The following is a 230686-nucleotide window of genomic DNA, read 5'->3' on the forward strand; positions in this document are numbered from 1 at the left end:
CTTTGGGGAGCCCGTTGCGTTGCCTGATGTCGCCGGCATCGCGCTGCTGCCGCCCGTGGTTCCGCCCAATGAAGCGGCGGTGACGCTGGCGTTTGGCGTAAACGAATACGGGCGTGTGCGCAACCTGGAGCGTCTGGATGACAATGAAGCAGACGATAGACAGGCCTATCGCCTGATGCGCAAGCTGCGTAAAACAGCCTTCCGCCCCCGGTTTGAGGCGGGACAACCGGTAGAGACAGAAAACATTGTTAAAGCATTCGACATCCAATAGCGCCTTCACGTGGCGCCTTTCCAGCCTGGCAGGCATCGCCAGCCTGTGTGCATTGTTGTCGGGCTGTCCCACTGCCAGCACGCCAACCAAGCCCGAGTCGTCATCCTCAAGTACACCGCCGCCGAGCAGCAGCTCAAGCAGTACTGCTGGCAGCAGCAGTTCAAGCGCCAGCTCTAGCGGTTCTGCTGGCAGCACCGGCCAGGCCTCTGCCGGCAGCAGTCAATCCACCGGTAGTGAGGGCAGCGCCTCTGGCGACCAAAGTGGCAGTGCAGCGGGAAGCGCCAGTGATGAGGTGGGGCCGCCCGAAGAAAACACTGCGGAGTCCGGCGCACAACAGAGCACATCCGATGGCAGCAGTGGCAGCGAGCAACAGGACGCAAGCAGCGCGGAACCAACATTCAGCGAGCAGTCCGTGGGCAGCTCGGGTCTGCCCGACCTGAGAGACCAGCCCAGTCTCGAGGACTACCCCAGCGGCAACGGCAATACCGCTGGCGAGGCCGGACAGACTGCAGACACCAGCAGCAGCGGCTCAGCGAGCGGACAGCCGGCTGGCGAGATAATGGGTGACCAAAGTGGCGGCGGCTCTTACAACAACGGCGCTTCTGGCAGCTACGGTAGCCCGGCGGGACTGCCCACAGGCAGTGGTGGAGGCCCTCTTACTCCCGCCGAGCAGGTCGCCATACTCGATGCGCAACTGGAAAAAGGTGCCAGCGAGTTTGACGCACTGATTCTCAAAACAGAGGCTGAGCAACGCGAAGCTGCGCGGGCCGCCGCCAAACACTCTGCCTCTGGCGCTGGTTCAGGCGGCCTTTCGGCCGGCATGAGTACCGCTGACGCAGAGGCAGGCAACAGCCCTTATGGCGAGGGCATGGCAGATGCCGGCAGCTACAGCACCGGGGGCGGAATGGGTGGTATCGGCGGCGGCAAACCGCCGCCGGACACCGCGAAATACCCAGCGCCGGCGGATATTCCAAGTGGCAGCGATGACGACGTCGTGGCCAGACAGCTGCGCGAGGCCGCCTCGCGCGAAGCCGACCCGGCGGTGCGCGAGAAGCTGTGGAATGAATACCGCAAATACAAGGGCATCGAGTGATGATCGGGCTGCGCTTGCTATCGTGCCTGACGCTTTGCTGGCTGCTCAGCGCCTGTGTCAGCCAGACAATAAAAAGTGCGTCTGCGCCGCCCGTGCGGACGCCCACCACACCTGTCGCCGAGCACCAACTACTGGATGTCGCCGTGGTCGTGTTTAATCCCGGACTGGATGATTACGACGAGGACGAGCGCGTCTACCCTGAAGTCCGCAAGGCCGAGGCGCGCTTCATGCCGATGCAACTGGCCCAGGCCATGCAGGATAGCGGCGCCTGGGGCGCGGTGCGGGTTGTACCCGACGACATCGAAGTGACAGATCTGATGGTGCGCGGGCAAATCCTGCGTTCTGACGGGGAAACCCTGCAACTGGCAATCACCGCCACCGATTCAAGCGGCAAAGTCTGGCTGGATAAAAAGTACACCGGGGAGGCCAGCCGCTACGCCTATCAGGCCTCCACCATCAACACCAACGATCCCTTTCAGGCAGTTTACAATACCATTGCCAATGACCTGTTAATTGAACTGGAGGAACTGACACCGAAACAACGCACCGATGTGCGCGTGATCACCGAGCTGCGTTTCGCGCGCAGTTTCTCGCCGGATGCATTCGACGGCTATCTCGAGCAAACACGCAATGGCGAGTATGAAATACGGCGGCTACCCGCTGAAAGTGACCCGATGCTGGCGCGCGTCCGGCAGATTCGCGAGCGCGACAATGTGTACGTCGACACTCTGCAGGCCTACTACACGACTTTCGATACACAAATGGCCGCCCCCTATCAGGAGTGGCGCAAGGCCAGTTACGAAGAAGTCTTGGCGCTGGAGCAGTTGCAGGCGGAAAGTATGCGAAACCTGATCGTGGGTGGCCTCGCTGTGATAGGCGGCATCGCAGCTGCCACCTCAGGCGACAGCCAGACCAGCCGCGTCGCCGGTCAGGTAGCCGTGCTCGGGGGCGGATTACTGGTCAAGAGCGGCCTGGACAAGCGCAACCAGGCGCAGATTCATGTTCAGGCGCTGGAGGAGCTGGGTGCTTCGCTGGAAATGGAAGTCACACCCCAGGTCATCGAGCTGGAGGATCGCACTGTCACACTCAATGGCAATGTGGAACAACAGTATGCCCAGTGGCGCGCGGTGCTGGCCGATATTTATCGCGCCGAGATCGGCGACCTACAATTACCTGAGGATTCCGCACGCTCTGCTGATACACTCTAACCGATTCTCCTGATTCCAAGGCCCCAACGACGGCATGTCTTCACATAACGACCCAGTAAAACCCATCCCGTTTGACGCTGTAGAACCGACACCGGTACCCACTGCCAACACCAGCACTGCCGGCAGCAGCGTACAACGCGGCACACCGGTGTGGGTCTGGCCGGCGCTGGGCGCGCTGCTGATACTGGCAGTGCTGGTGGTGTTTCTGTTGCCCGCCATGCTGGAGCCGCAGCCACCCGCGCCGGCAGACGCAACAACTCAACCGCCCGGCGTGGCGAGCGCAGAATCCGGCGGTGCGGCCTCGGCAAGCGCCGTGCCGCAGCCGTCCATACCCGCTGTCGAGACAGCGGCACCCTGGTCCGACGCGCAACTGGCGCACCAGCGTAAAGCAGCGCAGGAAGTGGCCGCTGAACTGTTGGAACTGCAGCTTGCATTGCAGGAGCGCAACGTGGAGCAGTGGGCAGCCGAGGCCTTTACCGCAGCCACCGATCTCGCCGCTGCAGGGGATGATCTCTACAAAAACCGGCAATACCAGGCGGCGACCGAGCAGTACCAGCAAGGCCTGACCGCACTGCAGACGCTGGAGGCATCGATACCGCAGGTGCTCGAACAATTGCTGCAGCAAGCACAGCAGTCCCTCGAGCAGGGCGACGCCGACGCCGCACTGGCCACACTGGCAACTGCGGCTCTGATCGAACCCGAGAACAGCGATATTGCCGCACTCAAGCAGCGCGCCGAGGCACTACCAAAACTGTTACCGCTGCTGGATCAGGCGCAGGCAGCAGAAGCCGCCGGTGACCTCGCACAGGCAGAAAAACTGCTACAGCAGGCAACCGAGCTGGACCCGTTGCACGGCAACGCCAAGAGCGAATTACAGCGGGTCGCCGGCAAGGCGCGAGATCAGGGTTTTAACCAATCGATGAGCGAGGGCTACAACGCGCTCAATGAGGGGCGCTTCGACAGCGCGCGCAAGGCGTTCAACGCAGCTGCAAAACTGCAACCCGGCTCGAAAGAAGCCGCCAGCGCGCTTCAGGAAGTGACAGCCGCGGAGACAGCAAAGCGCCTGGCTGGCCTGAACCAGCAGGGCCAGCGCGACGAACAAAAAGAGGCGTGGTCGAAGGCAGTGACCGCGTATGAGCAGGCGCAGAAAATCGACAGCAGTGTCCTGTTCGCCAGCGAAGGCCTCAAACGTGCAAGGATGCGGGCGGAGCTCGACCAGCGATTGCGCAACGCCCTTGGCGACAAACAACGCCTGTCAGACCCCGCCGTAGCCGCCGCTACCGAGCAGTTGCTGAATCAGGCCAAACAGGTCGCCCCCCGAGGCCCGCTGCTGCAACAGCAAATCGACACGCTCGACACGGTGCTGCGCCAGGCCAACGTGACAGTCAATGTCACGCTGCGCTCCGATGATAAAACCGAGGTCATCGTCTACAAGGTGGCGCGACTGGGCAGTTTCGAAGAGCGAGAGCTTTCGCTGCGCCCAGGCAGTTATACTGCGCTCGGCACCCGCGCCGGCTACCGCGATGTGCGCCAGAGTTTTATCGTCAGTCACGATTCGGTACCGGCACCGGTAACGATCGTCTGTACTGAACCGATTTAAAGCGGATGCCGGCAGTCCGGCCCAACTGACCAGTGATAGTAAACCCATGCCCAATGAACCGGTAACCATCGCGCCCAGCGGATTCACTCCGCTGGAAGCCACAGCCAGCAAAACGCCCGCCCCGCGTAAAAAGGGGCGGTGGCTGCTTGTTGCCTGCCTAACACTGTTCCTGCTGGCGCTGCTGTTCCTGTTCAGCGCCCGCTCCCTGCAGATCACAGTGGACGCAGAGGTGCCCGCCCAGGTATCGGTAGATGGCCTCGCGCTGCCCTTTGGCAATCGCTACCTGCTGCTGCCCGGCACGTATGAAGTAAGCGCGGAAGCAGAGGGCTACCAGCCGCTGGCCACCACGGTGGAGGTGGATGACAGCGGCGACCAGACCATTGAACTCACCCTGCAGGCACTGCCGGGTCTCATCTCCATCGACAGCTCACCGCAGGGTGCCAGTGTCACAGTGGGCGGCGAGTCAGCCGGTAAAACACCGCTGGTCGATCTGCCGCTGGAACGGGGCGAGTACCAACTGCTGTTGGAAGAGCCGCGGCACCTGCCGTTGACGCAACCCCTGCAGGTCACCGGTCGCGGCGTACAACAGGCCATTGAGGTAAAACTGGCACCGGCCTGGGCCATGGTCACAATCGACAGCCTACCCGTCGGTGCAACGCTGCTGCTGGATGGCGAGGCGGCCGGGACCACACCGGCCACGATTGAGGTACTGCGGGGGGAGCACCAGCTGATGCTGCAGATGGACACTTTTGCCGACTGGCAGAAGACCCTGCGTATTGAACCTGAAAAGGATCAGGACCTGGGGCAGATCAAACTGCTACCCGCCGCCGGCGCACTGACGCTCAACAGTGTACCCAGTGCCGCCAATGTCACGCTGGATGGCGAGTTTCAGGGCCAGACCCCGTTGACCATAGATATCAGCCCCGAAAAAGTACACCGGCTGGACATCTTCAAACCAGGTTATCAGCGCTACAACGATTCTGTGGAGATGGCACCCGCCACCACTGACGAGCGCACGGTAACGCTGAAAGCGCAACTGGGCGAAGTGCGGTTTCGCATCAGCCCCGCCAACGCGGTCGTGCGCGTCAATGGCAAAGCGATAGGCAGCGGCGTGCAGACGCTGTCACTGCCGGCGGTGGAGCACGTTGTTGAGATCAGCCTCGACGGGTACGCGAGCGTCCGCCAGCGCGTCACTCCGCGTCCGGGCCTGCCGCAACTGGTGGATGTGACACTGCAGACGCAACAGGCCGTTGTCGCAGCCCGCATCAAGCCGGAGATTACCACGCCCCTGGGGCAAACCCTGCTGTTGTTCAAACCGGCTGAGTCGGCGCTGGCCGATTTCACCATGGGCGCCTCCCGCCGCGAGCCCGGCCGCCGCGCCAATGAAGTCCTGCACCCGGTATCCTTGCGCCGCATGTTTTATCTACAGACGACCGAGGTCACCAACGCCCAGTTCCGCCAGTTTCAACCCAGTCACAAATCAGGACACATAGAGGGCAACAGCCTCAATCAGGATCACCAGCCCGCAGTCCAGGTGAGCTGGCAGCAGGCGGCGGCCTTTTGCAACTGGTTGAGCGAGCGCGAGGGGCTGCCGCCGTTCTATCGCCAGACCAATGGCATCATTACCGGCTATAACAGCTCCGCGACTGGCTACCGCCTGCCCTCAGAAGCCGAGTGGGCCTGGGCCGCGCGCGCCAGTGGCGAGAGACTGGTGCTGTTTCCCTGGGGCGATACCTTCCCACCCACGCTGGTTGCGGAGAACTACGCTGACGATACTTCGGCCTACGTCACCGGCCGCGTCCTCAACGGCTATAACGATGGCTATGTTGTCAGTGCCCCGGTGGCATCGCTCAAAGCCAACCAGCACCGCCTGTATGACATGGGCGGCAATGTCTCCGAATGGGTGCACGATGTCTATACCATCCCCTCGGCGAATGCCGCTACTGCAACAGACCCGCTGGGCGGGCAGACCGGTGACAATTACGTGATTCGCGGCGCGGCCTGGACGCATGCCAAGCTGTCAGAACTGCGCCTCACCTATCGCGATTATGGGCAAGCCGGGCGGGATGACGTAGGATTTCGCCTTGCGCGCTACGCGGAGTAAACCATGAGCCATTCACGACGCCTGATACCCGTGCTTCTCGTCCTGCTGGCTGCGGCGGCGCCGCTGCGGGCACAAACCGGCGCTGCCGAAAACAGTGCGCCCCCCGCCGGTACCAATGGGGCAGGCGAAACATCAGCGACAACGCAGCCCCCACCAGCGCCCGCCGAGCCCGCCTCCGCCGCTGGCAACGCAGGTGCAGGCAACAGATCACCCTTTGATTACCAGGCCTCAGAGCAGATCTCAGAAGATCTGCCCGTCTCTTTCCCGGTGGATATATAGGACTCACCCATGAAACAAAAAATGTCATCCGAATTTATCTACCAGCTGTTTGCCTTGCTGATAGCGATCATCGTGGTGCACGCGCTGTACGTCGGGGTGATCCGGCCCAGCGCAAAAGTCCATCTTGAACGGGAAGCGGCCATGCAGGCCGCCGGAGAGGAGGTTGTCACCACCCGCAGCCTGGCCGTGGTGATCGGCAACTACGAACAGGAGTCCTGTTTTATCCTGCTGATCTGGGCTCTGGCCATCATGGCGTACAAGGGGCGGCGCGGCATGCGTGAGCGCGCAATGCTGGACATGCGCCTGCTGGATATTCCCGAGGGCACCACCGTACTACCCGAGGACGCGCGCGAGTACAGCCGTGCGCTGGAAGCCCTGCCGGAAGAGGAACAGGACTACCTGCTACCGCGCACCCTGCTCTCGGCACTGCAGCGCTTTGCCACTACCGGCAGCATTCAGGCGGTCTCCGAAACGATCAAGGAGAACTGTGAAATCGAATCGGACCGGCTGGATTCAGAAATGTCCATGGTGCGCTACATCGCCTGGGCCATTCCCTCCATCGGTTTTATCGGCACCGTGCGCGGTATCGGCGATGCACTCGGACAGGCTTACAAGGCCGTCGAGGGTGATATTTCCGGGGTCACCGCCAGCCTGGGTGTGGCGTTCAACAGTACCTTCGTGGCGCTGGTATTGAGTATCATCATCATGTTCTGCCTGCACCAATTACAGCTATCGCAGGAGCGCCTGGTGCTCGACAGCCAGCGCTACGCCGACCGCCGTCTGTTGCGCTTTCTGGTGGCCGGCTGATGAGCATCGGACTGCTGGACCTCAACGACAGCAACCTGCAGCTGTGGCATCGGGACACACTGGTACAGAGTACCGGCTATGCCCTGTTGCGCGGTAGCGAGTATGTTTTCGGCGCGCCCGCCCGCGCGGCTGCCCGCCTGCAACCGCGTGACATCAACACGCGCTTCTGGTGGCAATTAAGCACCGAGACACTGCAGCCGGCACTTGGCCCGGCGCGGCACACCGGCGACCTCGTTCACGCCCACCTCAAGGAACTGCACAACCGGGCGAGCGCACCCGATGAATTGCTGCTCGCCGTCCCCGGCAGTATGGCGCACGAACAACTCGCGCTGCTGCTCGGCATCGTCCAGCAGTGCCCGTTTGACGCCGTTGGCCTGGTCAACCGCAGTGTCGCTCTGGGCAGCCTCTACAGCAGGGGTGGCCGCCTGTTCCACCTGGAAATCCAGCTACACCAGGCGGTGATCTCGGAATTGGCCGACCACAATGGCCAGGTTGAACTACAGCGCACCATACCCCTGCCAGGCTGTGGCCTGCTGCAGTTGCAGGAAAGGCTGGTGGAGCTGATTTCAGCAGAGTTTGTGCGCCAGACACGCTTCGACCCCAGGCGCAAAGCAGCTACAGAACAGCAGCTGTATGACGAACTACCCTCCGCACTGCGCGCCCTGCATACCAACACGGAGACCAATCTGGACATCAACGGCTACCAGGCCCGCGTAAGCAGGGACCAACTGCAGGCAGCAGGCCGCCGTCTGTTCGACAGCGCCAGCGAAACCATCGGCGTTCTACGCTCCGATGACCGCGTGATCGCCGACCCTCTCTCAGCCCTGCTGCCCGGCCTCACCGGCGCATTCAAGCAACTGGATATTCTGCAGGCCGATGACATCTACCGCGCCCTGCAGTTGCACGAGGCGCAACTGGTACAGCGCGAGCAGGCATTGAGCTTTATCACCGCGCTGCCGAGCGCGAGCCCGCCGGGCAATAGCGCACCGGGCACGTCCGCAACAGCGCCCGACACGCCGGTGCCCGACACACCCCCATCGCCCCCACTCAGGCCAAAGTGTCGCGCGACCCACCTGCTGACACATCATGTGGCGCAGCCGCTGGTTGCATCCGGGACTGCGCTGGGAGATGGCTGCGAACTGTACCGCAGTGACGGGGGCTGGCTGCTGCGCGGTGCCACTAACACAGTCAAAGTGAATGACAGCCCCTATCAGAGTGGACAACTACTAGACACCGGCGATGCCATTGACACCGGAAGCGGCGCCGCCGCCATCCTCATTGAGGTCAGGGCCTAACACCCATGGCCAGGAAAAAGCGCGAATTCACCACGTTCAGCCTGAGTTTTCTGGATATCATGTCCTGCGGCTTCGGCGCGGTCATTCTCGTGTACCTGATCATGAATCACGCCATTGAGGAAGAGTCGACGATTCTCAATGAGAACGTGTTGTCGGAAGTCAGCCTGCTCGAGGAGGATGTTCGCGAGGGCGAGAAGGACCTCGTCACGTTGCGCAATACCCTGTCGGAGGTGGACCTGAAAATGGTGGAGGCACAGGGTCTGGCAACACGTATTGCCGAGGACACGGAAAAATTCGAGGCGCAGATTAAAAGCCGCAAGGATGAGGGCTACACTGAAAGCCAGGATATCAACAAACTAAAAGCCGATTTGCTATCGCTGGAGAGCGAGGTGAAAGAGTTGCGGCAATCTGCCACCAAAAGTTCCGGTGCCAAAGCCCGCGATTTTCTCGGCGACGGCAATCGCCAGTACCTGACCGGTCTGAACCTGGGCGGTAAAAATATCGCCATACTGCTCGATGTCTCAGCCAGTATGCTGGCCGACAAGCTGGTGCAGATTATTCGCCTGCGCAATATGGGAGAGTCGGTTCAGCGCAAGGCTGAAAAGTGGGCGAAGAGCCTCAATACTGTGGATTGGCTCACCGCGCAACTCCCGGTGTCGAGCAAATATCAGGTCATCACGTTCAACACGTCGGCCCAACCGGCGCTGTCCGGTACCGAAGGAAAATGGCTGGAGGTGGCCAACCAGGCACAGCTGGCCGATGTCAGCCGCGCACTGCATAGCATCACCCCCAGCGGCGGCACCAGTCTGGAGAACGCGTTCGTCGCCCTGCACAAATTGTCGCCCGCGCCCGACAATATTTTCCTGATCACCGACGGCCTGCCGACACAGGGTACTACCCCGCCTCGCAGCAGCAAGGTGTCCGGGCCGGAGCGCCAGAGGCTGTACGCACAGGCGATCCGGCAGTTGCCCTCCAGAGTCCCCGTGAATATTATTCTAGCGCCGATGGAGGGTGATCCGATGGCCGTGTCCGAGTTTTGGCAATTGGCGCTTTACACCAAGGGTTCGCTGATGAGCCCGTCGCGGGACTGGCCCTGATGGCGCGCCGCAAGACGCGTGGCGTCGCCGAGTTTTCGCTGTCGTTCCTCGATGTAATCTGCTGTGGTTTCGGCGCCATCATCCTGCTGCTGATGATTACCAAAACCGTGCAGCCACAGATCATTGAAGCCTCCACCATCAATCTCGAAGGCAAACTGGCAGCATTGCAGGAACAACTGTTTGAATTGCGCGGCGAGACCAAGATTCTCAATCGGGATTTGAACGCCAAGCACGAACAACTGTCAGAACATGAAGAGCGCATAGCAATTCTGCGCAACCAGATGGCCAGTGCCAAGTCGCGCTACGACAGCCTGCAGGTCGAAACCAGCAGCAATTCGGCAATCGCCGGTCAATTGGCGTCAGCCAAGCAGCAATTGTCGGAGGAGATGAAACGACTGCTGGGCACCCAGCACCAGGCCAAAAACCAGTTGATCGGCGGGATTCCCGTCGACAGCGAATACATCATTTTTGTTATCGACACCTCCGGTTCCATGTTTTCCTACGCCTGGAACCGTGTACTCGAAGAGGTCGAAGCAACACTGGCTATCTACCCCAAAGTGAAGGGTATACAGGTCATGAATGACATGGGCAACTACCTGTTCAGCAGCTACCGCGGTAAATGGATTCCCGACACGCCCGGACGGCGCAAGGTGATTATTCAAAACCTGCGCGGCTGGAGCGTTTTTAGTAATTCCAGCCCGGTAGAGGGCATAGAAGCTGCGATTCGCACCTTCGCCGCGCCCGATAAGAAGATCAGCATTTACGTGTTCGGCGACGAATTCACCGGCCCCTCAATCACCCAGGTGATCGACACCGTTGATCGTATCAACCGGGAGGACGCCAATGGCAATCGCCTGGTGCGCATTCACGCAGTTGGCTTCCCGACCCAGTTCAGCCGCGCACCGCATTTGCAGGGCACCGGTATTCGCTTTGCCACGCTGATGCGTGAACTCACACGTCGCAATGGGGGCACTTTTGTCGCACTCAATGACTTCCGCTGAGCGTTTATGGCGCGCACTGACAGCAACCCTGCTGTTGGGGCTGCTCGGTGCTTGCGGGCCTGCACATGTGGTCGTGGAGGGAAAGTTTCCGCCACCCCTGATCGAGCCGCTGCCACTAACCCTGGGCGTCTGGTACGGCGATGACTTTTCCAAACATGAGTTTTTTGATAAGTCCAAATCCAAACACGAGTCCAGTTGGATCGTCAGCACCGGCACAGCACAGGTGCAAATGTGGGATACCGTGCTGGCCGGCATGTTTACCAATGTCGTGCACCTGAAGGCGCAACCCTCTGCGGGCCAGCCCATAGCCGGTGTCGACGCAGTGTTGATTCCCCATGTGGAGGAGCTACAGTACGCTATACCCCGGCACACTCAAGTCAAGGTGTATGAAATCTGGATGCGCTACCGATTCGAACTGCTGAACACCACTGGCACGCCCATCGCGCAATGGTCCATGACCAGCTATGGCAAAACACCGACAGGTTTCCTGCAGACCGATCAGGAGGCCGTCAATCTGGCCGCCGTGATGGCGCTGCGCGATGCCGGCGCTAACTTTGCAACAAACTTCTCCCGCGTTCCCGCGATACAAGGCTGGCTGCGCGAGAAAGGTGTGGCGACATCGTCGGAGCCACGTTAATGCCGTTGCGCTCGCATACAGCGTTGACCTGCATCGGCCTCTCACTACTCTGTGGCTGTGTGACATCCACCGTGGATGAAATGGTGCACAACGAACCTGCGGCGGGTGTCGGCGATGATAGCGTGGTAATTCTGGGCCGGCGCCACGCCAGTGACTATGAAACAGAACCCGACTTTGTCAGCTGTGTGGGCGACTACATCACCTCGGCTGACAACTCCATCTCGGTGATCGATGAGCTCACCTTTCTCAATGCTGTCTATCCCTGGTTTGAGCCGCGCACCGCGCCCCTGCATCCCTCTGACATAGAGCGCCTGCTAAAGCAGAAGCCGGTGGCGACCAAAATGGCCGATTTGAAAGTCGAGTATATGATCTGGCTCGACGGCTCTACCGAGCGCACCGGCGGTAGCGGTTCAATGGCATGCAGCCTCGGCGGCTGCTTTGGCTTTGGCACCTGGAGTCACGACGCCAACTATGAGGCAACGATCTGGGACTTTACCGACAAAGCAGCGGTGGGCCATGTCAACACCAGCGCCACCGGCCAGTCCTATATGCCGGCAGTGATAGTGCCGATCCCGATTATCGCACCGGTACAGGGCACGGCTTGCGATGGCATCGGCCAGCAACTACTGGAATTTTTATCCAGCGAGTATTAGGGAAACCGCATGCACACTCGATACAGCACAGTTTTCACCCTCGCGACGATCGTCTCAATACTGGCCATACTCTCCGGTTGCACCAGCACTGCATCAACCGGCAGGGAGATGCATCAGGAAATGATCACGCAGGGCGCACCCTACGACGATCCCGAGCTGCAGGCCTATGTGAACCGCGTCGGTCAGCGCCTCGTTGCCAACAGCGACGAGCCGGGCGCTACGTTTACGTTTACCGTGATCGACAGCCCCGATATCAACGCGTTTGCAGCGCCCGGCGGCTTCATTTACATCAATCGCGGCCTCCTACCCTACCTGAAGAACGAGGCGGAGCTGGCCGGCGTACTGGCGCATGAAATCGGCCACATCACAGCCAGTCACCACAGCAGGCGGGAAGTAGCCTCGGTAACCAACAAAGTGGTAGCGACCACAACCTACGTGCTTACCGGTAGCGGCGATCTCGCCAATGCCTCCAGTATGTACGGCAGCGAACTGGTCAGCGGCTATGGCCGCGATATGGAGCTGGAGGCGGACGGGCTCGGCGCGGAGTACATGTACAACACCGGCTATGACCCAGAATCACTGCTTGATGTGATCGGCACATTGAAAAATCACGAGCAGTTCCAACGCGTCAAAGCCAAGGCCGGTGGCAAGCGTGTCGCGACCTATCACGGCTTGTATGCGAGCCACCCGCGCAATGATCAGCGCCTGAAACAGGTTATCAAGACAGCCGGTGAACTCGACCCGCAAGCGCAGGGTGAGGACCCGTCAGTGCCCGGCGAATTCAAACGCCACATCGAGGGCATTGTGTGGGGCGAAAGTGTGCCGAGTGACCGGGCCGACAATCGCTACTACCACAACAAGCTCGGGTTCACGTTTGAACAACCGCTGAATTGGACCGTCAATGCCGGCGCCAGAGCCATTGTCGCCAGTGCGCCCGACGGCGCCACTGAGCTAACCGTCACCGTCCGCCGCCGGGACCCAAGTGCCGAACCGCGTACTGTGCTTGAGGGCAGCCTGTCGGGCGCACTGGGCAATGGCGCCGAACTGAATCAGGCCGGGCTCAGCGGCTATACTGGCATTACCGGCAGCGGTGCCAGCGCGCATCGCGTGGCCATCATCGACTACAACAACTTGAGTTACCTGTTCGACGGCACAGCCGGGAATTTCAGCGCCGAAGATCCAACACTGCTTGCGATGATCGAAAGTTTTCGGCCGATGCACCCCGCAGAACAGGGCACCAGCAACGGGCTCTACGTGCACTATATCCAGGTGCCACAGGGCGCTACCATGGCCAGCTTGGCCTCCGGAATACGCATTCCGAATGCGGAAGCACAACTGCGTCTGCTGAACGGACTCTATCCCAGCGGCGAACCGCGCACGGGCGACTGGATCAAGATCATTCGCTGAGTAGGCAGCCCGGCTCACTATGCGTTGACCGGACCGCCGCGATGCTCTTTTGCCGCCAAACGTGACGCGTTAACCGGTTTGCGCTGGACTCACCTGGCAGGTCAATGCAGACTTACCTTTCGAGCACCCGTAAAAACCAACGCGTTTAAACTTTGGAGAAGGTAGAGTCGGGAATGACGACACCACAACAGCCGCCCATACCAGACAGCAATAGTGGAGACACCACTCCCGATCTCTCGGACCCCGTGGCGATAAGCCGGGTGAGACAGGCGATTGAGGAAGAGGCGCTGCAGATGCAGCAGCGGGGTATCGGTACGACGGACTATTTCCCCCTGATGGACCTGTACCCCGATTCGCAACGTGTATTCTTTATTCACATACCAAAATGTGGTGGGACTTCGATTCGCAAGATTCTGGTACACCACAATCGGTGTGCCCCGGTGCCACTTCCAGGCAGCGGCCCGGTGGACCAGTCCATCACCTATATGGCACATTCCTGTCCACCCCGGACACCACAGGGCGAGTTGTTGCGATCGTACCTGGCAGACGATGCGGCCGAAAATCGCCAGCAGCGCTTCCTGCGCGTGTTTGCAGGCTATCAGCTACTCCGGAATCCCCGGCGAATATTTATTCTTGGGCACAAACAAGCGCGTGAGTTTTTGCCCTATTACCGGCCTGACAAAGACCTCTTTTTTACCACCGTGCGCGATCCTGCAGAGATACTCAAAAGCATGGTGGCCTACCGCGTTTCACACACCCTGAAGAACGACAAACGGCCGGACTCTGTCAATCTGCTCACGTATCTGCAGATGGATATCGACAGCTTCACGGATGCCGTAAAGACCGAACCGCGATCACTGGCGGAGCGCATCCTACAAAAAGATTCACCGTGCATGGCAGCGTTCCTGTCGTTCGACCCAAAGCCCACCTACACGGGGGTTATAAAAAGCCTTAAAGCCAATAACGTGTTCATCGCCCATATGTCGGAGCAAAGCCAAATGCTGACCGCTCTGTTTGGTGAACAGACGGCTCAGCCGCATGAAAACTCATCTCACACCCGCCAGGGACTGGCCGCCGAATTCACGGCCATGATTCCCATGGAATGGACCAGCCCGTTTGTCGATACAGAGTCTCAGGACATCTATAGGCGGCTACAGAAGAGCGGTATTATCGGTTACTGGGAAAAAGGGGGCTCTAAAGCGGGGTATCTGGAATTGCTCAGGAATCTCTAAAGTGGTCCGGGCGGCCTGAAAAAACACAGCCAGGCATGACGCTCACGGCGGAACGTCACAGCTGTCAGGTTGCCAGCGTGCCGTCAGTCTGCCGACAGGGCCGACAGGTCAGCGTTGAGGGCTTCCATCTGTTCATCGGTCAGCGGGGCCGGAGAATAAACCTGCACCTCCACCAGCGTCATACCGCTGGCCATGGCGAGATTGGGGTTGGAAGTAAAACCCGGCATATACTCCTCCAGCACGGCAACGGCGGCCGGATCGTCGAGCAGTGTACCAATGGGCGTTTCTGACGTTGAGTAGGGTCCACCCTGAGCGAAACTCAATGCGGAAAAAAGAAGAGTCGTGGCTAAAATTAAGGATCGCATTATGCACCTCTGTTTTTGGTGAAGGGGCCTCAGTCTAGCTTAAAGTGAAATGCCCTGTCATCACTTGTATGGTCGCTTATATTGCAGTTCGACTTGCCAATTGTCTAGGCGGAATCACCGCCGGAGGCTTCCTGTACCAACACCCACGGCGCTGCCACTACCGCCCACAGAAGGGTGTTGGCGTTGTACCAGGCGAGCGCCTGTTCATCGCTCACCGCAGAGATATCACCCGCGGCAATCCATTGCTCAAAACGCTCGGCATTGTCCATGCCCAGTTGCACGGCGACTTCGACCAGATTGAGCTGTGCGCCCACGGCAACGACGCTACCGTGGGCGTAGTAGGTTTGCAGTTCGTGCCAGTGTATGCGCGCCGTCTGCTGATGGTATTCCTGGCGCAGTAAGACCTCGCGCTCTTCCTGTTCGGCCGCGCCTGCGCCATTGTGGCCCTGTTCTGTCCCCTCTCCCTCAGCCATAGCGCGAGTCCGCCACAAAGGGATTAGTCTGCCGCTCATGGCCGAAGGTTGACGTCGGGCCGTGACCGGGAACAAACGTGATGTCGTCGCCCAGCGGGAACAGCTTGTCGCGAATGCCGGCTATCAGATCATCGTGATTGCCACGGGGAAAATCTGTGCGGCCGATAGAACCCTGAAACAGCACGTCACCGACCCAGGCCACTCGCTGTGACTCATGCACAAACACCACATGACCCGGCGTGTGCCCGGGGCAATGGATGACCTTAAGCACCTGCTCGCCGACGCTCACCGAATCGCCCTGCTGTAGCCAGCGATCGGGGGCAAAGACCTCGGCCGGTGGAAAGCCGGACATCTGGCAGGACTCGGGAAGCTTCTGCAACCAGAAATCATCTTCCCGGTGCGGCCCCTCTATCGGAATATCCAGTTGTTGGCGCAGAACATCTGACGCTGCACAGTGGTCCATGTGGGCGTGGGTGAGTATGATCTTCTCGACAGTAGCCTGCATTTGTTCGACGGCAGCCAGAATACGCTCGACATCCCCGCCCGGGTCGACGATGGCCGCGCGCGCCGTGGACTCACATTTGATTATGGAACAGTTTTGCTGATAGGGCGTGACGGGTACGATAGTACACTGAATGGACATAGGCTGGTCTTGATCTCAATAGCAGGTTCTTGGGTTAATAACGGTTGATTGCGTAGGTATGTCTCAGGCCGAGGGCGGAGACACGGCTGTGCTGTCCATGTCGTCGTCATCCTGATTAGGGCTTTCGTCCAGAAACACTGCCTCATCGAACTGTTTCTCACTGCGCGCCACAGCCACGGAGACCACCGAATCGCCTGTGACGTTCACTGCGGTACGCACCATATCCAGCAGGCGGTCAACGCCAATGATCAACGCAATTCCCTCTACAGGGAGACCAACCTGACCCAACACCATGGCCAGCGTAATCAGACCGACGCCCGGCACTGCAGCAGTACCTATGGAGGCCAGCGTTGCTGTGATCACCACCGTGATGTACGCCCCCATGGAAAGATCCATCCCGTACACCTGGGCAATGAAGACAGTGGCCACGCCCTGCATGATCGCCGTGCCGTCCATATTGATGGTCGCCCCCAGGGGCACAGTGAAACCGGCGACAGAATTGTGCACTCCCAGGCGATTCTCAACGGTGCGCAAGGTGATTGGCAGCGTCGCTCCGGAGGAGGCCGTACTGAAGGCAAACGCCCAAACCGGGCGCATCTTGCTCAGCAGTATCCGCGGAGACAGCCCCGTCAGGCCCTTGAGCAGCAGGCTGTAGGTCACCAGCACATGAAACAGCAATACCGCCAGCACGGTTAAAAAATACGTCGCCAAATCGAGGATTGCGCCTATACCCATGGTGGCGAACAACTTTGCCAGCAGGGCAAATACGCCGTACGGCGCCAGATGCATCAGTACGTCGACCATCTTCATAACCACGGCTTCCATGTCGCGGAAGAAGCTGGCAATGCGTTGGCCGGGCTCACCGGCATGGGAGATGGCGTAACCAAACAGCAGGGCGAAGACTATGATCTGTAACATCTTACCCTCGGCCATCGCCCGTACCGGATTGGTGGGAAAGATGTTTACCAGCACATCCGACAGCGGGGGTGGCGGCGTTGCCTGAAAGGTGACATTGCTGACCAAATTCACACCTTCACCGGGGCCGATCAGGACTGCGGCAATCAGCGCCGCGGTGACAGCCACCGCCGTGGTAGCAAGATAGAACAGCATTGTCTTACCGGCAATCGGGCCCATGCGAGCGCTGTTACCCAGCGAGCTGGAACCACATACCAGCGACACCAGCACCAGCGGCACCACCAGCAACTTCAGGGACGCGACAAAAATACGCCCTACCACATCAAACAAGCCACCGACGAGATAGGTGTCTATGAGCGCCTGCAGCCCCGGCACCAGATTGACATGAAACAGGGCGTTGAGCCCTGAACCAACCAGGACGCCCGCGGCCATCGCGATAAGGATACGGCTGGTGAGGCTCACTCGGGGCAGGGTCCGGGGTTGTGGCCGATCACGGCGTTATCGGCACAGGCTGTGCACGGTGAGGCAAACTCCCTGGTGCCCCCGGCTTTAAGTACGGCACACGTCGGCCGAAACTCCCGCGTACACACCAGCGGCCGTTCCTCAGCACAGACGGTGGTGGGCTGCGGCTGACTGATGCAGGCTGACAGCATCAGTATGACCGCGAGGGTGCAGAGACTACGCATTCTTTTCTCCAATTTGACTACAGATAACACGGCAGACGGCAGCCTAACACTGTGCCGCATGCGGCGCACGCTGAACCTGTATGCAGAGCGTCAACGAGCGCCAAGTATCATCATTTGCCGCGCGACTTCAATAGCCTTCTCGTAGCTTGAAATATCGAGATACTCATTGGTGCCGTGCACGGATGACGCCTGGCTGAGTGATACCAGCATCCCCTGGAATCGGTATTGGTCATCGGCCAGATCAATGTAATGCCGGGTATCCGTAGTAGCAACCAAAAGCGACGGCACGACCACCGCCTGTGGATAGACCGCGCTGACCGCCTCTGAAATCACATTGAAACCACCACCGGTATAATCGGACACGCCGGGCACATTATCCCACTGATCATAGCTAATTTCGATTTCGGGGTCGTCGACCACCTCGGTGATGTAGCTTACCACCGTCTCCGGCGTGTCCCCAGGCAGCAGGCGGAAGTTGACCTTGGCCTCGGCCCGCTGCGGCACAACATTCTCCTTCACTCCCGCGTTGAACATCGTCAGGGCTGTGGTTGTACGCACGAAGGAGTTGGTCGTCGGGTCGTCGCTCATCTGGTCTGCTACAATCCCGCCGGTAAGCCACAGGTTATCAAAGAAAAACCGTTCGGGCTGATCCAGATGCGGCCCCATGGTTTCCAGCATCGCCGCAACCGGCCCCACTAATCGTGTCGGGAACGGGTTGTTTTCAATACGCTCCAGCGCGGCGGACAAGCGCCCGATAGTGCTTTGTTGGGGCGGCCTGGAAGAATGGCCACCCTCGCCGGTCGCCACCAGTGTCAGTGTGAGATAACCCTTTTCCGCGACATTGATAATGGCAACGGGGCTGTCCGGGAGCAGCGGGTTGTCCGAAATCACCATTCCCCCTTCATCCACCATCCAGGAGAAATGCCAGCCCTTTTCCCGCATACGCTCAGCCAGTTTAGCCGCGCCGTCCTGGCCGCTGATCTCCTCGTCGTGGCCGAAGGCAAAGACCAGCGTACGAGCCGGCACAAAACCCTCCGCCAGCAGCGACTCCGCAGCTTCCAGATTCCCCAGCACCCCCTGCTTGTCATCCAGCGACCCGCGGCCGTAGATACGCCCGTCCGCTACCACACCGGCAAAGGGTGGGTGATCCCAGTCATCTGCGGTACCCGGCTCAATCGGCACCACATCCATATGTGCGGTAAATAGTATCGGTTCCAGCGCAGGATCACTGCCGGGCCAGCGGATCAACAGGCTGTAATCATTGACAGTCTCCACTTCCAACCTGGAAAAGACCCGCGGATAGGAAGCGCGCAAAAACTTGTGGAACCGTCGGAACTCCCGCAGATCAATCTGGCTGCGGTCCTGATGGCTGATCGTCTTGAACTGGATAGCCTTTGCCAGACGCTGCGCGGGGTCGGACGCAGACGCGTTCACTGCGCCGCTGATCAATAGCACTGTTGTCAGGGCCGTAACGATTCGCAACATATCAGATCTCCGTTTTCAAAGTATCCCGGGCATCAGCCTGCGTTCAACACGGGCAATGCAACGTAGCTAATCTGCCAGTAACTCATAGATTGCCGTGGTCGCTATGGCGTGACCCTCGCTGTTCGGGTGCTGGTCATCGCTGGCAACAATCAGTGTCGACCAATCCGTGTATTGCTCGTAATCTGGCAGCAGGTCTCTGGTGTCAAAGCCTTTTTCCAGCAGGGCCGCTTTAACGACATTGTGAACGTCAGTATAGGGATAGTCCTGTGCATCGGCGCCCAGTTCCGGAAATATGACAGCCCGCATCTTCACGCCGTCCCGCTGCGCCATGGCTGAGAGGTCTGCCAGCGCGTTCTGCACTTTCATAAATTCCGGCGAGGACTTTACATAGAGACTGTTCCACAGCTCCTCCTGACTCAGGCTCTGGCTGAACCGGTGATACGTGGTGTATACCCATGTCGCGAGAAGGCTGTACCGGGACAACTCTTCAGTGGTGCGCTTATACGCCACATCGGCGCGGAATATTTCAGCCAGAAACTCTGTGCCGGTTACATCATTGAGTACGTAGGACAGCAGTATTTCATCGGGATCAAACTGCCGGATATACGTCCGATACAACTCGGCTTCCTGCACAGTACCGTAACCGGAGCGGCCAAAATTCAGTACCTCATACCGCTTGCCCTGGGCATTATCATTCAGGCGACTCTCTAGCCGCGTGGCAAAAATATCACTCAACGGTACCGAGTAACCGTACGCGAATGAGTCGCCGACCAGCGCAATCCTGTACACATCAGCAGGTTTATTGACGGTGGTCTCTTTGCCCCTGAGCCCCAGCGCATTGATATTGGGGTCGGCCGGATCATACTCGTAGGACAGTACAGAATTATCGCTCTTGCGCTTGTGTGCGTTGTGTTTGGCGTGGACGGGTTTTTCCGCACTCAAAGTGGTGCTTGCACTGCCCGGTGGCTCTATGTAGCCCAGCGAGACCAGCGCCCGAACAGCACCTTCGCAGATGGCGAAGGTAAAAAGCAGGGACCCGCATATCAGCGCAACATTTTTCAGCCAATTCATGGTTATCCCGTAGATAGCTCAGGCTTTATCGAGCGCCCGATATTGTCACAGAAGCGAAAGCCATTGCAAACACACATCGCAGGAGCGCTGATTGCAATTTTCCGGCTATACTAGGAGAAAAGCCGGAGTTTCCGGTCAATAGGAGAAGAGTATGCTGCAGTCGGTCAATCTACGGGACTATATGTTACCCAACCCGGTGAAGGTCAGCCCGGAAGACAATATCCTCGATGCGATGAAAGTCATTATCGACAACAAAATTTCAGGCGTCTGCGTGGTCGATACCGATGGTAACCTGGTGGGCATACTCTCGGAAATGGATTGCCTGCGAGCGGTACTGGGAGCCATCTATAACAACAACAATATCGGCGTCGTGCGCGAACATATGGCCTCGGACAACCTGGTGGTGGCCAACCCCAATGAAGATATCGTCAGTGTCGCCGAGGACATGCTATTAAAGAACAAACGGCGCAGGCCGGTAGTGGAGAACGGCAAACTGATCGGGCAGATCACCTGTCGACAACTGCTCAGTGCCGTCATGAAGTTTCGAAGCTGAATCAACAACTGTTTTTTTGCACTCACATCCTTCCGGTCTTCAGCAGCTACGGGCGCAGCGTGTTCAGGGTTTTTGCCAACCATAATCAGCGGCGTCCAACTCGAGAGTGACTTGCGCCTGTTCTACAACCTGCGGGCGAATCCACGGTAGAACCTGACTGAGCAGCCCCGGACTGCGATACAGCATCGGCACCGTCAGCAGTACAGTGTCGCCCAGGCTGTTTACCTGCAGCATATGCTCTGGCCTGTGCGGCGTCGCTTGAATGTGCAGTTGACCCCATTCGATGGGCACCGCATGTCGCCACTGCCATGCCAGCTCCTCGGTCAGCGTGATGACTTCCTGCATAAATTGTTCACAGATCAGCCGCGCGTTCGCCATATTGCGCGTATTCTGAAACCGTAAGACGATCCCCTGATAGGTGCACGTCGATTCATGTGCCGTAAACGACCACTGCGGTCGGACCCCGGAGGAAGACAGCGGAATTGGAGCCTCGCCACGGCTATCCGGTGAAAACTGTTCGCAGCGGTGTCTGGCACAGAACGCCGTCAGTATCCCCTGCTCGAACGCGTTCTGCTCATAAAGGCGAGGGTGGCTGAGAATTACGGTTCTGTCAGCCACCGTAATCGCCAGCGATTTCTCCGCACCGAGTGACAGGCGCACCGGAAAGCCCAGTTTGATGTCCTCAAGCAGCAGCGGCATCTGGCTGGCGTAACGGTCCACACGGACGGACCAGGACATCAGGTGGGGGTGCTGGCGGGCCTGCTCGCGCGCCAGCCGCGCTTCGGTAAAATAGGCACTGGCCAGATTGGAGAGGGCAATAGCGGCAAATTCACTGCGCAGATCACGCGGCGCATCCTGCAAATACTGTGCTGTGCGCTGAAAACGACTCAGGTGTTCGGCCTCGGGCGCCTCAGCGTGCGCCACACCGGTGAGACATACGGTAAACATCCAGATGATCAGCTGCGAACCACGCCGGATGGGCCCGCTGCACTGCCCGCCCCGCCACGCCGTACTTACCGCTACCTGAAGGCCGTTCCGCATTGTCGACATGTATTTGCCCGTTGCGCTACACGGCTCACATCCTGCGGGCGCGGCAGCTTCACTAAATATAGCAATAATGCTAAGTTATTTACTTCGACAACAGCAATGAGATAGCCCTTTATGAGCCAAGCGCTGACCACCCAGCCAGGCGACAACGACCAGGTCGCCAACCGGTATCTGCTCACGCCTCAGCAAATTCATTTTTTTGAGACGTTTGGCTTTCTCAAAGTGCCCGGACTCTTCGCTGAAGACATCGATGATATCATCACCGGCTTCGAAGCGATTTTCGGCGACAAGGAACAACCCGTGTGGGAAACCAAAGAGGCTCTGCACGGCGACGAACGCCGCATCATCATTCCTGGCTTTATCGAACAGTCCCCCCAACTGGCTCCACTGCAACACGACCCACGGGTTGTCGGTGTCGTGCGAAGCCTGATTGGCAACGAGTACAAATGGGCCAGCAGTGATGGCAACCTGTTTTATTGCGAGAGCTACTGGCACCCCGACAACTACGCAGCCCCGCTGCAACACTACCATGTGAAGCTGTCGTTCTACCTCGACGACCTCACTGGTGACAATGGCGCCATTCGCATTATTCCCGGCAGCCACTTCCACCAGCAAACCTATGCGCGCACCTTACGCAAGGATTTCATAGATTCTTCAGCCATCAATGATCGCTATGGTATCGACGGCAGGGACATCCCCTCCTACACCGTTCACAGTTCCCCCGGTGACCTCGTTATCTGGAACTTCCGCACCATTCACGCCAGCTACAACGGCGGCGAGCGGCGGCGCCTGTTCTCGCTGAACTTTGGCGAAGTGACGGCCGGAGAACGCGACGCCCGTCAGGACATGAACAAGGCCATTCCAATGAGAAGCGCAACTGACGACTGAACAAGCCTTCTGCGCCAAAGGATGCCCTGCGCCATGCCGCTGAAAGCCCCCTCTCCCTACGAGATTAAAATGGCCTTGATGTACCCCCGCAAGGTGTACATGCGCAAGAAGGAAAACCTCGAACCGGGCTTCATGCTCAGCGCGCTCGAGTTGCACTACTACCGGCCGGCATTTTACGCCTGGATGGGCGCCATCACCGCAAACCGGCTATTGCTGCACGAAGCCAACATCGACACCAGCAGCACCGTTATCGATGCCGGCGCTTACACCGGGGAGTGGGCGCAGGAGATTATGGACAGGTATGGGCCGACCATACACGCCTTTGAACCCGACCCGCGCAACTTCAAGCAACTGAAAAAACGCAGTGTCGAAAACGAGCGACTGATTTCGTACGAGTACGGCCTGGGCGACAAGAACGAAACCGCGCAAATGGCGCTGGAGCACCTCGGCTCTTCGATATTTTCAGACACCAGTGGCGACAAGGGTGTGCCCAGCGCAGAGGTGGAGATCCGCGACATCGCCGATATCTGGAATGCACTGGCGCTGGGCCGGGTTGGTTTAATGAAGATCAATATCGAGGGCGGCGAATTCCCGCTACTCGAGCGAATGATAGAAACCGATCTACTGAAGAACGTGGACTGCTTCCTGATTCAGTTTCACGAATGGCATCCGGGTGCGTACCACAGACGCAGAAAAATCAGGAAAGCGCTACACAAAACCCACACTCTGGATTGGGACTACCACTTCGTCTGGGAGAAATGGTCCAGAAGACAGGGGCCAGCCTAAATGCGTACCCATTTTTCCCAGACAAATTTGTAATCCCACTCCAGTCGATGTGTCTTTGACAATTCCTTGCGGATTCGCTGCCGCTTGCTGCCCGCACCCGGATGCCATTCGTGAAACTGAATCAGGAAGCAGTCGACATTTTTAAGGAGGTCCTTTTCAATCATCTTGGCCAGTAGCGGGAACTCAGCGCCTTCGATATTGATCTTCATCAAATCAATTTGTCCGAGGTCAAGCTCGCCCCATACGCGATCGACAGCCGCTATTTCCACTGCCATTCGCGGGGTATCAGAGTGGCTGCTGCGCTCGTCACACATGGATGACCCAAGGCCGTTCAGAGTGAATTCTACTGTGGCATCTTCATCACCCAAACCATAGGGCATCGGGTGTAACTTGGGGTTCTTGACTGCTTTTTGCTGCAATCGCTTGAATGAGTTGGGGTTGGGCTCAAACGCATAGATCACCGGGTCATAGCGATCCACCATATGCTGTGCCCAACTTCCGGTGAATGCCCCGACATCGACAACCACGCTGTTGGAATCGATACTGGCTTCATGCAGCAGGTGTTTATTCACAAAGGTCGCGCCTACAAAGTCGATCAGGGCGCTGCTGTAGTAATGCAACTCCAGCATTGTTTTCATGGGCCCGCTGGATTTCCTGTACTTCCAGCGCATGAACAGGGTTCGCGGCCACAGCAGTGCCTTCTTTACCTCGTAACTACTGGGGAGTGGGCTCGTCATAGTGTCTTCAGCAAGGGTAAGCGAAACGGTCTTGTTATTGTCGCTATCGACGGCGATGGTAGTATACCGCACTGCCAATGTCGACCAGAGAGGATCAATGTCTGTGACTCCATCATCAATTCTTGATGATAAGCGATCCCTAGCGATTCTTCTGCTAGCTGCGCTTCTTTTCTCCTGGCTTTCGAGCATCAAAGACTCTCTCACAGAGTCACTGAGCACCGCGCAAGAAACCTCAGCTGGCGCACCCCCAAATATCCTTCTAATAGTGGCCGATGACCTCGGCTACGATGACACGTCAGCACTCAACAGTGGCGGCCTGCCGACACCGAATATCAGACAGTTGGCACAGGAGGGCGTGACCTTCAGCAGGCACTACGCAGACGCCACCTGCACACCGAGCCGGGTGGCCATACTCAGTGGACGGTACGCTGAACGTTCGGGTTTTCGCCCCGTGGGGTCAGAAATTCCATCGGAATTTTCCACGATCGCAGAACAGCTGCAGCTCGCCGGTTATTCAACCAACCTCACGGGCAAGTGGCACGCCGGCGAAGAAAGGCGCCAGGCCTGGCCAGAGAACAAGGGGTTTGATCACTGGTTCGGCTTTCTCAACCAGTGGGAACTCGGGGGCGTCATCACTGAAGAAAACAAGGGCCGGATACAGCCCACCTACCTCAACCCCATGTTGCGTGAACAGGGCGGCGAATCGCAGGCGTTTGACGGACACCTCACCGATATTCTGACCGACCACACCATACAGAAAATTGAGCAACTGCAGGAGGCGGGACAACCCTGGTTCCTCTACCACGCATTTCTGGCGCCGCATCAGCCAATACAACCGGCACCACGCTATGCCGAGCAGTTCCCGGATACGCCGGAAGGGAAATATACCGCACTCGTCACCCAACTCGACGATGCCATCGGGCGCATACTTGAGGTTGTCGACCGGAAGAATACGCTAGTTGTTTTCGTCAGTGACAATGGCGGCACCAACAGAGAGAGAAACAACAATTTTCCGTTCTACGGCAAAAAGAACGAGATGTACGAGGGGGCATTTCGCACGCCACTGATCATCAGTTGGCCCGAATACATCCCGCAGGGAAAAATCATTGATGACGTGGTGATGAATGTCGATATTTATCCGACGCTGCTCGCGGCGGCAAAGGTACCGGCACCGTCCGATCTGGACGGCGGCAACCTGTGGCCGCTATTTTTGCATGACCACGCGCTGGAACAGCGCCTCAGAAGCTGGGAAGTCTACGTCGCCAATGTGAACACACTGAACTTCAGCCTGCTGTCCGAGTCCGGTGACTGGCGGTTGGCCAGTTTACAGGGGTTTGCGCCGGGCCTGTTCGATCTGTCCGCAAACCCCTCAGGTGAAAACGATATCGTCGCCGAACAACCGGTCGTGACTGCGGATCTGACGGCTGCATTCTGGCGAGAGCACTGGCGTAAGAGCCAGCTGGCGGTCAGGGAAACACCTGGCAGCGACCCGTCGCAACGGCTGTACACCGGGTTTGATGCGATGCGCACACCGCAACGCCACGGGTTTGCTATCGGCCTTGAGATCGGGCCATTGCCCGGTGATCTGCTGCTGTCAGACGACACTGCTTTTCACCTGCTGGCTGGCCAGGAGACGGTGTGGGACCTGCGCTATATACCGGGCAATGGACTCGAGTGGCACATGGGAAACACTGTTCTCACTGACCCCTATTTCGATCCCTCGCGCTGCAATGCGGTTGTACTGACTGGCCACTTCCAGCCCAGAGGCCACCTCACCAAGCGCACGCCACAATCACGGATAAAACTGTATTCATCCGGGTTCTTGCGCGATGCCAACAGCGACATCGCCTACCGTGGCGCCACGGACGAACAGCTGCACACGCCCACCTATGTGAACTTCAACGGCAGGGCGAAGTTTGCCAACATCATGCTGAATTCCTTTGCCGACAGTTATTCACCGAATGTGGTACCGCAATTCCAGGATATCTATACCTCCCTGTACAGCGAACGGAAACTGATCATTGCAGACGTCAAAATGATGGATGACGAACTCTGCCAGTGAACGCGATAGCAGCACCCTGTAAGGCGCACCAAATGGCGTGGATGCTATAGAAATCCGTGAATGTCGCCAAAAATGCGCGAAACTGTTCCATAAATCGCATTTACAGAGACTATTCTTGACAGTTTGAGCCCTTAGGTGCCATTATTTTTTCGAATTCCTCCGTCCGCCGAGCGCAACATGTTCCTGACCATTGACATCGAGATAACCAATCGATGTAACGCCACCTGCCACTTTTGCCCGCGCGATGCCACGCCGCATCAGGGCATTATGGATGTCGAGACGTTCGACAAGGCTCTGGCGCGCGCAGTGGAATATCGCGAGGTTGTCAAGGATGTCTCAGGACTGGAAGTCGTGGTCAGCCTGTGTGGCCTCGGCGAGCCTCTGATCAATCGCAATACCGTGTCATTTGTGAAGAAGGTCAAGGCCGAGGGTTTCAGGTGCTCGATGTCCTCCAATGGCGCCCTGCTCACCGAGGAAAAATCACACGAACTGCTGGATGCCGGGCTGGACGAGATCTACATTAATATCTCCGATATCGATGAAGAGTATGAGCGCATCTACAACCTGCCTTTTGCCAAAAGCCGCGACAACATCACGCGGTTTGCAGAACTGGCAGAAGGCCGTTGCACCCCGGTGATTATTCTCGTGGACCACCGCGATGACCGAGACCATATCAAGGCGATGCAGGCTTTCTGGCGCGAACGCGGGCTGAAACAGTTCCACGATTACAGCGTCATCAATCGCGGCGGCGCGCTGTTTGTTGAACATATGCAGTTCGAGCAATATTCCGAGATGGTCCGTGCCCGCAACGAATTGACAGACGGCGGCGCGCAACCGCTGTGTGGCGCACCCTGGGGCTTTTTGTTCATCGGCTATGATGGCAACTACTATCTCTGCTGTTCCGACTGGCGCAAACAGGCCAGCCTCGGCTCGGTATTCGATTACAGTTTCCTGCAAGTCACCCGACAAAAGCTCGCCATGGTGGTAAGCCGTGAACCGGTGTGCAAAACCTGCAACCACGATCCGATCAATATGCTCACTGAAGAATTGCGCGCACTCAACCGCGGCGAAGTGACAGCGGAATCCGTCGATGAATTGCGGGCGTCCCTGCGCAAGGTCAGCAAGGATATCGATGAAGCGCTGGGTGAACTGCTGCGCTACGGTGACGCCCACCCCGAGGGCATGATTCCAGCGGACATCATTCCCGTAGTGGCAACCAGCTAGCGCATTCCAGCCCGACACAGGCGCGCAGCGCCTGCGCATACCGACGAGTTGAGCAAGCCTATGGATGATTGTCGCTGCATAGAAAACCTGATCTACCTTTATGCCGAGCGCATCGACAACGGAGACCTCGAAGGCGTTGCAGAACTGTTCCGCGATGCTGCAATCATCTCCCCGGCGCACAATGTCCGCCGCAGCGGCTATGACGAAGTGCTAAAGATGTACCAATTATCCTGTCGCCTGTACGAAACGACGGGCACACCGCTGACCAAACACCTGACAACCAATGTGATCATCGAACTCGATGACAACGGCAGCCAGGCCAGCGCACGCTCCTATTACACTGTCATCCAGGCGACAGGCGCCCTGCCGCTGCAACCGATTATTTCCGGACGCTACCGGGACAGCTTTCAGAAGGTCCAGGGACAGTGGCGGTTTGCCAGCCGCGAGATGGTGGTGGATCTGGTTGGAGATTGCTCGGCCCACCTGCTGTATGACGCAAGCGGGCTTTCACCGTAATCCCAGGCGCTGGAAACGTTGCGGAATTGGTCCACAAAAGCGGCGTATACAGCCCCTATTTCACGGTTTTTGCGCCTTACTTATTGAATTGCAGTCTACTATACTGGCTGGCCGAACCATCGTTCCACGGATAGCTCATGGCAGTAAGCATCAACATCGATATCGAGGCAACCAATCGTTGCAACGCTATTTGTCATTTCTGCCCGCGCGATGCCACCCCGCACCAGGGCCATATGACGATGGAGACCTTTGAGCAATCGCTGTCTCGCGCTGTCGAATTCCGGGACATGAACCGCGCCGACAACAGTATTCCCATCGAGGTTCGACCGAATATCTGCGGGCTGGGTGAGCCACTGATCAACCCCAATACGCCGACGTTCATTCGCAAGGTTCGCGATGCCGGATTCAACTCCTGCGGCATGTCCAGCAATGGCGCACTGCTGGATCAAAAACGCGGTGACGCGATACTGCAAGCGGGCGTCACCAGCGTCAACATCAACATTTCCGATCTCGGCGAAGAGTACGAGAGAATCTACAACCTCCCCTATGAAGAAACGCGCGACAATATCGTGCGCTTCATCAATGACGCCGGCAGGGACTGCGAGGTGCAGATCGTGCTGGTAAACCACCGGAAGGATCCCGAGCACACCGCCCGCATGGAGGCGTTCTGGCGTGGTTACGGCGTCAATCGCTTCATGAAATACGAGGTCATCAATCGCGGTGGCGCACTGTTCGTCGATCACATGCAGTACGAGAAATTCGCCGAGCGCCGCGCGGCCGAGCGCCTGATGGACGAAAGCGGCCGCAAGTGGGTGTGTCCTGTGCCCTACCTGTCCGTATTCATTGGCTACGACGGTCTCTACTACCTGTGCTGCTCGGACTGGAAGAAAGAGGCGCCCATGGCCAGTGTTTTCGACGCCTCGATTCTGGCCATCAGCGAACAGAAACTGTACCACGTCACCAGCCGGGAACCCGTGTGCCGGTCATGCAATCACGATCCACTGAATGCGGTGACCGACAAGCTTCGCGCGGTGAATGCCGGCGATGCGACCCAGGCCGAACTGGACAAAATGGTGGAAGTCTTTACCAGCGAAAGTGCCGCCTCGTTCGCCGCTGTCGCCTCAGCCGTAGAGGTTGTTCCACAGGTCCGTCTAGATCACCTCGAACCCAAGGGCAAACGTCTGATTCCTGTCATCGCCACCTGAGCCCTGTACGGACCTACGAGAACAATACGTTTGCGATGACAGCTCCCGGCGCGAAAAAATTCCTCTTCATTCACATCATGAAGACTGGCGGCACCTCATTTGCCGACATTATCGGGCACAATTTCTCCGCCGATGAGCGCTACCCCGATGCCTGTATCGAGCCCGATGCCGGGATTTTCCGCCACATAGAAGCCTACCTGTTTGCCCCCAGCCTGGTAGCCGATGTCAATGCACTGCACGGTAAACTGCGCATGGTGCGCGGGCACATCCCATATGCGGTTCGCTCGCTGCTGGATGATTCCTATGTCGCACTGACTCTGCTACGCGACCCTGTCGAGCGGACACTGTCCTACCTCAAGCATTGCCGGCGCTATCATAGCGAGCACCAGAATCTGGAGCTGGAAGCGATCTACGAAGACACCTGGTTCAATGCCAGTTTCATGCACAACTACCAGACCAAACTGTTTTCCATGTCGGCTGCAGAAGCACTGGCGGAAGACCGCCTGCTGGCCGGCGCACCACAATTGCCACCGCGCCGGGAGATAGGTGACGGCAGTAATCTTCCGCCAGAGGTTGAAGCCTTTCGACAGGCTGGGGCGCACGGCCGTATTTCACTGGAGTGCTTCGCCGCGAGCACAGGCGTAATACAGGTCGACGACAATCGCCTGTCTGTGGCAAAGGAGAACCTGTCTGCGGTTGAAGTGGTGGGCGTCACCGAGCACTACGACCGTTTTCTCAAACAGCTCACCGAGCAGTATGGCTGGCAGATTGACACAATTCCCCATCGCCATGCCGGGGAAGGCGAGGCGGTTTCAACGGAATTTCGGGACAGGATCGCCCGCGACAATGCCTATGACATGGCACTTTATGCCTATGCAAAATCGCTCGCCGGCTAAGCGTGTTTACCCTTTAAACGATTAGATAGTTAACGTGGAGTACAAACAATGAAAAGCCTGTGGGACGACAAGGTAGCTGCCGCATTTGCCGATGATGACCTCGCCATGCGCGTGTACACATCCCGGCTGCTGGGTTCAAGTGATGATCTGGTGATGCACGGGGGCGGCAACACCTCCGTCAAGGCGACCACTCGCGATTTCTTTGGCAATGAGCTGGACGTACTCTATGTGAAGGGCAGCGGCTGGGATTTGAAAACCATTGAGAAGCCCGGCTTTCCCGCTATTAAACTGAAAGAGACTTGCATGCTGGCCGAGTTGGATACACTGTCCGACCCGGATATGACGCAGCAACTGCGCGCCCTGATGCTGGATCCCGCGGCCCCCTCGCCATCCGTGGAAGCGATCCTGCACGCCATCCTGCCGGCAAAGTTTATCGACCACACCCACACCGATGCCATCGTCACCCTGAGCAACAACCCCAACGGCGAAGCCATTCTGGCAGAGGTATTCCCCGACTGCCTGGTGCTGCCCTACATCATGCCCGGCTTCATCCTGTCCAAGCAGGTCAATGACGCAATCAAACAACATGACCCGAGCCAGTACAAGGGCATCATACTCATGCATCACGGCGTCTTCACCTACAGCGAAGACGCCCGGGTGGCCTATGAAAATATGATAGAACTGGTCACCCGCGCGGAGGGCTACATCGCCGCGCACGGCAAGAATGAACACCCGAGCGCCGAGAAACCGATCGACCTGCTGGACCTCGCGCGTATCCGCCGGGCCGTATCGGCAGTGCGTGGTTGCGCGCAACTGGCGATGCTGGACCAGGCCCCGGACGCACAGGGTTTTGCCAGCCTTGCCAACGTCGCCGATATTGCGACACGCGGGCCCATCACACCCGATCATGTGATACGCACCAAACGGATTCCGGCCATCATCGACGACAGCCCCGCTGCAGATGTCCCCGAAATAGAACAGTTCGCCGCAGACTACAGGGCGTATTTTGACACCAATAATCCGGGGGATCTGCAGATTCTTGACCCCGCACCGCGCGTAGGAATCTGGCGTGATGCAGGCTCCATCGCATTCGGCAGCAGTGAAAAGGAATGCAATATCATTACCGATATCGCCAGGCACACGCGCTGGGCGATTCAAACCGGTGAATCCATCGGCGGCTGGGAAGCCCTGCCGGCGAAGGATATTTTCGAGCTGGAGTACTGGGTGCTGGAGCAGGCGAAACTCGGCAAGAGCGGCACCCCCAAGCCACACCAGGGTAAAGTCGCCATTGTCACCGGCGCCAACAGCGGCATCGGCAAGGCGACCTGCGAAGCACTCGCCGCCGATGGTGCGGTAGTGGTCGGGCTGGACATCCAACCGGAGGTGGTGACGCAGCTGCAGGGCAGCGGCATGACCGGTATGGTATGCGACCTCACTGACAGCGCGTCCATCGCAGCCGCGGTTGAGCAGGTGGTAGCGCGCTACGGCGGCCTCGACATCGTGGTTTGCAATGCCGGGATATTTAAATCCGGCGAGCGCATAGAAGAACATACCGAGGAGACCTGGGACCAGACGCTGGCCATCAACCTGACCGCCACCCAGCGCTTCCTGACAGCGACCATCCCGTACCTGAAGCTCGGTATCAACCCCTCTATACTGGTCGTCGGCTCGCGCAACTTCGCCGCCCCCGGACCAGGAGCAGCGGCCTATTCCGTCAGCAAGGCCGGCATCACCCAACTCGCCCGGGTGGCCGCGCTGGAGCTGGCCGCCGATGGCGTTCGCGTCAACGTGGTGCACCCCGATGCGGTGTTTGATACGGCGCTGTGGACAGAGGAAGCGCTGGCCAAATCGGCCGCGCGGTACAACATGACAGTAGAGGAGTACAAGGCGAAGAACTTGCTGGGCAGGGAGATCCGTTCCAGCGATGTGGCGCGCCTCCTCTCAACCGTTGCCAGCGATGTTTTTGTGGCAACCAGTGGCGCACAGATTCCCATCGACGGCGGTAATGACAGGGTGATCTAGCCAGGATATTTTGCATAACGGACTATCAAGCTACACCTGATCGCAAAATGTCGATCAGGTCGGGGCTGCACTATTACATTGAACTGTCCCGCGCTACTAATTAGGTACGCGGTCAATTCGTGACTTTTTTGCCACGCTCTAGAATAGCCACCATTATTTCAAACTCGGCATCTTCTCGTATCTGATCTACTCTAGGCCCATCAGCCTGCGACCAGCTAATCTCATACCATCCATCATCTCTAATGTGAGTCTTATAAGGTATCCTACTTTCAAGCAATGCTTCGGTATACATGATCATCACATCCTTGTTCGGAAGGATGGTTGATTCGGTTAAATTCGGATCAAGGGTCTCCCCATATCTTACCCTACGCTGGATACCGAACACCTCGGCCTGATCTTTTAGGAGGTAGTGAACAAACCCTTTTGTATCGACTTTTATAGGGAATTTTTTGATCGCTCATCTCATCCAATACTTCAGTTTGTTCCTGCTGATCTGAAATCCGAAAAGACTCACCTCGAATTCCAGCCGGTAGATCTGAATCGACACCAGAGCAACTCAATAATCCAATAACGATGATCAGCCAATAAAAAGACGACTTGGAAGACTCGATGTAGTTCATATGCTAGCACCCACCCGTGGCTCTACAGGCAGGCGAGTAAAATTCGCGCATTCCTGTGAGCGGTGCCGTCGACTTTTATCCCACCGATCAACCATGCATCACCCGCCCTCGCCTCATTGCTATCACAGATTAATGCATAATCTTCTTCTTAAGCCACTGTTTTTATTGAATTCATACTCTATATACTGTGTGTTTATACAGTATTGTAGCAAGGACGCAGAGGATCCCGCCATGAACCAATACCCCGCCACAATGGCTCCCACTCCGATACGTGATCTGACCACCCTCGAAGACGAAATCACCGAACTCGCCGCGCACATCAATGCCGCCACCTACCGGCTGCTCACACTCATCCGGGAGTATGACGAACGCCAGGGTTGGGGCCGCGGGGGACTCAAATCCTGCGCCCACTGGCTGAACTGGAAGTGCGGTATCAACCTCGGCGCGGCTCGCGAGAAGGTGCGTGTTGCTCATGCCCTGAAAGATCTGCCGCAGATCAGCACGGCCCTGCGCAATGGCAGTATCAGTTTCTCCAAAGTGCGCGCCATGACACGTGTCGCCACCCCGCAGAATGAGGATTACCTTCTGATGATCGCCGACCACGGCACCGCAGCGCATGTCGAACGGCTGGTACGACAGTACCGCAGGGTAAAGCGTAATGAGGCACTGGAGCGCGATAACCGGTTGCATGCACTGCGCGAGTTCAACTGGTACATCGACGATGATGGCAGCTATGTCTTCAAGGGGCGACTGAGTCCAGAGCAGGGTGCGCGCGTGGTGCAGGCACTGGATGTGGGAATGGGAATGTTGCATGAAGAGCAGCGCAGTTCAGCGGAAAACGTTTCCGCTGAAACGCCAGTGGCAGCGAAGCGTGCTGATGCTCTCGAACGTATTGCCGATACTTTCCTGAAAAACAGCAACAGCGACAACGCGGCCACAAGCAAAGGCGGCGATCGCTGTACACTTCACCTCCATACAGATACCTCCATTCTTAAAGCGGACGGCGACGGCGCTGAATCCGAACTGGCAAACGGCGGACACGTTTCAGCGGAAACGTCCCGCAGACTGGCCTGTGATTGTGGTGTTGTACATTGGCTGGAGAACTCTAAGGGCACAGCACTGGATATCGGCCGCCGTACCCGCAGTATTCCCCCGGCGATTCGCCGTGCACTGGAGCGGCGTGATGGTGGTTGTCGTTTTCCCGGCTGCACGGCACGGCATCATGTTGATGCGCATCATATAAAGCACTGGGCCGATGGCGGAGAAACCCGCCTCGATAACCTGCTGCTACTGTGCCGCCACCACCATCGCCTGGTACATGAGGGAGGCTACGGTCTGGTCATTGAATCGAATGAACCCGTTTTCACAACGCCAAATGGCAAACTGATCCCTCACGGCCCCGATACGCGTTTCAGCGGAAACGTTTTTGCGCTTACTACCGCCAACCAGCGGGAACAGATCGATATCGATGCGGCGACACTGGTGCCGCTGTGGCATGGAGATAAAATGGACGATGGGATGGCGGTGGATGGGTTAATTCGGCGGGAGTGATTGTCCTGTGAGCCCTCGATGATAATGTTCGTGGCAATCCGGAGACGGTTGACTTAATAAAAAGCGCCACGGAGTTGAGGGCAACGAATCCCTGCTGAATTGCCAGCCAGAAACCCTCTTGGTCAAGTCGATGGTGGTCTGCTGATTGAGGATCTCAGGAGCATTTTCACGGATAAGGGGTGTAACGAAACCACAGAGGCAGTTTTATCTGATGGGCGGTTATTGGGCCGCAGGGACCGGACATGACTGGATTGCCCCCTGCCCTGCGCCCAGGACGGCAGGGGCTTGTTGCTTCAACCGTCCTGGGCTTGCAGCCCCTGGGCCACTATCGCCATCAAGCGCTCACCGACCGCAGGCACATCAAGGCGCGCGCCGGGCAACTGCCTGGCCATCGACGTGACCTGCAGCCCGGCGTAACCGCAGGGGTTGATGCGCCCGAAAGGTTCCAGATCCATATCCACGTTCAGCGCCAAGCCGTGGTAGCTGCATCCGCGGCGCACCCTCAAGCCCAGTGAGGCGATTTTTTCACCCGCCACATAGACACCCGGTGCAGCGGGGTCGGCTGCGGCGGCAACATCGTACTCGCCGAGAAGCTGCACCAGGCTGTGCTCGATAAGGTTCACCAGATCGCGCACGCCGAAGTGCCGGCGCCGCATATCCACCATCAGGTACAGCACCCACTGGCCCGGCCCGTGATACGTCACTTGCCCGCCGCGATCCACCTGAATCACGGGAATATCTCCAGGCGCCAGCACGTGTTCAGCCTTACCGGCCTGGCCCTGGGTGAATACCGGCAAATGCTGCAACAGCCACAGCTCATCTGCCGTGTCAGCGTCACGTGAATCGGTGAACTGGCGCATGGCGTCCAGCGTAGGCTGATAGTCCACCAGCCCCAGTTCGCGCTGCACCATATCCGGCGCCGACACGGCTCAAATCACCATGGAGACTTGGCCGGTTGCCAGCAGGTCCTGATGCAGGGCCTCCAGTTGCTCGGGGCCGGTGGCCGTAATAGTCACGGTGAGCGAGGTGAACGTGCCCTTGGCGCTGACTTTCGCGACAATTGCCTGCGCATCGAATCCTGGTGCATGGCATTCGAAGACTTCCAGAACAGCCGTTTCAAACGTCTCGCTGCTGCGGCCCATGACCTTGATCGGATATTCGCATGGGAATTCAATTTTGGGGGCGTCGGGCGGCTGCTCCACTGTGCTCTCCTGCATTGGCGTAAGGTGAAACTATCTGGCGCCGAACAGACTGGCGATAAACATCAGCACTGTATCCCACAGTCGCGCAAAGAAGCCCGCCTCCTCCACCGCAACCAGTGCGACGGCTGGCGCCTGCAGTTCAGTCTGCCCATCGAGCGTTACGGTCACTGTGCCCACCGGGTCACCCACTGCCAGCGGTGCTTCAATTGCAGGGTACAGGGTCACGTCGGTGACAAGCTCGTCGTGCTTGCCGCGCGGCAGCGTCAGCACAACTTTGTCCAACAAACCTACTGGCACGTAATCCTCTACACCTTTCCACACGCGCGGTTTGGCCAGCTCTGTCATCGGCTCGAATGCCGTCTCTGTCTGGTAGAATCGAAAGCCGTAATTCAACAGCGCGGCGGTGTCATTTTTCCGCGCTTTGGTACTGTTTGTACCCATCACCACAGATATCAGGCGCATCCCGCGGCGCTGGGCCGATGCCACCAAACAGTAGCCAGCCTCCTTGGTGTGACCTGTTTTCAGGCCATCCACAGAAGGATCCTGCAACAGCAGAGTGTTGCGGTTGTACTGGCGGATATTGTTATAGGTAAACTCGAGTTCCTTGTAGATCGCATACTGCTCAGGGTGGTCATTAATCATCGCCTTGGCGAGTATGGCGAGATCACGCGCCGTCGTCAGGTGTGCCGGGTCCGGCAGGCCATGCGAGTTCACATAATAGGTGTTCTCCATACCCAGCCGCTCGGCATACGTATTCATCATTTCGGCAAATACCGCCTCGCTGCCGGCAATATGCTCCGCCACGGCCACCGAGGAGTCATTGCCTGAAGAGATAATGATGCCGCGCTGCAGGTCGGCGATTGAGACATCCTTCCCCGGCTCGATCCACATCAGCGACGATCCGTTGAACACCGGATTCTGCGACCAGGCGTTCTCGGAAATCCTCACCATATCCTCTTCCTTGACGCGCCCGGCTTTGATCTCCTCGGCCAGCACGTATGCTGTCATCATCTTGGTGAGGCTGGCGGGCGGCAGTTGTATATCGGCATTGTGCTCCACCAATACCTCGCCGCTGTTCGCGTCGATCAACAGATACGCCTTGGCCGCCAGTTCCGGGGCCGCCGGTATCGCAGTCTGTGATTGTGCGCCAAAGCTGGTAACAACGAGGAGTAGGGCCAGTGCTAATCGAATCATGATTTCAGGGAACCGTAGAGGTAAGTTGGCAAGCCGCGATGGTAACGCATGCGAAGTCCAAGCGAAAGAATCGCCGGGGGCTGGCAGAGGTTTTCCTGTCGCCAGATGCCCCATCAATGCTTAATCACCCTGGCTACGTGGAAGCGTAAGTTCCACTTGGAGCTAATGTCCATATCGCGGTACAGCCATACTGACTCCCCGACTTCAGGGCAGCGGCTGCCCCGCTTCGTAACCGCTGTCCTGCAAGCGCTGCTGTAGTGCCAGCAGGTGCGCTTTGTCATCGACCGGCCCCACTCGCACCCGGTACAGCATGGTGCCACCGGCTTCGACCGGGCTGATAAACACCGGGGCAGACAACAGGTTCTGCAGCTCCGCCAGCAGGGTTTTGGCGGTGGTCTCGCTGCCAAACGCGCCGAGTTGCAGGTAGCGATACTTGCCGTAGGAGGCATCGCGCCTGTCATCTACACCGACCACATCGATGACTTCAACTTCCACCGGCGCTGTGCCCTTTTCCATATAGCCGAGCTTTACCGCAGCGGCGTAGGATAAATCGATCAGGCGGTCGGCATGGAACGGGCCGCGATCATTCACGCGCACCACGATGCTCTTGCCGTTATCCAGATTGGTGACCCGCGCAAAACACGGTATCGGCAGGGACTTGTGGGCGGCGCTGGCCTGGTAGACATCGTAGAGTTCGCCGTTGGACGTCTCGTGCCCGGTGAACTTGGCGCCATACCAGGATGCGATACCCCGCTCGCGGTAACCGCGGTAGTCTTCTAAGACCTCGTAGGTCACGCCATCGATAACATACGGGCTCATATTGCCGGCCGCCAGAATCGGGTCGGGGTGCGGCACCGCGTCGACTACCTCTTCCGGGCTGATCGGCTTGAGCGGCGCAAAATCGTGCTGCACCGCATAGCGCGATTTGGGCGGCACCACAGCGGTCTTTTCAGGCGGCTGCTCGGTGACGGGCGGTTGCGTCGCACAGGCCGCCACCCAGACGGTCAGTGCGAGGCCCGCCGCAGTAAAATAGCGCTGCATCACTTGGCGATACGCTCCGCCAGCCTCTGGCTGAGCTGATAGACACTCATGGCATACATCGCGCTGTGGTTATAGCGGGTGATGACATAAAAATTGTGCAGGCCCAGCCAGTACTCATAGCCATCTTTCAACTCAAACTTCATCGCCGTGGCCAGCGCATTCGGGTCCAGCTGCATGGTCGCCACCACGCCGTCGGCGGCAAACTGCGCGACAGTGCGCACCGGTTTCAAATCATCCCGGCGCTGCACGAAGATGTCGTCGGGGGTATCCGCTGCGGCGGTTGCAGCGGATACCACTACCTCGCCCTCACGCCAGCCGTGCTGCTTGAAATAGTTGGCCACACTGCCAATGGCATCGACCGGGTTTGTCCAGATATCGACAATATCGTCGTTGTCGAAATCAATCGCATAGCTGCGGTAACTGCTGGGCATAAACTGCCCGTACCCCATCGCGCCGGCGTAGGATCCGATCAATTCTGTCGGGTCCATGCCCTGATCGCGGGTGAGAATCAAAAAGTTTTTAAGCTCGCCGGTGAAAAACGGCGAGCGCGGCGGGTAGTCAAATGCCAGCGTCGACAGTGCATCGAGCACACGGTAGCTCCCCGCTACCCGGCCGTAATAGGTTTCCACACCGATAATGGCAACGATGATCTCCGCGGGAACACCAAACTCCCGCTCTGCCCGCTCCAGCGTGATGCGATGCTTGGCGTAGAACTCCACGCCTTGATCCTCGCGCTGCTTGTTCAGGAATATCTCGCGGTACTCATACCAGGGTTTGGACTTCTCGGCCGGTCGGGCAATTGCCGTCAGAATGCTGTCCTTGCGCTCTGCCTGGGCAAATAATTCGACCAACGCCTGGCGATCAAAGCCCTCTTCTACAACCAGTTCATCAATCACCACCGTGGCGTTGGGGTGCTCGCCATAGTTATCCCCCGCGCAGGACAGGGTCGGCCACAGGCAGAACAGAACAACAAAAAACTTCAAGCGTGATGACATAAACTCAACTCGTTCTCATTCGACGAAGGGTGAATCGAGGGCAGTGACACACAGGTGTTCATGTCGACTCCCCGCCTTTCTCGGTACTGATCGCCATAAGGACACCGAAACCGGCCAGCAATGTTACCAGCGAGGTACCACCCGCGCTCACCAGCGGCAGGGGAACCCCGACCACCGGCAACAACCCGGCGACCATGCCCATGTTAACAAAGATGTAAACGAAAAACGTCAGCGTCAGGCTTCCTGCCATCATACGACCGAAACTGGTCTGCGCATGGGCACCGATCCAGAACCCGCGCAAAAGAATCAGCAGATAAATGCTCATTAGAAGAATAATACCGCGTAATCCCTGCTCTTCAGCCAAAACAGCAATAATGAAATCGGTATGGCTCTCGGGCAGAAAATCCAAGCGCGACTGGGTACTTTGCATCCACCCCTTGCCATCCCAGCCCCCGGACCCTATGGCTGTTTTTGACTGGATAATATTCCAGCCGGCACCCAGTTTGTCACTTTCCGGGTTGAACATCGTCAGAATGCGTTGCTTCTGGTATTCCTTCAATCCATACATCCACACCGGCCAGGCCGATGCCGCCGCCAACACCACGGCGCCAAAAATGTAACGCCAGCCAATCCCCGCCATAAACAGCACGAACAGGCCGCTGGAAGCTATCAGCAGGGAGGTACCCAGGTCGGGCTGAATCACGATCAATCCCGCGGGCACCAACAGTAGCGCCAGGGCGCCGAGAACCGCGGGGAAGCGCGGCGGTAACACCCTTCCGGCCAGAAACCAGGCGACGACCAGTGGCACCGACAACTTCATGATTTCCGATGGCTGAAAGCGCACCGCTCCCACTTGCAGCCAGCGCTGCGCGCCCTTGGCCCCCACACCTACCAGCAGTACCGCTACCAACAGCATCACGCCGGCGACAAAGAGCCACGGCGCCCAGGCCGCGTACTGCTTTAAACTAACCTGCGCGGCCAGAATCATCACGACAAAGGCCAGCGCCAGATAACTGCCCTGGCGGTACACGGCGTCCATGCTCTGGCCCGACGCACTGTACAGCACCATCAGGCCGTAGCCACTGAGCACCATCAGCAGAAAGAGCAACGGAATATCGATATGGAAGCGCCTGATGACACTGGGGCGTTCGGCCATGTCGCGCGACCCCTGGTGTGGCAGCTGCCGTACGTAATCGCCCATCAGCCCGGCTCCTCCACCAACTCCACCGACAGCCAGGTGTCGATCACCGCGCGGGCAATCGGGGACGCCGCCGAGCTGCCACCGCCGTTCTCGACAATGATACCGACCGCAATGGTGGGTTCTTCCATCGGCGCAAACGCGATAAACAGCCCGTGGTGCCGGTGTCGTTCGGCGACCTCATCCTCGTTATAGACGGCGTTCTGGGCAATGCCGATAACCTGGGCGGTTCCGGTTTTGCCCGCCATCTCATACTGTATGCCCTTGGCCAGCGCTTTCGCGGTGCCCTTCTTGCCGTGCACCACCTCACGCATGCCATCGAAGACCGCATCCCAATACTCCTGCGGCGCTTCCAATGCCTCCAGCTCAGGTGCAGGCACCGGCTCGCCATCGATGGCCATCACCAGGCGCGGTACTCGCCGCTCACCCCTGCTGGCCATCACGCTGGTAGCGACGGCCAACTGCAGTGGCGATGCCAGCATATAGCCCTGGCCAATACCGGCGCTGAGGGTTTCACCGGGATACCAGGGTTGCGCCATGGCCCCGCGCTTCCAGCGCGTCGAAGGCAGGACCCCGGAGCGTTCATTGGTGGTATCGATCCCCGTACGCTCACCGAATCCGTAGGGTTGGAGATAGTCGTGCATACGGTCGATCGTCAGGCGGCGCGCCAGATCATAGTAATAGACATCACAGGACTGGGCGATGGCCATTTTCATGTCTACTCGCGGGGCGTGTCCCGTACCGGTGATACGTAGAATCCAGTCGCGATACTTGCGTGAATCACCGGGCAGGCTGTACCAGCCTGGATCGCGCACCGTCGATTGTGGCGTCACCAGGCCAGACAGCAGGCCGGCCATCGACATGAACGGCTTGATCGTAGAGCCAGGCGGGTAGGAACCCTGTATGGCCCGGTTGAACAGCGGCACATCCAGTGAATCACGCAGCGCGGAGTACTCCGTGGTACTGATACCGTTCACAAACAGATTGGTATCGAACCCCGGTGTGGAAACCAGCGCCAGCAAACCGCCGGTGCGGGGATCGATGGCCACCACCGCACCGCGCCGGTCACCCAGCGCCTCAAACGCGGCCAGCTGGACGTTATAGTCCAGCGACAGGGTGAGATCCTTGCCGCGCGCAGGGGCAAAGCGTTCCAGCACACGCAAAACTCGCCCGTGGGCATTGCTCTCGACGTTCTGATAGCCCACATCACCGTGCAGTATGTCCTCGTAGTACTTCTCGACGCCCACCTTGCCGACGTGGAAGGTGCCGCGGTAATCCGTTTCATCGAGCTCTTCCGCTTCCTGCTCATTGATGCGGCCGACGTAACCCAGGGCGTGTGAAAACAGCTCCCCGTGCGGGTAGTGCCGCAGCAGCTGCGCCTCGACCACGACACCCGGCAGGCGAAAGCGGTTGACCGCGAGCCGGGCGCGCTCTTCTTCGGTCAGGCGAAAGCGCAGAGGCACAGGCTCGTAGGGGCGGCTGCGGTAGAGTTTCTTGCGGAATTTTTCGAGATCACCGTCCGAGATCGGCAGCACCGCGCGCAGATCTTCCAGCGTGGCCTCCATGTCCGGCACGCGTTCGCGCACAATCGACAACATATAGCTGGGGCGGTTGTCCGCCAGTGGAATGCCGTTGCGATCGTAAATCAGACCACGGCGCGGTGGCAGCGGCTGCAACTGCACGCGATTGCGTTCGGATTGTGTCTTGTAGATCTCGTATTCCGTTACCTGCAGCTCGTAGTACCGCATCAGTATCACACCGAGCAGAATCATCACGAGACCGATCGCAAAAATCGTGCGCGTGCCGTATACACGGGATTCGAGCTGCGGATCTTTTAAATCGAATTGCGGTAGCATTTAAGTGGCCTGAAGACCAGTGACAGCGTTAATCGGGGTAAACACTAGGCGCGATGATACGGGTGGTTGACGGTAATTGTCCAAGCCCGATACAACTGTTCTGCCAGTACGACCCGCACCAGCGGATGCGGCAGGGTCAGATCACTCAGCGACCAGCGCATATCCGCGCGCGCAAGGCAGGCCTCAGACAAGCCGTCCGGCCCGCCGATCAGGATACTGTAGTTAGCGCCCGACATCTGCCAGGCGTCCAGATGCTGCGCCAGCTTCTCGGTCGACACCCGCTTGCCCTGCACATCCAGCGCCACCACTTTCTCAGCGGCGGGAATATTTTTGAGGATCTGCTCGCCCTCGGCATCGACCGCCCTGCCGCGTTTTGCCAGCGGAATTTCACGCCACACCAGCTTCAGCTCGCGCGGCAGGCGTTTGGTATATTCCTCAATGCCCTGCGCAACCCATGCGGGCATGCGGGTTCCAACGGCGATAACGCTGATGCGCATCAGTGCGGTTTCATCAAGGCGATTGGGGCTCTTCGGGCGCAGTCCACAGGCGTTCCAGATCGTAAAAGTCCCGGGTCGCCGGCAACATGATATGGACAACCACATCACCGAAATCCACCAGCACCCACTCGCCGCCGTCCTCGCCCTCCATACCCATCGGCGCCATGTCCTGCTTCTTGGCTTCCACGGAGACATGGCTGGCCAGCGATTTGACGTGGCGGTTGGAGGTGCCGCTGGCGATCACCATATAGTCCATCACATCCGTCAGCGCGGAAACATCCAGCACAACGGTATTGACGGCTTTGAGATCGTCGAGCGCAGCGACGATAAACTGCGTGAATTGTTCAGATTCCATAGGGCTCATTTACTTGGTGATTCATAGGCAGCAATCCAGTCGTTATCGATAAAGTGTGTTCGTTTGAATATAGTCCAGCACAGACTGCGGCAGCAGATATCGCGCCGAGCGCCCCGCAGCCAGAATTGCGCGGATCTCGGTGGACGATATGGCCAGTGGCCGCAGCTCTTCAACCGCAATACAACCCGCCGGGCTGCGGTGCAAGTTGTTCGAGTCTTCCACCCGGTGATCCTGCAACCAACGGGCGACGTCGCCCTCGCGTGGCAGCTCCCAGCCGGGGCGGGCTATCACCACAATATGGGCCCAGTCCAGCAATTCCTGCCAGCGGTGCCATTTTGATATGCCCAGCACAGCGTCGCAACCGAGCACCATGCACAGGCCAGTACCGGCACCGAGCTCAGCGCGCAAGTCAATCAGGCTGTCTATCATATAGGATTTGCCAGCGCGCTGAAGCTCACGAAGATCGCACGTCAGACGCGGCTCGCCCGCCACCGCGAGCTCAACCATCGCGGCGCGGTGAGCAGCGCTGCACTCGGGTGCTTCACGGTGCGGCGGCCGGGCACTCGGCATCAGGTGCAACTGCGCCAGTTGCAGCCGCTCCACCAACTCCAGCGCGGAGCGCAGGTGTCCGTAGTGCACGGGATTAAAGGTACCGCCAAAAACTCCCACCAGTGGGAGTGTGGACGACCCGGTATCACTCAAGTGCGAATCTGCCCCTCGCCGAGCACCACAAACTTCTGAGTGGTGAGGCCTTCCAGACCGACCGGTCCGCGCGCGTGAATCTTGTCGGTGGAGATGCCGATTTCAGCGCCCAGCCCGTACTCGAAGCCATCGGCAAGCCGCGTGGAAGCGTTGACCATCACCGAACTGGAATCGACCTCGCGCAGGAAGCGCATGGCGCGGCCGTGTTCCTGCGTGATAATGCTGTCGGTGTGCTGCGAACTGTAGGTATTGATGTGCTCGATGGCCTGATCCAGCCCCGCCACCACACGCACCGCCAGTATCGGCGCCAAGTATTCCTCACGCCAGTCCTGCTCACTCGCCTCATTTGCCGCGGGCATCAGCTCGCGCGCGCGCTGGCAGCCGCGCAGTTCCACACCGGCGTCCGCATAGGCCTGCGCGAGCCGCGGCAGCATCGCCGCCGCCTTGGCCTCTGCCACCAGCAGGGTTTCCATCGTGTTGCACGTACCGTAGCGCTGCGTTTTGGCATTTACGGCAATGGTATACGCCATATCGTCATCGGCATAATCGTCGATATACACATGGCACACACCGTCGAGGTGCTTGATGACCGGCACCCTGGCATCTTTGCTGATCCGTTCGATCAGGCCCTTGCCGCCACGGGGCACAATCACATCGACATATTCGGGCATGGCGATCAAATGCCCCACGGCATCCCGGTCCGCCGTCTCCACTACCTGCACCGCCGCCTCGGGCAACCCCGCGGCCTGCAGGCCATGCTGCAGACACGCTGCAATCGCACAGTTGGACGCCAGCGACTCGGAACCGCCGCGCAGAATCGCCGCATTGCCGGATTTGAGGCACAGGCTGGCCGCCTCAACCGTCACATTGGGCCGCGACTCGTAGATGATGCCAATCACCCCCAACGGTACCCGCATACGACCCACCTGAATCCCGCTGGGCATGCTGCGCATATCGGAGATACTGCCGACCGGGTCCGGCAATGCCACCACCTGTCGCAAACCCTCCAGCATCGCATCGATACGTGCCGGAGTCAGCTCCAGCCGGTCCAGCAGGGGTGCATCCAGAGATTTGGCCCGCCCCTGTTCCACATCCTGCCTGTTGGCCTCCATCAGCTGCGCGCGCGCGCCATCGAGGGCATCGTGCACGGCGAGCAGCGCGCGGTTGCGCACCGCAGTCGGCGCCGCTGCCACCGTGCGTGACGCCGCACGTGCGGCGCTGCCCAACTCAACCATGTATTGCTCGACGTTCATTACCCATCTACCGTGAAAATACAAAGCGGCAATTATACCTGATGCGTCAAGCGGATGTGCTAAACTCCAGCCCAAAATTCTCACAGGGACCCCCATGGCCGCGACACCCCGACTGGAGTTCTTTTACGACTGTTCCAGCCCCTGGACCTACTTCGCGTTCACCCGCATTCAGCCCATCATGGAACGGCTGGCACTGCCGATCCACTGGCGCCCGATCCTGGTCGGAGGCGTCTTTAACGTGGTCAACAAGGAGCTGTACGCAGCGCGCGAGGCGATGTTCAACAGCCCCGACAACCCGCGCATGAAATACTTCATCAAGGATATGCAGGACTGGGCCAGGCTCTGCGGCGTGCGCACGACGATGCCCGCAGGCCACCCCATCAGCAGCGTGAAGGCGATGCGCGGCGCATTCTACGCCGAGGAACACGGCGCGCTGGTGCCGTATTCGCGCGAGGTCTTCGCTACCTACTGGGATAGTGACACACCGGATATCGCCAGCGATGAGGTGCTCGCGGCGATCTGCGCGCGGGTGGGGCTGGACTCCACGGGCTTTTTTGCGGCGATTGCCGACCAGAAGTACAAGGACCTGTTGCGCCAGAACACGGATGAGTTGATTGCCCGTGGTGGGTTTGGTTCGCCGACGCTTTTTATCAATGGCGATGATATGTATTTTGGCAATGACCGGCTGGAACTGGTCGAAGCGCGACTTCGGGGATTGCTTCAGGCCTCCTAGAACCCGGTTTCAGAGCCATTGCCACTATCCCGGCACAGTGGGTGAGCGAGCTCGGATCTAGACCCAGATACAAGCATGAATCTGGAGTTGGGCCGTGGTTGCGGCCTGAACTGGGGGCTGGGGGCTAAGCTTGGATCTATCGGAAGTTTGAGCCACTCGAACCCGGAATGCTGATATTTGCCGGTAGATAGTAGGTCGAAGCCTGGGCGTCCTGCCGAAAAATTAGGCCACGCTTAGCGCATTCCCCTCGTTCGGGAGCTTTCTGCGAGCAGTGTTCGAGTCCAGATTTTTGCGCAGCAAAAATTGTCGAGTTGCGCAGCAGCCGAACGAGGGGAATGCGCTGTGGCCTTTTCGGCAGGACGCCCAGGCTTCGACCGACACTGTGGCACCACATTAGACTGCCAACAAGATTCCAAACACAAAAAAGCGGGCACAAGGCCCGCTATTAATCTGAACCTGATTCGCGTTACAGCGCTTCAGCGTTCTCCGCCAGATAGGCAGCAACGCCGTCAGGAGAAGCATTCATGCCCTTGTCGCCTTTGTTCCAACCGGCAGGACATACTTCGCCATGCTCATCAGTGAACTGCAGCGCCTCAACCAGGCGGATCAGCTCGTCGATGTTGCGGCCCAGCGGCAGGTCATTGACCAGTTGTGCGCGTACAGTGCCTTCCGGATCGATCAGGAATGCGCCACGGAAAGCGACGCCACCGGCGCTTTCTACGTCGTATGCGCGACAAATGTCGTGGCCAACGTCAGCCGCCATGGTGTATGTCACCTCGCCGATACCGCCGTCTTTGACGGACGTTTTGCGCCAGGCATTGTGTGTAAACTGAGAATCGATGGATACCGCGACCACCTCAACACCCAGCTCACGGAATTTGTCCATGCGGTGGTCCAGAGCGATCAGCTCAGAGGGACACACGAAGGTGAAATCCAGCGGATAGAAGAAAACCAGGCCGTATTTGCCTGCCATCGCCTCGGAACGCTTGTAGGAATCGACGATTTCTCCCGTACCGAGTACTGCCGCCACATCAAAATCAGGTGCCGGCTTACCAACTAAAACGCCCATCAAGTATTACTCCTCTAGGTTATGCATCAAATTACGCCACCTCTGAATGAGATGGCGCACATGCTAGAATGATACACAGTGCGTTTGGTATCGCCTATTTAATTATAAGCATAGATTTAATAGCGTACGGCTATGGCTGTATCTGATGCCGTTACTCGGCGGCCTGCGCCGGCGCATTTTCCTTGATCAGCGCCAGTAACTCCCCTTTCTCGTGCATCTCGGTGATGATGTCACAGCCGCCTACCAACTCACCGTCGACCCAGAGCTGGGGGAAGGTGGGCCAGTTCGCGTACTGGGGAAGAGTCGCGCGGATGTCGGGGTTGCTCAGGATATCCACGTAGGCGAAGCGCTCGCCGCACTCCATCAGCGCACCCACTGTGCGGGCCGAGAAGCCGCACTGTGGCTGATTGGGGGAGCCTTTCATATAGAGCAGAACCCGGTTTTCAGCGATCTGTTGCTTGATTGTCTCGATAATGTCCATCTGTTGTCCTACCTGTTGTTTCATCATTGGGCCGCACCGCGCTGTATGCGGGGGAGCCGTTGGTTTTCAGCGCACATATTACCCTATTCCTGCACCAAATTGCGCCTATCGCGTGCGTGTGGATTGCCAATCACCCGTCAGCTAGCTATAGTTGACCGTTTCGAGGCAGCTCCCGCTGCCTTTTTGCGTTTTTGGGAGAGCACAAACATGTCGGCGCTGATGCAGACTTACGCCAGATTACCAGTGACATTCAGTCACGGCGAGGGTGTGTACCTTTACGACACTGAGGGCCGCCGCTATCTGGACGGTATATCCGGCATTGCGGTCAATGGCCTGGGCCACGCGCACCCGGCGGTTGTCGAGGCTATCCGGGCGCAGGCCGACAAACTGATTCACAGCTCCAACCTGTACCGCATTGAGGCGCAGGAAGCGCTCGGCGGCGCGCTGACCAAAGTGGCCGGCATGGACAACTGCTTTTTCGGCAACTCCGGTGCCGAGGCCAATGAAGCGGCGATCAAGCTGGCGCGGCTCTACGGGCACGCGCGCGGTATCAAAAAGCCCGCCATCGTGGTGCTTGAAGGGGCTTTCCACGGCCGCACCCTGGCGACACTCAGCGCCACGGGTAACCGCAAGATACAGGCTGGCTTCGAGCCGCTGGTATCGGGCTTTGTGCGGGCGCCGCGCAATGACATCGAAGCACTGCGGCAGATCGCCGCCAACAACCCCGATGTGGTGGCTTTCCTCGCGGAACCGGTACAGGGCGAAAGCGGTGTGCAGCCACTCGATCAGGAGTATCTGCAGGCGGCGCGGGAAATTTGCAGCAGCGAAGACTGGTTACTGATGCTCGATGAGGTGCAGACCGGCAATGGCCGCACCGGCACCTATTTCGCCTATCAGGGTCTCGACCTGATGCCCGACGTCGTCACCACCGCCAAAGGGCTAGGAAACGGTGTCCCCATCGGCGCCTGTCTGGCGCGCGGGGCCGCCGCGCAGGTATTTGGCGCCGGACATCACGGCTCCACCTTTGGCGGCAACCCGCTGGCATGCGCCACTGGCCTAGCGGTTTTGAACACAATAGAACAGGATGGCTTGTGCGCCAATGCCAGCACTATGGGGCAGGTGATCACCGACACCCTGCACGCCGAGCTATCCGGCGCGAAAAACGTCGCGGCCATTCGCGGTAAGGGCCTGATGCTGGGTGTCGAACTGCGCCGGGACTGCGGCGAGTTGGTGCAGCGCGCGATGGATGCCGGCTTCCTGATCAATGTCGCCGGCGGCAATACCGTGCGCTTGCTCCCTCCCCTTGTAATCAGCGAATCTGAAGCCCGCGAGCTGGCTGTCGGTGTCGCTGAACTGATCCGGAATTTTGACTGAAAGAGCCCCTGAGGCTCAACAGGACAGGCCATGTCAGCTATTCGACACTTTTTGACCCTGCTGGATTTCAGCCCGCAGGAACTGCAACAGCTTATCCAGCGCGCGATCGAAATGAAACGCGAGCACCGCGCTGGCGCAGACCAGCGCGCCTTCCCGGGCAGCGTGCTGGCGATGATTTTCTCCAAATCGTCCACGCGTACACGGGTGTCGTTTGAGGCGGGCATCGCGCACCTCGGTGGGCAGGCCATGTTCCTGTCGCCGCACGATACACAACTGGGTCGCGGTGAGCCGATTGAAGACAGTGCCCGCGTGATTTCCTCGATGGTGGATATCGCCGTGATACGCACCTTCGGACACGATATTGTGGAGCGCTTTGCCGCCAATTCGTCGGTGCCGGTGATCAACGCACTGACCGATGATTACCACCCCTGCCAACTGCTGGCCGATATGCAGACATGGATCGAGCAGCGCGGCAGTATCGCCGGCAAGAGCGTGTGCTGGGTGGGAGATGGCAACAATATGTGCCAGTCCTACATCAACGCCGCCAGGCAGTTCGATTTTGAACTGCGTATCGCCTGCCCTCCCGGCTTTGAGCCAAACAGCGAACTGCTGAAAGCAAACCGGGACAGGGTGAGCATCGAGCACGAGCCGGCAGTGGCCGCCAAAGGCGCCGACCTGCTGGTGACCGATGTCTGGGCCTCGATGGGCCAGGAGGAGGAGCAACTGGAACGCGCGCGACTGTTCAAGCCCTATCAGATCAACAGCGAGCTGATGAGCCTGGCGGCCAGTGACGCGCTTTATATGCACTGCCTCCCGGCGCACCGCGGCGAGGAAATCAGTGCCGAGCTGATGGACGCACCCGACACAGTGATCTGGGAAGAGGCCGAAAACCGATTGCATGCGCAAAAGGCGCTGGTAGAGGCGCTGCTGCTGAGCAATCGCGCCTGAGCACCGCTCAGACCGATCAGAATTTGCCGCACAAGACTGGTAGAATTACAATAATTCTAAATTTGATGACGCCGCCGAATCGGGTGAATTTTCCGGCCTGAAAGCACGTCCGGCAAGCAGATAAAGGCCTGCAAGGTAAGTAGGCGCAGACACACAAAACTATCTACAAGTTATCCACAAAATAAACCCAGCCTAATTCCCTTGCAATGCGACTTCCTCCGCATTATCTTGTACCTGAGTGAAGCATATACCCCTATATATTGATATTGGGTGTTGCAGCCAATGTACAAATAAGACGTTTATAAACCTGGCTGCCGGACAGGGATGACCCCCAACCCCCGCCTCAGGGAGATTCTCCCGCAATGTGGCGAAGTACAGTCGGTATATGCAAGCTTCACAAGCGGTCACCCAATAAAGCCAGGAATCGGCACTTCGGAGAGAACATGCAAACAGAGAGCAACCCGGGCGACGCCGCCGTCGCAACAAGCGCAACAAGCACACCACCCCAGCAGACCCCCGCCGCCAGCGGCGCACTCGCAGCTACCGCCCCGGGGCAATTACGCGTCATCAAGCGCAATGGTACCGTCGTACCTTTTGAGGCCAGCAAGATCGCCGTGGCCATCACCAAGGCATTTCTCGCGGTAGAGGGTGGGCAGGCCGCAGCATCCAGCCGCATTCATGAGACAGTGGCCAAGCTGACCGCGATGGTCATGGGCACGTTCCAGCGCCGCATGCCCTCGGGCGGCACCATCCATATTGAAGACATCCAGGATCAGGTAGAGCTGTCGTTGATGCGCGCCGGTGAGCATAAAATCGCCCGCGATTACGTTATCTACCGGGAGCAGCAGGCCCAGAAACGCGCCGCCAAGCAGAACCTGTCACCGGCCACCCAGGAAGCCGCGGGCAACATCTCCGTCATTCAGGCCGACGGCAGCCGTGCACCGCTGGATATTGAGCGTCTGCACACCATCGTCAGCGAGGCCTGCGTCGACCTCGACGATGTCAGCGAGACAGAAATCCTGGATCAGGCCCTGAAGAACCTCTACGACGGCGTCAGCCAGAGCGAGCTGAGCACCTCACTGGTTATCACCGCCCGCACCATGATCGAACAGGAACCCAATTACAGCTTTGTCGCCGCGCGCCTGCTCTGTGACAACCTGCGCAGTGAAGCGCTGGCCTTTCTGGGTGTAGCCGACAGCGCCACCCAGCACGATATGGGCACACTGTACGCCAAGGCACTGCCCGCCTACGTGGCAAAGGGCGTGGAACTTGAGTTGCTGGCTCCCAAGCTGCAGGAATTCGATCTGGAGCAACTGGGCCAGGCACTGCTGCCCGAGCGCGACCTGCAGTTCACCTACCTCGGCCTGCAAACGCTGTACGACCGCTACTTCATCCACAGCGACAATACCCGCATCGAGCTGCCGCAGATATTCTTCATGCGCGTCGCGATGGGCCTCGCCGCTGAAGAAGCCGACAAGAATGCCAGAGCCATCGAGTTCTACCAGCTGCTGTCGTCTTTCGATTACATGAGCTCCACGCCCACCTTGTTCAACGCCGGCACCCTGCGCCCGCAGCTGTCTTCGTGCTACCTCACCACGGTACCCGATAATCTGCACGGCATTTACGGCGCCATTCAGGACAACGCGATGCTCTCCAAGTTTGCCGGGGGCCTCGGCAATGACTGGACACCGGTGCGCGCACTGGGTGCCTACATCAAGGGCACCAATGGCAAATCACAGGGTGTTGTACCCTTCCTCAAGGTGGTGAATGACACCGCTGTTGCGGTCAACCAGGGCGGCAAGCGCAAGGGAGCGGTCTGCGCCTACCTCGAGACCTGGCACCTGGATATCGAAGAGTTCGTGGAACTGCGCAAGAACACCGGTGACGACCGTCGCCGCACCCACGATATGAACACTGCCAACTGGATCCCCGACCTGTTCATGCAGCGGGTGTTCGACGGTGGTGACTGGACGCTGTTCTCTCCCAACGATGTGCCCGAGTTGCACGACCTGTATGGCAAGGCCTTTCAGGAGCGTTACGAGCACTACGAGGAAATGGCGCGCACCGGCAAGCTGAAGCTGCACAAAACGGTGAAAGCCGAGAACCTGTGGCGCAAGATGCTGGGCATGCTGTTCGAAACAGGCCACCCCTGGATGACCTTCAAGGATCCCTGCAACCTGCGCTCACCGCAGCAGCACGTGGGTGTGGTGCACTCCTCCAACCTGTGTACAGAGATTACGCTCAACACCAACAAGGACGAGATCGCCGTCTGCAACCTGGGCTCGGTCAACCTGCCCCAGCATATCGGCGAGAACGGCCTCGATCTGGAGAAACTGCAGCGCACTGTGCGCACCGCCGTTCGCATGTTGGACAACGTGATCGACATCAACTACTACTCGGTGCCGCAGGCCGAGGCCTCCAACTTCAAGCACCGCCCGGTGGGCATGGGCCTGATGGGCTTCCAGGACGCACTGTACAAGCAGCACCTGGCGTACGGCTCGGATGAGGCGGTGCAGTTTGCCGACAACTCCATGGAAGCGATCAGCTACTACGCCATCCAGGCCTCCAGCGAGTTGGCCGCAGAGCGCGGCACCTACTCCAGCTACGAGGGCTCGCTGTGGAGCCAGGGAATCTTCCCGCTGGACTCACTGGACAAGCTGATTGAAGAGCGCGGTGAGAAGTACATCAATGTCGACAAGAGCTCCACACTGGACTGGCCGACTCTGCGCGAGACCGTGAAGGCACAGGGCATGCGCAACTCCAACGTCATGGCGATCGCACCGACGGCGACCATCGCCAATATTACCGGCGTGTCGCAATCCATCGAGCCGACCTACCAGAACCTGTACGTGAAATCGAACCTCTCCGGCGAGTTCACCGTGGTCAACCCCTACCTCGTGCGCGATCTGAAGGCACGCGGCCTGTGGGACCAGGTAATGGTCAACGACCTCAAATACTACGACGGCAGCGTGCAGGCCATCGACCGTATCCCCGAGGACCTGAAAGCCATTTACTCCACCGCCTTTGAGGTGGAGCCGCGCTGGCTGGTGGAATCGGCCAGCCGTCGCCAAAAGTGGATAGACCAGGCCCAGTCGCTGAACCTGTACATTAACAACGCCAACGGCAAGAAGCTGGATATCACCTACCGCATGGCCTGGTACAGCGGCCTGAAAACCACGTACTACCTGCGCTCACTGGCGGCCACCGGCACCGAGAAGTCGACCATCAACACCGGCGCTCTCAATGCCGTGTCAAAAGGTGAGCCCGAAGGTGGCCCGGCACCCGTGCCACAGGCCTGCTCACTGGATGACCCGGACTGCGAGGCCTGCCAGTAGGCGGGCCCACACGGTAACGAGAACTCGGATTACATAAAGACATCAGGAAGGCAATGCAATGTTAAGTTGGGACGATTACCACAAAGACGATGAGGCGCCGAGCAATGCCGCCAAATCCATCAATGCCGCGGCGCTGGACGCCGCAGCCGAACCTGCAGCAAAGCCCGCTGCGCCCGCGCCAGCAGCTGCAGCACCGACTGCACCAGCCGCACAGGCAAAAGTAGAGCACACAGCACCAGACCTCAAGCAGGCTGCCGCGCAACTGGATGAGGCACAGATAGATGCCCAGGCCGCCGCCGAAGCTGTGAAGGCCGCTGAAGACGCTGTCGATCACATGGATGTAGCACCCGGGCTGGAAGCGCTGGAAATGGGCGCTGCCCGTATCTCGGTCGACGAGAAGGCAATGATCAACTGCCGCGCCGACCTCAACCAGCTGGTGCCCTTCAAATACGACTGGGCCTGGCAGAAATACATCGACGGCTGCGCCAACCACTGGATGCCGCAGGAAATCAACATGACCGCCGACGTGGCGACCTGGAAAAACCCTGAGGGCCTGACCGATGACGAGCGCCGCATCGTGCAGCGCAACCTCGGCTATTTCTCCACGGCGGACTCACTGGTAGCCAATAACCTGGTGCTGGCGATCTATCGCCTGATCACCAACCCCGAGTGCCGCCAGTACATTCTGCGCCAGGCCTTCGAGGAAGCCATCCACACCCACGCCTACCAGTACTGCATCGAGTCACTCGGCATGGATGAGGCCGAAGTGTTCAACATGTACCGCGAGATTCCCTCCGTCGCCAAGAAAGCCGCCTGGAGCCTCAGCCACACACACGAGTTGAGCGATCCGAACTTTAAAACCGGCACGCACGAGGCCGACCAGACCCTGCTGCGCAACCTGATCGGCTTCTACGCCGTGACAGAAGGCATCTTCTTCTACTGCGGTTTCACCCAGATCCTCTCCATGGGCCGCCGCAACAAGATGACCGGCGTGGCCGAACAGTTCCAGTACATTCTGCGCGATGAGTCCATGCACCTGAACTTCGGCATCGACGTCATCAACCAGATCAAACTGGAAAACCCGCACCTGTGGACCAAGGAATTCCAGCAGGAGTCTATCCAGATGATTGTGGAAGGCACCCAACTGGAAATTGAATACGCCCGCGACACCATGCCGCGCGGCGTACTCGGCATGAATGCAGCGATGATGGAAGAATACCTGCACTTCATCGCCAACCGACGCCTGTCGCAACTGGGGCTGCCTGAGCAGTATCCGGGTGCACAGAATCCATTCCCCTGGATGTCGGAGATCATGGACTTGCGCAAAGAGAAAAATTTCTTCGAAACACGAGTCATCGAATACCAGACAGGCGGCGCCCTCACCTGGGATTGATACGCACGAATAGAGGAATCTCACATGGCGAGTAACGACAAGACGCAGACAGAAACCGAAACCATCCTGATGGCGCTGGACCAGATCAGCCAGACCATCGATGTGATGACCAGTGTCGTCGGCCGGCTGCGTAATTATATGCAGCAGCAGGAAGCGGCCGCCGCTGATCAGAACAAGGAACTGCAGGCAGAGATGCGCGGGGATCGGATACTGCATTAGGAAGACACGGCCCCGACTGGTCTAGTGGATCAGTCGGGACTGAACACTAATTATGGCCGGGTAGCGGTTGGTTATTCTGACTGCCTGTTAATCTGCCGAAGAAACACCCACCAAGACTAGTTTAGCCAGTGATTCGAGATGGACCTCGTGATGACTCTACTCCCAACACATTTTAACTCCATAGCTAAAACTGGGCCTGAATCTTCAAGCGCACCGGTTGCCCTAATGGCGTCTCGCTACAATGCTGAGTCGTTGCTTGGAGCAAGGAGACCGAGAGGTCGCGGCGCCATGGCGTTGATAGTATTTTGGGCATGGTTGGTATGCAGTTGTGGCTACATTCGAAAATACATCGCTAGATATGGACATGGTTACTAGTCACCCATGGCTACATGCACCTCCACATAGCTAGATGTAGGCAGGGTGCTTACATTTAGCTATAACATACACTTCACTGTTATCTGTCAAGTTAGGATCATCTGAGATGTGGAGACGCCAAGAAGAGTCTGATCCAAATGGACGTTTGAATCCAAAACCTCCAGCGTTATTGGAGAACCTGAAGTGGCTCTGGCTTTACGGTTGGAATCACAAAAGATGGATCGTTCTGGCAATTGCGCTAGTATTTCTTTGGAAGTATGCGGTGCCTTGGTTTAGTCAAGATGAAACCGGGGGAGATTTAGCGAATGTCAGCGCGAAAATCCTGCTTGAGCCCGAAATAAATAGTCCTATCAAACATGCCGAAGAGTCCAAGGTAAGGACAGCGCCTGACAGAACACCAACTGACAATTGCCTAGCTACCGGTGAGCAGCCTGCCGAAATACTTGCCGAACTAGATGAGCACTATGGATCTAGGCGAGATAGCTTCGCTAAGGCAATATACATAGACAAGTGGATATGTGAGTCCGATTGGGCTGGCAAGGTTGTGTCTCTCCCTAGCCGAGGTATTCCACTTTTGGATGATTGGCTTATCGGAGTTAGCATCGAGAGTACAGCGTCAAGCATACCTACACTGGTTCTTGTTCATTCAAAAATGGATGCCTCTGTTTTGAGACCCGGTATGCGAGTCATGTTATATGGGCGCATTAGCAGAGTGTCATTGACAGATATCACCCTAAAGGACGGCATATTCGAAGTGGTTGAGAAAGGGGCTGCTTCCAATGACACATAACAAGTCAAGACAGCAGGGGTGCTTCGCGTCGGGACGGCCTTACGGCCGCTCCTGTTTGAAGCGTTATGTGCCCTAGGAGAATCATATGCCATCTATGAAATTGACTGGAGTCTTTTTGTCTGTCCATGGTGTGGGGGCCAAGTACGCTCTGCGATACACAATTGGGGCATTTCAAGAACGCTACGATGTGCACCGCCCTTGGGAGAAAATCGATATCGTCCGCGAGCTTATTAAAATCCTCGACAAAGAATCTGATAGTTTCTTGAAGATGTTCTCCACCGTCGATGAAGAACACTTTAAGGAAAGTTCCCACCGTACACGGCACTATATCTCTAAGGAATTGAACCAGCTTTATCCCGACAAAGACGAGAAATTTTGCAGGAAGTACTCTTTTCAATACAAAGGATACTGGATCGGGACCAATATAGGTGCAAAGGAGATTACGCAGTATGTACGAGAAATGTGTGAGGCCGGCAATCTTTCCTATGGCACCTGGAGCGACCTCAGGCTTTGAGCATATAGCAAGTAAGGGTTTGGGACGCCGAAACCGGCGCCCTGGCCTTAGGCGTTAACTGCCGATATGAGTGCCAGACCTATCCAAATGTACGCAGATGTAATGCGTGAAATAAAACGTAGAACAGAAGTTGCCCACTATTTCATGCGTGGACCAGGGAATGCCCTCTATCACCCAACTACGCTAGAGAGTATTTGCCTTCAAATTCGTAAAATACTTGAGCTGATAGCGATGGCTTCACTGGTCGCCAATAAAGCCGAGTGTGAGAAAATACACTCTAACTTTCAGAAGCATTGGAATGCAGAATTGCTACTGAAAGATCTTGAACGCGCAAATCCTGATTTCTACCCTAAGCCAATCCTAGAAAGACCTTCGAGTCAGCCGGGAGTTAAATCGGATTTTGAAGACGTTGTACTTGGTGTTCTGACTAAAAAGGAATTTGTAAAAGCCTACAAGAAGTGCGGTGCTCTTCTCCATGCTGACAACCCTCTGGGAACGAAAAGCAACTACAACTACTATGAAAAATCTCTCCCCGAGTGGCTAGACCAGATCGTAAAGCTACTAAATAGCCACACAGTGAGGCTAAAAGGTCACGATGGTTTTTGGCTAATTCACATGAAGGAAGCGCGTGATGATGAAGTACATTACTATGAATTTTCTAAAGCCGAACTGGTCGACAGCTAACAAGTCAAGCTCAAGGGGTCAGAGTCCATGAAAACAGTAGAAGGACGCGGGAATCTCACTTAGACCTCAGAATTACGTGTAACGGATTTCGCCATATTCAATACCCATATGTTATTAACCCAGGCTGCTTAAACCCTTGAAACGTTTCCGCGGATACGTTTCTGTCTCCTCTCCCGATAGCGGGCATAGCCAGCTTGGTAGCGCCAACGTCCCACCACGGCTAACAAGCGACACTACTCAATTAGATGAGCAGACAGCCCGGCGAGCTGCTCTGCGCTAGGTGTGATCAACAGTAGAACCAGAAATCGCTTCCTTTCCAAAGGTTGGCTCTATAAGCTGACGATCTTAGAACCTAGAGCCAGCGAAATTATGAATACAGTTGTTAAATGGAAAAAGAGTCTGTTACCTGTGGTTGCTTGTCTGTCGATGTCTGCACCAATGGCCTTTGGTGCAATTCAACAACATACCTTCGCCATAATTGGAAGCAACGGGGAGACGGGCTCTGGAACATTTACTTGGGATGATGCTGTCGTGCCTAATGGCACGCCGCTGAACGAAGATACCGAATCCCTGTCCTCCAACGTACTCTCGGTGAACATCGCGATGGCGGGCGGGGACGTAGTAGCGGGTAGCACGACGTTTAGCAGGGCGGATTGTGTGGGTGCTGTACTTAGGGTTACGCCTGACTTTCTCGTTGATAACAACTGGTGGTGTGATAACGGCACTGACACGCTTGAAGGAATTGGGCCCTACGAAAATCGCTTGAACGGCTCGTCTGTTTTGGGCTTTTCGCTGGGAACGACGGTCGCAGTGCCATCCGCGCCCACATCGATCCCCGTAAGTCCCCTGTGGATGCTTGGCCTCCTTGCAGGGCTACTTACACTGGTAGGGTCTCGAAAGTTGCGCCAGGATTGAACCTCAGATTTACGCGCTACATTTGCGGCCGGTACCTATATCCGTATGTTATTACCCCTTGCTGCTTATACCTCGAACGCGTTTCCGCGGAAACGTTTTCGGGGTATAAAAAATAGTATTTTTATACAGTGACTACGACATAGCAGCTGCCACGTTACAGGGCAGTTATACTCTGCACCCGAAGACTATTCAGGCGCCTACTTACTTTCAACAATAATGAAGTTTTGATCGGCCTCGCTCCATTCTATAACGACGCTTTGCCCTGGCTGTGGGAAGTCAGGCACTTCGTACTCTCCAGTGAGGCCCGTTACAAAGGCTTCACCAAGACCGTTCACTTCGAAGCTTACTTCCGATACCCGACGGCCATCGATAAACGTTTCCATGGTATGCGTGCCGTGGCCCAGCGAACCCCAGGCGAACACTGCACCGTAGCCGTTGTTATCATCACCGCAAATAGCATTGGTATCTGTACGGATTGAACCGTAGGGAATCGGCATGCGCGGTAAATCATCAAACTGCACCTCCACGGTCTTTGCATCGCATGCCCAACCGCGAATTAGCCCTACACCGCTTTGTATTGATCCCTCTGCCGGCGTCTCGGCCCAGGAAAAATGGTTGGCGGCAGATACACCAACATCGAATTCCCAGAGCAAGTTTTGTTCGTCAAATGGGAGATGCTCGTCCGAAAATGCCTCCATGTACACCGAAACATGTAAGGCGTCAGACCGGGGAAGGATTCCAATAGGTATTACATAGGTGCCCGGCACGGGGCACAGAAAGCCAACGTCCCCGATATTCAGGGACACGTCTAATGTCTGGCGAACGCTGTCGATCTGAATCGCATTGGGCGCTACGTAGACGCAACTCTCGTGGCTAACACGTAGATAGGTCATCGAGGAGGAGCTGATGTTGACGGGCTCAAACTCCATTTTGAGATAGGAATTACCAAACCCTGTATTAATTTCGTCCTCGAATGTTTGCGCGAATGAAAAGCGGGCAAGCACAACCAGGGTGATCAAAAGAAACAGCGTAGCAGCGTTTTTCATCATATTGTTACCGCATTTCAGCCTGCACTGAGGAGACAGACGTTAGTTCAGCCTGGCACGATGCCGTCGATATTATAGATTGCTAAATTAGCATAGCTGAACACCTGTCGATATCAATATTCAAGTTGTCTATTCAAGGGGTCAGAGTACTTGAAAATATATCCCGGAATACCGGGGGCCTGGCCTCCCAGGCCCCGCGAGTCTATACGACTGTGAACTTGCACAGGTTCGGCAATCCCCAAAAGAAAGAGCGCTAAAGGAAATTCCTGCGCAGACCTCAACTACACCAATTGTACGGAGATGGGTTAAAGTACTCGCAGGGAATTTCGAGAGGCTGTCATGATTACAAATTTCGACCACGTTACGGTAGTAGTAACCGATGTAGCCAAAGCCAAATCTTTTTTTGCTCTGCTAGGTTTTGAAGAGGATAAATCCGTGGTTATCACGGGAGAGGTTATGTCCGACTATATGGGCGTCGACGGGATTGAGGCGGAGCACCATACACTGGTCTTGCGGGATTCCTCACCCCGGCTGGAAGTACAGTTACTGAAATATCTCAAGCCCGAGCCACTACCCCATCCAGAGCTCACTACGCTGCGAAGCATTGGCTTTAACCATATCTGCTTCGCGGTAGACGATCTGGATCAACAGCTGCAAGCGATGGTCGCGGCTGGATTTGGAGCGAGAAACAGCGTGATGAATTTCCATGATCGCAAACTGGTGTTCCTCGATGGGCCGGATGGTATTACGGTGGAGCTCGCTCAGTGGGTCCGGGACTGACCTACTGCTGCACTACAACTAATAACTGACGTTTAAGGAAGCGATCTTTGAGTAAAATTCTGGTATTTGGCAATTCCGGTTCGGGTAAATCCACACTGGCGAAGCAGCTCTACAATGAACGCGGGCTGGCGCACCTGGATCTGGACACACTGGCCTGGCTGCCGACCAACCCGCCGCAGCGTAAGCCGCTGGCCGACTCCCGCGCCGAAATTGAGGCGTTTATTCAGTCCTACGACACCTGGGTCATTGAGGGTTGTTATGCCGATCTGCTCGAGGTCGCGGCACCGCAGGCGACCGAGGCCATCTTTATGAACCTGCCTGTGGCACTGTGTATCGAGAATGCCCGGAAGCGTCCGTGGGAGCCGCACAAGTATGCCTCCAAGGAAGAGCAGGACGCGAACCTTGAAATGCTGGTCGAGTGGATCGCACAATACCCGGAGCGACAGGACGTTTTTTCCGAGGCCGCGCACACTGCTCTGTATCAGAATTTTGTCGGCCGCAAGCGCCTGTATACCAGTAATGAGCGGGCGGAGAATGCATGAGTGAGAAGCAGGCCAACAACCCTCTACACGGCCTGACACTGGAGGTTATCGTCACCCAACTGGTGGAACACTACGGCTGGGATGATCTGGGTCGGAAGATAACTATACGCTGTTTTCAGAATGACCCGTCGATCAAGTCATCGCTCAAGTTTCTACGCAAAACCCCGTGGGCGAGAGACAAAGTCGAAGCCCTTTATCTCTCTACATTCGCAAAGCCATCTCCCTGGGGTAAATTTACCCAATCATGAAACGTTATCTGCTGCTGGACAACGACGGGGTACTGGTCGATACCGAGTATTGGTATTTTAAAGCCACGCAACGCGCACTGGCTGAACTCGGCGTTTCACTGGAGCAGAAGCACTATTTGCAGCGCATGGTGCACGGCCTCTCCAGTTGGGAACTGGCTGAAGCGGCGGGTATTGAGCGCGAACGGATCAGCGAGAAACAGGCCGAGCGCAACGCCTATTACTCGGCCTACCTGACACACGAGGCAATCGAAATCCCCGGCGTGGAAGCAGTGCTGCAGGTACTGTCTGCGAGCCACAAAATGGCGATTGTCACGACATCGACCCGGCCCCATTTTGAGGCGATTCACAACAACCGCAACCTCGTCCCGTATATGGCATTCGTACTCACGCGCGAAGACTATGTCTCCTCCAAGCCCGACCCTGAACCGTATCTGCTCGCCGTGGAAAAGTTTGGTGCCCGCGCAGAGGAATGCCTGGTAGTCGAGGATTCTCAGCGCGGCTTGCAAGCGGCGCTGGCCGCGGGCATCGATTGCGCAGTCGTCCACAATGCCTTCACCGCACAGCACGATTTCACAGGGGCGAAGTACCGGCTGAACGCCCTGGACGAACTGCCGGAGCTCCTGAATGACCTGCGCGATTAACGGCCGTCACCGGCCGTACCGAAAAGGTTTGCGTGGCTGCCTGCTCACCCTGCTGTGCATTCTCACATTCCCGGGTATTGCAATTACTCCGGCCTTCGCAGAGCCTGAACAGGTCGATGTTACGCCCGCCGAGATCAGCGCGACCACCATTTTGCGGGTCGGCCCCACGCGCTGGTTGAGAACCCCCGGTGCCGCCGCACGCGTGGCCAGACCCGGCGACACCATCGAGATCGACGCGGCCACCTATCACAATGACTTCGCCGAGTGGCGGCAGGACAACCTCACCATTCGCGGCGTGGGCGGCATGGCCCATCTACAGTCGAGCGGCCTGATCCCTAACGGCAAGGCTATCTGGCTGATCAGCGGCAATAACACCGTGGTGGAGAATGTGGAATTCTCTGGCGCGCGGGTTGCCGATACCAATGGCGCGGGTATCCGGCACGAGGGCGGCAACCTCACACTGCGCAACACCTACTTCCACCACAATGAATTTTCCGTACTCACCGGCGCCTTTCCCGACGCCAGCCTGGAGGTATTCTCCTCGCGCTTTCACTTTCAGAAGCGCGAGGGCACGTTCAGCCACGGGATATATGTGGGCGGGCTGGGGCGCTTCACCATCAGCGGCAGCCATTTCACCGGTACGGATCGCGGCCACCACATCAAATCGCGCGCGCTGGAAAACCACATCACGTATAACCGGGTCGAAGACGTCGAGGATGGCACTGCCAGCCGCCTGATCGATCTGCCCAACTGCGGCCTGAGCTACATCATCGGCAACGATATGGCACAGGCGGCCACAACAGAGAACTTTGATGCAATAGGCTACGGAGCGGAGGGCTGCGAGAGCCGCACGGCAGAGCAGCAACGCCTGTTTGTCATCAACAACACCTTCGTCAATGAGGCCATTGCGGGCGCCCTGGTAAGAAACCACGCGGCTGCGGATGTACTGGTCGCCAACAACCTGCGCTTTGGCCGGGGGTATTTCCTGATTGGCGAGGGAGTGACAGAGCACAATATCGCGCTGAATCTGAATGCCCGACTTCCGGGAAGCTGGGAGGCTCCTGCAGGCTCTGCGGCTGTCGATTCAGCGATAGCGCTTTCCCACCGGGCGGAAGCCAATTACCTGATACCGACGGAACAATTCAAGCCTCCGCTCGGTACCGCCGCCCGCCCCCATTACAACGCGCTTGATACAGGCTCGCGTGAATACACTGATAAAGCCGCCACCAGTGAGATATCGCGGTAAGCGGGCACTGCACTCACAGCAGGCTTCGCCGGAGCAGCAATTGTGCCCCGCTGTTCAGATGTGCGCGCCGCCACTCAATAGTGTATCGACCTTGCGCAGGGATCGCTCCAACTCTGCGCTATTGATACCTGTACCGCGAAAATACTCCTGAGCCATCGGCTCAATTCCGCTGCGGGCAGGCAGCGGCTTGCCCTCCTCCATCAGGCAGTACAGCGTGGGCAGGAAAATAAACTGCAGCCACTGCGGGAAGGTCAACGTATCCACACAGAAAGGCTGTTCCGAGGCCAGCGCAGCGGCACTGGGCGGCACCGTGTCCCACTGTCCCAACTGGCGTAGCTGCGCTTCGATATCGATCAGTACTACGGCGATTTCTGTCTGCATGGTTACCTGTTTACCACGGGTGGCCGAGGCGTTCTGCCAGCATCTCTGGCAGACCAGCGCCCCAGCCTCATAACTGCGCGAGATAGTAACCGATAGCAGCGCAAGGAACAGCTTTTGCTTTGACGCAATTCAATTATAAGGATACGCTTGCGCTGCCGTCGGCACCTGGCAGCCGATACGGCCAACGTCAGGAATGCGGGTGTAGTTCAATGGTAGAACGGCAGCTTCCCAAGCTGCATACGTGGGTTCGATTCCCATCACCCGCTCCACCTCGGCACCAGCACTTCACCGCAAGAACCATCCCGCTCTGCACGCGAACGCCAATGGCAATATGTCCGGTTTCACACGATTATAAATGCGTTAGAATGCCCGCCAACCGCAACTCGCGTTATCCGTGAAGTACACTCGAAACACCGGGAGAGCACATAAAAACATGGGCATGCTGACGAAACCTGGCGGCAGAGGTAGGGTACAAAATAGCGAATTGGCGACCAGCTCCGCGCACACACTGTGAGTTTGAGTCGTTTTGCAGTTCTCGCTTCGATCCTTCTGATCGCCATGGGCGCTTCGGCGGGTAACCCCGACGACCTCACTTGCGCAGAGTCCAGTACGCCATTCCCCAACCCCGCGATCAAGTTTCACGTTTGTAACTACAAAATCAACGATACCTATGGCCCGGCCGGCTTCAACATGAGCTACCCTGTTGGCTTTCTGGTGCCCACGGCAACCGGGCAGTACCCCATTGTTCTGCACTGGGATGGTTACGGCAACGCGAGCAACTGCCCAACCTGGGATTTTTCCAAAGCGGGCCAAATCATTGTCAAAAACTGCAACGACTATTACCCGACAGCGGCAACGCATATGGTAGACGGTGTGACACCCTGGGGCTTTGGGGGGCCGTTCTTCGGCAACTCGCCCGCCCAGCGCTACACCACTGCAGTGCGAAAAATCGATCAACTCTGGGGCGATAGTGTCGACCGGGGTGCCGGGCTGACGTTGAAAGGCAACAGTTATGGCGCATCGACCTCGCTGCTGCAGCCATTGATGTTCGGACTTGTCGATCCGGAAGTCCAGGCCAGGATCACCAAGATCAACGCCGGCCAGGCTCCAATGGGATTCCTCGACGAAGGCGGCCTCTATCAGGAGACCAACAATATCCAGGTAGCGTGGGATGGCTTCGACACCTCGAAAGCTGACCACGAACTGCAGGCCGAGCAGCTCAAATTCATGTATTTCTTTTTGCAGGGGAGCCCGGCGGACGTCGTGGTTTTCTTCCATCAGGATTGGCTGCAACGTGTTTGTGACGAGCACCGCCTCTCCTGCTACGCCCTGTGGCACGATTGTGGCCACGCGTTACCCAACGCATCCTGTGCTGCCAACCTGCCCTACAACGAGATGTTTGCCGCATCCAACCAGGACGTGAGGTTGGACGACCCGTTCATTGTCGCGTTCACGGAGTCCACAGCGAATATCTGGGGCGCTATGGGTGGTTATAACATCGGCCTGGCCTGGGACAGCCGAACCATGACAACCACAGAGTACAGCGCACAGGTCGACATACGGTATTCAGCGCTGACCGATATACACGAGGACATAGAGGATCAACCCACAGAAGCGAGCGTCAAGGTCACGTTGCGCACACGACCATCCAGTCTACTGAACCTGGAGCTGGGTGATCTCATCGAGTGGTCGCTAGACGGAGTAACAGGACAAGCGGTGGTACTGGTTCCCGGAGAAGTCACTCTTCCTGTGACGCTGCAGAGCAAAACTGCCTACAGCACCCTGACGGTGACCAAGACAGGCCGCATTCCCGGATGTTGAGACAGCGCATAATCCTCTGTCACACGTGATGTATAATTCCACATCCCAGAAACCTGGCGGGCTCATTACACAAATGAATGGCGCGTATTCTCCCTATACAGTGCCGCCTGCATTTAAAAAGGCGTGACCGATGGATGGCAGCGAAGGTAGTCCGCATCTCCGGCCAGTGACAGTGATCGTCCCCGTCTACCGGGATATCGAGTTAACAAGGGATTGTCTCGAGTCAGTACTGTCGAGTGATCTACCCGACAACACAACCGTGGTCATCATTGACGATAACTCACCCGAAGAGGCGGTCACTGAGTACTGTCAGCAGTTGAGCCAACGCAACAGTATTCAGCTGGTGGTCAACGAGGAAAACCTCGGCTTTGTGGGTACCGCAAACAAAGGTTTCACACTCGACACCGAAGCGGACGTCATCCTGCTCAATAGCGATACCACGGTATCGGGCGACTGGGTACAGCGGTTGCGGAGCTGTGCATACCGGGACGACGATACCGGGACAGTAACGCCTTTTTCAAACAACGGGACAATCTGCTCCTATCCTATACCGCTGTACTCAAACGAGATACCAGAACGCTGGACCGCGACTGAGCTGGACCGCGCGTTTAAACAAGGTAATGCCGGCCTGCGCTGCGAAATTCCAACCGCTGTAGGCTTCTGCATGTACATCAAGCGAGCTTGCCTAAACGCAACCGGCCCGTTCGACGAAGCGTCTTTCGGGCATGGCTATGGCGAAGAGTGTGATTTTTCACTACGCGCGAGTGCAGTGGGCTGGACGCACGTTATCGCCGCGGATGTGTTTGTCTATCACGCTGGCGCTGCGAGCTTCGCATCGGAGTCGACAGGCAGAAAACGATCAGCCGACGCGATACTGGCCAAGCTGCACCCGGACTATCACGAGCTCGTCACTGATTTTACAGGGCGAGATCCACTCTATGAGTTCCGCAGCAATGTGGATGCCATCCGCCTGCGTGAAAAACCTGACGATACCGCCAGCATATTGCATGAGCATCTTCGTTTTACCCGCAGCATTCTGGACAGCTCGACACTGACGCGTAACAGCCTGCGAAAGGAACAGGAGCAGCGCCAGAAGCTCGAGGTGATGCTGAATGAAACAAGGCGCCGATTCGGCGAGACTGACAGCGCGCTGGCCGAGGCCAAGAAAATCCTCACCAGCACACAACAACGCTTTACCGAGACAGATGAGGCACTCGCCGAGGCTCAGGCGGTAGTGGTCCAGCTCAACGACGATATTACACGGCTCAACGGCGATATTACACGGCTCAACGGCGACATCGAACAACTCAGTCAGGCACTCAGGCAATCACAGGCAGACAAGTTGTCATTACGTGAACAGATAAGCGCTATGGAACAGAGCCGGTCATGGCGGTACACAGCCTGGCTGAGGAAGAAATAGTCTGGGCCACAGTGAAATCGCGGGAGTAAATCGCCCGCCTGTCAGAACTGTGCCGCGGCAATTGCATCACCGCAATCGGCCTTGCAAAGTGTTACTCTGCCCAGCAGCCAATCAACATCTACCTGCACCCATACGCCACTGGCACTTTGCAGCCTTACGTTACCGCCACTGGAGCTTCCATCTGCGTAAAAGCGAATAACGCCGGCGCCATCGCGATTGAGTTCCCGGGCACCGACGACCTCCAACTGCACGTTATCGGGTAACTGCCGCTCTTTGCTCCCCGCCACTATTGTCTGGGTTTCGGGGTAGACAAGCACATCAACTTTTGCGCCGCTCCTGATGGCCCCATAGCGAGCCGACGATAGCAGGTCTACGACATCATTGACTGCCCCGTGATACTGCGAAGACTGGTAAAGCCGTTGCATCGCCGGCGCGCTGACCCCAAGCACAAGTGCCGCCACTGCAATTGCAATGATCAGTTCCAGCAGGGTAAATCCACCCGTATTCGACACCGGGAACACGTTCGCGGCCCTAACCGACCTACGTTCACCAGTTTCCCACATCGGTGTTCTCAGATTCTCCGCCCTCAGCGCCATCCTGGCCCAGCGAGTAGATATCAATGTCCGCGCGAGTGCCAGGGTAGACATAGTGATAATCGTAACCCCACGGATCCTTGGGCACGCCAGATTTCAAATAGGGCCCATTCCAGCCGTCGGCATCGCCGGGCTTCTGAACCAGCGCCTGCAGGCCGGCATTACTGGAAGGGTATTTGCCGACATCCAGTTTGTACATTTCCAGCGCCTGCTCCAGATCCTTGATCTGGATTCTCGCTGTTTTGGTTTTGGCACCACCGAGCTGGTTCAGAACACTGGGGCCAACTAAACCCGCCAGCAATGCAATAATCGCCAGAACGACCAGCAGTTCAATCAGCGTGAACCCATTAGAACGAGCGTGTAATCTGGACTTTCCAATGAGTTTTCGCATCTGTATTTTCCCGTTGTGTGGCGCTGTGGCTGGAGTGATACCGGTCTCGCTGAGTATCGTAGTCGTTCGGTACGCTATACGGCGAGGTCATTCACCGACATTATACCCATTAAGATGGCGATAATGACAAAGGCAATCACACCACCCATCACCAGAATCAATACCGGTTCCAGCAGGGTCAGGCTTCGCTTAACTCCCGCCTGCACCTCGCCATCGTAAACCTCGGCCAGTTCCGTCATCATCTCGTCCAAACTGCCGGATTCCTCACCCACACGCACCATCTGAATAACCAGTGGAGAGAATATCCCCGCTTCCTCGAGTGCGGCAGACATTCGCTGGCCCCTTTTGACTGCCGGCTCAAGCACGTTAAGCGACGCTTTTATATGGCTGTTGTCGACAGTCTCTACCGCGATTGAGATCGCGCGTAGTAGAGACACACCGTTGCCCAATAAAGTTCCAGCGGTTCTGGAAAACTTGGCCACCTCATACTTGAAAACAATAGGTCCGAACACCGGCAGCCGCACCAGCGACTCATCGAATTTGGTCCGGCCCTCGTCTGTTCGCAGCCAACTACGCACGGCATATACGGTGATGACGAGCAACACCAATAGCAACCAGCCATAGCTCTTGAGCAGGTCGCCCGCGGCAATGACCACCTGGGTCAGCACAGGCAGTGCATCCCCCATATCACTGAACAGTGCCTCGAACTGAGGTACGACAAAACCCAGCATGCCGACAATCGACAGCACTGCCACTGTGAGCAAAATGGCGGGATACACCAGCGCTGAAATCACGCTGGACTTTACCGATTTCGCATTGACAAGATAGTCAGACAGGCGCGTCAGAACGTCAGCGAGATGACCGCTGGCCTCGCCTGAACGCACCATGTTGACATAGAAGTTACTGAACACCCGGGGATACGCCTGCAGCGCCTGGCTCAACCCCTTCCCGGCCTTGACGGAATCGAGAAGGTCTTGCTGCAGTTCACGAAGCTTTTCATCGCTGGCCATATCAATAATAACCTTGAGCGCCCGATCAATGGGCAGGCCTGCACGCAGCAGCACTGAGAGTTCTCTTGTCATTGCCAGTACATCGTCGCTGCCGGCATTTCCGGGGCCCAGAGCGTCTTCATTCGCCCCTCTTACGGCTTTGCCGGAGCTTTCAATACTCAACAGGGTCAGGCCTTGTGCGCGCAGCTCCCGCGATGCCAACTCGATTCGGTCAGCCGCATACACACCCTGCACGCTTTTACCGTCTCTCGATATCGCCCTGTAGCTGAAGGTAGCCATAGTGTTTTTCGTCTACCCGCTTGTCTAGGTCGCAAGATTTACTTCGTCACTGGCGACCACCGGATCCTCAGCTTCCTCCTGCTGATCCAGGCTCACTCGCAGTATTTCTTCCATCGACGTTACCCCGAGGGCCACTTTCTTCAGCCCATCCTCAAACAGTGTATGCATGCCATTTTTTCGGGCAACCGCATGCAGAGTGGTGGCATCTGCCCCGCTGAGAATCGCATCGTACATCGCGCCATCCAGCACAAATAACTCATGAATACCTGTTCGACCGCGGTAGCCCGTATGCTTGCAGGCATCACAGCCTACCGCTCTGTAGATAGGGTCCTGCGGCGATTTCATAAATCGGTCAAGGCCATGTCGCGAAAAGGCCTCTGAGGAGGTACTAACCGGCTCGCGGCAGTGCTCACACAACTTTCTAACCAAGCGTTGAGCCAATACCCCGTTGACCGACGACGTAATGAGGTAGCGTTCAATCCCCATGTCTTCCAACCGGGTGATGGCAGCCGCAGCCGTATTGGTGTGCAGGGTCGACAACACCAGGTGGCCAGTGAGCGCGGACTGCACACCGATCTGTGCGGTTTCACCATCGCGCATCTCGCCAATCATGATAATGTCCGGGTCCTGGCGAAGGATGGATCGCAACGCAAGTGCAAAATTCAGTCCGATCTGGGGTTTTACCTGTACCTGGTTAACACCCCGCAGCTGGTACTCCACCGGGTCTTCAACGGTGATTATCTTCAGCGCTTCAGAATCCATGGATGACAGTGAGGCGTATAGGGTGGTTGTCTTGCCAGACCCTGTTGGCCCAGTTAACAACAGAACCCCATGAGGACGCGACAGCAGCTCCTGGTAACGATGCAGAGTGTCCTCGCTGAACCCCATATCCGTGAGGCTGAGCTGGATACTCTGTCGATCCAGCACGCGCATAACGATGCTTTCACCGTACACCGTGGGGATGGTCGAAACCCGCAAATCCAGTTCATGGCCTTTTACCCGGGTCATGATCCGGCCATCCTGGGGCAGACGTCGCTCGGCGATATTGAGGTTGGCCAGCAGCTTGATACGCGAGGCGATGGCCGGTGCAAAACTTGCCTGGGGTGCATCGGCGGCGTCGTGTATCACACCGTCGACGCGGTACCGCAGGTGCAGGCCATCATCAAAGGGCTCGATGTGGATATCCGACGCGCCCAAATCGAGGGCGCGATGGATAAGCTGGTTTACCAACCGGATGATGGGTGCCTCACTCGCCAGATCCTTGAGGTGCTCGATAAATTCCTGGTCATCCGAGCTGGACCCGAAAGCTTCTTCCTCCGGCTCCTCCGATTCGGCCCCTTTCTCATGCCTTTCCAGCGCACTGAGAATGTCGGACTCCAGCCCCAGGCACAGCGTGACGGGGCGGTCCAGCGCCATCTCCAGTGCCTTGCGCAGGTATGAATCCTGCGGCACAGTCGCAGAGAAACGGGCTGCCTCCTTGTTTACCGCCAGCGGGACAACTGAATGACTCATCATGAAATCAAGCGAGACGCCGGCAGCGCTAACGGGCTCTTCGGGATAATCGGCCGCAGCCAGCAACGAGACATCAAGCTGGCCCGACAAGGCCCGCGCGACATCACTCTCGGAAACAAGGCCCAGTTTAATCAGCACCTGGCCAAACAAACCGCCCATCTCCCCCTGGGCGACCAGCGCGCGCTCGACATCTCTGGGGGTAATCTTGCCCCCCTCAACCAGTAGTTCACCCAGCTTCATATCAGCATCAGCTCTCGGGCAGGAAAAATACGCACGGCGTCAGCCACTTAGCCCAGTTCATGCAGCGGCTTATCGCTCAGCATTCTCTTCAAGCTTTTCTGTATGTCATAGGGTATTACCCTTTGCAAGAGTATGAATACGCCTGTGTCACTGAGAGAGAGCAGCAATCGTAACAAGCGCGTTTTGAGCTCGGCCCGTCCAAGAGCGGCAGGCCGCTTCATATACCCTTCAAAATCTTTCAGTTCATCACTACCGGAAACCGCGACCTCGGGCAGCATCGTCAGGTAGTCCCGCCTGTATTGAAATTCGTGTTGCGAAGGCAAATCCTGCCCGATCCATTCGTGAGCTTGATCGCTCTCGAACAATTCTGTGCGCACGGCCGTCAACTGCTGAAGAATCTCATCGACGCTACTGCGGTATGGAAAGCTAAAACTCAGGGGCCGATCACGCAGGCGCTCGGGAAATGCCCCGACATCGGGCGCAAGCACAGGCAGCCCCGACCTCAAAGCGTGAGAAAGCGTGTAACTGTAAACCTCGGCACACAGCGCGGGGAACCACACGAGATCGATTGACTGCGCGACCATAAGCTGGGCTAGTTCCTGCTCTTCATAGCGCCCCAGAGACACTATGCTGTCGTCCAGGCGGCGATACGCCTGGCCAAAATGCACAAACTCAAAAGGCAGGTCCCCCTCACGCGCAGCAATTGCACATTTATCCAGTCGGTCGGCGCCTTTTTCTCGGCTCAACATGCCCAGTACTGCGACACGCAACTTGCCACGGCCATCTCCCTGGCGCTTTACTGAAGGATAGGGCGCATCGAGCTCCCAGTCCGGATGGAAACAATCCAGATAGTTTGCGTCGGGATAGTGCATTCGAAAAAGCCGTCCGGTGAAGTCACTGGGACAAAAGACACGCTCAGCCGACCCCAACAGCGTCGCGCTCATCTTCCGATATTGCTCCAAATCCGCACACCAGGAAGGTAATTGGGCCACGGACGGGGAGTTCTGCTCCGAAAACTCCTGCAGGTAGTAGCCCTTCCTGTCATGCAATGTGGTTGAACCATTTATCAAACTGTAGTCGTGCGCGGTAAAACTGTAGGGTAGATTCAGCCTGTCCGGAAGGCTCCAGATTTCTCCCAGAAATCCAAATAAATGGTGAATGTGTATATAGGAGACTTGCAGAACGCGCAACAGCTCCAACATATCCGGGAACTGGTCGCGCTGGTGAAAATACCAGACGTCCGAACCGAGACTCAACTTCACGTAGTTCCGGGGCTGACTCAACAATTTGACGACTTGCGCCTTGCCAGCCAGAATCTCTTCGAGCTGCGCAATATGACGATCGACACCGCCGTGCATATCGTGGCTTACAAACAGAACCGTCCTGGCGGAAGCTGGCGTCACAGAGGTCATAGCGTTAGCGGCTCAGTCGGCTCAGAAAACGCTGGCGGCCAAGCTTCACTCCCAGGCGCCGATATGCCGTTGACAAGCTTCGAAAAGCTCTCCAGCTCATTGAATGACGGATAGTATCAAGCTCCTGCCGCAATACATTCACCATATCATCATGGGGGGTGCTCCCTTGTTCAGCCAACCCGGCGTTGCTCCGAAACCAGGACTGGTAGCTGTCTCCAGTGCGCGGACATGCGTAGGGATCCGGAAAGCGCTGGGCCAGCTCTTCACGGTAGCGGTAGAGCAGCCGCTCGGCCGGCTTCACCTCGTCACCATTTTCATAGAATGCATACCAACACGGCCATTTCCCTAACTCTCCCTGTCCCATCTCGTCACAGCGCCGCAGATACCAATCCCTCAACTGGTATAATACAGGATTATTGCCGCCGTAAACTTGTAGCATGAGATTCTGCGCTCCGCTGTCGATGCCCGAAAAATGATAGAAGCAGAGGGGCGCCCCATTCACAAATATCCCGCTGACAAGATCACCCGTGATATCACGGCTGTTTATATTCCATGTTGAAACATTGTATTGTGGATCCCGCAATATGCCCAGATCAGGAAAAAAAGCCGGTGCCAGATCACCCCATTTCTGATCGGTAAACAACCCCTGCTTCTTGTCATCAAAACAAAAATCGCGCAGGCGGTCACTCCACCAGTTGACGAAACGCATCCCCTCCGATGAGTTCCTGACAGCGAGAAAACCCAGATTGAATACCCCGTGTTTCAGGCTGCTGACCTCATTATCAAGGATGGCTGAGCGACTGGTCTCAGGTACTGTTTGATGAGGTGTCATCAGTACACTATGCTGATCCAACTGCTCAGATATCGCCTCAACTCCGGAGAACAGCACCATATCGGGATCGAGAAAAACGATTTTGTCCGGCCCGTGACGCCGGAATATTTCCTGAAAACCAAGGCCTTTTACCGCCGTGCATAGCTCGACCACATCGTGCTGGAAGACCCACGATTGTTTGCTCTCGATATCCAGTTCATCCAGTAAAATCAGGTGATCAAAATCCTCCTGCTCCAGATTAAATCCCTGCGGTGGCCGGTCGCACAGCAACAGGTGAAACACAGCATCGGGCACATGCTCCTTGACCGAGTGCGCCAGCACCCGTGCCTTGGGAATATAGTTACTGCTTATGCTTGTAAATATGTGCATCGACCACTCAAATACAATTGCAAATAGCCACCCGCCAGGCAGCTACTTGCCGCCAACTCGACCAGCAAATTTGCACAGTAACCTGCCTATGCCACCCCGCAATCCCGGCGGCAGGCTGGGAGTCTGGCCGACCTTTCTACCAGTGTAGTCGAGGAAATCTGCCAGGACTTTACGATATGGTAGTTGATGATTGACATGCAGGGCCTTGCCCTGCTTGTCTGCACCGCTTCGCGCATACGGGTTTCCGTAGGACCGCCTTGCCAGCTTATAGCGGTTCAGAGGGATCTTTTCGGGCTCAGGCTCCAGCGCGACATACGCTTCGACCATGGTATCGGCCGTTCGCACAGTATGCATTAGTAAACGCTGCCTGGCCTGCTGCAGGAGTTCCCGTTGGCTGAGCAATACTTCCAGTTGCGCGAGAACTGCAGCCGGGGCCGGCTCAACCAGCCACCCATTATCACCTTCTTTAACGCGATCTACAAATGCCCCCAGCCGGGTAGCCAGTACCGGAATACCCGCCGCCCAGAGCTCGCTCAGCGTGTAACTGAATGTCTCAGGTACCACCGAAAGCAGCAGGCCCAGATCGGGGCTGTACTGATTCAGAAGCCCACCAAGCTCGTCACTATGAAATGAATCGACAACAGTAACCTCCGGCAGTGACTTGAATGGCTGTCCAGCTTCGCCTACACCCAATAACAAGACATCGGCAAAACCGGTTAGTTCCTTAATGATGTCATTGACAATAGCCCAGCCTTTTTCCTCAGTCAGCCGGCCCAGGATGACCAGACGAAGCCGTTCTCGCGCCTCTCGGGGGGGCGACGTTGGTACCAGCGAGGACGCAAGTGTTGTACTCAAGCCGTGCGGCACAATATGAACCTGCTTTTGTTGCAGACGCGGCGCCAGCGAACGGTAACGCTGCATGACAGATTCGCTCGGTGCCACCAATGTGACATTTTCCTGCATGATCAAATCGACAAACCGTAATCTGGCCGCTAGCCAGTAGTCATCACTGTCCCATTTGAAAAATGAGTGAATAGGGTTTTCCCGTGAACAAGCTCGCATATCTGATTCAGTGCAGGAATGGCAGGGAGATCCAAAGGTTGCATAAAGTGCGGGACAAAATGGAAAGAAATCATGGAAAACCACTGTCGTCGGCAACGAGGTTCTCAGCCAATCGAGAGAATGACCTATAAGAGAGGAAATCACGAGAGATTCAACGCTGTACTGCGCGATCAATTCTTCGATAATTTTTCGGCATTCGGGATTGCCCAGACTCATCGCGGTCACGGGCTCGGACAGGGTCCACTTTCGCACAGGCAAACCCATATCCATTGAACGATACAGCGCGACGGCCTGACCAAATGCACTGATGTCACCAATAGAGCGCAAGACCAGATGGTTATGGCTGGTATCGGCTGCGATATAGTCTTCCATCCAACGGCCCAGCCCACCTCCCCAACTGTGCCCGACATGCAACTGTACAGGCAAGCAGGGAACCAGTTTTGCCGGCGGCTCCTGTCGCTTCGACAACTCGGTAAGGGCATGCCGCAGGCTGCGCAGCGGATGTCGCACAATATAGGCCGATTGATACGCTTCAGGGAGAAATCCGATGGTATTGTCATAGGGTGCTCTTGAATCATCTACATACACCCGATCAGTTGCTACGAGGCTCTGGCCATGGTTTCGCAGTGCATTCAGAAGCTGGTGATCATTTTCCACCCGGCCATGCTCCCCACGCCAAAAATCACCCTGTAGCAGCAGGCAGCTGGCCAACAACACCGGGACGGTAAACTCGATGCCCTCAACATAGTCGTTAAGCCATTGGTCTATGTCCTCAACCGGCAGACCCGGGTTATGAGCTGTGCTGGAAAACACTGAAAAAACGGGGTGGCGCGCACACAGGGGTGCGACAGCTGCAGCGTCATACGCACATTGTCCGGCCGCTACCAGTCGCGCATCCCAGTGTTGTGGAACAACAGTACCAGCGAGCACAAAAAGCGTTCGGCGCGAGGTAAAATCATAATGGGAACATATCGTTGCCCATTGATTTTGTTGATCGATTGCGGATGGGAGGCTGTAGTCAACCGGAAGCGTATTATTTGCTAACTGCTTGCGTACGTCAGGACTTTCATAGGCGAGGATTGACAACCGGGAGCCCAGTGAATTCGCCTGTACACTTGCCAGCGTCAGGCTGAGCTTATCGACCCCTGCCGGGGTAACGACAACCACCACGCACCATGACTCATCCAGAAACTGGCTTTCCATCGAGCAGCCCAAATCTACATTAAGGTACCCGGAACCATGACTGCAACACTATACTTTTTCACGGTATCCGGAAGCTTTTGCGACAGACCATAAGAAGCACACAAAACCCTTCAGGAGTTGGCGCTTTATCCAGGTTGCGCCGCGACCGGCCACCACGAGAGAGTGGAAGTACCTGGCCAGCTCTCCCAGCACTTCTGCTGCGGGAGTTCCCGGCGCGATACGCACCGCCCCTGTGTTGGGATGTTCTACCGGATGCGCATCATACCACGCCTTGTAACAACTACTCCCGCCGGCCTGGAATGGATTCGGAAACGCCCGCTGCAAGTCCATGCGCTGCCGGTAAAGCAAGCGGTGGGATTTGCTGATGAGCTCACCATTACTGAAGCGAGCATATTTTGAAACCAGGTTCCCGAGCTCCGACTGCCCATAGCCCTCGCACTCGGCGATATACCATTCACGCAACTTGAACAGTATCGGACTCTGCGCGCCATAACGCTCCAGCATGGTAATCTGATCTCCACTGTCAAAGCCTGAGAAATGGTAAAAACCCAGCGGTTCACCATTTATCTGTATGCCTTCCTCCAAAGACCCGGTCGCTTTGCGGTTTGCGAGATTCCAGGTGGCCACGTTAAATGCAGGAGACCGCAAGATGGTAATGTCATCGAAGAAACAAGGCGCCAGATCAACCCACTTCTGATCGGTAAACAGGCCCCTGGGAAGATCATCGTGACAATACTTCAGCAAACGCTCTGTCCACCATCGCGCGAAACGCCTGCCTTCCGAGACATTCCTGACGCCGAGAAATCCCAGGTTAAATACACCGTGACGCAAACTCGACACTTCGTTATCGAGTATTCCCATATCACTGGGTTCCGGGTCTGTCTGGTGTGGTGTCAAAACGACACTGCTCTCGGACAGGGCCTGCTGCAGTTCATCCAGACGACCAAACAACACCATATCGGGATCGAAGTAGAAAACCTGCTCCGCGCCACACTGCGTAAAGATATGTTCCAGTGCAACACCCTTGACGGCGGTGCACAGCTCAACGACTGCATGCCCAAAGGCCCACTGCGGAAACTCACTGGTGACCAGCTCTTCAGCGTAAATAATATTGTCAAATGGCTCGGCGGCAAGGTCGAAACCTACAGGCGGATTATCAGACAGCACAAGGTGAAACTGCACCTGCGGATCCGCTTTCTTGATGGAATGCGCCAATACCCGCGCCTTGGGCAGGTAATTGGAGGTGATACTTGTATACACATGGACATTTTCTGCCATTTCAATGTTACCCCGTTCCGATAACGCCATCGTCTGGCGGAGGCGCTAATTGGCTTCGGACAGTCGCCTGCGATCTGCTGCTGCTAAAGCACATCGGCAAATCCGCGCCGCACTTTCTGGAAAAAGCCATACCCTGACAAGCAGCTCGCAACACCGACCGTGTAGATCACCAGGAAAAACCGGGCGTCCGGAATCGCACCGCCGATAACGCAGCTACGAAATGCCTCAATATAATATGTCATTGGATTAAGCATCATGATCTGGTAGAAGTTGTCGGGCACAGCATCGATTGAGTAGAACACCGGACTCAAAAACATCATCGCTGTCGCTACAAACCCAGCGACATAGGTGACGTCCCTGAGGTAGACAGATAGTGCGCTGACAAACCACGCTACGCCCGCAAGAAACAGCAAAAAAGGCAATACCACCAACGGTGCCAGCAATATGACTGGGCTGATGCCAGCGCCAGATATCAATAGAAACAGCACCAGCACACCAAACGATATTACAAAATTAAAGGCGGATGCAGCCAGCGTAATCAACGGGATAATCTCGAGTGGAAACACCACCTTTTTGACGTAATTTACATTTTCCTGAATCAGGGTGGGTGATCGCGTGATTAGCTCCGCAAACAGAAAATACATGATCAAGCCGGAGAAAATGAAGCCGGCGAAAGGCACGTCCCGGCCATCGTACATTTGCGGCAACCTCACCTGGAAAACCAGACTGAAAACAAAGTAATACACCAGCATCAACAGCACCGGGTTAAGAATGGACCAGAACAGGCCCAGCCACGAACCGCGATAGCGGGCCTGTATTTCCCGCACGACCAGCGCGAAGAAGAGATCGCGATAAATGGGGAGCGACAGGCCAGTCATTCGGAATCCTGATTCTGGGTGATACTGCAAAAGGCCAGGGGAATTCCCATAATACCGTGAACCACCGGCCCCTTTTCCGCGCGAAATACCAGGGCATCATTAAGCCAACAGTGCTGGATATGCTCGGACTGTGTACCCGAAGCAACAGAGACGGAGACGATATATTCGCTAATCGCCAGGTAGGGCATGGTAATACCAAAACTCACAGTGTAGCTACAGCCGGCCTTGGCGGTAATTTCTTCACCGTGGTGGATAATAAGGTTGTTGTCGCCGAGAATCACCTGACCGAGCCTGTCCTTGATTAGGAAGCCGACGATCAGCCGCTCCAGGTCACGGTGCGCAACAAACGTGAAACGCAGTGCAATGGCTGAGCCACCCAATATTCCAGACAGTCTGCGCCCTTCCCGGTCAATGAAACAGGCATCGGTTATCGTCGCTGCACCATCACCGAATCCGCTCGCTTTCTCGTCGAATCGATGAACCTCCATGGCGTTGTACAGCGCAGGGCTACCCTCAATCTCCTCGCGGGCGTCAAACCACGGTTCAAACTCCTCAAAAGCCGCTGTAGGAACAGGAGTCTCCGCACCATCGTCGCCGGCTTGTTCAACCGGCGCTATCGGCACCAGCGTCTGCTGTTCCGAATAGATGTGCTCCAGGTACTTGTCGAGTATAACGCTTGGCTCGCCCAGCCCCATCTGGCGCCCATGGTCCAGCCACAACACTCTGTCGCACAGGCGGCTCACCGCACCGGCATCATGGCTGACAAACAAAATGGAGCCCCGCTGCTTGAACTCTTCCAGATAGCGCATGCACTTCTGGGAAAACAGTACATCTCCCACTGCCAGCGCTTCATCAATTATCAGGATATCGGGATCCACATGAACTATCACCGAGAAAGCGAGCCGCACAAACATGCCGCTGGAGTAGTGTCTCACCGGCTGATCGACAAAGTCGCCGATACCTGAAAACTCGATTATCTGCGGCATTTTGGCGTCGATCTCGGTCTGAGAGAGGCCGTAGGTCGCCGCATTCAGCCTGGCGTTTTCGCGCCCGGTAAAATCCGGATTGAATCCCGCCCCGAGTTCAAGCAGCGTAGCCACCCGGCCGTTGCAGGCAAAAGAACCGGTCGACGGCTGCAGTATACCGGCTACAATTTGGAGCAGCGTAGATTTACCCGCACCGTTACGCCCGATAATCCCAAGTGTCTCGCCGCGCCGCAGATTAAAACTGACCTGCTCCAGCGCAGTAAAACTCTCACAGCTCACCCGATAGCCCGGCACAAGGTAGGCAAGCAGCCGCTGAATCGGCTTGCTATAACGTGTGTACTGCTTGCCAATACCCTCCGCCACCAGAGCCGCATCAGTAGAATCGGGCCGCACATCCGGGATGGATTGAAAGGAATCAGTGGGTGTCATCATTGGCTACTGACGCGAGGAATAAAGTGCTGCCGCCCGGCCCGAAAACGCAGACGGCGCGGGCATGGAAAGCAGACCAACTAAGGTTTGGGCGATTTGTTTTCGGCCCCGGCCGAATAGCGCTGCTCGTACTCCTCCAGCAGCGGGAGATCCACTTCCAGACCAAAGTCTACATCACCGCCTTTTACTGCGGCAATTCTTGCCTGGCTTATCTGCTGCCACAGCGTCTTTTTCAACTGCTGCGTAATCTTTGCCTTGGACTCGTCAAAGCTTAATTGCTTGGCCGGTTTACGGTCATTGAAACGAATAATGTGGTAGCCATATTCTGTCTCCACCACATCGGATACGTCACCCGGCTGCGTCATCCCGAAAGCTGCGTCTTCAAACGGTTTAACCATCCGATTGCGCGGGAAATAGCCCAGGCTACCACCCCTTGCCACACTGCCCTCGTCGTCACTGTACTCCTTTACCAGTGCATCAAAATCTTCGCCGGCTGCCAGCCTGGCCGCGACTTCGTCAGCTCTAGCCTTGGCCTCTTCACGTGTGCGCTCCGCCGAGGAAATGAGGATATGCGCCGCGCTCACCTGCTCATCACTCTTGTAGGTGTCCTTGTTGGCCTTATACTCTTCCAACGCCAGCGCATCCCAATCCTTTGTCTCCATTTCGGCTTCCACCTCAAGCGAAACCTGACGCTTCATCAGAAGGCGATCCCTGAAGTTCTCCACCTGCCAGTCAATTTCTTCGTGGTCTATCTGCGGGTTTTTCTCGCCCAGTGAGGCGAGTGCTCTCACCACATAGATATTTTCAAACACTGCCTTCACGGCCCCATCCTTGGCCAACGTCCTGCGGCGCTTTTCGCCGGTGATACCCTGCTCCGCCAGATAGCGGTCGAAGTCGTCGGTAGTGACGACAAAGTCCTCGGTCTTCAATACCACCTGACTCTCAGCCGATGCCGCCGCACAGAAAACCAGCGAAGCCAACACCACCAAAAATTTAATGCGTACGCTCAAAATCACTTACACTCCGCGTCAAAAAACAGATTTACAACCATATATAACCAAAAAGCTCCCCGCCGGGCGGGGAGCTTCAATTCGGGGAGGGACTATAGCATGTCTACTGACTACTTGTTACAACGTCCCGCACGATAGAGCTTGTTGCAGTCTCCGCACTGGAGTGCTCCATATTCAGGAAGTACACCTGCTCGGTAGCCAGAGTACAGTAGTTGTTAGCGAACTGGGTCCAAGTAAAGGAGTACGTCTTCACTGCCGGGCCACGACTGCAGCGAGAGGATATAGGCGCTCCACCTGGCGTGAGTGATACCCAGACAGTCGCCGTAGCCGAGGCATAACCTGGAGACGTCTGGAACTGGAAGCGCCCGTACGAGGTTGTTGATTCCGACGTCTTGAACTTCGACACAAGGATTTTGCCCTGTGGGATCGTCACAAGCGTATCTTCAGTTGCCGGAGAAGCCCAGTCGGCCTCTGATATGTCGTACCCACATTGTATGGTAGTACTGTTTTCACAGACAAGCTCGTCGGGTTCCTGCTGCTCCTCGGAACAACCAAATTCATCTACCGGCTCACCTGCAGCGGTTCCAGGGCACTCATCGTCGACATCAAAGACGGTATCGTTGTCATCGTCCGGGTCAGTGCGGTCGGGTTCACCGTCGCCATCCGTATCAACGCCGATATCGGAGTAAACAGGCATCAGAGAGAATCGTTCATAAAGAAATAAGGGCAAAATTTCCGCGGCTTCTTCCTCAAAACCCTCCAGAGAGACGATGCAAACGGGGTCGGTAGAATTTGCGCAAGCCATCCCGCCTCCATCCTGCCAGCGCACAAAAACATAGCCGTCGGCCGGCGTGGCAGTGAAGCTCTGGCTGAAAGATTCATCAGAGATCTCAATATCACAGACTGAACCTGCCTCACAGCTTCCTTCACTCCATGTAACAACACCACCCGTTGGCGAGATAACCTGCACCTTACAACCCACAGCCACTGTACAAATGCTGAGAATCAGCAGAAGTTTCATATGCTTGATAACGTTCATTCTAGGAACCCTTCGTGTGCGCTTACTTAATGTCCGGGCGGACCGCCCCAGTGCGCGCATATTACCAATACCACTGTTACGCCACAATATTAAAAGCAATGAAATAATTACTATCGCAGGAAACGAGTAACAACATCGCTCTGCAGTGACCCTATAACAACGAAAAAAGGCGCCCGAAGGCGCCTTTATCGTGTCTTGCAGTATCGATCAGATTACGGAGTAGTAACGATCGACTTGAAAGACTTGTGCTCAACTGCAGCTGCGTAGTTGGACAACACACTACCACCGTCCAGAGTACCGTTAGTGTACTCAAACACTGCGAAACCAGTTGCGGGCAAACCTTCGAAAGTGGTTGTGCCTGCCAGGTCAGTCAAGTCGCGCGCACCAGCGGGCAAATTGGTAACCAGACTAGTTGTCAGGAAGTCGAGGTATGCCCAGCCTTCCAGGTACTCAGTGCCGTAGCCGTAGAGAATCGCAGAGCTAGCACCGATTGCACTCTCATCACCGAAGCTGATAACGCTAACTTCAGTACAGATGGACAGATCGGGACCTACAGGCGCAGAAGGCGGTGCAGGTGAGAAGATCGGGCCATCAGAGCCGGGGGGCTCAAACGCTTCTTCACGGTCCCAAGAGACCAGAGAAATCGGCTCACACGCGCGAATACCGGTCCAGTTGCTGGAGAACGGAGGAATCGCGTCTGTACCCGGAGTACCTTGAGTGTACTCACTCTTGGTCGGCATTGTGATAACCCAGTCAGTCAGTGCGTTGATATCGGGATCGATCACGTAGTCGTTCGCGATACCGGCAGACTGGAACAGGGCGCTAACAGCGTCAATACCGTTGGACATTTCATACTCTGTGGCAACAGCGTCGTTGAACAGCGTTACGAACGAAGTCGCATTTTCCAGACCCGGGCGAGTGTCGCCTGGCTCAGAGTGCAGGTCAGGTGAACCCAGAGCAGTGTCAGCAAAGCCTTCGATAGCAGTGGCGTCATAACCGACAGCCGTACCACCTTGGACATTGATCACTACACCGAGACCGTAAAGACCGCCGCCTTCCCAAACAGTCAGCAGTTGACGCTGGGGATCTACCAACCATGTGCCGTCAACGCCAGCAATGTTACTCCAGGCATTAACCAGTGCACCACAGTTTCTAGGTACGCCAGTAGCGTCGTGAACGGCCGCAGCACCCAGACCGGTAGACGGATCAAGCTGACCCATTTCGATGATTTCGATATAGCCTTCGGTAGTACGCACAAGGCCTGTTTCCGCATTGCTGTTCAGCTCTGCGTCATCCAGGTACTCGTAGTTCACGAAAGGCTGGTCGCGCAGGATTTTACCGTTAGGCAGCACAGTCTGAGTACCGGCCAGAGGACCGCTACCAGTTCCGAGCTCAGGAACAGTACATGAGTTATCGACGGTACGGATAATTGCACCTTCACCGAATTCCCCTGTTTCCGGGTTGCTGGTGATTACACCGGCCCACTCGTCCTGAGGAGACAGGTACAGGTTAAAGTCGAGCACCTCGTCGCTGTTGCGCGCTTCGATAAAACGCACTTTAACAGCCTTGGTGTAGTCCGTAGTGTTTACCACGTGGACGTAGGTGTCGTTCCCATTGGCCGAGGAGAAGAAAGGATATACCAACGTCTCACCCAGACCCCCGTCGTTGATATACATTGATCCATTCGCCGAGACCGCACCACCCAGCAGAGCAGCAGATACGGCGAGTGACATGGCTTGTTTTTTCATGTGTTACTCCTAATTAAAAAAAATGGTCTAACAGTTCTAAACGGCCCAACGGAATTTTTATCACCCGATAGTTAGTTTTTTAACCTGCCTGCCCCATCAGCTCACACTGCGGAGCACCTTTAACCGGCCCGCTCAATACTGGCTGATTGTCGCGTACTTTAGCACAGCACTTTTCGGCGTACAACATTCAAATAGCGCGAGAAAATGTGACATTTTCAACTATTTATCCCCCGAATTTACTGCTCCAGAGTAGGAAACACGGCCGTATTGCGCCTTCGCCCTACAGAGACCCAAATGGGTTATCGGGCGTAAATATACCACTGGCCACCCACTTCGATCCACACTTCATCGATGATTCGGGTATTTTCCACTTTGGGGCGCACCAGAACATACCGGATCGCTACAGCGACATCACACCTGTCGGTTTCACAGTCGACTCTCTCCACCTTTGCCCCCCGCCAGTTAGCCACTCCCGCATACTTGGCACTGTACTGCTGCCAGGTAGTGGTCTCGCGAAATGCCGGGGACAAAAAGGAGAACGCTTTTTCAATATCGCCGGCCATCAGCGCATCCAGATGCTGCTGCGCGCGCTTCGTCACGCGCTGCTGCGGGTCCTGGAATGAATCCATTATCGCGCAACCACTCACGCCCAGCGTAAAAACCATAGCCACAGTAATAGTACGGCATAGCGAAACGGACATCCGGCGCATCCTCCCTCCTTCAAATAACTGAAATTTCATATAAAGACCAACACGATCGGCTTAGTTCGACGATTTTTCACCGGCGCCCGGATCAAGACGGGTCTCGGTGAGATAGCTGGAGGAGCGCGATACGTCGATCAGCTCAAGCCCCTGCATCTGCTTGCGCATTTCCCGGCTGACATCGCGCAGATCCGCATCACTGTAGATCGCCCGGGGGGTAATCACCACCAGCAGCTCCGTCCGCACACCAGACTGTGTCTTGGTGCCAAACAGCGGCCCTACCCAGGGCAGGCTGTGGAGAATAGGGATGCCGCTGCTACCGCTGCTCTTGTTTTCCCGGATCAGGCCACCGAGCACCACCGACTCACTTGAACGCACGGCCACTCTGGTGCTGATTTCCCGTTCCAGAAACGTACGCTGACCCGCACCTTCCTCATCAACCGGGCCAACATCCGTCACCGACTGCTCAACATCCATCGTCACCAGACCGCCGGCATTGACCTGCGGTGTAACGGAGAGCATCACGCCAGTGTCCTTGTACTCAATGGAGGAGATTTCATTACCGCCGTCGGTAAAGGTAGTAGAACTTTCGACCGGCACCTGATCGCCCACCTGGATCTTGGCAGTATGGTTATCCAGCACCATCAGCGAGGGCGATGATATGACGTTCAGCAGATCATCAGAGGCCAGCGCATTGAGCACGGCCCGGATATTGCCACTGCCACCGACCACTGAGTAAGAGAAACCCGGCACCTGGGCGGCAATAGCGGTACCGTTTACCAACTGACCTATACCCGTGTTGTTGCCGCTCAGCGAGTTTTCGAAAGACCACTCCAGCCCATAGCGCAGCTCATCGGTCAGGGTGACCTCAATAATACTCGCCTCGATGATCACCTGGGTCGCGGCGATATCCAGCCGCTCCATGGCCGTCTGAATCTTGCGGTACTCGCGACCGGTAGCGTAAATCAGCAGCGCGTTGTTCTCTTCGTCTGCCACAACCCGGACATCACCGACCATGACATTCTGGCGCAGTGCGCCGGTGTTGCCGCTGTCCGCCGGGGACATTTCGCCGTTGGAAGAACTGACCTTTTCAGGTGTATAACCCGGTGCAACCCCACCTGTACCAGCCCCCTCTGTGCTGCCAGCACCGGAGAATATCGCGCTCAACAGATCGGCCACATGGGCGGCGTTGCTGTTTTGCACCTCATAAACATAAAGACGCTTTTCTGAGTTGCTGTCGGCTGCCTGGTCGAGGCGATCTATCCAGGTCTTGACCCGCGCCAGGTAGTGGGACCGCGGTGTCACCACCATGATACTGCCGAGCCGCTCTACCGGGATAATGCGGATCAAACTGCCGATGCCGCTGGCAAGCCCCTCTTCACCGGCTTCGCCCTCAGAGCCCAACATTTCGGTTAGCGCAGCGGCCGTCTCATTCACCGAGGAGTTCTCGATGGGGAATATTCCCACCGACATACCGCTGAGCAAGTCCACATCAAAGGTGGTAATAATCTCCTGCCACCCGTCGAGTTGGGCGCTTGTCCCTGCCAATACCAGCAGGTTACGCACGGAATCAACCAGTACGAAGGCAGATTCATCTGCCACCGGGCGCAGAATCTCCACCATATTTTTCGCGCCGATATACTGCAGCGGCACAATGATATTGCTATAGCCGACAGTACCGCTGGATGACGCACTGATACTCGGGTTCAATTTACTCATTTGGGCGGATGCGCTGATAAAAAACCGCTCATCCTCCCCGCGAACCATCAGGGCATTATTCGCCTGCAGCAGGGATTCCAGTATCTTCAACAACTGATCCCGGGGAACAGGGGTGCGCGTGCGCAAGGTCACCTCACCACTGATAGGATGCTCCACAATGTAATCGAGCTCCAGAATATCGCCCATAATCGCGTGCACCACCTCGACCAGAGGGGCCTGCTCGAAATCCAGGCTAACCGCATCGCCATAGAGCTTTATCGGCGTCTGCTCCGGGGGCATCTGTACGACTTGATCTGTACCCACATATAGCGTTTCCACGCTCTCCACATACGGCTCGTACTGCCCCGTCGCAACATTGCGAGCCTGGCTGCCCGAGCCGGCGGTGGCGCCGCCCGGTGTTGAACCCTGCATCGCCGTCGCGGTCAAGGCGTCAGTAATACTGTCCGCCTGTTTTTCCCGGGCAGATCGCTGCTCCTGCTGCAGAGTCGTACAGCTGGACAGCACCAGAGCAAGGGGCATCACCAATAGCCAGTTATGAAAGTTTCGCAATTCTATTCGCCTGTAGTTTCATTATATTCTTCTGAGGGCTGCCTGCTCGCCCCTCCACCCGTCCGGGCACTGCGTTTGCTGGCGATGGCACCCTCGGGCTCTTGCGGAACAACGAGGGCGTGCTCCAGCTCCAGCACCTGTTCATCCGCGCCGCTTTTGAAAACAACGCCATCGGCCAGCACCTCGGTAAACTCCCAGCCCCGTACCGAGTCCCCCAGTCGTATCCTGCGGCGCTCACCCTCGTCGGAGACAATGATACCGGGCACACTGCCTGTGTACATTCCCAGCAGTGTCAGGTCGCCGAGCGACCTGCTGGCCCGCGGCTTAGTGGCTTCCTTCGACGCATCCGCTACATAAGCCTGCCGGCCTGCCCAAAACAAAGGCCGCGCTACCAGCGCCCGGGACAGCGCGTCGTCAGACGACTGCGGAGACAGCAGATCTCCCACCTGCAGAGACTCCTCTGCAGGAAAGATATACTCCGGCTCAGAGGTAAACATTAAGCGTGCGCCACTCCACACAAGTTGCAGCAGAAGAATGGCCGTCAATACAAGAGCAGCCCTGCGCAGCTGTTGTTCCGCAGCATTTGTCATTGGCAGCAACCCACCGCTGGCACAGGCAATGCGACGCCAAAAGACCTCATTAACCCGCCAACCTTAACGCGAATAACTGAAATCGCACGGTAACGGTTCGCGGATCACCTTCCTCAGCGCTATCCTGCGCGGCCGCCCGGCGGCTGCTGCGGCGAGCCCGAATGGGTGAAACGGTCACTGATTCCGTAAATACCAGCGGGCGCAGCTGCTCGAGGCGCAAGAAAGCATCGTCCAGCTCATCGATATTACCCTCTGCAGTGATATCGAGACTGAGGCGGTCGAAGCCCGCAATGCTCTGCGGCGACAATATCTGGCTACCCGAAACCGACAGGCCGGCATCCTCCATCAGCTCGCGCACATCCTGCTGCATTGTCGCGGCTGTGGCAGCGCTGTCCCTGTCGGACTGATAGGCGAGGTCCCGCAATACTGCAGCAGCCTGCTTACTGCCCTGTTCCAGCTGATTCAGGCTCTCCGCAATCCCCAGCAAACGAGCCGACCTCGGCTCAATGGACTCTATTTCCGCGGCGAACTCCGCCCGCAGCAGCCAGAAATGCAAAATCGCATACAGCAGTAATAGCATCACCAGGCCTAGCGAGCAGCCCACAACAATGGTCGGCCTGTCGACTTTAAACCCCAGCGTCATTCACTTTCGCCCTCTGCGGCCAGAGTCAGATTCAACACAAAACGCTCCATGTCCGAGCTCACCTTCTTGATCGCAATCGGCGCCTCAACCAGGGCGTATGCCGGATGATCCAATAGCTGCTGCATAACCTGCGCAGCATCCCGGGACTCCCCCTCCACCCTGATCTGTGTTCCCTTGACCTCCACAGCAGACACCCAGGTATCGTTCCCGAGTATCTTGGCAAGCCTGCGCAGCTCCAGATATGGCGCTGGATACTCCACCAGCAGATCATTCACCGCTGCAATGTTTGCTTTCGCAGACGCGAGGCTGGTACGCAATTGTACTGCGTCTCGCGACTTCTGCTCTACGTCTGCCTGGATTGCCCGCACCCTTTCCAACTCCAGATATTTAGCGCCTGCATCAATCGCAAACAGCGCGACAAAAACCACCAGGCAGTAGGCCAGCATCAGCGCCATACGGGTGAGCCGACGAAGATTTCTCTGCTGACGCCCTGCTTCGCCAAAGCCCGATAACAGCACCACCCGCTCTCGCACCTGCGCCCAGACCTCGAAGGTTGCCGCACCCTGCGTGTTTTGCTGGGACGCAATAAACGCCATTACTGAACTTCTCGACGTGATCACCAGCTCCACGTCCATATCGTGTTGCCGGCGCTCACTAATTACCCAGCCATAGCAGGTGTCGTCCGCCGGAAACGGACTATTGTACTGTATTTCCAGTGCCACCACCGAGCCCAGATCGGCCTCGGCCTCTAACGGCAATCGCAGGGTCCGTGCCAGCACCAGCCGCTCTGGCAACAAAATAGCCTGCGCAGCCACAGCGTCTTTCACCACCGGCTCCGCGACCGGCACACCCGCCTGGTAGTAGGCTACCTCACCGCCTTCCCGGCGCACCTCGACGACCTCATCGAAGGCGACCAGTACTGGCGAATCCGCGCCCCACAAAAATTCGCGCCAGCCAGCACGAAAATAGTGCGGAATCCGGCGCACGTCATAACCGAACAGGCTCCAGGGTTGGCTAGTCTCGAGCATAATCGCCCTGCCCACTGATTAACACAGCCTCGCCCATATCAGGCACGGCCCGCACGGCCTCTGTGCGAAAAAACTGCCACGGCAAACCGCCTGCGACCCCCGGCTCAAAATCGACCCAGCGCCGGCGCAGGTAAACGGTGTTGTCGATAACCAACAGCGCATCCGCGCGGAACGCCTTCGACCCCGATGCCCGCTGATAGTTCATACCAAACGTCACCGAGGGTGCCGAGTCGCCAGCACCGGCAGCGAAACGCGAGAGCGCCTGGTTCACAGCACCCTCTCTACTCGTCCCTCCCAGCGCCTGCAGTACCGGTATAGGCGCAGACATCCAATCGACCGCAGGGCTGCCACCCTCACTCACATGGACAGCACCCTGAACGGCCTCAAAAATTTCCCGATTGACACCCGCCACCTTCATCAAGTCTTCCAACACTTCAAACTCACCACCGCCAGCCTCACCTGTTTCCACCGCCGCCGAACCGCGCCACTCTACCACACTGGCGGCCAACTCGCGGGCTGAGCTGCTATCCAGCCCTGCGACGAAAGAGAACAGCGCGGACAACAAGCTCTCCGGCGCCTCGTTCAGGTCGATCAGACCGCTCAGTGGCGTGAGAACGACCGCCACTTGCAACTCTCCAGCCTGGTGAACCCCGTAATACGGTGAGCGCCCGTCGTCACCACCTACCACCAGATAATCGGCGAGCGCCAGTTGAATCGCCCCGTCGCCGGCCGCCTCCGCTTTCGCTATGGCCAGCTGCAACCCGGATAACCGGCTATCAACCCTGACCTGCATAACAATGCCCGCCACCAACAGCGACAACGCCGCCAGGAACCAGACGAGTATCGCCAGCGCAACACCAGCTTGCGAGCTACCGACACGCAGCCCAACGCGTCCCCTCATACTTTCGACACCCGGCCGATCACCCCAGGCGATATTTTCATTGCGGGCTCACCCCACCAGAGTCCAGGCGTACCACCAGTTCCGGCCAGAACTTACCGCGCGACTTGATATTCAGCCGCACTGCCACCGGATTGTCCGGCGATTCTGGCCATGCGTCCAACCACGCGCCACCAAAACTGGGAAGATAACCGACGGTAAACTCTTCCACATCTTCCAGTAAAACGCGGGGCGTGAGATCCTCCCAGCTAAAGATCATTCCCGCGTCGCTGTAAGGGTACCATTTGAGCTCCAGTGCACCCCCGCTGTAATTGAGCTGAAAAACGAAGGCGCCACCCAGGTTGGCACCCGCAATCAGCGGTGCCACCCATATCACCTCGGAAGTGCCACCCCAAAACAGGGCTGGGGACAGCGCTGCATTGTCAAACGAGGGAGTAGTCGCTGCATCCTTGCGCACAGGCAGTGCACTGCCAAGCGAATTGCGTAGAAAACTACTCACCACCCGCATTTCATCATTGCGGTTGGTAATCTCTGTAACGGCCACCTTGGTATTGCCAAAACTGCGCAGTGCCGCCGTGGTCGTCAACGTAATCAGAGACAACAGAGAAAGAGCGATGAGCACTTCGAGCAAGCTAAACCCGCGCTGCCTGCTCATTCAGGTTCCACTGCGCCGGCAACCACCGAGTTGAGGATAACCCGGCGCTTTTTGTTCCCATCCTCCCAGCTCACAACCACATTCAAGCGCTGCAGCGCTCCTGCCAATAATTCGCTGTTCTGTGACAAAACCACAGGCTCGGCGGCGACCCGCCAAGAGAATCCTCCGTCGGTCTCGCCTGCTTTACGCAAACCCGCACGTGGCACTTCTGCATGCAATGCAATGAGTGAACGAGCCAGTTCAATGCCGTAGGACCGCTGCTGATCCACTTGGGCGATGCGGGTCGCCCCTCCGGCCGCATGATAAAGCGCGCCGAGAGAGAACCCCATTATCGCCACCGCTACCACCATCTCCAGCAAGCTGAAGCCACGCTCACTGGCCGGCACTGCGAAAGTTGTCACCGCAGGGCGGACCACAGCGTGACGCATGGCGGATTCAACTCAACGATGTCGTACATATACAGACTCCCTCTCCCGCCATTATATTTGAAAGGGGGTCCGATTTAGAACCCTCCTCAGCCGCAGCGCGCAACTCAGTGCATATGAAATTGGAACGGCGGCAGCGAATCCAGTAATAGTCGCCCGTAACGCTTGGTCAGAATGCGCCTGTCCATCAGTGTGATGCGCCCGGTATCCTGCTCGGTGCGCAGCAACCTGCCGCTGGCCTGCACCAGGCGCAGCGCCGCATCCGGCACACTGATTTCCATAAAGGCATTGCGCCCCTGCGCTTCCACCCACTCAGCAAGCGCGGCCTCCAGTGGACTGTCCGGCACCGCGAACGGGATTTTGGCGATCACCACGTGGCGACAGTACTCGCCAGGTAAATCCACGCCCTCGGCAAAACTGGCCAGCCCAAAAATGACACTGCCCTCACCACCGTCGATGGCTGCTTTGTGCCTGCGCAGGATTTCCTGCTTGCTGTAATCACCCTGCATCAATATGCGACCGCCAAACTCACCGGTGACACCTTGATACACCTCCAGCATCTGGCGGCGCGAGGAAAACAACACCAGGCTGCTTTCGCTGTGATCCAGAATGGTGGGCAGTCGCTGGATCAGCGCGGCGGTATGCGCCTGCGCATCGCCCGGTTCGCAATCCATACGGGGAACGGTAAATGTCGCATTGGCGTAGTTGAATGGGCTGGCCACCACCTTGTAGTTGGCGTCTGCCGGTGCGCCGGAGTGCAGCTGGAAGCGATCAAAGGAGTTCAGCGCGGTGATGGTTGCAGAGGTGACAATCACGCCCGCAGCCCTGGACCACAAACACTCCTGCAGGATGTCCGCCGCCAGCACTGGGCTGCAACGCAGCTCAAAACCAAAAGCCCCGGCGCTGTTGAGCAGGGTAATCCAGCGCGCCTTGGGTGGTATCTCGCCCTGCCCGGTGACGGCGTATTCGCGCCACAGTGCCAGTGCGGCCTCAGCGCGGCCGAGCATGCCGCCCACATTGATATGCCAGGCCTCTATGTCCGACTTGTCCAGGCCGGCAGATTGATCATCCAGTGCATCCTCCAGGATAGCCTCCAGCCGCGAGAAGGTGCTCTCCAGCTTCTGGAATTGCCCGGTGAGCGCCGTTGCGACCTGCATCAGTGAGGCCGGCACCAGACCGTGTTCCAACCGCAACTGCTGATCATCCCGATGAGCGGGTATCTCGGTCTCATCAAACAGCGTTGCCACGGCCTGCTCCGCCACCTGCAGCGCCGCGACTGCCTCATCCAGCTGTGCAGGCAGGGCCTGTATCAGTCGCTGCGTGGCGTCGATCGCCGCCAGCGCCGGCGCGGCCTGCGCCAGTGATTTCTTGCTGTCCTGCAGCCAGGTAATCGTCGAATTCAGCCGGCAGTAGCTGGAAAAATGGGAGAGCGCCTTATCGGGTAGATGGTGGCCCTCATCAAACACATAAATACTGTCTTCCGGCGCCGACAGAATCGCGCCTCCGCCAAGCGCGAGATCAGACAACACGAGATCGTGATTGGTGACGATAATGTCCGCGCTCTGCAGCTCATCGCGCGCGCGGTAGAAACTGCACTGGCTGATATTGGGGCAGCGCCTGCCACTGCACTGGCTGTGATCGGTTGTCGCACCGAACCAGACATCGTCCGGCACGCTGTCCGGCCAGTTGTCCTTATCGCCATCCCACTCACCCCGACCCAGGGCCTGCAGCATCGCATCGTAGATGGGCAGCGCGTCGGCCCCGGTGGGTGCGCCCAACTCATCGGGGTAGAGGGGAATCAATGCGGACGTGCCCTGCCCCTCGGCCAGCTGTCGGTCCAGCTTGGACAGACACACATAGCGACGACGACCCTTGGCCAGTGCAAAGCTGAAGTTCATGCCGCTGCTCTGGCGGATATCGGGTAAATCCTTATTGACGAACTGCTCCTGCAACGCGATCGTGGCGGTGGCCACCACCAGGCGCTTACCCAGCGCCTGCGCCATGGGGATGGCGGCGACGGCGTAGGCGATTGTCTTGCCGGTGCCGGTACCTGCCTCGATTACGCAGACAGCAGGCAGCTCTGCCCTCTCCCCCTCAACAGGGGGAATACGCGATAGCGTATTGGCGATTTCCGCAATCATCTGACGCTGCCCCCAGCGCGGCGTGAGTGATTTACTCTCAACAATGGCGTTGTAGGCGTCGCGGATACGACCCTTGACGTCCTCGCTCAGCAAGGGGGCGCGGGGCGCTCGGCAGGCGCCAGCTTGCTCACTACCGCATTGGCGTAGATCCCCAGCGCATAGGGGCGGTGCTCCTCGGGCATCGCGTCAATGCGGGCCTCGAACGCCGCAAGACTGCAATCACCCTCCTCCAGATAGAGCTTGTCGGGAACAGGAGCATCGGCGCCGTACAAGCGCCGGTAGGCGTAGAGATTAGTGGGATGCAGGCAATAACCGTTGGTAATTTGCCTATCCACCTCGTTGGCAACAGCTTCCGGCGTTTCGAGATCACCGCTCAGTGGTGTACCAAAAGTGACGTGAACGCGGCCCTTCTCCCCGGCAATGCCCTGGGCGATAGACGCGACATCCTCCTGTTCACCCTTTTGATAGCTGCCCTGCGATGCTTTCTGATACAGCTCTCGGGCCTTCATCGCATCACAGGGGTCGAGCTCGTAGGAGATCGCCACTGGGACAATATTCAGACTCCGTATGTGCTCGCCAAATTCCTGTTCGCGCTTGTTGCGGCTCATCGACAGCATTTTGATAATGACGGGTTCCGTGCGATCAACGCCATCCTTGGCGCGCCCTTCGCGCTGTGCGATCCAGATGGAGGAGTGCTCCTCCAGCAGAGAGTGCTGGATATAGTTAGCCAAATTTTTGGAGGCGGCGAGAAGTTCACGCGGGCCACTGACAGCACGTTTTACGATGAAGCTTTTATTCAGCCGCATCAGGTCCGAGACCCATTGCTTGGTGAGCAGGTTATCCCCGATGGCGATACGCACCGTCTCGTGGCCATTTCTGTGCAGGGCGTAGTTGGTAAACGCGGGGTCCATCGCAATATCGCGGTGGTTACTCATGAACAGGTAGGCGCTGGAAGCACTGAGCCCCTCCAGCCCCGAGACACTGAAGCCGCCCGTGGCAGCTTCGATCATTCGGGTCATATACCGCTCGATGACGAGTTGCATGCTGCGTACGTCTGATACGCCATGCACTTCGCGCGCCAGCATGTAGCGCACCACAGGTCGCAACAGGGGACGGGGCAGGAATGAGGCAAGCCTGCCGAGTCGATAGGCTGCCAAGGTATCCAGAAAGTCTGCGCTTTGAAGCAGTGCGGATACGACGCCGGCTACCTCATCATCCTTATAGGGCCGAATCTCTGCAAAGGGGTCGGTCAAGCCGGTAATCTCATAATTTTCAGGCGCCACACCATACCCAAATTCGATCCGTGAGTCATCCGGCACTTTCGAGCGCCTCCGGGCTCTTTGAGTCCCCGCTGACCACATGCAAATTCCACTGGGCAAAGATGGGCAGGCAAGATGACAGTTGTTACCCGAACGACATTAAAAATTGTTAACGTTTCCAGGGGAAACCTTTGGAAAATTCCATTAAGTGCTTTAAAAACATGGTGATAGCTGGATATTTTTTCGCCAAAACCAAAAATGTTACCAAAATACCCAAAAAGTTACGGTTTAGTAACTCATTCTTGGCGCTCCTTGCCTTATAATGGCCACATCTGAAACTGGTCGATAACGGCTAATTTCTTCGACGCAAGACCAACACTTGAATTATGAGGATCCCGAGATGAACTTATCTAAAATTGCCGCCGCCTCCGCGCTGGTCGTTTTTTCTGCCGGCAGCCTGGCAGCAAAACCCACCAGCATCGTATTCAACTCCAATGCCACCACGGGTGACGGCACGGCCTATTCCACTTATACAGTGAAATGCTCCAACGGCAAAAAAGCCGAGCTGACTGCCTGGGACAACCGTGGCAAGTGGTGTGTCGGTGACGCCGCCAGCGAAGACTGCGAGAAAAAGCAGATCAAGGCCGCCAAAGGCGCTTGTAAAGCCAAGTAACACTCAGGCAGTAAGCACATTGGCCGCCAGCGTGCTGGCGGCCAGTTCCCACACCCTCGCTCAATCCAGATAGCGAGCTTGCAACTCAGCCCGTTCCGCAGCACCCACACCCAGCGCCTCCTGCAGATACACTTCCGTCGACGGGTAGCTTTGCTCTATCGCGAGCAGCGCGCGCGCCAGATAATCTTCATGTACTTCCAGCATGGGTAAAATTGACGCCGCCTCCATCGACAGCATCTGGTACTTCTGTCGCAGCCGATCCATCTCACGCTCCGGGTGAAAAAACTGGCCGGTAAGCATGTAGTCGCGCATCACCACTTCCCGCGACACTCCCAGCGCCATCAGGACAATCGCCGCCGCAAACCCGGTGCGGTCCTTGCCCGCCGCACAGTGCACCAGAAAGCGCGCATCCTGCTCACCCAGAATCTCCTGAAACATACGGGCATAGGTTGCCGTTTGTGCCTCGGCAAAATCCCGGTTTATCTCCACCATGAAATCAAACATGGCCTGCCGATCCGCCATCTGGCCCTCGGCCTGTTCAAAAAAACGTGAGTTGCTACCGGGAATAATCGGCAGGCTGGCTATACGTGGCGCCCTGGACGCAGGCAGGCGACTAGGATCGCCCTCCTGCTCCTCCACGCGCCGGAAATCGCAGATGAGGTCGAGCTCAAGGCTTGCCAGCAGATCGACGTCCTGATCGCTCAGGTTCGACAACTGGCCCGAGCGGAACAGAAAACCCCACTTCACCTGCCGTCCGTCGACCGTAGGGTAGCCGCCGAAATCCCTGAAGTTTGGCGTGCCCTGCATACCCAGTTTACGCTCTGCCGCCAGCACCTCTGTGCCGTGCTGATCACGCAGCCGAAAATAGTGGCGACTCGTAGGCGCGAGGCCTGACAAACGCACCCGCCGGGCATCTTCGTTGTAGTGAGCGCTTACATTCCCATTGGGCGCCAGCGGCTCAACCGTGACTCGCGTATCGGGATGGCTCGCCTGCCATTCGATATGATGGTCACCATCGGCCTCGCGCCAGATTTGTACTGCCTCTGAAATCAACATGAACGGGTTCTTGCCTCGTGAAATCGGGGTGGGAGCACTAGGGCGCCTCCGCATCTCCCTTATACTCAAAAACTGCGTGTAGCAGCACTTTAATCAGGCTCAGCTGGTTCTCCAGCGCGGTTTCACTGAAGGGATCCTGACCCAGTAGATCCCGGTACATCGGCGCCATCGTCACATAGGACATCACAAGATTGTTAAATGCCATCACTGCCCAGGGCTGCAAACCGGTATTTTGAAACAGCGCCAACCCCTCTCCCTCAATTCTGGCGTCAGGCCTGAACATCGGCCGAAAGAGCCGATCTATCAACTCATTGGTGTGCGGCCCCCCGGACAGTGCCGCATGCTGTAGCAACCTTGCCAGATTGGGGTTTGCGTGGTGCTGCCTGACAATCGCCTCGAGCCAGTAAAACACGCGCTCACTGGTGACCGGGCCGCCATCGAGTTCTGCCAACGGGCCGGAAAACTCGGCTAACAGGCGCTCCAGTACCGCTTCATACAGCGCCTCCTTGTTCTTGAAGTGATTATAAAGGCTGGGCGAGCGGATACCCACACGGTCGGCCACATCACCCAGCGAGGTGGCGCTATAGCCCTTCGCGGCAAACAGGTCTTCTGCGGCATCGAGAATACGCTCTGCAGTGCTGGGCGCCACTGCCGCTGAAACCGCCGAATCATCCATACGCAAAAACACACTCCCTGAGAAAGTAGGTCTGTATTAACTAGTAGGCGTTAGTATACATGACCGCCTATCGGCCTCACCAGCGAGACAGCGGTTGACAAGCGGGGGGCCAGTGTGAATAATCGCTCCTCCGATTTTTTTGACTTCCTTTGAGGTAAAACAGTGGCGAATTCACCACAAGCAAAGAAACGCGCCCGTCAGGCGGAAAAGCGTCGTTCACACAACGCCAGCCTGCGGTCTTTGGTACGAACCGTAATCAAGAAGGTTAATGCTGCAATTGGCAGCGGCGATCAGGCTGCGGCGAAAACAGCATACGACAATGCTGTTCCCGTCATCGACCGCATGGCCGATAAAGGCATCATTCACAAGAACAAGGCAGCGCGCCACAAGAGCCGCCTGAACGCGCAGGTCAAAGCGCTTTCTGCCTGAGACAGATTGCGGCGCTCCCGTTGCGCCGCTTTAGTTAGCAGCTGATGTAGAAGCTGATACAAAAAAGCCGGCTAGAGCGCCGGCTTTTTTTGTTTACATCGCGGGTTCACATGCAGCCGTACCCTAACGACTGCCAGTGTTGCCCGCTATAGAACGATGGTGCGGGCCTGTGTCACGCCGCCGAGCTGGTTTTGCTCGCCTCTGCCGCCTCGTGCACCTTGGCAAATTCGGCCAGCATACTCTGCTCATATGCCTGGGCTTCCTGCGTATCCAGTGGACGCTCCATCTCCGACCAATCGATGTCCCCATCGGTCGCCAGGTTTTCGTAGTCCAGGATGCCCAGCGTTTCAAATTTCGGGCGCACTTTATCCGTCAGCAACCCAATGCGGTTGAGATTGGGGATCACGCGCTGGAACAGCAGGTTGCGGAATGTGGACATAACAAAGCCGTCGAGTACTTTCTTGCGAGCCTCCTCAACGTCCCAACCGAAGTGCCGGAATACATCTGTCGCTACCAGTCGCTCGCGGCTGATGGCACAGGCTTCATAGGCAAATTGCGCACGCTCTTCGCGCTCTTCATCTGACAGGGTCTTCACGAACTCCTCCAGATAGTTCACGCCAAAAGTCACGTGTCGGGCTTCATCGCGAGTTACCAGATACACCACGTCCTTGAGCACCGGATCAGGCGTTGTCTCACGGGCGGTGGCAAATGCTGACAGGGCCAGCCCTTCAATCACGATCTGCATACCGATGAACTTCATGTCCCAACGCGGATCGGTCAGGATTTTGTCAATAATACTCTTCAGGTGCGTATTAATCGGATACATCAGGCCGATGCGGGTCTGCAGGTATTTGTTGAACACTTCCACATGGCGTGCTTCGTCAAAGGTCTGCGATGCCGCGTAGAGTTTGGCGTTGAAGGTGGGGGCGCAAGAACACAATTGTGATGCTACCAGCAGCGCGCCCTGCTCACCGTGCAAGAACTGGGACAGACTCCATGCGTTCATGTGCAACCAGAACTCGGCCCGGGTCTCCTCGTCCATCGCCAGATAGGGCTCGTAGTCGTGGAGGTTCATCATCTCCGGCGACTGCTGCTCCATCGGCCAGGGACGATTCCAATCGATATCCATCTCAGGATCCCAATTGAGCTGCTTGCCCAGATCATAGAGCTTCTTAATCCGGTCGTCCTGAATCTTGTAGTCCCAGTTAAAGGAGCCGGTCAGTGGGGTCTGAAAAATTTCAGCGACATGATCAACGTCCGCACTGGTCAGAACATCTTCCAGATCTGGATTCTGCTGCGGGTATTCCGCGTTAGGGTAACGCTGGATTTTTCGCGGGGTCTGCTCGGTCCATTCAACTTTCATAACTTACTCTCCGTAAATTTGCTCGGGAATTTACTATGCGCGCAGTCCAGCAACCCAGCAAGGTAAAGTCTTGTCAATATATGGTCATTTGTGGCCAAATAGGGGGATGCCAAATACCACGACTCCCGCACAGTACATCCTCATCCTGATCGACATGATCGAGCAGCGCGGCTGTGACCTGGACAAATTGCTCGCCGGCACCAGCCTTGCCGATACCGGTATCTCAACGATTGGCGCCCGCATTCCGGACGCGGACTTCAACCAGTTGGTAAACAATGCACTGGAACTCACCGGCGATAGAACCCTCGGGCTCAAACTCGGCCTGCGCCTGAATTTGAGCGCACATGCCGTGCTCGGGCAGGCATTCATGACCTGCACCGATCTGGCTCAGGCAATCGAGCTGTTCCTGAAATACAATCACCTGCTGGCATCCGACCTGCACTTTGAATTCGAAACACTGGATGAGCAGTGCATCCTGACAATTGTGAACACGCCGGGGAATATCTCTCTGGAATTCGGGTACGAGCTTTTCTACGGCGCACTGATCAATACACTGCGCGGTTTGTTGAACAAGCCGGATCTGACTCTGGGCATGGAGTGCCCCTACCCCAAGCCCGAGCACGCTGAGATGTACTACGAGATGTTCGGCGACGACATTCATTTTGACACCCCGCAGGGGCGCATCCTGTTCGACCGGGAGCTACTGGCGACACCCCTGCCATCGTCCAACCCAGTTCTGCGCAATCTCTACGAGTCGGAATGCGCGCGCCTGCTGGCAGATCTGGAGGAAGACAACTCTGTTACCGAGCGCACCCTGCGACTGTTGCGCAAGCTGGAAGGCCAATACCCGCAGATGCCGCAGATCGCCGCCATGCTGAACCTCAGTCCGCGCACTTACCGACGCCGGCTGGACGAGGAGCAACAGTCCTTTCAGCGCTTGCTGGATCAGGTGCGGGCGGAGCACGCCACCCGCTATCTGCAGAACAAGCGACTGCCGCTGTCCAGCATTGCGTACATGGTTGGCTTCAGCGATACATCGAACTTTCGTCGCGCCTACATGAAGTGGACGGGGAAATCACCGGGCGAGGTTCGTCGCGGTCACTGAAAGGTGCCGCTGCCGATCTGGTAACGCTCGCCACAACATTCCTGCGCCATCATATGCGCAATCATCACCGGCTCCTCGCTGTACGCCACCGTGCGCGTGCCATCAGCGAGATCAAATACCGCCACTGCACGCCAGGGCTCCAGACCCTGATACAGCACCGTGTAACCGGCAACCACACCGCTGCCGGAATAATCGGGTACCAGCTCACAGACTTCGCTCTCTCGGCTGACCTGCTCTGTCACATCGGCACTGGCCCAGCCGTCGGCGCCGGGCGTGGCTGACCACAGCGCACAGGCCTGCTTGGTCAGCATGCCGCTGACCGTGGTCACCAGCCCCACCTCCTCCGGGTTCTCGCGCAGCAACTGCGCCATTTTCACCGTCGCCTGAAAGACAAAATTGTTCAACGGTCCGCCGCCGAAGGTCATGCCCCCGGTCACGCTGATATTGTGCTGCGCATGCATACCAAATTCCTGCAATTGAACACGCACGGCATAGGGGAAACAGGAGTACAGCTCGCACAGGCGAATATCGTTGAAATCGACACCGGCCAGTTCCATGGCGACTCTACCGGCAACGCGGAATCCCTCGCTGGCACCGAGGTCTTTGCGACTGGCGACCACCGACATGAAATTTGATTCGGTAAATGCGCGCGGAAATATCCATTTGCTGCGCGGGATACCCAGGGATTCTGCAACACCGGCCGAGCACAGAATCAGGCCGGCGGCCTGATCGACATTCCACTGACTGTTATGCAGTTTGGTGTAGGGGAAAGCCAACATCCGGTTTGCGGCGGAGTGCTCGCGAATATGCTTCGCGGGGACGGCCCCGTCAGACCAGCCATCCGGATTTTCCGCAGCCACTTCGCTCATACTCGAGTACATTCTGGCCATCTGGTCGCGGTGCTCGTCGACGCTCAACCCCTGCTTGTGGCGCAGTGCGCTGTCGAGTATCGCGTAATACCCCACCGGCATGCCGAGGCCGGCCGCAGACTCCACCGGCGACCACATCTCGTCCTCTGGACGCAGCGTGATATCCGGCTCGACATCTACCTGAGCCGTTTCAGAGGCTTGGTCGCCCGCCTTCTCAGCACACAGGGAGCGATACTTTGCCTCACCCCCCGTCACCAGCACCACGCGGGCGTCACCGGACTCGATACGCTGCGCAGCCCGCGTGAGCAGGCTCTGCTGCAGGATGCCGAACTCGGCCAGCAGGGTGGTGGCTGAACTCGCACCCAGCGCGTCTGCCACCAGGCGCCCCGGGTCGCTGTAACCCCACAGGCTTCTGGGCACCATAATCTCGTCTGCCTGCGTCAGGAGTTCGGTGCTGCCGGCATCGACAGCCGCATCCCGAAGCGCCTGTTCCATCAGGACCACGGCTTCACGCGCGCTGTTGTAATCGTCCATTTTTTGTTGAACGGCGGCGATGCCCACCAACACCGGTGTGTTCGCAGCATACTCAACCATTGATGAACTCTCCCGCATACCAGTTCAGCATCGCGATTTTCTCATCGAGTGGCTTGTCAGCCTCCATTTCGTACACGTTCCGAAACCCGATCACAACATCTGTCACGCCCATGCTCTCCAGCTGCTCTATGCCTTCTGGAGTAAAGGCATTCTGCCCGGTGGTATAGATCCTGAACGGCCGGTCTGCGGTGCCGTACTCCGCCCGCAACTGGTTGATGCGGCCGATGTAGGCTGTCAACTCACTGAGATCGGCGCCGGCGCACATCCAGCCATCACCCACCTTCGCCGCACGCTTCAATGCTGGCTCTGAGTGCCCGCCGATCAACAACGGCGTAGGCGCGCTGGGCACCGGGTTCATTTTATTGGCTGGCATATCGTGTAGTGCGCCGGTGTAGCCGAAATACTCACCCGTTTCGAGGCCGCGCAAAATGTCGATCTGCTCATCGAATCGCACACCGCGCTTTTCCCAGGGTACACCGCAGACGGCAAAGTCCTCTTCCCAGGGGCTGATACCAATACCGAAATCGAAGCGGTTTTTGGACAACACCTGAATCCCCTGCACCTGCTTCGCCACAATGGGAGCCTGCCGCACAGCGAGCTTGTAGACAAAGGTAGAAAAGCGGATGCGCTCGGTGACAGCGGCCATCGCAGCCACGGCAATCAGGCTTTCAACAAACGGCACGCTCTCCAGAAACTCCCTGCTACCATCCTTGTTATAGGGGTATTTGGAGCTGGCTTCCTGCGGATAGCAGATGCTGTCGGGTATGGTGATACCATCATAACCGGCCTGCTCCGCCGCTCTCGCCAGGGGCAGGTAGTGGTCGGGGTCGCACATCCCGATCTGGTAGCTGAATCTCATTGTTTTTCTCCTGAAAGCGCTGGAAGTGGCGCGCTGTTATTAGTGCCGGGCGCATACTCTAGCTTGGAATCCCTGCAATAGCGCCGCTGCGTGAGTTTTTTTGGCCGGTAGGCTCAAATACTGAACCCTGACCCTGTGTCTGCATGTATACTTTTCACTCGTCGTGCGCAGCCATGCGCGCGTAGTTTTTTTGCCACAGTGATACCTCCATGAGCGACTCTGCAGAAGCAAACGGGCCCGACACAGGTGATCGATCGCAGCGATTCCTTTTTGAGCTCGCCGACACCCGCGGTGAAATCGCGCACCTGGATTGTGCCTACCGGGAGATTCTGGCGATTCACCAGTACGCCGACAGCGTTGCCCGCCTGCTGGGCGAGTTTCTGGCCGCAGCAGTGCTGTTGAGCAGCAACCTGAAGTTCGAGGGCAAGCTGGTGTTGCAGGCGCGCTCTGACGGCCAGATACCACTGCTGATGGCGGAGTGCAGTGACACCCTGCAGGTACGGGGTATCGCGCGCGGTGCCGAGCAGGCCACCTCGGACAATTTTGACCTGCTGCTGCACGACGGGCAATTGGCCATTACCATCGACCCGACCAATGGGCAGCGCTATCAGGGCATCGTCCCGCTGCAGTACGGCTCTCTGGCCCGCAGCCTGGACAACTACTTTGCGCAGTCAGAACAATTGAGCACCCGCATCTGGCTGGCCGCCGACGGCAGGCGGGCCAGCGGGCTGTTGTTGCAGCAATTACCGCCACAGATCACCACTGACAACGACGAGCGGCAACAGCATTGGGAACATGTCTGTGCGCTGGCCGCCACGCTGCAGGAGGCCGAAATGCTCGCGCTTCCGGGCGAGGAACTGCTCTACCGCCTCTACCACGAGGATCCGCTGCGCCTGTTCGAGGCTCGCGCTCTGCAGTTCCACTGCTCCTGCTCCCGCGAACGCACCCGCAACGCACTGTCCACGCTGGATCCAGCCGAAATTCTGGAGTTGCTGGAGGACCTGGGCAACATCACCATGGAGTGCGAATTTTGTAACCAGGCATACCTGTTTGAACGCAGCGATCTGGCGGATTTGCTGCCAACTGATGAGACTAAAACCTTACACTGATCACATCTTCGCCGGAATTCGGTGCATTTATGCCCAATATAATTCGCAAAATGCCCTGCTTCTGACATAATTACGCCCCCTTGTAGCCCCAAATACCGGCGCTGAGGCCCCGCTGGCCGACGCTTTATAACGACAGGACGGACCATGACCCAAGACATTCACACCGCCAAGGAATACACCGATCTGGCGACATCCAAACTGATCGAAGAATCATTGAAACGCGGCGAAGGTATGCTGTCCGACACAGGCGCCCTGCTGATCACAACCGGCCACCGCACCGGGCGCTCCCCGGCTGATCGCTTCATCGTCAAGGAGCCCAGCACCGAGGACAGTATTGATTGGGGCAGCGTCAACCGCCCATTCGACAGCGACAAATTTGATGCGCTCTGGGAACATGTCGAGTCCTACCTGGCAGTGCGCGACAAATTCACCACCCACCTCCATGTCGGCGCGCACAGCGACCACTATCTACCGGTAAAAGTCACCACAGAGACCGCCTGGCAGGCCCTGTTCGGCCGCAATATGTTCATCCGCCCTGACACCTACAACGCCGGCCGCAAGCCCGAGTGGAACATTCTCAATGTACCCGGTTTTGAGTGTGTTCCAGAGCGTGACGGCACCAACTCCGACGGCGTGGTTATCATTAACTTCGCCCAGCGCAAAGTGCTGCTGGCCGGTATGCGCTACGCCGGCGAAATGAAGAAGTCCATGTTCTCGGTACAGAACTTCCTGCTGCCAGAAAAAGACGTCATGCCCATGCACTGCAGCGCCAACGTCGGTGAGGAAGGCGATACCACCTTGTTCTTCGGCCTGTCCGGCACGGGCAAGACCACCCTGTCTGCCGACCCCGATCGCTATCTGATAGGTGACGACGAACACGGCTGGGCCAAGGGTTCCGTGTTCAATCTGGAAGGCGGCTGCTACGCAAAAACCATTGACCTGAGCCGCAAGAATGAACCCGTTATCTGGGACGCCATCCGCTTCGGTGCGATCATCGAAAACGTGGTGCTGAACGACGAGCGACATGCCGACTACAGCGATACCAGCCTCACCGAGAACGGCCGCTGCTGCTACCCTCTGGAACACGTCGAAAAACGCACCGAATCCAACTGCGGCGGCGAGCCCAAATGCGTCATCTTCCTGACCTGCGACGTGTCCGGGGTACTGCCTCCTGTCTCCATCCTGTCCAAGGAGGCCGCGGCCTTCCACTTTCTCAGCGGCTACACAGCTCGCGTGGGATCGACCGAACTGGGTGCGGAAGCCGGCATTCACCCGACATTTTCCACCTGTTTCGGTGCACCCTTCATGCCGCGACCGGCCAGTGATTACGCCGAGCTGCTGATGAAGCGCATCGAGGATTTCGGCAGCCGCGTTTATCTGGTCAATACCGGCTGGATCGGCGGCTCCGGCGCTCCCGGCGGCACCGGTTCACGATTCCCTATTCCTGTCACACGGGCCGTGGTCAGCGCCTGCCAGAGCGGCGCGTTGCTCAACGCCCCGACGGCTCACCTGGACATACTCAATCTGGATTTTCCCACCGAGATCCCCGGCGTCGATGCGCAGTATGTCGATCCGCGCACCGGCTGGGGAACAGAAGAGGCTTACAACGAACAGGCGCGCAAACTGGCCAGCCTGTTTGAGGAGAACATCGTGAGCTTCAATGCCGCTGACGCCATCGTTGCAGCCGGGCCCAAGTCCGCCTGACGCAGACATCCGCGACCGACCAAAGGCCCACTTCTGAGTGGGCCTTTTTTATTGTTCGTGATTTCTCCTCTGTGTCATTCAGGGCAAAGTGACGTCGAAGCAGAGCAATATGTCACTTTTTTCTAGTATGTTTATTCTAATTTATTTCCGTACTCTGGCATCGAACTGGTGGGGTAGCCCACTAACTACTGCGACTCGCTAGGAGACTCCCATGGCCGAAGAAACCAAGAAAACCACCACTGCACCCAAGACTGCTGCCAAGCGCAAGCCTGCCGCCAAACGCAAGCCTGCTGCTGCCAAACGCAAGCCTGCTGCCAAGCGTGCGCCGGCCAAGAAAGCGACACCGGATTTCGCCACTACCGCACAGGAAACCGGCCGCAATGTATTTTTGGCTGGCCTCGGCTTCTACGGCAAGGCCTACGACCAGGCGCAAGAGCAGTTCAGCGAACTGCAAAAGCAAATGGAAGCCCGTCGCAAGAAAGCTGACAAGGTGTACAAGGAACTGGTCAAGCGCGGCGAGAAGCTCGAGAAAGAAGCCAAAGGTGCCATCAAGGACATCGATCTGCCCAAATTGGAGCTGGAATCACTGACAGACCGCAAAAAGCTCGACGCTCAGCTGAAAAAAGCCAAAGCACGCTTTGAAGAACTGAAGGATTCTGTTCGCTTCAAGACTGCTGCCTGAATTTAGTCCATCCAGGACCATTTTCCCTGCCTGCCAGGGAGCTTTTTCGGGGCTACTTTGTAGCCCCTTTTTTTTGTCTGGTAATCTGCTTTAATAGGCATCCCTACTAAACCACCCCTGTAGCAATCCCCAGCAATGGGAAGGCGGCCCCTATGAGTGATGAAAAAAACAAAGTCACCGACAAGGCAGGTGAAATTGCCAAGAACATTTGGCTGGCCGGTGTGGGTGCCTATGGCAAGGCTGTGGAAGAAGCGCAGGGCAGGCTGGAAAAGGCGATGGAGCCACCCAAACTGTTCCGCGAACTAGTGAAAGCGGGTACCGCACTGGAGGAAGATGCCAGAGAAACCACGGCGTCTGCCCGCAGCTCTGTGGAAGAGCGCATCAGCCGGGTCAGGGAAAATTTCCACAACCAGCGCCCGGCGCGTATCGAAGACCTTGCAGCGCTGAACAAGAAGGTCGACCAGCTCACCCGCAAGGTCGACAGACTCAGCAAGGCACTGGCGGAACAGGGCGTTGGCACAACCACAGCTCGCGCCAGGGTGAGCAACAAAAAGGCGTCTGCGCCGCCGCGTACCCGCAAAAAAGTGGCCCGTAAAAAAGCTGCAACCGCGAAAAAGCCGGCAGTAAAAAAGCCCAGAGCCTAAGTTTGCAGCACGCATGAAAACCAGGGACCGCATCCTGCATACGAGCCTGGCGCTATTCAATGAGGAGGGCGAAGCCTCTACAACAACCATTGATATTGCCAATGAGATGGATATCAGCCCGGGCAACCTCTACTACCATTTCAAGGGCAAGGATTCGATCATCACCGAACTGTTCCAGCAGTATGAACAGGCCATGCACCATACTTTGACTGCCCCCATCGAACGGCCTCTCAGCACCGATCGCGGCAGCACAGAGGACAACTGGTACTTCCTGTATGTCGTGCTGGAAGAGATGTATCAGTACCGCTTCCTGTACCACAATCTGGAAAACATTCTGCAGCGCTATCCGGATATAAAACGCGGCTTCAAACGCCTCATGCAGTTAAAACGCGCCGCAATGTATTCGATCTGCCTGGCGCTACTGCAGCAGGACGTGATTGATGCCAGGGACCAGCAGTTGCTCGGCCTGGCCGACAATATGACGCTGAACCTGACATTCTGGTTCAGTTACGAGGCACTGCTGCACGATAACCGTCTGCCACACATCACCATTCACCAGGGTGTGTTGCAGTTACTGACCATGGTCGCCCCCTATCTCGGCGACGACCAGCTCGACTTCTATCACGACTGTGAATCCATCTACGTCAATATGATCACTGAGGCCGATGCCGCGGGCCACACTGCAGCAGAATGACATCGGCGCCGATAATCTCCAGATGGGCATTGTGTTGTCGGGCCCACCACTGCCAGGTCGCCACGCTGAAAAAACACACATGAGTGGGGTCGTTCTTGTAGTGCCAGCGGGAAAAAGCCTCCCGGTCGCGCACCAGCTTGGTCATGATGCCCAACCAGCCTCCACCTTCCAGCATTGACCACAATCTCTGCAGTTCGCGCCCGGGGTGATGCAGGTGTTCGACCACTTCGGTGGCACAGATAAATGCGTAATTCGCTGACATCACCGAGTCGTCCGGAGCGAAGAAGCTGTCGTAAAGCGCGACCTCAAACCCGGATTCTCGCAACATATGAGCCAGTGCCGGTCCAGGCCCGCAGCCGAAATCCAAGCCGCTTGCGCCCGGCTCAAGCCGCGTCACCAGCGGCTGCATCAAACGCGACAGGAATAGTCGGTAACCGGGGTCGGCAACATCGTTCTCGTGCAGCGCATACTCGGCCCTCTCCCGCTCACGCGGCAGATAGTGGTCGGATGGCACGAACACCAAATGGCAGGTGGCACACTGCAGATAGGGACGGCGATCACGGAAGTATGCGCTTATCGCGCTAGCGGCGCACAACGGGCAGTGCGTTTCACCGTTCATCTGCTATTATCCCACTTCACTTGGCTTTGCCTAACTTATAAGGAGCGTAACATGACCATCAAAACCGGCGATAAAATTCCTTCCTGCTCACTGCATACCATGGGTGAAAAAGGGCCCGTTGGTATCACCACTGATGAGATTTTCAACGGTAAGAAGGTCGTTCTGTTTGCGGTACCCGGCGCTTTTACTCCCGGCTGCAGTATCACTCACCTGCCCGGCTTTGTAGTGAACGCTGACAAAATCAAGGCAAAAGGCGTGGATACCATCGTCTGCATGGCCGTAAACGACGCCTTCGTAATGGGTGCCTGGGGCGAAGCCCAGAACGCCGAGGAATTGCTGATGCTGGCAGATGGTAACGGCGAGTTTACCGCAGCACTGGGCCTGGAAATGGACGGCAGCGGATTCGGCCTCGGCACGCGTAGCCAACGATTTGCCATGATCGTCGACGACGGCACTGTGACCCACCTGAATGTGGAAGAGGGGCCCGGCGTCGATGTCAGCTCAGCGGAATCGATACTGGCACTGCTGTAACAGCAAAGCGAACCACCTGGTTCGTCAGATAACCAGCAAGTAACAGACCGTGCTGATGACGGCGACACCCAACAGGTTGATCACAAAGCCCTCCCGCGCCATGCGGGCGGTGCTGATCAAACCGCTGCTAAATACCACCGTATTGGGGCCTGTGGCAACGGGCAACATAAATGCGCAGCTGGCGCTCATCGCTGCCGGCACCATAATCATTTCTGGCGCAATGCCAGCCGCCAGTGCCGCCGCTGCCAGCACCGGCATCAACAGCGCCGTGGTGGCGGTATTGGACGTCGCTTCCGTCATAAACGTCACCGCGAGGCAGATCATCAACATCAACGCATAGGGATGCATGCTGATCAGTTCTACCAGCCACTGCCCCATCAAATCGCTCAAACCCGACTGTACAAATCCCGAGGCGAGACAAATCCCGCCCGAAAAAAGCAGCAGCACACCCCAGGGAATGGTACTGGCGCGCTCCCAGGTCAACAGGCGCTCGCCCTTGCCATTGGGTACCAGAAACAGCACGACCACGGCCAGCAGTGCCACCGATGCATCATTGGCCTGCGGCACACCAAACCAGTTACTCCAACCACCGAAGGGTTCGCTGCGGGTGATCCAGGCCAGCGCAGTGAGACTGAAGACCACCAGCACCCTGCGTTCCTGAGCTTGCCAGGGTCCCAGCGTGGGCAACTGCAAGCGCAGACTGCCACCGAGATTACGCGTCAGTACCAGCGCCATCGCCGGCACCAGAATCACCACTACGGGAAGCGCCCAACCCATCCACTGCGTGAAACTGATGGCCGTGCCGGTGGTCTGCTCGTACACCTGCATGAAAATAAGGTTGGGCGGTGTACCGATAGGCGTCCCGAGGCCACCGATGTTGGCTGCGTAGGCAACGCCCAGCAGCAATGGCGGCGCCAGCTTCTCCTTGTCATCAACACCGTCCAGCACCGCCAGAGCCACCGGCAGCAGCATCAGTGTCGTGGCTGAGTTGGATATCCACATGCTCAGCAGTGCCGCCGCCGCCATAAAGCCCATCACCAGGCGTCGCGTACTGTCCGCTCCGAACAGCCGTACCATTGCAAGTGCGATTCGGCGGTGCGCTCCGGAGTGCTCCATCGCCTTGGACAACAGGAACCCCCCCAGCAGCAGCAGTATCAGGGGTGATCCGTAGGCCTGCCCGACCTCGCGCGGCGTGAGCACCCCCATCAGGGGCAAGATGGCCAGCGGCAACAGCGATGTAACGGGAATGGGCACGGGTTCGAATACCCACCAGAAGACACACACCACCGCGACAAATCCCACTGTCGCTAAATCTGGGCCATGACCAAATGCCAGGCTTGCTGCGGCGGTTCCTGCACCCAACAGCGGGCCCAGCCACAGCGCCCATTTACCCATATCAGACAAATCTCTTGCCCCTATCCAGTGTCCCGTTACATCGTGTCTTACAGCGGCGATAGAGTAAACCCCGCTATGGAGTAGCCAGCGTCGAAACGCTACACTGCAGGCGATGACAAACGAACTGCCCAATGTATTGATAGACCGCTTTCAACGGCGCGTGGACTATGTACGCCTGTCGGTGACAGATCGCTGTGATTTTCGCTGTGTGTATTGCATGGCCGAGGACATGACGTTTGCTCCCAAGCCACACATTCTCAGCCTGGAAGAGCTCTATGAAATCGCCCGTGCCTTCGTCGAACTGGGCGTCGGCAAGATACGCCTCACCGGTGGCGAGCCACTGATTCGCAACAATATACTGTCATTAATTGAACCGTTGGGACAGCTCCCCGGCCTCGATCAACTGGCCATCACCAGCAACGGCTCACAATTACAACGGCTGGCCGGGTCACTGCGCGAATTGGGCGTCAAACGCATCAATATCAGCCTCGACAGCCTGCAACCGCGCCGCTTCCGGCACCTGACCCGCCACGGCAATCTCGATCAGGTCATAGCGGGCATCGATGCTGCGAAGGCTGCAGGCTTTGAGCGTATTCGACTGAATGCGGTCATCCTCAAGGGCCGCAATGCCGATGAGGTAATCGATCTGGTCAACTTTGCACTGCAGCGTGAGCTTGATATCGCCTTCATCGAAGAGATGCCGCTGGGACTCATCGACGAGCACAATCGCGCGCTGACCTTTTGCAGCAGCGAGGAACTGCGCGAGATCGTCGCGCGCGAACACCCGCTTGAGCCGCTCGGTGATCCAACCGGCCCGGATGGCCCCGCGCGTTATTTTCACACCGGCGATGGGCCGTCACGCATCGGCTTTATTTCGCCGCACAGCCATAATTTCTGCCACCTGTGCAACCGTGTCAGGGTCACTGCCGAGGGGCGACTGCTGTTGTGCCTCGGGAATGAACACTCGGTGGATCTACGCGCCGTGCTGCGCGCGCCCGATTACACGCTGGACAAGCTGAAGCACAGTATCGTCAATGCGATGGCAATTAAACCGGAGCGCCATCACTTCGATCTTGAAGAAACTCCGGATATTGTGCGGTTTATGAACACTACCGGTGGCTAGCTTTCCCTGCCCCCCTGATCGCGTACAATAGGGCCTCAATATTCGAGGTACGCCTGTGCACACTCAAGACTTTCCACAGCTCGACTCCGTCGAAAAAATCGAACAGGGGTTCGAGTCTCACGGCTATATCTGTAGCCGTAAGATTGCCACCGCCGTATTTCTGGCGTTCCAGCTACGCAAACCGGTGCTGGTAGAAGGCCCGCCCGGCGTGGGCAAGACCGAGCTGGCCAAAACCTTGTCGGAACTGCTGGAAACGCCACTGATTCGCCTGCAGTGCTATGAGGGACTGGACGAGGCCAAGGCGTTGTATGAGTGGAAGTACGGCAAACAGCTGCTGTATACACAGGTGCTGAAAGAGAAACTGGGAGATCTGCTACAGGGAGCGCAGAGCCTCGCCGATTCCGTGGCGAAGTTGCACCAGTTTGGCGATATCTTTTACTCCGAGGAGTTTTTGGAGCCGCGGCCACTGCTCAAAGCCATGCAGCAGGAAAAGGGTGCAATACTGCTGATCGACGAGGTCGACAAATCCGACTACGAATTCGAATCGCTGTTACTGGAAATTCTCTCGGACTACCAGATATCGATCCCCGAAATCGGCACGGTAAAAGCACGCAGCGCGCCGATGGTGTTTCTGACCAGCAACAACACCCGCGACATTTCCGATGCCCTGAAGCGGCGCTGCCTGCACCTGTACATCCCGTTCCCGACGGTGGAACTGGAGGAGCGCATCGTGCTCAGTCGCGTACCCGGAATAGACGAGAACCTCCGCCATCAACTGGTCGGGTTTGTGCACTCACTGCGCGAACTGGATCTGAAAAAAGCACCGGCGATCTCGGAGACTATCGACTGGGCGCGCAGCCTGCTGCTGTTACATGCTGAGCACCTCGATGAGGAATTGGTGCGCAGCACACTCAATGTATTGCTCAAATACGAGGAGGATATCGAAGTCACAGATACCGAACTGCGCACGCTGGTGAACAGCAATCTCACCAACACCGGCACTGCCTGAGAACGGCGCGCGATGCAGTCCAATCTGGTCGACTTTATTCAGGTTCTGCGCACACACGAGGTGCGTATCTCTCCGGCGGAAACGCTCGATGCAGTAGATGTTACCAAGAGCCTCGGCTACGCAGACCGCAACCTGTTGCGCGATGGGCTGGCGATGACGCTGGCCAAGACACCGGAAGAAGAAGTTATTTTTCTGCACTGCTTCGACCGTTACTTTCAGCAGGATCTCGCCGACTTCTCGACATTCGATACTTCCGCGCCCGAGCAAGAGGCGGACGATTCAGCGCAGCAGGAGGCGACGGAGCAGGCAACCGAGTTCGCCGACGCCCAGTCCGCGGCACTGCAACTGGCCGCTGAAAACAGCGAAGCGCTGCAATCCCTGTTGCAAGCCCCCTTGATGCAGAGCCTCGTGAGCAATGACCGCACCGAGCTGACCATGGCCATGAACCAGGCTGCCGAACGGGTCGGCTTGCAAGATATCCAGATGTTTACACAGAAGGGGCAATATACGCGCCGTATTCTCGATGCGATGGGCGAGGAACAGATTCGCAACGCTGTAATCGAGTTGGAGCAACAGGAGAGTCCCGCACTGCCCGTGCTGCAGCGCTACCGGGATACGCTGAGAGAACAGGTGCGCGATTATGTAGAGCGCGAGTACCTGCTGCACGCAGAGGGCAAAAACCAGCAGTTCATGGACGAGATTCTGAGTAAAACCCGACTCAATAATATTGAACACCTGTATCTGCACAAGGTGCACGAGTTGATTCGCAAAATGGCGAAAAAACTGGCGAGTCGGCATTCACGCAGACGCAGACTACTCAAACGCGGCCGTCTCGACATGGCGAAAACCCTGCGCAAAGGCATCCCGCACGATGGCATCATGTTCAACACGTACTGGCGGCAGGTGAGGAAGGAAAAGCCGCAAATACTGGCCGTCTGTGATGTCAGCGGCTCTGTCGCCGCCTATGCCAAGTTTTTACTGCTGTTTCTGTACAGCCTTCAGGACATTCTCCCGAAAGTCCGAAGTTTCGCCTTTTCCAGCCATTTAGGCGAAGTTAGCGAGTATTTTGCCGATTATCCTGTCGAGAAGGCTATTGAACTGGTCAATTGGAAATACGGGGGTGCGACTGACTATGGCAGCAGCCTGATGGACTTCGCGAATCTCGCCCTGGATGATATCAACAGCAATACTACCGTTATCATCCTCGGCGATGCCCGCAATAATAATGGAGATGCAAAACTTGAGGTTATGCAGAGTATTTACCAGCGTGCAAGACAGGTGATCTGGCTCAACCCGGAATCGCGCAGGGCCTGGGGCAGTGGCGATTCCGAAATGCTGCGCTACCAAAGCGCCTGTCATTTTAGTGCTGAATGCAATAACCTTAAGCAACTCGAACGCATTGTCGACCAACTTCTAAAGAGCAGCCGATAACTCCCCATGGCCTACCTCTGCAAAGATTGCAGCTACCGCGGAATTAAAAGTGGTCAGCTAGGAGAATGTCCGGCTTGCGGGTCTCGCAACCTCGCCAAGCGCACCACGACATTCAGAGAACAGCCGCGACCAACCAAGTGGCGCCTGGTGGTTCTCGTGGCGCTGTGGGGTTTTCTCATTGCACTGATTATAGGAAAAATAGGCTCCTGAAACTCGGCCCTGAACATGTTCCATTCCCCTGTTCACTGCGCGAGTTGGTGTTGGACCGGTTTGCCGAGCCGGTAGGTGTTGGCAGTCATGCTCACCCCATGCAGCAGGAGGAGTTACTGGGATACCTCAAGAACATCGACAACTTCAGCCTGTCTCCCTGGGTGGCACTCACGGGGCAGACCGAGGCCATCGGTGACCCGGCAACCCCCTCACGAGAGCAGATAGCCATTTTACGCTGGCTCGGCAAGGCGCTGGAAATCTGGGAGAGGCAAGCACCGCTGGAAGGGCGCGTCGCCGCTCAAGTGCGCCGACTCAAACCCTTATCGGCGGCGCTGGCCGTTACAGATCCCAGTTTCCTGCAGCCCGGCGCCCACCCCCTCCACCAGTTACTGGACAGCATTCAGGCCCGCGCTATCGGCTGGCAGGCGCGCCTCGACAGGGTGGGAGCGATTCTGGAGCAGCAGGTTCAAAAGGCCGTCGAGGATTCGCGTGTATGGTTTGATGACCAGTCTACGGATCTAGCCAGAATACAAAACGAGTTTTCAGCCGCCGCGGAACGCGATCAGGCGCGCGCAGCACGAATGATTCAGCGCGTGGTAGAAGCCGAAGCCGGCAAGATCAAAACCGCTGCCGCCAAACAGGAGGCTGCGCGAATGATCAACGCCGAACTCCAGAAATACCCCGCTCCGGCAGAAATCGGAGAGTTTTTAAAGGGTCCCTGGTATACCAGCGCCCAGCTGCTTCTGCTCAAACACGGCACGGACTCCGAACAGTGGCAAAAAATGTCTGCCACAACGGGCACGCTACTGGATTCGTTCCAGAATGTGGATGAAGTAGACGAATCACGCCGCCAGCAAATGTTTGAGCTGGTCACCAGACTCCCCAAGGAAATGCGCCGCTGGTTATTGAGCCTACACCACGATACTGAAGCCGTGAATGAAGCCATGGGGATGGTTGAATTCGCCCACCTGCGAATCCTGCGCAGACAACCGCTGGAGCTGCTGCATATCACGCCCATCGCAGTAGAGGGGAATCACGGCCGCGGTGATGATGAGCCAACGAGCACCGGTGGACACTGGCGCGAAGGACAGTGGTTCAGCGTGGAAAATGGCAAGGACGGCGTGGTACGTGTGCAACTGGTACTCAAAGTCGAACAGTCACGACAGCTGCTGTTTACCAATATGGCGGGAATCAAGGTACTGCAGCTAAGCTTCAGCGAATTCGATCAGCTGATCTCTGCGGGTAAGGTGAAGACACTCAACAGTGGCGCGAGTTTCAGCCTATGCCTGGCCCATGCCGTCGGCATTGATTCCGTTGAAATTCTCGGTGCCCTCGTCAGCGCGCTGGCACAGGCTGAGCCGGAACCTCAACAGCAAATCGATTCGACACCGCAGCCTCTATCAGAAACAGCGGCAGACCCGATACCGGCCGCAACACCGGCGTCTGGCACAAGGACGGATACAGACCACCTGCCGATGCAACCCGAGTGGGAGCAGGAAATTACGCTGGAGGCCGTTCCGGGCTTGGAAATGGAATCCGGGGTGGGCTTGGAATCCGAATTGGGATTGGATTCCGAGTTGGACCTGACCTCCGATTTCGACCTCGAACTCGATCTGGACTCAGAGCAGGAGCCGGAGGAGGATCTCGACCTCGCCGCCATGTCGGCACAGTTGATCGTGCCAGACATGGACCCAGTAGGTGCAGCGCCGGACCTACCCGACCAGATTCCAGTGAGTGACATGACACAGGACCCGGGACCCGAGGCTGACCAGCCTTCCAGCAAAACACTGCCATTGCCGCCAAAGCCAGCAAGAGGCGAGGGCTTTTTGATTGATCAGGCCGAGGAGATAAAAGCGCGCGGCGGATACATTGGCAAGCGCGCAGAGTTCGAAGCAAGAGACGATGTCGAGGTAGAAGAGATCATCGTGCAGCCGCCGGACTATCCACCAGAGCTGGAAAACCCGACCGATAGTTTCGGCGACAGTACCGCATTGCAGGAGACCAGCGGGGAGTTAAGCGGCGATGATGACGCCTCCATGGAAGCGCTGCTCTCCGAGGCCCAAGGCGACGCGGCGGAGCGGGAGCCGCCGCGTGAAACAGCGCCCGACGCTGACGTGGATCGCGCAAGCGATAACCCTGGAGATAAAACGCGGGATATGCGTGAGGTCAATCTTCCGATGGGTGCATGGCTGGGCTTTCACGATGGTGAAACGCCACTGATGGCGCGCCTGGCCGTCTATGACCTGGAGAACGAGAACTATATTTTTGTGAATCGCCAGGGCGTCAAAATGCGGCAGGTAAGCCGACTGGAACTACTCAACCTTATCGACAATGGACTGGTTGATATTCTTGAGACACGCTCGAACTTCAGGGATGCAGTCACCGAGGTTCAAAAAAATATGGATCAAGAGTAGCCGTGGAGTATTACTATGACTGAGGAACGACGAAAATACCTCCGGCTCCCGGTAAGAAGCACGACGTTTGTCGAGCTAATTTCTGCCCGCGTCGGACAGCGAGAATCCGGCAAAATGATCACCTGCACCACGCTGAATGTATCGCGTTCTGGTTTGCAGGTCGTTCTGGCCGAGGAGCTGACCATAGGCGCTATCTTACAGATCGGCGTAGACTTGCCCAATGCGCCGCGTACACTTTATCTTGCAGGAGAGGTGCGCTGGTGTATACCCAATAATGACGAAGAATACCCGTGGAGAGCAGGCTTCCAAATTCTGAACGCCGGGGACTCCGACATCGATACCTGGGTAGCGATGATCTCAATAATGGAAAACTAGCGCTGGCGCTTCACCGCCAGCATATGCCCTACAGACAGGAGCTTTTTTATGGCTGATGTCATGCTGCGTTTCGATATGCGCCTGCCTGATTTCTCCACAGTCTCACAGGCCGATCTGTACGAGGCGGCAATTGAGATGTGTGCCTGGGGAGATGAGCAGGGCATCGGCAGCGTCCACCTTTCCGAGCACCACGGCTCCGATGACGGATACTGCCCCTCACCACTTGTACTGGCATCCGCAGTAGCCACCCGTACGCGCAGTATGCGAATTTTTATCTCGGCCCTGATCGCCCCCCTGCATGACCCGGTGCGGCTGGCAGAAGATCTCAGCGTACTGGACAATATCAGTCGTGGTCGCGTGATCCCCATTCTCAGTGGCGGCTACCGGGAGGAGGAGTTTTCCGCAGTGGGAAAAGAACTCAGCGTGCGCAAACACTACATGGACAGTATTGCCCCATTCCTGAAACAGGCCTGGAGTGGCCAGCCCTTCGAGTTTGAAGGTCGCACCATCACCGTCACCCCAACACCCTTCAGCCAACCGCGACCGATGATTCTTATGGGGGGCAGCAGCAAGCCGGCAGCGCGGCGCGCTGCAAGGGAGGCAGACTATTTTGTGCCCTCCGGGCCAGAGATATTCGAGTACTACCGCGAGGCACTAAAGAATGCGGGGAAACCCGACCCAGGGCCAATGCCCGCAGCGCCCTCCACAGTCACCTTCGTGGCGGAGGACCCGGACGCCTACTGGAAAAAAATAGCGCGCCATGTACAGCACGAGACGAACACGTACGCACAGTGGGCTGAAAAAGCTCAGGTTTTCTCACCGTACAGGCACTTTGACGATTGCAGTGAACTGCGGGCCAGCGGAGCCTATAGAGTCTATCGTCCGCAGGAACTGATCGAGGCCGCACGCAAGATGGCCAGCGCACAACCCATCATGTTACATCCACTGTGCGGGGGTATTGATCCCAAAGTTGCCTGGCAGAGTCTCAAGCTGTTTAACGAAGCGGTACTGCCCACTCTGCAAAAAGAAGGCATCGCCTGAACCTGACAGCAGCACCTGAGCAGCCAGGGCTAACGGCAAGGTCGACTGTCAGTCGGGAATGTGTTCGTCGTCGTCCATGGCCGCGAGGCTGAGCCCTGAAGAATCATCGGCACCGTCGCCACCGTCGTTGGCGAACTTGATTTTCAGCCTTACGTTATTCGCCGAATCGGCATTGCGTAGCGCCTCATCTTCAGTGATCAGGCCCTCCTGGAACAGTTCAAACAGCGCGGAATCGAACGTCTTCATGCCGATATTTTCAGATTTCTGCATGACTTCCTTAATACCATCGATCTCCCCCTTGAGAATCAGGTCGGCAACCATTGGCGTGCCCAACAGGATTTCAATGGCCGCGCAGCGTTTGTTGTCAACTGTCGGGATGAGTCGCTGGGATACGATACACTGCATATTCATGGACAGGTCCATCAACAACTGCGGCCGTCGCTCCTCGGGGAAGAAGTTAATAATTCGATCCAGTGCCTGGTTGGCGTTGTTAGCGTGCAGTGTTGATATGCACAGGTGGCCCGTCTCGGCGAACGAAATTGCGTGCTCCATGGTTTCACGGTCGCGAATCTCACCGATCAAAATAACGTCCGGTGCCTGACGCAGGGTATTTTTCAACGCATTGTGCCAGCTGCGCGTGTCCACGCCCACTTCGCGCTGGTTGACGATGGATTTCTTGTGGCTGTGAACATACTCCACCGGATCCTCAATGGTGACGATGTGGCCACTGCTGTTGGCATTGCGATAGTCAATGAGCGCTGCCAGCGAGGTTGATTTACCCGAACCGGTGGCCCCCACAAACAGCAACAGCCCGCGCTTTTTCATCACCACTTCCGTCAGCAACGGCGGCAGCCGCAGGTCCTGCCAGCGTGGTATATCGGCAACAATGTTGCGCGCGACGATACCCACCTCGTTGCGCTGCATAAAAATATTAATGCGGAAACGGCCATAGCCCGATATAGAGGTTGCCAGATTCATCTCCAGATCGGTCTCAAAGGCCGCGCGCTGTGTGGGATCCATCACCTCATAGGCGATCTCCTTGATCTCACCAGGCTGTAGAATGTCACTGGCGATAGGTTTGAGTTCGCCTTGAAATTTGGCACACGGCGGTGCCCCCGTACTCAGATACAAGTCCGATCCCTGCTCGGTGGACAGAATTTTCAGCCATTCGGTAATACGCACTGTACGCTCCAAATTTGTAATTGCGCCATACTGTAGCACTTTGCCGCCGACGGACAAGTGCGCATGAGATCGAATTGCCGACCCGCCTGGGGTTCTTCTCGGGAGCTGCGGCATTGCTACTGCTAGCCATCGCGTCGGGACGCACGTATTCTATGCACCATCATAAATAGAGCTCTCAAGGAGATATGCAGTGGACAACGCCCGCCCGACCCCATTGGTCGACGATATCGAAGGCACACGACAAAAACTGGAATCCTGGATTTCGGCAAAGCGGGGACACGACGTCAGCATCCCCGATCTCTCGATTCCGGAGGCCACAGGGATGTCCAATGTAACGCTGCTGTTCGATATCCAATGGCAGGAGGATGGCCGGGCCAAAAGCGAAGCTCTGGTAGCGCGGCTACAACCTGTCATCGATCGCCCCGTGTTCCCCGATTACGACCTCAGCCTGCAGTACGAGGTGATGGACAGTATCGGTCGCAATAGCGACATACCTGTCCCACAACTGCATGGCCTGGAAACGGATACCGACCTGCTTGGCGTACAGTTTTATCTGATGAAGCGCACAGATGGACGCATCCCCTCCGATATGCCTCCCTACAATATGGACGGCTGGATGATGCACGAGACCAGCACACAAGAGCGGCAATCACTGTGGTATGCGGCAGTGGATACTATGGCGCGCTATCACCGGCTCGATTACAAGGCGCTGGGGTTCGCCAAGCTCCACCAAGCGGAGAAAACGCCGCTGCAACAGCAACTGGACTATTGGCAGCACTATCTCGATTGGTCGATGGAGGGCGCGGGTCACCCCATCGCCCAGCGCGCTCTGGACTGGCTGCAAGCCAACCAGCCTGAGGACGAGCACACGGCTCTATGCTGGGGCGACTCTCGGCTGGGCAATGTGATCTTCAACTCGGCACTGGATGGCGTCGCCGCCGTGCTGGATTGGGAGATGGCCGTGCTGGGGAACCCTGTGCAGGATCTGGCGTGGTTCAATTTCATGGACGCCACCTTCTCCGAGGGTTTGGGCATGCCTCGACTGGAGGGTTTGCCCTCCTATGAGGACACGGTGGCGCGCTGGGAACAGGTGTCTGGCCTCTCGGCAAGCGACTACGATTACTACCTTATCTTCGCCGGCATGCGATACGGGCTGATTCTGTCGCGCGTTTTCCTCGCCACCGGTCGCGACAGCGAAGTGCAGAACAGTTTCGCCTGCCAGTTGCTGGACAAGTATCTCGACCGCATGATCTGAGCCCTCCACACCTCACAGCGGACGGTGCATCTGTACTCGACTGACATTGGCAGCTACACTTGCTGCCACTTCAGGAGAGCCGCTGTGGGGAAGTCTGTTCAGCAACAGCCTCGCGGGTTCCGGTACGCCTGTTCAGTTAAAGGAGATTCCGTTGGCTTCCCATTTGCAAACACAGTTGCAGGCACTAACGCAGCCTGACGCCCGCGGTTTACTCACCGCCATACAACGCGGCATAGAAAAAGAAAGTCTGCGAATTACGCCACAGGGCAAGCTCGCTCAAACGCCACATCCAGCGGGACTTGGGTCTGCCCTCACCCATTCCTCCATCACCACAGATTACTCCGAAGCGCTGCTGGAATTTATTACCCCGGTCAGTGCCAGCATTGAGCAGAGCCTGCATCAACTTGAGGACATCCACAGCTACGTTTACCAGAAACTCGACGATGAAATCCTGTGGTCCGCCAGCATGCCCTGTATCGTCTCGGGCGATGCTGGCATTCCGGTTGCGCAGTATGGCAGCTCCAATGTAGCCCGTATGAAAACGGTTTATCGCTACGGACTGGGGCACCGCTATGGCCGCCTGATGCAGGCAATCGCCGGTATTCACTACAATTTCTCCATGCCGGAAGCCTACTGGGACAAGGCCTGGCAGGACGCAGGCAGCCCCGGCACCCGGACAGATTACATCAGCGAGCGCTATCTCGGGTTGATTCGCAACTTCCGCCGATATTCGTGGCTGCTGATCTATTTATACGGTGCTTCGCCAGCGGTGTGCTCCAGTTTTCTGAAAGGCCGCGACAACCACGGTTTGCAGGCGTTCGATGAAGACGGCAAGAGCCTTTACATGCCGCATGGCACCGCCCTGAGAATGGGGGGGCTGGGTTACAACAGCGATGCACAGAAAAAGCTGAATGTGTGCTACAACTCACTGGACAATTATGTCGCCACACTCTCCTGTGCAATCAAGCAGCCCCACCCGGCCTACAGCAACATTCCGGCAGGCCAGAACGACGACTATCAGCAGTTGAACGACAGCCTGCTGCAGATTGAGAACGAATTTTACAGCCCGATTCGACCAAAGCGTGTCGCTCGCTCGGGGGAGACCCCAATGGGTGCGCTGGTCAGGGCGGGTATCGAATATATCGAAGTACGCTGTGTCGATATCAGCCCGTTTTCACCGGTGGGCCTGGATGCCGCGCAGATGCGATTTATGGATACCTTCCTGCTGTACTGTCTGCTGCAGGACAGCCCTGCCTGTGATGATGAAGAGCAGAAGATGCAGGCTGCCAACCTGGAGGCGGTCGTCAACACCGGGAGACAGCCCGGCTTGATGCTGCACAAAAATGGGGCAGAGGTACGGATGACGGATTGGGCACAGCAGATGCTACAGGCCATGCAACCCATCGCCGATTTACTGGATGAAACGCATAAGGGCAGCGACTACGCAACCAGCCTGCGACACCAACTGGCCAAGGTTGAGGATGCAGAGTTGACGCCGTCCGCCCGCATACTGCGCGAGATGCGTGAACGCGATCTGCCCTTTTTCCGGTTGGCCATGGCGTACAGCGAGCAATGGGCGCGGTATTTCAAAGAGCGCCCACTGCCACCGGAAACACAAAACGCATTTGACAGTGAAACGGAACACTCGCTACAGGCGCAGAGAGCGATAGAACAATCAGACGATATTAGCTTCGAGCAATACCTGCAGAATTTTTTCGCGCAATACCAGGCGCTATAGGCCCCAAATTATGAATTTTCTGGCCCACTTTCACCTCGCCTGGCCGGATGAGGGACTGGTCGCCGGAGGGCTGGAGGGGGACTACTGCAAGGGTGTGCTGCGCGGTCAGTTGCCCGAAAGGGTCGAGCGCGGCGTAAAGCTGCACCGCGCCATCGACGCCTATACCGATGCGCACCCGCTGATATTGCAACTGCGCCGGAAACTTCCGCAAAACCTGCGGCGCTATGCCGGCATCCTGATTGATCTGAGCTTCGATCACTACCTCAGCATCCACTGGTCGCGCTTTAGCGAGATCCCACTGGCCGATTTCAACCACCAGGTCATCCAGATCCTGCGAGCACATGAGAGCGGCTTAAGTGATGGTGCACGCGCAATGGTGACGAGGATGGTAGAGCACGACATACTCAACCTCTACCAGCAGTGGGACACCGTTCCCGCCGCCGCTGCGCGAATTGGCCAGCGCTTTACCCGGCACAATCCTTTCCTGCATCTGGATCGCGAACTGGCACCGGCCAGGCCCGCGCTGGAACAGACATTCATTAATTTTTACCCGCAGTTGGAATTTTTCTGCAGGGATGCCATCGAACAACTGTGAAACTCCCGCGGCGCCCACCGTTGCGCTTCGGGTAAAAAATCCCTAGTGTACCTGCGGCACTCTGTCGCTTTACTTGTGAGGACTGAAAACCGCATGCTGCAATCACTTACCCCACGTCTGGTATTTGCCGGCCTGGTCCTGCTGGCCATTGTCTCAATGTTGTTTGCCCGTGTGTATCTACAGGCTTATCTCGGTCTGGAAGCCTGCCCGCTGTGTATGACACAGCGCTTTTTTGTCGTCACCTGGGGTGTCATTGCACTGATTGCCGTGGTGCATAATTCTCAGGGCCTGGCCAGTCGCATCTATGCGAGCCTATGCGGTATTGCCGCCTGGGGAGGCGCCGCTGTGGCGGCGCGGCACGTCTGGCTGCAGCACCTGCCTGAAGACCTTGTGCCCGCCTGTGGCCCGAGCCTCGACTACATGCTGGAAAACCTGCCATTCGAGGACACACTGAACATCGTACTGGCCGGTGACGGCAATTGTGCTGACGTTTCCTGGAGTTTCCTCGGCCTCAGCATCCCCGAACAGACATTGATAGTGTTCTGCGGCGCGATCCTGGTCTGCCTGTGGCAAGCCGTGCGCGACTATCCTGCAGACCAAACCCGCGCGGTGAACTGAACCCACACTGCGCTCATGATATGCCAGCGCACCCCCGACAATGTGTGATAGCCAGTGCTGGCAGGATTCCTCTTGCCCGCCAATGCACGCAGTCATATAGTAAAGGCCGTCAATTTACCGGCAGGGATTAGGCAATGCTCTCCAATGACAGTGACCCAAAACAGCATTTCGAAGCAGTAGAGGAATTGCTCACGCGGTGGTTAAAGGAACGGCGCGCGCTGTTGGGAGCCTATACGGGAATTATTGTGACACTGGATTACCACCGCGATGAAGACGCGATGGCGAAACGTCAGCAGGCACTCTGCGAACTACTGGTGGACTATGTCTCAGTTGGGCACTTTGAAGTGTTTCACGAGCTGATCAATGAAGCCGAGAGCTTTGGCGATGGCAGCGGTGCGCTGGCCGAAAAACTGATCCCATCGATCGGAGACACTACCGAGGTGATTCTGGCCTACGAAGAAAAGTACGGGAATTCACGGGGACATGGGGAAAAATTAAAGCGCGATCTATCAGCCCTGGGAGAGGTGCTGGAATCGCGCTTTGTGCTGGAAGACCAGCTCATCGCTGGCCTCCATAATAGGCACCGGCGCATGGTAGGGCAGGTGCCAAAGTCGGCCTAAGCCTTATTCAGCGTCAGATTCTGCTGCTTCAGGCTCTGCCGCCGCGGGCTCGTCGTCACTGGGGATACCAATCAGCTCCACTTCGAACACCAGCGCTGCATTGGGTCCGATGACTTGACCAGCACCACCGGCGCCATAGGCCAGATCAGACGGAATCGCCAGCTCCCACTTGGAACCCACTGGCATTAACTGCAGTGCCTCAGTCCAGCCGGGAATCACCTGGCCAACACCGAATGTGACGGTCTCGCCACGGCTGTAGGAAGAATCGAACTCGGTGCCATCAGTCAGTGTGCCGCGATAGTGCACCTCCACTGTATCGTCGGGACCCGGCATGGGGCCTGTTCCCTCGGTAATGACTTTGTACTGCAGGCCAGATTCAGTCGTCACCACTCCCTCTTCAGCCGCGTTGGCTGCCAGGTATGCTGCTGAGGCCTCTGCATTTGCCGCGGCGAGTGCTGCCTGGGCCGCTTCATTCTCAGCATTGGCTTTATCCTGATAAGCCTGCATCTCTGCGGCAATCTCTTCCTGGGTCATACGCGATTCCTTGCCGTCAAGCGCATCGGCAAGGCCCTGACCAAACGCAGTGGCATCCAATGGCACACCATCGGCCTGCATACGCTGGCCCAGACCGTAGGCTATACCGTAGCTCAGGCGCTGCTCGGTCGTCTTGAGCTCCGTCGCAGCGGGCGCGGCCGCGGCAGAGGCGGCTGCATCAGCGGTCGGCTTCTCGGCAGGCGCGGTAGCGGGTTTTTGATCACATGCTTGCAGGGCGACAGCGCTTACCAGAGCAAGCGGCAGTAAATACGTCTTCATATTTTATTCCATAGTCGTCAAAGAAATCGTGAGAAGTGTGAACTCTCCTGTCACTGCATGATTATGCGCGGGGCGTTATCCATATACCTCGTACCTGACGCATCACAAAAAAGCCTTCGCCCAATGGAGCGGGAGCATCAGCCATCGCAGTGGACAACTATCTTACTACCCGCCCACCCTCGACGCTACCCCTGCTTCAGGGCGACAGCAGAGCGGCCAGATGACAGATCGCGCCCTCCCAATCACTGGTTTTCGGGCGGGCTATCAGCACCACTTCGGTCAGGTTGTTACGCAGGGGATTCGCCTCCCGGGCCGGTTCGGCAGCGTTCTCATAAAATGTATACATCATATCCTGCTGCTCCCGCTCAGCGCGCAACTCCAGCGCCTGCAGCTCGTCGCGCACTCCCGTCGCCTGCGGGTAGTCGCGCAGCTCCATGCGCAGCGCACGTAGCGGCTTGACGACAGTTTCCCGCCATTCAAGGACCCGCTCGTCCAGTGCGAGCAGGTGGTCGACACTGAGGCACTGATGGCGATCCGCCAGCCAGGCTGCGTACAGCAACAGGTTCACATCGACGCCGAAGGTGTCCTGCAACGCGAGACAGGTTTCTGCGACCCCTGTCTCGCGGTACGAGGCCAGTGAATACTCCCACAACGGGTTGTCCATGATGATGTAACCGCTACGACGACTGCTATCACTTTACCTTACATCACCCAAGACAGCTCCGACCAGCGTCTTTGACTACGCTTTGGTGGCTCAATTTTTAATTGCCACAGTCCCGGAGCCTGAGCGATTTAGCATTGGCCCGCGACCTGTCCGGGGGGTAGAATTCGCGGCCTCATGATTATACTGCGCGATATAACCCTGCGGCGTGGCATCAAGCTGTTGCTGCACGATGCCAACGTCACCATCCAGCCCGGCCAGCGCCTTGCGCTTATCGGCGCTAACGGCTGTGGTAAATCCAGCCTCTTTGCGCTGCTAGTAGGTGAGCTGGGTGCTGACGCTGGCGACATTGAAGGCATGAGCACACTGCGGCTTTCGCATATGGCACAGGAGGTACATACCACCGGCCTGCCTGCCGCCGAATTCGTGTGGCGCGGCGATCAGGTCCTGGCGGATTTGCGCGACAAGGTCGCGGCGCTGGAGACAGCGGGTCAGTTCGACGAGGCGGCCCGCATTCACAGCCAGCTGGAAGAAATTGATGGGTACAGCGCCGAGCGCCGGGCGCAGCGGTTGCTACAGGGGCTGGGATTTGCCGAGGATGCTGCGGCTCGCCCGGTCAGTGATTTTTCCGGCGGCTGGCGTATACGGCTCAATCTGGCCCGTGCGCTGATGACACCATCGGATATTCTGCTGCTGGACGAACCGACCAACCACCTGGATCTCGACGCCACACTGTGGTTACAGCAATGGCTGCAACAGTACCCCGGCACCCTGTTGATGATCTCCCACGACAGGGATTTTATCGATGCCACCTGCGAGCGCGTACTACATATCGAGCAGCAACAACTGTTCACCTACAAGGGCAATTACTCCGACTTCGAACGCATGCGAGCCGAGCGCCTGGCCAACCAGCAGGCCAGCTACGAAAAGCAACAGCGACGTATTGCTGAAATCGACGATTTCGTGCGCCGCTTTCGCTACAAGGCCACCAAAGCGAAACAGGCCCAAAGCCGCCTGAAAGAACTGGAACGGATGCAGACCCTGGCTCCGGCCCACGCTGACTCGCCGTTCGATTTCAGTTTTCCAGCGCCCTCCCGCAGCAGCGACCCGCTGCTGCGGCTCGACGAGGCGACGCTCGGCTATGGCAACACCGCAGTGCTCAGCGGGGTCAACCTGCAGCTGCGTCCCGGTAGTCGCTACGGTCTGCTGGGGCGCAACGGTGCCGGCAAATCGACGCTGCTAAAGAGCCTTATTGGTGAGCTGCCGCTGCTCGGGGGCAGGCGCGACACTGCTGAGCACCTGAGCATCGGCTATTTTGACCAGCAACAACTGGAGGCGCTGGATTTACAGGCCAGCCCTGCTCTGCACCTGCAGAGACTCAGCCCCCAGGCGAGGGAGCAGGATATCCTGAATTTCCTGGGCGGGTTCAATTTCCGTGGCGATGCGGCGACTGCCGAGATCGCGCCGTTTTCCGGCGGAGAAAAAGCCCGGCTCGCACTGGCGATGGTGGTGTGGCAGAAACCTAACCTGCTGGTACTGGATGAACCCACCAACCATCTGGATCTGGAGATGCGCCACGCGATGGAAGTTGCCCTGCAGGCCTATGATGGCGCACTGGTACTGGTGAGCCACGACCGTCATATGCTGCGCAACACAGCGGAGGAGTTACTGCTGGTGCACGATGGTCGCGTTGAAGAGTACCGCGAAGACCTGGAGGGCTACGAGCGCTGGATCCTCTCCAGCTACAGGCCCACAGAAAAACGCGATAGCCCGGCTGCAGACACCTCCCGCAAAGAGAGACGCCAACAGGCTGCCTCACAGCGTGACAAGCTGCGGCCACTGCAAAAACAGGTCAAGAAAACCGAGGCGGAGATGGCTGAAGTTGGCGTTGCACTGCAAACACTGCGCGATCAGTTGAGTGACACCGATCTGTACACCGAGCAGAACAAACAGGCACTCGCAGACCTGCTGAAACGCGAAGGGGAACTAAAAAACCGCGAGGAAGCGCTGGAAGAGTTGTGGTTGGAACAACAGCAGGAGTTGGAAGAACTGGCGCAATAGAAACCGTTCGGGCTTCAGATCTGCAACAGGCGCAGTTTCTCCTCGCGACTGAGTTTTTTAATCGATGCCTCGCGACGCTGGGCTGCACTGCGATCAGGCTCTGTCACTGACCACAGCAATTCTACCGGACGACGACCGCGCGTATAGCGCGGGCCGCCCACCAACGCACCGTTATGTTGGCGCAGGCGGCGCTGTAAATTCCTGGCGACACCGGTGTACAGAGAGCCGTCAGCACACTTGAGAATATAGACGTGCCACGCCTCGTCCACGGCCTCAGACCAGCGCCAGCACCTCTTTCACGCAGGCACTGATACCCGCGTATGCCTCTGAAACCCGACCCGCCAGCATATAGGCGGGCGTCGTGACCAGTTTTCGCTCCTTGTCCACGCGCGCCTCAGAGACCGGGCATTCGAGGTGCTCGCCACCCATTGCAGTGATCGCCGCCGCTGTCTCTGCATCGCTGCCAATCGTGCAACGCGCGCCCTCCCCACAGATGGCTGCCGCCATCACGGGGGAAATACAGATTAAACCAATCGGCTTACCGGCCTGATGAAACGCCTGCGCCAGCTGCAGGAAATCCGGCTGCACCTCCATCCCGGGCCCCGCCACGGCAAAGTTACTCAGGTTCTTGGCCGCGCCGAATCCTCCCGGCACCAGCAGCGCGTCAAAATTCTCCACACTGGCCTGTTTGATGTCCTGAATATTGCCGCGCGCGATACGCGCCGCCTCCACCAACACATTGCGGGACTCCCCCTCTGCCGGCTCTCCGGTGAGATGGTTGATCACGTGCATCTGCGGGATATCCGGTGCGAAGATCTCATAACTTGCGCCCTGCTGCTCGAGGCACAGCAGTGCGAGCACCGCCTCGTTGACTTCTGCACCATCGTATACACCACACCCTGCCAGCACTACGGCAATCTTCATCATCTATTTTCTCCCTGTACACTACATTCATAGTGCCCGATATCTTACCAAGACCGGGGTTGTCCTTCATAGCCGGCACCCGCTTTGAAATACCCCCTCGCGCTCTTGTTAACACACGAGATTTGCGGCTGTTCAGGTACAACGCTAATAGCGATTGGACATATCAGCATGCCAAAATACTCTAGCAGCGTAGTTGTACCCAATTTATCCGGTGGTATTATGGCTCCCCTTCAAACCACGCGGAAACAATTACCGCAGAACAACCGGAGAACAACATGAGCGATCAGATCGTCCACGTCAGCGATGCTACCTTTGACGCAGAAGTATTAAATGCCGATGGCCCCGTACTGGTAGATTTCTGGGCAGAATGGTGCGGCCCGTGCAAAATGATAGCGCCCGTACTCGACGAATTAGCCGCCGACTACGAAGGTAAGCTGAAAATATGCAAGGTCGATGTGGACGCCAATCCTGAAATCCCACAAAAATTTGGTATCCGTGGCATTCCGACGCTGATCATGTTCAAGGGCGGCAATGCAGAAGCGACCAAAGTAGGTGCACTGTCCAAAACCCAGCTCACCGATTTCATTCAGGAAGTCATCTAACGGACAAGCGAGCCCGCTTTTGAGCGCTGGAGCAGGCCGGAAGCAACTCGCTTATTCTCTAAAAAATCTGTAGACGGTCCTAACGGGCCGTGCTACATTCCAAACCGTCGCACATTCCTGTGTCATAAAAAAACTCTGCAACCCACGTTAAAGCTAATATTTGTTGGCATCGCCAATCAGCGTTCGGTTACATCCGATTCCTCCCCCTAATTACACTACACCATTGTCTTTCATATGAATCTAACTGACCTCAAGACCAAATCTACCCAAGAAATCATTGATATCGCCAAAGAGATGGGCCTGGACAACATGGCCCGCTCACGCAAGCAGGATATTATTTTTGCGGTGCTCAAACACCACGCAAAAAGCGGCGAGGACATCTACGGCGACGGAGTGTTGGAAATTTTGCAGGACGGCTTCGGTTTCCTGCGCTCAGCCGACAGCTCATATCTGGCAGGTCCCGACGACATCTATGTTTCTCCGAGCCAGATTCGCCGGTTTAATCTGCGCACAGGTGACACCATCTCCGGGAAGATTCGGCCACCGAAAGACAGTGAGCGCTACTTTGCACTGTTGAAGATAGACAAGGTCAACCTCGACCGACCGGAAAACTCCAAGCACAAAATTCTTTTCGAAAACCTCACCCCATTGTTTCCAGACGAGCGCCTGACACTGGAAACAGGCAATGGCAGCACTGAGGATTTGACCGGCCGTATTATCGATTTGGTATCCCCCATCGGAAAAGGCCAGCGCGGCTTGCTGGTGGCACCGCCCAAGGCCGGCAAAACCATCATGATGCAGAACATCGCCCAGGCGATCATCACCAACAACCCCGAGTGCTACATCATCGTACTGCTGATCGATGAGCGCCCGGAGGAAGTGACAGAAATGCAGCGCTCAGTGGGTATTCGCGGCGCCGAGGTGGTGGCCTCCACGTTCGATGAGCCACCCTCACGCCATGTACAGGTTGCCGACATGGTGATCGAAAAGGCGAAACGACTGGTGGAACACAAAAAGGACGTGGTGATCCTGCTCGACTCCATCACCCGTCTGGCGCGCGCCTATAACACCGTCATTCCCAGCTCCGGCAAGGTGCTGACCGGTGGTGTTGACGCCCACGCACTGGAGCGCCCCAAGCGCTTTTTTGGCGCAGCGCGAAATATCGAGGAAGGCGGCAGCCTGTCCATCATCGCCACCGCCCTGATCGACACCGGTTCGAAAATGGACGAGGTGATTTACGAAGAGTTCAAGGGCACTGGTAACCTGGAATTACACCTCGATCGCAAAATCGCCGAGAAACGTATCTACCCGGCGATTAATATTCGTCGCTCCGGTACCCGCCGCGAGGAATTGCTGACTGCCGAGGATGAATTGCAGCGCATGTGGATTCTGCGCAAATTGCTGCACGGGATGGAAGATACCCCAGCCATCGAGTTTTTGTCAGATAAGCTCAAGGACACAAAAACCAACGAAGAATTCTTCAAATCGATGAAGCGCAAATAGCGCCTGGAACAGTCAGGCGCGCCGAACACAGTGTAGGCTCGACCGTTAAACCCTGACGGATAGACAGCATCGTGAAATACACCGACCTTAGAGACTTTATCGCCGCGCTGGAAAAACGCGGCGAACTGGTGCGCATTCAAACCGAGGTCGACCCCCATCTTGAGATGACAGAAATAGCCGACCGCACGCTCCGTGCCGGCGGCCCCGCGCTGTTGTTTGAAAACCCCAAAGGCTACAACACCCCGGTACTGGCCAACCTGTTCGGTACAGAGCTGCGCGTAGCACTCGGCATGGGCGCACAGGACCTTTGTGCACTGCGCGAAATCGGCGAGATACTGGCGTACCTCAGGCAGCCGGATCCACCCAAGGGCATGCGCGATATCTGGGACAAGGCTCCCCTGCTGAAGAAGGTGTTAAACATGGCACCCAAAGTGGTGCGCAACCCTCCCTGCCAGTATCACGCCAAGCAGGGGGAGGATGTCGATCTCAATGAGCTGCCCATTCAGACCTGTTGGCCGGGCGACGCCGGGCCACTGGTCACCTGGCCGCTGGTTATCACCCGCGGGCCCGGCAAGGAGCGGCAGAACCTGGGTATCTACCGCCTGCAGTTGTTGGGTCGCAATAAATTGATTATGCGCTGGCTGTCGCACCGCGGTGGAGCGCTGGATTTCAGGGAGTGGCAACGACAACATCCCGGCAAGCGCTACCCGGTAGTAGTGGCGCTCGGCGCTGACCCTGCCACCACACTGGCAGCGGTGACCCCCATTCCCGATGCCATCTCCGAGTACGCCTTTGCCGGACTGTTGCGAGGCAGCAAAACGGAGGTCGGCGAGTGCTTTACAGCCGCGTGCCGCGAACATGGGTTGCAGGTGCCCGCCTCTGCCGAATACATACTCGAAGGCTATCTGGAACCCGGCGAAATGGCCGACGAAGGCCCGTTCGGTGACCACACCGGCTACTACAATGAAGTCGAGCGCTTTCCGGTGTTCACGGTGGAGGCAATTACACACCGCGAATCTCCGATTTATCACAGCACCTACACCGGGCGTCCACCCGACGAGCCGGCGATACTGGGCATGGCCCTGAATGAAGTCTTTATACCGATACTGCAGAAGCAGTTTCCAGAAATCGTCGATTTCTACCTGCCACCGGAGGGCTGCTCTTACCGTCTGGCAGTGGTGACCATGCGCAAGGAATATCCGGGGCACGCCAAACGCATCATGTTAGGCGTATGGTCCTTCCTGCGGCAGTTCATGTACACCAAGTTTGTGATTGTCACCGACGAGGATGTGAACGCGCGGGACTGGAAAGACGTAATCTGGGCGATGACCACACGTATGGATCCACAGCGCGACTCGGTGTTTATCGACAACACACCGATCGACTACCTGGACTTCGCCTCCCCCGTATCCGGGCTAGGCTCCAAAGTGGGTTTCGATGCCACCAGCAAATGGCCGAGCGAGACTACCCGGCAATGGGGACATCCTATTGTAATGGACGAAGCTGTTAAACAGCGTGTCGATGAGCTCTGGGACGAACTCGGCATCACGCTCTAGTTTACGAGTGTCCGCACTGACCTGTTACAGGGTAGCCACCACCCGCGAATCATGGACAAACTTATCGGGCTTGGGCAGCACCGGTAAATCACCCTCATCCTGCAGCAACCCCTCGCGGTAATATGCAGCTGCTACCGTAGGCTCTCCGAGCGCGTCGAGCAGCCGCCCCAACTCCGCGCAGACTTCGCCGCTCTTCTGGAGACGGTAGGCGCGCTCAAAATAATCGCGCGCCTTGCCCCACAACTCATCGCGCGCCGACAGTCGCCCCACGCAGAGCAGCAGTTGCGGGTCATCCGCGTGTGCTTCCAGCCAGGATTCCGCCTTGGTGAGCTGTTTGGCGGAATCACCCTGCACATAAGCGTAGAGTCTCACCAGCGGTACCTGCCACTCATACTTCAGTACCTTCAGAATAGCCTTCTCCGCCGCGCTGTGGTCCGACAGTGCAATCAATGCGCGCACATACACTGCGACAATTTCCTCATTGCCCTGCAGGTGTTTTGGCATCTTTTTCCAGATGCCCTGCAACTGCTCCAGATTAGCACTGCTATTTTCCAGAGCCTGGCGGTAGACCTGCTGTTCCAACTGTTGCAAGTCTGCACTTGTGAGTACATTGTGTTTCTGTAGCTGCGGCAATAATACCAGCAACTGTTTCCAATCCCCCAGCCCCTGATACGCCCGACACAGCAGGCCGAGCACATAGGGATGTCGGCCGGGGTTAGCTGTGGCTTTCTCCAGCGCGGCGATGGCCTGACCGTACTCACCGGCCTGTAACTTCATCTCGGCCAGCGATATCTCTACCGCCATCGCAGCGGCGGGCTCAGTTTCGCCGGCGCTGCGCAAATATTCGTGGACCTTGTCAGTGTCCTCCAGTTGCGCACTGGCGCGGGCCGCCAGCAAATAGTTCTGCAACGGCGCCTCACTGTGCTTGGCGCCCTGTATCAACTGACGCCGCGCTAGCCCCCAGTTGCCCTCGATAAAACTGATCATGCCGCGGGTGCTGAGGCGTTGCGCTTTATTGATTTTGCGCGCACCCAACCAGGACATCAGGCTGCGCTGTCCGCTGAAAAGCTGATATACCAGGCGCAACGTCAGAAATATCAGCACGACCAACGCCAGAATCAACAACAAACCGATCCACAGGCTGGCCTCCAGCGTGTAATTGCCGTAGGCCATCAATACATAGCCGGGGTCAGTCTTGATAATGGCGACAATGCCCACACCCAGTAGCAGCGCGACAAGTGCGATGGCGAATAATTTACGCATGGCTACTGCTCGCCTCCGCTCTGTGCACGCTTCTCGATAGCCGCTTCGAGCGCCTGCAGTGAGCGGGAAATATCGGGCTGAGGCGCTTGGATAGTCAGGGCCTGGAGCTGCCTGATTTGCGTATCAATCGCTTTTGCGGCGGACGGGTCTGCGTCCTTAAAGTGCAGCAACCACTGCTGCGCCTGCTTCAGGCTGGCCTCGTACAACGCCTGGTTGGCCGACAGCAGGGCGATCTGTGCCTGCTCCAGCAACATCCGCAGGTTCTGGCGCACCAGCCCCTCCCACTGGGGATCCATCAGCGCCTGCATCGGTTCATCCCGCCGGCGAATAACGATGTAATCCGACAGCTTCGACAGCGCCGCTTCGTAACCGTGATAAAGGCGTTCGCGCCAATCGCCAGCGGCCTCCTGCCGAGGCTCCGCTTCGCGTTCATTGAACTGGAATATCACCAGTTTATCGGCCTGCTCTATCAGCGCAGCCAGACGCAGGTAGATGCCCTCGACATCCACTTTCGGCATCGCCCGCAGCGCTGCTATTTCAGCGGCGACAGCCGCGCGCACAGAGTGCAAGCTGGGATCGTTGAGATCACGCAGCACCGAATCGGCGCCATTGAGCAGTGCCAGGGCTGCCACCGGGTCACCGGCCATCACCAGCCGCTGATTCGCCAGGCGCAACAGGTGACCTGTTTCCGCCAACAGCCAGCTCTCCCGATCGCTGACACTGAAGCGCGCCAGTTCCTTCTGCTGTGCTGCCAGTTGCGTCTGCAGGGATTGCTGCTCGCGGGTCAGCTTGGTGAGCTGCGTATCCAGCTCTGTCTTCACACCATCCACACCGGATTTCAATTGCTGATTCCAGCGACTGGTCAGCGCATCAAGATCGGCCTGCTTCTGCCCGGTGGCGGCCTCCAGCGCGGTCAGGCGATCCGCCATCGCCACCTCTCGGGCCTGACCCTCGCGCAGCACCCATGCCGCAGCGCCTGCCAGCACAATCACCAGCAGCAATGCCAGCCACGCGATAACTGCGGACAAGCCGCCCGATTTTTTCGTGGGCTGGCCACTCAATTCGTCTGCAAATGCCACGGTTTCTGATTTCTCCTCAGGCTGCGCCAGATTTTTAGATTCGGATTCACTCACTTTTTTATTCTCCAGAACTGGGTCGCCATTCCTGCAGGGCGCACAGCATGGCTGCGTCCGAGGCATTCTCCGCCGTCACAACCTGACCGAAACCGGCTTCCCGGGCCATCAGCGCAACGCGTTCTGACGGTACAACCAGACCGACGGCTTTTAACTTAGTGGTTTCCGCCGGGCTAAGCAATAGCAACAAATTCGCCAAACCCTCTCCACTGCTCACTAAAATGACATCAATTTCCCACTGCTCCAGGCGCCCGGCCAGGTAACCCTGCGGCAAATCGGGCAGGCCGCGGCGGTAACAGGCCAGCTCATCGACCAACGCTCCGCGGTGCAATAACTCCGTACGCAGTGTATGTCGACCACCCTCACCCTTGACGATCAACACTCGCTGGCCTTCGACATTGCGCAAATAGGGCAGCGCCAGCAACCCTTCACTGCTCATATCGCTGCCCGGTGTGACTGCATGAATATCAAAGGCCTCCAGGCCCCGGGCAGTGGCTGCGCCAACCGCGTACCAGTTAACGCCCACGGGCAGTTGTGGCCAGTGATCTGTCACCACTTCCATCCCGAAGCGCACCGCATTGGCACTGATGAAGATAATGTGCTGGTACTGGTCCAAATCCAGCACCATATGGCGTTGGGCCGGGGGAAGCTGCGCCAGGGCGCTCAATTCGATCAGGGGTTGGCTGTATGCCCGGTAACCGGCCGCCTCCACTGCGGCGCACAGCGTATTTGCGGCGTCTCCCTGCGGGCGTGTCACCAGTACGCTGCGCACTGTGTTGGCATCTCTATCGGCCATAGACCTCTGCCAGAATATCCGCCGCACCCTGCTGCAGTAATTCCTCGGCCACACCCACACCCAGTTGCTCGGCCTCTGTGACGGGCGCGATTGCCGCGGCGCGCAGTATCCGGGTGCCGTCGGGGCGGCCCACCAGACCGCGCAGAGACAGCTGCTCGCCATCATCCGACAGTTCTGCATAACATGCGATAGGCACCTGGCACCCACCCTCCAGGCGGCGATTCATCGCCCGCTCTGCGGTTACCCGTGCCGCCGTGGCGCTGTGGTGCAGCGGCTCCAGCAGCGCCAGCACGTCAGTATCCTCACTGCGCAATTCTATCCCCACAGCCCCCTGCCCACCCGCCGGTAGTGAGTCGGCGACAGCCATACGCTGGGTGATACGCTGGTCAAAGCCCAGCCGCATCAGTCCCGCTGTGGCCAGGATGATGGCGTCATATTCACCCGCATTGAGTTTACGCAGCCTGCTGTTGACGTTCCCCCGCAGAAAATTGACGATCAGGTCGGGGCGGCGCTCACGCAACTGGCATTCGCGGCGCAGGCTGGATGTGCCGACGATACTGCCGGCGGGCAGCGTATCCAGCGATGAAAACCTGTTGCTAACGAAGGCGTCGGAGGGGTCCTCGCGCTCACAGATCACCCCCAGACCCAGCCCGGGCGGGAATTCCATGGGCACATCCTTCATGGAATGCACTGCGATATCGGCACTGCCATCCAGCAGTGCCTGCTCCAGCTCCTTAACGAACAAGCCCTTGCCACCGAGCTTCGACAGGGGCGAATCCAGCAGCTGATCGCCGCGCGATGTCATACCTAATAGCTGCACATCGAGGCCGGGATGTGCCGCTTGCAATGCGTCACGGACAAATTCGGCTTGCCACAGGGCAAGAGGGCTCTCGCGGGTGGCGATTGTCAGTTTGCGGGGCATGTATGGTTTTCCTTATTTCTTGCGGCAATGATACCAGTCGGGCGTGCTATCAGCGACTATTGAGGTTTCTTTGGGGGGGCGTAATTGGGGGGTTTCCACTGAAGCCGTCAGGCTTACACGCGGGGGGTGCTGGACACGCCGTGAACCCCTCCATGGGGGCTTGAGCTCGGCGTCCTGCCTCGCACAGTCCAGCACCCCCCGCGTGTAAGCCTGACTCCACCTGAGGAGGCTTCAAACGCACACACAGTACCAAGCTCTAATAATTTTGGTGAAATCCCCAAGAACATAGGCAGACCAACCTGTCGCCACACGGTCCCACCCCCGGTGCTATCTCTCTGGCTCTCCGTCTACTCCAATCTTGGCGCTAAAAAAATGCGGCTATCGAGCATATTTATGCAGCAAACAGGAACCGTCGAAAGGGCGTGGGCGGCGGACAAAACCCGAAACGAAGCAAGCAATGAACTGGTATACTGCGCGGCTTGACGCTCGACCATTGCGCAAAATTGCGCTCTACCACGGAACTCACAGGACCATGACCAAAGAAAAAGACACCAGCAAGCTCTGGGGCGGCCGCTTTACTGAAGCCACAGACGCCTTCGTTCAGCGTTTCACTGCATCGGTGGCGTTCGATCAGCGCATGGCCGCGGAGGATATCACCGGGTCACTGGCGCACGCGCGCATGTTGCGCAGTGTCGGGGTACTGAGCGAGGAAGAGCTCAATGAGATTGAGGGCGGTCTCGCCCAGGTACAACAGGAGATCAATGAAGGCAGCTTCGAGTGGTCGATTGAGCTGGAAGATGTGCATATGAACATCGAAGCGCGCCTGACGCAGCTGATCGGCAGCACCGGGAAAAAACTGCATACCGGGCGCTCCCGCAACGACCAGGTGGCAACAGATATTCGGCTTTATCTGCGCGCGGCCATTGACGGCATTGCCGGTGAGCTGAGCCGGCTGCAGCAGGGCACTATTGGCCTGGCGGCGGACAACGCCACCACTATCATGCCGGGGTTCACTCACTTGCAGACGGCGCAGCCGGTGGTGTTTGGCCACCACCTGCTGGCCTGGAATGAAATGCTGGAGCGCGACTACGGGCGCCTGATGGATTGTCGTGCGCGCCTCAACCAATCACCGCTGGGGGCTGCTGCACTGGCCGGCACCACCTACCCGATTGATCGCGCGCACACTGCGGCGGCGCTGGGCTTTGAAAAACCGACGGAAAACTCGCTGGATTCTGTGTCCGACCGGGATTTTGCTATCGAATTTTGTTCGATTGCCGCACTGCTGTTGACACATTTATCGCGCATGTCCGAAGAACTGGTGCTGTGGACATCGGCTCAGTTCAATTTTATCGAACTGCCCGACCGTTTTTGCACCGGCTCATCCATCATGCCGCAGAAAAAGAATCCGGATGTTCCCGAACTGGTGCGCGGCAAAGTAGGTCGGGTAAACGGCCATCTCATCTCGCTGCTGACACTGATGAAGAGCCAGCCACTGGCCTACAACAAGGACAACCAGGAAGACAAGGAACCGCTGTTCGATACCATCGATACGGTGTCTGACTGCCTGCGCGCCTTTGCCGATATGGTACCGGCGATCAAGCCCAAAGCGGACGCCATGCGCGAGGCGGCACTGCGCGGCTTTTCCACTGCCACCGACCTGGCGGATTACCTGGTTGGGCGGGGCCTGCCTTTTCGCGACGCCCATGAGGTGGTCGGCAAGGCAGTAGCGCACGGGGTTGCGAACGGCCAGGATCTGGCGGAAATGAGCCTGGCCACCTTGCAGGGCTTCTGCGCGGAGATCACCGAGGATGTCTTCGAGGTACTGACGCTTGAGGGTTCTGTAGCAGCGCGGGACCATCTGGGCGGGACCGCGCCAGCGCAGGTGATGGCGGCGGCGCAGCGCGCCCGTGAACGGCTGGCGGCGCGCCAGCACTGAGGGCCGGGTTACGCCCAGCTCACCTTAGCTGCCCGCATTGGAGCGGTAGCGCACGCTGGCCTGAAAGGTCACGTCGGGGGCAGTCTCAACGCGTATATCCTCGATGATACTGATATCCACCGACCAGTTGGGCGCAAAATACCAACGTGTGCCCAGCGTACCCATGACAGCGTCATCCCCCACGCCGGTGAGCGAGCTGTCCATTGGCGCGGCATGACTGTCCACCTGGGCAATCAACGACCAATCCCTGGCAAAGCGCCAGTCCATGGTCAACCCGGCAAACCACAGGTTTTTCTCCTGTAGCCCTTCCAGTACATCGCTGTCCCCCGCACGCAAATACCCCACCTGCCCGTGCCAACTAAGGGGCAGGTCTGATAACTGCTCACCGGAAAAACGCAGTGCGACATAGGCGTCATCCGCACCACTGCCGAGAAAATCGTCATCGTCACCAGTGCCGAATTTGTAGCCCAGCGCCGCACTGACGGTGGAGTTCTCATCGCGATAGACCGCGTAGTTCACTGCCACGCTGACGTCACCGATACCGGAAGTATCGTCCTGCAGCGAAAAACCGCCCCTGGTCGAGGTATAGCGATAATCCAGCACATCGCGCGGCACATTTGAGCGCCCGCCATCGGACATGCCCCAGAAATCGTGCCAATCGTCGATCAGGTGGTCGAGGTCGCCGCCACTTTGATCCAGCCAGGGGACTTCCAGCTGTACATCCCAATCCCGGGCGATGCCGTAGCGCAATTCCAGTGCCACACGCCCCGTCTCACCATCAAAATTCAGGTATTCTGTGGAGTGGCTTTCATTGACATAGTGGTTGGCGATACTGCCGTGCAGGGCCACCTCCCATTCGCCCTGCCCCGTGGTCGCAGCGTCTCGTTGCGAGGGCAGACCGAACAACCCGGCCACCGGGCTCAGGTTTTTTACATACAGGGGTTCACTGGCGATCGCGGGCCATGCGCCCAGAACCGCCGCACACCCCAAACCCAAGCGCTTCGTGTACTTGTGCGACACGCAACGCAGTACTTTATAACCAGGCAAAATCAACCCCTCCCTGTTCCTGCATCTGTTGCACCACAAAGGGCTTGAACAGGTTTCCAGTACGCGTATCGCGCCAGTCGTCGGCCGCTTCGTCGAATGCAAAGTGAAAACCACCAGCGCGCGCCGCCAACCATAGCTGCCGTGTCGGTGGCTGACGGCTGAACACCAGGCGCGTGGTATTTTCGAAAATGACGGTGAGCACGCCACCGGAGGCTTCATAGTCAATATCAGCGTCGACCTCATCCAGCGCCATTTCCAGCGCGGCGAAGGCCTGCTCGGTCAACTCATTGAACTCTGATTCGGTCATCATTGATTTGATCATCACCAGGGGATTTCAGCAAAGTGTGCACAATTCAATGATAAGGGCTGTTCGCACTGCTTACTAGCGGGCAGTATAATTTGTACTCCATTGCCCGGAATTTACTCATGAATTATTACATTTCAAAGCTGTTGCTCTCGATCGCGTTTGTCATCCTCGCCGGATGTGGCCAGACGGGGCCACTGTATATGCCCCCGGAAGAGACCCCTCCGGTGCCGCCCGCTGCTGCCGAGCCTGCGCCTGACAAAGACAGCAGCACTGAACAGCCGCGCAAAGCGCCCTGAAACGAGACAGACCAATGACAGCATTCACCTACCGACAGGGCAGCCTGTTTGCCGAAAATGTCGCCGTCAGCGCAATTGCCGCGACTCACGGCACGCCGTGCTATGTGTATTCCCGGTCGGCTCTGGAAACCGCCTTTCTGGCGTATCAGCAGGCCCTGCAGGGTACCGAGCACCTGATCTGCTACGCCGTGAAAGCCAACTCCAACCTCGCGGTACTCGATGTGCTGGCGCGTCTGGGCGCCGGTTTTGACATCGTCTCAGGTGGTGAGCTGGAGCGCGTTATCGCCGCCGGTGGCGACCCGGCCAATATCGTATTCTCCGGTGTCAGCAAAAAGCCCGCAGAAATGGCACGCGCGCTGGAACTGGGTATCCACTGTTTCAATCTGGAATCCGCCGGGGAACTGGAGGTGCTGAACAGGGTCGCCGCTGAACTCGGCCGCGTGGCGCCGATATCGGTACGGGTGAACCCCGACGTGGACGCCAAAACCCACCCCTATATCTCAACCGGCCTGCGCGAAAACAAGTTTGGCCTCACTATTGCTGAAGCGATGCAGCTGTATCAGCGCGCGGCGCAGCTCGAGGCTGTCAACATCGTGGGACTGGATTGCCATATCGGCTCGCAACTCACCGAGATCAGCCCCTTTATCGACGCCCTGCACCGCCTGCTGGCGCTGCTGGACTCACTCGCCGAGCAGGGCATAGAGATCCATCACCTCGACCTGGGCGGCGGACTCGGCGTACAGTATGCCGACGAAGAACCGCCCTCCATCGCGCAGTATATCGGCGCGATACGCGAGGTACTCGGAGATCGGAAGCTGCAATTGCTGTTTGAACCGGGTCGGTCAATCGCTGCCAACGCTGGCCTGCTGCTGATGCAGGTGGAATACCTGAAATCCACACCGGACCACCACTTCGCACTGGTGGACGCGGCGATGAATGACATGATACGGCCGGCGCTCTATCAGGCCTGGATGGACATTCAGCGTGTTGAGCAAAACGGCGAAGGACAACAGGCGCAGTGGGATGTCGTGGGGCCGGTCTGTGAAACCGGCGATTTTCTCGGCAAATCCAGAGTGCTGTCGCTCAGCCCCGGCGATGTGCTGGCAATGTTTGGCGCCGGCGCCTATGGTTTCACCATGAGTTCAAACTACAACAGCCGCCCTCGCGCGGCGGAAATTATGGTGGATGGCGATGAGGTGCACCTGATACGCTCGCGCGAGGAATTCGCAGACCTGATCCGCCATGAGACCTGTCTACCCGCAGCATCATCGCAGGGTTGACCGGATAGGAATGTATGTTAGTAAAGTTCACAAAAATGCACGGTACGGGGAATGACTTTGTCGTCATCGACCTGATCAGCCAGCATTTCAAAATACGCCCCCGAGACGTGCGCAAACTGGCGGACCGGCATTTCGGCGTAGGTTGTGATCAGGTGTTGGTGGTCGAACCACCGCAGAGCCCGGATGTCGATTTTCGTTACCGCATCTTCAACGCCGACGGCGGCGAAGTTGAACAGTGTGGCAATGGCGCACGCTGTTTCGCCCGCTTTGTGCGCGAGAAAAAGCTGACGACGAAAAAAGTCATCAGCGTCGAGACCTGCTCCGGTGTGATCGAGTTGCGCGTTCGCCCCAACCATGATGTTGAAGTGAACATGGGAGCCCCGCACTTTGAACCCGCCGATATTCCGTTGCGGGCCGATGCCAGAGCGCCCAGCTATACACTGCAGGTGGACGGGCAATCACTGGAGATTGGCGCACTGTCCATGGGTAATCCACATGCAATACTGCGCGTCGACAGCACCGTGCAGGCCGACGTCGAGCGGCTGGGACCGCTAATCGAGTCGCATCCCGATTTCCCGAAAAAGGTAAACGCAGGCTTTATGCAGCTTGTCTCGGAGAGGGAGCTTCGTCTGCGTGTCTACGAACGCGGTGCGGGCGAAACTCTCGCTTGCGGTACGGGAGCCTGCGCAGCCGTCGTGTACGGTATTACTCGCGGCTGGTTACGCGAATCCGTGACAGTTGGACTGCCGGGGGGTAAGCTTTCCGTATCGTGGGCGGGCGAGGGTCACCCCGTGATGATGACGGGCCCCACCGCAATCGTATTCGAAGGCGCGATTAAAATCTGAGGCCCCGCCAGTGGGGCCAACCTACAGCAGTGAGAGGTAGCACTAATGTCAGCGAGCAAAAACCGGGAAGCAGCGGTGGAAATAGCAGCGGAGCAAGCCAGCGAAGCGGGGCTTAACGACGAGACCGTGCGCGAATACCTCAAAAACCATGACGATTTTTTCCAGCGAAATCCCGATATGCTGGACTACCTCCACGTATCGCACGCCTCCGGCAGCGCGATATCGCTGGTCGAAAAACAGGTCAGTGTGTTGCGTGAGCGCAATACGGAGATTCGCCAGCGACTTAAAACACTCACCGCCAATGCCAAAGACAACGACATACTGTACGAACAGACCCGCTCATTGGTACTAAAGTTGCTGGATGCCGACACGATAGAGAGCCTGTACAGTATTTTTATGCACTCCATGAAAGATGATTTCCAGATCGGTCTAGCCAGTATGATCCTGTACGGCGACACCAGCAGTAAAGAGGGCTGGCGCACTGAACCCCGGGACGCCGTAAAACGCGCGATCGGCTCACTCTTTCGCGGCCACAAAGCAGTCTGTGGCACGCTGCGCACGGAAGAACTGACGTTTCTGTTTGCCCAGAGCGCCGAAATCGGCTCCGCAGCTATAATGCCGCTCTTCGACAAATCATCCGATGGTGAGCCTATCGGCTTGATCGCCGTTGGCAGCGCCGATGCGAACCGCTATAACAATACGACGGGCACACTGTTCCTGTCGCATATCGCCGACGTGATGGTGAAGTTGTTAGCGCGCATGCACACGGAGAGCGATTGAGGCCACTGTGTACGATACGCCCGAGCAGGACGTTCCACTAGGGGCGGCTGCGACGCGCTTCCTCGACTATTTGCGCGACGTGCGGCAACTCTCGCCGCATACCATCAGCAATTATCAGCGCGACCTGACCTCGTTAGAGCGCTTTTGCAATACGACAGGCAAAGACAGTATTGACGAACTGGTCGAAGCCGATATTCGCGCCTGGGCAAGCCAACTGCATCGCCGCGGGCTCGCCGGAGCCAGCATCCAGCGCAGCCTGTCTGCTACCCGCTCATTTTATAACTTTCTGGGACGTGAAAACGGCATCCTGCGCAACCCGGCCGCCAGCGTACAGGCGCCGCGCAAACCGCGTAAATTGCCGAAAACACTGGATGTCGATCAGGTAAACAAATACCTGTCATTCGACTCCGATTCGATCACGGCCCGGCGCGACAGTGCCATCGCCGAATTATTCTACAGTGCGGGACTGCGTCTGGCGGAGCTGGCCTCGATAGAGATCGACGACATCGACCCGCACTCCAAACTGTTAACCGTCACCGGCAAGGGTCGAAAAACCCGGACGGTACCGGTGGGCTCTGTCGCGCTGCAGGCCATTGCACGCTGGCTGGACGTTCGCCCCCCGGCCAGTGCAGGCGGGCCGGATTGTCGCGCGCTGTTTACCAGTAATCGCGGTCGTAGAATCAGTGTGCGCAATATACAGGAGCGCCTCAAATTGCAGGGTCGCAAGGCCGCCATGCGCCAGGATGTGCACCCCCACATGCTGCGGCACTCTTTCGCCAGCCACATGCTGGAATCGAGCGGCGACCTGCGCGCGGTACAGGAACTGCTGGGGCATGCCAATATTTCTACCACCCAGATCTACACGCATCTGGATTTCCAGCACCTGGCTAAAGTTTATGATAACGCCCACCCCCGGGCCAAACGCCGCAAGGGCGACTGATATGACCATCTCTGTTATCACCTTCGACCTCGATAACACACTGTGGGATGTAGAACCGGCGTTGCTGCGGGCGGAAGAGGCCCAGCAGAACTGGCTGAAGCTGCATCGGCCGGGTGCGGTGGAAGCGCTGGATCACGACGCGCTGTTTGAATTCAAGAAGTCGGTATGGAAACGTCACCCCGAACTGGCGCACCACGTCAGCAAGATGCGCATCCAGACCCTGTACGAATTATTGATCGCCGCGGATTATAACGAGTCGGAGGCCCGCAGCGGAGCGGAACAGGCATTCGATATTTTTTTGCAGGAACGGCGCAAGGTGGTGCTCTACGACGAGGCGCTCGGCGTACTCGAACAACTGGCCAAACGCTACACACTTGGCGCACTCACCAACGGCAATGCCGATATCTACAAAACCGACGCGGGTGAATATTTTGATTTCGCGTTCCTGGCCGAGGACATCGGCGCCAGCAAACCACACCCGGATATGTTTCATGCTGCGCTCAGTCATACCGGACTGGAAGCCGTCAATATTGTGCATGTGGGCGATGATCCTGTGCACGATGTACAGGGTGCACAGGAGGTCGGCATGCATACTGTTTGGGTGAACGGCCGCCGCGCGACATGGCCTGGTGGTCAACCGGCAGATCGGGAGATCGGGAGTCTGCGAGAACTGCCGAAGGTTATCGACAGCTTTCACTCTCGGGTATAGGTTCGCTTTGTCTTCCCGGGGGCTCCACTGCCGCGGCGTTAACGCAGCACTGGCGCATAACCCCTATTCCGGGGTTCGCCTGAAGATCTTACAGCAGATTTGGATTGCCGAGTTCCGACAGAGCTGCCGGTTCAACTATTTGTCGAGCTTCGCGTACCAGCCCTGAAAGCTGGAATCAGTGAATGTTGCCCCCGACCGCTCCTCGATACACTGCTTGACGCTGGCAGCAACCCCTTTATTACCGGCGAGCGTTATTGCCAGCTTTCCTACTGCACCAGACTCAGCATCCTGCAGGGACAGGCTCTGCATGCTCACTAAACCCTGCGCCTCGGAATTCGTGATGACCTGACAGGCGTAGGTCGTTTCCGGCCACTGCCGTTCGGCGAGGGCTGCCGTGCTGATACCCATTGACATTGTGAGCAGTAGCACAGATATGATGTTCAGCATTGGTCCCACCTCTTTATACCTTTCTACCAACAGTTTTCTTCGTCAGGCTCCGACAATTTCGAACCATCTGAACCCAATTCGAATTTAGTACAGCTCGTATCGTATGCCTGGGGCATACCTTCTATCGGTGTTGCGGCAAGCACAAAGCAACGGGCGATAGACCCGCCATCACAGGCATCGGCCGTCAAGCTGTAGTGGCCGTCCGGCGAAACAGCGGGATCGTCGTAACCAAGATCCTCCAAATCCTCTGTATAGGTTCCCCGGTCCATCATATACTGCTCCTGCCTATTCGCGGCATCCAGCAGTGCGGACTTGGCATCGGAGCGCCGACCTTTCTCCATACTGCTCTGGTAACCGGGAAGCGCTATCCCCAGCAACACGCCGACAATAACGACGACAATCATCACTTCAATCAGTGTGAATCCGCGGTTGGTGCTTCTGTGGCTACGCTTATGCATGCTCGGGTGAATCATTAGTACTCCTCTTGGTACCAGAAGTTACCATAGGGAGCCCGCATTGACTCGTTGATATCACAGACACCACCCGCACACTCAATTGTAGCAGGGTGCCCAATGCTTGAAGCTGGTGCACCCGGTGGAAGTAGCACATGGATTGCACCGTCCTCAGAGAAATGCAGTGATACCGCATTGGGAATGATCGAACCGAGATTAATGACATTGCGATCCCCGTTATAGAGGTCGAACACATACATCTGTCCAGTGCCCGACTGTGGCTCACACGAGTTAATGTCGTTGTAAAGGCTGGCCGGGGTGAATGTCGGCACGTAAACCTTGCCGTTGATGGTAACCGTCTTGGCAAGACTCTTCTCGCCATTACTGGTGAATTCATAACGCCAGCCATGCGCACTGTTGAGGGCATCGATCGCGATGGTCTTCTCTTCGTCAGTGCCGTTGACAATGGCATTGTCGGTGATGTCATAGAAATCGCCGACCGTCAGCGGCAAGTTACAGCGAAAGTCGACCGTCTCTTCCAGCGCACAGGTAGAGCTGTTCGGCCGCGCGGTAGTGTACGTCGACACCGCGAGATCCTTGATCATGTACATGTGATTTTCTACATCGATAGCATTGGGGTTGGTCCTGTCGCCCGTACCGATCATAACGGCATCCACAGCCACCCCTCCAAGGCGGATACGCACAACATCAGGAGCGTTGAAAAAGCGCCGGTCGGTCGCGGCAGTACCGTTGTTTACATCTGCCAACTTGGTGATCTGCCAGGTATTCTGGCTGGGGTCGGGGCGCGATGAGCCAGGCATATCAACACGCCAGAGGTTGCCGCCCGTATCACCGAAGTAAATTCTGTCGGTCATCTCGTCGCCGTTACTGTCAAGTGCGGTAACCCCCCCCGGCACGGAGTGCAGCAGGCCCGGCTCAGACAAGTTGGTGGCACTATTGGCCGCGGGCGTCACGCTCCATATCAGTGCTCCCGTCTGGGCATCGACGATAAATATCCCTCTGCCGTACTGATCTGCAGTTCCCACGCCGGATGCATCTTTGGCGGTGTCATAGCCAGCCCCGAAGATCAACACCGGTTTTCTGACACCGTTGTTATCCTTATAGCCGGGTATTGTTGTGGTGACCGGCTGCGACCAGGTCTGGCCCAACTCGCTAAAGCCCGCTGTATTGCTGTCGATTTGCCACATAAAGGAGGGACTGTCGGGATTGGAGATGTCCAGCGCATAATATGCGTCTCCGCCTCTGCGCATACCCAGGTAAACCCAGACTTTGTCACCCTCAGATGAATCGAGCGTGCCGTCATTATTGCTGTCGTAGGTATAGGCTGTCGGCGTCAGGTCCATGCCGTAAATATTGTCACTGGAGGTGGCATTCCTTCTGCGCTCGGGGAGAATCTCCGCCAGCTCTTTCGGAAAGAATGCCCAGTCCTCGGCGCCGTCATCGTTATCGAACATGTGTACAAAACCGGAGTTGGATCCCACCAGTAACCGTAGATCGGGATCATCTTCAGTGGCATCACCGAGCGCACCATAATTGAGTACCAGCGGCTGGCTGTGCAGAATATCACCCAGAACCCAGCTTCTGGGCTCATTGGTAATGCCATCTCCGTCCTTGTCATAGGCATCATACCCCTGCGCCCAGGCAATTTGCTGGTTGAATGCGGATTGGGTGGACGCTCCCAGCAGGCTGTAGAGTGCACTATTCGACGGCAGGCCAAGCGCATTGGCGTCAAAATTCGTGGTATTCAATGCTTCGAGTGCACCGTTCGTACCGGTGTTGCTCTTGAGCACCCGTGTAGCCGGATCTCGCACGGCCAGTAGTGCACCCACACCACCCTTATCGACATCCGCGCCATCCACACCCACGCTCCAGAACGTCGATGCCGATGGCTTAATGTCCCCTGTGATCGGGTCCAGTGCCGCCTTGTCGCCTGAATCTATCAGGACCGAATCGGAATCAAGTTTCAGCTTTTTGATATTCCCTATCCAGTCTACGGAGGAACCCGGTTTAAACATGGCGTAATAGACTTCATCGCGGCTTTGAGTCCGAGTGAACGTGTCAACGGCGACCGCCGGAGAGGTAAATGTGGTGGCCTCTGAGAGAATTCCCACAATCGCGCCCTGGAAAGCTTCTGTCAGCTGCTCTGCGTTATCAGCCTTGTAATACTCGCCTTTACCTTTTTCAGCAGCATCCTTGAGCAGCTCCTGGTCGGTGGCAAAGCCGATGGTATAGGTAACGCCGAACTGGTCGCCGTCGGTATTGGGTGCCAGGTCGTTGTTTGCCATATACTCCGTGAGTTGCGGCAGGCAGTTTTCTGTATCGTTGCCATCCGCATCCTCATAGGTATCGCAGCTTCTCCCGGTGATATCCTTGATGCGCTGGTTGGCGCCGGTATCTCTCTGCGGGAAACCATCGGTCATAAGTATGACGTAGGTATACGCACATTCGGTATTAGGCGTGATGTACTTCCCGCCAGATTCCGCCTGGGAGTCTTTTGAAAGCACATCGTATTCACCCCGGCTGTCACTACCACTCTGAGCCGAATTGCCATACTCGACATCCCTGCCCGCGAGATAGTTAAACGCCTCATACATCGATTCACACATGGGCGTACTGCCAGCATGATCCATCAGATTAACCTTGCTGATGAGATTGGTGCGCTGCGCAGCTGTCATATCGGGAATAATGCGGTTTACAATCCGACCGCCCTCGTCGTAGTTGAACTCCATCAAGCCAAAATCAATACCGGTATTGGTGGCAATAATGGTAGATATCACATCCTGCGCGATATCCAGTCTGGAGCGGGCTTCAACCAGGCTGTCGTCGTGATACCAGTTCATATAATGCGAGGTGAAAAACGTATAGGGGGAACTACCCCACTGCACAGTGGCATCGGGGTTGGAACTGTACTCCTCGCCGTTCAGAACATTATTCTGCGGGTAGCCGCTGCCCTGGCCGCTGCCATTGCCGTCATTACTATTGGTCACATCATCGCGACATTCGACATGCGTCGGCGAGTGCACGTTGCTGCTGAGGCTCTGCCAAGACCCGGGCACATCGGTATCTTCTTCACACACCTGCTCCCGGGGGCCGTACCACACCCAATCTGTCTCCTGCGTGAATTCCGGCGCTGTCACGTATTCAAAGCAGGCATCGTATGCATTGTTGCCACCCTGTGGGTCCACGTACAGGTAGGTAGTACCACCGTAGCAGCTGTTTCTGTAGTCGTTTGACCGCTCTATCCAGCCGCCCACGTAGTCACTGGACGCCACCTCTTCGTAACAGGCATCACCGCCGCCGTAGTCTACGTAGGTCAGATTACCGCTACAGCGATTGCTGGAATCATTGCGGGAGTAGACCAGTTTGGTCACCGGTACATTGGTAGTTGTCCACTCATAGCAGCCATCGTTATTCTGTCCTGGAAGGTTTCGATACTCTGTACCGGCCGGACACTCATAACTGCACTGTCCCTGTTGCACGGTGGAATCGACCCAGCGTCTCGCACGCTCGGCGGTGAACCTGCCCTCTTCGTCCAGCGAATCATAGGAGGAGGCACAACGGTTTTTAGAGGCCAGGAAATAGTTGTCGCTGTTGGCTGACGGTGTACTGCCATCGGTAGACCAGTAAACCCTGTCAGCAGACACGCTAACATCATAGGTTTCATTGGGATCATAGTCCGGGCGCTGTTGCTCCACCATCGTACTCATACTGCCGGAATCATCGAAGACGATCAGTACTTTTGCCCGTGCGCCGCTACTGCTCGTGTCGTATTCAGCCTGATAGATTTCAGTGTCATCAGCCAGGGTGGGGAATACGAGGCCCATCAATGCGAGCACGACCAGACAAGGCGCAAGTTTAAACATTCTTTCCACTGTGCTATGCATGCTACTGTCCCCGGGACAACTAATCCGTTTATCCAATGGCTTTTCAGGTACTACCAATCACTGTTTTTACCACGCCGAGCTTGACCTGTGTTCTTGCCCGCCCCGCAACATCGTGTTCGGACTCCACCTGATAATAGTCGCAGTCGAACACCGCCACACTCGACCCGCCGCGGCCCTCCGGGGGACGCGGACAGGCGCGCTGCGTGGAAAGGAGCAACACATCGACATCTACCGGGATATCGTCTACCTCATCAGCCTGATTACGCAGAGGGTGGACATCAAGGTCCGCGAATGGATGCTCGACCTTGGCCTGCCGCTTGAACGGATCCGCTGCGCTACCGGCCAGCCCCAGCGCCGCGTATGCACCGGCCTCAGCCGCCTCAAAAGATACATATGAATCCTGCATACTGCCTGACATTTTCATGCCCAGAGCACTGTTCTGCGCAGAGGTAACGGCGAGAAAAGAGACGACCACGAGAAAAAGCAGCACAGTGACAAGCGCGACTCCGCGCTGGTTCGAAGCATTGTTCTTAAAGCCTGTCATTGAAATGACCCCCCGTTCAGGACCAGTCTTTGATTGCGCATGACCATATCGGAGTGCAGGAGAATCCGGCGTACATTGTCTGCCGGCGTTATCGGCGGTAGATCCGCCAGTTGGTAGGATTTTTCGTTGTCATAGCCTGGATCTGGCAATTCACTGCGCAACAGAATGAAGGCCTGTAGTGAAATCACCTGCGACCACGCGTCAGCTGAGTTGACCTCTGTCAAATTGGAGAGCGTATCCACCCTGCCGTCGCCCACGCTGTCGTAGCCGAACAGGAAGCGTATATTCTCCACACCCGGCACCAGATCCTGCGTTTCGACCTTCATTGCCCCGGCCGTGCCATCCCAGACCAGCACCTTGCGAGCCAGCGTCGGCGTGTCTCCCGCGCGCACATAAAATATCTGCAATCGGTAGGGCCATGCCGTGCCGAACGCAAACTCGCTGCCCTCTCCCACATCTGGCGGCGTGTCTACCCCATCAGCCCCATCCAGCAGAAGACCAGCCTCGCCGTTGGAGATGACGTACACCTCCTCCGAGCTCCAGGCACCGGCGGGGAAGTCAATCCTGCCATTGAGCTCAGCCAGAGGATCTTCGGGGTCAGCATCCCACTGGGGGTTGGGCTCAACTCCCTTTATAACCAGCACATCCGTGTTGGGAACGGCGTCCGTGATGCAGCCCAGAACCGTTGCACTCGTAGCGCGGACCGCAAAAATTGAGTTTGCAGTGTCATACGCCCGCGCGTCGCCGGAGCAATCATCGGCAACGGCACCCAGAGAGGCATCCCAGCGGATATCGGTCGGACTGGCACCACCGTAAAAACCGATATGACGCGTTGCATTAGCGATAAGTTGCAACGCAAACCGGCCATTTTCTGAAAGGCCGGCCACTTGTTCAGTTTCCGTCATCGACTGTTTGGAAGCCAGATAAACAGCGCTGGCTCCACCGGCGACAATAAGCCCCAACAACATGGCGACCATCAGCTCCACCAGGGAAAAACCCTGTGCCGACTTAGCTGTTTTCAACGATGCTCTGTTGCGCTTCATAGCTCTGACTCATCAACTACGTAACTACTCACAATGAGCTGGCGCCAGGTGGCGTCCTCGTCACCGGCCTCGCCGCAAACAACGCCACTGGCATCGACCGCATCTGACGTCTCCCTGACGCCCTGCCATTGAATGATCACGTCCACGATTCCGGTGTTGACCCTGCCCGCGTCGGCGGTGAAGTCGATGCATGCACGGACATTCCGCAGCGCCACTACAGGAACCGCTTCACCCTCTTCATCCACTGTTGACGCCGCACCATCGAGCAGCCGCTCCCAGTCCCACAGGTCGTAGCTTGCCAGTTGAACAGCGCTGCAGCTGGCGCCGCGACAATTGGGGTCCGGCGCATCGCCCGCGCTGCCATTGCCCAGCGGGGCATCGAGGCCAGTATCGTAACCGGTAACGCCAGTTGGATTCCTGCGGATACGTTCAAAGATTCCGTCGGCCAGCTCCACTGCGCGAACCCGCTGGATGCTCTCGTGTTGATACACCTTCGACATGGCGAGCACACTGACGACGCCCAACACCCCTACCGCCAGAATGACAGCGGAGATCATAACCTCGATCAGGGTGAACCCGGATTGGGCGCGATTGCGCGCTGAGAGGGATTGCTTAGCCGCAGGAAACATTGTCACCATCCGCATCATTCACAATAGTGTCTTCGTCCTCATCAGAATCCGTAGCCGCAGAGAGATTGCCCACGGGATTAATGTTGAGCCCCCTGGCGTACTCCGCACCTCGACCATCACAGAATGTGAACGTCCCTTCAAAACCCAGCGCAGAGCCCTGCGCACCGAAACGCACTCTATTGCCGTTACTGAATGCCAGGTCGACAGGACGCGGCCCGTTTTCAAACTGAATAACTTCTTCGTCCGGGTTACTGGAATCTGCAGTGTTGTCGTCGTCGGTATCGACAAACGCCATGTATCCTGTTGACCAGTCGTCCGAGCCCGAACAGGCCTGGCCGTCGGTTGTGGGACAGACCACCACAAACGCCCGGCGCGCCAATGCCTCGGTTCGCGCATTATTGAGCGTTGCGCGTAAAGTGTAGACCTCTGAGATTGTGCGATTATTGCCCAACAAATCCATAAATCCTGGCCCGGCAGCCGCTACCAGAATCGAGGCGATGACCAGTACGATCATCAACTCGATAATCGAGAACCCACTCTCTCGCTTAAACCCGGAACGCCTGCGTAAAACGTCGACGCCTCTCTCCCTGCACTGTGTCATTCAGTTGTCTCCCTGCGGCCTTTACCGCGCCGCCACAAAATAGGGGAAAGCTCCCGCAATATCACGCACTGCATTCGCAATCGTAGAGATGCATCACAGTGTTGTGCATCAATGTTGTCTCCGCTGTTTTCAACCGGCATTGCAAGTAACATTATTTCCAACGTGATCCTTAACGATATGAGTTGAGCCCTCGCTTTCCGACACTCTGGCGATTCTCATTACACCGACTGCCGAAACGACCAGCCCTCGCGCTTGTGGCGCGCCGCGATTGTCGCAGAACGTAAAAGTGGCATTACCAGCAGCCGCATAACCACTACTGTCAAACTGCAGGATATCTGTCACCTGGCTGTAACTGACCGCAACACCCTGGTTTTCCCGGGCATGGCGCTCCAGCAACTGCTCACCGCTGTCGAGATGGCCGTCCTCGTCGAGATCTATAAATGCTATATAACCGTCCGCCCAATCGCCGACACTGCAGTCAATGGCATTGGTACTGCGACAGACAGTGACAGTCGTGCGCTGCGCTTTCGCCTCAAAACGCGCGGAGGCAAGTACAGCGCGCAGCGCATCGTTCTCTGACGTCAACCGGTTGTTCTTGATCATTGCACTGAACGACGGCACGCCTGTCGACAGCAACACAGCGACGACTGACAGCGTTACCATCCCCTCGATCAGCGTAAAACCACTTTGCCTGTTCATCTTCATTGCGACTGCTAACTCTCCAGTAGACGGATATTGGCAAACCCCACTGGACTCAGTGAGTGAAAAGCGCTGCAAAGATTCGGCTTGGGAGAAGAGACGGGGGAAGGGCAGGTACTGGACTGTCTCCAGCACTTGGTGCGGGCGTAGGGCGCTGCAACAGCCCCCCAGTGCACACAGTGATGACACTTTCCATTCCGGCGGCTCCGCTATCATCGGGCTTGCGCCCCTAAGACCGGTTGCTTTGCGTCCCCACCTTTCAGTGGGTTTGCCTTTTCAGAACTGGTTTGCTCTCACAGACTATTTCAATACCGGACAACAGGTCAATGACCTACCGCCATGATATTAATTGATATCGCGAAATACGCAGGGGTTATATCTGAAGACCGACTCGCACGCCATGTGCGAGTCTCTAAAGACTGATCACCAAACACGATTCAGTATCACTGAATGCGCCCGCGGGCTGCTAGTAAACCTGCTGCATTGTGTGAGCGATCAATAAGAAGTGGGAGTTAATCCTGGTCGAGAATATCTTCCTTGGTCCTCTCATATTCTTTCTCGGAAATCACACCTTTGTCATAGGCCTCCTTGAGATCCAGCAACTGCTTGCCCTGTGTCTGGGACGACTGCACGGTAGTTCTGGTATCCGTTCCGCCGCAGCCGGAAAGCGCAATCACCAGCGCAAAGACGCAGGCTCCGAGTAGACTTGTTTTCATCATAGTATGTATTCCTCTTGCCGTTGGTTTTCAACTGTGGGACGAGCTGTATTATGAAATAAAAAAAGGGGGGCCGAAAGGCCCCCCAAGCACGCATCGTTAGACGCGCCCGCAAAGTTTACCCGTGTATCAGCCGCTACCGCTCGCACCCACGAACTCTGGGTACGCTTCCATGCCGCACTCGGCCACATCCACGCCTTCGTACTCTTCCTGCTCGCTGACACGGATACCCATGACTGCTTTGAGGATGCCCCAGACGATCAGGCTAGTGACAAAGACCCAGACAAAGATTGTGATAGCACCGATGATCTGGCCGCTGAAGGAGGAACCGTCGTTCGTGACAGGTACCAACAACAAGCCCAGCAGACCGACCACACCGTGCACAGAGATGGCACCGACAGGATCGTCGATCTTCATCTTGTCCAGTGCAACGATGGAGAAGACCACCAGCACACCGCCTATCGCACCAAACAGAGTTGCCTGCAAGGCCGAAGGTGTAGAAGGTTCAGCAGTGATAGCGACCAGTCCCGCCAGGGCACCGTTAAGCGCCATAGTGAGGTCGGCTTTGCCGAACATCATGCGCGCTACGATCAGCGCCGCAATCAAACCACCCGCTGCCGCCGCGTTAGTGTTCATGAAAACAATCGCAACAGCGTTGGCGCTTTCCACACTGGCGGTCGCCAGGACAGAGCCACCGTTAAAGCCGAACCAACCCAGCCAGAGTACAAAGGTACCGAGCGTCGCCATAGGCAGGTTGGCACCGGGAATCGGCCGAACAGAGCCATCCGCAGCGTACTTGCCTTTGCGAGCACCGAGGAGCAATACACCTGCCAGCGCTGCTGCAGCACCCGCCATGTGTACAATGCCCGAGCCGGCAAAGTCAGAGAAACCGAGGTCACCCAAGGTGTACATGCCGAATACCGGTTCGCCACCCCATGTCCAGCTACCTTCCATAGGGTAGATAAAGCCAGTCATGACGATCGCGAACGCCAGGAAGGCCCACAGCTTCATCCGCTCAGCCACTGCACCGGAGACGATAGACATCGCCGTCGCAACAAACACGACCTGGAAAAAGAAATCGGCCGAAGGTGCGTAAGTCGCCGGCTCTTCTGCTCCGGCGACGCCGTCACCGGTAATTGTGGAAAGGAAGATATCTCCGCCGTACATGATCGCATAGCCGCATATCATGTACATCGTACAAGCTACGGCGTAAAGCGAAATGTTCTTGAGGAGAATCTCGGTGGTGTTTTTGGATCGAACCAGGCCCGCTTCGAGCATTGCGAAGCCTGCTGCCATCCACATTACCAGTGCGCCGCAGATCAGGAAATAAAACGTGTCCAGGGCGTACTGTAGTTCAAAAATAGTGTTTTCCATGGGAATACTCTCTACTAACAGTCGTTTGGGAATTTAGATCGCGTCTTCGCCGGTCTCACCGGTACGAATTCGAATCACTTGCTCCAGCGCCGCAACAAATACCTTACCGTCACCGATTTTGCCGGTGTTGGCAGCCTTGGTGATGGCTTCGATAGTCTGCTCTACAACGCCGTCTGCAACGGCTACCTCAATTTTTACCTTGGGCAGGAAGTCCACGACATATTCTGCGCCGCGATACAGTTCCGTATGCCCTTTCTGACGCCCAAAGCCTTTGACCTCGGTAACAGTAATTCCCTGCACGCCTATTTCAGACAATGCTTCGCGAACATCGTCGAGTTTGAATGGCTTAACAACAGCCGTAATCAATTTCATAAAATCTCTCCTGAGTTAGAGCCGGCCAGACCACTGGCCGGCTCAATGACACTAGTGACTATTACAGGCTTTTGCTGATGGAAAAGACCGCGGTGTCATCGCAGTAGTCGCTGTTCCAGCAATCATCATCATCGAGATCCGTACCAACCCACGCTACAGAGAAATCGACACCCTTGAAGGTGTAACCGAGTGTGATCGAGTAGTCTGTGTAGCTGGTTTCATCCGTGGCGAAAAAGCCTTCGTCATCGAAATCGTTGTAGCCTGCGTGAAATCCTACCGAGAAATCCTCGAAGAAGGTCATGCTGTAGTCACCCGCGTAGTACCAGTACTTGCCGGTCTTGGCGTAAAAGTCATCCGAGTAGGTCACGCCGACAGAAAGATCTTTCCAGGAACCAGTGACATTGAACTCCTCGTAGTCACCTTTGGGATCAACGGTGTCTCCGGGGTACTGGTAGTAGTAGTAACCTACATCAACACCGAAATCGGTATCGCCAATGGGGCCTGACCAACCTGCGTAGTAGTCAATTTCCATGGTGCCGTAGCTGCCGCTACCGTCGGTGACATCGCCAAAATCTACTGAAGAAGCCCAGGTACCGATGTAGAAGCCAGGCTCAAAGGATGCATCAAAGCCACCTTGTACGGCCGCGTCCTTACCGGTTTGCGTGATACCGCGGAAGCGGTAGTCCGATACGATGGCAACGTTCGCACTGATGTCGAATGCCTGTGCAGATGTTGCACCGATGCCGGCCAAAAGTGCGGTACCGACTGCTGCTGATACTAGTTTTTTGTTCATCATGTTTCTCTACTCCCGTTGTTTAAAGTCAGAATACAGACTCGGTTTAGCGTCAAATTATTGCTGCGGACGCATTTCGTGCGCATTCCTAATCTGTCGCTGTGACATAGCAGGGTCTATGCCAAACAATTTTTTTTCTTTATATTTCATAAACATGTAATTTTTTTTGGTAATTTGCACGCTTGTGAACCAAGTGTTACAAGCACACCTGTGGTGCAATGCACCAATATGGTGCTACATCATGCGCTGTGCCCGCCCCAATAAATGCACTAGACTTTAGCTTTCTCCACCACAGCGCAGGGCAATACATCTATGGCACTTAAACCACCACCCCCCCCGTGGGAAATTCTCGCGCAGGTCGGCGAACTGGTCGGGGGCAGTGATGTCAGGACAGAGGTAGACAAGAATGTGCGCTCACTGGCGCAAGCGGCTCTATCCCGGCTGGATATGGTGAGCCGCGAGGAGTTCGACGCCCAGCTGGAGATATTGAAGCGCACCAAAGCTAGGGTCAGCACACTGGAGTCTGAGCTGGAAGCGTTGACGGCTGAACTGGAGACGCTGACCAAAGCCCCCTAGCAACGCTCGGCAGGTGTCCCGGGCGACAATGTAAAAGTGGATATATGCTCAAGGATGAGCCATGGAATTGTCAGTTGTTTACAGCAGGGCGCTGGCCGGCATCAGCGCACCACTGGTGCGGGTAGAAACCCATTTATCGAACGGACTACCTTCTTTACATATCGTGGGGCTGCCCGAGACGGCGGTCAGGGAGAGCAAGGACCGGGTTCGCTGCGCCATTCTAAACTCGCATTTCACCTTCCCGGACAGGCGTATCACCGTCAATCTCGCACCGGCAGACCTTCCCAAGACAGGCGGCCGCTTCGATCTCGCCATCGCGCTGGGTATTCTGTGTGCCTCGGGACAGGTGCCGCCTGATCAGCTGGGGCAGCACGAGTTCCTCGGCGAACTGGCGCTGGATGGCAGCCTTCGCGCGGTGCCCGGCGTGGTCTGCGCTACCGATGCCGCCCATCGCGCGGGGCGTCAGCTAGTCGTTGCCGCCGGCAGCGCTTCTCTGGCAGCCCATGTGCCCGGTGCCGGGGTTATCGGCGCACCCGATGTTCTCACACTGTGCGCCCACCTCAACGGCAGCGCGACCATTATTGGCGCAAGACCCGAGCGCGTTGTCGCCGACCCCAACTACCCGGATCTGCGCGATATCATCGGCCAGCACGGCGCGCGGCGCGCACTGGAAATCGCCGCCAGCGGCGGTCACAACCTGCTCTTCTGGGGCCCACCCGGTACCGGAAAAACCCTTCTGGCCAGTCGGCTACCAGGCATAATGCCGCCACCTAGTGCCGATGAAGTACTGGCGGGGCTGGCATTGCGCGATGTTCACAGCGGACTGTCCGGCCAATCGCTGTGCTTTCAGCGGCCATTTCGCAGCCCGCATCACAGTGCCACTGCGGTGGCACTGGTTGGGGGAGGCAGCCGGCCCCGGCCAGGCGAAGTCTCCCTGGCGCACGGTGGTGTACTGTTCCTGGATGAGCTACCCGAGTTCAACCGTCACTGCCTGGAAGTCCTGCGTGAGCCCATGGAGTCCGGCGAGATCACCCTTGCCCGAGCCAACCACAGGGTTACCTATCCCGCCCGTTTCCAACTGGTGGCTGCGATGAATCCCTGAGGTTGTGTTGCTCTGTTGCCATCATTTCTGGAAGTGAGTGTTGAATTGCATCCAAAATTGACCCACTAACCCCCCGGATTTGCATCGAATTTTGACCCACGTATAACCCCTCCCTGCACAAATAATGAGCAGGGGTAACAGGAGTGATAGACGTGGCACTAGTAAGTGTAATTCGACGCTGGCACCTGCGTGAGGGCATGCCGATCCGTGAGATCGCCCGCCGCACAGGGCTGTCCAGAAATACAGTGCGCAAATACCTGGCCAGCCAGGAACTGGAACCGGCCTACCCCTCTCGCAAGTCCCCCAGCAAACTGGACAGCTACGAGGAGACGTTAACAAACTGGCTGTTCCGCGAGTCACGCCGCCACCGGAAACAACGGCGTACGGTGAAGCGGCTCTACAAAGACCTAGTGTCGCTGGGCTATACCGGTTCTTACGATCGGGTAGCAGCGTTTGCCCGGCAGTGGCGCCAGACGCAACGGGACGCCAGATTGCAGGCTGCAAGGCATGCCTATGTGCCACTCCAGTTTGCCCCCGGCGAGGCTTTCCAGTTCGACTGGAGCGAGGACTGGGTCAAGATCAATGGCACCAGTACCAAGCTGCAGATCGCCCACTTCAAGCTCAGCCACAGCCGGGCCTTCTTCATGCGGGCCTACCTGACCCAATCCCACGAGATGCTGTTCGACGCGCACTACCACGCCTTTGTGGCCTTCGGCGGTATTCCTGAGCGCGGTATTTACGACAACATGAAGACAGCGGTCGACAAGGTTGGCCGTGGTAAGCAGCGCCAGGTCAATAAACGCTTCCACGCCATGGTCGGTCACTATCTGTATGAGCCAGAGTTCTGCAATCCTGCGGCTGGCTGGGAGAAGGGCCAGGTGGAGAAGGCGGTACTGGATGCCCGCCATGGGCTCTGGTACGACACACCACTATTCAAATCCCTGCAGGAACTCAACAGCTGGCTGCAGGAGCGCTGCCAGGTGCTGTGGCAGGAAACGGCTCATCCGCAGATCAAGACGCGCTCCCTGGCCGAATGCCTTGCTGACGAGCAACCCAGGATGATGCAGGTACCCGCAGCCTTCGATGGCTTTGTCGAGCACAGTAAGCGTGTCTCCTCCACCTGCCTGATCACCTTCGAACACAACCGCTACAGTGTCCCTGCCAGCTTTGCCAATCGCGTGATCAGTCTCAGGGTGTACCCGGAGCGATTGGTCATCGTCGCTGAGGCCCAGGTGGTTACCGAGCATGTGCGGGTGTTCAGCCGGGACAAACGTCCGCCCGGACAGACGATCTATGACTGGCGCCACTACCTCTCGGTGGCCCAGCGTAAACCGGGCGCTTTACGCAATGGCGCGCCGTTCCTGGAATTACCCGACAGCTTCAGAGACTTGCGCGCACGCTTACTCAAGCGCCCTGGTGGTGACCGGGAGATGGTGGACATTCTCGCACTGGTGCTGCTTCACGATGAGCAGCAGGTTGAGAGCGCCGTGGCTAAGGCGCTGGAATCGGGAGAGCCCTCTAAACAACATGTCCTGAACTGTCTCAGTCGGCTGGCCGAACCCAATCGACCGCAGCCTCTGAGTCCACCGCCCGCCCTGAAGCTAGTAACTGAACCCGAGGCCAACACCGCCCGCTACGATCAACCGAGGAGAACGCACCATGAACCCTGATGCCATGATCACCACCCTGAAAGCCATGAAGCTGCACGGCATGGCCGATGCCATCCACACACTCTCTGATCAATCGTCGCCGGTCTACCAGCAGGCAGTGCCGGTATTGGAGATGTTGCTCAAGGCGGAATCCTCGGAGCGGGAAGTACGCTCCATCAGCTATCAGATGAAGGTGGCCAAGTTCCCTGCCTACCGGGATCTCACAGGCTTTGATTTTAGCCAAGGTCTTGTCGATGAGGCGCTGGTGAAATCGCTGCACCGCTGCCAGTTCCTGGAAGACAGCCAGAACGTGGTGCTCGTCGGTGGCCCAGGCACCGGCAAGACTCATCTGGCAACTGCCATCGGGGTGCAAGCCATCCAGCATCACCGCCAACGCGTCAGGTTCCTGTCTACCATTGAACTGGTCAACGCGCTTGAACAGGAGAAACAGGAGGGGAAACAGGGTCGCATTGCCAACCGATTGATCCACACCGACCTGGTGATACTGGATGAACTGGGTTACCTGCCGATCAGTCAGGTGGGCGGTGCCTTACTGTTCCACCTGATCAGCAAACTCTACGAGCGCACCAGTATCATCATTACGACCAATCTCAGCTTCGCTGAGTGGTCTGCGGTGTTTGTGGATGAAAAGATGACGACAGCCCTGTTGGACCGACTGACGCATCACTGCCATATCCTGGAGACGGGCAATGACAGTTATCGGCTAAAGCACTCAACGACGAATCAGAAAGAGAAAAAGGGCAACAGAAAACCAAAATCTACGCCATAATCTGGCGTTCAGGGTGGGTCAATATTAGATGCAAATCCTGGGTCAGTTTTAAGTGCAAATCAACATCTTGAGGCCTCGCTCGATCCGTATCTCCCCTCGGTCTATCTACAAATGCGAGGCTATTCTGAAGGGCATCCCAGCTATCCCAACCTTGGTAATCTTCGAGCTCAAACCTATCGGATTGCGACTCTATCGTTGCTGCAACAATGTCGTGAATAGCTTTTCCGCGAATATTAGCAGCTTGTACGTTCAATCGGCTCGAAAAAACGTACTCGCTTTCATCTCCTTCTGCGAGGTAAAATGGTTCTGAGCTAGCATAGCCTTCAACTCTTAACCGAACCTTAGTAGTACCATCTTCACTGCCACAACCTGCGAGCGATCCCAATGCAACTTCAACAATATTTCGGTTTCCTTCTCTGTCGTAAATAACACCATGAACTTCTCTTTCTTTGTCCCGCCCCACCCAATACGCTTCGGGTACCCACCCCGTTGAATCGCCCCGGGTTTATCGGAGGGTATAATTCTTTAGAAGGAGAATGATACCCTATGAACAGAAGACCTGGATATTCCCCCGAGGTGCGAGAGCGCGCCGTTCGCATGGTTTTGGCCGGCGAACACGAACATACATCCCGATGGGCGGCCATTCAATCCGTATCAGCAAAGATTGGTTGTACGCCTCAGACTCTCAGAAACTGGGTGAGTAAATCTGAAGTTGATAGCGGCGTGCGCCCCGGCGTAACCAGCGATGAGGCAGCTCGGATGAAGGAGCTGGAACGAGAGATTCGTGAGCTTCGGCGCGCTAATGAGATCCTTCGCAAAGCTTCTGCTTTTTTCGCCCAGGCGGAGCTCGACCGCAAACCAAAGTACTAGTGGACTTTATCGATGAGTACCGGGGGGACTATGGTGTCGAGCCGATCTGCGAGGTAATGCCGATTGCACCGTCCACGTACCATCGCCATAAAGATCTGGAACGGCACCCTGAACGACGAAGTGATAGGGCGAAGCAGGACGACGCCTTGTCCAAGGAAATTCAGCGTGTTTGGAACGCCAATCACTGCGTGTACGGTGCCCATAAAGTCTGGAAGCAACTCAACCGGGAATCGATCCCAACAGCCCGCTGTACCGTGGAGCGCCTGATGAACAAACTCGGCCTTGAAGGCGTCAGACGAGGCAGGCGTTGCGTCACAACAATTCCTTCAGACCTTGCCAATAGGCCGCTGGACCTTGTGAACCGCCAATTCACAGCCGCATGTCCCAACCAGCTTTGGGTCGCCGATATCACATACGTGGCGACCTGGTCTGGGGGTAGTGTATGTGGCGTTTGTCGTCGATGTTTATTCGCGTTACATCGTTGGCTGGCGTGTTCTAAAGAGCCTGCAAACCGACTTGGTATTGGATGCCTTGGAGCAGGCCCTATGGGCCCGAGGCAAGCCACGGGGCGTTACTCATCACAGTGATCGTGGTAGTCAGTACCTTTCTATCCGCTACTCTGAACGTCTGTCAGAAGCTGGTTTCAATGCGTCTGTGGGCAGTGTTGGAGACTCCTACGATAACGCGCTGGCCGAAACAATCAATGGGCTCTACAAGGCTGAGGTTATCCACAAGGACGGGCCCTGGAAGGGGCTAGACGAAGTCGAGCGGGCAACGCTCACCTGGGTGGATTGGTTCAACCACCAGCGGCTGCTTGGCCCTATCGGTGACAGGCCGCCGGCTGAATACGAAATGATGTACTATGAAAGCGAGTCTGCTAGTGCGGCATGACTTAAACAGAACGCCCTCCGACAAACCCGGGGCGATTCACGTACCTAAATCAATACCGCTTTCTTGAAACCCTGCCCTCTCAAAAAATATCGGAATCCGAAATCGAGTGTCGATGACTCCGGAACATTCTGAAGTTAGAGAAACTGGTGCACAAGATTCTTTCGGTAACCATGGATTGGATTCAAATCGGGAAGAGAACGCGTTGCTAATTGATATTCGGCTCAGGGCTATCTGAACCTGCTCAGTGATTTCCTTAGTATCTATTATTTTGTAACCTCCTTCTCTATCTGTGCTATAAGCGCCTCATCTCTACTCTCTGATCGCTGATGATAAATCTCTATCCCGAAAACTATGGCAAAAAGAGGTAAGAAATTCATCCACAGTAGAGTTGCGAGGCTGCTGAAATAGGGCTTCCACTTTTTGTCCCTCAACAACCTGAGTGCTGCAGTAACATCCTCAAGTATCGCTTTTCCAAATTTGAAGAGAATGATGACCGAAACACCGGCTGCTCCACTTTCCAGCCAGGGCCAAAGAATCGAAACGTCCTCAAGCTGTTGATAGACGAACTTTGCCGAACACATGGTGACCATGAAAAAAATACTACCCGCCGAGAACAGTACCGCTAGACCTACCAACACGATTAGGATGTAGATAGAAAATTGGACCAGTACCCGTAATAACTTCTTCAGCTTTTCCACTCGAGTTAATGGTTTGTTCATTCTAGTTTAGCCCCCAGCCGTTTCGAGTATTTTTTTGGGTTTAGAAAATTCGCGTGAGTCTCAATGTCCTGTCGGTCTGTAATCCCCCATTTTTAACTGCACCTAGAAGTAGTGCTTTAAGCGGCTAGCATCAACTTCTGATTCGGGGTAATTCCGCCATTGGCCATATTTGACCGCTCGTTGTTGTAACGCCATAGCCATTCCGTGGCTGTTTGTTGTGCGTGATCGATGGATTCGAACAGATGCGCGTCCAGCCATTCATTGCGCACTGTTCGATTCCACCGTTCTACATACGCATTCTGTGTAGGCTTTCCTAGCTGAGTATACAGCAACCGAATCCCACGCAGTTGAGCCCAGGCCTGGAACTCGCCACTGCACATCTCGCTGCCATTGTCGGAGCGAATCGCCTGCGGCTTTCCACGCCATTCAATGATTTGATCTAATGCCCGAATGATCCGCAGCGAGGGCAAGCTGTAATCAACTTCTATGCCCTGGCCTTCGCGGTTGTAATCGTCAAGCACATTAAACGTGCGGAAGGCTTTCCCATTGCACAAGGCATCGTGTACAAAGTCGATTGACCACACGACATTGATCTGACGCGGCACATCCAGTGGCGCCGGTTTGTCGCGCTTTACGCGACGCCTGGGCTTGATTCTCAGATTAAGCTCTAGTTCCCGATATGCGCCTGCTTCATTGATTTGAATTTGCGCATCCCCCGCTCCCTCACTCTCGTCGCCTCATGAGGCTGCTCTGCCCGATCATTCTCATACGGCTGAGTTGTGGATCGACTCTGGCATCAACTCACGATGAGCGACGCCATAGCTACGCAGCTTGTCATTCACTATTTTCCTGGGCTCATTGCCTAGCAGGAATGGATGATCGGCCCGTCAAGCGCGGGCTCGCATCGACGCTACAACGCCAGACCGACTTAATGCCCAGGAGTAAACAAAAGTTCATTACCGAGATGCTGGATGCGCTGATTCAACAGCAGCACGCATCCTAAACCAGCTTGAGTGAGCCGGTATCATACGATACTTAGCTTATGGCACTTGAATTGCTTTTAGCGGCTCAGCTGGAAGGCCATATTTATTTGCAACGTCAACTAAGACACCTATCGTGGACTTAATAAAAGCACTTTTTACTGCCTCTCTACTTGCTGTCCTCAAGCTAAATAACTCCATCTCTACAGCAACTGGCAGCTCACTATGACGCTTATCTATTCGATCATAATCAGGCGTTAGATCCGTCTTCTCACCAAATCGGAGAATTATGCTGACTGTTTTAAACGGAGCATCATGAACGAAACCAATATCTTCGAGAAGCGGTTCAAGCTCATCGCATATTTCCCTCATCACTAGACCGGCTTCTTTCACTCGGCCTTTCACCAAAGAGACTCCGCCAATCAGTAAAATTCGTTGCTCCGCCATCAGCTAACCATCACCTATTTGTTTTATTTCCTGGCAAACTATCTTGCCCATACCTTCTTCTGTAACGCTTGATTAGGTTCGTCTCGTAAGTGCGGGCAGCATCTTTATTAGGGAAGTTTTGTCTAATTTCAGAAGTATGACCAGGCCCAACCTCTCGGTTCAGCTTACGAGCTTGCTGTTCTGCTCGTTTTGAAGCGCCATCTCTAACACGAGTACCCTGAGCACTTTCACCAATTTTATTTATTGAGCCATCGGGGTTACGAACAGCGTACACATGCGTGTCGCCTATATAGGACCGAGAGTTTTTGTGTACACTCTTTGCAACATCAGAGCACCCTGATGTTTACACCACACTAACCCGCCGATTTCCTCACTGCATTCAATACGTTAAATAACTCGCACACCAGGTACCCACTCATTCTAGCAACTCAAGCGCCTAGAAGCACTTTTTCTGTTAAACCGCATTTACACATAGTGCCCATTATGCGGCGCAGGCACACAGCCCAGAGGGCTGCGCATAATGCGCCATTATGTTCACCCGCAGGGCTTGATGCGGTTGCGTTATCCGGCGAGTACTTCCAGACCCTGACGGTCCACCAGGTTAAGCAGCTTCAACGACGGACCGTTGGGCTTCTTCGCACCACTCTCCCATTTTTGCACCGTCGAGACACTGGTATTCAGGTAGATCGCAAACACACCCTGACTCGCCTTTGATCGCTTCCGCAGCCGCTTGATCTGCACCGAGCTATACACCTTCACTGGCGGCAGACACAGCGCGTCAAACTCCTTCAGTGTAATTTCATCCATAACACCGGCATCATGCAGATCCCGGGCACTCTCATGCACCACGTCCAGGATTGATTTCTTCATCACCATTCACCTCAATCAATGCACCATTACCAATGGCCTGCTCCAACTGGCGGTCCGTGTACCCCAGCAGTGCCTTCGCCAATTTTTTCAAGCCATCCAATTCATCAGATTTGATATTGGCCCGTGTATTCTTCGCAAAGCCGTAAACGAAGAAGGCTTTGTCACCGGCCTTATACGCTAACAGTGTACGTACACCACCGCTCTTACCTCGACCTTCAGTCGCCACACGCTTTTTGAACACATGGCCACCCAGATCCGCATCCACCAGGCCACGCGCCATTTCCTCCACAGCCGTCGTCAACGCACCGTCGCTGATACCTTCCTTAGCCGCCCATTTACTGAACGCCTTGTTTTTCAATATCCGCATAGTGCGTCCTGATTGCTGAAGCACACTATAGCACTTGGTGCTATAGTGTGCCAATGCCATTGACCCTCACCCTATCGAGCCTGACGGTGAACATAATGGAGGGTTATGCGCAGTCCTGCGGACTGTCCGCCGGCGCCGCATAACCACCATTATGTGTAAATAGGGTGAGGCCCTAAGGTTACGACTCGTCGAGCACGTCCGGCTGGCGCGTTCTCTCCATCTTGGCCGGATGGGTCGCGGTGTGGATGTCTTTCAGCTTACGGATCGAGACCTGGGTATAGATCTGGGTCGTCTCCAGGCTCACATGCCCCAGCATCGCCTGGATGAAGCGCACGTCCGCACCATTTTCCAGCATCAGGGTCGCCATGGTATGGCGGAACAGGTGGCAGCTGCCCCGCTTGCCGATGTCCGCCGCATCGATGTAATCACGCACCATCTGCGTCAGCCGGTTCGGGGTAAACGCCTCACCCAAGTGCGTCAGGAACACATGCCCCTCATCGGCCGCCATGACCAGGCCGGGCCGCACTTCGTGCCGGTACTTCTCGATCCACGCCAGCGCCCGCGCCCCGATCGGGATCATCCGGTCCTTCCTGCCCTTGCCCTGGCGGACCATCACCGTGCCCCGATCCCCATCTAGGTCATACAGCTTCAGGTTAATCAGCTCCATCCGGCGCATGCCCGTGCTGTACAGCGTTTCCAGAACCGCCCGGTCCCGGAGTCCCGTTGCGGTTTTCAGATCCGGCTGCCGCAGGATCGTCTCCGACTCGGCCACCGTCAGGATATGCTTGGGCAACCGTCGCTCCAGGCGCGGCATCTCAATGTCACTGGCCGGGTTGTACAAGATATGGCTCTGCCGCGCCAGCCACTTGAACCAGGCCCGAATCGGCACCACCCGCACGTGCTGGCTGCGGGTACTGAGCGGCTCGCCATCGCGTTCCTTGCGATACAGAAACAGGTAACGCTGGTAGCGCTCGATGATCGGCTTGGTGATCTCCTGGGGTTTACTGAGACCCCGCTCATCGCACCATTGGATAAAGTACCGCAGGTACACCTCACGGTTCTCTATTGTCTTTGGGGAGTAGTTCTTTTCCGCCTGCCAGCGCAGGAACCGCCGCATGTGATTATAGAGACTCTCTGGGTCGTCCGGGTTGCCAATCGGCGGGCGCGGGGTTTTCTGGCCCTTGCGGGGCATGTTGTTTAAGCCTCAAGGCCAGCGGCTAAGGGCACAGTACGATGCGATGCAGCCCCGCTTTTTTGGGGCGGATACGTGCTGTTTGGGTGGTTTTCATTCTCAGAGTTCTTAGTCCCAAGCGTGGCGCGACTTTCAGCGATCCGACCACCACCCGACACCCCACCGACCGGGGGCCGACCTGGCCCCGACTTGTCACCGTTTAGCCCCGACCGCTTTGCATCACACCGTAATGTTTGGGGGTCAATCAGCCCCATCAGGAACGACTCACCCGATTCCCCATTGCCGTCATACAGCAGCTCATACACAAACGACTGGCCCCGGCCACCGCGATGGACCAACAGATATTCCATCTCCTCCAGACGATGCAAGTGCACCTTGAGCTGGGTATTGCCCCAGCCACTCATCTCCCGCACGTCACGGCGACTGAAGCGGTAATCCGCCGGGTCCATCTGTTGCGCCTGGGCCTGCTGACTCACCCAGCGCCAGAGCAGGCCCAGCAGCTTGCGGCTTTGCGGGGGCAACTCATCCAAGGTTCGACCCAGCACATCATTGGCCAGCCGGTTGGCTGTTTCAATATCCTCCAGCGTCACCTCGATGTAACGCAGCGACTTCCCCTGATGCACTGCGCTCTTGATCGGCCGCTGGTACTGGTGCAGCAGCGTGATCGACCGGATCAGCGTCAGGTATTTCATGTGGTCCCGCCGCATCCGGGTCTTGTCGTCCAGGAAGGTCAGATCCTGGGCGAACGGGTTGGCCACCAGCAGGGGTCGCAACAGCCGTTGAGCGTTGCGGTGCAGTTGGACAATATCCCGCTTGTCTTCTTCGGCCAGCAGACCTTCCAGGGTTTGCCGGGCGCGCTGCATCGCGTGGATCGCCGCCGTCTGCGCCCGGGTCTCGTTCACCGTGAGCACAATGCAGCGGTTCAACAACTCCTCGTCGATATCAATGGCCGTGGTGGTCAGGAACAGCATCACCGGGCCTTCCACTTTGTACTCCTGGGTCATCAGATTCCCGGTGCTCGGATCTTTACCCGTGCTGGCAATGGTCACTTCGCCCTCGCTTTGGAGCAGCTTCAACGCGTAGCTGGCACTCTGGGCGCCTTCCTCTTCACTGATCGCCAGGATCTTGTGTTTGAGGTTGGTTTCCCCCATGTAAAACAGGCTCTGGCCAGTCATCGCCGAGTACTGCACCCGCTCTTCCTCCGGCATCAGCGACAGCACTGCGTCCATCAGCGCGCTCTTGCCCGCTGCGCTGCTCGACTGGATGATCACCGCCAGCGGTCTGTCCAACTTCCGACTCACGCCGGCCAGATACCCCACCAGCGTGTTGGTTTCTTCACCGACCACGCCGGCGCGAGTAAAGTCATTCAGGATGCGGTTAAGGAGATGAGGGTCTTTGAGTAATGCCAGGGCTGCCTGCTGGTCAGCGTCACTGAGCACCACCGCCTTATCCTGCGGAGCCAGTGCCGCCTGGATCTGTTTTTCCTGCAGGGCTTCCAGTTTCAGCAGCACCTTGCCCAGATCCTTTTTGAGCACGTCATCTTTCAGGCCCAGCTCGATGCCTGCTTGTTTGATATAACTGCCCCGGTGCCGGGCACTGTAAAGATCCAGCGTATCCACATAGAAGCGTTCGCCCTGGCTCACCAGCACGTTCACCTTTAGCTGCTCGTAGCTCAGGTTCTTATCCAGACCCCGGATGCGATAACGCCGATCTCCCAGCGTAATAACGGTTTCCTGAGAGGAGACCGTGATATCCACTTCAACGACCGGTTTCGGCACCGGCGAGGCTTCAGTGGCTTCAGGTAAATCAGCCGATACAGGCGCTTCCAACGCATCAGGCGCTATGTCCTCAGCTGCATCTCCTAAGTCATCCAACGGCGATGCGGTTGCACCGGTCTCTATCACTGCCGCTGCGCCTTGACCCAGCCACTGGGCCTTGCGAATCACCAGGCCCAGGCTCTTTTGGGGTGGCGTCACCTGCTGGGCGTAGTCGTTCACGTCCATGCCCTTGGGTAACTGTATCCGGAAGCAATCAATCCCCTCGGCGATCAGGGTGTTCGCCACATCCTCGGCCGCCTGATCGCCCGCAGCGTCCCGGTCATAGGCAATCAGCACCCGCTCGATGCCGTGAACCTTGAAGGCAGCTAAGTGAGAAGCGGTAAAACCCGAGGTCCCGTAGCTGGCCGTCACGTTCCTGAACCCGTGGACCCAGAAGGTCATCGCATCGATCAGCGCTTCACACAGGATGATTTCCTTCGAAGCCACCAGGGCCTGGCTATTCCACACACCTTCATGGGGACCCGGTAAATACAAGTGCTGGGCCGTGCCTTTTCTCAAACGGTTGCCGAGGATTTTACGGCCATACACTTCGCCAATGACACCGTGCTCATCCATCACCGGCACCACCAGGGAGCCGTTAAAGTGCTCATGACCTGATTCGCGCAAAATACCGATGGCCTGCAACTTGCCCCGCAGCTCCGCCCCGGCCTTGCGGTTTTTTTCCGGCAGCCGGTATCCCAGGGTTCGGTTGGCAAAGCCCAACTGGAAGGTGTCGATTAGCTCGGCGTTATCCAGCCCTCGCGAGCAAAGGTATTCCTGCGCCTCCGGGGATTGCTTCAAGGTCTCATGGTAGTAATCAATGACCTGGCGCAGAGCCGTCTGGTGATCGGCATTAGCGGCTAAGGGTAGAGTGAGTTTAGTCGTGGTGTTTTTAGTGGGCGCTTTGTTGGGGACATCAGCAATCAGGCCCAGATCCTTTTGCAGGATCTCGCAGGCGAAGCGGAACGATACACCTTGAGTCTGCATGACCCAGTCGATGACCGAGCCGCCTTTTTGGCAGGCACCCATGCAGTGCCAGAGATTAGTTTTAGGGGTGATCACCAGGCTTGGCGTCTCATCGGCATGGAACGGGCAGCTAAGCACGTAATCCTTGCCATGCTTTTTAACGGCATGCCCCTGAGACTCCACCAGGCGCAGCAGGGAGACCTCACTTTTGAGTCGATTCACTACATCATCTGGTAATCGCGCCATTTGCCGTTTCCCTCAAAACCCTGTCAATAGTCTAGAGTAAAATATAACTCTGTTGCAGAGTACTCTATATTAGAGTAATGTCAACGTACACAACCTGATAACGTAAAAGTGGAGATATGCTTATGCCGTCATTATCACAATGGGCTAAAGCCATGGCGTTACAAGATAGGGCGTTCTACGAAGCGATGGGCAAACGGGTTGCTCAGTTTCGTAAGGCTCAAAATATGACCCAGCAGCAGCTGGCGGATGCGCTGGACATTTCCCAGAAGACAATCGCGCACTACGAAGGCGGCAAGTTACGTATCGCCGTGGCTTTGCTGCCACAGCTGGCGACATTGTTAGCCGTATCTATCGAAGAGATTATCGGAGAACCCGCCAAAGCAGCTAAGGGAAAGCGCGGCCCAACACCTCGCCTGCAACGGCAAGTTGAACTTATAGGAAAGCTGCCACGCACCAAACAGAAATTCGTGATGGAAATGCTCGATGCCGTTATTCAGCAGCAAGCTTCTTAAGCTAACTACCAATAATGATGTGGGGAAATTCTATTGGGCATAGAACGACAACAATTTGATGGCTATTATTTAATCCCAAACGATTTAGATACAGGATCGATAATGGTTTTGGAGGGGCCATGGAAAGCCCAATATGAAGATGCCGTCAATAAAAGCAACGTTACAGGACTTCGCTTGAGCGCTTCAAATGGATGGCGCGAGACAAACATTGATTTCATCCATAATCTGTCAGCGATCCATGACCTAGAAATTTACAACTGGGATGTTATCGATATTTCACCAATTGAGTCGCTGCCTCAATTGGTGAAGATTAGTCTAGAGTGCAATTATCGTAAGTCGATTGATTTTACAAAATTTAAAGACCTTCAATATTGCTTTCTCCGATGGAAACCAAAGTCGGATAGCATTTTTTCCTCACCTTCATTGAAAACGCTTAATATTGTTAATTACCCCTATGAAGATTTGCAGCCCCTTCAAGCACTCCACCAACTCACTGAGCTAAAATTAACTTCAAATAAATTGAAAAGCCTGACAGGAATATCCTGCCTGAAAACACTGCTTTCAATTGACCTGTTCCGCTGCTCGAAACTTGAGTCTCTCGAAGATATTCAAAACGCCGACCAACTAACTACCCTAGAGCTTGAGTCCTGTAAAAATCTTGGCAACTTGAACCCACTAAGTGCATTAACAAAACTAACCAGGGTTTCACTAAATAACTGTGGAAAACTTCAATCTCTACAGCCGCTAAAATCCTGCGAGAAATTGTCAGATTTATTTTTTATAGAAGATACAAATATAGAAGATGGTGATACGGGGATATTTACCGACCTCCCCGCATTGAGAACAATGTGGTTTGCGAACAGAAAACATTACTCACATAACCGTGAAACAGTACAAGAGATAATTGAATCCCGATAAGCTTCAAAACAGAGTGCTCCAACTATTATTCCGTCGGCGCACTCCATTCGGCATCAAAACCCTGTTTTATTAGCTGAAGCACATCGTCGTCATTTGCTCCTTCGTAAGACTTGGCAATATGTTTTGCCAAATCTACCAACATCACTCCCCAAGCTGCAGGATTCTCCCAAACATCCGTTGCAATCGATACGTGCTGTTGGCCAGCAGCTGCCCAAACCCTTGCAAGCTCAATTGAATTACTGTCAGTCTGCGCTAACTCGGGTACAGGTAGTGGCCGTGCCATAATGCTAATCCAGTAAGTGTTTACGTTTCGGACCGATGGGGTCAACTTTATTGGCAACGTCAGGAGAATTTCGTGCCTGTACGCCACCAGTTATATCCTGGATGCGGCGATGCTCGGCTATTTCCCTAGATGTTTTTCCACCTGCTACTTCAGTTCTAGTAACGGCACTTCCAGGATCAAGCTTGCCAGCTCTTTCATGCTGCCTAAGCCGCTTATCGATATTGCCCGACTGGCCCACATAAGGTTTACCAGTAACCTTATCTGTAAATTCATAAATCCCTTTGTTCGGTACACTCTTTGCAACATCAGAGCACCCTGATGTTTACACCACACTAACCCGCCGATTTCCTCACTGCATTCAATACGTTAAATAACTCGCACACCAGGTACCCACTCATTCTAGCAACTCAAGCGCCTAGAAGCACTTTTTCTGTTAAACCGCATTTACACATAGTGCCCATTATGCGGCGCAGGCACACAGCCCAGAGGGCTGCGCATAATGCGCCATTATGTTCACCCGCAGGGCTTGATGCGGTTGCGTTATCCGGCGAGTACTTCCAGACCCTGACGGTCCACCAGGTTAAGCAGCTTCAACGACGGACCGTTGGGCTTCTTCGCACCACTCTCCCATTTTTGCACCGTCGAGACACTGGTATTCAGGTAGATCGCAAACACACCCTGACTCGCCTTTGATCGCTTCCGCAGCCGCTTGATCTGCACCGAGCTATACACCTTCACTGGCGGCAGACACAGCGCGTCAAACTCCTTCAGTGTAATTTCATCCATAACACCGGCATCATGCAGATCCCGGGCACTCTCATGCACCACGTCCAGGATTGATTTCTTCATCACCATTCACCTCAATCAATGCACCATTACCAATGGCCTGCTCCAACTGGCGGTCCGTGTACCCCAGCAGTGCCTTCGCCAATTTTTTCAAGCCATCCAATTCATCAGATTTGATATTGGCCCGTGTATTCTTCGCAAAGCCGTAAACGAAGAAGGCTTTGTCACCGGCCTTATACGCTAACAGTGTACGTACACCACCGCTCTTACCTCGACCTTCAGTCGCCACACGCTTTTTGAACACATGGCCACCCAGATCCGCATCCACCAGGCCACGCGCCATTTCCTCCACAGCCGTCGTCAACGCACCGTCGCTGATACCTTCCTTAGCCGCCCATTTACTGAACGCCTTGTTTTTCAATATCCGCATAGTGCGTCCTGATTGCTGAAGCACACTATAGCACTTGGTGCTATAGTGTGCCAATGCCATTGACCCTCACCCTATCGAGCCTGACGGTGAACATAATGGAGGGTTATGCGCAGTCCTGCGGACTGTCCGCCGGCGCCGCATAACCACCATTATGTGTAAATAGGGTGAGGCCCTAAGGTTACGACTCGTCGAGCACGTCCGGCTGGCGCGTTCTCTCCATCTTGGCCGGATGGGTCGCGGTGTGGATGTCTTTCAGCTTACGGATCGAGACCTGGGTATAGATCTGGGTCGTCTCCAGGCTCACATGCCCCAGCATCGCCTGGATGAAGCGCACGTCCGCACCATTTTCCAGCATCAGGGTCGCCATGGTATGGCGGAACAGGTGGCAGCTGCCCCGCTTGCCGATGTCCGCCGCATCGATGTAATCACGCACCATCTGCGTCAGCCGGTTCGGGGTAAACGCCTCACCCAAGTGCGTCAGGAACACATGCCCCTCATCGGCCGCCATGACCAGGCCGGGCCGCACTTCGTGCCGGTACTTCTCGATCCACGCCAGCGCCCGCGCCCCGATCGGGATCATCCGGTCCTTCCTGCCCTTGCCCTGGCGGACCATCACCGTGCCCCGATCCCCATCTAGGTCATACAGCTTCAGGTTAATCAGCTCCATCCGGCGCATGCCCGTGCTGTACAGCGTTTCCAGAACCGCCCGGTCCCGGAGTCCCGTTGCGGTTTTCAGATCCGGCTGCCGCAGGATCGTCTCCGACTCGGCCACCGTCAGGATATGCTTGGGCAACCGTCGCTCCAGGCGCGGCATCTCAATGTCACTGGCCGGGTTGTACAAGATATGGCTCTGCCGCGCCAGCCACTTGAACCAGGCCCGAATCGGCACCACCCGCACGTGCTGGCTGCGGGTACTGAGCGGCTCGCCATCGCGTTCCTTGCGATACAGAAACAGGTAACGCTGGTAGCGCTCGATGATCGGCTTGGTGATCTCCTGGGGTTTACTGAGACCCCGCTCATCGCACCATTGGATAAAGTACCGCAGGTACACCTCACGGTTCTCTATTGTCTTTGGGGAGTAGTTCTTTTCCGCCTGCCAGCGCAGGAACCGCCGCATGTGATTATAGAGACTCTCTGGGTCGTCCGGGTTGCCAATCGGCGGGCGCGGGGTTTTCTGGCCCTTGCGGGGCATGTTGTTTAAGCCTCAAGGCCAGCGGCTAAGGGCACAGTACGATGCGATGCAGCCCCGCTTTTTTGGGGCGGATACGTGCTGTTTGGGTGGTTTTCATTCTCAGAGTTCTTAGTCCCAAGCGTGGCGCGACTTTCAGCGATCCGACCACCACCCGACACCCCACCGACCGGGGGCCGACCTGGCCCCGACTTGTCACCGTTTAGCCCCGACCGCTTTGCATCACACCGTAATGTTTGGGGGTCAATCAGCCCCATCAGGAACGACTCACCCGATTCCCCATTGCCGTCATACAGCAGCTCATACACAAACGACTGGCCCCGGCCACCGCGATGGACCAACAGATATTCCATCTCCTCCAGACGATGCAAGTGCACCTTGAGCTGGGTATTGCCCCAGCCACTCATCTCCCGCACGTCACGGCGACTGAAGCGGTAATCCGCCGGGTCCATCTGTTGCGCCTGGGCCTGCTGACTCACCCAGCGCCAGAGCAGGCCCAGCAGCTTGCGGCTTTGCGGGGGCAACTCATCCAAGGTTCGACCCAGCACATCATTGGCCAGCCGGTTGGCTGTTTCAATATCCTCCAGCGTCACCTCGATGTAACGCAGCGACTTCCCCTGATGCACTGCGCTCTTGATCGGCCGCTGGTACTGGTGCAGCAGCGTGATCGACCGGATCAGCGTCAGGTATTTCATGTGGTCCCGCCGCATCCGGGTCTTGTCGTCCAGGAAGGTCAGATCCTGGGCGAACGGGTTGGCCACCAGCAGGGGTCGCAACAGCCGTTGAGCGTTGCGGTGCAGTTGGACAATATCCCGCTTGTCTTCTTCGGCCAGCAGACCTTCCAGGGTTTGCCGGGCGCGCTGCATCGCGTGGATCGCCGCCGTCTGCGCCCGGGTCTCGTTCACCGTGAGCACAATGCAGCGGTTCAACAACTCCTCGTCGATATCAATGGCCGTGGTGGTCAGGAACAGCATCACCGGGCCTTCCACTTTGTACTCCTGGGTCATCAGATTCCCGGTGCTCGGATCTTTACCCGTGCTGGCAATGGTCACTTCGCCCTCGCTTTGGAGCAGCTTCAACGCGTAGCTGGCACTCTGGGCGCCTTCCTCTTCACTGATCGCCAGGATCTTGTGTTTGAGGTTGGTTTCCCCCATGTAAAACAGGCTCTGGCCAGTCATCGCCGAGTACTGCACCCGCTCTTCCTCCGGCATCAGCGACAGCACTGCGTCCATCAGCGCGCTCTTGCCCGCTGCGCTGCTCGACTGGATGATCACCGCCAGCGGTCTGTCCAACTTCCGACTCACGCCGGCCAGATACCCCACCAGCGTGTTGGTTTCTTCACCGACCACGCCGGCGCGAGTAAAGTCATTCAGGATGCGGTTAAGGAGATGAGGGTCTTTGAGTAATGCCAGGGCTGCCTGCTGGTCAGCGTCACTGAGCACCACCGCCTTATCCTGCGGAGCCAGTGCCGCCTGGATCTGTTTTTCCTGCAGGGCTTCCAGTTTCAGCAGCACCTTGCCCAGATCCTTTTTGAGCACGTCATCTTTCAGGCCCAGCTCGATGCCTGCTTGTTTGATATAACTGCCCCGGTGCCGGGCACTGTAAAGATCCAGCGTATCCACATAGAAGCGTTCGCCCTGGCTCACCAGCACGTTCACCTTTAGCTGCTCGTAGCTCAGGTTCTTATCCAGACCCCGGATGCGATAACGCCGATCTCCCAGCGTAATAACGGTTTCCTGAGAGGAGACCGTGATATCCACTTCAACGACCGGTTTCGGCACCGGCGAGGCTTCAGTGGCTTCAGGTAAATCAGCCGATACAGGCGCTTCCAACGCATCAGGCGCTATGTCCTCAGCTGCATCTCCTAAGTCATCCAACGGCGATGCGGTTGCACCGGTCTCTATCACTGCCGCTGCGCCTTGACCCAGCCACTGGGCCTTGCGAATCACCAGGCCCAGGCTCTTTTGGGGTGGCGTCACCTGCTGGGCGTAGTCGTTCACGTCCATGCCCTTGGGTAACTGTATCCGGAAGCAATCAATCCCCTCGGCGATCAGGGTGTTCGCCACATCCTCGGCCGCCTGATCGCCCGCAGCGTCCCGGTCATAGGCAATCAGCACCCGCTCGATGCCGTGAACCTTGAAGGCAGCTAAGTGAGAAGCGGTAAAACCCGAGGTCCCGTAGCTGGCCGTCACGTTCCTGAACCCGTGGACCCAGAAGGTCATCGCATCGATCAGCGCTTCACACAGGATGATTTCCTTCGAAGCCACCAGGGCCTGGCTATTCCACACACCTTCATGGGGACCCGGTAAATACAAGTGCTGGGCCGTGCCTTTTCTCAAACGGTTGCCGAGGATTTTACGGCCATACACTTCGCCAATGACACCGTGCTCATCCATCACCGGCACCACCAGGGAGCCGTTAAAGTGCTCATGACCTGATTCGCGCAAAATACCGATGGCCTGCAACTTGCCCCGCAGCTCCGCCCCGGCCTTGCGGTTTTTTTCCGGCAGCCGGTATCCCAGGGTTCGGTTGGCAAAGCCCAACTGGAAGGTGTCGATTAGCTCGGCGTTATCCAGCCCTCGCGAGCAAAGGTATTCCTGCGCCTCCGGGGATTGCTTCAAGGTCTCATGGTAGTAATCAATGACCTGGCGCAGAGCCGTCTGGTGATCGGCATTAGCGGCTAAGGGTAGAGTGAGTTTAGTCGTGGTGTTTTTAGTGGGCGCTTTGTTGGGGACATCAGCAATCAGGCCCAGATCCTTTTGCAGGATCTCGCAGGCGAAGCGGAACGATACACCTTGAGTCTGCATGACCCAGTCGATGACCGAGCCGCCTTTTTGGCAGGCACCCATGCAGTGCCAGAGATTAGTTTTAGGGGTGATCACCAGGCTTGGCGTCTCATCGGCATGGAACGGGCAGCTAAGCACGTAATCCTTGCCATGCTTTTTAACGGCATGCCCCTGAGACTCCACCAGGCGCAGCAGGGAGACCTCACTTTTGAGTCGATTCACTACATCATCTGGTAATCGCGCCATTTGCCGTTTCCCTCAAAACCCTGTCAATAGTCTAGAGTAAAATATAACTCTGTTGCAGAGTACTCTATATTAGAGTAATGTCAACGTACACAACCTGATAACGTAAAAGTGGAGATATGCTTATGCCGTCATTATCACAATGGGCTAAAGCCATGGCGTTACAAGATAGGGCGTTCTACGAAGCGATGGGCAAACGGGTTGCTCAGTTTCGTAAGGCTCAAAATATGACCCAGCAGCAGCTGGCGGATGCGCTGGACATTTCCCAGAAGACAATCGCGCACTACGAAGGCGGCAAGTTACGTATCGCCGTGGCTTTGCTGCCACAGCTGGCGACATTGTTAGCCGTATCTATCGGATAACGTAAATTATATTTCGCACATTTTTTGAAGGGGGTGGCCCCGGTTTGTTAAAACTGTAATCGCCAAACCACAGTAACGAACCCAATGAGGACCACCCAAATGAACGATAGCACAAAGTCATTGAGCAAAGTGATACGCATCGACGAGAGCGAGATCCGTGGGCACCTGGATGAGATGGTCCGGGGCACCGTAGAGGAGACCCTGAACGCCATGCTGGATGCAGAGGCAGACGAGATGTGCAACGCCCAACGCTACGAGCACTCACCGGATCGTATTGATACGCGCGCAGGTAGCTACAAACGCAAACTGCATACCAAGGCCGGGGAGGTCGAGGTTAAGATGCCCAAGCTGCGGAAGCAGACCTTCGAGACGGCCATTATCGAGCGCTACCGACGCCGGGATATTTCTATTGAGGAAGCTATCGTCCAGATGTACCTCGCGGGCGTCTCCGTCCGTCGAGTCGAGGATGTCACCGAAGCCCTGTGGGGCACCAGGGTCTCCTCCGGCACGGTTTCCAACCTCAACAAGAAGGTCTACAAGCATATCGAGCGCTGGCGCACCCAGGAGATCGAAGGCAAGTTCGCCTACGTCTACCTGGACGGCATTGTGCTCAAGCGCAGCTGGGGCGGCGAGATCAAGAACGTCTCCGTCCTGGCGGCCATCGGGGTCGATAGTGACGGCTATCGGCGCATTCTGGGCGTTTCAGAGGGACACAAGGAAGACAAAGCAGGCTGGCTGGGCTTCCTTAAGGAGCTTAAACAACGTGGCCTTACTGGCGTCCGGCTGATGATTTCCGATGCCTGTCTGGGGTTGGTCGAGTCGATTTCCGAGGTGTTCCCGGACGTGGATTGGCAGCGCTGCGCGGTCCACTTCTATCGCAACGTGTTCTCCCATGTGCCCCGTGGCAAGATACGAGAGGTGGCAGCTATGCTAAAAGCGATTCACGCTCAGGAGAGTCGAGATGCAGCGGAGAGCAAGGCCAAAGATGTCGTCATCAAGCTGCAGGGCATGAAGTTGAAAGCGGCTGCTGAGTTGGTCGAGAAATCGATCCATGAAACCTTCGCCTACTTTGCCTATCCACCTCAACACTGGCTGAAGCTCAAAACCAACAATCCCATGGAGCGGCTACTCAAGGAAGCGAGGCGGAGAACCAAAGTTGTCGGTGCCTTCCCTGATGGGAACTCTGCTCTGATGCTTGTGGCAGCCAGGTTGCGGCACGTCTCCAGCACTACGTGGGGAACCCGCAAGTACATGAATATGCAACTTCTCAACGAGATGGATCAGGAGGCCATCTATTCGGTAGCATGACCAGGGACCGGGAAGCCCCCGAGAAAAAAGTGCGAAAAAATATTTACACTACCCTCGAAACTTGAGTCTCTCGAAGATATTCAAAACGCCGACCAACTAACTACCCTAGAGCTTGAGTCCTGTAAAAATCTTGGCAACTTGAACCCACTAAGTGCATTAACAAAACTAACCAGGGTTTCACTAAATAACTGTGGAAAACTTCAATCTCTACAGCCGCTAAAATCCTGCGAGAAATTGTCAGATTTATTTTTTATAGAAGATACAAATATAGAAGATGGTGATACGGGGATATTTACCGACCTCCCCGCATTGAGAACAATGTGGTTTGCGAACAGAAAACATTACTCACATAACCGTGAAACAGTACAAGAGATAATTGAATCCCGATAAGCTTCAAAACAGAGTGCTCCAACTATTATTCCGTCGGCGCACTCCATTCGGCATCAAAACCCTGTTTTATTAGCTGAAGCACATCGTCGTCATTTGCTCCTTCGTAAGACTTGGCAATATGTTTTGCCAAATCTACCAACATCACTCCCCAAGCTGCAGGATTCTCCCAAACATCCGTTGCAATCGATACGTGCTGTTGGCCAGCAGCTGCCCAAACCCTTGCAAGCTCAATTGAATTACTGTCAGTCTGCGCTAACTCGGGTACAGGTAGTGGCCGTGCCATAATGCTAATCCAGTAAGTGTTTACGTTTCGGACCGATGGGGTCAACTTTATTGGCAACGTCAGGAGAATTTCGTGCCTGTACGCCACCAGTTATATCCTGGATGCGGCGATGCTCGGCTATTTCCCTAGATGTTTTTCCACCTGCTACTTCAGTTCTAGTAACGGCACTTCCAGGATCAAGCTTGCCAGCTCTTTCATGCTGCCTAAGCCGCTTATCGATATTGCCCGACTGGCCCACATAAGGTTTACCAGTAACCTTATCTGTAAATTCATAAATCCCTTTGTTCGGTACACTCTTTGCAACATCCTCAGCCGATCTAACCGCCGACTTGACCTGACTACTTGCCCTAGCAACGTCCCTAACTTTATCAGCCGCCTTAACGGCCTTTAAAGCTTGACCTGCGCCAGGAATAGGCACCACGACACCCACTGCGCTAAACGCGACATCCACTGCAGCAGATTGAATCGCTGCAGCATCTCCAGAGTAGATAGCGGAAACCAGCACGACGGTATCTGCTGCTAAAAACACTATGTCAATTACGCTCTCGCCATCCGGATCGGTATATCGATAGGGGTTATTGTTAGCATAGGCATACCGGTTGAAGGTAAATATGTTGTCCTCGTCGAATCCAATCGGATCAGGACTAAGGAATTGCCCTAACTCAGGTTCGTACCATCTCGCACCGAGATACAGCAAACCGACCGGAGTCTCTTCCAGCTTCCCAGTAAACCATTGCTTCTCATCGGCCAAAGATTCGACTTGTGTGCAAGGGGGAAGCGTACAATCCGTCTCTCTGCTTTCATAAAGTAATCGAGACCCGTAGGGTGAATACTCCTCTCTCCATTTCACGGCTCCAACTTCGTTGGTAGCGACAATGGGCGAGCCTAAAGCATCGTTGTGGTAATAAGTTATCTCTTCCGTTGCCGCGTGGGCAAAGCCAGCACCAAGCCATAGCAAGACAGGTATCAACAATGCACTCATCTTTATCCATGGACGATTCATGAACTCACCTCTGTGCTTTCACATTTAGCGCTACAAACAACCCTTTTCAGGGAAGAGTGACTGCAACATGGAAAGTTGCCAGTTGTCGAATAGACTTCAGGGTAGTATCGATCACTAGCTGCAGTTATGCGAGAATACATAGACTAGCACCCCACCGGTTGACATACATCGCCGGTCCCATCTTCATCAGTATCCGCCTGGTCAGGATTTGCAATGTCGGGGCAGTTGTCTGCCTCATCTCCGATACCATCACCATCGGTATCAACGAATGTTGTTACGGCGGACGCTATCTGCTGGGTGCCAAGGTAAAAGTACTCGTTCCCATAGAGCACACCTGAAGATTCATATTCTCCCAGCAATACCCCGGCCTTTGAGTACACGTACTCTGACTCCCGGTCTCCGTCTGATACGTTAATCTTTTTGACACGCATGTTATTGCCATCGTACTCCGAATAGAACTCCCCAGAGCGCAACGGGACTGTGGTACCAAAATCGTCCTTGGCTGTGCGGACCGTGTACCTCAAATTACCTGCGTCATCAAACATGTAGTCTCTCGCGGTAAGATAGGCTGTGTATACGCCCAGAATCGGGTCGTAATCAGCGTCAAGACTGGAGCTGATGTTGCCATATTCATCGTATCCGAAGAGGCGCTCCTTGCCTCCTGTTCCCGAGTTATTCTGCAATCTATTGAGTCTAAGGTTGTTGGGGAAATAATACTGATCCGCGGCGAATACCTGCGACGGATCACTCTTTCGCGTGAACGTGTTTAATAAGTCATATTCATACACGGATGTCCCCCAACCACCGGAGACGGTCTTCAATCGGTTGATGCCGTCATAGGTCATATTTCGAGTCTTGGCCGGCACGTCCAGGTCCGCGATCTGGTCGATATTGCCATTGTCATCGTAGCCGTAGTCGAGATCCACCAAAGTACCGACTTTGATAGTGTCGATCCACTTGCGAGTGGTCCGGGTATACGTGGTTGCCAAACCGTTGGCATAAACCATGCTTTCCAGTGTGCCATCGGGATAGTAGGTCACGTCGGTCAGATACGGAGTTGCTTGGGTAGGACGACCCAGCGCATCGGGTGCGTAGTTTATCGATCGGCCGGAAGGGTAGGTAATGGTTGAGACGTTATCCAAAACATCAATACCGTAGACGACCGGATAATTAGTAGTGCCTATTTGAATATCTTCGCCGTTCAGGTTCCCGTTTTCATCATATCCATACGTAACAGTTGAGAAGCTGTTACTCACTATCTCCAAATTGCCGTCTGCATCATAAGAATAATCTACGTCGATTGAATCATCGATGTAGTCAATATCATCTATTCGATTCATCGCATCATAGTTATAATAAGTTGTATTACTGGTGCCCACCGTCTTGGAGGTCATATTTCCCAATAGATCACGACCGTACACGGTTGTTCCAATATCATGAGGACTGGCGATACTTTGCAAATAGAAATTTGTGTTGTAGTCGTAGTCCTGAACAAATCCTGAGTATCCAGTCGCTCCCCTAAAGTCCCAGCCATACTGGCCAACACTCAAGGTTCGCCCCATTGCATCTCGTGTAATCTGGGTTAGGATATCGCCGTTTAGAGAATAAGCCGTGTACAGGTATTTTTCGCCTGATGCGCCAAAGAACTGATAGTAGTAGTCCGAATTTTGGCCTTTTTCATCGAAATGAGTTTCATTGGAGTAGCCGAAATAGTAATCGATACGCTTGAAAGTGCCGTCTTGGTTAGTGATTTTTTTCAACAACCCGAGCTCATTATATTCGTAGTTGACTCCCACTGATGTCGACTCTGAGTCGGACTCAAAGGTCTTTCGACCCAATGGATCGTATTCATAAACCCTGGCGTAAGTGGAGCCGGTCTGTATATCTGTGCGGGTTACTTTGACATCGCGCCCAAAGCCGTCCCAATCAACTCTTTCCTCGTAGCTGCCCCTAGTCAAGCGCTTGAACGTATCCCCCCAAACTATTGATACATCAGTCCCGCGTGGATAATCAATACCAGTAAGACGGTTCAGGCCATCGTAGAAGAATAAGGTAGTATAACCACGTCCCGATGTCTCCGATCTGACAGGGCCGCTATTCTTGACTAGGCGGCTTAGAGAGGTCGTGTCGGGGTATACCACCGATCTCGGGATACCCCGGTAATAACTGCTATATACCGTGTCATTGTTACGAGCATCTGTGACTACATTCACGTCACCAGTGCTGGTGTACGTGTACTGTGTGACTACACCATTAACATCCTCTGACTTTAGTCGTCGGTTGTTAGGCCAGTACTCTCTAGTTGCGGTGTTGATTACCGGACCAACCGCTCCTTCAGTAACCGTTTCACTCACAGGTAAGCCAATAAACCATTTGGAAGTATCGTTCAAATAAGTCAGCGTGGTCACACGGTTGTCGTTGGGGCCATACTTTGCGTACTCCGTGATAATCCGGGGATTACCAAAATCATCATGATTGGCGTATTGCGTAGTTCGTGCATCAGGTGAATACTGACCTGCCAACCCTTCTCCGCGCTCCCAAACAACTTCAAAGGTTATATCTCTCGTATAGGTATTTGCATCGTTAAGTTGTGGACGAATGGAGTTTTTCACCTGTTGATTAGAAACTATGCGGGTATTCCAACTGCCATATGTGCTGCGAATCACCTCTTGCGCCGAATTAAGGTACTGATGCTCCAAATTCGTCCCAATCAAGAAAAGTAATCCGTAGCCCGATGTTAATGTCCAGTACCCCACATGGTACGCACGCTCCTTCCCATCGGGTGTCGTGATTTCAGTGACATCAAGTTTGGTGCTGCTTGGCAGTCCCGCAATGCCGGGGCTATACAATAGTGCTGCCAATGTCGCGCCGCCCGGGCTAAATTCGTAGGTCCATGTACCTTCTTCAGATGCCGAAGTCGTCTGCGTCTGTGTCTTGGATTGGATTGCACTGATTTTGAGAGTAGGCTCGGGCAGGTAGGGGTACACCCATTGATATGTATAGTTCACCTTCCCTTCAGAAGGGTAGGTAACTTCCGTCACGCGGTTGTAGGCGGGCAGACCTGCGGTGGCCCCATACTCGTACTCCCAATCGGAACCATCAGGCCTAACAACACGTTTGAGGTTGAAATGATTATCAGAGTTCCAACCAGGTCCTGCTAGGTCATCATGCAGATCATCGTACTCATATCGCCATGTCTGGCCGTATGCTGAAATCGTATCTAGACGCGCACTAGCACTCGCCGGCCCAGCATTCGCCCCCGCGCCATCGACATAGCCCAAAGACACTTGACGATTATCCCTAGTATCTAGACTCACCGGAACTTTCAACCCAGTAGAAATAGTCAAGTAATCTATATCGATGTAGTTGCCATCCGCATCTTCAATGCGATTGGTGAGCCATGTGGAAGCAGCCAACGGCGGATTTTGGCCATCGTCAATTCCGTACAGTGTCATAGGCTCTGTCATCGAGTACTCCACCCCGTTCGGGGAGGTCACGATGAGGCCGAGTTCTGGCTGATTTTCGTCAACGCACTCCGCCTTCCAGTTTGTTTTCGTAAGGTAGGTACCGACCTGAAACGAGCTTTGGTACAGGACCTCGCGTGCACCGTTGGGCATTTCTATTGAAGGGTTGAAAGTAGTATCGCCCACACCCCAGTTTAAGATATCCCCACACAACTCTCCGGCGTAGCCACTGGGTATGGTGATACGCCCGAAATGCATCGTCCAACCATAACCAAAGGCACTGCCGTACGTCGGATCTTCCTGCGGCACGTTGTATACGCGCGTTATATTAATGTCCATCCCGCCATTACCTGGAACAGTAAGGTCCAAATACTGTAATTGGATATTGCCGCTGAACAGGTCGATGTTTTCAGTGGCATCCTGCCCCCGCGAAATTGGAGTGGGATTGAGGCCCGGCTCAGCGTAATAATCCCGCTGTTCGTCCGCCGACCACGCTAAACTAGCGGCAAAAACAAAGCCTGCAGACAACCAAAACTTGGGTCTATTCATCTAAATGACTTCCCTATCTAGAACGGCCAGGTTCACCGGGGACTATATCAACCGGTGCCGAATTAATAGCTTTTGGCATACTCATTGCACTGGGATGACCTCGCCCATCTTCACCCTCGTTGGGTGACGATTGGAGTGAGTCGTCTGCTGCTGGATCTGAGCGTCTTTCTATCTGGGAGAATCCGGACAACTCTGGTGTCTGGGGGCCATCGGGTTTCTTCTTCTCAGTTCGCTCATAGGGAAACTGCTGCTGAGAATAACTAGGGTGCGCTGTAAGTAGCATCGAAAAAACGAGAAACCCCATCAACGGGAGTCCACGGTGAAAACTACGTTGCACTAGTCTATATCTGCTAATGCGAGACAGATAGTCAGGAAAAATTTTAGACAGTATTCGGCGCAGTTGACGAGGGATAAAATTCCAAGCGGGGTGTAACTTCACACAACACTCCTTGTTTGGCGAAAAATTTTATAATAATTTATAGCAGATAGCCTAGAGATGTCAAGCTAGGCTAGAGCTGAATATCCGAATACAGTGGCGGCATATGACCCACCACACTTACTGATTTGACCTGCAGGCACAAAGAGATAGCATGGCTGGTTTTACGGCTTTGATCGTCCGCTGCAAAACCAAAGGGGGCGGCTCATCTGCCTGGCGAGGCAGATCTACACGCCCCTCTTTTGGGCGTGAGCGATCGTGGACTTTAGGCAGCTGCCTTTGAACCACGTTCTAGATAACGGCCCGCGACCAGTCCTATCAAGCCGACAACCAAGAACGTCGCCGAGACAATCATTAGCAGCTCAAACCTGGGCACGCGGAACCACTCTAAGATAAGTTTGACCCCCTCGTGGCACACTAGGAACAATAAGGCAATTTGCCCATCAAAAGAACGCCGTCGATCAAACCACAGCAGGAATATGGTAATCACTGCAGACATCCCCATAAAATAGAAATGCAAGGGCATAACCGGTAAACTCCGAATGGCATCACTGGAAATCAGGCCCGCCTGCACCTGTTGTTGCCAGACAGCACTACCTCGCGCATAGCTTATACACAAGCTGTTTTCGCAGATTCCTCCGACACAGCAACCAATCAGAACACACTGGATTCTATATAGCGCCATACCCAGCGCTACCCCAATGGCAAGTACGTCCAAATACCTTCGCAGCGAGAGGCCGGGAATTATTAGGCGCTTTAACAATGGCCCGCATAAAACTATCGCAATCAACGCTCCAGGATAACGCCAGCCCGTCCGCAATTCGTAAAAATATTTTCCGAAAAGTGACCAGTCTCGTTCATACAGCGATAGCAGCTTTGCGCCGATCACTGCAACTAAGCCTATAGCCAATTGAAGCATCAGCAGGCGCCAGCGCGGCGACTCTTTCCCTAAGTAGTACATTACGAAAGCTGTGGAGACAAGCGCGACGATTACTAGTATCGCGACTGAAGGGTCTAGACCAAGAAATTCATGTGGATGCATGTCTAATACCGTCTGTCATCACTTTGGCGTGCCAAGAAAAGTAAAGTGTACTCGGGAAGGCGCAGCAGAGAAAAGCACTTGATCAAAATACGCGCCCATAACTGTGGATATACTCCTGAAACAACACCCGGTCCGCAGCGCCTCCCAGACCAAATTGTTCATATGAATAATTATGATTGCCATACAGGTCCCTCGGCCGGTGCCGCAGGTAGGTGACCATGGCCTGTTCTGCCAACTCAGCTAATTCAAAACCAAAATGATGGTAAATTTTTCTTACCACTGAGACAGGGTCTTCACAGATTGCTCCGAATCCAACGTCGAAGAACTGACCTCTATCAAGCTGTCGCCGCTGCTCCATCCCTCGATGAACAAGTCGTGACATGTGCTTTACTTCATACCTAGCCACTGTAGTCGGTGAAACATCATCGCTAAAGCCGCGTTGCAATGTTGTGACAAGACTGGAGAATGACGCCGTAGCATCCAAAGGATCTCGATGAGTCCAAACGATCAGTGCATCAGGGTATTGAGCCAACAGGTTGTCCAAGTACGCTATATGCGATGGAGTTTTCAGTACCCAGCGTTCAGCCGAGAAATCGATCTGTAGATGCTGAAGGAACTGTTGATGCCATTGGTAGGTAGGGGCCATATCCTGTGACAGCATCCAGTCACGATACTCCGGAATATTGTACATGTACCCATATTGCTCGCTCATAAAGTGCGACGAGAACATGTATACACACTCCTGCGGTAGCCGAGCTCCGATCGAGTGAATCGCCCGAAAACCTGGGGACAGCTTTTCCGAGAATCCTAGTTGTAAATCTACTCCCCGAATCCGCTTATCGTGAAGATAGTTGTCTTGCTGCGGTGGAGGTGTTGGTTTAGCAACTTCCCAGCTTGACGGCGATCGCATAGCCGGGTCCTGAGCAATGAGTTCATAAAGAATGGAAGTGCCGCTTCGAGGCAGACCAAGTATAAAAAGAGGCTGGCTTATCTTTTGTTCACTGACCTCGGGCCTTTCTTTCCGATATTGAACAAGTTTCAGGCGAACGCACAGGTAGTCGAGAATGTTTAAATGGGCGACGATCCTACCGACCTGGGACAGTTTCGCCTGACCATTGAGTGCCTTGAGCAGCTGCGTCAGTCCCAACTCGAATGAGGTATCCCCAAAATCGTCGAGACTGGTCTTAGATATTGCAGCTTGTACCAGCGATTCTGGCTCTAGGGCTGGCACCACATATCCCCGCTTCTGAAATTGACGCCCAGCCAGATTCGTCAATCTGACCACGAATGGTTGTCTGGTTGTCACGGTCGCCACCTCGAACCCAGGCAGTGGGTTGCGGATGAGACAGATAACGCATCTGCCTTTTTAACTAACTTGGGAATTTTTAGCATCGGTTCGGATAGGCCGTTATTTTGTCTTAGAGTGCTTGCACTCTACTACAATCAACCTGAAAATTGCTCGCTCAGTGGTCCGTATGCCGGAGCTGCCTTGATCACAGTATCGCTGACATTACCCGGAAAATAAAAGAATGTGCAGAACCTTTTGGAGCTAGAGCAAAAAAAGGGATTGCATCATAGCAAAGAGCAAATCGAAAGTTGATCGAATTCTGAGCAACATGATCCTACCTGGGTATGGATCGAGACTAAACTTAAGCCCGAGGACAGGATGCACGCTGACATGCATGCTCCGAAACGCACAAAAAGAGGCGAGTAACCCCTCCCCTTCCCCTCACCCACACTCCGATTGCCGATGTCCGCGCCGAACAAGCGCAGTACGACTTTAATCTAGCAGTACCTTGGGTGGCTACTGATGAAGGAGATGCAGACTCAGTCCAGGAGATAGTCAGCAGATCCCAAGCAGTCTATGGCACACCTATAGCAGAGGTTGAATCACTCATCCACCAATTTTACCAAGACCAGCAATCTAGCTGAAAAGCGCCATTGAGTAGAACCAATGATTCCGTTGCAATCTCCAAGTCAGGCAGCTCTGCCTCCAAGACTGACCCTCTCGCCTCCCAACCGGAATCTCGAGTAAAGTGTGTAGCGCTATATTATGATCGGCACTGGGCAGCATGCAACGGGCCAAGTCGTCAAAATTGTCATGGTACATTTAATTCCCGAATATCTAAACTTTCTCGATTTTCATCTGAGCCACGGAATAAGGTTATTCCTACAGAGCAAGATCCGTCTGCTAGGGAAAACATGTTCGCGAATACCTCAGGAAATTTGAAGCAGAAGTACAGAAACGGATCACAGAGGGAACCTACTGATTTTCCGCAATTCAATTTGCTGCCCGCCTAAAGCAGAATAGCTCATTTACAAGAACAGGCGGACTGGAATTGAAAATAGAACTGGCCTCGCGACCTACCCATTTTGTGATAGTTTGAACAGGCATATGCCAGATTCAATCAAATCCAGTCGACTACTGGAAAATGGATGGGGGAATTATACAATCTCATAAACGAAAGGAGTCCAGCATGCTCGTACTCACACGCAAAAAGAATGAAGGAATTATCGCGGGTAGTGACGTTCGAATAACAGTCCTACGCATAAATAGTGGTCAAGTAAAAATTGGGATTGAAGCCCCTGATTATGTACCCATAATACGCGAAGAAATCCAAAATAAGTCTACACAAACCAATAACGAGCCGGACACATAAAGCCGCTAGTTCTATATCTCGATCATGGACTAGCAACAGCGGCTCAACTTGGACCAAAGGGTGCTATAACTGCCAGTCGTGAAGCAACTGCTCACGTTAGACGGGGGCGCTTCCCATGCCAAACGATTGAAATTGAGCGAAGGCTCTTACAGACCCCAATCAATTTCCCCAATAACATCATCATGGACACACCTGGCGATAAACATGCCGTGGATCTCCGCTTGGGGGTAAGCCATGGACAGCACTTTGCGCATCCCCATATAGCTCGACCCAGTAGTAATCACATCGTCAAAAACAATGACGAGTCGTGGGTTAGAAGTGAGCTGGGATCTATTAACTTGGTAGTTGGCAGCATGTTCCTCCGGAGTCAGTCGTCGAGCATCGGTTTTGTGGGCCGCATCGCGGTCATTGATCTGATCAACGGCAGCTTGTGCATTGTAGCCTTGCACAAACCCTTCCGAGGACGCCATGATGCGTGACTCTCCATCTGTAAAGTTGATCTGATCTTTATCCCGTGGTCCAGGCTCGGGCGGCTTGGGCTCTCGTCCCCGGGCTTTCTTGCCAGTCTCGACTTCTTTGTCTCGACGCTGTTTGAGCGTTGCCTCGTACTCCGCCTGTTCGGCCTCAAAGCGTTCTTGTGCGCGCCGTTCAATCTCGTCTTTGGCTTTCTTGATGGCTGCCAGCCGATCCTCCCGGCGCGCCAGTTCATCCGGTATGTCTATCTCCGGGTCATCTTCGCTATCAGCTTGTTCAGCACGCCTGAGCAGTTCCTGTACCTCGCGACGAAGCTGCTCTTCCAGTTTATTCGCATAACCCCAACTCATTGCCTTGTGCTTACTGGCATTGGCTTTGATCTTGGTGCCGTCCAGACTGACCTTCCCCAACTTGAAGACGCCCATCACCCTGGCAACCACCAGCATCTGTACAAACAGACCTTCCAGTTCAGGCAGAAATCGCTTGCGGAAGGTGGCAATCGTGTCATGGTCAGGGTGCGTATCTCCTGTGATAAAACGAAAGGCAACCGAGTCGTGGGTCGCTTGCTCCAACTTGCGACTGGAGAATATCCCGGTCGCATAACCGTAGAACAACAACGCCAATAACACCGCAGGGAGATAAGGTTGTTTTCCACCGCCTCCATAGCGGGTTACCAATTCACTCAAGTCGAGTTGATCGACAATGTCGACCACGAAGCGGGCCAGGTGTTTCTCTGGAAGCCAGTCTTGCAGTGATGGCGGCAGCAGGTATGCGGTATCTCGATTGATCGGCTGGAACTTGCCTGACATGGTGGTTTCGACCCCTTCTTGGTACGATGGGCTTATTCTATATTAATGCTGTCGCTAAATCCGACAGGCTCCTAGCACAGCGATAACGTGACTGACGAGAAGATAATAGGGTCGCCATGAAAACCTCACTTCAAGTCGCCTTCGGTATTCTGATTGCCAGCTTGATCGTGTTTGGTATTCGTGTCGCCTATATCGACTACGTTACAAAAACTGCTATCACGACCATGAACGAATTCACTGAAGAGTTACTAGCGAAGAATCAGGCGCGACAGGATTCGGTCAAGGCGCAATCAGAACAGCGGCAGATTGAAAGACAAAGCCTCGCAGTAGAGGAAAGGCAACAAGTGGATATTGAACAAGCACTGCGACAAGCCTTTGCCAATCAGTATATACCACCGGAGGGTTGCAACATTTATCGCTCCGATCATCATATGGCTGAATGCACCAATCACAAAATGCGTGCAAAGCGAGATTTTTACAGTAACCACGGTCAGCCATCTGTTATGAAACTTCCAGACACAGAGGCATCCATCCAGTTTGCCGAGGACGCTGGTTCAGGCGATTGATCGACCGCTATCGTGGAATGGGCACCAAAACCCTGTTCTCGGTAAGAAAATCTGTCAAAGAAACCCAGAATTTCACTATGTCAAATGAATACAAATGCCTATAGACTGGCTTTGACCCTAGGATGAACAGGGTTAAAACTCGTCTCAATTCATGACAAAAGGAAGTTTCTATGAAAAGAGTTATCGCTGTAATTTTTGCATCATTCTTGGCAGTCTCGTTCGTCCAGGCTCACTCTGGTGGCACGGATGCGGATGGATGTCACGCTGGCACCAAGCCGTATCACTGCCACTGAGTTTCCCCGACAGTAGAACACCGAATAGGAGCCGAAAGAAAACCAAGGGCCTGAGCAAACCTGTAGTTTGCCAGGGTCTTTGCCGGTCTCTCAATATCCCACCCTCCTGTGCGCGCGTTAGCGCACAACGATGTACAAATTCATTTTCTCCGCAGCAGTGCTTCAATCTCTCACAACACCCGCCCATTACTGGGAGGGTTCAAACATCAAAACGATTCGTTTTTTGTACGAAAAATGCCCATGCACCTCTCAATCCTTCTTATCAATGCATCACGAAACTGCGCGTTCATAGATAGCTTTGCTTCTAGCTTCGAGATTGATGAGGGATCAACTGCCAACTCTGTTGCTAGCTGAGCTTGAGAAATGCCTCGGTTTTTGCGCCATGTGATTATTTTTTGTTCAAAAGTCAGGGCGCTCGACCAAGGACTGTAACCCAGGAACTTGATGATACCTGGCATGTACTTGAGAGCGGGCTCCATGCTGTATTTTTCCCAGTTTAAGATGGAATCGATGGTACATCCGACCATCTCTGCCGCGTCACGCTGCAGCAACCCACGGTCCAATCTGACTGCCTTCACATGATTTCCGATGGTCTCAAAAGAGGTCGGATATCCATAAGGCCTTGATTTTTCTACCTTTAATCTAAACTGGCAAAAAGGCAACGCAACTATGCCCCTGCGGCTATTTTGGCGACCCGGCGCGAGCCTGCCGCTGCACACCCGACCAGATACAGCGCTATCGCGCGCGCGTATCTGGCCCACTGCTGGATCGCATTGACCTGCATGCGCAGGTTAACCGGCTACCACCGGGTGATTTACTGAACCCACTTCATGCCGGCGAGGACTCCGCCGCCGTCAGCGCCAGGGTCCACAGCAGTCGCGCACGTCAGATACAACGCCAGGGCATCCCCAATGCACAGCTCTCTCCACAAGAGTTAGCGAGTACTTGCACACTGGGTAGCCCAGAGAAGGCATCACTTGAAACTGCTGCGGAGAAAATGCGCCTGTCTGGCAGAGGCCTGCACCGCACACTGCGTGTGGCGCGCACGATTGCAGATTTGCAGAGCAGTGATGAGATTGGCATGACACACCTCAGCGAAGCGCTGGGCTATCGCGGATCATAAAACACGCCAACCTGACACAATTAGAACCGAGCGCGTTGTTGCCGATTGGGCTGACATTGCGTGGTCAGTCATACGGGCACCGCGTTAGCTTGGGATCGAGGCAAATCTCGGTGCGTGGCAGTTGCCCGGGTAAGGCCCTACCACCAGGGCAGCGCAATCTCGTAGGTCAGGTGTCCGTGGCGGATACCGCAGCACCCCGACCGATTATCCCGGCAGAGATTCAGTTAAATGGATCTGTCCCAGTTCTTATTATTTCATTGAATAGATCTGCTCCGGTTATTCAACCTCGGCCGTGTTGTTTCCACCGTCGTGCTCCCGCCCATTTCTATTGCCGAGCTCACCAAATTTTCCTGGCTCGGAAAGCTCTGCCCATATAGCCCAGCGAATGAAAATAACGCGGTGCAGGCTCTCGATAGAACCCTGGCTCACCCTGAGAGAAACGGACCGAACGCCCCGTCTTGCCACACCTGGCACCGCAAGGCCGTAGCGTGCACCTATCCGAGATCACATATTTGGTATACTAAAGCCCCCTCCTTATATCTAGCAACTGGAACCACCATGGCAGCCTTAACCTTCAATGAAAATAGTCGCGTCCCGAGCATATCGCTCTGGTGGCTTTACTGCCTGGTGTTGCTGGCGCTGGGCAGTTGCTCCAGTGGCGAGAACGATGCGGCCACTGAAATGGCCCCTGCCTCTGAAGCTCCGGCACCAGCCCATGTAGAACCCGAAAGCGAGCAATCCTATTTCCAAGAGGCGGGCATTCCTCCCCCCTATGAGGAGGAGGCATTACGATCAATTTCCGAACTTAATATCAGGGATGCTTCCATACAGCACCTGATTCGACAAATCGGCTACCCATGGGCATTCGAATTTATTAGCGAGACTGAGATTCTTCTAACGCAGAACAGCGGTGAGCTGTCCAGGGTCAACCTCGAAACCGGAACATTTCAGTCCATAAAGGGAATGCCGGAAATTGCCACCGGTTTCGACCAGATGGGTCTTATGGATATCGAACTTCACCCTGATTTTGATCAAAATAACCGGGTGTACATTTCCTATGCGAAACAACACCCCGACTCCGCCAAGTATACCCAGACTGAAGTAGCTACGGGTGTGCTCAATGGAACGACGCTCGAAAATGTCACGCCCCTGCTCAACTATGACAATTACAGTTGGGCTGTTTCGAACTTCGGCGGGGCCCTGGAGTTTGATGATGAGAAGCATTTGTACGTCTCCATTGGCGATCGTGGCAACGAAAGTGAAGAACCCAGGCAAGGCAGCAGCCTGGAAGGAAAAATACTCCGAATCACTGATGACGGGGGCGTTCCGGCAGACAACCCCTTTATCGATCGTGAAGGTTGGGACCCGCGTATCTTTGCCGCAGGCACCCGCAATGCGCAAGGCCTGCACTATGATTCAAAACGAGGGATTCTACTGGAGGTGGAACACGGACCACTCGGCGGAGACGAGCTCAATCTCATCGTACCTGGCGGTGACTACGGATGGCCGACTGTCAGCTATGGTGCATATTACGCATCGGCGGCACCCTTTGGAAAAGGGACTCATGGCGATGGCATCGAACAGCCACTGTATTATTTTCTTCCCTCAATTGCTGCCTCGAAGGTATTGGTTTACCGCGGATCCATGTTTCCAGAATGGGACGGCCACGTATTTGTCACTGCGCTGAAGGGTGAGCATGTAGCCAAATTGGACCTCGATGGAACAGTAGTGCGCTCTGCCTATCCCATATTGCAAGGAGTCGGTGGACGAATTCGTGATATCAAAGAGGGGCCGGACGGGGCCATATACATTCTATCGCAAACGACAGGTTTACATCGACTTTACCGCAAAGAAGTACCCGCCGAAGTGCGTCCGCGGCTCGCACTGGAAACCGAGGTGAAAGAATCTATGGAACGTAAGCCGCAATCCAATAAGCCGTTCAACATCCGCAGTGAGTCCGAATGGACAACCGAACATCCGCTGAAGACATACTATGACCTAGCCTGCTCAGGGTGTCACGACCCTGACGCCACCGATGCACCCTCACTGGGCGATTACGCCGCCTGGGAGGTCATTATGAACAAACCGCCAAGCGTGGTGAGAGAGCATGTGATCTACGGCTACAATGGTATGCCTCCGCGTGGCTTTTGTAGTTCCTGTAGTGACGTCGGTCTGTCCCAGATTGTCGAATATATGATGGAGGAGGCGACAAAGAATAAACCTTGATTCAATACTATTTGCGCCGCAGTTGGGCCAGCCAGTGTTGGACACCGCGTGTTAGCTCCGACAACGATCACTATACCAGGAAAAGCTCAGGTTGCTGGAAAGCGTCCGGTACACACATCTCGAGCACCTCGCCCTCCGTCCCAGATAGTGTCGGCTCAAGTTTACCTGGGCATTTAATATGGATGAACTAAGCGCACCCCTTGATGCACCATAATAGTGCAAGAAGGGTTAGCCGCCAGGCTTTCTGCTCTGCATCCCCCTTCCCACCACCCCCCCTGCCATCGCACCACCCTTCTGGAATAGGGGTTGTAGCGCTGTTGGCATAATGTTTGCGTTACAAGTTTCGTAGCGCCAGAGATCCCTGTCGAAGTGACAGGGGCAAGTACGCAAGCCCAATAGATATCTAGGGTTCCGATCGCAGTGGCATGTCGCTGCCGCGATGACTGGTCCGAGAGTTATCGACCTCCTCTGACAAGGGGGTTACACGGAGGGATAAAAGCCCGGGAGAACGCATAAGCGGGATCTCTCGCGCCCAGCTACTGTGCAACTCTTTGGAGGAGTTTATGAAAATCGCCACAACGCTCAAAAATTTAGTCAAACCGTTTGCCGCAGCTTTGGCAATCACCACATGCAGTCTTTCAGCACAGGCGGCAGAGCCGCTAAAAATAGGTTACAGCGACTGGCCTGGCTGGGTCGCATGGGAAGTCGCCATCGAAAAAGAGTGGTTTGCCGAAGCCGGTGTCGACGTCGAATTCGAGTGGTTTGACTACGTCGCTTCAATGGACGCCTTCGCCGCCGGCAAACTGGACGCAGTGACAATGACCAATGGTGACGCACTGGTAACCGGCTCTACCGGCGCCCAGAGCGTGATGATACTGATCAACGATTTCAGTAACGGCAATGACATGATCGTGGCTAGCCCCGGTATCTCATCCGTAGCGGACCTGAAGGGCAAAACTATCGGTGTAGAGGTGGGTTTTGTCGGCCACCTGCTGCTATTGAATGCGCTGGAATCGGCTGGCTTATCTGAAAGCGATGTAACCCTCGTCAACGTACCGACTAATGAAACACCACAAGTACTGGCCTCGGGTGATGTCGATGCCATCGTCGCCTGGCAACCGAGCTCGGGCCAGGCCCTGACTCAAGTGCCAGGATCGACCGCTGTATACTCGTCCAAGGATGCACCCGGCCTGATCTATGATGTGCTGGCCGTCAGCCCTGCATCGCTGGCCACACGCAAGGCAGACTGGGAGAAAGTCGCCGAGGTCTGGTACAAAGCGGTGGATTACATCTACGGTGAAGAGACGCAAGCTGATGCGCTGTCTATCATGGCTGCCCGTGTTGGCGTTCCCGCCGATCAGTACAAAGCTATTCTGGATGGCACCAAGATCCTCAGCCTGGAAGAAGCACAGGCCGTCATGCAGGCCGGAGAAGGCATGGATTCGATCTATGGTTCCTCCAAAATGTCCGATGACTTCAATGTGAAGTATGAAGTCTACACAGACCCGCAGGCCATCGACTCCTATATCGACCCCTCCATCATTCTGGGTATGTAAGCCACCCCACTGCAGCCCCGCGCGAGCGGGGCATACAGACTGATACTGGATAAGGGTCTAAACATGTCACAATCAACACCGTGGTTTGCTGTGCGTCAGGCGCTGACAAAAAAGCAGGTCACAACACTTACCTTATTGTCATTTTTCTTACCAATACTGCTGTGGTCACTGGTCAGCTATGTGCCATTCCTGTGGCATCCCAAAGTTGAAATTGTGGAGCCCGGCTCCATCACCTGGCTGAAACCGGGCATGCTGGTGGAAAAGTCCGTATTCGCCGAGCAGAAGCAGTTGGCGTTTGAGCAGCAGGCGGCATTGCCAGAGGGCATCGGGGCTAACCCCATCTACCTGCCGGCGCCGCACGAGGTGGCGAGAGCATTTTATACGGCATTCACCACCGAGCCGACCCGCAGCAGCGAACAGTGGCTGCACGAGAGTTTGTGGCACAGCATACAGATAATCTTCTGGGGGTTTACGCTGTCATCACTGATTGGGGTCCCCATCGGCGTACTGTGCGGCACCTATGTCGCTATCTCCAGACTGCAGGAACCGTTCATTGAATTTTTTCGCTATCTGCCCGCGCCTGCGTTCGGCGCACTGGCTGTGGCGATACTGGGCATACACGACGGCCCCAAAATAGCGATCATTTTCATCGGCACGTTCTTCCAGCAGGTGCTGATCATCGCTAACACAACACGCAAACTCGACGTCGCGCTACTGGAAGCGGCGTTGACGCTGGGCGCGAAAAAATTTCAGCTACTGTTCCGGGTAGTGATACCGGGAATACTGCCAGACCTTTATCGCGACCAGAGAATCCTGCTGGGTTGGGCCTGGACCTACCTGATCGTCGCCGAGTTGATCGGCACCAGTTCGGGTATCACCTGGTTTATCACGCAGCAAGCACGCTACAAAAACTTCGACAACGTTTACGCCGCCATCATCATGATCGGCATTATCGGTGTGGTAACAGATATTTTGCTGGCCAAACTGGGTAAGCGTTTATTCCCGTGGGAAAAAGAACAGGTAAAGGCCTGAGCCAATGACCAAGATTGAACTACCCAGTTATCTGGAGCAGAGCGAGGCCGTCAAAGCCCGTTTTGACAAGCTCAAACAGCGCGAAGTGATTCTCGAGGTCAAAAACCTCGGCAAGCAGTTCAACTCTCAGCAGGGGCTGGTGACAGCGCTGAAAGATATCAACTTTAAAACGCACAGGCGTGAATTCGTCTGTGTGATCGGCCCCTCGGGCTGTGGCAAATCGACCCTGATCCGAATCCTCGCTGGTCTGGAGTCGCCGAGTAGCGGCGAGGTTCTGCTGGACAACAAGCCGGTGTTTGAGCCCGGCCCGGATCGCGGCATGGTCTTTCAGGGATACACGCTATTCCCCTGGCTAAACGTTAAAGAGAATGTGATGTTTGGGCTTGAAATGCAGGGCGCCACCAAAGCCACTGCTGAAAGTGAGGCACTGAACTGGATAGAACTGGTGGGCCTGGACAGGTTCGCCGAATCTTATCCCCATCAACTGTCTGGCGGCATGAAACAGCGCGTTGCCATCGCCAGAGCGCTGGCTAACAAACCCCGCATACTGCTGATGGACGAGCCGTTTGGTGCCCTCGATGCACAGACGCGCAGTAAAATGCAGGCAAACCTTATCGAGATCTGGCGCAACATAGATATCACGGTCCTGTTCATCACCCACGATCTGGATGAGGCCATTTACCTGGCAGACCGTATTCTCGTGCTCAAAGCCAACCCGGGCGAGGTAGAGGAACTCATCGAAGTCTCCGTCCCCCGACCAAGACACACCGACCAGCTCATATCACCGGAGTTTCTGGCCACGAAAAAACGGCTGGAAGAACTGATTCATCCCCCCGGAGAAGAGGATGACGCCGACGGCCTGCACATGATTCGTATGGCACATGTTGGCGATGATGTAGAGGTTATGGAATAATGCATTCTCCAATCTTCAAAACCCTCCAGGACGCCCTGGCAGGTGTAGTTCAATCGGGACGGCCCGCGGTGCATAGTGATGCTGTGGTTCTACCTTCCTGAAAATTTTAAAACCAATCTTACCTATTTAAACCCCTTGTCACTGTCGTATCAGCGGGCAGCGCGCTGCGCGTTCGGGCGCGTGCAAAAAAGCTGTAGCGGCATGCAGTGTGCGCAGTGGCAATCCATCCAACATGGCAGTGGAGACACACTATGAAAGATACGATTCACTATCAAGACACAATACCCGGCGGCAGCCACTGGTCAATAGTGATCAAAAAGGGCTTAACCCTGCGGCTGACCGACAAGGAGGGTGGAGCCAACGTCGGCATGTTGTTCTACAACCCCGAAAACCTGCTGGAGCGCTACAACGCACCGGATACATTGAAATGCCAGCACACGTTCAAACTGACGCGCGGCAACTGCCTGTACTCCGATATGGGGCGGGTATTTTGCTCCATTGTCGAGGATACGGCCGGCTGGCACGACACCGTGTGTGGCAATACGACAAAAAACATCGTGATACAGAAGTGGGGGGAGCGGAACTACCATCAGTACCGGAACGACTGGCAACTGAACGGCTACGACTCCTTTCTGGTGGAGGTGGCGAAATACGGTCTGGGCAAGAAAGACCTTGCGGCCAACCTCAACCTGTTCAGCAAGGTCCTTGTGGATGAACACGGTAACCTGACGTTCAGCGACGAAGGTGCCAAAGCGGGCAGTTATATCGATCTGCGCTTCGAAATGGATACCCTGGTAGTGCTGCATACCTGCCCGCATCCGCTGAACCCTGCGCGCGAATACCCGAAGAAACCCGTTAGCTTCCAGATTCGGACAAGTGAACAGCTCACAGACGACGACCCGTGTAAAAACCACTGCGCCGAGAACCAGCGCGGGTTCCAGAATACCGACCTGTACACAATGGGCCGCTCGTGAGCGACAGCCAGCAACTGACTGCGGAGACACACAATGATTAAAGAGAGTGTATTGCAAGCTGAACAAGCGGTGTATCGCGAAGTCGTGCTTGCAGGGGACTACTACCTGCGCCCGATGAAAGAGGGACAGACAATTCGCATACTGGACCTGGAAGGCAACCAGGCGGCAGACACCCTGTTCTACAGCGCCGACGACACCAGTGAGCGCTATAGTGCCATCGATACCATTCGCGAACAGGGCAATATCTACCTGACGGCCGGCAGCGTACTGTACAGCAACGAGAGCAACCCCATGCTGGAAATTGTTGCCGACACCTGCGGGCGTCACGACACCCTCGGTGGTGCCTGCGCAACGGAGTCAAACACCGTGCGCTATGCGCTGGAAAAGCGCTGTATGCATGCCTGCCGTGACTCGTGGTTACTCGCGGTGACCGAGCATGATGAGTTCGGAATGAGTAAACGCGACATCACGCACAACATCAATTTCTTCATGAATGTACCGGTCACACCAGAGGGCGGCTTGACCTTCGCAGACGGCATCAGCGACGCCGGAAAGTATGTGGAGCTGACTGCGCGCATGGATGTCATCGTGCTGATATCCAACTGTCCGCAGCTGAACAACCCGTGCAACGCCTACAATCCCACTCCGATTGAAATACTGATCTGGAACTGATCGCGAACGCACAGGATTCGAATTTTATGTTTAACAAAGTACTCATTGCGAATCGCGGCGCCATCGCCACTCGCATCATCCGCACCCTGCAGCGACTGGGAGTAGAGTCCGTTGCGATTTACAACGAGGCCGACGCGCAGTCGCTGCATGTACAGCGTGCAGACCACGCGATCAGTCTCGGTGTCGGCTCTGCGGCGGACACCTACCTGGATATCGACAAGGTGTTGCAGGCCGCTCGCGACAGCGGTGCCCAGGCGATTCACCCGGGCTATGGCTTCCTCAGTGAGAACACCGAGTTTGTCAGCCGCTGCGAGGCACAGGGGCTGGTGTTTATCGGCCCCACAACACAGCAGATGGAGCTGTTCGGCCTGAAACATCTGGCGCGCGAGGCGGCCGAACGCGCAGGCGTACCGCTGGTGCCCGGTTCGCCGCTGCTTACGACACTCGATGACGCCGTCGCCTGGGCCAGCGATGTCGGCTACCCGGTCATGCTGAAGAGCACAGCCGGAGGCGGTGGTATCGGCATGCAGGTATGCGCTGACGAACACGTACTGCGCTCGGCGTGGGACAGCGTAAAACGTTTGAGCGCCAACTACTTCGCCAATGACGGTGTCTTCCTGGAGAAATTCATCGCCAACGCCCGCCATATTGAAGTTCAGATTTTTGGCGATGGCCAGGGCAAAGCGCTGGCGCTCGGTGAACGCGACTGCTCCGCCCAGCGCCGCAACCAGAAAGTGATAGAGGAAACACCGGCGCCCAATTTGCCCGATGGCGCAAGGCGGGATCTGCACACCACCGCTGAGCGCCTGATGTCCTCAGTCAATTATCGCAATGCCGGTACGGTCGAGTTCATCTACGACGCCGACAGCCAGCAGTTCTATTTTCTGGAAGTGAATACCCGGCTGCAGGTTGAACACGGTGTCAGCGAGGAGGTGTGGGGCGTCGATCTGGTCGACTGGATGCTGCAACAGGCCGCGGGTGAGCTGGCGGACCTGGACACACTTAAATCGACACTGTCACCGCGCGGCCATGCCATTCAGGTTCGCGTCTACGCAGAAGACCCCGCGCTGGATTTTCGGCCCTCGGCAGGGTTGCTGTCACATGTCCACTGGCCTGAGACCGAGGGGCTGCGTATCGATCACTGGATTGAATCGGGGATAGAGGTGCCCGCACTGTTCGACCCGATGCTGGCCAAGGTGATTGTGCACAGCGGCGACCGTGCGGCGGCGCTGGCACAGCTGTCCGAGGCGCTGTCGGGTAGCGAAATTTATGGCATTGAAACAAATCTGGCCTACCTTCAGGCAGTGCTGCACGGCAACGCCTGCCAACGCGGCGAATTGCTAACACGCACGCTGGCCGAATTTAAGTTCTCCTCGAACACGGTGCAAGTACTGGTAGCAGGCACACAGACCACCTTACAGGACTATCCGGGACGGCGCGGCTACTGGCATATCGGCGTACCGCCTTCCGGCCCGATGGACTCACTGTCTTTTCGACTCGCCAATCGCCTGCTGGAAAACAGCGCGGAGGCTGCAGCGCTGGAGATCACCCTGAACGGTCCGGTGCTGCAGTTTAATCGCGACACACATATTGCGCTGACAGGCGCCACAATAGAGGCCAGTCTGGACGGGGAATCGCTGCCTATGTACGCGCCAATCACTGTGAGTGCCGGTCAAGTGCTGAAGCTCGGCCAGGTCAGCGGCAGCGGCGCACGCGCCTATCTCGCAGTAGCCGGCGGCTTTCAGTGTCCCGATTACCTCGGCTCAAAGTCCACATTTACGCTGGGACAGTTTGGCGGACATGTCGGGCGCGCGCTGCGCGTGGCCGATGTCCTGCATATGGCAGATGGCGTGCAACCATCCCCGGCACCCCCGCCAACAGTGCCACGACAACTGCAGCCTGAGATCGGTGAGACCTGGACATTGCGCGTCATCTACGGACCTCATGGCGCACCCGACTTTTTCACCGATGACGATATCAGCACGTTCTTTGATACGGACTGGGAAGTACACTACAACTCAAGTCGCACCGGTGTCCGCCTGAAAGGCCCCAAACCTGTGTGGGCCAGAGAGACTGGTGGCGAAGCGGGCTTGCACCCTTCGAATATCCACGACAATGCCTACGCTTTCGGCACGGTCGATTTTACCGGCGATATGCCGGTTATTCTGGGACCCGATGGCCCTTCACTGGGCGGCTTCGTATGTCCGGCCACGGTCATCTCTGCCGACCTGTGGAAGCTCGGTCAGTTAAAAGCCGGAGCAACCCTGCGCTTTGAGCCGGTGAGTTACGCACAGGCGGTCGCGTTGGAGGCAGAGCAGCTGGCCGACATCGAGCAACTGACAGCGACCACTGCCACTGTCAGTGAATCCTGCGCACCGATATCACCCGTTGTCCACAGCACCACTGTCTCAGGCGACAACGTAGTTTGCAGACTAGCAGGCGATCACTTTTTACTGATCGAACTGGGTCCGCAGGAGCTGGATATCGAACGACGTTTCAAAGTGCATGCACTGATGCTGTGGTTTGAAGAAAACCCCCTGCCCGGCATCTGTGAGCTGACACCGGGTATTCGCTCTCTGCAAGTTCATTACGATTCACAGCAGCTCTCACTGGATGAACTGTTACAACACATTGATCGCGCCGCACTGGCCCTGGTTCACGCCGAAAACATCTCGGTCCCTTCGCGCGTGGTGCACCTGCCGCTGAGCTGGGATGACGAAGCCTGTCGGCTGGCAATTGAGAAGTATATGCAGTCGGTTCGCCCCGATGCCCCCTGGTGCCCGGACAACATCGAGTTCATACGCCGTATCAACGGCCTCGACAACCTGGATGCCGTGAAAGAGATTGTCTTTTCCGCATCTTACCTGGTGATGGGGCTGGGCGATGTGTACCTCGGCGCACCCGTTGCGACGCCACTGGACCCGAGGCATCGACTGGTCACCACCAAATACAACCCGGCCCGTACCTGGACGGCAGAAAATTCAGTGGGTATCGGCGGCGCCTATATGTGCGTCTATGGCATGGAGGGGCCGGGCGGCTACCAGTTTGTCGGGCGAACCCTACAGATGTGGAATCGATATAGACAGACAGACGCCTTCACCCAGCCCTGGTTGCTGCGCTTCTTCGACCAGATACGTTTCTATCCGGTTGATGCGCAAGAGTTACAACAAATCCGGCGTGATTTCCCGCTGGGAAACTACTCCGTAAAAATCGAAGAAACGCAGTTCAACCTCGCTGAATACCAACAGTTTTTGGAGTACAACAACGGCGAGATCACAGGCTTCACTAACGGGCGACAAACCGCGTTCGCCGCAGAGCTCGAGCAATGGAAACGCGACGGGCAGCTGACCTATGAACAGGACGAAAACGCCGCTGGGGAAACGGCCGAAGAAGTGCTGCCCGAGGGCATCGCCACAGTGGACAGCCCGGTATCGGGCAGCGTCTGGAAACTCTTGGTAGAAAAAGGCGAGCGCGTATCCGTTGGCGATACGGTGATGATACTGGAGTCCATGAAAATGGAGATTGAGATCCACGCGACACAGGCCGGCATCGTGGAAAAAATTATCAGGCAACAGGGTCAGCCCGTCACAGCGGGGCAATCCTTGTTGTGGCTAAAGGAGGCGTCAGATGAAAGCCCGGACAAAGGAGAAGCTTAAACAATGAATACCGCGACAAACCCGAGCAAAGTTCACAACCTCAGCCTGCAGGTATTGCAGGCCGCCTATGCCCGTGGCGAGTTTACACCGCGGGAATTGATTGGACAATTATCCGCGCAAGCGCGTCGCCAGTGCGAATACAATGCCTGGATTCACCTGCTGGACGACACCGAACTTGAGCCCTATCTGTCGGCACTGGAAGCACAGGGCTCGCAGAATCTACCACTGTTCGGCGTGCCGTTTGCGATCAAGGACAACATTGATCTCGCCGGTATCCCGACGACTGCCGCCTGCCCCGACTTCGTCTATACACCGACCGAAAGTGCCGCGGTGGTCAGCACACTGATTGCCGCCGGTGCGGTACCGTTGGGAAAAACCAACCTCGATCAGTTTGCCACCGGTCTGGTGGGCACGCGTTCACCCTATGGGGAGGGGAAGAACAGCTTCAATACCGACTACATCTCCGGTGGCAGCAGTGCCGGGTCGGCGATCGCCACCGCACTGGGGCAGGTGAGTTTTGCACTGGGCACCGACACCGCAGGTTCCGGTCGCGTACCCGCAGTACTGAATAACCTGATAGGGCACAAGCCGACCAAAGGTCTGTTGAGTACGCGCGGCGTGGTGCCTGCCTGCCGGACTCTGGACTGCGTCAGCATATTTGCACTGAGCTGTGATGACGCCGCACTGTTGATGGATATTGCGGCCCGTTACGATGCCGAGGATCCCTACGCCAGACCCAATACCTTTTACAACAGGCAGCGCTACTTCGATACGACTGAGGCCGGAAATTTCCGCTTCGGCGTGCCGGCTGAACCGGATTTTCAGAATGACGCCGGCACACAGGCGCTATTTGAAGAGAGTGTGGAACGACTGAAGGCACGCGGTGGCGAAGTTGTCTCCATGGACTTCGAACCCTTTCTGGAAACGGCGCGGTTACTGTATGAAGGGCCGTGGGTAAGCGAACGCGCGCTGGCGACACAGGACGTGGATCGCGCGTCCATGCTACCTGTCATCAATGAGATTATCGCTGGCGCCGAGGGCAAGACCGCCGCAGATGCCTTTGCCGCACAGTACCGGTTGGCAGCACTGAAACGTCACTGCGATGCGCTGCTGGAGGAACTCGACTTTGTCGTCACGCCAACCTGCCCGCGTTTCTACACGCGCGCGGAGATGGCAGAGCAACCCATAGTCAACAACTCCGTGCTCGGCACCTACACCAACTTCGTCAACTTGCTTGATTACAGTGCCACTGCCGTACCCGTTGGCTTCACCGATAAAGGCATCCCGTGGGGGGTAACCCTGTTTTCGGGCGCTTTCGAGGACATCCGCCTGCTGGGCTTTGCCGGCCTGTTACACCACGACTGCCAGTTGCCGCTGGGCGCAACCGGCCATCTGCCACAGCCGGCAATCGGCGGCGCAACCCCTGCAGTAGAAAGACACATCGATGTAGTCGTCTGCGGCGCTCACCTGCAGGGCCAACCGCTGAACTGGCAACTCACTGAACGCGGCGCGAAGTTGCTGTCGAAGACCAGCAGTTCACCACACTATAAACTTTATGCACTGCCCGATGGCAAGCGACCGGCGATGGTGAGAAATCACGCTGATGGCACTGCGATCGAAGTTGAGGTGTGGTCTATGCCGCACAGCAACTTCGGCAGCTTCGTCGCCGGCATCCCGGCACCGCTGGGTATCGGAAAAGTGGAACTGGCCGATGGCTCCTGGCGAAGCGGCTTTATTTGCGATGGCTTCGGACTGGCCGGTGCCAGGGATATCAGCAGCTTCGGCGGCTGGCGCAGCTGGCTGGCTTCACAATAGAGCGGCTGCTCACCTGGCCTCTATTCCCCGCTTTTCCCTCGTTCCCCACGAGCCGGCGGGGTGGTCCACACGATTAAACCTGCTTATTGTTTGTACACTGCCGTGCTTTTACCGGCAGGCTGCGTATGCCACAATCGTCTACGCCCTAATAGTTACTAGTTTGCGATACGCAACACGCGACCTCAATTCAGCCCTCGGAGACACCCATGAGCCAGTGCCCTTTCACCAACCTGCTCGACCCGGACACTTATGAAGGCGGCATGCCTTACGACAAACTCAAAGAAATTCGCGATGCTGGCCCGGTGGTAAAAATTGAAGACCCTATCACGGGTGTGCCCTACTGGGCGGTGACACGCGTCGCTGAAATGGACTATGTGTCCAAGAACCCCAAGTTGTTCTCCTCCAGGGCGCGGACTGCCTTCCCGATGGAATTTCCGCAGGACATGGTCGACGGTATCCACTGCCACACCATCATCAACATGGATCCACCGCTGCACCAGAAAGCGCGCCGTATCGTGCGCAATGCGTTTACGCCCAAGCATGTTGAATCCTATGCACCGAAGTTTCGCGAACACGCCAGGCGTATCATTGATGCGGTTGCCGCAAGGGGCGAGTGCGAGTTCGTAGAGGAAGTGGCGGCGGAACTGCCGCTGATAGCGATTCTGGAACTGCTGGGTGTACCGCTCGAAGACCGCAAGCAGTTTTTCGATTGGACCAATACCATGATTTTTGCCGACGACCCCGACATGGCGATTTCTGAGGGCGAGGGGCAACTGGCATCGCTGGAAGTTGTCCAGTACGCGCTGAACCTTGCGGCGCAGCACCGCAAGACGCCGATGGACAATATCACCGGAGCGTTGCTCGACGGGGAACTGGAGGGAGAACCCCTCTCGGAAGATGTATTTGGCTGGATGTTCATCCTGATACTGGTGGGCGGCAACGAATCCACGCGTACGGTTATCGCACAGGGCATGCGGCTGCTGATGGAGCACCCCGAGCAACTGCAGTACCTGGTGGACAACCCGGATAAAATCGGCAATGCATGTGAGGAGATTCTGCGCTACAACACTGCGTTTATCGCGATGCGTCGCACAGCCATGGAAGACACAGAACTGGGCGGACAGCAGATCAAGAAAGGCGACAAAGTGTTATTGCACTACCACGCTGCCAACCACGACGAGCTTACGTTTGGCGAAGACGCAATGGCGTTTGACGTCAGGCGCGCCGAACGCATGCCGGACCTTTACAACCAGTTGCGCTCGTTCGGGATAGGCCAGCACTTCTGCATCGGCTCCCACCTCGCCCGGCTGGAACTGAATATTATGTTTGAGGAACTGATTCCGCGCCTGCGCAACCCGCGCCTGCAGGGTGAGCCGCGCTTCGTCAGATCCTTCTTCGTCAATGCTGTGAAGGAGTTGCGTATTACATTTGACCCTGAGACCCCTGCCGCAGCGGCAAGTTGAGCGATGCGCAACCCCTGCTCCGCATAAATACCATAGCGGGAAAAGAGCGGTAGATATTTGTCGCCGACTGAACTACTCTTTCGCCTAGCCCTCTATAACAGATAAATTGGAGCTCAAATGATGACGATGAAATCAACGCTGGCAGTACTCTGCCTGTCCTCAATTGCTACCAGCACCGCGCTGGCGGCAGTGACACCTGATCAGGCGGCCAGGCTTGGCAAGGACCTGACCCCGGTGGGCGCAGAAATGGCGGGAAACGCCGATGGCAGCATTCCACCTTGGAACCCTGAAGGCACTCCGGCACCCGAGGAGTTTGTCGCGGGCTCCGACAACTACGTAAACCCCTATGCCGACGAAAAACCGCTGTACACCATCGATGACAGCAACTGGCAGGAGTACGCTGAATTCCTGACGCCGGGCACACAGGCCCTGTTCACGAAATTTGGCAAAGACGGTTTCAAGATTCATGTCTACCCGACGCATCGCGGCACGATTCGACCGGACTGGTACTACGCCAACACCCTGAAAAATGCCACGGGAGCCTCGCTGGTTGCCGACGGCCAGAAAATTGATAACAACTTGCCCGGTGTCCCCTTCCCGATACCGCAGTCCGGCCTGGAAGTAATGTGGAACCACATGATTCGCTACGCCGAAGACATAACACTGGAATCGGATGTGTATTATGTCGGCTCCAACGGCAATCCTGTGCTGTCAACCACAAGCTCCTCTGTATCGGTATTCCCGATGTATCGTGAAGAGAACCGCGATAAGCCGGTTGAAGAAACGCCGTTTACCCTGCTGCGTATCAACTACGAAGCGCCTGCGCGACGTGCCGGTGAGATCCTGTTGGTGCACGAGCCTGGAGCGGACTACACCGAAGGCAAAGGGCGGAAAGCCTGGCAATACCTGGTGGGCCAGCGCCGGGTTCGCCTGGCACCCGCTGTTTCCTTCGACACCCCCAACCCCGGTGTAGCAGGAACGTCCACCTACGATGACGCGTTCATCTATAACGGTTCCCCCGAGCGCTACGACTGGACGCTGGTCGGCAAGAAAGAAATGATTGTCCCTGCATCCAACTACGATATGATTTTCCAGGGCAAGATCGAAGACCTGCTGGGCGAGAAGTTTCTCAACCCGGATAAAATTCGCTGGGAGAAACACCGCGTATGGGTTGTCGATTCAAACCTGAAAGAAGGCAAACGCCACCTCTACAGCAGGCGCACCTTTTATATCGACGAGGATAGCTGGGGCGCAGTTTCGGGCGAAATGTATGACGGCCGAGGAGAACTCTGGAGAGTACAGTACAGCTACGGTGCCAACCTGTACGATCGCGAGTCCAGCTTTGGCTCAATGTACGGCTCTTATGATCTGCTGCAGGACATTTACAACCTGAGCGGCAAACCGCTGCCCGGGAAGTTCCAGAACGGTGTGGATAAGAACGACAAGTACTTCACGTCAGAAGGCATGAAGCGCGGCGGCGTTCGCTAGCAGCTGTAAATCACCGCCTCACTATCGAGGTAAAACAGAAAGGCTGACATTGCGTCAGCCTTTTTTTTCGCCCGGAGTAGTGATAATGCCAGCATGGAGTGTGCGAATTCCCCACGGCCATAACGAACACTATTCTAGACAGGCCCGGTGGCTTTTATCGTAAATTTCAGGTTACTTTCCCAGCAAAAAACGCGAAAATCACTCCCCCCTTTTTTGTACACTCACTGAGGAACCCAAATGTTCAAGATCAACCAGTACTTTGATGGCAATGTCGCCTCAATCGCTTTCCAGACCGCCACCCTTCCCGCAACTGTCGGTGTGATGGCGGTGGGTGAGTACGAGTTCGGCACTAGCCAATTGGAGACCATCACTGTTGTCAGCGGCGCACTCACGGTCAAGCTGCCTGACAGCAGTGAGTGGCAGACCTACACAGCGGGCGAGCGTTTCATTGTCGCCGCCAATGAGAAATTTCAGCTTAAAGTCTCCGAGGAAACCGCTTACCTGTGTACCTATGAATAATCCGGCAAATATCCGGGAGCGGGTTAAGCAACTCAATGCGTTTGCACCCGGGTTTATTAAAATGCTCGGCGGCAAAATTATTGCCATCGAGCCCGAGGTCCCCTCCTGCACCTTTGAATTTGATGTCAGTACCGACTTCTGCCATTCGGTTGATGTGGTGCAGGGTGGTTTCGTTACCGCCATGCTGGATGCGGCGATGAGCCATGCGGTATTTGCAACGCTCGACAATATCGCGAATGTCTCCTCGCTGGAAATCAAGACCAGTTATCTGGAACCCACCCGCGCGGGCTATCAGCGACTCGTGGGCAAGGTCGTCAAAAGCAGCTATAAAACAGCGTTTCTGGAAGGCCATTGCTACAATTCAGACGGCCTTCTAACCGCGACAGCAAGCTCTGTCGCAAAACTCGTGCGAGCGAACTGAACGCATGACAAATCTCAATCCACGCCAGCGCGAGGCGGTTCGCTACATCGACGGCCCGCTGCTGGTGCTGGCCGGTGCTGGCAGCGGCAAAACCAGTGTGATCACCCAGAAAATTGCCTATCTGGTGAATACCTGCGGTATCAATGCCAGCCACGTCGCCGCCGTCACCTTCACCAACAAGGCCGCGCGTGAAATGAAGGAGAGGGTAGGCGCATTGTTACGCGGCGATTCGGCCGAAGGACTTACCGTCAGCACCTTCCATCAGTTGGGACTGAAGATCATTCGAACTGAGCGCAAAGCGCTGGAAATGAAATCAGGGTTTTCCATCTTTGATGGCGAGGACACGCGAACGCTTATCCGCGACCTGCTGATACAGCAACACGGCGCCGACGGGGATATGGCCAATACGATTGCCCAGCGCATCTCCAGTTGGAAGAATGATCGCATACTACCCGAGCAGGCCCTCGCCACAGCAAAAGGCCCGGCAGATATCCTCTGTGCACAGGCCTACGTACGCTACAAGCGCGCACTAAAAGCCTACAACGCACTGGATTTCGATGACCTGATCCTGTTGCCCACTATTTTGTTCGAGCATCACCCGGCGATACTGGAAAAATGGCAGAACCAGATTCACTATCTTCTGGTCGACGAATATCAGGATACCAACTCCAGCCAATACCTGCTGGTCAAACAGCTGATAGGGATGCGCGGCGGCCTGACCGTCGTCGGCGATGACGACCAGTCCATCTATGCCTGGCGTGGCGCCCGGCCCGAGAATCTGGCACAGTTACAGGAGGACTTTCCAGCACTGAACATCGTCAAGCTGGAACAGAACTACCGTTCCACTGCGCGTATCCTCAAGGCGGCAAACACCCTGATCGCAAACAACCCGCACGTCTTCGAGAAGCAGCTGTGGAGCGAGCTGGGCTACGGTGATGCACTTCGTATTCTGCGCTGTAGCGACGAGCAACATGAAGCCGACCAGGTTGTGGCAGAAATCCTCGACCACAAATTGCGCAAGCGCACCCGGTTTGGCGACTATGCCATCCTGTACCGGGGCAACCATCAGTCTCGCCTGATCGAACTGGCATTGCAGCAACAGCAGGTCCCCTATCACCTGAGCGGTGGCACCTCGTTCTTCGCGCGCAATGAAGTAAAAGACATCATGGCCTACCTGCGTCTGGTGATAAACGAGAACGATGACAACGCCTTCCTGCGAATCGCCAACGTACCGCGCCGCAAACTGGGCACCTCGACACTGGAGGCGCTGGGCAATTTCGCACTCGCCAACCGCTGCAGCCTGAACCAGGCCTGCAACCGCATCAGCGTCGAGCAGGTGTCGGAAGGAGGACTGAAACGCCTGCAGGAATTTCGCCGCTGGATGGATGGTGTGCGGCGCAGTTGCGAAGGCGATAACAGCGTGGCCGGCGTGCGCCAGATGATCAGGGATATCGACTACGAAGGCTGGCTGGGCCAACTCAGCTCCAGCGAGGAAGTCGCGGAGCGGCGTATGGGCAACGTCCACTTTCTGGTCGATGGTTTACAGCGCGTGATGGCCAGTGAACAGGTAGGTCTGGACGAAGCCATCGCCCGCCTGGTATTACGCGATCTGCTGGAACAACAGGACGAGGAGGAAAAGGGCCCGGATAGTGTGCAACTGATGACGCTGCACGCATCCAAGGGGCTGGAGTACCCACACGTCTATATCATAGGCATGGAGGAGAACCTGCTGCCGCACCGGGTGAGCATCGAGGAAGACAACATCGAGGAAGAGCGGCGGCTGGCCTATGTGGGCATTACGCGCGCCCAGCAAACCCTGACGATGAGCATGGCGCTGAAACGCCGCCAGTTTGGCGAAACCATCCAGTGTGAACCCAGCCGTTTCATCGCCGAGCTGCCGCAGGATGACCTGCAGTGGCAGGGCGGCGGGCAGGACACCGAGGAAGCCAATATCGAGCGCGGGCAGGAAACCCTGGCGGGGCTTAAGGGCTTGTTTGCCTAGGCTTTATTAGGGACAGATTTGTTTTCCCTATAGGTGGGCCGGTGCTTTCTGGGGCCTCGACCCGGCCGCAAGCTGGGAGGTGCATGAGTAGGACACGCCGTGAACCCATCCATGGGGGCTTGAGCTCGGCGTCCTGCCTTGCACAGTCCTACCCATGCACCTCCCAGCTTTCGTCCTCAGCACTGCGCTAGTTCTCGGAGCAATACCATTCTACTTGGAAGAAAAAAACTAGGTTTTAATGGGCTTTAATCGGGACAGATTTATTTTTCTATTTTTCCTGCCGTCTCGAAGCTGACGCGACTAAACTATCGCCAATCACAAAAGCACTCACACACGCGTGCGATAGCGCCTACTCGCCTCCCGATACCGCAAAGCCGAGCTTGCGTTTCACCCGCTCGCGCAGCGACTGCACGATGGCATAGAAGCCGGGGATAAAGACTGTGCCGACCAGCAGTGCGGCGAGCATGCCGCCAAACACGGTTATGCCGAGAGAGCGCTGCCCGAATGCGCCGGCACCGCTGGCAAAGACCAATGGCAGAATGCCCAGTATAAACGATGCTGCTGTCATGCACACGGCTCTGAAACGCAGGCGACCCGCCTCGCGCGCGGCGACCAGGATATCCACACCCTCTTCCTCACGCTGATGGCGTGCAAACTCGACGATCAGAATGGCATTCTTTGCCGCCATCCCGATCAGCAACACCACCCCGATCTGGGCGTAGAGATTAAGCGCGACTCCGGACATCAACAGTGCTGCTATCGCTCCGCCAATGGCCATTGGTACCACCAGAATGATGGCGATGGGAATGGACCAGCTCTCGTACTGCGCCACCAGAAACAGGTACACGAAGATGAGTGCCAGGGCGTAGGCGTATATTGCGACATTGCCAGCCTCCCGCTCCTGGTAGGCCATGCCTGTCCACTCCATGCGATAGCCTGATGGCACGGTTGTCGCGATGAGGTTCTCGAAGATCTTCATCGACTCACCCGAGCTGTAGCCGGGTGCCACGTTAGCGCGTACGGAAGCAGCGCGAAACATGTTGTATCGCGGCGCCACTTCCGGGCCCAGTACCGGGCGCGTGGTTACCAGTGCATCCAGTGGCACCATCTCCCCGTCTGCCGACTTCAGGAAGAAATGATCCATGTCTGCCAGATCCGAGCGGAACGGCGCCTCTGCCTGCATAATAACCTTGTAGGTCTGGCCGAACTTATTGAAATCATTCACGTACAGCGAGCCCATCTGTGCCTGCAGCGTCAGGAAAATCTCGTCCAGTGACACACCCAGATTCTTTGCTTTGATGCGATCGACATCGATGAAGTACTGCGGCACATTGGCCCGGTAGGTGCTGAAAACACTTTGTAGCCCGGGTGTCTGGTTGCCGTCCACGATGACATCATTCAGCACAGCGGCCAATTCTGCCGGCGGTCGCGACAGCGTGTCCTGCAGCATTAACTCCAGGCCGCCCACGGCGCCCATGCCCGGCACAGCAGGCGGCGCGATGGCATAGACCTGTGCTTCAGGCACCTCCACAAATGCCTGCCCGTTTATCCGCGCGGCTACATTAAATGCGACGTTTTGCGGTGCAGTGCGCTCATCCCATGGTTTGAGAACCACGAACAACGTCGCGCCGTTGCTGCTCATTGCGCCGCTGAGAACAGAAAACCCGGTGATCGCTGTCACCACCTCCACGGCCGGGTCCTCTGCGAGGATAGCGGTAACCTTGTCCACCACGACTTTGGTGCGCGATAGCGAAGAGGCATCAGGCAACTGGATATTCACCAGCAACAAGCCCTTATCCTCGGAAGGCACAAAGCCGGTTGGGGTGTTCATTACGCCAAATGCCAGTGCCCCCATCCACGCGAAGAAAATGACCGCGACGATTAACAGTTTGCGCAGCACCCACTGCACACCGGAATCATACACCCCGGTGACCTTGCCGAAAGCGGCAAGAAATTTCTGATACCACATGGCATCCTTGCGGCCACCCGATTGCAGTAGCAGGCTGCACAATGCCGGGCTCAGTGTCAGTGCATTCACTGACGAAAACACCACCGCAACGCAAATCGTCACGGCAAACTGACGGTACATCTCACCGGTGATGCCAGGCAGCATGGCCACGGGTACAAAAACCGCTAGCAATACCAGCGTGGTGGCGATGATGGCACCACCCACCTCGCGCATGGTGATCAATGTGGCCTCTTTGGCCGACATCGTCGGATCTTCGCGCATGTGACGATCGCAGTTTTCGATCACCAGAATCGCGTCGTCCACCACAATACCGATCGCCAGAATCAGGCCAAACAATGTGACCGTGTTGATCGACATACCCAGCATCTGCAGCACGGTAAAGGTCGCGATGAGGGACACCGGTATCGCCACCGCGGGCACTAGGGTGGCACGCCAGCTGCCCAGAAACAGGAAGGTGATCGCGATGACCAAAGCGACGGCCTGAAAGAGAGAGACGAGGACCTGCTGGACGGCTGTTGAAACATAGCGCGTAGTGTCATAACTGATCACGTATTCCAGGCCTTCGGGAAAATACCGGGACAATTCCTCCACTGTCTTGTCTACGGCAGCACCGGCAGCCAGGGCATTGGCATCGGCGAGAGTATACAGCGCGACATTGACTGCCGGGCTGCCATTGATCTCCCCCGAAAAATTGTATTCCGCCTGCCCCAACTCTACTCTCGCGACATCGCGCAGATAGATGGCGGAGCCGTCATTGCGTGCACGCAATACGATGTTGTTGAACTCCTCAACATCCTGCAGGCGACCCTTGGCCCGCAAGGTGTACTCAGTCTGCAGGGAGCCGTCGAACGGCGGCGCGCCGATTTTGCCAGCCGCCACCTGCACATTCTGCTCCAGCAGTGCGGCGCGTATATCGGCGACAGACAGCCCGAGGTTGGTCATGCGATCCGGGTCCAGCCACAGGCGCATTGAGTAGTCGGCCTCACCGAGTATATCTGCCGCAGATATACCTTCGACCCGCGCGAGGGCACTCTGCACGTTTATCTTCACGTAATTGGAGATGAATTTGTAATCGAGTGAATTGTCGGACGAAGTGAAGCTCACAATTTTGAGCATATCCGGCGAGCGTTCGGCAATGCTCAAACCCATAGCACGCACTTCGGCGGGCAGCGAAGGCTCCGCCAGTTTCACGCGGTTTTGCACCCGAACCAGCGCCATATCCGGATCAGCACCGACTTTGAACGTTACCGTCAACGAGTAGCTACCGTCATTAGCGCTCTTGGAGGACATATAGATCATATCCTCCACGCCGTTCACCGCATCCTCAATCGGCGCGGCGACCGTGGCCTCGACAACTTCGGCGGAAGCACCGGGATATATGCCGCTCACCACAATATTCGGTGGTGAGATATGCGGGTACTCGGTGACAGGGAGCATATAGATCGACAGCCCCCCCGCCAGAGTCATGACAATGGCGATCACCAGCGCAAACTTGGGCCGATTTATGAAAAAAGCGCTGAACATCGCTCAGCCCTGCTGCTCGAGGCCGGGAAGTGATTTGCTTTGCACCACCATTCCCGGCCGCACCTGCTGCAAACCACGCACAATCACCTGATCGCCCTCATCAACACCTTCCATCACCAGCACCTTGTCCTCACGCCGCTCTCCCAGCGTTACATTGTGCCGCACTACTGTGCCGTCGGTGGTTACCACCAGCACGAAGCTGCCCTGCTGATCCGCCTGTACTGCAGACTGTGGAATAAACAATCCCTCCGATAATTCAGTATCGCGTAGAATCACACGCACGTACTGGCCGGGCACCAGTGCTGAATGCGGATTGGGAATGCGCGCCCGCGTCTCCAGCGTACCGGTGGCCTGATCGATACGATTGGCCATGTAATAAATATTGCCGACCTCCGGGTAAGTCGCACCAGTGGTCAGTTCCAGGCTGACCTCAATCCGCTCGATAGATCGCAGATCCCTGTCGTGCTCGAGGTTCTGGCCGATTGCAGCCACATACGTCGCTTCACTCACCTGGAATACGGCGTCGATCGGATCGATACTGACCAGTGTGGTGAGATCACCGGTATTGGGGCCTACCAGATCACCGACGCTGGCTGAACTGCGCCCGATGCGGCCGGTAATAGGTGCGATAATCCTGGTAAACCCGAGGTTCACCTCAGCGCTGGTCACCTGGGCTTGCGCCGCTTCGATGCGTGCGTCCGCATCGCGCTTCAGGGCTTTGAGATTGTCCATCTCGGATTGCGAAATGGCACCCTTGGGCAATAATTCCTTACCGCGCAGATAATTGCCCTGGGCATTGACCTGGTTGGCCTGCGCAGCTGCCAGATCAGCCTTCGCGCTAGCCAGAGCTGCCTCGTATTCAGAGGCATCAATCGTGTACAGCACGTCGCCCGCCTGAACGAGTTCACCCTCGCGAAAATCCCGACTCAGCAGATAACCGGTGACGCGGGCCCGTATCGCCACATCGTCCTGCGCTTGTAAACGGCCAACATGGCGATAAATGGGCTGAAAGGGCTCGCGCACAACGGTGTCGACTACCACCGACAGCGGTGGAGGTGCCGGCACTTCCCCGGAACACGCAAAGAGCAGGGTCATACCGAGAGCCAGTATGGCAATGGGTTTGTTCACAACGGTATCTCCCGATTTACATATTGTTGCCTGACCCGACAGATACTAACAGGGTATGCCGCCTGTGTGTGCCTAAGATGCGGGCGCACATGACACAACAAAAAAAGGCCGCAGCGCCGATGCACTGCGGCCTCGCTGTACTGCATGGCAGTTACTGGCTGTTGACCACCATATAATCAACTGCGGCGTGAACCTCCTCATCGGAACAGCTCATACAACCGCCTTTCGCCATCATGCCAGTACCTGGAACACCTTCCACGCCGCTGACATAGAGCACATCAGTACCCTTGGCAATACGATCCGCCCAGGCAACGGCATCGCCGACTTTGGGAGCGCCTGCAGCACCGGTGCTGTGGCAGGCCATACAGGCGGCGTTGTAAACCTCCTCACCGCTGCGCGGCCCAGCGGGGGCGGCGGCTACTGCGGGCGCGCCGCAGGAGTTATCCCCTTCCAGACAGGGCTCGCCCACGGGCTTGATCCGCTCTTCTATGGCGGCGCGCTGGGCATCCGTCAGGTCCGCGGCAAACGCGCCTGCGGCCAGTAGAATCGCCATAAAACTGATAGCTACACGATTAATCACAATACAATCCTCTCTTTGGTAAGGCGCGCATTATAGCCGCTTATTGCGTGTCGGGAAAACGTAGGTGACGAAACTATTGCCCGGCGCAGAAAAGCACGACACACTGGCAGGTTGACTTACTGGCAGCGCTTACGCTGGCCGCGCGCAATAAATTTGTCCTGCACAAGGAATGAAAATCATGAAACTGTACACCTTCGACCCAGCGCCTAACCCCCGACGTCTCGCATTGTTTTTGCAGCTCAAAGGCATTGAAATCGACACACAGCAAGTGGATATGATGGCTGCTGAGCAGCTTTCTGACACCTACAGAAAGATCAATCCCGCCTGCAGCGTCCCCGCACTGGTACTGGACGACGGCACCCTGCTCACGGAAGTCGTCGGCATGTACGCCTATCTGGACGAACTATACCCCGAGCCACCCCTGATGGGCTCCACGGCCACCGAGCGAGCGCTGGTGATCAGTTGGTCTCACAAACTGTTCTGCGGCCTGATGATGGCGATCGCCAGCGTACTGCGCAATCGCGGCAAATCCTTTGTCAACCGCGCCCTGCCCGGTCCGCTGGATACGCCGCAAATCCCGGAAATGGTGGAGCGCGGCCTGTTACAGATCGGGCATATCCTGCCGGAGCTGGACGCACACCTCGCCGCTACACCCTGGGTAGCGGGTGACAACTTCAGCGTCGCCGATATCGACCTACTGGTGGCTATTGATTTCCTGTCATGGATCAAACAGGCGGTGCCGCAGGAGTGTACTCACCTGCTGGACTGGTACCAGCGCGCCAACGCACATCTGGGCTGAATTTGATGCCGCAACCGCGCACCCGTTGCGCTATAACGGAGGATTCTGATCGAGGAATCCGTGTATGCAGCAGCGGCTGGCCACCCCGCTCTTACCCGACCCGGTTGCACGGTTCCTGTGCTGTCTGGTCCTCGCGCTGGTGCCGTCCTGCCACAGCGATGGGCCAGACTCGCCTTTCAAACGCTATCTAAATCAACTGGATCTCGCCCTGCCGGGTGCAGTGGCCGCTGCTGTGCCCGCACTGACAGCGCCGCTGCCGGCACCAGGTAAGTGGCAAGTGCCTATTGCCCCCAGCAGGATCGAGGGTTTGGACACCAGCCGACTGAGCGGCTGCGCCGTACAGGCCAATATTCGAAAACGCCAGACTGCCCTCGCCCATTTCGCCAAACCCTCGCAGCGACTGATTATGGCACTGGAATTCCTGCATCTGGTACCGAACTGCATCCGGCAGTTGCGGGCCGACAGCGGTCACACGCTGGCGGACAGGCTAGAAGCCGCGAGGCGGGCAATACAGGCACAACTGCCACAGCTGATTTCCAACGCCACACTGGGCAGCGAAGAGTACACGGCCTTCTGGCTTGCAACGCCAGCGGTCAGTGACTATCCACGCAGCGATGCCGGTGTAGCAATATCGGCACTCGAGGGCATCAACCGCCTGACCCAGCGCTGGCTCAACGGCGATTACCGTGTGCAAAATCTCGAGTTGGAACTGTTGTTGGGCGCCGTGGCCGGGGGCGAGGGCGGTCAAGCGCTGGCGAGATGGTCCCGCCAGATCGACTGGCTGACGGCCACAGATCGGCCCATCGCGCAAGCGTTGGCAACAACTGCTTCGTGCAGCGCAAGTCAGCGCGAGGCGCCGTCCCTCAGACGTATCGCGCTGGCACGCAGTTACTTTATCGACGTAATACAACCGCTGGCCACCCATGCCAATTCGCACTACCGGAGAGTGACAGCACCGATCGAGGCATTGGAAAAACAACTGGCGGGAGCGCTTGCACCACAATATCGCAGTTGGCTCGCGCACAGAAACCACTACACGGCGGCACTTGCCGACAGACCGGCTCAGCATCTAAACCAGCTGAGAAAGCTATTGCAAAATCGACAAGCTTGCGAAGTGCCGCCGTGACCGTCACCCAATAGCAAGTCGTGCCCCCGCGCCTGAAATTGGCTACACTGCACACACTCACCACCATGGGCTGTCACAGCTGAAGGAGATTTCATGAAACATCCAGGTTCTACCGCACTGCGCACAGCCAGATTCACTTTCCTCGCCGCGCTCGTCGGCATTTTCCTCTCAGCCTGCGTCAGCGGCCCTCCCACGCCGACCATAGACTACAAAGCGGACTATGACTTTCAGGCTGTGAAAACGATCGCGTTTTACGATGATTCCGGGCAGGTGCTGGGTGACAACCCTTTGCAGCTCAGCGATATGCAGCGTGACCGCATCGACGATGCGCTGGCATTTGCGCTGAGAAACAAGGGTTTTGAGATCGTCAAAGACACCAGCAAGGCCGATCTGCTGGTGAGCTGGAGCCTGTTTACCCAGGACAAGACCAGCGTACAGACCTGGAATACGCCCGGCGTGGGCTATGCCGGCTACTACGGCCGTTACAACCGCTACGCCGGTTACAATTGCTGGAGTTGTATGGGAGGGACTGAGGTGACGGTCAGCAACTATACCGAGGGCACCTTTATCGTCGACATGATCGACCCCAAGCTGAAGAAGTCGGTCTGGCGCAGCGTCATCCACTCACGCATGAAAGGCAATCACAGGCAGGACCAGGACAAATACAACGCGACAGCCACTGCGATTTTTGCGTCCTTCCCGCCCTGAGTTGCCTGACGTCGCCGTTCGCATAACATAATCACAACCAGCCCCGGGGAGGATACCCTAATGCGATACTCCACATACCCTGCATCTCCCGACGCTGCAGTGCGTGTCGGAAAAACACAGCACGCAGCCAGCTACGGCCTCGCCGTCCTCCTGTGCTGCATGATCAGCGCCTGCAGCGACAGTAACAGCCCGTCGGGTGAGGGCAGTGCATCAGTGCTTTCGGGCGAGTTTGTCGCGCTGAGCTACAACGTTGCAGGATTGCCCGAGCCAATATCGAGTTCCAGCCCTCTGGCGAACACTCCCCTGATCAGCCCTCTGCTGAATGATTACGACCTGGTGCTTACCCAAGAGGATTGGGAGACTCCAGACCCCAACCCGATTGCTCCACTGCGCGTATATCACGAATTACTCAAGGCCGATGCGATGCACCCTTACCAGTCTGTCCCGGCTCCGTTACCGCTGGGTAATGACCCCTCCCGACCCGGTGCCCTCGTCAGTGATGGACTCAACCGGTTCTCGCAGTTTCCCTTTGGCGCAATTACCCGGCAGGCGTGGAGCGGATGCGATAATAATTCCGGCGATTGCCTGGCCTTCAAGGGCTTCAGCGTAGCTCGCACAGAGCTCACTCCCGGTGTTTGCGTCGACGTATACAACGTGCACGGTGAAGCGGGAAATAAAGAGGGTGACATCGCGCTGAAGGCAATCAACACGCAGGATCTGGTGGCGTTTATCGCGATGTACTCGGATGGCCGGGCAATCATTCTCGGGGGCGATTTCAATATGCGCCTCAGTCGCAGTCACGACGCCGCCAACCTGGACTTCCTGACAACGCAAACCGGACTCAGCGACGCCTGTATTGCTCAGGGCGTGATCGATGAGGAGGCTATCGACAAGTTCTTCTTCCGCTCCAATGACATGCTGACGCTGCTGCCTGGCTATTGTCAGTTTGAAACCGCCAAATTTATCACTCCCACCGCAGAACCACTGAGTGATCATGACCCTCTGGCGGTTGCTTTCAGTTGGAGCGGCAGCCCCGATACGAGTATCGAGTGCCTATAGCCAACAAGGGAGAAAAGCCCGGCTGATACCGGGCTCTTCCATACGCTTCTACAATCGCAGTATCAGGACTGCTTGCGGCGCATCTGCCCCAGGCCCAGTCCTCCTAAGGCCAGCAGGCCAAATGTGCCAGGCACGGGGACTTCATCAATAGCTTCCACCAGAACGGATTTCAGCACTTATATACCAGCGTGATCCACGTATACTCTGCAATAGCTTACGCAGGTGCAGACCGATAAACCGCAGACAGTACCGGTCTTCTGCACAGCCCCTCGTACACAAGGAGCAGCTCTATGGAATTCGGATTTGCGCCAGTGCAATCCCAGCCCGACTTCAACGCTATGCGCGCCCAGTCAACGCTGGCCGAAGCCCTTGGCTTTCAAACTCTCTGGACGCATGAACACCACTCACAGCGAATGATGTACCCCGATCCGCTGATGGCACTGGCTGCCCTGGCACCGGTGACCAGTAAAATTCGTCTGGGCACCAATATGTTGTTGCTGCCCATTCATCACCCTCTCCGTGTTGCCCAAGAGGCAGCAATGCTGGATGTGCTGTGTGATGGCAGGCTGTGTCTGGGCATTGCCAATGGCTATTCCGAACGCGACATGCGCGCCTTCGGCATGCAGGGAAAACACCGCGGGAGACAGCTCGAAGAGGGCCTTACGCTGATCCGGCGGCTATGGCATGGGGAGCGAGTCACGCAGCGCAGCGGCAACTTTGACCTACAGGACTTCGAGCTCTTTCCGCTGCCACTGCAACGCCCGAATCCACCCATCTATGTAGGCGGTCATGCTGCAGCGGCGATCGACCGGGCGGCGCGGCTGGGCGATGAATACCTGATCAGTACCACGCAGAAGCTTGCTGAGGTGAGCGCTCTGGTAGGTGCCTACCACGAGGCCCTCGCAGCGCACGACAAGGCTCCACGCAAGCCTGCGCTGAATCGGATTGTCTGCGTGGTCGCCAACGCAGCGCAGAGAAAGGAAGCCGAGAACTTTTACGCGCGAGCACTGCTGGCGCTCTACGACGCCTGGGGACACGAGAGTGTCACCTCTCTGGACAAGTCTGATCGCGAGCTGCGGGTCCTCTGCGATGATCACTTCATTATCGGCGAACCACAGCAGTGTATCGATCAGATACGCCGCTATGAAGCGATAGGTATCGGGCACATCGCCTGCCTGATGAATTTCGGTGGCCCCGATCTGGCAGTGGTAGATCGTTCCATGCGCTTGTTTGGCGAGAAGGTTCTGCCCTCTTTCTGAGCCCCCTATGGCGAGCCCGGCTCCCAGGCATCACCGAGACGACTCGCTATACGCCACAACACTCCCCGAACCGCACCCACCAATATGACACAGCGGGATCGATCTTTATTTTCAGCCGCTTTTCGATTTGAAAGCGCCGCGTGAAGTGGTATAAAAAAGCGCATCGATCACACACGGCTATTTGCGCCTGCATAACAGCAAGTCGCTCCCCGACAGGAGGATCCCTATGCGCTTTTCCCCCAAAGAATCACTATCTCGCGTCCTGCTATGGGTCGCTCTCACCGCACTTCTGGCAAGCTGCAGCTCATCGGATAGCAATAACAACGCCGTGCAGCAGCTCATCGCGGGCACCTTACTCAGCAGCGGGCTGCCCGTTGCCTCTGCCACCGTACACGTATACAGCAGCAGCGATGGCGCAGAGGCACTGGGGGCAGGCAACACTGACGACAGCGGCGCGTTTGAATTCAGTTACAACGCACCGGCCGATTCTTCCGCTGTTATCTACCTCACCAGCAGTGGTGGGCGGATCGCCTCACAGGCACAGGGTGTTCCTACGGAGTTTGTCCTGGCCAGTGTACTCGGCGCAGAGCCAGAGATAAGCAATATCACCATCAATGAGTTAACCACCGTGGCTTCTGCATTTGCACTGGCACAATTTATCGACGGACCGACACTGGAAGGCAACAGCATTGGATTGGAAATGGCGCCCAGGCTCCTGCGCAATCTTGTCAATGTAGAAACCGGCGCACCGGGCGCAACCATTACCAACGATGACAACGACCCACAATCCACGTTCAGCGCGCTACGCACATTTAATGAACTGGGCAACTTGCTAGCCAGTTGTGCCAGCGATGCCGCAGTTTGCCAATCGATACTACAACTCGCCCTGCCGCTGAACGGTGTAGCGGCACAGGACACATTCCGAGCGATGGCTAACCTGGCGAAGACGCCCTGGCTGTCCCCGGTACCGCTGTTCAACCTGGTAGCAAGCGATGCCTATCAACCTGATCTGGGCAGCAATGCACCGGCAGCGTGGACACTGTCACTGCTGTTTAAGGGGAACCCCACGAATCTTGCCGGACCCGGCAATATGGCATTTGATCAGGAAGGGCAGATGTGGATCGTTAACAACCTTGTAACCAGCGAAACCTATGTCCTGCCGGACTGTGCCAGCCAGCTGCTGTTCCGTATGGATCCGGCGACCGGGGATGTAGATACTTTCACCGGTGGCGGCGTACTCGGTGCCGGCTACGGTGTCACCATAGCGCCACAGACCAATGACATATGGGTGGGCAATTACGGTTTCAAAGGCAGCACCTGCCCGATCGATATCGCGAACAACAGCGTATCCCAGTTCACCGCCGAAGGTACGCCGCTATCTCCGGATGCACAAAAGTTCGACCCTCTCGATCACAACCCGCAGGATGGCGGTTGGACGCAGGGTGGTATCGGCTGGCCGCAGGGTACCGTGGCCAATCCGCAAGGTGATATCTGGATCGCGAGCTGCAACGGCCAGATCATCGATAACGAACAGGTAGACGTCACTATCTATCGCAACGGTGATCCCAACAACTGGCAGGCGATCTCCGAAGACAATTTCGAGAAACCCTTTGATATCGCCTTCGACACCAACGATGTCGCCTGGGTCAGCGGAACCTTGAGCGGCAACATCATGGCGTTTGCCAGCGATGCTACCCGCCTGCGTGACTACGATCTCGGCTCGACGTCACTACCCATGGGCGTAGCCTCCGACAGCCTCGGGAATATCTGGGTCTCGCTGTCCGGCGAAATCGACCTGCCTTGCCCGCCGCCAATCAACAAACCACCGGCCACCTATGGCGGCATTGCGATGGTCAACCTCGACGGTGTCCAGCTCAACACTCGCCCGGATGACCCACTGGTGCAGAACTATACACCGCCAGGCGGCATAACCATTCCCTGGGGTATTGCTGTTGATGGCTCGGACAACGTCTGGGTGGCAAACTTTACCAAGGGCGGCGTATCGCAGTTTTGCGGTGCCAGAGCGGATAGCTGCCCTGCGGGTGTGAATACCGGCGATGCGCTATCACCGGATGGCACCGGCTACCACAGCGACTTACTTGACAGGAATACCGCCGTGGAAATCGATTCCTCCGGTAATGTCTGGCTCACCAACAACTGGAAGGACCTGCCTATCCAGACAGACCCTGTAGGCGATGCGATGGTGGTGTATATCGGCCTCGCCGCCCCGGTGAAAGCGCCCCTGATCGGCCCGCCGCAACAACCCTAAATCGTATCGATCACCGATTTGCCGTAACGCGTGTGGACAAAGGGTCCGCGCGTTCCCGGCCCGGCGCCGTCTCGCAGGCGTTGCTCCAACACCTGCAATACGGAGCGTGTAATATGCGGGAGCTGATCCATCTGCTGGGCCCGGGAGATGCCCACCCAGTGCAAGTCCAGTAACTCGCCGGAACCCTGCGGGCGCTCGTGCACCTCTCCCTGTATATGCTCGGCGTCAATCATGAAGAAACGCGCGTCGAAGCGGCGACTGCGGTACGGCGGGGTAATGGCCCTGGCGATCAGTTGCAGAACGTCCAGCCGCGGATTGACATCGTGCTGAAGGAAATCAGCCCACTGCGGGGAGCGGGTCTTCAGTGTCGGCGTGTGGGGCTCTCCGATAACCAGCCCGGTCTCCTCGTAAGTCTCGCGAATGGCGGCCATCGCCAGCGCACGCGCCCGGGATTGTGAACACCCCCGGCACAACCGCGCCATCACATCAGGGTGTAAATCGTGAGGCGGCACGATGCGGCCGTCACCGGGATCCACCCTACCCCCCGGGAACACAAACTTGTTCGGCATAAATTTGTGTGTGGCGGCCCGCTTGCCCATCAGTACGCGTGGCTCTTTTCCACCTTTGCGCACGATCAGCAGGGTAGCGGCATCTTTGGGCCGCACCGCACGCCCCTTGCCGCGCAACTCGGCGTTGGAGATGTAGGTAGAGTCACGCTGCTCGTCGCCATTCATACCGCTATTTGCCACCTGGCGAAGCCATACCCATCCTCAACCGGCACTAGCTACTTTGAGCTTCTGCCCAGGCTGTATTGGTTTCTTGTCCGAAATGCCATTCCACGCCACCAGTTGTTGCGTAGACACCTTGAAGCGCCGTGCGATACTCCACAGCGAGTCGCCGGTGCGAATAACATACTCACTGGGTTGCTCACCGGCGAGACGAGCACGCGTACTTGCGATGTGTTCAGCCGTGAGAGGCTCACTTCCCGCACGGCCCGGCAGAATTAGCGTTTTTCCTGCCTGGATAGAGTGATTACGCAATCCATTCGCCGCCATCAGCCCCGATACAGAGACCGCGTAGCGCCGGGCGATGGTGGACAGGGAATCTCCCGGAGCGATACGGTGCAGACGGTCGGGCTTCTGCAGGCTCAAGCGTGCATCACTGGAGAGTGAAGCCACCGTGCTGTTCAGCGTTTTTCCCAATTTCGCGCTGGGCACGCGAATGGGATAGTCACGGGGAATGTACTTTTCACCCTGCCATACCGGCGCCAATAGCGCAGGGTTGTGCAGTTTGAGTTCGTCGATCCCGATGCCAGCTTCCCGCGCCAGTGCGTGAGCGGAGACATACTCCTGCACCGTCACCACATCGTAGGCGATGGGGCTGTCGATTTCCACCCGCCCGACATAGCGGCCCGGGTTGCGGTCTATTTCCAATGCGGCCAAAAAAGAAGGGTAGAAATTGCGAGAGGCAAACCCGAACGCCTTGCCCTTGTAGTTGTGAATGATGACGTCAATGTCCGTAGTGCCCAGTGCCTTTGAGGCTCGCGCCATACCACCCGCGCCGTGATTGTATCCGGTCAGGGCCAGCGGCCATGTCCCGGTTACCCGGTAATTGGTCTTGAGGAGCCGGGCCGCGCCGTCTGTTGCAATATACGGGTCCATCCGCTCATCGATGACCGCGTCAACACGCATGTAATCCCGCGCGGTGGCCGGCATGAACTGCCACATACCCGCCGCCGCTGCTTTGGAGTGAGCGAAGGGGTTAAAAGAGGATTCCACGTGCGGGAGTACATCCAGTTCTGGCGGCAGCTCATATTTTGCCAGAACGGCGCGGATATGCGGCTTCCATCTGCCTGAGCGAACAAGTCCCTCCTTGAAGCGATTGGATTGACCGGTCTGGAAGCGGACATTATCTGCTGCGCTGGCGAAGACCCGGGAGCTAGTGCCTGCCGGCCAGGACGCCAACACGGCGGCTTCGGTGGGATTCAGGCCGTCGCGCTTGCCCTGTCCGAGAGCCCGCAGTGCGCTGCGCACGCGTTTCGTGGCAGCGTCTATATGCTGATTGCGAACGACCCTGCTGGCCCCGGGCGGTAAATCGACGACCTCGTAGATTACCGACAGGTTCTCGTCGTCGTGAACATAACCCTGATCGGTGGAGACGTCGGTATACACCTTGATCCAGAACTGAATAGCGGGTTCCAGCGAAGCGGGCCGGGGAAAATTGGAGGCGTTCAGACTGAGGCTGGGGAGCAGCAGCGCCAGCATCAACATTGCCCTGATCATAAGCCACTCCCGTTTCTATAAATACGTGTCCGGGCTAGGTTATATCAGAATTTCCCAATAGTGTAACTATGCGCTTCTGCAATTTGAGGCGTCGCGGCGTTCAGCTGCCAGATCAGGGTTTCCAGGATGTGATTTCCACCAAATACCGACTAGCCGCGCTTGTAGACGATCTTCTTGCTGCCGTTCTCACAACTGCCGACGACCTCGCCATCCACGGCGGCATCCCTGTCAACGACGGTGGTAGTAAAACTGGCCACGCCGTTAGCGGCGATTTTTGCGTCTATTTCGGCCTTGAGTTCGTCACAGTCTTTGGTTTGAGCAAATGCAGGAGAAGCAATGAGAGTCGCCAGCAGTGCCATCGTGATCTTACGCATAATTTTCTCCTGAGGAGAGCAGTGGTACTGGCGCCATACTACGCCCGACGTGCCACCGCTCACAATGGTAAAAGTGACTGCAATCGCCTATTCAAATTGTGAAAATTGCGCACCCGCAGGCATTCCCTGTCGACACACAACCAGAAAAACCTTGCGTTCTCTTTCGGCAGGCATAAAATCCCCGCCCGGTCGGTCGCAGCAGGCATTTCATAGCGTCTGCTGCACAAGCCGACACCTGAAGCAGAGTCAACCTACCAATTTTCGTTCTGCTGGGTGGTTGAGAGAATGGCGCGCCTCTGAATTCAGATTTGTCATCTTCTTCATATACCGTTTTACTATGCACCACGCACGCGCGACTGTCGGCAATGGCATTGCAGAGGACGTTACACATCATGCTGAAAGAGCGAAGGGACAAATCCAACGCGGCTGACGCCGATTCTGACTGGAGCAGCGAGCGCAGCGCAGAGCTGTACGGCATCAATGCCTGGGGTGCGGGATATTTTGATCTCTCTGAACAGGGCGAGGCACAGGTCAACGTCGATTTTGGTGAGCATCAGGTTGTGGTCTCCATTATGGACATCGTACTGGGCATGCGGGCGCGCGGCTTACACATGCCGGCAGTACTGCGCATCCGCAACCTGCTGGACCAGCGCATCAAGGTGCTCAACGAGTCGTTTGCGCTGGCTATCGAGCGCGGTGGTTACCGCAACAACTACCGGGGCGTCTTTCCCATCAAGGTCAATCAGCAATGTCACGTGATAGAGGAGATCGCCGACTACGGCCGCCGCTACCATCACGGTCTGGAGGCAGGCAGCAAAGCGGAACTAATCATTGCACTCTCGCAGTTACGCGATCACGACAGCCTGATCATTTGCAACGGCTACAAGGATGCCGAGTTTATCGATCTTGGCCTCTACGCCCGACAGATGGGCATTGCCTGCTTCTTCGTGCTGGAATCACTGACCGAGCTGCCGCTTCTTATCGAGCGCAGCCGCGCGCTGAACGTCGAGCCACTGATCGGCGTAAGAATCAAAAACAGCGTGGTGGTGGATGGCCACTGGAGCCAGGATAGCGGGGATCGCTCCATATTCGGACTCTCCACAGACGCCCTTATCACCATCGTCGATGAACTGCGTGCCGCCGATATGCTGCACTGTCTGCAACTACTGCACTGTCACCTGGGGTCGCAGATACCCAACATCCGCAATGTGCGCAGCGGGGTGCTGGATGCCTGCCGGTTCTACGCCGGACTGGTGCAGGAAGGTGCGCCCATGGGGTATCTCGATCTCGGCGGCGGCCTGGCGGTAGACTATGAGGGCGCCCGCACCAACTCCACGCACAGTATGAACTATCAGTTGCAGGAGTACTGTACCAATATTGTGGAGAGTATTTGCGAAACGCTCGATCCACTGGACATCCCGCACCCGGTAATCATCACTGAATCGGGCCGCGCTACTGTTGCCTATTCGTCCATGCTGCTCTTTAACATACTCGACGTACGCGACAGCAACCCCGGCGATCTACCAGAGAGCCTCCCCGAGGATTGCAGCGAAAACCTGAGCAACCTGGCCGCGGTGCTGGGTACTGTGAGTGAGCAGAACTTCCAGGAGTGCTACAACGATGCGCTGTTCTACCGCGACGAGTTGCGCGAGGAATTCCACCACGGCCAGGCCACGCTGCGCGAGCGGGCGCTGGGAGAGAATTTCTATCTGGCCGTGTTGCAGCGTATCGCTGTAATACTGCCGCACCTGAACCGGGTACCCCCCGAGCTGGAGAACCTGCCGGAGCTGTTGTCCGACATTTACTACGGCAACTTCAGCCTGTTCCAATCCCTGCCGGACATGTGGGCGATCGACCAGGTATTTCCCATCATGCCGATTCACCGCCTGACTGAGGAACCCACCCGATCAGCGGTACTGGCAGACCTGACCTGTGACTGCGATGGCAAGATTGACAAGTTTTCCACCCCGCAGGGGATCAGCCGCACCCTTAACCTGCACGAACTGAAGGCCGACGAAGACTACTATCTCGGCGTATTTCTGGTCGGCGCCTATCAGGAGACTCTCGGTGACCTGCACAACCTCTTCGGTGATACCAACGTGGTGAACGTCGCGATAAACCCCGATGGTACCTTCGAGTTTGTGCGCGAATTCCACGGCGACAGCATCTTTGATGTGCTCAAATACGTGGAGTACGAGCCCAAGAAGATGCAGGAGCAGTTTCGCCTGGTCGCAGAGGACGCCGTGCGCAGCGGTAAAATCAGTATTCCACAACGCCAGGCGATTCTGCAGGCTTTCAAGGAAAGCCTGCATGGCTACACCTACTTTGAACACGAATGAAACGGAGGACAGGCCCATGTCTAAAGTGATGATAATCGGCGCCGGTGGCGTCGGCGGCGTAGTGGCACACAAGTGCGCGCAACTGCCCGAGGTATTTACCGAGATCGTGCTGGCCAGTCGCACCGAGGCCAAATGCGAGGCGATTGCCGCGCAACTGAGCCGCCCGATACGCACGGCGCAGGTAGATGCCGACAATGTCCCCGAGCTGGTGAGCCTGCTGCAACAGGAAAAGCCGGAGCTGGTGATCAACGTGGCGCTGCCGTATCAGGACCTGACCATTATGGACGCCTGCCTCGAAGCCGGTGTCCACTATCTCGACACGGCCAACTACGAACCACAGGACACCGCCAAGTTTGAATACCACTGGCAATGGGCCTACCAGCAGCGCTTCCTCGATGCCGGCTTAACCGCGATTCTCGGTAGCGGCTTTGACCCCGGCGCCACCAATCTTTTCACGGCCTATCTCGCCAAACACTACTTCGATGAAATCCATGAGCTGGACATTATCGATGTGAACGGCGGCGATCATGGCTATCCTTTTGCCACCAACTTCAACCCTGAAATCAACATACGCGAGGTCAGTGCCGAGTGCCGCCACTGGGAGAACGGCGAATTCGTCACCACGCCGGCCATGTCCACGAGAGCGCATTACACCTGCCCCGAGGATGTCGGCACCTTCGATATCTACCGCATGTATCACGAGGAGCTGGAATCGATCAGCAAGCACTTCCCCAGCCTGCGCCGCGCCCAGTTCTGGATGAGTTTTTCCGCGAACTATCTAAAACACCTGGAAGTGCTGGAGAACGTGGGAATGACAGGCATAGAGCCCGTCGAGTTCCAGGGACAATCCATCGTGCCTATCCAGTTCCTCGCCCACCTGCTACCCGACCCATCCACACTGGGGCCGCGCACCAAGGGCAGAACCTGCATCGGCTGTATTGTCCGCGGTGTCAAAGATGGCAGGGAAAAGGTGATGTACCTGTACAACATCTGTGATCACGAGAGCTGTTACCGGGAGGTGCAGTCACAGGCGATCTCCTACACCACCGGCGTACCGGCAATGATCGGCGCCAAGATGATTCTCGAGGGAAGATGGCGTCAACCGGGTGTCTGGAATGTCGAGCAGTGCGACCCGGACCCCTTTATGGAAGACATGAATCTCTACGGCCTGCCGTGGAAAGTGGTCGAACTGAACCCGGGCTTCCATCTCGATATCGCCCAGAGTTAAAACAACCAACGAGCGCGCATGCAATTCACGGACTTTGACAAGCTCGACCTGAGCCGACTGCCAACACCCTGTTTTGTGGTGGATCAGGTCGCTGTAGAGCGCAACCTGCAGATTCTGCAACAGGTAGCTGAGGACAGCGGCGCCAAAGTACTGGCGGCACTGAAAGCCTTCTCGATGTGGCGTCTGGCGCCGCTGGTATCAAATCACCTCAGTGGCACCTGCGCCAGCGGCCTGCACGAAGCCCGGCTGGGGCGCGAGTGCTACGGCGGTGAAGTGCACGTGTTCAGCGCCGCCTACAGTGAGAGCGACCTGCGCGACATCCTCGAAATCGCCGATCATGTGGTCTTCAACAGCTGCACACAATGGCAGCGCTTTCGTCCACTGGCACTGGCAGCCCGTGAGCGCAGGCCGGGGTTGAAGTTCGGCCTGCGGATTAACCCGGAACACTCCGAGGGCACCGTTCCCATCTACGATCCCTGCGCGCCGGGCTCGCGACTGGGAATTCCATTGTCTCATCTCGACGAAAACACGCTTGAAGACATCAGCGGCGTGCACTTTCACACGCTGTGCGAGCAGGACTTTCCACCCCTGCAGCGCACACTGCAAGCGGTTGAGGAAAAGTTCGGGTATCTGCTTCACCGCATGGAGTGGGTGAACTTTGGCGGGGGGCACCATATTACGCGCCCGGATTACCAGACCGACGCACTGGCAGCCTGCGTGCGCGATTTCGCCGGTCGTTACGATGTGCAGGTGTATCTGGAGCCCGGTGAGGCGGTCGCCATCGGCACCGGCGTGCTGGTCACCGAAGTACTGGATCTGGGCTGGAACGAACTGGATCAGGCCATTCTGGACACCTCCGCCACCTGCCATATGCCGGATGTGCTGGAGATGCCCTACCGCGCCGATATTCTCGGCGCCGGTGAACCCGGTGAACTACCGCACACCTACCGACTGGGTGGCCTGACCTGTCTGGCCGGTGATGTAATGGGAGACTACAGCTTTGCACAGCCGCTGCAGATCGGCCAGCGGCTGGTATTCAGCGATATGGCGCATTACACCATGGTCAAGACGAGCACATTCAACGGCACCAAGCTCCCCGCGATTGCGCTGTGGAACTCCAATAGCGGCGAATTGGAAATTGTGCGGGAATTTGGCTATGAAGATTTTAAAGAGCGTCTGTCCTGAGCCCTTTGGGATACGCTATCTGCCTTCGCTCAGGCTTGAGCGTCGTCATCAAAGACTTCCTTGCGCCAATCCGGCCCCATTTTTTCCTCGATATAGTCACGCATAAACTGACGAATCTTCTGGGACGGCGTAACATCCTCCAGCGAACACAGCTTTTCGAATGCGTGTTTTTTGCTGGGATCAACAAGCAGCGTAAGTCGGGCGGTACGTTTTTCCATGTCCTGGCTCTTTTTTAATGTCAGCTTTGCAATGTCAGCGGCACTTCGAATAGCTGTGCATTGAGTTAACATCTTATTGTAATGTTTATCGTCTTTCCAGCCATCTTTCCAAGACGGCCCTACCACAGGGCCTCACCCGCGCCGTACCGCCGACATTTATCTCCCGCTAGACCACCGGCCCGGCAAGGACCAGCTCCGCACCAGATTCCGTATCGGTAAACTGGGCAAAATTGTCGATGAACATCTGCGCGAGTTTCTGCGCTCTGGCGTCCCATTGTGAAGCATGCTGATAACTGTTGCGCGGATCAAGAATATCGCTATCCACCTCGCCCAACTGTGTCGGAATGGCGAGGTTGAAATAGGGGATCTGCGCTGTCTCAGCCGCATCGAGTTCACCGCCCAGAATCGCATCGATAATCGCGCGCGTATCGCCAATGGAGATTCTCTTGCCCGAACCGTTCCAGCCTGTGTTGACGAGGTAGGCACTGGCATTGGCCGCCTGCATGCGCCGGTTGAGCACCTCGGCATAACGCGTGGGGTGCAGGCTCAGGAATGCCGCGCCAAAGCAGGCCGAAAACGTTGGAGCAGGCTCAGTGATACCGCGTTCAGTACCGGCAAGCTTGGCAGTGAATCCCGACAGAAAATAGTACTCCGCCTGCTGCGGCGTCAGTTTCGATACCGGCGGCAACACACCAAACGCATCCGCCGTCAGAAAGATCACCTTACCGGCATGCCCAGCTTTTGATACAGGTTTGACTATATTGTCGATATGATAGATCGGGTAAGACACCCGTGTATTCTCGGTTTTGGATGCGTCGCTGAAGTCGACATTACCCTCCTTATCGACCACGACATTCTCCAGCAGCGCATCCCTGCGAATGGCATTGTAGATATCGGGCTCCTGCTCTTGGCTCAGGTTGATGGTTTTGGCATAGCAGCCACCTTCAAAATTGAACACCCCATTGTCGTCCCAACCGTGCTCATCGTCGCCAATCAACTGTCGCTTCGGATCAGTGGAAAGTGTGGTTTTACCGGTACCGGAGAGCCCGAAGAAAATCGCCACATCCCCTTTTTCGCCAACATTGGCTGAGCAGTGCATTGACGCCACCCCGCGCTGCGGCAGCAGGTAGTTCATCACCGAGAACATACCCTTCTTCATTTCACCGCCGTACCAGGTGCCACCGATCAGCTGTACCCGTTCTGTCATATTAAAGGCGACAAAGTTCTCAGAGTGCAGGCGCTGTTCCCGCCAATCCGGGTTGGTCGCTTTGGAGGCATTTATCACATGAAAATCCGGCTCGAAGGATTCCAGTTCCTCGGGGCTTGGCCGGATAAACATGTTCTTTACAAAGTGGGACTGCCAGGCGACCTCGGTGACAAAACGGACACAGAGCCGGGTCTGGGGATTAGCACCGCAGTACAGGTCATCCACAAATAGTCGTTTTCCGCTCAACTGCCTGCCAACGATACCGCGCAGGTGTTTCCAGACTTCCTGCGAAATCGGCTTGTTGTCATTTTTCCCCTGATCACTCCACCACACAGTATCCCGGGTTGTATCATCCTTGACGAAATACTTGTCCTTGGGCGAGCGCCCGGTAAAAACACCCGTGTCCACCGCCACAGCGCCCAATGCCGTCAATTTTCCGGCATCGAAACCCGTTCGCTGCGGGCTGGTTTCCTCCTCGAAAAGCTGGCTATAACCCGGGTTGTGAACCACCTCCGTCGGACGTTCGATGCCATATTTCTCCAGATTCGCCATTAGTATTTTTGCTTCCACGCCATTCACTCCTCTTGCTGGGCCCAGGGGTCAACTTGCATTATGTGTTAACTTGATTAACATACTATGTTATCTCAGTATGCATTTAAACCCCTGAGCAGCAACCAGCTATGGCACATCGAGCACACCTCTTTTCCCTGCGCATCGGCCACGCACTGCGCGATGCCTGTTTTGCAGACGAGCCCTATAGCATGGCGCGCCTGCGCAAGGACGCGCTGGCAGGCATCAGTGTCGGCATCATTGCCATCCCGCTGGCGATGGCGCTGGCCATCGCCAGCGGCGTAGCACCACAGTACGGCCTGTACACGGCGATCATCGCCGGTTTCGTGGTGGCCCTGACAGGGGGAAGCCGCTTCAGCATTTCTGGCCCGACTGCGGCTTTTGTTGTTGTTCTCCACCCCATCGCGCAGGTATACGGTCTTGCCGGCCTCCTGCTGGCAAGCATCATGGGCGGCGTGATACTCATCGCCATGGCGTACGCCCGACTCGGCCGCTTCATTGAATACATTCCGCAATCAGTCACGCTGGGGTTTACCGGCGGCATCGCCATTGTGCTGGTCACACTGCAGCTGAAAGACTTTTTCGGGCTGCAGATTCCCGAGATGCCGGAACTGTATATCGACAAGCTGTTGCTGCTGGGCCATTCGATAGGGCAATTCGATACGACCAGCCTGTTTGTCGCGTTGGTGACGTTGGCCGTCATGCTGTACTGGCCAAAACTCCGCACGCCGGTACCGCAGCATCTGCCCGCCGTTGTCGTCGCAAGCCTGCTGGGCGCTGCACTGGCGCAGGCCGGATACGAGGTCGACACCATTGGCTCCCGCTTCAGCTACCTGCTGCCCGATGGCACAAGTGGCGCGGGCATTCCACCGTATCTGCCCGAATTCAGCTGGCCCTGGCTGCAGCCCGGACCGGATGGGACGTCGGGAGACATAAGTGGAGCGACGATTATGGCGCTGCTGCCCTCGGCTTTTGCCATCGCAATGCTGGGAGCAATAGAGTCCCTGCTGTGCGCTGTCGTGCTCGACGGCATGACTGGCAAGCGGCACAGCGCCAACAGCGAACTGCTGGGCCAGGGCCTTGGCAATATCGTAGCCCCGCTGTTTGGCGGCATCACGGCAACCGCAGCGATAGCGCGGTCGACGGCAAACCTGAAAGCGGGGGCGCAATCGCCCGTGGCCGCGATGATTCACTCGCTGGTTGTACTGCTTGCGCTGGTTTGTTTCGCGCCGGTACTGGCCTTTCTGCCGATGCCAGCCATGGCGGCGCTGCTGATGGTCGTCGCCTGGAATATGAGCGAAGCGCCCAAGTCGCTGCAGCTGGTGAAGCGGGCGCCCGTCCCCGACATCATCGTACTGGCCACCTGCCTGTCGTTAACCGTATTTTTCGACATGGTGATCGCCATCACTGTCGGTGTGCTACTGGCCTGTATTCTCTTCGTCAGCGAGATGGCTGCGATGACAAAAATTACCGACATTACCGGCAACAGGAAACTCATTGACGCCACGCTCCCGGACCGCTGGGCGGTACTGAAAATCAACGGTCCGCTGTTTTTCGCCGCGGCAGACCGCGTCTTCGGCGAGATCGCCGCAAAAATGCAGACGCTCGATGGCGTC

At 56.4% G+C, this 230686-nt stretch carries 212 protein-coding genes, 1 tRNA gene, 6 pseudogenes, 2 riboswitches and 1 other annotated feature (2 of these 222 only partly in view); of the genes and pseudogenes, 110 read left to right on the forward strand and 109 right to left on the reverse strand.

Going from position 1 to position 230686, the window contains the following annotated elements:
- From AC0L6S_RS13925 to AC0L6S_RS13990, 14 genes are all read left to right on the forward strand, one after another.
- A protein-coding gene (locus AC0L6S_RS13925) for a tetratricopeptide repeat protein (RefSeq protein ID WP_473424616.1) crosses the window boundary here: on the forward strand, positions 1–271 show its end. Its footprint begins 1034 nt before the window's first position; only the last 271 of its 1305 coding nucleotides appear in the window; the start codon falls outside the window, past its left edge; its stop codon occupies positions 269–271.
- Positions 246–1364, forward strand: coding sequence for a hypothetical protein (locus AC0L6S_RS13930; RefSeq protein ID WP_473424617.1), 1119 nt, complete (start codon positions 246–248; stop codon positions 1362–1364). The genes AC0L6S_RS13925 and AC0L6S_RS13930 overlap by 26 nt, the downstream gene beginning before the upstream one ends.
- Positions 1364–2572: a hypothetical protein gene (locus AC0L6S_RS13935; RefSeq protein ID WP_473424618.1), complete on the forward strand. Its 1209-nt coding sequence runs from the start codon at positions 1364–1366 to the stop codon at positions 2570–2572. The genes AC0L6S_RS13930 and AC0L6S_RS13935 overlap by 1 nt, the downstream gene beginning before the upstream one ends.
- 34 nt (positions 2573–2606) lie before the next feature.
- The gene (locus tag AC0L6S_RS13940) at positions 2607–4172 is read left to right on the forward strand and encodes a hypothetical protein (RefSeq protein ID WP_473424619.1); all 1566 of its coding nucleotides are present in this window, start codon (positions 2607–2609) and stop codon (positions 4170–4172) included.
- A 46-nt stretch (positions 4173–4218) separates the two neighbouring features.
- On the forward strand, positions 4219–6276 hold the full coding sequence (locus AC0L6S_RS13945; RefSeq protein ID WP_473424621.1) for a PEGA domain-containing protein: 2058 nt from the start codon (positions 4219–4221) through the stop codon (positions 6274–6276).
- Between the two features lie 3 nt (positions 6277–6279).
- A complete protein-coding gene (locus AC0L6S_RS13950) occupies positions 6280–6555 on the forward strand; it encodes a hypothetical protein (RefSeq protein WP_473424622.1) in 276 nt (91 codons plus the stop codon).
- 9 nt (positions 6556–6564) lie between these two features.
- A complete protein-coding gene (locus tag AC0L6S_RS13955) occupies positions 6565–7362 on the forward strand; it encodes a MotA/TolQ/ExbB proton channel family protein (protein WP_473424623.1) in 798 nt (265 codons plus the stop codon).
- On the forward strand, positions 7362–8657 hold the full coding sequence (locus tag AC0L6S_RS13960) for a hypothetical protein (RefSeq protein WP_473424624.1): 1296 nt from the start codon (positions 7362–7364) through the stop codon (positions 8655–8657). The genes AC0L6S_RS13955 and AC0L6S_RS13960 overlap by 1 nt, the downstream gene beginning before the upstream one ends.
- 5 nt (positions 8658–8662) lie before the next feature.
- Positions 8663–9754, forward strand: coding sequence for a vWA domain-containing protein (locus AC0L6S_RS13965; protein ID WP_473424625.1), 1092 nt, complete (start codon positions 8663–8665; stop codon positions 9752–9754).
- A complete protein-coding gene (locus tag AC0L6S_RS13970; protein WP_473424627.1) occupies positions 9754–10755 on the forward strand; it encodes a VWA domain-containing protein in 1002 nt (333 codons plus the stop codon). Before AC0L6S_RS13965 ends, AC0L6S_RS13970 begins: the two co-directional genes overlap by 1 nt.
- Entirely contained in the window at positions 10742–11392 is a 651-nt protein-coding gene (locus AC0L6S_RS13975; RefSeq protein ID WP_473424629.1) for a hypothetical protein, read from the forward strand. The genes AC0L6S_RS13970 and AC0L6S_RS13975 overlap by 14 nt, the downstream gene beginning before the upstream one ends.
- Positions 11392–12045 carry a hypothetical protein gene (locus AC0L6S_RS13980; RefSeq protein ID WP_473424630.1) on the forward strand — a complete coding sequence of 218 codons (654 nt, stop codon included), beginning with the start codon at positions 11392–11394 and terminating at the stop codon, positions 12043–12045. The genes AC0L6S_RS13975 and AC0L6S_RS13980 overlap by 1 nt, the downstream gene beginning before the upstream one ends.
- A gap of 9 nt (positions 12046–12054) precedes the next feature.
- A complete protein-coding gene (locus AC0L6S_RS13985) occupies positions 12055–13452 on the forward strand; it encodes a M48 family metalloprotease (RefSeq protein WP_473424631.1) in 1398 nt (465 codons plus the stop codon).
- Between the two features lie 173 nt (positions 13453–13625).
- The gene (locus AC0L6S_RS13990) at positions 13626–14684 is read left to right on the forward strand and encodes a hypothetical protein (protein ID WP_473424632.1); all 1059 of its coding nucleotides are present in this window, start codon (positions 13626–13628) and stop codon (positions 14682–14684) included.
- Positions 14685–14767: 83 nt separating this feature from the next.
- Here AC0L6S_RS13990 and AC0L6S_RS13995 read toward each other — a convergent pair whose 3' ends face one another.
- The 7 genes from AC0L6S_RS13995 to AC0L6S_RS14025 all read right to left on the reverse strand — a co-directional run bounded on the left by AC0L6S_RS13995 (position 14768) and on the right by AC0L6S_RS14025 (position 20322).
- A complete protein-coding gene (locus tag AC0L6S_RS13995; RefSeq protein ID WP_473424633.1) occupies positions 14768–15049 on the reverse strand; it encodes a hypothetical protein in 282 nt (93 codons plus the stop codon).
- 104 nt (positions 15050–15153) lie between these two features.
- Positions 15154–15522, reverse strand: coding sequence for a DUF2288 domain-containing protein (locus AC0L6S_RS14000; RefSeq protein WP_473424635.1), 369 nt, complete (start codon positions 15520–15522; stop codon positions 15154–15156).
- Complete coding sequence (locus AC0L6S_RS14005) at positions 15515–16165, reverse strand: MBL fold metallo-hydrolase (RefSeq protein ID WP_473424636.1); 651 nt, start codon at positions 16163–16165, stop codon at positions 15515–15517. Before AC0L6S_RS14005 ends, AC0L6S_RS14000 begins: the two co-directional genes overlap by 8 nt.
- Before the next feature lie 63 nt (positions 16166–16228).
- Positions 16229–17542: a dicarboxylate/amino acid:cation symporter gene (locus AC0L6S_RS14010; RefSeq protein ID WP_473424637.1), complete on the reverse strand. Its 1314-nt coding sequence runs from the start codon at positions 17540–17542 to the stop codon at positions 16229–16231.
- A complete protein-coding gene (locus AC0L6S_RS14015) occupies positions 17539–17766 on the reverse strand; it encodes a hypothetical protein (RefSeq protein WP_473424639.1) in 228 nt (75 codons plus the stop codon). The genes AC0L6S_RS14010 and AC0L6S_RS14015 overlap by 4 nt, the downstream gene beginning before the upstream one ends.
- Positions 17767–17856: 90 nt before the next feature.
- Positions 17857–19251 carry a M20/M25/M40 family metallo-hydrolase gene (locus AC0L6S_RS14020; protein ID WP_473424640.1) on the reverse strand — a complete coding sequence of 465 codons (1395 nt, stop codon included), beginning with the start codon at positions 19249–19251 and terminating at the stop codon, positions 17857–17859.
- Between the two features lie 66 nt (positions 19252–19317).
- Entirely contained in the window at positions 19318–20322 is a 1005-nt protein-coding gene (locus AC0L6S_RS14025) for an SGNH/GDSL hydrolase family protein (RefSeq protein WP_473424641.1), read from the reverse strand.
- Positions 20323–20473: 151 nt separating this feature from the next.
- On the opposite strand from AC0L6S_RS14025, the gene AC0L6S_RS14030 reads away from it, so the two are divergent.
- A complete protein-coding gene (locus tag AC0L6S_RS14030; RefSeq protein WP_473424642.1) occupies positions 20474–20875 on the forward strand; it encodes a CBS domain-containing protein in 402 nt (133 codons plus the stop codon).
- Positions 20876–20938: 63 nt separating this feature from the next.
- On the opposite strand, the gene AC0L6S_RS14035 is transcribed toward AC0L6S_RS14030, so the two are convergent.
- Entirely contained in the window at positions 20939–21925 is a 987-nt protein-coding gene (locus AC0L6S_RS14035) for a hypothetical protein (RefSeq protein ID WP_473424643.1), read from the reverse strand.
- 111 nt (positions 21926–22036) lie between these two features.
- On the opposite strand from AC0L6S_RS14035, the gene AC0L6S_RS14040 reads away from it, so the two are divergent.
- Positions 22037–22810: a phytanoyl-CoA dioxygenase family protein gene (locus tag AC0L6S_RS14040; protein WP_473424644.1), complete on the forward strand. Its 774-nt coding sequence runs from the start codon at positions 22037–22039 to the stop codon at positions 22808–22810.
- A gap of 33 nt (positions 22811–22843) precedes the next feature.
- The gene (locus tag AC0L6S_RS14045) at positions 22844–23596 is read left to right on the forward strand and encodes an FkbM family methyltransferase (RefSeq protein ID WP_473424645.1); all 753 of its coding nucleotides are present in this window, start codon (positions 22844–22846) and stop codon (positions 23594–23596) included.
- Here the strand turns inward: AC0L6S_RS14045 and AC0L6S_RS14050 are convergent.
- On the reverse strand, positions 23593–24333 hold the full coding sequence (locus AC0L6S_RS14050; protein ID WP_473424647.1) for an FkbM family methyltransferase: 741 nt from the start codon (positions 24331–24333) through the stop codon (positions 23593–23595). The two genes, AC0L6S_RS14045 and AC0L6S_RS14050, sit on opposite strands and share 4 nt — an antisense overlap.
- Before the next feature lie 97 nt (positions 24334–24430).
- Between AC0L6S_RS14050 and AC0L6S_RS14055 the strand changes: the two genes are divergently transcribed.
- From AC0L6S_RS14055 to AC0L6S_RS14080, 6 genes are all read left to right on the forward strand, one after another.
- Positions 24431–26395 (forward strand): sulfatase family protein, encoded by a 1965-nt coding sequence (locus tag AC0L6S_RS14055; protein ID WP_473424648.1) that lies wholly within the window; start codon positions 24431–24433, stop codon positions 26393–26395.
- Positions 26396–26572: 177 nt separating this feature from the next.
- Entirely contained in the window at positions 26573–27619 is a 1047-nt protein-coding gene (locus AC0L6S_RS14060; protein ID WP_473424649.1) for a radical SAM/SPASM domain-containing protein, read from the forward strand.
- A gap of 60 nt (positions 27620–27679) precedes the next feature.
- Complete coding sequence (locus AC0L6S_RS14065; RefSeq protein ID WP_473424650.1) at positions 27680–28135, forward strand: nuclear transport factor 2 family protein; 456 nt, start codon at positions 27680–27682, stop codon at positions 28133–28135.
- Between the two features lie 137 nt (positions 28136–28272).
- Positions 28273–29340 carry a radical SAM/SPASM domain-containing protein gene (locus AC0L6S_RS14070; RefSeq protein WP_473424651.1) on the forward strand — a complete coding sequence of 356 codons (1068 nt, stop codon included), beginning with the start codon at positions 28273–28275 and terminating at the stop codon, positions 29338–29340.
- A gap of 35 nt (positions 29341–29375) precedes the next feature.
- Positions 29376–30236: a hypothetical protein gene (locus AC0L6S_RS14075; protein ID WP_473424652.1), complete on the forward strand. Its 861-nt coding sequence runs from the start codon at positions 29376–29378 to the stop codon at positions 30234–30236.
- A 48-nt stretch (positions 30237–30284) separates the two neighbouring features.
- Positions 30285–32258, forward strand: coding sequence for a bifunctional aldolase/short-chain dehydrogenase (locus tag AC0L6S_RS14080; RefSeq protein WP_473424653.1), 1974 nt, complete (start codon positions 30285–30287; stop codon positions 32256–32258).
- Positions 32259–32370: 112 nt separating this feature from the next.
- On the opposite strand, the gene AC0L6S_RS14085 is transcribed toward AC0L6S_RS14080, so the two are convergent.
- The gene (locus tag AC0L6S_RS14085) at positions 32371–32550 is read right to left on the reverse strand and encodes a hypothetical protein (protein ID WP_473424654.1); all 180 of its coding nucleotides are present in this window, start codon (positions 32548–32550) and stop codon (positions 32371–32373) included.
- Between the two features lie 559 nt (positions 32551–33109).
- Between AC0L6S_RS14085 and AC0L6S_RS14090 the strand changes: the two genes are divergently transcribed.
- Positions 33110–34429 (forward strand): HNH endonuclease signature motif containing protein, encoded by a 1320-nt coding sequence (locus AC0L6S_RS14090; RefSeq protein WP_473424655.1) that lies wholly within the window; start codon positions 33110–33112, stop codon positions 34427–34429.
- Between the two features lie 293 nt (positions 34430–34722).
- Here the strand turns inward: AC0L6S_RS14090 and lipB are convergent, their stop codons facing one another.
- The 11 genes from lipB to AC0L6S_RS14145 form a co-directional block, all read right to left on the reverse strand.
- Positions 34723–35340, reverse strand: coding sequence for a lipoyl(octanoyl) transferase LipB (gene lipB, locus AC0L6S_RS14095; RefSeq protein ID WP_473428599.1), 618 nt, complete (start codon positions 35338–35340; stop codon positions 34723–34725).
- An 18-nt stretch (positions 35341–35358) separates the two neighbouring features.
- A complete protein-coding gene (locus tag AC0L6S_RS14100) occupies positions 35359–35631 on the reverse strand; it encodes a YbeD family protein (protein WP_473424656.1) in 273 nt (90 codons plus the stop codon).
- Positions 35632–35661: 30 nt separating this feature from the next.
- Positions 35662–36825: a D-alanyl-D-alanine carboxypeptidase family protein gene (locus tag AC0L6S_RS14105; protein WP_473424657.1), complete on the reverse strand. Its 1164-nt coding sequence runs from the start codon at positions 36823–36825 to the stop codon at positions 35662–35664.
- Positions 36826–37029: 204 nt separating this feature from the next.
- Positions 37030–37866 carry a septal ring lytic transglycosylase RlpA family protein gene (locus AC0L6S_RS14110; RefSeq protein ID WP_473428600.1) on the reverse strand — a complete coding sequence of 279 codons (837 nt, stop codon included), beginning with the start codon at positions 37864–37866 and terminating at the stop codon, positions 37030–37032.
- Positions 37866–38861 carry a lytic murein transglycosylase B gene (gene mltB, locus AC0L6S_RS14115; protein WP_473424658.1) on the reverse strand — a complete coding sequence of 332 codons (996 nt, stop codon included), beginning with the start codon at positions 38859–38861 and terminating at the stop codon, positions 37866–37868. Before mltB ends, AC0L6S_RS14110 begins: the two co-directional genes overlap by 1 nt.
- 58 nt (positions 38862–38919) lie before the next feature.
- Positions 38920–40062, reverse strand: coding sequence for a rod shape-determining protein RodA (gene rodA, locus AC0L6S_RS14120; RefSeq protein ID WP_473424660.1), 1143 nt, complete (start codon positions 40060–40062; stop codon positions 38920–38922).
- Positions 40062–41915, reverse strand: coding sequence for a penicillin-binding protein 2 (mrdA, locus tag AC0L6S_RS14125; protein ID WP_473424661.1), 1854 nt, complete (start codon positions 41913–41915; stop codon positions 40062–40064). The genes rodA and mrdA overlap by 1 nt, the downstream gene beginning before the upstream one ends.
- A 44-nt stretch (positions 41916–41959) precedes the next feature.
- Positions 41960–42412, reverse strand: a complete 453-nt coding sequence (gene rlmH, locus AC0L6S_RS14130) for a 23S rRNA (pseudouridine(1915)-N(3))-methyltransferase RlmH (protein ID WP_473424662.1) — start codon at positions 42410–42412, stop codon at positions 41960–41962.
- A 13-nt stretch (positions 42413–42425) separates the two neighbouring features.
- Positions 42426–42767, reverse strand: a complete 342-nt coding sequence (gene rsfS / locus AC0L6S_RS14135) for a ribosome silencing factor (protein ID WP_473424663.1) — start codon at positions 42765–42767, stop codon at positions 42426–42428.
- 42 nt (positions 42768–42809) lie between these two features.
- Positions 42810–43469 carry a nicotinate-nucleotide adenylyltransferase gene (nadD, locus tag AC0L6S_RS14140; RefSeq protein WP_473424665.1) on the reverse strand — a complete coding sequence of 220 codons (660 nt, stop codon included), beginning with the start codon at positions 43467–43469 and terminating at the stop codon, positions 42810–42812.
- On the reverse strand, positions 43466–44722 hold the full coding sequence (locus AC0L6S_RS14145) for a glutamate-5-semialdehyde dehydrogenase (RefSeq protein WP_473424666.1): 1257 nt from the start codon (positions 44720–44722) through the stop codon (positions 43466–43468). The genes nadD and AC0L6S_RS14145 overlap by 4 nt, the downstream gene beginning before the upstream one ends.
- 94 nt (positions 44723–44816) lie before the next feature.
- On the opposite strand from AC0L6S_RS14145, the gene AC0L6S_RS14150 reads away from it, so the two are divergent.
- Complete coding sequence (locus AC0L6S_RS14150) at positions 44817–45455, forward strand: DsbA family protein (protein ID WP_473424667.1); 639 nt, start codon at positions 44817–44819, stop codon at positions 45453–45455.
- A gap of 466 nt (positions 45456–45921) precedes the next feature.
- On the opposite strand, the gene AC0L6S_RS14155 is transcribed toward AC0L6S_RS14150, so the two are convergent.
- Together AC0L6S_RS14155 and grxD are read right to left on the reverse strand one after the other, a co-directional pair.
- Complete coding sequence (locus AC0L6S_RS14155; RefSeq protein WP_473424668.1) at positions 45922–46524, reverse strand: peroxiredoxin; 603 nt, start codon at positions 46522–46524, stop codon at positions 45922–45924.
- A 151-nt stretch (positions 46525–46675) separates the two neighbouring features.
- Positions 46676–47005 carry a Grx4 family monothiol glutaredoxin gene (grxD, locus tag AC0L6S_RS14160; RefSeq protein ID WP_473428602.1) on the reverse strand — a complete coding sequence of 110 codons (330 nt, stop codon included), beginning with the start codon at positions 47003–47005 and terminating at the stop codon, positions 46676–46678.
- Between the two features lie 207 nt (positions 47006–47212).
- On the opposite strand from grxD, the gene AC0L6S_RS14165 reads away from it, so the two are divergent.
- The 9 genes from AC0L6S_RS14165 (at position 47213) to AC0L6S_RS14205 (ending at position 57552) form a co-directional block, all read left to right on the forward strand.
- Positions 47213–48379 (forward strand): acetylornithine/succinylornithine family transaminase, encoded by a 1167-nt coding sequence (locus tag AC0L6S_RS14165; protein WP_473424669.1) that lies wholly within the window; start codon positions 47213–47215, stop codon positions 48377–48379.
- Between the two features lie 30 nt (positions 48380–48409).
- A complete protein-coding gene (gene argF / locus AC0L6S_RS14170) occupies positions 48410–49327 on the forward strand; it encodes an ornithine carbamoyltransferase (protein ID WP_473424670.1) in 918 nt (305 codons plus the stop codon).
- A 443-nt stretch (positions 49328–49770) separates the two neighbouring features.
- Positions 49771–52662 carry a ribonucleoside-diphosphate reductase subunit alpha gene (locus AC0L6S_RS14175; protein WP_473424671.1) on the forward strand — a complete coding sequence of 964 codons (2892 nt, stop codon included), beginning with the start codon at positions 49771–49773 and terminating at the stop codon, positions 52660–52662.
- Positions 52663–52720: 58 nt separating this feature from the next.
- A complete protein-coding gene (locus AC0L6S_RS14180; protein ID WP_473424672.1) occupies positions 52721–54055 on the forward strand; it encodes a ribonucleotide-diphosphate reductase subunit beta in 1335 nt (444 codons plus the stop codon).
- Between the two features lie 24 nt (positions 54056–54079).
- Positions 54080–54274: a hypothetical protein gene (locus tag AC0L6S_RS14185; protein ID WP_473424673.1), complete on the forward strand. Its 195-nt coding sequence runs from the start codon at positions 54080–54082 to the stop codon at positions 54272–54274.
- Positions 54275–54755: 481 nt separating this feature from the next.
- The gene (locus tag AC0L6S_RS14190; protein WP_473424674.1) at positions 54756–55439 is read left to right on the forward strand and encodes a hypothetical protein; all 684 of its coding nucleotides are present in this window, start codon (positions 54756–54758) and stop codon (positions 55437–55439) included.
- An 85-nt stretch (positions 55440–55524) separates the two neighbouring features.
- Positions 55525–55953 carry a hypothetical protein gene (locus tag AC0L6S_RS14195; RefSeq protein ID WP_473424676.1) on the forward strand — a complete coding sequence of 143 codons (429 nt, stop codon included), beginning with the start codon at positions 55525–55527 and terminating at the stop codon, positions 55951–55953.
- Between the two features lie 102 nt (positions 55954–56055).
- The gene (locus AC0L6S_RS14200; RefSeq protein WP_473424677.1) at positions 56056–56637 is read left to right on the forward strand and encodes a hypothetical protein; all 582 of its coding nucleotides are present in this window, start codon (positions 56056–56058) and stop codon (positions 56635–56637) included.
- Positions 56638–57006: 369 nt separating this feature from the next.
- Complete coding sequence (locus AC0L6S_RS14205) at positions 57007–57552, forward strand: hypothetical protein (RefSeq protein WP_473424678.1); 546 nt, start codon at positions 57007–57009, stop codon at positions 57550–57552.
- 197 nt (positions 57553–57749) lie between these two features.
- Here AC0L6S_RS14205 and AC0L6S_RS14210 read toward each other — a convergent pair whose 3' ends face one another.
- The gene (locus tag AC0L6S_RS14210) at positions 57750–58601 is read right to left on the reverse strand and encodes a hypothetical protein (protein ID WP_473424681.1); all 852 of its coding nucleotides are present in this window, start codon (positions 58599–58601) and stop codon (positions 57750–57752) included.
- A 336-nt stretch (positions 58602–58937) separates the two neighbouring features.
- Between AC0L6S_RS14210 and AC0L6S_RS14215 the strand changes: the two genes are divergently transcribed.
- From AC0L6S_RS14215 to AC0L6S_RS14235, 5 genes are read left to right on the forward strand one after another with little or no spacing between them, the layout of a single operon-like run.
- Positions 58938–59378: a VOC family protein gene (locus AC0L6S_RS14215; RefSeq protein WP_473424682.1), complete on the forward strand. Its 441-nt coding sequence runs from the start codon at positions 58938–58940 to the stop codon at positions 59376–59378.
- 47 nt (positions 59379–59425) lie between these two features.
- Positions 59426–59920, forward strand: coding sequence for an AAA family ATPase (locus AC0L6S_RS14220; protein ID WP_473424683.1), 495 nt, complete (start codon positions 59426–59428; stop codon positions 59918–59920).
- The gene (locus tag AC0L6S_RS14225) at positions 59917–60168 is read left to right on the forward strand and encodes a VF530 family protein (RefSeq protein ID WP_473424685.1); all 252 of its coding nucleotides are present in this window, start codon (positions 59917–59919) and stop codon (positions 60166–60168) included. The genes AC0L6S_RS14220 and AC0L6S_RS14225 overlap by 4 nt, the downstream gene beginning before the upstream one ends.
- Positions 60165–60809, forward strand: a complete 645-nt coding sequence (locus tag AC0L6S_RS14230; protein ID WP_473424687.1) for an HAD family hydrolase — start codon at positions 60165–60167, stop codon at positions 60807–60809. Before AC0L6S_RS14225 ends, AC0L6S_RS14230 begins: the two co-directional genes overlap by 4 nt.
- A complete protein-coding gene (locus AC0L6S_RS14235; protein ID WP_473424689.1) occupies positions 60793–62055 on the forward strand; it encodes a right-handed parallel beta-helix repeat-containing protein in 1263 nt (420 codons plus the stop codon). Before AC0L6S_RS14230 ends, AC0L6S_RS14235 begins: the two co-directional genes overlap by 17 nt.
- Before the next feature lie 54 nt (positions 62056–62109).
- Here the strand turns inward: AC0L6S_RS14235 and AC0L6S_RS14240 are convergent, their stop codons facing one another.
- Positions 62110–62436 carry a YqcC family protein gene (locus AC0L6S_RS14240; protein ID WP_473424690.1) on the reverse strand — a complete coding sequence of 109 codons (327 nt, stop codon included), beginning with the start codon at positions 62434–62436 and terminating at the stop codon, positions 62110–62112.
- 195 nt (positions 62437–62631) lie between these two features.
- Between AC0L6S_RS14240 and AC0L6S_RS14245 the strand changes: the two genes are divergently transcribed.
- The 3 genes from AC0L6S_RS14245 to AC0L6S_RS14255 all read left to right on the forward strand — a co-directional run bounded on the left by AC0L6S_RS14245 (position 62632) and on the right by AC0L6S_RS14255 (position 65677).
- Positions 62632–62705: transfer RNA gene (locus AC0L6S_RS14245), tRNA-Gly, on the forward strand.
- A 241-nt stretch (positions 62706–62946) separates the two neighbouring features.
- Positions 62947–64257, forward strand: a complete 1311-nt coding sequence (locus AC0L6S_RS14250) for a hypothetical protein (RefSeq protein ID WP_473424692.1) — start codon at positions 62947–62949, stop codon at positions 64255–64257.
- Between the two features lie 130 nt (positions 64258–64387).
- Entirely contained in the window at positions 64388–65677 is a 1290-nt protein-coding gene (locus tag AC0L6S_RS14255; RefSeq protein ID WP_473424693.1) for a glycosyltransferase, read from the forward strand.
- 41 nt (positions 65678–65718) lie between these two features.
- Here AC0L6S_RS14255 and AC0L6S_RS14260 read toward each other — a convergent pair whose 3' ends face one another.
- The 23 genes from AC0L6S_RS14260 to AC0L6S_RS14370 form a co-directional block, all read right to left on the reverse strand.
- Complete coding sequence (locus tag AC0L6S_RS14260) at positions 65719–66189, reverse strand: GspH/FimT family pseudopilin (protein ID WP_473424694.1); 471 nt, start codon at positions 66187–66189, stop codon at positions 65719–65721.
- Between the two features lie 34 nt (positions 66190–66223).
- Complete coding sequence (gene gspG, locus AC0L6S_RS14265; RefSeq protein WP_473424696.1) at positions 66224–66661, reverse strand: type II secretion system major pseudopilin GspG; 438 nt, start codon at positions 66659–66661, stop codon at positions 66224–66226.
- A gap of 74 nt (positions 66662–66735) precedes the next feature.
- Entirely contained in the window at positions 66736–67950 is a 1215-nt protein-coding gene (locus tag AC0L6S_RS14270; RefSeq protein WP_473424697.1) for a type II secretion system F family protein, read from the reverse strand.
- A 24-nt stretch (positions 67951–67974) separates the two neighbouring features.
- A complete protein-coding gene (locus tag AC0L6S_RS14275) occupies positions 67975–69702 on the reverse strand; it encodes a GspE/PulE family protein (protein ID WP_473424698.1) in 1728 nt (575 codons plus the stop codon).
- A gap of 47 nt (positions 69703–69749) precedes the next feature.
- Positions 69750–71114 (reverse strand): glycosyltransferase family protein, encoded by a 1365-nt coding sequence (locus AC0L6S_RS14280; protein WP_473424700.1) that lies wholly within the window; start codon positions 71112–71114, stop codon positions 69750–69752.
- Between the two features lie 4 nt (positions 71115–71118).
- A complete protein-coding gene (locus AC0L6S_RS14285) occupies positions 71119–72315 on the reverse strand; it encodes a glycosyltransferase family protein (RefSeq protein ID WP_473424702.1) in 1197 nt (398 codons plus the stop codon).
- 42 nt (positions 72316–72357) lie between these two features.
- On the reverse strand, positions 72358–74580 hold the full coding sequence (locus AC0L6S_RS14290) for a glycosyltransferase (RefSeq protein WP_473424703.1): 2223 nt from the start codon (positions 74578–74580) through the stop codon (positions 72358–72360).
- 48 nt (positions 74581–74628) lie between these two features.
- Complete coding sequence (locus tag AC0L6S_RS14295; protein WP_473424704.1) at positions 74629–75858, reverse strand: hypothetical protein; 1230 nt, start codon at positions 75856–75858, stop codon at positions 74629–74631.
- 83 nt (positions 75859–75941) lie between these two features.
- Positions 75942–76736: an ABC transporter permease gene (locus AC0L6S_RS14300; RefSeq protein ID WP_473424705.1), complete on the reverse strand. Its 795-nt coding sequence runs from the start codon at positions 76734–76736 to the stop codon at positions 75942–75944.
- Positions 76733–78154, reverse strand: a complete 1422-nt coding sequence (locus AC0L6S_RS14305) for an ABC transporter ATP-binding protein (RefSeq protein WP_473424706.1) — start codon at positions 78152–78154, stop codon at positions 76733–76735. The genes AC0L6S_RS14300 and AC0L6S_RS14305 overlap by 4 nt, the downstream gene beginning before the upstream one ends.
- 77 nt (positions 78155–78231) lie before the next feature.
- A complete protein-coding gene (locus tag AC0L6S_RS14310) occupies positions 78232–79161 on the reverse strand; it encodes a peptidylprolyl isomerase (protein ID WP_473424707.1) in 930 nt (309 codons plus the stop codon).
- A 103-nt stretch (positions 79162–79264) separates the two neighbouring features.
- Positions 79265–80200 (reverse strand): InlB B-repeat-containing protein, encoded by a 936-nt coding sequence (locus tag AC0L6S_RS14315; protein WP_473424708.1) that lies wholly within the window; start codon positions 80198–80200, stop codon positions 79265–79267.
- A gap of 212 nt (positions 80201–80412) precedes the next feature.
- Positions 80413–81948 carry a hypothetical protein gene (locus AC0L6S_RS14320; protein WP_473424709.1) on the reverse strand — a complete coding sequence of 512 codons (1536 nt, stop codon included), beginning with the start codon at positions 81946–81948 and terminating at the stop codon, positions 80413–80415.
- 299 nt (positions 81949–82247) lie between these two features.
- Complete coding sequence (locus tag AC0L6S_RS14325; RefSeq protein WP_473424711.1) at positions 82248–82649, reverse strand: hypothetical protein; 402 nt, start codon at positions 82647–82649, stop codon at positions 82248–82250.
- Between the two features lie 60 nt (positions 82650–82709).
- Positions 82710–84917: a type II secretion system secretin GspD gene (gene gspD / locus AC0L6S_RS14330; RefSeq protein WP_473424712.1), complete on the reverse strand. Its 2208-nt coding sequence runs from the start codon at positions 84915–84917 to the stop codon at positions 82710–82712.
- 2 nt (positions 84918–84919) lie between these two features.
- A complete protein-coding gene (locus AC0L6S_RS14335) occupies positions 84920–85507 on the reverse strand; it encodes a hypothetical protein (RefSeq protein WP_473424713.1) in 588 nt (195 codons plus the stop codon).
- 49 nt (positions 85508–85556) lie between these two features.
- Positions 85557–86150 carry a type II secretion system protein GspM gene (gspM, locus tag AC0L6S_RS14340; RefSeq protein ID WP_473424714.1) on the reverse strand — a complete coding sequence of 198 codons (594 nt, stop codon included), beginning with the start codon at positions 86148–86150 and terminating at the stop codon, positions 85557–85559.
- Entirely contained in the window at positions 86147–87178 is a 1032-nt protein-coding gene (locus AC0L6S_RS14345; protein ID WP_473424715.1) for a PilN domain-containing protein, read from the reverse strand. Before AC0L6S_RS14345 ends, gspM begins: the two co-directional genes overlap by 4 nt.
- The gene (locus AC0L6S_RS14350; protein ID WP_473424717.1) at positions 87165–88079 is read right to left on the reverse strand and encodes a hypothetical protein; all 915 of its coding nucleotides are present in this window, start codon (positions 88077–88079) and stop codon (positions 87165–87167) included. The genes AC0L6S_RS14345 and AC0L6S_RS14350 overlap by 14 nt, the downstream gene beginning before the upstream one ends.
- A 37-nt stretch (positions 88080–88116) precedes the next feature.
- The gene (locus AC0L6S_RS14355) at positions 88117–88731 is read right to left on the reverse strand and encodes a prepilin-type N-terminal cleavage/methylation domain-containing protein (protein WP_473424718.1); all 615 of its coding nucleotides are present in this window, start codon (positions 88729–88731) and stop codon (positions 88117–88119) included.
- Positions 88728–89132: a type II secretion system protein gene (locus AC0L6S_RS14360; RefSeq protein WP_473424719.1), complete on the reverse strand. Its 405-nt coding sequence runs from the start codon at positions 89130–89132 to the stop codon at positions 88728–88730. Before AC0L6S_RS14360 ends, AC0L6S_RS14355 begins: the two co-directional genes overlap by 4 nt.
- Positions 89133–89263: 131 nt before the next feature.
- Complete coding sequence (dinG, locus tag AC0L6S_RS14365; protein WP_473424721.1) at positions 89264–91390, reverse strand: ATP-dependent DNA helicase DinG; 2127 nt, start codon at positions 91388–91390, stop codon at positions 89264–89266.
- Positions 91384–92550, reverse strand: coding sequence for a 1-acyl-sn-glycerol-3-phosphate acyltransferase (locus AC0L6S_RS14370; protein WP_473428604.1), 1167 nt, complete (start codon positions 92548–92550; stop codon positions 91384–91386). The genes dinG and AC0L6S_RS14370 overlap by 7 nt, the downstream gene beginning before the upstream one ends.
- 406 nt (positions 92551–92956) lie before the next feature.
- Between AC0L6S_RS14370 and AC0L6S_RS14375 the strand changes: the two genes are divergently transcribed.
- A complete protein-coding gene (locus AC0L6S_RS14375) occupies positions 92957–93229 on the forward strand; it encodes a hypothetical protein (protein WP_473424722.1) in 273 nt (90 codons plus the stop codon).
- 60 nt (positions 93230–93289) lie between these two features.
- On the opposite strand, the gene AC0L6S_RS14380 is transcribed toward AC0L6S_RS14375, so the two are convergent.
- Positions 93290–94285, reverse strand: a complete 996-nt coding sequence (locus AC0L6S_RS14380; RefSeq protein ID WP_473424724.1) for a tyrosine-protein phosphatase — start codon at positions 94283–94285, stop codon at positions 93290–93292.
- 37 nt (positions 94286–94322) lie between these two features.
- Positions 94323–94961, reverse strand: coding sequence for a TetR/AcrR family transcriptional regulator (locus tag AC0L6S_RS14385; protein WP_473424726.1), 639 nt, complete (start codon positions 94959–94961; stop codon positions 94323–94325).
- Positions 94962–95123: 162 nt separating this feature from the next.
- On the opposite strand from AC0L6S_RS14385, the gene rpsT reads away from it, so the two are divergent.
- Positions 95124–95390 (forward strand): 30S ribosomal protein S20, encoded by a 267-nt coding sequence (gene rpsT / locus AC0L6S_RS14390; RefSeq protein ID WP_473424728.1) that lies wholly within the window; start codon positions 95124–95126, stop codon positions 95388–95390.
- A 172-nt stretch (positions 95391–95562) separates the two neighbouring features.
- Here the strand turns inward: rpsT and AC0L6S_RS14395 are convergent, their stop codons facing one another.
- Complete coding sequence (locus AC0L6S_RS14395; RefSeq protein ID WP_473424729.1) at positions 95563–96753, reverse strand: ferritin-like domain-containing protein; 1191 nt, start codon at positions 96751–96753, stop codon at positions 95563–95565.
- 106 nt (positions 96754–96859) lie between these two features.
- Here AC0L6S_RS14395 and AC0L6S_RS14400 point away from each other — a divergent pair, with 106 nt between their 5' ends.
- Positions 96860–97858: an AraC family transcriptional regulator gene (locus AC0L6S_RS14400; RefSeq protein WP_473424730.1), complete on the forward strand. Its 999-nt coding sequence runs from the start codon at positions 96860–96862 to the stop codon at positions 97856–97858.
- On the opposite strand, the gene AC0L6S_RS14405 is transcribed toward AC0L6S_RS14400, so the two are convergent.
- Complete coding sequence (locus AC0L6S_RS14405; RefSeq protein ID WP_473424732.1) at positions 97852–99321, reverse strand: hypothetical protein; 1470 nt, start codon at positions 99319–99321, stop codon at positions 97852–97854. The two genes, AC0L6S_RS14400 and AC0L6S_RS14405, sit on opposite strands and share 7 nt — an antisense overlap.
- Complete coding sequence (locus tag AC0L6S_RS14410; RefSeq protein ID WP_473424734.1) at positions 99314–100180, reverse strand: TIGR03619 family F420-dependent LLM class oxidoreductase; 867 nt, start codon at positions 100178–100180, stop codon at positions 99314–99316. Before AC0L6S_RS14410 ends, AC0L6S_RS14405 begins: the two co-directional genes overlap by 8 nt.
- 209 nt (positions 100181–100389) lie before the next feature.
- Here AC0L6S_RS14410 and hslO point away from each other — a divergent pair, with 209 nt between their 5' ends.
- The 5 genes from hslO (at position 100390) to AC0L6S_RS14435 (ending at position 105013) form a co-directional block, all read left to right on the forward strand.
- On the forward strand, positions 100390–101289 hold the full coding sequence (gene hslO, locus AC0L6S_RS14415) for an Hsp33 family molecular chaperone HslO (RefSeq protein WP_473424735.1): 900 nt from the start codon (positions 100390–100392) through the stop codon (positions 101287–101289).
- Positions 101290–101433: 144 nt separating this feature from the next.
- Positions 101434–102993, forward strand: coding sequence for a phosphoenolpyruvate carboxykinase (locus AC0L6S_RS14420; RefSeq protein ID WP_473424737.1), 1560 nt, complete (start codon positions 101434–101436; stop codon positions 102991–102993).
- Between the two features lie 211 nt (positions 102994–103204).
- Positions 103205–103675, forward strand: coding sequence for a hypothetical protein (locus AC0L6S_RS14425; RefSeq protein WP_473424738.1), 471 nt, complete (start codon positions 103205–103207; stop codon positions 103673–103675).
- A gap of 152 nt (positions 103676–103827) precedes the next feature.
- Positions 103828–104319 carry a phasin family protein gene (locus AC0L6S_RS14430; RefSeq protein WP_473424739.1) on the forward strand — a complete coding sequence of 164 codons (492 nt, stop codon included), beginning with the start codon at positions 103828–103830 and terminating at the stop codon, positions 104317–104319.
- A gap of 13 nt (positions 104320–104332) precedes the next feature.
- The gene (locus AC0L6S_RS14435; protein WP_473424740.1) at positions 104333–105013 is read left to right on the forward strand and encodes a TetR/AcrR family transcriptional regulator; all 681 of its coding nucleotides are present in this window, start codon (positions 104333–104335) and stop codon (positions 105011–105013) included.
- On the opposite strand, the gene AC0L6S_RS14440 is transcribed toward AC0L6S_RS14435, so the two are convergent.
- Entirely contained in the window at positions 104973–105632 is a 660-nt protein-coding gene (locus AC0L6S_RS14440) for a class I SAM-dependent methyltransferase (RefSeq protein ID WP_473424741.1), read from the reverse strand. The genes AC0L6S_RS14435 and AC0L6S_RS14440 overlap by 41 nt on opposite strands.
- A 51-nt stretch (positions 105633–105683) precedes the next feature.
- Here AC0L6S_RS14440 and AC0L6S_RS14445 point away from each other — a divergent pair, with 51 nt between their 5' ends.
- Entirely contained in the window at positions 105684–106163 is a 480-nt protein-coding gene (locus tag AC0L6S_RS14445) for a redoxin family protein (RefSeq protein WP_473424742.1), read from the forward strand.
- Between the two features lie 24 nt (positions 106164–106187).
- Here AC0L6S_RS14445 and AC0L6S_RS14450 read toward each other — a convergent pair whose 3' ends face one another.
- Positions 106188–107558 (reverse strand): SLC13 family permease, encoded by a 1371-nt coding sequence (locus AC0L6S_RS14450; protein WP_473424743.1) that lies wholly within the window; start codon positions 107556–107558, stop codon positions 106188–106190.
- A gap of 112 nt (positions 107559–107670) precedes the next feature.
- Between AC0L6S_RS14450 and moaA the strand changes: the two genes are divergently transcribed.
- The 6 genes from moaA to AC0L6S_RS14480 all read left to right on the forward strand — a co-directional run bounded on the left by moaA (position 107671) and on the right by AC0L6S_RS14480 (position 115161).
- On the forward strand, positions 107671–108681 hold the full coding sequence (moaA, locus tag AC0L6S_RS14455; protein WP_473424744.1) for a GTP 3',8-cyclase MoaA: 1011 nt from the start codon (positions 107671–107673) through the stop codon (positions 108679–108681).
- A 55-nt stretch (positions 108682–108736) separates the two neighbouring features.
- Positions 108737–109690, forward strand: coding sequence for an AAA family ATPase (locus tag AC0L6S_RS14460; protein WP_473424746.1), 954 nt, complete (start codon positions 108737–108739; stop codon positions 109688–109690).
- A gap of 12 nt (positions 109691–109702) precedes the next feature.
- Positions 109703–111121: a VWA domain-containing protein gene (locus AC0L6S_RS14465; protein ID WP_473424747.1), complete on the forward strand. Its 1419-nt coding sequence runs from the start codon at positions 109703–109705 to the stop codon at positions 111119–111121.
- Between the two features lie 260 nt (positions 111122–111381).
- Positions 111382–113745 carry a DUF1631 family protein gene (locus tag AC0L6S_RS14470; RefSeq protein ID WP_473424749.1) on the forward strand — a complete coding sequence of 788 codons (2364 nt, stop codon included), beginning with the start codon at positions 111382–111384 and terminating at the stop codon, positions 113743–113745.
- 15 nt (positions 113746–113760) lie between these two features.
- Positions 113761–114120: a PilZ domain-containing protein gene (locus AC0L6S_RS14475; RefSeq protein WP_473424750.1), complete on the forward strand. Its 360-nt coding sequence runs from the start codon at positions 113761–113763 to the stop codon at positions 114118–114120.
- A gap of 48 nt (positions 114121–114168) precedes the next feature.
- Complete coding sequence (locus AC0L6S_RS14480; protein WP_473424753.1) at positions 114169–115161, forward strand: LLM class flavin-dependent oxidoreductase; 993 nt, start codon at positions 114169–114171, stop codon at positions 115159–115161.
- 48 nt (positions 115162–115209) lie between these two features.
- Here AC0L6S_RS14480 and AC0L6S_RS14485 read toward each other — a convergent pair whose 3' ends face one another.
- Positions 115210–116343 (reverse strand): PilT/PilU family type 4a pilus ATPase, encoded by a 1134-nt coding sequence (locus tag AC0L6S_RS14485; protein ID WP_473424754.1) that lies wholly within the window; start codon positions 116341–116343, stop codon positions 115210–115212.
- A 190-nt stretch (positions 116344–116533) separates the two neighbouring features.
- Between AC0L6S_RS14485 and AC0L6S_RS14490 the strand changes: the two genes are divergently transcribed.
- The 5 genes from AC0L6S_RS14490 to AC0L6S_RS14510 all read left to right on the forward strand — a co-directional run bounded on the left by AC0L6S_RS14490 (position 116534) and on the right by AC0L6S_RS14510 (position 121169).
- Positions 116534–117598 carry a phosphotransferase family protein gene (locus AC0L6S_RS14490; RefSeq protein WP_473424755.1) on the forward strand — a complete coding sequence of 355 codons (1065 nt, stop codon included), beginning with the start codon at positions 116534–116536 and terminating at the stop codon, positions 117596–117598.
- A gap of 151 nt (positions 117599–117749) precedes the next feature.
- Positions 117750–119336 carry a glutamate--cysteine ligase gene (gshA, locus tag AC0L6S_RS14495; protein ID WP_473424756.1) on the forward strand — a complete coding sequence of 529 codons (1587 nt, stop codon included), beginning with the start codon at positions 117750–117752 and terminating at the stop codon, positions 119334–119336.
- Between the two features lie 10 nt (positions 119337–119346).
- A complete protein-coding gene (locus AC0L6S_RS14500; protein ID WP_473424758.1) occupies positions 119347–119931 on the forward strand; it encodes an acyl carrier protein phosphodiesterase in 585 nt (194 codons plus the stop codon).
- 93 nt (positions 119932–120024) lie between these two features.
- Positions 120025–120549, forward strand: a complete 525-nt coding sequence (locus AC0L6S_RS14505) for a disulfide bond formation protein B (RefSeq protein WP_473424760.1) — start codon at positions 120025–120027, stop codon at positions 120547–120549.
- 134 nt (positions 120550–120683) lie between these two features.
- Positions 120684–121169 (forward strand): sigma D regulator, encoded by a 486-nt coding sequence (locus AC0L6S_RS14510; protein WP_473424761.1) that lies wholly within the window; start codon positions 120684–120686, stop codon positions 121167–121169.
- 3 nt (positions 121170–121172) lie between these two features.
- Here AC0L6S_RS14510 and AC0L6S_RS14515 read toward each other — a convergent pair whose 3' ends face one another.
- Positions 121173–121982, reverse strand: coding sequence for an FKBP-type peptidyl-prolyl cis-trans isomerase (locus AC0L6S_RS14515; protein ID WP_473424762.1), 810 nt, complete (start codon positions 121980–121982; stop codon positions 121173–121175).
- 196 nt (positions 121983–122178) lie between these two features.
- Entirely contained in the window at positions 122179–122646 is a 468-nt protein-coding gene (locus AC0L6S_RS14520; protein WP_473424763.1) for a TIGR02444 family protein, read from the reverse strand.
- A gap of 174 nt (positions 122647–122820) precedes the next feature.
- On the opposite strand from AC0L6S_RS14520, the gene AC0L6S_RS14525 reads away from it, so the two are divergent.
- Complete coding sequence (locus AC0L6S_RS14525) at positions 122821–124704, forward strand: ABC-F family ATP-binding cassette domain-containing protein (protein ID WP_473424764.1); 1884 nt, start codon at positions 122821–122823, stop codon at positions 124702–124704.
- A gap of 14 nt (positions 124705–124718) precedes the next feature.
- Here the strand turns inward: AC0L6S_RS14525 and AC0L6S_RS14530 are convergent, their stop codons facing one another.
- Together AC0L6S_RS14530 and elbB are read right to left on the reverse strand one after the other, a co-directional pair.
- Positions 124719–124973 carry a GIY-YIG nuclease family protein gene (locus tag AC0L6S_RS14530; protein WP_473424765.1) on the reverse strand — a complete coding sequence of 85 codons (255 nt, stop codon included), beginning with the start codon at positions 124971–124973 and terminating at the stop codon, positions 124719–124721.
- Positions 124974–124977: 4 nt separating this feature from the next.
- Positions 124978–125631 carry an isoprenoid biosynthesis glyoxalase ElbB gene (gene elbB, locus AC0L6S_RS14535; RefSeq protein WP_473424768.1) on the reverse strand — a complete coding sequence of 218 codons (654 nt, stop codon included), beginning with the start codon at positions 125629–125631 and terminating at the stop codon, positions 124978–124980.
- 272 nt (positions 125632–125903) lie between these two features.
- Between elbB and trxA the strand changes: the two genes are divergently transcribed.
- The 3 genes from trxA to ubiD all read left to right on the forward strand — a co-directional run bounded on the left by trxA (position 125904) and on the right by ubiD (position 129289).
- Positions 125904–126230, forward strand: coding sequence for a thioredoxin TrxA (gene trxA, locus AC0L6S_RS14540; RefSeq protein WP_159171970.1), 327 nt, complete (start codon positions 125904–125906; stop codon positions 126228–126230).
- A gap of 234 nt (positions 126231–126464) precedes the next feature.
- Complete coding sequence (rho, locus tag AC0L6S_RS14545) at positions 126465–127733, forward strand: transcription termination factor Rho (RefSeq protein ID WP_473424771.1); 1269 nt, start codon at positions 126465–126467, stop codon at positions 127731–127733.
- 71 nt (positions 127734–127804) lie between these two features.
- Positions 127805–129289, forward strand: a complete 1485-nt coding sequence (ubiD, locus tag AC0L6S_RS14550; RefSeq protein WP_473424772.1) for a 4-hydroxy-3-polyprenylbenzoate decarboxylase — start codon at positions 127805–127807, stop codon at positions 129287–129289.
- A 24-nt stretch (positions 129290–129313) separates the two neighbouring features.
- Here ubiD and AC0L6S_RS14555 read toward each other — a convergent pair whose 3' ends face one another.
- The 4 genes from AC0L6S_RS14555 to hemC are packed head-to-tail and all read right to left on the reverse strand — an operon-like array spanning position 129314 to position 133403.
- The gene (locus AC0L6S_RS14555) at positions 129314–130552 is read right to left on the reverse strand and encodes a heme biosynthesis HemY N-terminal domain-containing protein (RefSeq protein ID WP_473424774.1); all 1239 of its coding nucleotides are present in this window, start codon (positions 130550–130552) and stop codon (positions 129314–129316) included.
- A 2-nt stretch (positions 130553–130554) separates the two neighbouring features.
- Positions 130555–131685: a uroporphyrinogen-III C-methyltransferase gene (locus tag AC0L6S_RS14560; protein ID WP_473424776.1), complete on the reverse strand. Its 1131-nt coding sequence runs from the start codon at positions 131683–131685 to the stop codon at positions 130555–130557.
- 4 nt (positions 131686–131689) lie between these two features.
- The gene (locus AC0L6S_RS14565) at positions 131690–132481 is read right to left on the reverse strand and encodes a uroporphyrinogen-III synthase (protein ID WP_473424778.1); all 792 of its coding nucleotides are present in this window, start codon (positions 132479–132481) and stop codon (positions 131690–131692) included.
- Positions 132471–133403: a hydroxymethylbilane synthase gene (hemC, locus tag AC0L6S_RS14570; RefSeq protein WP_473424780.1), complete on the reverse strand. Its 933-nt coding sequence runs from the start codon at positions 133401–133403 to the stop codon at positions 132471–132473. Before hemC ends, AC0L6S_RS14565 begins: the two co-directional genes overlap by 11 nt.
- A gap of 532 nt (positions 133404–133935) precedes the next feature.
- On the opposite strand from hemC, the gene argH reads away from it, so the two are divergent.
- Positions 133936–135339 carry an argininosuccinate lyase gene (gene argH / locus AC0L6S_RS14575; RefSeq protein WP_473424781.1) on the forward strand — a complete coding sequence of 468 codons (1404 nt, stop codon included), beginning with the start codon at positions 133936–133938 and terminating at the stop codon, positions 135337–135339.
- A gap of 24 nt (positions 135340–135363) precedes the next feature.
- Here the strand turns inward: argH and AC0L6S_RS14580 are convergent, their stop codons facing one another.
- Positions 135364–136386, reverse strand: coding sequence for a DUF3187 family protein (locus tag AC0L6S_RS14580; protein ID WP_473424783.1), 1023 nt, complete (start codon positions 136384–136386; stop codon positions 135364–135366).
- On the reverse strand, positions 136373–136696 hold the full coding sequence (cyaY, locus tag AC0L6S_RS14585) for an iron donor protein CyaY (RefSeq protein ID WP_473424785.1): 324 nt from the start codon (positions 136694–136696) through the stop codon (positions 136373–136375). The genes AC0L6S_RS14580 and cyaY overlap by 14 nt, the downstream gene beginning before the upstream one ends.
- Positions 136697–136812: 116 nt before the next feature.
- Here cyaY and lptM point away from each other — a divergent pair, with 116 nt between their 5' ends.
- The 6 genes from lptM to AC0L6S_RS14615 are packed head-to-tail and all read left to right on the forward strand — an operon-like array spanning position 136813 to position 141543.
- Positions 136813–136989, forward strand: a complete 177-nt coding sequence (lptM, locus tag AC0L6S_RS14590; protein WP_473424787.1) for an LPS translocon maturation chaperone LptM — start codon at positions 136813–136815, stop codon at positions 136987–136989.
- 14 nt (positions 136990–137003) lie between these two features.
- Entirely contained in the window at positions 137004–138269 is a 1266-nt protein-coding gene (gene lysA / locus AC0L6S_RS14595; protein ID WP_473424788.1) for a diaminopimelate decarboxylase, read from the forward strand.
- 14 nt (positions 138270–138283) lie between these two features.
- Positions 138284–139114, forward strand: coding sequence for a diaminopimelate epimerase (gene dapF / locus AC0L6S_RS14600; protein ID WP_473424791.1), 831 nt, complete (start codon positions 138284–138286; stop codon positions 139112–139114).
- Positions 139115–139159: 45 nt separating this feature from the next.
- On the forward strand, positions 139160–139894 hold the full coding sequence (locus tag AC0L6S_RS14605) for a DUF484 family protein (protein WP_473424793.1): 735 nt from the start codon (positions 139160–139162) through the stop codon (positions 139892–139894).
- Between the two features lie 7 nt (positions 139895–139901).
- On the forward strand, positions 139902–140834 hold the full coding sequence (xerC, locus tag AC0L6S_RS14610) for a tyrosine recombinase XerC (protein ID WP_473424795.1): 933 nt from the start codon (positions 139902–139904) through the stop codon (positions 140832–140834).
- Position 140835: 1 nt separating this feature from the next.
- A complete protein-coding gene (locus tag AC0L6S_RS14615; protein ID WP_473424797.1) occupies positions 140836–141543 on the forward strand; it encodes an HAD family hydrolase in 708 nt (235 codons plus the stop codon).
- Positions 141544–141678: 135 nt separating this feature from the next.
- On the opposite strand, the gene AC0L6S_RS14620 is transcribed toward AC0L6S_RS14615, so the two are convergent.
- From AC0L6S_RS14620 to AC0L6S_RS14675, 12 genes are all read right to left on the reverse strand, one after another.
- Positions 141679–141990 carry a hypothetical protein gene (locus tag AC0L6S_RS14620; RefSeq protein WP_473424798.1) on the reverse strand — a complete coding sequence of 104 codons (312 nt, stop codon included), beginning with the start codon at positions 141988–141990 and terminating at the stop codon, positions 141679–141681.
- Positions 141991–142013: 23 nt separating this feature from the next.
- Positions 142014–142463 (reverse strand): type IV pilin protein, encoded by a 450-nt coding sequence (locus AC0L6S_RS14625; protein ID WP_473424800.1) that lies wholly within the window; start codon positions 142461–142463, stop codon positions 142014–142016.
- Complete coding sequence (locus tag AC0L6S_RS14630) at positions 142463–146347, reverse strand: pilus assembly protein (RefSeq protein WP_473424801.1); 3885 nt, start codon at positions 146345–146347, stop codon at positions 142463–142465. The genes AC0L6S_RS14625 and AC0L6S_RS14630 overlap by 1 nt, the downstream gene beginning before the upstream one ends.
- A gap of 43 nt (positions 146348–146390) precedes the next feature.
- Positions 146391–146891 carry a PilX N-terminal domain-containing pilus assembly protein gene (locus AC0L6S_RS14635; RefSeq protein WP_473424804.1) on the reverse strand — a complete coding sequence of 167 codons (501 nt, stop codon included), beginning with the start codon at positions 146889–146891 and terminating at the stop codon, positions 146391–146393.
- A complete protein-coding gene (locus AC0L6S_RS14640; RefSeq protein WP_473424805.1) occupies positions 146888–147934 on the reverse strand; it encodes a PilW family protein in 1047 nt (348 codons plus the stop codon). The genes AC0L6S_RS14635 and AC0L6S_RS14640 overlap by 4 nt, the downstream gene beginning before the upstream one ends.
- Positions 147931–148563 carry a type IV pilus modification protein PilV gene (pilV, locus tag AC0L6S_RS14645; RefSeq protein ID WP_473424806.1) on the reverse strand — a complete coding sequence of 211 codons (633 nt, stop codon included), beginning with the start codon at positions 148561–148563 and terminating at the stop codon, positions 147931–147933. Before pilV ends, AC0L6S_RS14640 begins: the two co-directional genes overlap by 4 nt.
- Complete coding sequence (locus tag AC0L6S_RS14650) at positions 148547–149164, reverse strand: GspH/FimT family pseudopilin (protein ID WP_473424807.1); 618 nt, start codon at positions 149162–149164, stop codon at positions 148547–148549. Before AC0L6S_RS14650 ends, pilV begins: the two co-directional genes overlap by 17 nt.
- A 129-nt stretch (positions 149165–149293) precedes the next feature.
- A complete protein-coding gene (locus tag AC0L6S_RS14655; protein WP_473424809.1) occupies positions 149294–149869 on the reverse strand; it encodes a GspH/FimT family pseudopilin in 576 nt (191 codons plus the stop codon).
- A gap of 190 nt (positions 149870–150059) precedes the next feature.
- Positions 150060–150146, reverse strand: a riboswitch (cyclic di-GMP riboswitch).
- 229 nt (positions 150147–150375) lie between these two features.
- On the reverse strand, positions 150376–150582 hold the full coding sequence (locus AC0L6S_RS14660; protein WP_473424811.1) for an SHOCT domain-containing protein: 207 nt from the start codon (positions 150580–150582) through the stop codon (positions 150376–150378).
- Positions 150583–150708: 126 nt separating this feature from the next.
- On the reverse strand, positions 150709–151953 hold the full coding sequence (locus tag AC0L6S_RS14665; protein ID WP_473424813.1) for an ammonium transporter: 1245 nt from the start codon (positions 151951–151953) through the stop codon (positions 150709–150711).
- Between the two features lie 33 nt (positions 151954–151986).
- Entirely contained in the window at positions 151987–152325 is a 339-nt protein-coding gene (glnK, locus tag AC0L6S_RS14670) for a P-II family nitrogen regulator (RefSeq protein ID WP_473424815.1), read from the reverse strand.
- A gap of 61 nt (positions 152326–152386) precedes the next feature.
- A complete protein-coding gene (locus AC0L6S_RS14675; RefSeq protein WP_473424818.1) occupies positions 152387–153121 on the reverse strand; it encodes a TorF family putative porin in 735 nt (244 codons plus the stop codon).
- A 309-nt stretch (positions 153122–153430) separates the two neighbouring features.
- On the opposite strand from AC0L6S_RS14675, the gene AC0L6S_RS14680 reads away from it, so the two are divergent.
- From AC0L6S_RS14680 to istB, 4 genes and pseudogenes are all read left to right on the forward strand, one after another.
- Entirely contained in the window at positions 153431–153694 is a 264-nt protein-coding gene (locus tag AC0L6S_RS14680) for an accessory factor UbiK family protein (RefSeq protein ID WP_473424819.1), read from the forward strand.
- A gap of 61 nt (positions 153695–153755) precedes the next feature.
- Positions 153756–154793: pseudogene (locus AC0L6S_RS14685) on the forward strand (YifB family Mg chelatase-like AAA ATPase); the annotation flags it as partial.
- A gap of 146 nt (positions 154794–154939) precedes the next feature.
- Complete coding sequence (gene istA, locus AC0L6S_RS14690) at positions 154940–156466, forward strand: IS21 family transposase (protein WP_473424821.1); 1527 nt, start codon at positions 154940–154942, stop codon at positions 156464–156466.
- The gene (istB, locus tag AC0L6S_RS14695; RefSeq protein WP_473424822.1) at positions 156456–157235 is read left to right on the forward strand and encodes an IS21-like element helper ATPase IstB; all 780 of its coding nucleotides are present in this window, start codon (positions 156456–156458) and stop codon (positions 157233–157235) included. The genes istA and istB overlap by 11 nt, the downstream gene beginning before the upstream one ends.
- On the opposite strand, the gene AC0L6S_RS14700 is transcribed toward istB, so the two are convergent.
- The gene (locus AC0L6S_RS14700) at positions 157225–157698 is read right to left on the reverse strand and encodes a hypothetical protein (RefSeq protein WP_473424823.1); all 474 of its coding nucleotides are present in this window, start codon (positions 157696–157698) and stop codon (positions 157225–157227) included. The two genes, istB and AC0L6S_RS14700, sit on opposite strands and share 11 nt — an antisense overlap.
- 83 nt (positions 157699–157781) lie before the next feature.
- On the opposite strand from AC0L6S_RS14700, the pseudogene AC0L6S_RS14705 reads away from it, so the two are divergent.
- Positions 157782–158996: pseudogene (locus AC0L6S_RS14705) on the forward strand (IS3 family transposase).
- Positions 158060–158176 (forward strand) — a sequence feature (AL1L pseudoknot). Its footprint overlaps the pseudogene before it by 117 nt.
- Before the next feature lie 263 nt (positions 158997–159259).
- Here AC0L6S_RS14705 and AC0L6S_RS14710 read toward each other — a convergent pair.
- The 8 genes and pseudogenes from AC0L6S_RS14710 to AC0L6S_RS14745 all read right to left on the reverse strand — a co-directional run bounded on the left by AC0L6S_RS14710 (position 159260) and on the right by AC0L6S_RS14745 (position 166600).
- Positions 159260–159715 carry a hypothetical protein gene (locus tag AC0L6S_RS14710; RefSeq protein ID WP_473424824.1) on the reverse strand — a complete coding sequence of 152 codons (456 nt, stop codon included), beginning with the start codon at positions 159713–159715 and terminating at the stop codon, positions 159260–159262.
- Between the two features lie 116 nt (positions 159716–159831).
- Positions 159832–160395 (reverse strand): annotated as a pseudogene (locus AC0L6S_RS14715) (integrase core domain-containing protein); the annotation flags it as partial.
- A gap of 2 nt (positions 160396–160397) precedes the next feature.
- Positions 160398–160578 (reverse strand): annotated as a pseudogene (locus AC0L6S_RS14720) (DDE-type integrase/transposase/recombinase); the annotation flags it as partial.
- 177 nt (positions 160579–160755) lie between these two features.
- Positions 160756–161142: an Imm39 family immunity protein gene (locus AC0L6S_RS14725; protein WP_473424825.1), complete on the reverse strand. Its 387-nt coding sequence runs from the start codon at positions 161140–161142 to the stop codon at positions 160756–160758.
- 561 nt (positions 161143–161703) lie between these two features.
- Positions 161704–162012 (reverse strand): helix-turn-helix domain-containing protein, encoded by a 309-nt coding sequence (locus AC0L6S_RS14730; protein ID WP_473424826.1) that lies wholly within the window; start codon positions 162010–162012, stop codon positions 161704–161706.
- Positions 161981–162379, reverse strand: coding sequence for a type II toxin-antitoxin system RelE/ParE family toxin (locus AC0L6S_RS14735; protein ID WP_473424828.1), 399 nt, complete (start codon positions 162377–162379; stop codon positions 161981–161983). Before AC0L6S_RS14735 ends, AC0L6S_RS14730 begins: the two co-directional genes overlap by 32 nt.
- Positions 162380–162557: 178 nt before the next feature.
- Positions 162558–163571 carry a site-specific tyrosine recombinase XerC gene (gene xerC, locus AC0L6S_RS14740; RefSeq protein WP_473424829.1) on the reverse strand — a complete coding sequence of 338 codons (1014 nt, stop codon included), beginning with the start codon at positions 163569–163571 and terminating at the stop codon, positions 162558–162560.
- Positions 163572–163576: 5 nt separating this feature from the next.
- Positions 163577–166600: a CHC2 zinc finger domain-containing protein gene (locus AC0L6S_RS14745; RefSeq protein ID WP_473424830.1), complete on the reverse strand. Its 3024-nt coding sequence runs from the start codon at positions 166598–166600 to the stop codon at positions 163577–163579.
- A 122-nt stretch (positions 166601–166722) separates the two neighbouring features.
- Here AC0L6S_RS14745 and AC0L6S_RS14750 point away from each other — a divergent pair, with 122 nt between their 5' ends.
- On the forward strand, positions 166723–167112 hold the full coding sequence (locus AC0L6S_RS14750) for a helix-turn-helix domain-containing protein (RefSeq protein ID WP_473424832.1): 390 nt from the start codon (positions 166723–166725) through the stop codon (positions 167110–167112).
- 33 nt (positions 167113–167145) lie between these two features.
- Positions 167146–168030 carry a leucine-rich repeat domain-containing protein gene (locus tag AC0L6S_RS14755; RefSeq protein ID WP_473424833.1) on the forward strand — a complete coding sequence of 295 codons (885 nt, stop codon included), beginning with the start codon at positions 167146–167148 and terminating at the stop codon, positions 168028–168030.
- 25 nt (positions 168031–168055) lie between these two features.
- On the opposite strand, the gene AC0L6S_RS14760 is transcribed toward AC0L6S_RS14755, so the two are convergent.
- The 6 genes from AC0L6S_RS14760 to AC0L6S_RS14785 all read right to left on the reverse strand — a co-directional run bounded on the left by AC0L6S_RS14760 (position 168056) and on the right by AC0L6S_RS14785 (position 173750).
- A complete protein-coding gene (locus AC0L6S_RS14760) occupies positions 168056–168313 on the reverse strand; it encodes a DUF5076 domain-containing protein (protein WP_473424834.1) in 258 nt (85 codons plus the stop codon).
- Positions 168314–168317: 4 nt separating this feature from the next.
- Positions 168318–168590, reverse strand: a complete 273-nt coding sequence (locus AC0L6S_RS14765) for a hypothetical protein (RefSeq protein ID WP_473428606.1) — start codon at positions 168588–168590, stop codon at positions 168318–168320.
- Positions 168591–168853: 263 nt separating this feature from the next.
- The gene (locus AC0L6S_RS14770; protein ID WP_473424826.1) at positions 168854–169162 is read right to left on the reverse strand and encodes a helix-turn-helix domain-containing protein; all 309 of its coding nucleotides are present in this window, start codon (positions 169160–169162) and stop codon (positions 168854–168856) included.
- Positions 169131–169529 carry a type II toxin-antitoxin system RelE/ParE family toxin gene (locus AC0L6S_RS14775; RefSeq protein ID WP_473424828.1) on the reverse strand — a complete coding sequence of 133 codons (399 nt, stop codon included), beginning with the start codon at positions 169527–169529 and terminating at the stop codon, positions 169131–169133. The genes AC0L6S_RS14770 and AC0L6S_RS14775 overlap by 32 nt, the downstream gene beginning before the upstream one ends.
- A gap of 178 nt (positions 169530–169707) precedes the next feature.
- Positions 169708–170721 (reverse strand): site-specific tyrosine recombinase XerC, encoded by a 1014-nt coding sequence (gene xerC, locus AC0L6S_RS14780; protein WP_473424829.1) that lies wholly within the window; start codon positions 170719–170721, stop codon positions 169708–169710.
- 5 nt (positions 170722–170726) lie between these two features.
- Positions 170727–173750 (reverse strand): CHC2 zinc finger domain-containing protein, encoded by a 3024-nt coding sequence (locus AC0L6S_RS14785; RefSeq protein WP_473424830.1) that lies wholly within the window; start codon positions 173748–173750, stop codon positions 170727–170729.
- 122 nt (positions 173751–173872) lie between these two features.
- Here AC0L6S_RS14785 and AC0L6S_RS14790 point away from each other — a divergent pair, with 122 nt between their 5' ends.
- Together AC0L6S_RS14790 and AC0L6S_RS14795 are read left to right on the forward strand one after the other, a co-directional pair.
- Positions 173873–174109, forward strand: a complete 237-nt coding sequence (locus AC0L6S_RS14790; RefSeq protein WP_473424836.1) for a helix-turn-helix domain-containing protein — start codon at positions 173873–173875, stop codon at positions 174107–174109.
- A gap of 99 nt (positions 174110–174208) precedes the next feature.
- A complete protein-coding gene (locus AC0L6S_RS14795) occupies positions 174209–175417 on the forward strand; it encodes an IS256 family transposase (protein WP_473424440.1) in 1209 nt (402 codons plus the stop codon).
- 415 nt (positions 175418–175832) lie between these two features.
- Here the strand turns inward: AC0L6S_RS14795 and AC0L6S_RS14800 are convergent, their stop codons facing one another.
- From AC0L6S_RS14800 to AC0L6S_RS14820, 5 genes are all read right to left on the reverse strand, one after another.
- The gene (locus AC0L6S_RS14800; protein ID WP_473424834.1) at positions 175833–176090 is read right to left on the reverse strand and encodes a DUF5076 domain-containing protein; all 258 of its coding nucleotides are present in this window, start codon (positions 176088–176090) and stop codon (positions 175833–175835) included.
- A 4-nt stretch (positions 176091–176094) separates the two neighbouring features.
- A complete protein-coding gene (locus AC0L6S_RS14805) occupies positions 176095–177093 on the reverse strand; it encodes an RHS repeat-associated core domain-containing protein (protein ID WP_473424837.1) in 999 nt (332 codons plus the stop codon).
- A 143-nt stretch (positions 177094–177236) separates the two neighbouring features.
- Positions 177237–181106: a thrombospondin type 3 repeat-containing protein gene (locus tag AC0L6S_RS14810; protein WP_473424840.1), complete on the reverse strand. Its 3870-nt coding sequence runs from the start codon at positions 181104–181106 to the stop codon at positions 177237–177239.
- Positions 181107–181807: 701 nt separating this feature from the next.
- Entirely contained in the window at positions 181808–182584 is a 777-nt protein-coding gene (locus AC0L6S_RS14815; RefSeq protein ID WP_473424843.1) for a prolipoprotein diacylglyceryl transferase family protein, read from the reverse strand.
- A gap of 82 nt (positions 182585–182666) precedes the next feature.
- Positions 182667–183890, reverse strand: a complete 1224-nt coding sequence (locus AC0L6S_RS14820) for a sulfotransferase family protein (protein WP_473424846.1) — start codon at positions 183888–183890, stop codon at positions 182667–182669.
- Between the two features lie 1171 nt (positions 183891–185061).
- Here AC0L6S_RS14820 and csrA point away from each other — a divergent pair.
- On the forward strand, positions 185062–185244 hold the full coding sequence (csrA, locus tag AC0L6S_RS14825) for a carbon storage regulator CsrA (RefSeq protein WP_473424848.1): 183 nt from the start codon (positions 185062–185064) through the stop codon (positions 185242–185244).
- 416 nt (positions 185245–185660) lie between these two features.
- Here the strand turns inward: csrA and AC0L6S_RS14830 are convergent.
- Positions 185661–186527, reverse strand: a pseudogene (locus AC0L6S_RS14830) (transposase); the annotation flags it as partial.
- A 116-nt stretch (positions 186528–186643) separates the two neighbouring features.
- Here AC0L6S_RS14830 and AC0L6S_RS14835 point away from each other — a divergent pair.
- Positions 186644–187093, forward strand: a complete 450-nt coding sequence (locus AC0L6S_RS14835; RefSeq protein ID WP_473424850.1) for a hypothetical protein — start codon at positions 186644–186646, stop codon at positions 187091–187093.
- Between the two features lie 170 nt (positions 187094–187263).
- Positions 187264–187386: a YHYH domain-containing protein gene (locus AC0L6S_RS14840; RefSeq protein ID WP_473424853.1), complete on the forward strand. Its 123-nt coding sequence runs from the start codon at positions 187264–187266 to the stop codon at positions 187384–187386.
- Between the two features lie 206 nt (positions 187387–187592).
- Here the strand turns inward: AC0L6S_RS14840 and AC0L6S_RS14845 are convergent, their stop codons facing one another.
- Entirely contained in the window at positions 187593–187964 is a 372-nt protein-coding gene (locus tag AC0L6S_RS14845; protein WP_473424857.1) for a helix-turn-helix domain-containing protein, read from the reverse strand.
- Between the two features lie 92 nt (positions 187965–188056).
- Between AC0L6S_RS14845 and AC0L6S_RS14850 the strand changes: the two are divergent.
- The 15 genes and pseudogenes from AC0L6S_RS14850 to rep form a co-directional block, all read left to right on the forward strand.
- Positions 188057–188182, forward strand: a pseudogene (locus tag AC0L6S_RS14850) (ATP-binding protein); the annotation flags it as partial.
- Positions 188165–188509 (forward strand): magnesium chelatase subunit ChlI family protein, encoded by a 345-nt coding sequence (locus tag AC0L6S_RS14855; RefSeq protein WP_473428607.1) that lies wholly within the window; start codon positions 188165–188167, stop codon positions 188507–188509. The pseudogene AC0L6S_RS14850 and the gene AC0L6S_RS14855, both read left to right, overlap by 18 nt.
- Positions 188510–189067: 558 nt before the next feature.
- Positions 189068–190735: a PQQ-dependent sugar dehydrogenase gene (locus AC0L6S_RS14860; protein WP_473424860.1), complete on the forward strand. Its 1668-nt coding sequence runs from the start codon at positions 189068–189070 to the stop codon at positions 190733–190735.
- Positions 190736–191127: 392 nt separating this feature from the next.
- Positions 191128–191244: riboswitch (guanidine-I (ykkC/yxkD leader) on the forward strand.
- Between the two features lie 54 nt (positions 191245–191298).
- Complete coding sequence (locus AC0L6S_RS14865; RefSeq protein WP_473424863.1) at positions 191299–192291, forward strand: ABC transporter substrate-binding protein; 993 nt, start codon at positions 191299–191301, stop codon at positions 192289–192291.
- Positions 192292–192354: 63 nt separating this feature from the next.
- Positions 192355–193323 carry an ABC transporter permease gene (locus AC0L6S_RS14870; protein WP_473424864.1) on the forward strand — a complete coding sequence of 323 codons (969 nt, stop codon included), beginning with the start codon at positions 192355–192357 and terminating at the stop codon, positions 193321–193323.
- A 4-nt stretch (positions 193324–193327) separates the two neighbouring features.
- Positions 193328–194236 (forward strand): ABC transporter ATP-binding protein, encoded by a 909-nt coding sequence (locus tag AC0L6S_RS14875; RefSeq protein ID WP_473424867.1) that lies wholly within the window; start codon positions 193328–193330, stop codon positions 194234–194236.
- Positions 194237–194487: 251 nt separating this feature from the next.
- On the forward strand, positions 194488–195210 hold the full coding sequence (locus AC0L6S_RS14880) for an urea amidolyase associated protein UAAP1 (protein WP_473424869.1): 723 nt from the start codon (positions 194488–194490) through the stop codon (positions 195208–195210).
- A 33-nt stretch (positions 195211–195243) separates the two neighbouring features.
- A complete protein-coding gene (locus AC0L6S_RS14885; protein ID WP_473424871.1) occupies positions 195244–195882 on the forward strand; it encodes an urea amidolyase associated protein UAAP2 in 639 nt (212 codons plus the stop codon).
- 26 nt (positions 195883–195908) lie between these two features.
- Entirely contained in the window at positions 195909–199538 is a 3630-nt protein-coding gene (gene uca, locus AC0L6S_RS14890; protein ID WP_473424875.1) for an urea carboxylase, read from the forward strand.
- Between the two features lie 3 nt (positions 199539–199541).
- Complete coding sequence (gene atzF / locus AC0L6S_RS14895) at positions 199542–201353, forward strand: allophanate hydrolase (protein WP_473424877.1); 1812 nt, start codon at positions 199542–199544, stop codon at positions 201351–201353.
- A 206-nt stretch (positions 201354–201559) separates the two neighbouring features.
- Positions 201560–202816: a cytochrome P450 gene (locus tag AC0L6S_RS14900; RefSeq protein ID WP_473424880.1), complete on the forward strand. Its 1257-nt coding sequence runs from the start codon at positions 201560–201562 to the stop codon at positions 202814–202816.
- A gap of 117 nt (positions 202817–202933) precedes the next feature.
- Positions 202934–204304, forward strand: coding sequence for a DUF1329 domain-containing protein (locus tag AC0L6S_RS14905; RefSeq protein WP_473424883.1), 1371 nt, complete (start codon positions 202934–202936; stop codon positions 204302–204304).
- Positions 204305–204541: 237 nt separating this feature from the next.
- Positions 204542–204823, forward strand: coding sequence for a pyrimidine/purine nucleoside phosphorylase (gene ppnP, locus AC0L6S_RS14910; protein WP_473424886.1), 282 nt, complete (start codon positions 204542–204544; stop codon positions 204821–204823).
- Positions 204816–205244: a PaaI family thioesterase gene (locus AC0L6S_RS14915; protein WP_473424887.1), complete on the forward strand. Its 429-nt coding sequence runs from the start codon at positions 204816–204818 to the stop codon at positions 205242–205244. The genes ppnP and AC0L6S_RS14915 overlap by 8 nt, the downstream gene beginning before the upstream one ends.
- Before the next feature lie 4 nt (positions 205245–205248).
- Positions 205249–207246, forward strand: a complete 1998-nt coding sequence (gene rep / locus AC0L6S_RS14920; RefSeq protein ID WP_473424891.1) for a DNA helicase Rep — start codon at positions 205249–205251, stop codon at positions 207244–207246.
- A 349-nt stretch (positions 207247–207595) separates the two neighbouring features.
- On the opposite strand, the gene AC0L6S_RS14925 is transcribed toward rep, so the two are convergent.
- The 3 genes from AC0L6S_RS14925 to AC0L6S_RS14935 form a co-directional block, all read right to left on the reverse strand.
- Positions 207596–210739 carry an efflux RND transporter permease subunit gene (locus AC0L6S_RS14925; protein ID WP_473424893.1) on the reverse strand — a complete coding sequence of 1048 codons (3144 nt, stop codon included), beginning with the start codon at positions 210737–210739 and terminating at the stop codon, positions 207596–207598.
- A gap of 3 nt (positions 210740–210742) precedes the next feature.
- Positions 210743–211867 carry an efflux RND transporter periplasmic adaptor subunit gene (locus AC0L6S_RS14930; protein WP_473424894.1) on the reverse strand — a complete coding sequence of 375 codons (1125 nt, stop codon included), beginning with the start codon at positions 211865–211867 and terminating at the stop codon, positions 210743–210745.
- Positions 211868–212018: 151 nt separating this feature from the next.
- Positions 212019–212447, reverse strand: a complete 429-nt coding sequence (locus AC0L6S_RS14935; protein ID WP_473424895.1) for a c-type cytochrome — start codon at positions 212445–212447, stop codon at positions 212019–212021.
- Between the two features lie 178 nt (positions 212448–212625).
- Between AC0L6S_RS14935 and AC0L6S_RS14940 the strand changes: the two genes are divergently transcribed.
- From AC0L6S_RS14940 to AC0L6S_RS14955, 4 genes are all read left to right on the forward strand, one after another.
- Positions 212626–213246, forward strand: coding sequence for a glutathione S-transferase family protein (locus AC0L6S_RS14940; protein ID WP_473424896.1), 621 nt, complete (start codon positions 212626–212628; stop codon positions 213244–213246).
- A 64-nt stretch (positions 213247–213310) separates the two neighbouring features.
- A complete protein-coding gene (locus AC0L6S_RS14945) occupies positions 213311–214372 on the forward strand; it encodes a DUF3080 family protein (RefSeq protein WP_473424897.1) in 1062 nt (353 codons plus the stop codon).
- A gap of 93 nt (positions 214373–214465) precedes the next feature.
- Positions 214466–215080: a DUF4136 domain-containing protein gene (locus tag AC0L6S_RS14950; RefSeq protein WP_473424898.1), complete on the forward strand. Its 615-nt coding sequence runs from the start codon at positions 214466–214468 to the stop codon at positions 215078–215080.
- A 60-nt stretch (positions 215081–215140) separates the two neighbouring features.
- Positions 215141–216139: an endonuclease/exonuclease/phosphatase family protein gene (locus AC0L6S_RS14955; RefSeq protein ID WP_473424900.1), complete on the forward strand. Its 999-nt coding sequence runs from the start codon at positions 215141–215143 to the stop codon at positions 216137–216139.
- Between the two features lie 62 nt (positions 216140–216201).
- Here the strand turns inward: AC0L6S_RS14955 and AC0L6S_RS14960 are convergent, their stop codons facing one another.
- On the reverse strand, positions 216202–216315 hold the full coding sequence (locus tag AC0L6S_RS14960; RefSeq protein ID WP_473424901.1) for a PEP-CTERM sorting domain-containing protein: 114 nt from the start codon (positions 216313–216315) through the stop codon (positions 216202–216204).
- A gap of 114 nt (positions 216316–216429) precedes the next feature.
- Here AC0L6S_RS14960 and AC0L6S_RS14965 point away from each other — a divergent pair, with 114 nt between their 5' ends.
- Positions 216430–217398, forward strand: coding sequence for an LLM class flavin-dependent oxidoreductase (locus AC0L6S_RS14965; protein ID WP_473424902.1), 969 nt, complete (start codon positions 216430–216432; stop codon positions 217396–217398).
- Positions 217399–217624: 226 nt separating this feature from the next.
- Positions 217625–219667, forward strand: coding sequence for an NHL repeat-containing protein (locus AC0L6S_RS14970; protein ID WP_473424904.1), 2043 nt, complete (start codon positions 217625–217627; stop codon positions 219665–219667).
- On the opposite strand, the gene AC0L6S_RS14975 is transcribed toward AC0L6S_RS14970, so the two are convergent.
- From AC0L6S_RS14975 to AC0L6S_RS14985, 3 genes are all read right to left on the reverse strand, one after another.
- Positions 219664–220416 carry an NUDIX hydrolase gene (locus AC0L6S_RS14975; protein WP_473424905.1) on the reverse strand — a complete coding sequence of 251 codons (753 nt, stop codon included), beginning with the start codon at positions 220414–220416 and terminating at the stop codon, positions 219664–219666. The genes AC0L6S_RS14970 and AC0L6S_RS14975 overlap by 4 nt on opposite strands.
- Before the next feature lie 21 nt (positions 220417–220437).
- On the reverse strand, positions 220438–221949 hold the full coding sequence (locus AC0L6S_RS14980; RefSeq protein WP_473424906.1) for a lytic transglycosylase domain-containing protein: 1512 nt from the start codon (positions 221947–221949) through the stop codon (positions 220438–220440).
- Positions 221950–222098: 149 nt separating this feature from the next.
- Positions 222099–222323, reverse strand: a complete 225-nt coding sequence (locus AC0L6S_RS14985) for a DUF1161 domain-containing protein (RefSeq protein WP_473424907.1) — start codon at positions 222321–222323, stop codon at positions 222099–222101.
- A 392-nt stretch (positions 222324–222715) separates the two neighbouring features.
- Here AC0L6S_RS14985 and speA point away from each other — a divergent pair, with 392 nt between their 5' ends.
- Genes speA through nspC form a run of 3 tightly spaced genes read left to right on the forward strand, consistent with a single transcriptional unit; the run spans position 222716 to position 227075 of the window.
- Complete coding sequence (speA, locus tag AC0L6S_RS14990; RefSeq protein WP_473424908.1) at positions 222716–224662, forward strand: biosynthetic arginine decarboxylase; 1947 nt, start codon at positions 222716–222718, stop codon at positions 224660–224662.
- Positions 224663–224678: 16 nt separating this feature from the next.
- Positions 224679–225890, forward strand: coding sequence for a saccharopine dehydrogenase family protein (locus tag AC0L6S_RS14995; RefSeq protein ID WP_473428610.1), 1212 nt, complete (start codon positions 224679–224681; stop codon positions 225888–225890).
- An 18-nt stretch (positions 225891–225908) separates the two neighbouring features.
- The gene (nspC, locus tag AC0L6S_RS15000) at positions 225909–227075 is read left to right on the forward strand and encodes a carboxynorspermidine decarboxylase (protein WP_473424909.1); all 1167 of its coding nucleotides are present in this window, start codon (positions 225909–225911) and stop codon (positions 227073–227075) included.
- 29 nt (positions 227076–227104) lie between these two features.
- On the opposite strand, the gene AC0L6S_RS15005 is transcribed toward nspC, so the two are convergent.
- Both AC0L6S_RS15005 and pckA read right to left on the reverse strand, forming a co-directional pair.
- Entirely contained in the window at positions 227105–227293 is a 189-nt protein-coding gene (locus AC0L6S_RS15005; protein WP_473424911.1) for a CopG family transcriptional regulator, read from the reverse strand.
- Positions 227294–227459: 166 nt separating this feature from the next.
- Positions 227460–229070, reverse strand: coding sequence for a phosphoenolpyruvate carboxykinase (ATP) (gene pckA, locus AC0L6S_RS15010; RefSeq protein WP_473424912.1), 1611 nt, complete (start codon positions 229068–229070; stop codon positions 227460–227462).
- Positions 229071–229180: 110 nt separating this feature from the next.
- Between pckA and dauA the strand changes: the two genes are divergently transcribed.
- A protein-coding gene (gene dauA / locus AC0L6S_RS15015) for a C4-dicarboxylic acid transporter DauA (RefSeq protein WP_473424913.1) crosses the window boundary here: on the forward strand, positions 229181–230686 show its 5' portion. The gene runs 216 nt beyond the window's last position; 1506 of the gene's 1722 nt are visible here — the first part of the coding sequence; its start codon is at positions 229181–229183; its stop codon lies beyond the right edge, outside the window.

The organism is Halioglobus sp. D3-4 (genome assembly GCF_055809315.1).

Coding starts and splice junctions, on each gene's coding strand:
- AC0L6S_RS13935 (WP_473424618.1), top strand. CDS start 1,364: ATGATCGGGCTGCGCTTGCTATCGTGCCTGACGCTTTGCTGGCTGCTC.
- AC0L6S_RS13940 (WP_473424619.1), top strand. CDS start 2,607: ATGTCTTCACATAACGACCCAGTAAAACCCATCCCGTTTGACGCTGTA.
- AC0L6S_RS13945 (WP_473424621.1), top strand. CDS start 4,219: ATGCCCAATGAACCGGTAACCATCGCGCCCAGCGGATTCACTCCGCTG.
- AC0L6S_RS13950 (WP_473424622.1), top strand. CDS start 6,280: ATGAGCCATTCACGACGCCTGATACCCGTGCTTCTCGTCCTGCTGGCT.
- AC0L6S_RS13955 (WP_473424623.1), top strand. CDS start 6,565: ATGAAACAAAAAATGTCATCCGAATTTATCTACCAGCTGTTTGCCTTG.
- AC0L6S_RS13960 (WP_473424624.1), top strand. CDS start 7,362: ATGAGCATCGGACTGCTGGACCTCAACGACAGCAACCTGCAGCTGTGG.
- AC0L6S_RS13965 (WP_473424625.1), top strand. CDS start 8,663: ATGGCCAGGAAAAAGCGCGAATTCACCACGTTCAGCCTGAGTTTTCTG.
- AC0L6S_RS13970 (WP_473424627.1), top strand. CDS start 9,754: ATGGCGCGCCGCAAGACGCGTGGCGTCGCCGAGTTTTCGCTGTCGTTC.
- AC0L6S_RS13975 (WP_473424629.1), top strand. CDS start 10,742: ATGACTTCCGCTGAGCGTTTATGGCGCGCACTGACAGCAACCCTGCTG.
- AC0L6S_RS13980 (WP_473424630.1), top strand. CDS start 11,392: ATGCCGTTGCGCTCGCATACAGCGTTGACCTGCATCGGCCTCTCACTA.
- AC0L6S_RS13985 (WP_473424631.1), top strand. CDS start 12,055: ATGCACACTCGATACAGCACAGTTTTCACCCTCGCGACGATCGTCTCA.
- AC0L6S_RS13990 (WP_473424632.1), top strand. CDS start 13,626: ATGACGACACCACAACAGCCGCCCATACCAGACAGCAATAGTGGAGAC.
- AC0L6S_RS13995 (WP_473424633.1), bottom strand. CDS start 15,049: ATGCGATCCTTAATTTTAGCCACGACTCTTCTTTTTTCCGCATTGAGT.
- AC0L6S_RS14000 (WP_473424635.1), bottom strand. CDS start 15,522: ATGGCTGAGGGAGAGGGGACAGAACAGGGCCACAATGGCGCAGGCGCG.
- AC0L6S_RS14005 (WP_473424636.1), bottom strand. CDS start 16,165: ATGTCCATTCAGTGTACTATCGTACCCGTCACGCCCTATCAGCAAAAC.
- AC0L6S_RS14015 (WP_473424639.1), bottom strand. CDS start 17,766: ATGCGTAGTCTCTGCACCCTCGCGGTCATACTGATGCTGTCAGCCTGC.
- AC0L6S_RS14020 (WP_473424640.1), bottom strand. CDS start 19,251: ATGTTGCGAATCGTTACGGCCCTGACAACAGTGCTATTGATCAGCGGC.
- AC0L6S_RS14025 (WP_473424641.1), bottom strand. CDS start 20,322: ATGAATTGGCTGAAAAATGTTGCGCTGATATGCGGGTCCCTGCTTTTT.
- AC0L6S_RS14030 (WP_473424642.1), top strand. CDS start 20,474: ATGCTGCAGTCGGTCAATCTACGGGACTATATGTTACCCAACCCGGTG.
- AC0L6S_RS14035 (WP_473424643.1), bottom strand. CDS start 21,925: ATGTCGACAATGCGGAACGGCCTTCAGGTAGCGGTAAGTACGGCGTGG.
- AC0L6S_RS14040 (WP_473424644.1), top strand. CDS start 22,037: ATGAGCCAAGCGCTGACCACCCAGCCAGGCGACAACGACCAGGTCGCC.
- AC0L6S_RS14045 (WP_473424645.1), top strand. CDS start 22,844: ATGCCGCTGAAAGCCCCCTCTCCCTACGAGATTAAAATGGCCTTGATG.
- AC0L6S_RS14050 (WP_473424647.1), bottom strand. CDS start 24,333: ATGACGAGCCCACTCCCCAGTAGTTACGAGGTAAAGAAGGCACTGCTG.
- AC0L6S_RS14055 (WP_473424648.1), top strand. CDS start 24,431: ATGTCTGTGACTCCATCATCAATTCTTGATGATAAGCGATCCCTAGCG.
- AC0L6S_RS14060 (WP_473424649.1), top strand. CDS start 26,573: ATGTTCCTGACCATTGACATCGAGATAACCAATCGATGTAACGCCACC.
- AC0L6S_RS14065 (WP_473424650.1), top strand. CDS start 27,680: ATGGATGATTGTCGCTGCATAGAAAACCTGATCTACCTTTATGCCGAG.
- AC0L6S_RS14070 (WP_473424651.1), top strand. CDS start 28,273: ATGGCAGTAAGCATCAACATCGATATCGAGGCAACCAATCGTTGCAAC.
- AC0L6S_RS14075 (WP_473424652.1), top strand. CDS start 29,376: ATGACAGCTCCCGGCGCGAAAAAATTCCTCTTCATTCACATCATGAAG.
- AC0L6S_RS14080 (WP_473424653.1), top strand. CDS start 30,285: ATGAAAAGCCTGTGGGACGACAAGGTAGCTGCCGCATTTGCCGATGAT.
- AC0L6S_RS14085 (WP_473424654.1), bottom strand. CDS start 32,550: ATGTATACCGAAGCATTGCTTGAAAGTAGGATACCTTATAAGACTCAC.
- AC0L6S_RS14090 (WP_473424655.1), top strand. CDS start 33,110: ATGAACCAATACCCCGCCACAATGGCTCCCACTCCGATACGTGATCTG.
- lipB (WP_473428599.1), bottom strand. CDS start 35,340: ATGGTGCAGCGCGAACTGGGGCTGGTGGACTATCAGCCTACGCTGGAC.
- AC0L6S_RS14105 (WP_473424657.1), bottom strand. CDS start 36,825: ATGATTCGATTAGCACTGGCCCTACTCCTCGTTGTTACCAGCTTTGGC.
- AC0L6S_RS14110 (WP_473428600.1), bottom strand. CDS start 37,866: ATGCAGCGCTATTTTACTGCGGCGGGCCTCGCACTGACCGTCTGGGTG.
- mltB (WP_473424658.1), bottom strand. CDS start 38,861: ATGTCATCACGCTTGAAGTTTTTTGTTGTTCTGTTCTGCCTGTGGCCG.
- rodA (WP_473424660.1), bottom strand. CDS start 40,062: ATGGGCGATTACGTACGGCAGCTGCCACACCAGGGGTCGCGCGACATG.
- mrdA (WP_473424661.1), bottom strand. CDS start 41,915: ATGCTACCGCAATTCGATTTAAAAGATCCGCAGCTCGAATCCCGTGTA.
- rlmH (WP_473424662.1), bottom strand. CDS start 42,412: ATGCGCATCAGCGTTATCGCCGTTGGAACCCGCATGCCCGCATGGGTT.
- rsfS (WP_473424663.1), bottom strand. CDS start 42,767: ATGGAATCTGAACAATTCACGCAGTTTATCGTCGCTGCGCTCGACGAT.
- AC0L6S_RS14145 (WP_473424666.1), bottom strand. CDS start 44,722: ATGAACGTCGAGCAATACATGGTTGAGTTGGGCAGCGCCGCACGTGCG.
- AC0L6S_RS14150 (WP_473424667.1), top strand. CDS start 44,817: ATGGCCGCGACACCCCGACTGGAGTTCTTTTACGACTGTTCCAGCCCC.
- AC0L6S_RS14155 (WP_473424668.1), bottom strand. CDS start 46,524: ATGGGCGTTTTAGTTGGTAAGCCGGCACCTGATTTTGATGTGGCGGCA.
- grxD (WP_473428602.1), bottom strand. CDS start 47,005: ATGGACATTATCGAGACAATCAAGCAACAGATCGCTGAAAACCGGGTT.
- AC0L6S_RS14165 (WP_473424669.1), top strand. CDS start 47,213: ATGTCGGCGCTGATGCAGACTTACGCCAGATTACCAGTGACATTCAGT.
- argF (WP_473424670.1), top strand. CDS start 48,410: ATGTCAGCTATTCGACACTTTTTGACCCTGCTGGATTTCAGCCCGCAG.
- AC0L6S_RS14175 (WP_473424671.1), top strand. CDS start 49,771: ATGCAAACAGAGAGCAACCCGGGCGACGCCGCCGTCGCAACAAGCGCA.
- AC0L6S_RS14180 (WP_473424672.1), top strand. CDS start 52,721: ATGTTAAGTTGGGACGATTACCACAAAGACGATGAGGCGCCGAGCAAT.
- AC0L6S_RS14185 (WP_473424673.1), top strand. CDS start 54,080: ATGGCGAGTAACGACAAGACGCAGACAGAAACCGAAACCATCCTGATG.
- AC0L6S_RS14190 (WP_473424674.1), top strand. CDS start 54,756: ATGTGGAGACGCCAAGAAGAGTCTGATCCAAATGGACGTTTGAATCCA.
- AC0L6S_RS14195 (WP_473424676.1), top strand. CDS start 55,525: ATGCCATCTATGAAATTGACTGGAGTCTTTTTGTCTGTCCATGGTGTG.
- AC0L6S_RS14200 (WP_473424677.1), top strand. CDS start 56,056: ATGCGTGAAATAAAACGTAGAACAGAAGTTGCCCACTATTTCATGCGT.
- AC0L6S_RS14205 (WP_473424678.1), top strand. CDS start 57,007: ATGAATACAGTTGTTAAATGGAAAAAGAGTCTGTTACCTGTGGTTGCT.
- AC0L6S_RS14210 (WP_473424681.1), bottom strand. CDS start 58,601: ATGATGAAAAACGCTGCTACGCTGTTTCTTTTGATCACCCTGGTTGTG.
- AC0L6S_RS14215 (WP_473424682.1), top strand. CDS start 58,938: ATGATTACAAATTTCGACCACGTTACGGTAGTAGTAACCGATGTAGCC.
- AC0L6S_RS14225 (WP_473424685.1), top strand. CDS start 59,917: ATGAGTGAGAAGCAGGCCAACAACCCTCTACACGGCCTGACACTGGAG.
- AC0L6S_RS14230 (WP_473424687.1), top strand. CDS start 60,165: ATGAAACGTTATCTGCTGCTGGACAACGACGGGGTACTGGTCGATACC.
- AC0L6S_RS14235 (WP_473424689.1), top strand. CDS start 60,793: ATGACCTGCGCGATTAACGGCCGTCACCGGCCGTACCGAAAAGGTTTG.
- AC0L6S_RS14240 (WP_473424690.1), bottom strand. CDS start 62,436: ATGCAGACAGAAATCGCCGTAGTACTGATCGATATCGAAGCGCAGCTA.
- AC0L6S_RS14255 (WP_473424693.1), top strand. CDS start 64,388: ATGGATGGCAGCGAAGGTAGTCCGCATCTCCGGCCAGTGACAGTGATC.
- gspG (WP_473424696.1), bottom strand. CDS start 66,661: ATGCGAAAACTCATTGGAAAGTCCAGATTACACGCTCGTTCTAATGGG.
- AC0L6S_RS14270 (WP_473424697.1), bottom strand. CDS start 67,950: ATGGCTACCTTCAGCTACAGGGCGATATCGAGAGACGGTAAAAGCGTG.
- AC0L6S_RS14275 (WP_473424698.1), bottom strand. CDS start 69,702: ATGAAGCTGGGTGAACTACTGGTTGAGGGGGGCAAGATTACCCCCAGA.
- AC0L6S_RS14280 (WP_473424700.1), bottom strand. CDS start 71,114: ATGACCTCTGTGACGCCAGCTTCCGCCAGGACGGTTCTGTTTGTAAGC.
- AC0L6S_RS14285 (WP_473424702.1), bottom strand. CDS start 72,315: ATGCACATATTTACAAGCATAAGCAGTAACTATATTCCCAAGGCACGG.
- AC0L6S_RS14290 (WP_473424703.1), bottom strand. CDS start 74,580: ATGGAAAGCCAGTTTCTGGATGAGTCATGGTGCGTGGTGGTTGTCGTT.
- AC0L6S_RS14295 (WP_473424704.1), bottom strand. CDS start 75,858: ATGGCAGAAAATGTCCATGTGTATACAAGTATCACCTCCAATTACCTG.
- AC0L6S_RS14300 (WP_473424705.1), bottom strand. CDS start 76,736: ATGACTGGCCTGTCGCTCCCCATTTATCGCGATCTCTTCTTCGCGCTG.
- AC0L6S_RS14305 (WP_473424706.1), bottom strand. CDS start 78,154: ATGATGACACCCACTGATTCCTTTCAATCCATCCCGGATGTGCGGCCC.
- AC0L6S_RS14315 (WP_473424708.1), bottom strand. CDS start 80,200: ATGAACGTTATCAAGCATATGAAACTTCTGCTGATTCTCAGCATTTGT.
- AC0L6S_RS14320 (WP_473424709.1), bottom strand. CDS start 81,948: ATGAAAAAACAAGCCATGTCACTCGCCGTATCTGCTGCTCTGCTGGGT.
- AC0L6S_RS14325 (WP_473424711.1), bottom strand. CDS start 82,649: ATGTCCGTTTCGCTATGCCGTACTATTACTGTGGCTATGGTTTTTACG.
- AC0L6S_RS14335 (WP_473424713.1), bottom strand. CDS start 85,507: ATGACAAATGCTGCGGAACAACAGCTGCGCAGGGCTGCTCTTGTATTG.
- gspM (WP_473424714.1), bottom strand. CDS start 86,150: ATGACGCTGGGGTTTAAAGTCGACAGGCCGACCATTGTTGTGGGCTGC.
- AC0L6S_RS14345 (WP_473424715.1), bottom strand. CDS start 87,178: ATGCTCGAGACTAGCCAACCCTGGAGCCTGTTCGGTTATGACGTGCGC.
- AC0L6S_RS14350 (WP_473424717.1), bottom strand. CDS start 88,079: ATGAGGGGACGCGTTGGGCTGCGTGTCGGTAGCTCGCAAGCTGGTGTT.
- AC0L6S_RS14355 (WP_473424718.1), bottom strand. CDS start 88,731: ATGAGCAGGCAGCGCGGGTTTAGCTTGCTCGAAGTGCTCATCGCTCTT.
- AC0L6S_RS14375 (WP_473424722.1), top strand. CDS start 92,957: ATGAACTTATCTAAAATTGCCGCCGCCTCCGCGCTGGTCGTTTTTTCT.
- AC0L6S_RS14380 (WP_473424724.1), bottom strand. CDS start 94,285: ATGTTGATTTCAGAGGCAGTACAAATCTGGCGCGAGGCCGATGGTGAC.
- AC0L6S_RS14385 (WP_473424726.1), bottom strand. CDS start 94,961: ATGGATGATTCGGCGGTTTCAGCGGCAGTGGCGCCCAGCACTGCAGAG.
- AC0L6S_RS14395 (WP_473424729.1), bottom strand. CDS start 96,753: ATGAAAGTTGAATGGACCGAGCAGACCCCGCGAAAAATCCAGCGTTAC.
- AC0L6S_RS14400 (WP_473424730.1), top strand. CDS start 96,860: ATGCCAAATACCACGACTCCCGCACAGTACATCCTCATCCTGATCGAC.
- AC0L6S_RS14405 (WP_473424732.1), bottom strand. CDS start 99,321: ATGGTTGAGTATGCTGCGAACACACCGGTGTTGGTGGGCATCGCCGCC.
- AC0L6S_RS14410 (WP_473424734.1), bottom strand. CDS start 100,180: ATGAGATTCAGCTACCAGATCGGGATGTGCGACCCCGACCACTACCTG.
- hslO (WP_473424735.1), top strand. CDS start 100,390: ATGAGCGACTCTGCAGAAGCAAACGGGCCCGACACAGGTGATCGATCG.
- AC0L6S_RS14420 (WP_473424737.1), top strand. CDS start 101,434: ATGACCCAAGACATTCACACCGCCAAGGAATACACCGATCTGGCGACA.
- AC0L6S_RS14425 (WP_473424738.1), top strand. CDS start 103,205: ATGGCCGAAGAAACCAAGAAAACCACCACTGCACCCAAGACTGCTGCC.
- AC0L6S_RS14430 (WP_473424739.1), top strand. CDS start 103,828: ATGAGTGATGAAAAAAACAAAGTCACCGACAAGGCAGGTGAAATTGCC.
- AC0L6S_RS14435 (WP_473424740.1), top strand. CDS start 104,333: ATGAAAACCAGGGACCGCATCCTGCATACGAGCCTGGCGCTATTCAAT.
- AC0L6S_RS14440 (WP_473424741.1), bottom strand. CDS start 105,632: ATGAACGGTGAAACGCACTGCCCGTTGTGCGCCGCTAGCGCGATAAGC.
- AC0L6S_RS14445 (WP_473424742.1), top strand. CDS start 105,684: ATGACCATCAAAACCGGCGATAAAATTCCTTCCTGCTCACTGCATACC.
- AC0L6S_RS14450 (WP_473424743.1), bottom strand. CDS start 107,558: ATGGGTAAATGGGCGCTGTGGCTGGGCCCGCTGTTGGGTGCAGGAACC.
- moaA (WP_473424744.1), top strand. CDS start 107,671: ATGACAAACGAACTGCCCAATGTATTGATAGACCGCTTTCAACGGCGC.
- AC0L6S_RS14465 (WP_473424747.1), top strand. CDS start 109,703: ATGCAGTCCAATCTGGTCGACTTTATTCAGGTTCTGCGCACACACGAG.
- AC0L6S_RS14475 (WP_473424750.1), top strand. CDS start 113,761: ATGACTGAGGAACGACGAAAATACCTCCGGCTCCCGGTAAGAAGCACG.
- AC0L6S_RS14480 (WP_473424753.1), top strand. CDS start 114,169: ATGGCTGATGTCATGCTGCGTTTCGATATGCGCCTGCCTGATTTCTCC.
- AC0L6S_RS14500 (WP_473424758.1), top strand. CDS start 119,347: ATGAATTTTCTGGCCCACTTTCACCTCGCCTGGCCGGATGAGGGACTG.
- AC0L6S_RS14505 (WP_473424760.1), top strand. CDS start 120,025: ATGCTGCAATCACTTACCCCACGTCTGGTATTTGCCGGCCTGGTCCTG.
- AC0L6S_RS14510 (WP_473424761.1), top strand. CDS start 120,684: ATGCTCTCCAATGACAGTGACCCAAAACAGCATTTCGAAGCAGTAGAG.
- AC0L6S_RS14515 (WP_473424762.1), bottom strand. CDS start 121,982: ATGAAGACGTATTTACTGCCGCTTGCTCTGGTAAGCGCTGTCGCCCTG.
- AC0L6S_RS14520 (WP_473424763.1), bottom strand. CDS start 122,646: ATGGACAACCCGTTGTGGGAGTATTCACTGGCCTCGTACCGCGAGACA.
- AC0L6S_RS14525 (WP_473424764.1), top strand. CDS start 122,821: ATGATTATACTGCGCGATATAACCCTGCGGCGTGGCATCAAGCTGTTG.
- elbB (WP_473424768.1), bottom strand. CDS start 125,631: ATGATGAAGATTGCCGTAGTGCTGGCAGGGTGTGGTGTATACGATGGT.
- trxA (WP_159171970.1), top strand. CDS start 125,904: ATGAGCGATCAGATCGTCCACGTCAGCGATGCTACCTTTGACGCAGAA.
- rho (WP_473424771.1), top strand. CDS start 126,465: ATGAATCTAACTGACCTCAAGACCAAATCTACCCAAGAAATCATTGAT.
- AC0L6S_RS14555 (WP_473424774.1), bottom strand. CDS start 130,552: ATGCGTAAATTATTCGCCATCGCACTTGTCGCGCTGCTACTGGGTGTG.
- AC0L6S_RS14565 (WP_473424778.1), bottom strand. CDS start 132,481: ATGGCCGATAGAGATGCCAACACAGTGCGCAGCGTACTGGTGACACGC.
- hemC (WP_473424780.1), bottom strand. CDS start 133,403: ATGCCCCGCAAACTGACAATCGCCACCCGCGAGAGCCCTCTTGCCCTG.
- argH (WP_473424781.1), top strand. CDS start 133,936: ATGACCAAAGAAAAAGACACCAGCAAGCTCTGGGGCGGCCGCTTTACT.
- cyaY (WP_473424785.1), bottom strand. CDS start 136,696: ATGATGACCGAATCAGAGTTCAATGAGTTGACCGAGCAGGCCTTCGCC.
- lptM (WP_473424787.1), top strand. CDS start 136,813: ATGAATTATTACATTTCAAAGCTGTTGCTCTCGATCGCGTTTGTCATC.
- lysA (WP_473424788.1), top strand. CDS start 137,004: ATGACAGCATTCACCTACCGACAGGGCAGCCTGTTTGCCGAAAATGTC.
- dapF (WP_473424791.1), top strand. CDS start 138,284: ATGTTAGTAAAGTTCACAAAAATGCACGGTACGGGGAATGACTTTGTC.
- AC0L6S_RS14605 (WP_473424793.1), top strand. CDS start 139,160: ATGTCAGCGAGCAAAAACCGGGAAGCAGCGGTGGAAATAGCAGCGGAG.
- AC0L6S_RS14615 (WP_473424797.1), top strand. CDS start 140,836: ATGACCATCTCTGTTATCACCTTCGACCTCGATAACACACTGTGGGAT.
- AC0L6S_RS14620 (WP_473424798.1), bottom strand. CDS start 141,990: ATGCTGAACATCATATCTGTGCTACTGCTCACAATGTCAATGGGTATC.
- AC0L6S_RS14625 (WP_473424800.1), bottom strand. CDS start 142,463: ATGATTCACCCGAGCATGCATAAGCGTAGCCACAGAAGCACCAACCGC.
- AC0L6S_RS14630 (WP_473424801.1), bottom strand. CDS start 146,347: ATGCATAGCACAGTGGAAAGAATGTTTAAACTTGCGCCTTGTCTGGTC.
- AC0L6S_RS14635 (WP_473424804.1), bottom strand. CDS start 146,891: ATGACAGGCTTTAAGAACAATGCTTCGAACCAGCGCGGAGTCGCGCTT.
- AC0L6S_RS14640 (WP_473424805.1), bottom strand. CDS start 147,934: ATGAAGCGCAACAGAGCATCGTTGAAAACAGCTAAGTCGGCACAGGGT.
- pilV (WP_473424806.1), bottom strand. CDS start 148,563: ATGTTTCCTGCGGCTAAGCAATCCCTCTCAGCGCGCAATCGCGCCCAA.
- AC0L6S_RS14650 (WP_473424807.1), bottom strand. CDS start 149,164: ATGACACAGTGCAGGGAGAGAGGCGTCGACGTTTTACGCAGGCGTTCC.
- AC0L6S_RS14655 (WP_473424809.1), bottom strand. CDS start 149,869: ATGAAGATGAACAGGCAAAGTGGTTTTACGCTGATCGAGGGGATGGTA.
- AC0L6S_RS14660 (WP_473424811.1), bottom strand. CDS start 150,582: ATGATGAAAACAAGTCTACTCGGAGCCTGCGTCTTTGCGCTGGTGATT.
- AC0L6S_RS14665 (WP_473424813.1), bottom strand. CDS start 151,953: ATGGAAAACACTATTTTTGAACTACAGTACGCCCTGGACACGTTTTAT.
- glnK (WP_473424815.1), bottom strand. CDS start 152,325: ATGAAATTGATTACGGCTGTTGTTAAGCCATTCAAACTCGACGATGTT.
- AC0L6S_RS14675 (WP_473424818.1), bottom strand. CDS start 153,121: ATGATGAACAAAAAACTAGTATCAGCAGCAGTCGGTACCGCACTTTTG.
- AC0L6S_RS14680 (WP_473424819.1), top strand. CDS start 153,431: ATGGCACTTAAACCACCACCCCCCCCGTGGGAAATTCTCGCGCAGGTC.
- istB (WP_473424822.1), top strand. CDS start 156,456: ATGAACCCTGATGCCATGATCACCACCCTGAAAGCCATGAAGCTGCAC.
- AC0L6S_RS14710 (WP_473424824.1), bottom strand. CDS start 159,715: ATGAACAAACCATTAACTCGAGTGGAAAAGCTGAAGAAGTTATTACGG.
- AC0L6S_RS14725 (WP_473424825.1), bottom strand. CDS start 161,142: ATGGCGGAGCAACGAATTTTACTGATTGGCGGAGTCTCTTTGGTGAAA.
- AC0L6S_RS14730 (WP_473424826.1), bottom strand. CDS start 162,012: ATGAAGAAATCAATCCTGGACGTGGTGCATGAGAGTGCCCGGGATCTG.
- AC0L6S_RS14735 (WP_473424828.1), bottom strand. CDS start 162,379: ATGCGGATATTGAAAAACAAGGCGTTCAGTAAATGGGCGGCTAAGGAA.
- xerC (WP_473424829.1), bottom strand. CDS start 163,571: ATGCCCCGCAAGGGCCAGAAAACCCCGCGCCCGCCGATTGGCAACCCG.
- AC0L6S_RS14745 (WP_473424830.1), bottom strand. CDS start 166,600: ATGGCGCGATTACCAGATGATGTAGTGAATCGACTCAAAAGTGAGGTC.
- AC0L6S_RS14750 (WP_473424832.1), top strand. CDS start 166,723: ATGCCGTCATTATCACAATGGGCTAAAGCCATGGCGTTACAAGATAGG.
- AC0L6S_RS14760 (WP_473424834.1), bottom strand. CDS start 168,313: ATGGCACGGCCACTACCTGTACCCGAGTTAGCGCAGACTGACAGTAAT.
- AC0L6S_RS14770 (WP_473424826.1), bottom strand. CDS start 169,162: ATGAAGAAATCAATCCTGGACGTGGTGCATGAGAGTGCCCGGGATCTG.
- AC0L6S_RS14775 (WP_473424828.1), bottom strand. CDS start 169,529: ATGCGGATATTGAAAAACAAGGCGTTCAGTAAATGGGCGGCTAAGGAA.
- xerC (WP_473424829.1), bottom strand. CDS start 170,721: ATGCCCCGCAAGGGCCAGAAAACCCCGCGCCCGCCGATTGGCAACCCG.
- AC0L6S_RS14785 (WP_473424830.1), bottom strand. CDS start 173,750: ATGGCGCGATTACCAGATGATGTAGTGAATCGACTCAAAAGTGAGGTC.
- AC0L6S_RS14790 (WP_473424836.1), top strand. CDS start 173,873: ATGCCGTCATTATCACAATGGGCTAAAGCCATGGCGTTACAAGATAGG.
- AC0L6S_RS14795 (WP_473424440.1), top strand. CDS start 174,209: ATGAACGATAGCACAAAGTCATTGAGCAAAGTGATACGCATCGACGAG.
- AC0L6S_RS14800 (WP_473424834.1), bottom strand. CDS start 176,090: ATGGCACGGCCACTACCTGTACCCGAGTTAGCGCAGACTGACAGTAAT.
- AC0L6S_RS14805 (WP_473424837.1), bottom strand. CDS start 177,093: ATGAATCGTCCATGGATAAAGATGAGTGCATTGTTGATACCTGTCTTG.
- AC0L6S_RS14810 (WP_473424840.1), bottom strand. CDS start 181,106: ATGAATAGACCCAAGTTTTGGTTGTCTGCAGGCTTTGTTTTTGCCGCT.
- AC0L6S_RS14815 (WP_473424843.1), bottom strand. CDS start 182,584: ATGCATCCACATGAATTTCTTGGTCTAGACCCTTCAGTCGCGATACTA.
- csrA (WP_473424848.1), top strand. CDS start 185,062: ATGCTCGTACTCACACGCAAAAAGAATGAAGGAATTATCGCGGGTAGT.
- AC0L6S_RS14835 (WP_473424850.1), top strand. CDS start 186,644: ATGAAAACCTCACTTCAAGTCGCCTTCGGTATTCTGATTGCCAGCTTG.
- AC0L6S_RS14840 (WP_473424853.1), top strand. CDS start 187,264: ATGAAAAGAGTTATCGCTGTAATTTTTGCATCATTCTTGGCAGTCTCG.
- AC0L6S_RS14860 (WP_473424860.1), top strand. CDS start 189,068: ATGGCAGCCTTAACCTTCAATGAAAATAGTCGCGTCCCGAGCATATCG.
- AC0L6S_RS14865 (WP_473424863.1), top strand. CDS start 191,299: ATGAAAATCGCCACAACGCTCAAAAATTTAGTCAAACCGTTTGCCGCA.
- AC0L6S_RS14870 (WP_473424864.1), top strand. CDS start 192,355: ATGTCACAATCAACACCGTGGTTTGCTGTGCGTCAGGCGCTGACAAAA.
- AC0L6S_RS14875 (WP_473424867.1), top strand. CDS start 193,328: ATGACCAAGATTGAACTACCCAGTTATCTGGAGCAGAGCGAGGCCGTC.
- AC0L6S_RS14880 (WP_473424869.1), top strand. CDS start 194,488: ATGAAAGATACGATTCACTATCAAGACACAATACCCGGCGGCAGCCAC.
- AC0L6S_RS14885 (WP_473424871.1), top strand. CDS start 195,244: ATGATTAAAGAGAGTGTATTGCAAGCTGAACAAGCGGTGTATCGCGAA.
- uca (WP_473424875.1), top strand. CDS start 195,909: ATGTTTAACAAAGTACTCATTGCGAATCGCGGCGCCATCGCCACTCGC.
- atzF (WP_473424877.1), top strand. CDS start 199,542: ATGAATACCGCGACAAACCCGAGCAAAGTTCACAACCTCAGCCTGCAG.
- AC0L6S_RS14900 (WP_473424880.1), top strand. CDS start 201,560: ATGAGCCAGTGCCCTTTCACCAACCTGCTCGACCCGGACACTTATGAA.
- AC0L6S_RS14905 (WP_473424883.1), top strand. CDS start 202,934: ATGATGACGATGAAATCAACGCTGGCAGTACTCTGCCTGTCCTCAATT.
- ppnP (WP_473424886.1), top strand. CDS start 204,542: ATGTTCAAGATCAACCAGTACTTTGATGGCAATGTCGCCTCAATCGCT.
- AC0L6S_RS14915 (WP_473424887.1), top strand. CDS start 204,816: ATGAATAATCCGGCAAATATCCGGGAGCGGGTTAAGCAACTCAATGCG.
- rep (WP_473424891.1), top strand. CDS start 205,249: ATGACAAATCTCAATCCACGCCAGCGCGAGGCGGTTCGCTACATCGAC.
- AC0L6S_RS14925 (WP_473424893.1), bottom strand. CDS start 210,739: ATGTTCAGCGCTTTTTTCATAAATCGGCCCAAGTTTGCGCTGGTGATC.
- AC0L6S_RS14940 (WP_473424896.1), top strand. CDS start 212,626: ATGAAACTGTACACCTTCGACCCAGCGCCTAACCCCCGACGTCTCGCA.
- AC0L6S_RS14945 (WP_473424897.1), top strand. CDS start 213,311: ATGCAGCAGCGGCTGGCCACCCCGCTCTTACCCGACCCGGTTGCACGG.
- AC0L6S_RS14950 (WP_473424898.1), top strand. CDS start 214,466: ATGAAACATCCAGGTTCTACCGCACTGCGCACAGCCAGATTCACTTTC.
- AC0L6S_RS14955 (WP_473424900.1), top strand. CDS start 215,141: ATGCGATACTCCACATACCCTGCATCTCCCGACGCTGCAGTGCGTGTC.
- AC0L6S_RS14965 (WP_473424902.1), top strand. CDS start 216,430: ATGGAATTCGGATTTGCGCCAGTGCAATCCCAGCCCGACTTCAACGCT.
- AC0L6S_RS14970 (WP_473424904.1), top strand. CDS start 217,625: ATGCGCTTTTCCCCCAAAGAATCACTATCTCGCGTCCTGCTATGGGTC.
- AC0L6S_RS14980 (WP_473424906.1), bottom strand. CDS start 221,949: ATGATCAGGGCAATGTTGATGCTGGCGCTGCTGCTCCCCAGCCTCAGT.
- AC0L6S_RS14985 (WP_473424907.1), bottom strand. CDS start 222,323: ATGCGTAAGATCACGATGGCACTGCTGGCGACTCTCATTGCTTCTCCT.
- speA (WP_473424908.1), top strand. CDS start 222,716: ATGCTGAAAGAGCGAAGGGACAAATCCAACGCGGCTGACGCCGATTCT.
- AC0L6S_RS14995 (WP_473428610.1), top strand. CDS start 224,679: ATGTCTAAAGTGATGATAATCGGCGCCGGTGGCGTCGGCGGCGTAGTG.
- nspC (WP_473424909.1), top strand. CDS start 225,909: ATGCAATTCACGGACTTTGACAAGCTCGACCTGAGCCGACTGCCAACA.
- AC0L6S_RS15005 (WP_473424911.1), bottom strand. CDS start 227,293: ATGGAAAAACGTACCGCCCGACTTACGCTGCTTGTTGATCCCAGCAAA.